190 protein-coding genes and 4 tRNA genes (1 of these 194 running past the window's edge) are annotated in these 230,686 nt (G+C 51.6%); 89 read left to right on the forward strand and 105 right to left on the reverse strand.

The genetic code is table 11. The annotated features are described in order from the left end of the window. Positions 1 to 44: 44 nt before the first annotated feature. Complete coding sequence (locus SE18_RS11680) at positions 45 to 644, reverse strand: GNAT family N-acetyltransferase (RefSeq protein WP_054534640.1); 600 nt, start codon at positions 642 to 644, stop codon at positions 45 to 47. 216 nt (positions 645 to 860) lie between these two features. Between SE18_RS11680 and SE18_RS11685 the strand changes: the two genes are divergently transcribed. The 5 genes from SE18_RS11685 (at position 861) to SE18_RS11705 (ending at position 8,625) form a co-directional block, all read left to right on the forward strand. After that, positions 861 to 1,322, forward strand: coding sequence for a GNAT family N-acetyltransferase (locus tag SE18_RS11685; protein WP_054534641.1), 462 nt, complete (start codon positions 861 to 863; stop codon positions 1,320 to 1,322). A 1,809-nt stretch (positions 1,323 to 3,131) separates the two neighbouring features. Then, on the forward strand, positions 3,132 to 4,436 hold the full coding sequence (locus SE18_RS11690) for a site-2 protease family protein (RefSeq protein WP_152976627.1): 1,305 nt from the start codon (positions 3,132 to 3,134) through the stop codon (positions 4,434 to 4,436). Then, a complete protein-coding gene (locus SE18_RS11695; RefSeq protein WP_054534643.1) occupies positions 4,426 to 6,312 on the forward strand; it encodes a tetratricopeptide repeat protein in 1,887 nt (628 codons plus the stop codon). The genes SE18_RS11690 and SE18_RS11695 overlap by 11 nt, the downstream gene beginning before the upstream one ends. A gap of 81 nt (positions 6,313 to 6,393) precedes the next feature. Continuing rightward, positions 6,394 to 6,945 carry a metal-dependent hydrolase gene (locus SE18_RS11700; RefSeq protein ID WP_054534644.1) on the forward strand — a complete coding sequence of 184 codons (552 nt, stop codon included), beginning with the start codon at positions 6,394 to 6,396 and terminating at the stop codon, positions 6,943 to 6,945. A gap of 36 nt (positions 6,946 to 6,981) precedes the next feature. Beyond that, positions 6,982 to 8,625 carry a phytoene desaturase family protein gene (locus SE18_RS11705; RefSeq protein ID WP_152976628.1) on the forward strand — a complete coding sequence of 548 codons (1,644 nt, stop codon included), beginning with the start codon at positions 6,982 to 6,984 and terminating at the stop codon, positions 8,623 to 8,625. Positions 8,626 to 8,676: 51 nt separating this feature from the next. Here SE18_RS11705 and SE18_RS11710 read toward each other — a convergent pair whose 3' ends face one another. Beyond that, complete coding sequence (locus tag SE18_RS11710) at positions 8,677 to 10,692, reverse strand: hypothetical protein (RefSeq protein WP_054534646.1); 2,016 nt, start codon at positions 10,690 to 10,692, stop codon at positions 8,677 to 8,679. Positions 10,693 to 11,532: 840 nt separating this feature from the next. On the opposite strand from SE18_RS11710, the gene SE18_RS11715 reads away from it, so the two are divergent. Then, positions 11,533 to 13,149: a peptidoglycan DD-metalloendopeptidase family protein gene (locus SE18_RS11715; RefSeq protein WP_054534647.1), complete on the forward strand. Its 1,617-nt coding sequence runs from the start codon at positions 11,533 to 11,535 to the stop codon at positions 13,147 to 13,149. Positions 13,150 to 13,276: 127 nt separating this feature from the next. On the opposite strand, the gene SE18_RS11720 is transcribed toward SE18_RS11715, so the two are convergent. The 13 genes from SE18_RS11720 to SE18_RS11780 all read right to left on the reverse strand — a co-directional run bounded on the left by SE18_RS11720 (position 13,277) and on the right by SE18_RS11780 (position 24,056). Beyond that, positions 13,277 to 14,392, reverse strand: coding sequence for a metal ABC transporter permease (locus SE18_RS11720; protein ID WP_054534648.1), 1,116 nt, complete (start codon positions 14,390 to 14,392; stop codon positions 13,277 to 13,279). A gap of 3 nt (positions 14,393 to 14,395) precedes the next feature. Then, positions 14,396 to 15,316, reverse strand: a complete 921-nt coding sequence (locus tag SE18_RS11725; protein ID WP_054534649.1) for a metal ABC transporter permease — start codon at positions 15,314 to 15,316, stop codon at positions 14,396 to 14,398. Continuing rightward, complete coding sequence (locus tag SE18_RS11730) at positions 15,313 to 16,059, reverse strand: metal ABC transporter ATP-binding protein (protein WP_054534650.1); 747 nt, start codon at positions 16,057 to 16,059, stop codon at positions 15,313 to 15,315. Before SE18_RS11730 ends, SE18_RS11725 begins: the two co-directional genes overlap by 4 nt. A 126-nt stretch (positions 16,060 to 16,185) precedes the next feature. Then, positions 16,186 to 17,103, reverse strand: a complete 918-nt coding sequence (locus tag SE18_RS11735) for a metal ABC transporter solute-binding protein, Zn/Mn family (protein ID WP_054534651.1) — start codon at positions 17,101 to 17,103, stop codon at positions 16,186 to 16,188. A 71-nt stretch (positions 17,104 to 17,174) separates the two neighbouring features. Beyond that, the gene (locus tag SE18_RS11740) at positions 17,175 to 17,846 is read right to left on the reverse strand and encodes a metal-dependent transcriptional regulator (RefSeq protein WP_054534652.1); all 672 of its coding nucleotides are present in this window, start codon (positions 17,844 to 17,846) and stop codon (positions 17,175 to 17,177) included. Positions 17,847 to 18,227: 381 nt separating this feature from the next. Continuing rightward, the gene (locus SE18_RS11745; RefSeq protein ID WP_054534653.1) at positions 18,228 to 18,893 is read right to left on the reverse strand and encodes a hypothetical protein; all 666 of its coding nucleotides are present in this window, start codon (positions 18,891 to 18,893) and stop codon (positions 18,228 to 18,230) included. A gap of 27 nt (positions 18,894 to 18,920) precedes the next feature. After that, positions 18,921 to 19,679, reverse strand: coding sequence for a DUF4013 domain-containing protein (locus SE18_RS11750; protein WP_054534654.1), 759 nt, complete (start codon positions 19,677 to 19,679; stop codon positions 18,921 to 18,923). A 13-nt stretch (positions 19,680 to 19,692) separates the two neighbouring features. Further along, a complete protein-coding gene (locus SE18_RS11755; RefSeq protein ID WP_054534655.1) occupies positions 19,693 to 20,871 on the reverse strand; it encodes a competence/damage-inducible protein A in 1,179 nt (392 codons plus the stop codon). An 11-nt stretch (positions 20,872 to 20,882) separates the two neighbouring features. Further along, positions 20,883 to 21,104 carry a hypothetical protein gene (locus SE18_RS11760; protein WP_054534656.1) on the reverse strand — a complete coding sequence of 74 codons (222 nt, stop codon included), beginning with the start codon at positions 21,102 to 21,104 and terminating at the stop codon, positions 20,883 to 20,885. 95 nt (positions 21,105 to 21,199) lie between these two features. After that, positions 21,200 to 21,275: transfer RNA gene (locus SE18_RS11765), tRNA-Gly, on the reverse strand. A 22-nt stretch (positions 21,276 to 21,297) separates the two neighbouring features. Then, positions 21,298 to 21,381: transfer RNA gene (locus tag SE18_RS11770), tRNA-Leu, on the reverse strand. 242 nt (positions 21,382 to 21,623) lie between these two features. Beyond that, positions 21,624 to 23,600, reverse strand: coding sequence for a glycosyltransferase family 39 protein (locus SE18_RS11775; protein ID WP_054534657.1), 1,977 nt, complete (start codon positions 23,598 to 23,600; stop codon positions 21,624 to 21,626). 114 nt (positions 23,601 to 23,714) lie between these two features. Further along, positions 23,715 to 24,056 (reverse strand): STAS domain-containing protein, encoded by a 342-nt coding sequence (locus tag SE18_RS11780; RefSeq protein ID WP_054534658.1) that lies wholly within the window; start codon positions 24,054 to 24,056, stop codon positions 23,715 to 23,717. 197 nt (positions 24,057 to 24,253) lie between these two features. Between SE18_RS11780 and SE18_RS11785 the strand changes: the two genes are divergently transcribed. Continuing rightward, positions 24,254 to 24,751, forward strand: a complete 498-nt coding sequence (locus tag SE18_RS11785; RefSeq protein ID WP_054534659.1) for a hypothetical protein — start codon at positions 24,254 to 24,256, stop codon at positions 24,749 to 24,751. Between the two features lie 837 nt (positions 24,752 to 25,588). After that, on the forward strand, positions 25,589 to 26,455 hold the full coding sequence (gene rsmA, locus SE18_RS11790) for a 16S rRNA (adenine(1518)-N(6)/adenine(1519)-N(6))-dimethyltransferase RsmA (protein ID WP_054534660.1): 867 nt from the start codon (positions 25,589 to 25,591) through the stop codon (positions 26,453 to 26,455). Here the strand turns inward: rsmA and SE18_RS11795 are convergent. Both SE18_RS11795 and SE18_RS11800 read right to left on the reverse strand, forming a co-directional pair. Then, the gene (locus SE18_RS11795) at positions 26,445 to 27,044 is read right to left on the reverse strand and encodes a helix-turn-helix transcriptional regulator (RefSeq protein ID WP_152976629.1); all 600 of its coding nucleotides are present in this window, start codon (positions 27,042 to 27,044) and stop codon (positions 26,445 to 26,447) included. The two genes, rsmA and SE18_RS11795, sit on opposite strands and share 11 nt — an antisense overlap. A gap of 3 nt (positions 27,045 to 27,047) precedes the next feature. Continuing rightward, positions 27,048 to 27,923, reverse strand: a complete 876-nt coding sequence (locus tag SE18_RS11800; RefSeq protein WP_054534662.1) for a S1C family serine protease — start codon at positions 27,921 to 27,923, stop codon at positions 27,048 to 27,050. Between the two features lie 204 nt (positions 27,924 to 28,127). Here SE18_RS11800 and SE18_RS11805 point away from each other — a divergent pair, with 204 nt between their 5' ends. Next, complete coding sequence (locus SE18_RS11805; protein ID WP_054534663.1) at positions 28,128 to 28,862, forward strand: SIR2 family NAD-dependent protein deacylase; 735 nt, start codon at positions 28,128 to 28,130, stop codon at positions 28,860 to 28,862. Here the strand turns inward: SE18_RS11805 and SE18_RS11810 are convergent. Genes SE18_RS11810 through SE18_RS11820 form a run of 3 tightly spaced genes read right to left on the reverse strand, consistent with a single transcriptional unit; the run spans position 28,848 to position 30,398 of the window. Beyond that, complete coding sequence (locus SE18_RS11810) at positions 28,848 to 29,375, reverse strand: hypothetical protein (RefSeq protein WP_054534664.1); 528 nt, start codon at positions 29,373 to 29,375, stop codon at positions 28,848 to 28,850. The genes SE18_RS11805 and SE18_RS11810 overlap by 15 nt on opposite strands. Then, positions 29,376 to 30,008: a hypothetical protein gene (locus tag SE18_RS11815; RefSeq protein WP_054534665.1), complete on the reverse strand. Its 633-nt coding sequence runs from the start codon at positions 30,006 to 30,008 to the stop codon at positions 29,376 to 29,378. Positions 30,009 to 30,017: 9 nt separating this feature from the next. Then, the gene (locus tag SE18_RS11820) at positions 30,018 to 30,398 is read right to left on the reverse strand and encodes a VOC family protein (protein ID WP_054534666.1); all 381 of its coding nucleotides are present in this window, start codon (positions 30,396 to 30,398) and stop codon (positions 30,018 to 30,020) included. A gap of 369 nt (positions 30,399 to 30,767) precedes the next feature. Here SE18_RS11820 and SE18_RS11825 point away from each other — a divergent pair, with 369 nt between their 5' ends. From SE18_RS11825 to mutS, 8 genes are all read left to right on the forward strand, one after another. Continuing rightward, the gene (locus SE18_RS11825; protein WP_054534667.1) at positions 30,768 to 32,156 is read left to right on the forward strand and encodes a hypothetical protein; all 1,389 of its coding nucleotides are present in this window, start codon (positions 30,768 to 30,770) and stop codon (positions 32,154 to 32,156) included. 132 nt (positions 32,157 to 32,288) lie between these two features. Further along, complete coding sequence (locus SE18_RS11830) at positions 32,289 to 33,488, forward strand: glycosyltransferase family 4 protein (protein ID WP_054534668.1); 1,200 nt, start codon at positions 32,289 to 32,291, stop codon at positions 33,486 to 33,488. A 4-nt stretch (positions 33,489 to 33,492) separates the two neighbouring features. Beyond that, positions 33,493 to 34,953 carry a tetratricopeptide repeat protein gene (locus tag SE18_RS11835; protein ID WP_054534669.1) on the forward strand — a complete coding sequence of 487 codons (1,461 nt, stop codon included), beginning with the start codon at positions 33,493 to 33,495 and terminating at the stop codon, positions 34,951 to 34,953. Positions 34,954 to 34,986: 33 nt separating this feature from the next. Further along, positions 34,987 to 36,057, forward strand: a complete 1,071-nt coding sequence (gene aroC, locus SE18_RS11840) for a chorismate synthase (RefSeq protein WP_054534670.1) — start codon at positions 34,987 to 34,989, stop codon at positions 36,055 to 36,057. Between the two features lie 6 nt (positions 36,058 to 36,063). Beyond that, positions 36,064 to 37,086, forward strand: coding sequence for a hypothetical protein (locus SE18_RS11845; protein ID WP_054534671.1), 1,023 nt, complete (start codon positions 36,064 to 36,066; stop codon positions 37,084 to 37,086). 34 nt (positions 37,087 to 37,120) lie between these two features. Next, on the forward strand, positions 37,121 to 38,113 hold the full coding sequence (locus tag SE18_RS11850; RefSeq protein ID WP_054534672.1) for a prephenate dehydrogenase: 993 nt from the start codon (positions 37,121 to 37,123) through the stop codon (positions 38,111 to 38,113). Positions 38,114 to 38,191: 78 nt separating this feature from the next. Beyond that, a tRNA-Trp gene (locus tag SE18_RS11855) sits at positions 38,192 to 38,266 on the forward strand. Between the two features lie 155 nt (positions 38,267 to 38,421). Continuing rightward, positions 38,422 to 41,196, forward strand: a complete 2,775-nt coding sequence (gene mutS / locus SE18_RS11860; protein ID WP_054534673.1) for a DNA mismatch repair protein MutS — start codon at positions 38,422 to 38,424, stop codon at positions 41,194 to 41,196. A 433-nt stretch (positions 41,197 to 41,629) separates the two neighbouring features. Here the strand turns inward: mutS and gap are convergent, their stop codons facing one another. The 16 genes from gap to SE18_RS11950 form a co-directional block, all read right to left on the reverse strand. Next, positions 41,630 to 42,655 (reverse strand): type I glyceraldehyde-3-phosphate dehydrogenase, encoded by a 1,026-nt coding sequence (gene gap / locus SE18_RS11865; protein WP_054534674.1) that lies wholly within the window; start codon positions 42,653 to 42,655, stop codon positions 41,630 to 41,632. Between the two features lie 465 nt (positions 42,656 to 43,120). Continuing rightward, positions 43,121 to 44,143: an NAD-dependent epimerase/dehydratase family protein gene (locus tag SE18_RS11870; protein ID WP_054534675.1), complete on the reverse strand. Its 1,023-nt coding sequence runs from the start codon at positions 44,141 to 44,143 to the stop codon at positions 43,121 to 43,123. Between the two features lie 29 nt (positions 44,144 to 44,172). Continuing rightward, positions 44,173 to 45,267, reverse strand: coding sequence for an STAS domain-containing protein (locus tag SE18_RS11875; RefSeq protein ID WP_054534676.1), 1,095 nt, complete (start codon positions 45,265 to 45,267; stop codon positions 44,173 to 44,175). A 168-nt stretch (positions 45,268 to 45,435) separates the two neighbouring features. Next, on the reverse strand, positions 45,436 to 46,815 hold the full coding sequence (locus SE18_RS11880; RefSeq protein ID WP_054534677.1) for a glycine--tRNA ligase: 1,380 nt from the start codon (positions 46,813 to 46,815) through the stop codon (positions 45,436 to 45,438). 410 nt (positions 46,816 to 47,225) lie between these two features. Further along, a complete protein-coding gene (gene xerA, locus SE18_RS11885; protein WP_054534678.1) occupies positions 47,226 to 48,146 on the reverse strand; it encodes a site-specific tyrosine recombinase/integron integrase in 921 nt (306 codons plus the stop codon). A gap of 313 nt (positions 48,147 to 48,459) precedes the next feature. Beyond that, complete coding sequence (locus SE18_RS11890) at positions 48,460 to 49,281, reverse strand: DUF899 domain-containing protein (protein ID WP_054534679.1); 822 nt, start codon at positions 49,279 to 49,281, stop codon at positions 48,460 to 48,462. A 243-nt stretch (positions 49,282 to 49,524) separates the two neighbouring features. Beyond that, positions 49,525 to 50,865 carry a phosphomannomutase/phosphoglucomutase gene (locus tag SE18_RS11895; protein WP_054534680.1) on the reverse strand — a complete coding sequence of 447 codons (1,341 nt, stop codon included), beginning with the start codon at positions 50,863 to 50,865 and terminating at the stop codon, positions 49,525 to 49,527. Between the two features lie 733 nt (positions 50,866 to 51,598). Then, positions 51,599 to 53,188 (reverse strand): leucine-rich repeat domain-containing protein, encoded by a 1,590-nt coding sequence (locus SE18_RS11910; RefSeq protein WP_054534683.1) that lies wholly within the window; start codon positions 53,186 to 53,188, stop codon positions 51,599 to 51,601. A gap of 91 nt (positions 53,189 to 53,279) precedes the next feature. Next, the gene (locus SE18_RS11915; protein ID WP_054534684.1) at positions 53,280 to 54,869 is read right to left on the reverse strand and encodes a leucine-rich repeat domain-containing protein; all 1,590 of its coding nucleotides are present in this window, start codon (positions 54,867 to 54,869) and stop codon (positions 53,280 to 53,282) included. A 311-nt stretch (positions 54,870 to 55,180) separates the two neighbouring features. Then, entirely contained in the window at positions 55,181 to 56,263 is a 1,083-nt protein-coding gene (gene ychF / locus SE18_RS11920) for a redox-regulated ATPase YchF (RefSeq protein WP_054534685.1), read from the reverse strand. A 13-nt stretch (positions 56,264 to 56,276) separates the two neighbouring features. Next, complete coding sequence (locus SE18_RS11925) at positions 56,277 to 58,868, reverse strand: hypothetical protein (protein WP_054534686.1); 2,592 nt, start codon at positions 58,866 to 58,868, stop codon at positions 56,277 to 56,279. Continuing rightward, on the reverse strand, positions 58,869 to 59,636 hold the full coding sequence (gene surE / locus SE18_RS11930; RefSeq protein WP_054534687.1) for a 5'/3'-nucleotidase SurE: 768 nt from the start codon (positions 59,634 to 59,636) through the stop codon (positions 58,869 to 58,871). It lies immediately after the preceding gene. A gap of 114 nt (positions 59,637 to 59,750) precedes the next feature. Next, on the reverse strand, positions 59,751 to 62,849 hold the full coding sequence (locus SE18_RS11935) for a transglycosylase domain-containing protein (protein ID WP_083469867.1): 3,099 nt from the start codon (positions 62,847 to 62,849) through the stop codon (positions 59,751 to 59,753). 140 nt (positions 62,850 to 62,989) lie between these two features. Beyond that, positions 62,990 to 63,499 (reverse strand): GNAT family N-acetyltransferase, encoded by a 510-nt coding sequence (locus SE18_RS11940; protein ID WP_054534689.1) that lies wholly within the window; start codon positions 63,497 to 63,499, stop codon positions 62,990 to 62,992. A 21-nt stretch (positions 63,500 to 63,520) separates the two neighbouring features. Beyond that, a complete protein-coding gene (gene fni, locus SE18_RS11945; RefSeq protein WP_054534690.1) occupies positions 63,521 to 64,555 on the reverse strand; it encodes a type 2 isopentenyl-diphosphate Delta-isomerase in 1,035 nt (344 codons plus the stop codon). An 11-nt stretch (positions 64,556 to 64,566) separates the two neighbouring features. Next, complete coding sequence (locus SE18_RS11950) at positions 64,567 to 65,364, reverse strand: NYN domain-containing protein (RefSeq protein ID WP_054534691.1); 798 nt, start codon at positions 65,362 to 65,364, stop codon at positions 64,567 to 64,569. A 228-nt stretch (positions 65,365 to 65,592) separates the two neighbouring features. On the opposite strand from SE18_RS11950, the gene SE18_RS11955 reads away from it, so the two are divergent. The 7 genes from SE18_RS11955 (at position 65,593) to SE18_RS11985 (ending at position 73,082) form a co-directional block, all read left to right on the forward strand. Beyond that, complete coding sequence (locus SE18_RS11955) at positions 65,593 to 66,660, forward strand: deoxyguanosinetriphosphate triphosphohydrolase (RefSeq protein WP_054534692.1); 1,068 nt, start codon at positions 65,593 to 65,595, stop codon at positions 66,658 to 66,660. A 387-nt stretch (positions 66,661 to 67,047) separates the two neighbouring features. After that, positions 67,048 to 67,275 carry a preprotein translocase subunit SecG gene (gene secG / locus SE18_RS11960; RefSeq protein ID WP_054534693.1) on the forward strand — a complete coding sequence of 76 codons (228 nt, stop codon included), beginning with the start codon at positions 67,048 to 67,050 and terminating at the stop codon, positions 67,273 to 67,275. 4 nt (positions 67,276 to 67,279) lie between these two features. Further along, positions 67,280 to 68,974: a peptide ABC transporter substrate-binding protein gene (locus SE18_RS11965; protein WP_054534694.1), complete on the forward strand. Its 1,695-nt coding sequence runs from the start codon at positions 67,280 to 67,282 to the stop codon at positions 68,972 to 68,974. Between the two features lie 54 nt (positions 68,975 to 69,028). Next, the gene (locus SE18_RS11970) at positions 69,029 to 70,852 is read left to right on the forward strand and encodes a M3 family oligoendopeptidase (protein WP_054534695.1); all 1,824 of its coding nucleotides are present in this window, start codon (positions 69,029 to 69,031) and stop codon (positions 70,850 to 70,852) included. Positions 70,853 to 70,889: 37 nt separating this feature from the next. Continuing rightward, a complete protein-coding gene (locus tag SE18_RS11975) occupies positions 70,890 to 71,966 on the forward strand; it encodes a sugar ABC transporter substrate-binding protein (RefSeq protein ID WP_054534696.1) in 1,077 nt (358 codons plus the stop codon). Positions 71,967 to 72,036: 70 nt separating this feature from the next. Further along, positions 72,037 to 72,621 (forward strand): ribonuclease domain-containing protein, encoded by a 585-nt coding sequence (locus SE18_RS11980; RefSeq protein WP_054534697.1) that lies wholly within the window; start codon positions 72,037 to 72,039, stop codon positions 72,619 to 72,621. Beyond that, positions 72,618 to 73,082: a barstar family protein gene (locus tag SE18_RS11985; RefSeq protein ID WP_054534698.1), complete on the forward strand. Its 465-nt coding sequence runs from the start codon at positions 72,618 to 72,620 to the stop codon at positions 73,080 to 73,082. Before SE18_RS11980 ends, SE18_RS11985 begins: the two co-directional genes overlap by 4 nt. 44 nt (positions 73,083 to 73,126) lie before the next feature. Here the strand turns inward: SE18_RS11985 and SE18_RS11990 are convergent, their stop codons facing one another. Both SE18_RS11990 and SE18_RS11995 read right to left on the reverse strand, forming a co-directional pair. Next, positions 73,127 to 74,143: a hypothetical protein gene (locus SE18_RS11990; RefSeq protein ID WP_054534699.1), complete on the reverse strand. Its 1,017-nt coding sequence runs from the start codon at positions 74,141 to 74,143 to the stop codon at positions 73,127 to 73,129. 162 nt (positions 74,144 to 74,305) lie between these two features. Then, positions 74,306 to 75,025: a twin-arginine translocation signal domain-containing protein gene (locus tag SE18_RS11995; protein ID WP_054534700.1), complete on the reverse strand. Its 720-nt coding sequence runs from the start codon at positions 75,023 to 75,025 to the stop codon at positions 74,306 to 74,308. A gap of 191 nt (positions 75,026 to 75,216) precedes the next feature. On the opposite strand from SE18_RS11995, the gene SE18_RS12000 reads away from it, so the two are divergent. After that, positions 75,217 to 76,782, forward strand: coding sequence for a CYTH and CHAD domain-containing protein (locus SE18_RS12000; protein ID WP_054534701.1), 1,566 nt, complete (start codon positions 75,217 to 75,219; stop codon positions 76,780 to 76,782). Between the two features lie 138 nt (positions 76,783 to 76,920). Here the strand turns inward: SE18_RS12000 and SE18_RS12005 are convergent, their stop codons facing one another. The 5 genes from SE18_RS12005 to SE18_RS12030 form a co-directional block, all read right to left on the reverse strand. Beyond that, a complete protein-coding gene (locus tag SE18_RS12005) occupies positions 76,921 to 77,628 on the reverse strand; it encodes a class I SAM-dependent methyltransferase (RefSeq protein WP_054534702.1) in 708 nt (235 codons plus the stop codon). A 462-nt stretch (positions 77,629 to 78,090) separates the two neighbouring features. Then, entirely contained in the window at positions 78,091 to 78,930 is an 840-nt protein-coding gene (locus SE18_RS12015; RefSeq protein ID WP_054534704.1) for an SDR family NAD(P)-dependent oxidoreductase, read from the reverse strand. Further along, entirely contained in the window at positions 78,914 to 79,606 is a 693-nt protein-coding gene (locus tag SE18_RS12020) for an HAD family hydrolase (RefSeq protein WP_054534705.1), read from the reverse strand. The genes SE18_RS12015 and SE18_RS12020 overlap by 17 nt, the downstream gene beginning before the upstream one ends. Next, positions 79,603 to 80,193 (reverse strand): hypothetical protein, encoded by a 591-nt coding sequence (locus tag SE18_RS12025; RefSeq protein ID WP_054534706.1) that lies wholly within the window; start codon positions 80,191 to 80,193, stop codon positions 79,603 to 79,605. Before SE18_RS12025 ends, SE18_RS12020 begins: the two co-directional genes overlap by 4 nt. Positions 80,194 to 80,448: 255 nt before the next feature. After that, positions 80,449 to 80,787, reverse strand: a complete 339-nt coding sequence (locus SE18_RS12030; protein WP_054534707.1) for a hypothetical protein — start codon at positions 80,785 to 80,787, stop codon at positions 80,449 to 80,451. 352 nt (positions 80,788 to 81,139) lie between these two features. On the opposite strand from SE18_RS12030, the gene SE18_RS12035 reads away from it, so the two are divergent. Beyond that, on the forward strand, positions 81,140 to 81,334 hold the full coding sequence (locus tag SE18_RS12035; protein ID WP_054534708.1) for a hypothetical protein: 195 nt from the start codon (positions 81,140 to 81,142) through the stop codon (positions 81,332 to 81,334). A gap of 50 nt (positions 81,335 to 81,384) precedes the next feature. Here the strand turns inward: SE18_RS12035 and SE18_RS12040 are convergent, their stop codons facing one another. Then, positions 81,385 to 83,607, reverse strand: a complete 2,223-nt coding sequence (locus SE18_RS12040; protein ID WP_054534709.1) for a CHRD domain-containing protein — start codon at positions 83,605 to 83,607, stop codon at positions 81,385 to 81,387. Positions 83,608 to 83,753: 146 nt separating this feature from the next. On the opposite strand from SE18_RS12040, the gene ung reads away from it, so the two are divergent. Beyond that, a complete protein-coding gene (gene ung / locus SE18_RS12045; protein ID WP_054534710.1) occupies positions 83,754 to 84,431 on the forward strand; it encodes a uracil-DNA glycosylase in 678 nt (225 codons plus the stop codon). Positions 84,432 to 84,495: 64 nt separating this feature from the next. On the opposite strand, the gene SE18_RS12050 is transcribed toward ung, so the two are convergent. Both SE18_RS12050 and SE18_RS12055 read right to left on the reverse strand, forming a co-directional pair. Then, positions 84,496 to 84,702 carry a hypothetical protein gene (locus tag SE18_RS12050; protein ID WP_054534711.1) on the reverse strand — a complete coding sequence of 69 codons (207 nt, stop codon included), beginning with the start codon at positions 84,700 to 84,702 and terminating at the stop codon, positions 84,496 to 84,498. Positions 84,703 to 84,738: 36 nt separating this feature from the next. Further along, positions 84,739 to 87,624 carry a PAS domain S-box protein gene (locus tag SE18_RS12055; protein WP_054534712.1) on the reverse strand — a complete coding sequence of 962 codons (2,886 nt, stop codon included), beginning with the start codon at positions 87,622 to 87,624 and terminating at the stop codon, positions 84,739 to 84,741. A 147-nt stretch (positions 87,625 to 87,771) separates the two neighbouring features. Between SE18_RS12055 and dprA the strand changes: the two genes are divergently transcribed. The 17 genes from dprA to SE18_RS12140 all read left to right on the forward strand — a co-directional run bounded on the left by dprA (position 87,772) and on the right by SE18_RS12140 (position 109,802). Beyond that, positions 87,772 to 88,881: a DNA-processing protein DprA gene (dprA, locus tag SE18_RS12060; protein WP_054534713.1), complete on the forward strand. Its 1,110-nt coding sequence runs from the start codon at positions 87,772 to 87,774 to the stop codon at positions 88,879 to 88,881. A gap of 20 nt (positions 88,882 to 88,901) precedes the next feature. Next, positions 88,902 to 89,345 carry a Fur family transcriptional regulator gene (locus SE18_RS12065; RefSeq protein WP_054534714.1) on the forward strand — a complete coding sequence of 148 codons (444 nt, stop codon included), beginning with the start codon at positions 88,902 to 88,904 and terminating at the stop codon, positions 89,343 to 89,345. 30 nt (positions 89,346 to 89,375) lie between these two features. Continuing rightward, entirely contained in the window at positions 89,376 to 90,521 is a 1,146-nt protein-coding gene (locus SE18_RS12070) for an AI-2E family transporter (RefSeq protein ID WP_054534715.1), read from the forward strand. Between the two features lie 128 nt (positions 90,522 to 90,649). Further along, positions 90,650 to 91,765, forward strand: a complete 1,116-nt coding sequence (locus SE18_RS12075; protein WP_054534716.1) for a DUF4349 domain-containing protein — start codon at positions 90,650 to 90,652, stop codon at positions 91,763 to 91,765. 76 nt (positions 91,766 to 91,841) lie between these two features. After that, a complete protein-coding gene (locus SE18_RS12080) occupies positions 91,842 to 92,681 on the forward strand; it encodes a PHP domain-containing protein (RefSeq protein ID WP_201783492.1) in 840 nt (279 codons plus the stop codon). After that, positions 92,678 to 93,577: an alkaline phosphatase family protein gene (locus SE18_RS12085; protein WP_054534717.1), complete on the forward strand. Its 900-nt coding sequence runs from the start codon at positions 92,678 to 92,680 to the stop codon at positions 93,575 to 93,577. Before SE18_RS12080 ends, SE18_RS12085 begins: the two co-directional genes overlap by 4 nt. 56 nt (positions 93,578 to 93,633) lie before the next feature. Continuing rightward, positions 93,634 to 94,182: a DUF1349 domain-containing protein gene (locus SE18_RS12090; RefSeq protein ID WP_054534718.1), complete on the forward strand. Its 549-nt coding sequence runs from the start codon at positions 93,634 to 93,636 to the stop codon at positions 94,180 to 94,182. A gap of 54 nt (positions 94,183 to 94,236) precedes the next feature. After that, positions 94,237 to 95,031: a DNA adenine methylase gene (locus tag SE18_RS12095; RefSeq protein WP_054534719.1), complete on the forward strand. Its 795-nt coding sequence runs from the start codon at positions 94,237 to 94,239 to the stop codon at positions 95,029 to 95,031. Positions 95,032 to 95,033: 2 nt separating this feature from the next. After that, positions 95,034 to 95,501, forward strand: coding sequence for a nucleoside 2-deoxyribosyltransferase domain-containing protein (locus tag SE18_RS12100; protein ID WP_054534720.1), 468 nt, complete (start codon positions 95,034 to 95,036; stop codon positions 95,499 to 95,501). A gap of 332 nt (positions 95,502 to 95,833) precedes the next feature. Further along, the gene (locus tag SE18_RS12105; RefSeq protein ID WP_054534721.1) at positions 95,834 to 99,031 is read left to right on the forward strand and encodes a hypothetical protein; all 3,198 of its coding nucleotides are present in this window, start codon (positions 95,834 to 95,836) and stop codon (positions 99,029 to 99,031) included. A gap of 87 nt (positions 99,032 to 99,118) precedes the next feature. Further along, complete coding sequence (locus SE18_RS12110; protein ID WP_054534722.1) at positions 99,119 to 99,910, forward strand: inositol monophosphatase family protein; 792 nt, start codon at positions 99,119 to 99,121, stop codon at positions 99,908 to 99,910. A 64-nt stretch (positions 99,911 to 99,974) separates the two neighbouring features. After that, on the forward strand, positions 99,975 to 101,069 hold the full coding sequence (gene hisC, locus SE18_RS12115) for a histidinol-phosphate transaminase (protein ID WP_152976631.1): 1,095 nt from the start codon (positions 99,975 to 99,977) through the stop codon (positions 101,067 to 101,069). Positions 101,070 to 101,141: 72 nt separating this feature from the next. Continuing rightward, positions 101,142 to 102,026, forward strand: a complete 885-nt coding sequence (locus SE18_RS28145; RefSeq protein ID WP_083469870.1) for a double zinc ribbon domain-containing protein — start codon at positions 101,142 to 101,144, stop codon at positions 102,024 to 102,026. Between the two features lie 30 nt (positions 102,027 to 102,056). Beyond that, a complete protein-coding gene (locus tag SE18_RS12125; RefSeq protein WP_054534724.1) occupies positions 102,057 to 104,174 on the forward strand; it encodes a serine/threonine protein kinase in 2,118 nt (705 codons plus the stop codon). A gap of 108 nt (positions 104,175 to 104,282) precedes the next feature. Further along, positions 104,283 to 105,605 carry a glycosyltransferase family 87 protein gene (locus SE18_RS12130; RefSeq protein WP_054534725.1) on the forward strand — a complete coding sequence of 441 codons (1,323 nt, stop codon included), beginning with the start codon at positions 104,283 to 104,285 and terminating at the stop codon, positions 105,603 to 105,605. Positions 105,606 to 105,723: 118 nt separating this feature from the next. Next, positions 105,724 to 107,649, forward strand: coding sequence for a protein kinase domain-containing protein (locus tag SE18_RS12135; protein ID WP_152976632.1), 1,926 nt, complete (start codon positions 105,724 to 105,726; stop codon positions 107,647 to 107,649). A 212-nt stretch (positions 107,650 to 107,861) separates the two neighbouring features. Next, on the forward strand, positions 107,862 to 109,802 hold the full coding sequence (locus tag SE18_RS12140; protein ID WP_054534727.1) for a protein kinase domain-containing protein: 1,941 nt from the start codon (positions 107,862 to 107,864) through the stop codon (positions 109,800 to 109,802). A gap of 152 nt (positions 109,803 to 109,954) precedes the next feature. Here SE18_RS12140 and SE18_RS12145 read toward each other — a convergent pair whose 3' ends face one another. Beyond that, the gene (locus SE18_RS12145) at positions 109,955 to 111,421 is read right to left on the reverse strand and encodes a HAMP domain-containing sensor histidine kinase (RefSeq protein WP_054534728.1); all 1,467 of its coding nucleotides are present in this window, start codon (positions 111,419 to 111,421) and stop codon (positions 109,955 to 109,957) included. Between the two features lie 170 nt (positions 111,422 to 111,591). Here SE18_RS12145 and SE18_RS12150 point away from each other — a divergent pair, with 170 nt between their 5' ends. The 3 genes from SE18_RS12150 (at position 111,592) to SE18_RS12160 (ending at position 113,548) form a co-directional block, all read left to right on the forward strand. Then, complete coding sequence (locus SE18_RS12150) at positions 111,592 to 112,164, forward strand: hypothetical protein (protein WP_054534729.1); 573 nt, start codon at positions 111,592 to 111,594, stop codon at positions 112,162 to 112,164. Positions 112,165 to 112,178: 14 nt separating this feature from the next. Further along, the gene (locus SE18_RS12155; RefSeq protein ID WP_054534730.1) at positions 112,179 to 112,556 is read left to right on the forward strand and encodes an Asp23/Gls24 family envelope stress response protein; all 378 of its coding nucleotides are present in this window, start codon (positions 112,179 to 112,181) and stop codon (positions 112,554 to 112,556) included. 173 nt (positions 112,557 to 112,729) lie between these two features. After that, a complete protein-coding gene (locus SE18_RS12160) occupies positions 112,730 to 113,548 on the forward strand; it encodes a phosphodiester glycosidase family protein (protein ID WP_083469873.1) in 819 nt (272 codons plus the stop codon). Between the two features lie 252 nt (positions 113,549 to 113,800). Here SE18_RS12160 and meaB read toward each other — a convergent pair whose 3' ends face one another. From meaB to SE18_RS12185, 5 genes are all read right to left on the reverse strand, one after another. Next, entirely contained in the window at positions 113,801 to 114,748 is a 948-nt protein-coding gene (meaB, locus tag SE18_RS12165; RefSeq protein WP_083469874.1) for a methylmalonyl Co-A mutase-associated GTPase MeaB, read from the reverse strand. Positions 114,749 to 114,755: 7 nt separating this feature from the next. After that, positions 114,756 to 115,169: a cobalamin B12-binding domain-containing protein gene (locus SE18_RS12170; protein ID WP_054534733.1), complete on the reverse strand. Its 414-nt coding sequence runs from the start codon at positions 115,167 to 115,169 to the stop codon at positions 114,756 to 114,758. A 92-nt stretch (positions 115,170 to 115,261) separates the two neighbouring features. After that, positions 115,262 to 116,581: an NlpC/P60 family protein gene (locus SE18_RS12175; protein WP_054534734.1), complete on the reverse strand. Its 1,320-nt coding sequence runs from the start codon at positions 116,579 to 116,581 to the stop codon at positions 115,262 to 115,264. Positions 116,582 to 116,770: 189 nt separating this feature from the next. Then, positions 116,771 to 118,225, reverse strand: a complete 1,455-nt coding sequence (gene gatA / locus SE18_RS12180) for an Asp-tRNA(Asn)/Glu-tRNA(Gln) amidotransferase subunit GatA (RefSeq protein ID WP_170206277.1) — start codon at positions 118,223 to 118,225, stop codon at positions 116,771 to 116,773. 163 nt (positions 118,226 to 118,388) lie between these two features. Further along, complete coding sequence (locus SE18_RS12185; RefSeq protein ID WP_054534736.1) at positions 118,389 to 118,919, reverse strand: GNAT family N-acetyltransferase; 531 nt, start codon at positions 118,917 to 118,919, stop codon at positions 118,389 to 118,391. Between the two features lie 349 nt (positions 118,920 to 119,268). Between SE18_RS12185 and SE18_RS12190 the strand changes: the two genes are divergently transcribed. The 3 genes from SE18_RS12190 to SE18_RS27495 are packed head-to-tail and all read left to right on the forward strand — an operon-like array spanning position 119,269 to position 121,595. Then, positions 119,269 to 119,826: a hypothetical protein gene (locus SE18_RS12190; protein WP_054534737.1), complete on the forward strand. Its 558-nt coding sequence runs from the start codon at positions 119,269 to 119,271 to the stop codon at positions 119,824 to 119,826. Positions 119,827 to 119,869: 43 nt separating this feature from the next. Then, entirely contained in the window at positions 119,870 to 121,435 is a 1,566-nt protein-coding gene (locus tag SE18_RS12195) for an acyl-CoA mutase large subunit family protein (protein WP_054534738.1), read from the forward strand. Next, positions 121,422 to 121,595 (forward strand): hypothetical protein, encoded by a 174-nt coding sequence (locus SE18_RS27495; RefSeq protein WP_160319504.1) that lies wholly within the window; start codon positions 121,422 to 121,424, stop codon positions 121,593 to 121,595. The genes SE18_RS12195 and SE18_RS27495 overlap by 14 nt, the downstream gene beginning before the upstream one ends. Here SE18_RS27495 and SE18_RS12200 read toward each other — a convergent pair. The 5 genes from SE18_RS12200 to SE18_RS12220 form a co-directional block, all read right to left on the reverse strand. Then, positions 121,592 to 124,186, reverse strand: a complete 2,595-nt coding sequence (locus SE18_RS12200) for a RecQ family ATP-dependent DNA helicase (protein ID WP_083469875.1) — start codon at positions 124,184 to 124,186, stop codon at positions 121,592 to 121,594. The genes SE18_RS27495 and SE18_RS12200 overlap by 4 nt on opposite strands. Before the next feature lie 187 nt (positions 124,187 to 124,373). Further along, positions 124,374 to 124,880 (reverse strand): hypothetical protein, encoded by a 507-nt coding sequence (locus tag SE18_RS12205; protein ID WP_054534739.1) that lies wholly within the window; start codon positions 124,878 to 124,880, stop codon positions 124,374 to 124,376. Between the two features lie 178 nt (positions 124,881 to 125,058). Then, positions 125,059 to 125,739 carry an MBL fold metallo-hydrolase gene (locus SE18_RS12210; RefSeq protein ID WP_054534740.1) on the reverse strand — a complete coding sequence of 227 codons (681 nt, stop codon included), beginning with the start codon at positions 125,737 to 125,739 and terminating at the stop codon, positions 125,059 to 125,061. Positions 125,740 to 125,909: 170 nt separating this feature from the next. Then, on the reverse strand, positions 125,910 to 127,214 hold the full coding sequence (locus SE18_RS12215) for a pyrimidine-nucleoside phosphorylase (protein ID WP_054534741.1): 1,305 nt from the start codon (positions 127,212 to 127,214) through the stop codon (positions 125,910 to 125,912). Then, positions 127,214 to 128,917 carry an NAD(P)H-hydrate epimerase gene (locus tag SE18_RS12220; protein ID WP_054534742.1) on the reverse strand — a complete coding sequence of 568 codons (1,704 nt, stop codon included), beginning with the start codon at positions 128,915 to 128,917 and terminating at the stop codon, positions 127,214 to 127,216. Before SE18_RS12220 ends, SE18_RS12215 begins: the two co-directional genes overlap by 1 nt. Before the next feature lie 390 nt (positions 128,918 to 129,307). Here SE18_RS12220 and lpdA point away from each other — a divergent pair, with 390 nt between their 5' ends. The 5 genes from lpdA (at position 129,308) to typA (ending at position 135,708) form a co-directional block, all read left to right on the forward strand. After that, entirely contained in the window at positions 129,308 to 130,705 is a 1,398-nt protein-coding gene (gene lpdA, locus SE18_RS12225; RefSeq protein ID WP_152976633.1) for a dihydrolipoyl dehydrogenase, read from the forward strand. A gap of 90 nt (positions 130,706 to 130,795) precedes the next feature. Beyond that, positions 130,796 to 131,899 (forward strand): glycosyltransferase, encoded by a 1,104-nt coding sequence (locus SE18_RS12230; protein WP_054534869.1) that lies wholly within the window; start codon positions 130,796 to 130,798, stop codon positions 131,897 to 131,899. Between the two features lie 271 nt (positions 131,900 to 132,170). Next, positions 132,171 to 132,677, forward strand: coding sequence for a GNAT family N-acetyltransferase (locus tag SE18_RS12235; protein ID WP_054534743.1), 507 nt, complete (start codon positions 132,171 to 132,173; stop codon positions 132,675 to 132,677). Between the two features lie 406 nt (positions 132,678 to 133,083). Continuing rightward, complete coding sequence (locus tag SE18_RS12240; RefSeq protein WP_054534744.1) at positions 133,084 to 133,590, forward strand: restriction endonuclease; 507 nt, start codon at positions 133,084 to 133,086, stop codon at positions 133,588 to 133,590. A gap of 294 nt (positions 133,591 to 133,884) precedes the next feature. After that, positions 133,885 to 135,708 (forward strand): translational GTPase TypA, encoded by a 1,824-nt coding sequence (typA, locus tag SE18_RS12245; RefSeq protein ID WP_083469876.1) that lies wholly within the window; start codon positions 133,885 to 133,887, stop codon positions 135,706 to 135,708. Positions 135,709 to 135,817: 109 nt separating this feature from the next. Here typA and SE18_RS12250 read toward each other — a convergent pair whose 3' ends face one another. The 10 genes from SE18_RS12250 to SE18_RS12290 all read right to left on the reverse strand — a co-directional run bounded on the left by SE18_RS12250 (position 135,818) and on the right by SE18_RS12290 (position 147,415). Beyond that, entirely contained in the window at positions 135,818 to 137,065 is a 1,248-nt protein-coding gene (locus tag SE18_RS12250) for an MFS transporter (RefSeq protein WP_054534746.1), read from the reverse strand. A 151-nt stretch (positions 137,066 to 137,216) separates the two neighbouring features. Further along, positions 137,217 to 138,890 (reverse strand): M14 family metallopeptidase, encoded by a 1,674-nt coding sequence (locus SE18_RS12255; RefSeq protein WP_054534747.1) that lies wholly within the window; start codon positions 138,888 to 138,890, stop codon positions 137,217 to 137,219. Between the two features lie 138 nt (positions 138,891 to 139,028). Then, on the reverse strand, positions 139,029 to 139,709 hold the full coding sequence (locus SE18_RS12260; protein ID WP_054534748.1) for a hypothetical protein: 681 nt from the start codon (positions 139,707 to 139,709) through the stop codon (positions 139,029 to 139,031). Between the two features lie 60 nt (positions 139,710 to 139,769). After that, positions 139,770 to 140,630 carry a cytochrome c gene (locus SE18_RS12265; protein ID WP_054534749.1) on the reverse strand — a complete coding sequence of 287 codons (861 nt, stop codon included), beginning with the start codon at positions 140,628 to 140,630 and terminating at the stop codon, positions 139,770 to 139,772. A 59-nt stretch (positions 140,631 to 140,689) separates the two neighbouring features. Continuing rightward, positions 140,690 to 142,378, reverse strand: coding sequence for a cytochrome b (locus tag SE18_RS12270; protein ID WP_054534750.1), 1,689 nt, complete (start codon positions 142,376 to 142,378; stop codon positions 140,690 to 140,692). A 27-nt stretch (positions 142,379 to 142,405) separates the two neighbouring features. Next, on the reverse strand, positions 142,406 to 143,125 hold the full coding sequence (locus SE18_RS12275) for a ubiquinol-cytochrome c reductase iron-sulfur subunit (protein WP_054534751.1): 720 nt from the start codon (positions 143,123 to 143,125) through the stop codon (positions 142,406 to 142,408). Positions 143,126 to 143,356: 231 nt separating this feature from the next. Next, on the reverse strand, positions 143,357 to 143,806 hold the full coding sequence (locus tag SE18_RS12280) for a hypothetical protein (protein ID WP_054534752.1): 450 nt from the start codon (positions 143,804 to 143,806) through the stop codon (positions 143,357 to 143,359). Between the two features lie 343 nt (positions 143,807 to 144,149). Next, positions 144,150 to 145,835 (reverse strand): M3 family oligoendopeptidase, encoded by a 1,686-nt coding sequence (locus tag SE18_RS26750; protein WP_083469877.1) that lies wholly within the window; start codon positions 145,833 to 145,835, stop codon positions 144,150 to 144,152. Between the two features lie 96 nt (positions 145,836 to 145,931). After that, positions 145,932 to 146,008 (reverse strand) — tRNA-Val (locus SE18_RS12285). Positions 146,009 to 146,035: 27 nt separating this feature from the next. Further along, on the reverse strand, positions 146,036 to 147,415 hold the full coding sequence (locus SE18_RS12290) for a cytochrome P450 (protein ID WP_054534753.1): 1,380 nt from the start codon (positions 147,413 to 147,415) through the stop codon (positions 146,036 to 146,038). A 221-nt stretch (positions 147,416 to 147,636) separates the two neighbouring features. Here SE18_RS12290 and SE18_RS12295 point away from each other — a divergent pair, with 221 nt between their 5' ends. From SE18_RS12295 to SE18_RS12315, 5 genes are all read left to right on the forward strand, one after another. After that, on the forward strand, positions 147,637 to 148,215 hold the full coding sequence (locus SE18_RS12295; RefSeq protein WP_152976635.1) for a hypothetical protein: 579 nt from the start codon (positions 147,637 to 147,639) through the stop codon (positions 148,213 to 148,215). A 290-nt stretch (positions 148,216 to 148,505) separates the two neighbouring features. After that, a complete protein-coding gene (locus SE18_RS12300; RefSeq protein ID WP_152976636.1) occupies positions 148,506 to 151,775 on the forward strand; it encodes a serine/threonine protein kinase in 3,270 nt (1,089 codons plus the stop codon). 80 nt (positions 151,776 to 151,855) lie between these two features. Further along, complete coding sequence (locus SE18_RS12305; protein WP_054534755.1) at positions 151,856 to 152,959, forward strand: DUF444 family protein; 1,104 nt, start codon at positions 151,856 to 151,858, stop codon at positions 152,957 to 152,959. A gap of 201 nt (positions 152,960 to 153,160) precedes the next feature. Further along, positions 153,161 to 153,532: a four helix bundle protein gene (locus tag SE18_RS12310; RefSeq protein ID WP_054534756.1), complete on the forward strand. Its 372-nt coding sequence runs from the start codon at positions 153,161 to 153,163 to the stop codon at positions 153,530 to 153,532. A gap of 79 nt (positions 153,533 to 153,611) precedes the next feature. Beyond that, the gene (locus tag SE18_RS12315) at positions 153,612 to 155,114 is read left to right on the forward strand and encodes a SpoVR family protein (RefSeq protein WP_054534757.1); all 1,503 of its coding nucleotides are present in this window, start codon (positions 153,612 to 153,614) and stop codon (positions 155,112 to 155,114) included. Positions 155,115 to 155,360: 246 nt separating this feature from the next. Here the strand turns inward: SE18_RS12315 and SE18_RS12320 are convergent, their stop codons facing one another. Further along, entirely contained in the window at positions 155,361 to 156,152 is a 792-nt protein-coding gene (locus SE18_RS12320; protein WP_054534758.1) for a GNAT family N-acetyltransferase, read from the reverse strand. A 105-nt stretch (positions 156,153 to 156,257) separates the two neighbouring features. On the opposite strand from SE18_RS12320, the gene SE18_RS27170 reads away from it, so the two are divergent. The 4 genes from SE18_RS27170 (at position 156,258) to SE18_RS12340 (ending at position 158,927) form a co-directional block, all read left to right on the forward strand. After that, positions 156,258 to 157,157: a DMT family transporter gene (locus SE18_RS27170; RefSeq protein ID WP_054534759.1), complete on the forward strand. Its 900-nt coding sequence runs from the start codon at positions 156,258 to 156,260 to the stop codon at positions 157,155 to 157,157. Next, positions 157,144 to 157,794 carry an HAD family hydrolase gene (locus SE18_RS12330; protein WP_054534760.1) on the forward strand — a complete coding sequence of 217 codons (651 nt, stop codon included), beginning with the start codon at positions 157,144 to 157,146 and terminating at the stop codon, positions 157,792 to 157,794. Before SE18_RS27170 ends, SE18_RS12330 begins: the two co-directional genes overlap by 14 nt. A gap of 99 nt (positions 157,795 to 157,893) precedes the next feature. Then, entirely contained in the window at positions 157,894 to 158,229 is a 336-nt protein-coding gene (gene cutA, locus SE18_RS12335; RefSeq protein ID WP_054534761.1) for a divalent-cation tolerance protein CutA, read from the forward strand. Then, on the forward strand, positions 158,229 to 158,927 hold the full coding sequence (locus tag SE18_RS12340) for a response regulator transcription factor (RefSeq protein WP_054534762.1): 699 nt from the start codon (positions 158,229 to 158,231) through the stop codon (positions 158,925 to 158,927). The genes cutA and SE18_RS12340 overlap by 1 nt, the downstream gene beginning before the upstream one ends. A gap of 59 nt (positions 158,928 to 158,986) precedes the next feature. On the opposite strand, the gene argF is transcribed toward SE18_RS12340, so the two are convergent. The 9 genes from argF to SE18_RS12390 all read right to left on the reverse strand — a co-directional run bounded on the left by argF (position 158,987) and on the right by SE18_RS12390 (position 169,153). After that, on the reverse strand, positions 158,987 to 159,955 hold the full coding sequence (gene argF, locus SE18_RS12345) for an ornithine carbamoyltransferase (RefSeq protein WP_054534763.1): 969 nt from the start codon (positions 159,953 to 159,955) through the stop codon (positions 158,987 to 158,989). Positions 159,956 to 160,006: 51 nt separating this feature from the next. After that, positions 160,007 to 161,371, reverse strand: a complete 1,365-nt coding sequence (gene argH, locus SE18_RS12350) for an argininosuccinate lyase (protein ID WP_054534764.1) — start codon at positions 161,369 to 161,371, stop codon at positions 160,007 to 160,009. 183 nt (positions 161,372 to 161,554) lie between these two features. Further along, on the reverse strand, positions 161,555 to 162,742 hold the full coding sequence (gene argJ, locus SE18_RS12355; protein WP_054534765.1) for a bifunctional glutamate N-acetyltransferase/amino-acid acetyltransferase ArgJ: 1,188 nt from the start codon (positions 162,740 to 162,742) through the stop codon (positions 161,555 to 161,557). 2 nt (positions 162,743 to 162,744) lie between these two features. Then, complete coding sequence (locus tag SE18_RS12360) at positions 162,745 to 163,956, reverse strand: argininosuccinate synthase (protein ID WP_054534766.1); 1,212 nt, start codon at positions 163,954 to 163,956, stop codon at positions 162,745 to 162,747. A 128-nt stretch (positions 163,957 to 164,084) separates the two neighbouring features. Continuing rightward, positions 164,085 to 164,588 carry a GNAT family N-acetyltransferase gene (locus SE18_RS12365; protein WP_054534767.1) on the reverse strand — a complete coding sequence of 168 codons (504 nt, stop codon included), beginning with the start codon at positions 164,586 to 164,588 and terminating at the stop codon, positions 164,085 to 164,087. A gap of 696 nt (positions 164,589 to 165,284) precedes the next feature. Then, positions 165,285 to 165,806, reverse strand: coding sequence for an NUDIX domain-containing protein (locus tag SE18_RS12375; RefSeq protein WP_054534769.1), 522 nt, complete (start codon positions 165,804 to 165,806; stop codon positions 165,285 to 165,287). Continuing rightward, positions 165,806 to 166,552: an acetylglutamate kinase gene (gene argB, locus SE18_RS12380; protein WP_054534770.1), complete on the reverse strand. Its 747-nt coding sequence runs from the start codon at positions 166,550 to 166,552 to the stop codon at positions 165,806 to 165,808. Before argB ends, SE18_RS12375 begins: the two co-directional genes overlap by 1 nt. A gap of 9 nt (positions 166,553 to 166,561) precedes the next feature. Continuing rightward, positions 166,562 to 167,572 carry an N-acetyl-gamma-glutamyl-phosphate reductase gene (argC, locus tag SE18_RS12385; protein WP_054534771.1) on the reverse strand — a complete coding sequence of 337 codons (1,011 nt, stop codon included), beginning with the start codon at positions 167,570 to 167,572 and terminating at the stop codon, positions 166,562 to 166,564. Positions 167,573 to 167,965: 393 nt separating this feature from the next. Then, entirely contained in the window at positions 167,966 to 169,153 is a 1,188-nt protein-coding gene (locus SE18_RS12390; RefSeq protein WP_054534772.1) for a citrate synthase family protein, read from the reverse strand. Positions 169,154 to 169,292: 139 nt separating this feature from the next. Between SE18_RS12390 and SE18_RS12395 the strand changes: the two genes are divergently transcribed. Further along, the gene (locus SE18_RS12395) at positions 169,293 to 170,420 is read left to right on the forward strand and encodes a citrate synthase/methylcitrate synthase (protein ID WP_054534773.1); all 1,128 of its coding nucleotides are present in this window, start codon (positions 169,293 to 169,295) and stop codon (positions 170,418 to 170,420) included. Between the two features lie 46 nt (positions 170,421 to 170,466). On the opposite strand, the gene SE18_RS12400 is transcribed toward SE18_RS12395, so the two are convergent. From SE18_RS12400 to SE18_RS12410, 3 genes are all read right to left on the reverse strand, one after another. After that, complete coding sequence (locus SE18_RS12400; RefSeq protein ID WP_160319505.1) at positions 170,467 to 170,727, reverse strand: hypothetical protein; 261 nt, start codon at positions 170,725 to 170,727, stop codon at positions 170,467 to 170,469. Next, a complete protein-coding gene (locus SE18_RS12405; protein ID WP_054534775.1) occupies positions 170,727 to 171,581 on the reverse strand; it encodes a GNAT family N-acetyltransferase in 855 nt (284 codons plus the stop codon). The genes SE18_RS12400 and SE18_RS12405 overlap by 1 nt, the downstream gene beginning before the upstream one ends. 80 nt (positions 171,582 to 171,661) lie before the next feature. Next, positions 171,662 to 172,549 (reverse strand): terpene synthase family protein, encoded by an 888-nt coding sequence (locus SE18_RS12410; RefSeq protein ID WP_054534776.1) that lies wholly within the window; start codon positions 172,547 to 172,549, stop codon positions 171,662 to 171,664. Between the two features lie 422 nt (positions 172,550 to 172,971). Here SE18_RS12410 and SE18_RS12415 point away from each other — a divergent pair, with 422 nt between their 5' ends. From SE18_RS12415 to SE18_RS12440, 6 genes are all read left to right on the forward strand, one after another. After that, positions 172,972 to 173,634, forward strand: a complete 663-nt coding sequence (locus tag SE18_RS12415) for a hypothetical protein (RefSeq protein ID WP_054534777.1) — start codon at positions 172,972 to 172,974, stop codon at positions 173,632 to 173,634. A 115-nt stretch (positions 173,635 to 173,749) separates the two neighbouring features. Beyond that, positions 173,750 to 174,304: a hypothetical protein gene (locus SE18_RS12420; protein ID WP_054534778.1), complete on the forward strand. Its 555-nt coding sequence runs from the start codon at positions 173,750 to 173,752 to the stop codon at positions 174,302 to 174,304. 297 nt (positions 174,305 to 174,601) lie between these two features. Next, on the forward strand, positions 174,602 to 176,011 hold the full coding sequence (locus SE18_RS12425; protein ID WP_054534779.1) for an FtsK/SpoIIIE domain-containing protein: 1,410 nt from the start codon (positions 174,602 to 174,604) through the stop codon (positions 176,009 to 176,011). Between the two features lie 136 nt (positions 176,012 to 176,147). Next, the gene (locus SE18_RS12430) at positions 176,148 to 176,576 is read left to right on the forward strand and encodes a thioredoxin domain-containing protein (RefSeq protein WP_054534780.1); all 429 of its coding nucleotides are present in this window, start codon (positions 176,148 to 176,150) and stop codon (positions 176,574 to 176,576) included. 455 nt (positions 176,577 to 177,031) lie between these two features. Continuing rightward, complete coding sequence (locus SE18_RS12435) at positions 177,032 to 178,147, forward strand: glycosyltransferase family 4 protein (protein WP_054534781.1); 1,116 nt, start codon at positions 177,032 to 177,034, stop codon at positions 178,145 to 178,147. A gap of 21 nt (positions 178,148 to 178,168) precedes the next feature. After that, the gene (locus SE18_RS12440) at positions 178,169 to 180,034 is read left to right on the forward strand and encodes a serine/threonine-protein kinase (protein ID WP_054534782.1); all 1,866 of its coding nucleotides are present in this window, start codon (positions 178,169 to 178,171) and stop codon (positions 180,032 to 180,034) included. A 995-nt stretch (positions 180,035 to 181,029) separates the two neighbouring features. On the opposite strand, the gene SE18_RS12450 is transcribed toward SE18_RS12440, so the two are convergent. The 6 genes from SE18_RS12450 to SE18_RS12475 form a co-directional block, all read right to left on the reverse strand. Beyond that, on the reverse strand, positions 181,030 to 182,862 hold the full coding sequence (locus SE18_RS12450) for an adenylate/guanylate cyclase domain-containing protein (RefSeq protein WP_054534784.1): 1,833 nt from the start codon (positions 182,860 to 182,862) through the stop codon (positions 181,030 to 181,032). A gap of 11 nt (positions 182,863 to 182,873) precedes the next feature. Continuing rightward, the gene (locus tag SE18_RS12455; RefSeq protein WP_054534785.1) at positions 182,874 to 183,560 is read right to left on the reverse strand and encodes a dual OB domain-containing protein; all 687 of its coding nucleotides are present in this window, start codon (positions 183,558 to 183,560) and stop codon (positions 182,874 to 182,876) included. A 111-nt stretch (positions 183,561 to 183,671) separates the two neighbouring features. Next, the gene (locus tag SE18_RS12460) at positions 183,672 to 184,103 is read right to left on the reverse strand and encodes a hypothetical protein (RefSeq protein ID WP_054534786.1); all 432 of its coding nucleotides are present in this window, start codon (positions 184,101 to 184,103) and stop codon (positions 183,672 to 183,674) included. Between the two features lie 87 nt (positions 184,104 to 184,190). After that, the gene (locus SE18_RS12465; RefSeq protein ID WP_054534787.1) at positions 184,191 to 185,624 is read right to left on the reverse strand and encodes a helix-turn-helix domain-containing protein; all 1,434 of its coding nucleotides are present in this window, start codon (positions 185,622 to 185,624) and stop codon (positions 184,191 to 184,193) included. Between the two features lie 222 nt (positions 185,625 to 185,846). Continuing rightward, entirely contained in the window at positions 185,847 to 186,431 is a 585-nt protein-coding gene (locus SE18_RS12470) for a single-stranded DNA-binding protein (RefSeq protein ID WP_054534788.1), read from the reverse strand. 48 nt (positions 186,432 to 186,479) lie between these two features. Next, a complete protein-coding gene (locus tag SE18_RS12475; RefSeq protein ID WP_054534789.1) occupies positions 186,480 to 187,058 on the reverse strand; it encodes a hypothetical protein in 579 nt (192 codons plus the stop codon). A 440-nt stretch (positions 187,059 to 187,498) separates the two neighbouring features. Between SE18_RS12475 and SE18_RS12480 the strand changes: the two genes are divergently transcribed. Next, the gene (locus tag SE18_RS12480) at positions 187,499 to 189,700 is read left to right on the forward strand and encodes an ArnT family glycosyltransferase (protein ID WP_054534790.1); all 2,202 of its coding nucleotides are present in this window, start codon (positions 187,499 to 187,501) and stop codon (positions 189,698 to 189,700) included. A 396-nt stretch (positions 189,701 to 190,096) separates the two neighbouring features. On the opposite strand, the gene ndk is transcribed toward SE18_RS12480, so the two are convergent. The 6 genes from ndk to SE18_RS12510 all read right to left on the reverse strand — a co-directional run bounded on the left by ndk (position 190,097) and on the right by SE18_RS12510 (position 198,629). Next, the gene (ndk, locus tag SE18_RS12485; RefSeq protein ID WP_054534791.1) at positions 190,097 to 190,546 is read right to left on the reverse strand and encodes a nucleoside-diphosphate kinase; all 450 of its coding nucleotides are present in this window, start codon (positions 190,544 to 190,546) and stop codon (positions 190,097 to 190,099) included. 146 nt (positions 190,547 to 190,692) lie between these two features. After that, on the reverse strand, positions 190,693 to 191,040 hold the full coding sequence (locus SE18_RS12490; RefSeq protein ID WP_054534792.1) for a roadblock/LC7 domain-containing protein: 348 nt from the start codon (positions 191,038 to 191,040) through the stop codon (positions 190,693 to 190,695). A 32-nt stretch (positions 191,041 to 191,072) separates the two neighbouring features. Further along, the gene (locus tag SE18_RS12495) at positions 191,073 to 196,370 is read right to left on the reverse strand and encodes a tetratricopeptide repeat protein (protein ID WP_054534793.1); all 5,298 of its coding nucleotides are present in this window, start codon (positions 196,368 to 196,370) and stop codon (positions 191,073 to 191,075) included. A 208-nt stretch (positions 196,371 to 196,578) separates the two neighbouring features. Beyond that, on the reverse strand, positions 196,579 to 196,971 hold the full coding sequence (locus SE18_RS12500) for a response regulator (protein WP_054534794.1): 393 nt from the start codon (positions 196,969 to 196,971) through the stop codon (positions 196,579 to 196,581). A gap of 11 nt (positions 196,972 to 196,982) precedes the next feature. Continuing rightward, positions 196,983 to 197,516: an HNH endonuclease gene (locus tag SE18_RS12505; RefSeq protein WP_054534795.1), complete on the reverse strand. Its 534-nt coding sequence runs from the start codon at positions 197,514 to 197,516 to the stop codon at positions 196,983 to 196,985. Positions 197,517 to 197,651: 135 nt separating this feature from the next. Continuing rightward, the gene (locus SE18_RS12510; RefSeq protein WP_054534796.1) at positions 197,652 to 198,629 is read right to left on the reverse strand and encodes an aldo/keto reductase; all 978 of its coding nucleotides are present in this window, start codon (positions 198,627 to 198,629) and stop codon (positions 197,652 to 197,654) included. A 199-nt stretch (positions 198,630 to 198,828) separates the two neighbouring features. Here SE18_RS12510 and SE18_RS12515 point away from each other — a divergent pair, with 199 nt between their 5' ends. Both SE18_RS12515 and SE18_RS12520 read left to right on the forward strand, forming a co-directional pair. After that, the gene (locus SE18_RS12515) at positions 198,829 to 199,479 is read left to right on the forward strand and encodes a hypothetical protein (protein ID WP_054534797.1); all 651 of its coding nucleotides are present in this window, start codon (positions 198,829 to 198,831) and stop codon (positions 199,477 to 199,479) included. A gap of 140 nt (positions 199,480 to 199,619) precedes the next feature. Beyond that, a complete protein-coding gene (locus tag SE18_RS12520; protein WP_054534798.1) occupies positions 199,620 to 200,264 on the forward strand; it encodes an SH3 domain-containing protein in 645 nt (214 codons plus the stop codon). Between the two features lie 94 nt (positions 200,265 to 200,358). Here SE18_RS12520 and mgtE read toward each other — a convergent pair whose 3' ends face one another. After that, positions 200,359 to 201,717: a magnesium transporter gene (gene mgtE / locus SE18_RS12525; RefSeq protein ID WP_054534799.1), complete on the reverse strand. Its 1,359-nt coding sequence runs from the start codon at positions 201,715 to 201,717 to the stop codon at positions 200,359 to 200,361. Positions 201,718 to 202,232: 515 nt separating this feature from the next. Here mgtE and SE18_RS12530 point away from each other — a divergent pair. The 7 genes from SE18_RS12530 to SE18_RS12560 all read left to right on the forward strand — a co-directional run bounded on the left by SE18_RS12530 (position 202,233) and on the right by SE18_RS12560 (position 211,704). Then, positions 202,233 to 204,386 carry a diguanylate cyclase gene (locus SE18_RS12530; protein ID WP_083469882.1) on the forward strand — a complete coding sequence of 718 codons (2,154 nt, stop codon included), beginning with the start codon at positions 202,233 to 202,235 and terminating at the stop codon, positions 204,384 to 204,386. Positions 204,387 to 204,446: 60 nt separating this feature from the next. After that, positions 204,447 to 205,208 (forward strand): gamma-glutamyl-gamma-aminobutyrate hydrolase family protein, encoded by a 762-nt coding sequence (locus SE18_RS12535; RefSeq protein ID WP_054534801.1) that lies wholly within the window; start codon positions 204,447 to 204,449, stop codon positions 205,206 to 205,208. Further along, on the forward strand, positions 205,205 to 205,969 hold the full coding sequence (murI, locus tag SE18_RS12540) for a glutamate racemase (protein WP_054534802.1): 765 nt from the start codon (positions 205,205 to 205,207) through the stop codon (positions 205,967 to 205,969). The genes SE18_RS12535 and murI overlap by 4 nt, the downstream gene beginning before the upstream one ends. 4 nt (positions 205,970 to 205,973) lie before the next feature. Then, positions 205,974 to 207,341 carry a VWA domain-containing protein gene (locus tag SE18_RS12545; RefSeq protein ID WP_054534803.1) on the forward strand — a complete coding sequence of 456 codons (1,368 nt, stop codon included), beginning with the start codon at positions 205,974 to 205,976 and terminating at the stop codon, positions 207,339 to 207,341. Positions 207,342 to 207,421: 80 nt separating this feature from the next. Then, positions 207,422 to 209,068, forward strand: coding sequence for a protein phosphatase 2C domain-containing protein (locus SE18_RS12550; RefSeq protein WP_054534804.1), 1,647 nt, complete (start codon positions 207,422 to 207,424; stop codon positions 209,066 to 209,068). 15 nt (positions 209,069 to 209,083) lie between these two features. Beyond that, positions 209,084 to 210,331: a vWA domain-containing protein gene (locus tag SE18_RS12555; protein ID WP_054534805.1), complete on the forward strand. Its 1,248-nt coding sequence runs from the start codon at positions 209,084 to 209,086 to the stop codon at positions 210,329 to 210,331. Between the two features lie 107 nt (positions 210,332 to 210,438). Beyond that, entirely contained in the window at positions 210,439 to 211,704 is a 1,266-nt protein-coding gene (locus SE18_RS12560; RefSeq protein ID WP_054534806.1) for a vWA domain-containing protein, read from the forward strand. 80 nt (positions 211,705 to 211,784) lie between these two features. Here SE18_RS12560 and SE18_RS12565 read toward each other — a convergent pair whose 3' ends face one another. Beyond that, positions 211,785 to 212,558 (reverse strand): tryptophan-rich sensory protein, encoded by a 774-nt coding sequence (locus SE18_RS12565; protein WP_054534807.1) that lies wholly within the window; start codon positions 212,556 to 212,558, stop codon positions 211,785 to 211,787. Positions 212,559 to 212,679: 121 nt separating this feature from the next. Here SE18_RS12565 and SE18_RS12570 point away from each other — a divergent pair, with 121 nt between their 5' ends. The 4 genes from SE18_RS12570 to SE18_RS12585 all read left to right on the forward strand — a co-directional run bounded on the left by SE18_RS12570 (position 212,680) and on the right by SE18_RS12585 (position 216,429). Continuing rightward, on the forward strand, positions 212,680 to 212,925 hold the full coding sequence (locus SE18_RS12570; protein ID WP_152976639.1) for a hypothetical protein: 246 nt from the start codon (positions 212,680 to 212,682) through the stop codon (positions 212,923 to 212,925). A 57-nt stretch (positions 212,926 to 212,982) separates the two neighbouring features. Next, positions 212,983 to 214,746, forward strand: coding sequence for an acetyl-CoA carboxylase biotin carboxylase subunit (gene accC / locus SE18_RS12575; protein WP_054534809.1), 1,764 nt, complete (start codon positions 212,983 to 212,985; stop codon positions 214,744 to 214,746). A gap of 237 nt (positions 214,747 to 214,983) precedes the next feature. Next, a complete protein-coding gene (gene mdh / locus SE18_RS12580) occupies positions 214,984 to 215,928 on the forward strand; it encodes a malate dehydrogenase (RefSeq protein WP_054534810.1) in 945 nt (314 codons plus the stop codon). Between the two features lie 54 nt (positions 215,929 to 215,982). Then, positions 215,983 to 216,429 carry a tetratricopeptide repeat protein gene (locus SE18_RS12585; RefSeq protein ID WP_054534811.1) on the forward strand — a complete coding sequence of 149 codons (447 nt, stop codon included), beginning with the start codon at positions 215,983 to 215,985 and terminating at the stop codon, positions 216,427 to 216,429. Between the two features lie 423 nt (positions 216,430 to 216,852). Here SE18_RS12585 and SE18_RS12590 read toward each other — a convergent pair whose 3' ends face one another. Together SE18_RS12590 and SE18_RS12595 are read right to left on the reverse strand one after the other, a co-directional pair. Further along, positions 216,853 to 218,040 (reverse strand): glycosyltransferase family 4 protein, encoded by a 1,188-nt coding sequence (locus tag SE18_RS12590; protein ID WP_160319506.1) that lies wholly within the window; start codon positions 218,038 to 218,040, stop codon positions 216,853 to 216,855. 91 nt (positions 218,041 to 218,131) lie between these two features. After that, complete coding sequence (locus tag SE18_RS12595; RefSeq protein ID WP_054534813.1) at positions 218,132 to 219,151, reverse strand: polyprenyl synthetase family protein; 1,020 nt, start codon at positions 219,149 to 219,151, stop codon at positions 218,132 to 218,134. Positions 219,152 to 219,280: 129 nt separating this feature from the next. Here SE18_RS12595 and SE18_RS12600 point away from each other — a divergent pair, with 129 nt between their 5' ends. Further along, positions 219,281 to 219,703 (forward strand): BlaI/MecI/CopY family transcriptional regulator, encoded by a 423-nt coding sequence (locus SE18_RS12600; protein ID WP_054534814.1) that lies wholly within the window; start codon positions 219,281 to 219,283, stop codon positions 219,701 to 219,703. A gap of 61 nt (positions 219,704 to 219,764) precedes the next feature. Here SE18_RS12600 and rimO read toward each other — a convergent pair whose 3' ends face one another. Further along, positions 219,765 to 221,174 carry a 30S ribosomal protein S12 methylthiotransferase RimO gene (rimO, locus tag SE18_RS12605; RefSeq protein ID WP_054534815.1) on the reverse strand — a complete coding sequence of 470 codons (1,410 nt, stop codon included), beginning with the start codon at positions 221,172 to 221,174 and terminating at the stop codon, positions 219,765 to 219,767. 104 nt (positions 221,175 to 221,278) lie between these two features. Here rimO and SE18_RS12610 point away from each other — a divergent pair, with 104 nt between their 5' ends. After that, positions 221,279 to 221,830, forward strand: coding sequence for a GNAT family N-acetyltransferase (locus tag SE18_RS12610; RefSeq protein WP_054534816.1), 552 nt, complete (start codon positions 221,279 to 221,281; stop codon positions 221,828 to 221,830). Here SE18_RS12610 and SE18_RS12615 read toward each other — a convergent pair. Next, a complete protein-coding gene (locus tag SE18_RS12615) occupies positions 221,825 to 222,451 on the reverse strand; it encodes an MBL fold metallo-hydrolase (RefSeq protein WP_054534817.1) in 627 nt (208 codons plus the stop codon). The genes SE18_RS12610 and SE18_RS12615 overlap by 6 nt on opposite strands. Before the next feature lie 95 nt (positions 222,452 to 222,546). Then, positions 222,547 to 223,131, reverse strand: coding sequence for an MBL fold metallo-hydrolase (locus SE18_RS12620; protein ID WP_054534818.1), 585 nt, complete (start codon positions 223,129 to 223,131; stop codon positions 222,547 to 222,549). A 225-nt stretch (positions 223,132 to 223,356) separates the two neighbouring features. On the opposite strand from SE18_RS12620, the gene SE18_RS12625 reads away from it, so the two are divergent. Continuing rightward, positions 223,357 to 224,448, forward strand: a complete 1,092-nt coding sequence (locus tag SE18_RS12625; RefSeq protein ID WP_054534819.1) for a 6-phosphofructokinase — start codon at positions 223,357 to 223,359, stop codon at positions 224,446 to 224,448. A 47-nt stretch (positions 224,449 to 224,495) separates the two neighbouring features. Here the strand turns inward: SE18_RS12625 and SE18_RS12630 are convergent, their stop codons facing one another. The 4 genes from SE18_RS12630 to SE18_RS12645 all read right to left on the reverse strand — a co-directional run bounded on the left by SE18_RS12630 (position 224,496) and on the right by SE18_RS12645 (position 228,112). Continuing rightward, positions 224,496 to 225,458, reverse strand: a complete 963-nt coding sequence (locus SE18_RS12630; protein ID WP_054534820.1) for a GDP-mannose 4,6-dehydratase — start codon at positions 225,456 to 225,458, stop codon at positions 224,496 to 224,498. Next, on the reverse strand, positions 225,458 to 226,429 hold the full coding sequence (locus SE18_RS12635; protein ID WP_054534821.1) for a type I phosphomannose isomerase catalytic subunit: 972 nt from the start codon (positions 226,427 to 226,429) through the stop codon (positions 225,458 to 225,460). The genes SE18_RS12630 and SE18_RS12635 overlap by 1 nt, the downstream gene beginning before the upstream one ends. Before the next feature lie 76 nt (positions 226,430 to 226,505). Further along, a complete protein-coding gene (locus SE18_RS12640) occupies positions 226,506 to 227,591 on the reverse strand; it encodes a hypothetical protein (RefSeq protein ID WP_054534822.1) in 1,086 nt (361 codons plus the stop codon). Positions 227,592 to 227,608: 17 nt separating this feature from the next. Next, on the reverse strand, positions 227,609 to 228,112 hold the full coding sequence (locus SE18_RS12645; protein ID WP_054534823.1) for a cyclic nucleotide-binding domain-containing protein: 504 nt from the start codon (positions 228,110 to 228,112) through the stop codon (positions 227,609 to 227,611). 276 nt (positions 228,113 to 228,388) lie between these two features. Between SE18_RS12645 and SE18_RS27175 the strand changes: the two genes are divergently transcribed. Then, positions 228,389 to 228,613, forward strand: coding sequence for a hypothetical protein (locus tag SE18_RS27175; protein ID WP_124033429.1), 225 nt, complete (start codon positions 228,389 to 228,391; stop codon positions 228,611 to 228,613). On the opposite strand, the gene SE18_RS12650 is transcribed toward SE18_RS27175, so the two are convergent. Together SE18_RS12650 and SE18_RS12655 are read right to left on the reverse strand one after the other, a co-directional pair. Then, positions 228,588 to 229,628 carry an ABC transporter ATP-binding protein gene (locus tag SE18_RS12650; RefSeq protein ID WP_054534824.1) on the reverse strand — a complete coding sequence of 347 codons (1,041 nt, stop codon included), beginning with the start codon at positions 229,626 to 229,628 and terminating at the stop codon, positions 228,588 to 228,590. The genes SE18_RS27175 and SE18_RS12650 overlap by 26 nt on opposite strands. Positions 229,629 to 229,635: 7 nt before the next feature. Further along, on the reverse strand, positions 229,636 to 230,686 hold the 3' portion of the coding sequence (locus tag SE18_RS12655) for a DUF11 domain-containing protein (RefSeq protein ID WP_054534825.1). 182 nt of this gene lie beyond the right edge of the window; the window shows 1,051 of its 1,233 coding nt (coding positions 183-1,233); its start codon lies off the right edge, out of view — the gene reads right to left on this strand; it ends in the stop codon at positions 229,636 to 229,638.

A 230,686-nucleotide genomic window follows, 5' to 3' on the forward strand; every position in this document is an offset into this window, starting at 1 on the left:
CACTAGCATAGAAGGAGCATCGACCTTTGAGAATCACATGTGATCTAGCGGGATGGTGATACCACCGTGGTACGCGCTGTATCGGCATAAGTTAATTGGGTTAGCACGCCAATCACGAATTCTGGTCGCTCCCGCTGCGACTCAAGCTGAAATCCGAGCTTTTCCATGAGGCGGATCGATGCCGTATTGGCGCGCCGCACGCTATTCATCACACGTGGGAGCGCCAGCGTCTCAAAAATATGTGGCAATAGTGCCTGACATGCCTCAAACGCATATCCATGGCCCCAAAATGCACGACCCAAGGCATATGCGAGTTCGGTCTCCATCCCGACAGGAGCATGCGGCGATCTGTCATCAAGCACAATCCATGGGGCCGGGGCTGGGGCTTCTAACAGCACTTTTCCTAAGACCGTCCCACTGCTACGCTCGGTAACCGTCCAGTGCCCAAAACCACGGTTTGCAGGATCGTCATTAGCAGCCACAGTGGCCTGATGCACCATGGCCACGGCATCCCACGTCTCAAGATTGGTAAAAAACTGGCGCACCATAGGATCGTTATAAATCAAGGCAAACAAGGGATGGATATCCTCGGCGACCATTGGTCTGAGGAGCAGACGGGGGGTTATAAAGCGTGGGAAAGCCATGATCACTCCTTCATCGCATGATATGTTTGGCACGCTGCTGACGATAATGCAGATACGGTCGTGCATGGGCAATCGGACAGCACCGATCGCTGGGTATTCTATCAACCCTGTCAATGAAGGAGTTGCCAGTATCCTAGATCCTGTCAGGCGTATTCCTTTTATGGATCAGTCTAGGCTCGGAGGGTCTTAGCTACGTGTTTTAGATAGGAGCAACCAATGGAATTACACATCCGCCGCTATCAAGCAAGCGATGCAGCGATTGTTTGGGAACTGCACAATCTGGGGTTGCAGTTGATGGGTGCCCATCTTGGCAATGGGCCACGCGATGCAGATGTTTTGGCGGTCGAAGATTATTATCTGACCACAGGTGGCGAATTTTTGGTTGGCGAAGTGGCTGGGCTGGTGGTGGTTATGGGCGGTTTGTTGCCAACTGGCGAGCGCGAGGCCGAAGTCAAACGTATGCGGGTACACCCTGATTTTTGGCGGCGCGGCTTGGGCGAGCAGCTGTTGCTTGCGCTCGAAGTGCGCGCACGCGAATTGGGCCTAACCCGCTTGCATTTGGATACCTCGGTGCAACAAGCACCCGCCCAAAAGCTCTATCTCAAACATGGCTATCGCGAAATTGCTCGTGGCCAGATTGCACAGCTTGAGCTTATCTATTATGAAAAATGGCTATGATTGGCGGTTAATCAGGCATTGATGCGCACATTCGAAGATGTGACATTTGTGAAAAAGGTTATTAATCATTTACTCATCTTATTCGCTAGACAACTATTAATAATTAAAAGTATACTAGCGATTAATTCACCGATTCATTATAAGGAGTACCCATGAAGAAACTGACGATTCGCAAGACCGAAACCCTCAAAACGACCGCTGCGTTCTATGCTGGTGGCTGTGGTGGCCCAATCATCATCGTTCTGCCATAATAAACGTCGGCAAACCCAAAACCTCAACGAAGCAACACCTTTTCTCCTGCCTGCCCTTGCTTCAAAACCCAAACTTAAATGCCCTAAATTAAATACGATCATTTTCATTCCAATGAAGGATTTCCGTGAAAAAGATCACCATTCGTAAAGCTGAAACCTTGAAAACCACTGCGGCATTTTATGCTGGCGGGTGTCATTCAGGCGGTGGTGGAATTATTGTAATTCCCTAAACCTAGCAGCTAGCTACGATTTTGAAGCAACTACTCCCACATCTTGCTCCACTGCTTCAAAATAATTGAGGATGATCGTCGCACATTTAACTATCATCTTACAAGGAGCAACCCCATGAAGAAAATCATCATTCGCAAAGCTGAAACCGTCAAAACAACTGCTGCCTTCTACGCTGGTGGCTGTGGTACATCACCAATTGGCCCAGGCCGAATCCTGATTCCATAAGCACAACTCCACCCTCAAGCTATTTGCCTGCCTCTATCCTGCCTACTGCAAATAGTGCTTCAGATTTTTATTTTGGCTCATTAAACACCCCATCATTGCAATGGGCTTATTAGGAGTGTCACATGAAAAAGATCACGATTCGCAAGGCTGAAACCGTCAAAACAACCGCTGCCTTCTATGCTGGTGGCTGTGGTGGCCCAATTGGTCCAGGCCGCGGTGGCGTGCTAATCCCATAGGTTTTGCTTGTTGCTATTTGCATTTTTCGCTCTTTGCTCCCGCTGCAAATAGTTCCACAGATTCCCACATGAATCGATCTGAGCCTTCCCATTAACGCAATGGGTTTATTAGGAGTGTGTTATGAAAAAGCTTGCAATTCGCAAAGTTGAAACCCTCAAAACCACCGCTGCCTTCTATGCTGGCGGCTGCGGCGGCCCACCACGCCAAATCCCATAGGCTTGGCTGTTTGAATTATTTATTTGGGTTAAGGAGTGTGTTATGAAAAAGCTTGCAATTCGCAAAGTTGAAACCCTCAAAACCACCGCAGCATTCTACGCTGGTGGCTGCGGCGGCCCTCGCCCGCTTCCATAAGCTTCTCGGCTTAATTGATCAGCAACTTTTAGGAGTGTGTCATGAAAAAGATCACCATTCGCAAGACTGAAACCCTAAAAACCACCGCCGCTTTCTATGCTGGCAGCTGTGGCCCAATCTTCGCCCAACCCTAGTTTATTCGCCGAAATCTAGATTATTGCTAAAGGGGGATTTCCAATGAAAAAGATCACGATTCGCAAGGCTGAAACCCTGAAAACGACCGCTGCATTCTATGCTGGCGGCTGTGGTGGCCCAATCATCATCAGCCCATTCCCAGTGCTTGAACCATAGGTTTTTTGGCTCGACGGTGGGTAAGGAGGATCTATGAAAAAGATTAAGATTCGCAAAGTCGAAACCCTTAAAACAACGGCGGCCTTTTACGCAGGCTCCTGCGACCCAATTGGCCCCGGTGATCCCATTCCCATCCTCGTTGGTGCTTAAAACTGCTTGGTGAGTGAGCGAGCAGGAGAAGGTTTTGGTTAATCCCAAACACTAGAAGGGTGGGCCTGGCGCTATGACAAGTATGGTTGCTGCCTCGACGAATCCTTTGTATACAGCATCAGCCTATGTTGATGTGTATCCATTTGTTCGGCAAGAGGAGAGCGAAGAAGAATTATTAATTGGGCGCGTCGATACCAATAACTTCATCATGCTGCCCAAAGAAGCCGTTGAAATCCTCGATGATTTGGCACACGGCAAAACCATTGGCGAGGCACAAGCCCTGTATGCTGAACGCTATGGTGAAATTCCCGATTTGGTCGATCTCCTCGAACAATTAGAATCCGAAGGCTTTGTCCAGCCGCTCCAATCGGATACTGTGCGCTTTGGCCAACAAGCGTCAACCAATGCAGCTCAAGCTGTTGCAACCACCCCCAATCAACCGCGCACTGTGCGCTTTCACTTCACGTTTTTTCCGGTGCGGCTAGCCCAACTCTTGTTCAGCCCAATTGCGTTGGCTTTGTATGCGATTGTGATTGGTGGTGCGGCGGCGATTGTGCTGTCCCAACCATCGATTGTGGCAGGCTGGCGGGCAATGGTCGTCGATGAGCAAATGGCGCTGTTTACCTTAATTATTATGCTTCATGGCTTTGTCATCACCTTTTTTCACGAGCTTGGCCATGCAGTGGCCGCCCGATCGCGCGGCATTGATGTGCGCTTTGGGATTGGGCGACGCTTATGGGTAATTGTGGCCGAAACCGATATGTCGGGAATTTGGTCGATTAAGCGCAATCTGCGCTTTTTGCCAATTCTGGCGGGCATGGTGGTCGATTTGCTCAGCGCCGCGATTATGATTTACTTGGCGTTTATGCACCAGCGCCAAATCATTAATCTTTCGGATTTTGGCTATGTTTTGGTGCGGGCATTTATGTGGAGCTACCTGCTGAATTTGCTGTTTCAGCTGTATTTCTTCGTGCGCACCGATATTTATTATTTCCTCTCAACTTGGTTACGTTGCTCAAACCTCATGGGCGATACCGCTAATTATATGATCAATCAGTTCAATCGTTTAATGGGTCGCCCAGAATCACATAACCAAGCGGCAATTCCCGAACGAGAGCGCACAATTATTAAGCGCTATGCTTTTTTCTGGCTCATCGGGCGGGTGCTTGCTTTCTATTCGTTGTTCTTCTTAACCCTGCCAATTTTATGGAGCTACGCCAGCATTTTGTTTGAACGCATGTTTGGTAGTTCAAGCAACAACCTGCAAGTGCTCGATTCAATTTTGGCAGCCATTTTGATCTTTATCAGCCAAGCCGTTGGAATCTTCCTTTGGCTTTGGAGCTTGATCCGCAGAAAGGTTAGCGTCGATGACATCTAAGAGCAAGCAATTAATCGTCTGGGTGGGCAATACTGGCGCGCAACGAACCGAAGCCGCCCAAGCATGGCTCGCTCAACAATCTGCGGCACGTACCTGGCTGCTGAGCATGAATCGGGCCAATTTGGGCCATTGGGCTGGGCTGAATAGCTTTGTTAGCTCGCTCTTGCCCGAAATTAAAGCCCAAGCGCCTGAACTTTTGGTCAAATATGATTATGAATTGGCCTTAGTGCTGCCCCAATTGCAACGTGAATTGGCCGTGCGCAACCCAAGCCTGACCGATATTAGCAATCCTCAAGAACGCACGCGCAATTATGCAGCCGATCGCGCCTTTCGGATTGTGCAAGGCTTGATCGATATGCTGCATGAGTTTCGCCAACATACGCCCGACCAAGCTTGGGTGATTGTCTGCGATCAGTTTGATCAGGCTGGCTCGTTGGTCACGATGTTTTTCAAAGAATTATTGCGCCGCGCCGACCAACGCTTTGGCTTGACGATTGGCTTTTTGATTGAGCCAAACGCTGAGTTACTCGCCGACTATCAAAGTTGGGCCGAGCATGTCGAGGTTATCAATGGCGCTTGGCAAGCTGATCAGCCAGTTGCTGCATTAGATCCTGCTGAGGCTAAGCAACAGCTTGATGAGCTAGAGCGCGACCACACCTTTGATCCAATTGAAATTGAATTGCACTTGCCGCAATTGATTCAGCTGGCAACCGCTGCCAACGAGCCACGCAAGCGGCTTGGCTTTATGCACGAAGGGCTTTCGATCTGCTCAACGCGCGGCTTGTATGCAGATGCGCTATATTATGGCGAGCCGTTGCAAGTTGAAATGGAGCGCGATTTCCCTAAGAGCGTTGATTTTCGGCTCAGCGCTTATTTGAAGCTCTACAATTGTTATATTGGGCTAAAACAGGCCGAGCCAGCTTTGGCAATTGCCGAAACTGCGGTGAGCATTACCGATAATCCAGCCCGTTTATTTAGCTGGTATTACTTGATTGCGATGATTCATGGGCGCTTTGCAGTGCCCCGCGATTATGATCAGGCAGAGCATTATCTTAATTTGGGCATTGAAGCGATTCAGCAGGCTGATATTCCGGCCCAAGAAAAACTCTTCCAATCATCGTTTAATCGCAATGGCTTGGCATTAATTCGCCACTTCCAAAAACGGCCCTTGGAAGCAATTGAAATTTGCCAAGAATGTTACAAACAGCTAGAAACTGGCTTGGATACTGAGGAACATAAATTACATCGCTCGGTGTTGCTGTATAACATTGCCCAAGTATACGATTCGCTCAAAGATTACCAGAATGCGCTGCACTATTACACCTTGACGATTGAAATGGACCCCAACTACGCCGAATATTATAATGAGCGCGCTAATATTTATCTGCAAATTGGCGATTATGCAGCAGCCGAGCGTGATTATCGTCAATCGATCGAGCTTAGCCCGCCGTATACCGAAGTGTGGACCAACCTTGCTCAATGTTACCAATTGCAAGACGAGTTTGAGCAAGCAGTTGGCGCATTTAGCCGAGCGCTAGATATTGATCCCAAAAATGTGGTGGCGCTCAACCATCGGGCCGAATGCTACGAAGCTTTGGGCCAAACTCAGGCTGCGATCGACGATTATAGCGATAGCCTGAGGCTCAAACCAAGCGACTCAGGCATTGTTGCCAACCGCGCAATTCTCTATTATGAGCTTGGCGATTTGGTTGCCTCGTTGGCCGATTTGAACACCGCGATTGAATTGCAGCCCGATTTGGCTGAGCTGTATGAAAATCGCGCGGTAGCCTTGGAAGCGCTCGAACGCTATCCAGAAGCTGAGCACGATCGCCAACAAGCGATATTGTTGGCCAACGCCCACGAAGTTAATGCCTAAAGCCTGAGTTGTTGGCGAAATCATTGCTATACTGAGCCTCAAGGAACAATCCCTTGAGGCTCATTTGATTGAGGAGCTGCGATGCCAACAATATTTAGTCATGTGGCGCCAGCCTTGGTGCTTGGCTTGGCGCTTGGGCGCGAGCGGATTAGCCGCCCGTTGTTGGTGTGCGCCTTGATTGCAGCAATTAGCCCTGATTTTGATGGGATTAGCTTTTGGCTGGACATGCCACGCGGCACCTTGCTGAGCCATCGCGGCTTTACCCATTCAATTGGCTTTGCTAGCATGATTGCAGGTTTGGGGGCGATTTTCGCGCCGCGCTTGGGCTGCAAACGCTGGGTTGCGGCGCTGGTATTGTTTCTGGCAAGCTTTAGCCATCCACTTTACGATATGCTAACCAATGGCGGCAGTGGCGTGGCGCTGTGGTGGCCGTTCAGTAGCCAGCGAGTTTTTTTTGAGTGGCGGCCAATTGCGGTGGCGCCAATTAGCGCGGCGCGGCTTTTTTCCGAGCGCGGCTGGAATGTGCTGCGCTCAGAATTAGGTTGGATTTGGCTGCCATGGCTGGGCCTTGGCTTGATTGTGGCTTGGCTGCTGCGGCGCTATGATACGTCCAAAGCGCAGATTGTTGCGTAGCATAAGCAATCTCGATAGTGTGGAGCGATGATGAACATGGCCCAATTTGATGCGATTGTTGTTGGCGGTGGGCATAATGGCTTGACCTGTGCCTGTTATTTGCAAAAAGCTGGAATCAAAACCCTTGTGATCGAACGGCGACCAATTGTTGGCGGCGCGGTTTGCACCGAAACCATGTTTGGCGGCTATAAGATGGATGTTGGCTCCTCTGCCCACATTATGATTCATCTCACGCCAGTGGTGCGCGAGCTTGAGCTACACAAATTTGGCTTGGAATATATCGATATGGACCCGTTTGCCTGGTATCCATTGCCCGATGGTTCAGGCGCAATTGAATTTTGGCGCGATTTAGACAAAACCTGTGCTTCGATTGAGAAAATTTCGCCCAAAGATGCCCATGCCTATCGCCAATTTGTGGCGCTGTGGGGGCCGCTCAACGAAGGCGTGTTTGATGTATTTCTCAAATCGCCATCGCCCGCCAACCTTGGCCGCCAGATGCTAACTGGTCAATTCAAAGGCGAAAAAGGCACCCATCCGCTGGATATTCTGCGACGCTTGTTTACCTCGTATGGCCATTTGATCAACGAAACCTTTGAAAGCGAAGCCATGCGCGCTGCAATGGGCTGGTTGGCGGCGCAATCTGGCCCACCGCCGCACGAAATTGGCACAGGCGATTTTGCTGGCTGGCATGCGATGCTGCACGAAAGCGGCGCGAAACATCCGCGCGGTGGCTCTGGGATGCTGACCCAAGCGATGGCTGCACGCTTCAAAAGCGACGGTGGCACGCTGCTCCTCGATGCTCCGGTTGAGCGCATTATTGTGCAGCATGGAGTTGTGCAAGGAGTTGAATTAACCTCGGGCGAAATCTATAGCGCACCAATGGTTATTTCGAATGCTCATGTGCAAACCACCTTGCTCAAGTTGGTTGAGCGTGAGCAATTGCCGAATGGGCTAGCCGAGCGGGTTGGGCGGATTCGGGTTGGCAATGGCTTTGGCATGGCAGTGCGCTGTGCCGCCGATGAATTGCCCGATTATTTAGCCGCGCCTTCTGGTGGCCGCCCGCATCCATCGCATCATGGCTTGCAATTACTTTGCCCATCGATCGACTATCTCAATCGTGCGGTCAGCGATTACGATCGCGGCGTGCCTGCCAACGATCCGGCGGTGATTGCCATGACATTTAGTGCAATCGACCCCGATGTTGCACCCAAGGGCAAGCATACGCTGTTTTTGTGGGGCCAATATCACCCGTATGAATTAAGCAATGGCGAAGATTGGGATAGCATTGCCGATCGCGAGGCCGACAAACTTTTAGAAGTGGTGTATCGCTATGCGCCGAATATGCGTGGCAAAATTAGCAATCGCTATGTGCAAACGCCATTAACCTTGGAGCGAACCTTTGGCATGTTGCGCGGCAACGTGATGCATGTCGAAATGTCGTTTGATCAGATGTTTGCCTTCCGCCCTCTGCCTGAGCTTTCTGAGTATCGCGTGGCTGGGATCAAAGGCTTGTATCTGACTGGGGCAAGCACCCATCCTGGCGGCGGCGTCTTTGCGGCATCGGGTTATAACACTGCCCAAACTGTGCTCAAAGATCGCCAGCCATCACGCCAATGGGTTGGTTGGACGCTTGGCGCAGCAGCAGCCTTGGGTGCAATCGCGTGGGCGAAAAAGAAATAAATTGAGGTGATAGCTGCTCAGTCGAATCAATCGCTGAGCAGCTATTGTTTTTTAAGGCTGAATTGTTGCTTCAAAAACGCTAATTGATAAAGTGCGCGGGTCGGCGCCTGGCTGTTGCAAGCTTGGGTTAATGCCTGCTTCGTGGGGTTTGAAACGCAGCGTATAACTTTTTTGGGCTAAATCGATTGGCAACGTAAAGCTTTCGACCGCTGTGCCAACGTTCAGTGTTGCCAAAACTTGATCATCAAGCAAAATATCGACCGCCTGCGGATGATCGAATGCCACCAATTTCAATTGAAGCTGGGCCTGCATCGGGCGAGTGGGATATAAGCCCAAAGTTGCGCCGGCTCCAGCATCTTTAATCCAGCGATGCAAATCGTTCTCGCTGCCCTCAAGCTCATACCAACCAGTGCCCAATTCCATCAAGCTCGTCAATGGCTCGCTGCTTGGTTGCCAATCCAGCCGATAGGCCACGAGCGTTTCGTCGTTGGCAATTTCGCTGGCCTTGGCTCCGGTGAGCGCTTCCACTTGCTCCAACGTCGGCACTTGCTGATTCGGCATATCCGATTTGCGGTAGTACACGAGGTAGCGCAAATTAAAGTAGCTAGTTGCAGCCAGCGGTTGCTGCACAGGAAAAATATCCTGCGCTGGCAAATTAAGTTCTGGTTCTTCTAAGCCACGAACGAGCCGAATATCAAAAATTGGGATGCGTGGCACAGGCCGCGCCAACACGCCATCAATAATTGGGCGCTGATGGATGGTTTGATAATACATGGCAAACCACGCGCTGTTGGTGCGGCGAATCGGCATATCGAGCACACTGCCAGTGATTGGATCGGCGGCAATTTGCTCATATACGGGGTGATGCCTTGGCTGAAGCAATGGTCGCTGGCTTGGCCAACTATCAACCCCAATTAAGAGTAGCAAAACTGCGCTTGCCAGCACATGCCAACGCGCTTGCCAACGCTTCAGCAGCGCATCCACGCCCATGGCCGCCAGCACCGCACAACTTATTAACGTTAAAACGATAAAGCGATCGGGGTAGCGCCCGAATTGGGCAATTGGCAAGAGATTATAAATTTGATACAAGCCATAGCGTGGGCCGAGCGCCAGCCAAAATGCCCCAAGCCCGAGCACAATCCAGCGCAAGCCTTGTTTTTTGGTCAACACCACGCCAATTACGGCCAACGCCAGCCCAACAATGCCTAAATAGGATAATGTTGAGCGTTGGAGAACTGCCAAGGGTGAGATTGCGCGCTTGCTCACTTCCTCAACGCTGCGAATCAAGACCGAATTTTGCGCGGCCTGGCGCAACATTGGAAGCAACATTAATGGCAGAATCACGACTAAAGTTACGCCGCCAATGATCAGTGGCGCACGTAGGCGTTGCCAAGTATGTTTGAGGCTGCGTGGTTGCTGCGCCAGATCAAACCCAAGCCAGACCAATGTCCAGAGCAGCGCATACATCGCCATATACAAGCTTGAAAACAACACCGCGAGCAAAGCCAGAATTGCCCATGCAATTCGCCCGAATGAAGGTTGTTGGCGCACCCGTTCGTAGGCCACGAAATAGAGCGGCAACCACTGCATATTCCACAATTCAAGGTGATTGAGGGTGAGGTGGCCAACATGAAAGGCAGAAAAACTGTAGATCATGCCAGCCAGAAAGGCGCTGCGCGACGAGCATTGCCATTGGCGACAGAGCAAATAGACTGCATAGCCGCTGAGCACAAACGAGCCAAGCGCCAAAAAATTATAAGCTGGAATCACGCCCCATATGGCGATAATCGGCAGCGCAATAATTGCGTTGGTGATGCTCAAGGGGTGAAAATAGAGCGCAGCGCCATTCGGGGTATACAATTGGTCGGTAAAAAAAGGCGATTTGCCAGCAAGCAGGCTGCGATACACATGATCAAGATTCCAGAGCTTTTCCCATAAATCTTGCGCTGCATCGCCAGATCCTGAAGGCACATGGGTTGCAACATGGCCAATCAGCGGATAGGTAGCGATGATTGCAAGCAGGAGATAGCCCAAAAGCACAAACGTATGAATTAAGCGTTGCGACACACTGAATCCTTTTTAACTAATCAAACAGCGCTAGCATACCATAGGCGAGCGACGAGAGAGACGAAACCACGAAGGACACGAAGAGCACGAAGGGGTAGGATTCAGGGATCAGCGCTCAGGGGTCAGGAAATCACGAATGCTTATTTTAGCCACGAATTGCACGAATGAATCTTTTTACCACAGATTGGCACAGATTTATATATCTTCCGATAGCCATCAGCCCATAGCCATATTTCCTCTGCGCCTCTGCTTTAACCAATCGATCCACGAAGAGCACAAAGAGCACGAAGCTATTAATGTGGGGATGAGGAAGCATCGCAACATTCCAACACATAAATATTAGGGGGTGCTGGGGGATGAAAACCCCCGGCGTTTCCCTCCGGCGGAGGGACGGAAGGGTGGCGAAACGATGCTGAGGAATCAGTGCTCAGGGGTCAGGAAATCACGGATGCTTATTTTAGCCACGAATTGCACGAATTGCACGAAGAAAGGGCATGAAAACAAATCATTGGGGATCAGCAAACATAGCAATATTCCAACACATAAATATTAGGGGGTGCTGGGGGATGAAAATCCCCGGCGTTTCCCTCCGGCGGAGGAACGGAAGGGTGGCGAAAAAAGCCATGCTTGTTAAATACTACAAATGTCGATTAAAGACATAACAAAGGGCTAAAACTAAACTCCGTGGCCAGCAAGCAGCATAAAAATTGACAAAGTATTAAGCTTAGGCTATGCTTGCCATAACTGCGTGGACTTGGCAGCGCACATTCATGTTGTAATGCATGCCGATAGCCGTGATTGCTATCAGCAACCAAGTACCATTCGAGGAGTCTTCTTTCCATGACAGAGAAGCGAACTCCGCGGCGACGTGTTCAACGGGCCCAAACGCAAAACAACGCCGAAGTTATTTTGCTACCAGCTCCTAACCACACCACTACCGCATTTCGCCAAAAATCTGATACAGGCCGGATTGAGTCGCTCAATCAAGGTGGCCGCTCAGCCCAACGACGACGCAAGCAAGAACAACGCGCAGCTTCGATCGCGCGATCTTCGCTAGCTCAAATCGCTGGCACATCAACACGTGCTCCACTAGCAATTTCCGAACCAAAACCAGCACGGCGTTCGCTCAAGCTTGCCGCCCAATCGGTGCGTCAACGCTTACAAATTCAACGTCGTTTAGTCGCCCATAGCGTCATTCTTTTGGCTGCTTGTGTGGTGGCTTGGGGCCGAGGCTTTCCGCTCAATCCGGCTGCCAATTCGACCGATCACGCAATTCCCGAAGTTTTAGCCGCCGCTCAGTTGGTCGATGAAGTTGAAGCAGGTAATTTTCAACGCGTCGTCATCCCCATTTCTGCAACCCAGCCCCAAAGTGTTGGCGGTGGCGAGCATGAAGTGGTGGTCGATGTTGGCCCTGCCTTAATCAAACCAGCGCCAGAGCGTGGCCCTGCCTTTGTGGCAACCCACTTGGTTGCCAACGAAGAAACTATCGCCGATATTGCTAGCAAATATACAATCACCCCCGAATCACTCATTGCGGCCAATAATTTGACTGGCCCAGTTGCGATTGGCGAAACCTTGCGGATTCCGCGAGTTTCGGGAGTACCCCACACCGTCAGCGAAGGCGAAACGATTACCGATATTGCCGAACGCTATAGTGTTGGCGCTGATGTGATTATGACCTTCCCACCCAATGGCTTAGATCAAGGCCAAGCCTTGGTTGCTGGCCGCGAGATTTTCGTGCCAGGCGCATCACTAGCGGGCGTCCAAAATGTCTCAGTCCGCGGCGCAATCGATTCAATCAACCAAAAATCGCAAGCAGCAGCAATCGTGTTAGCCGACCGCACCAACTTGCGCGAAGGCCCAGGCACTGCCTATGAGAAAATCGTCAAGGTCAATGCTGGCGAGCGTTTACAGCTGATCGCTAAGCACGAAGAATGGGTCAAAATTCTGCAAACTGATGGCAATGTGGCTTGGGTTGCCCGCGAAGTCGTGAGCATTCCGGCTGAAGTTTGGTCGGTTTTGGAAGAAACCGATAATTTCCCACCGCCACCACCGCCGCCACCAGTCTGGGTTTGGCCAAGCTATGGCGACCTAACTTCGGGCTTTGGTTATCGCAACTTTAGCGTTGGGCGCTTCCACAACGGCATCGATATTGCCAACCGCAAAGGCACGCCAATTTCGGCTGCTCGCCGTGGTACAGTTATCGAAGCTGGCTGGTGTAGCGGCTATGGCTATTGTGTCAAAATTAGCCACGGCTCAGGGATGGTCACTGAATACGGCCATATGATGTCGAATCCTGTGGTTTCCGAAGGTCAAGAAGTCGAGGCCGGACAGTTGATTGGCTATATGGGCAGCACCTATGATCGGGCTGGCGGCGGCTATTCAACTGGTGTCCACTTGCACTTCACGATCAAAATCGATGGTACGGCAGTCAATCCGCTGAAATATCTGCCATAAACCAACTGTGGTTTGAAGCAGCGCTAGGGCAAATAGCTCTAGCGCTGCTTTTTTTGTCGAAATAAAAGCCTACTCAATGACGAGTAGGCTTTCCTAGGTATGAATCGTGGCTAGCGGAAGGGCAGTGCTAGCCACGACCTAGTTGCAAAACTTGCTGGCTGCGTTCGCGCCCGCTGGTCGTCAACTCAAGTTGTTGGCCTTGGCAACGCACCAAACTCCGCCGCTGTGCCAAATCAAGCACGCGCTGAGCAAACTTATTGTTCCATTGTAATTCGCTTTGCAAATGGCTAATGGTGCTTTCGTTGGCCGCTTCGGGGCTACCTTCGTGCTGCAACAAATGCACCAGCAGCGTATCGGCGGCAAACTGAATCCGTTGGCGGGCCAAACGTTGAGCACGAGCAACCAAGCCTTGTTTGGGGCTGAACAACAAGGCCAAGCCAAATTCTACCCCTGTGATGGTGGCAATTGCGCCTGCAACCGAGCCATTGAGCATAAAGGCCAAGCCAAAACCAAGCACAGCTGCGATTGCTCCAGCCCCAATCGCCAAGCCAATCATCCATGGCAAGCGATCAGTCAACAAATAGGCTGTGGCCGCAGGCACAATCATCAAGGCCACCACCAAAATCGCCCCAACTGCGGTAAACGCGCCAACTGTGGTAATCGAAACCACGGCCATCAAGCCATAGTGAATCAGGATTGGCGAAAAGCCAAGCGTCGCCGCCAAGCCAGCATCAAAGGTCGCCAGCTTCAATTCTTTATAAAACAGTGTGATAAAGATGAAGTTGATCAGACATAAGCCACCCATAATCCACAACGATTGCGGCCCCAAATCGGTCTCGCCAAGATACCAATGATCAAAGCCCACAAATTCGATGTTGCCATACAGCACTGCATCTGCATCAAGGTGCACATCGGCATAATATTTCGAAACAAGGAAGGTTCCCAAGGCAAACATGGCTGGAAACACAATCCCAATTGCCGATTCGCCGCCGACCCGTTGGGTATTTTTGAGCAGCTCAACTAAGCCCACGGTGATCAATCCGGCTAGTGCTGCCCCAAAAAATCCTGCCAATAAGCTTGGCCCTTGGGCGATGAAATAGCCCGCCACCAAGCCTGGCAAAATCGCATGGCTAATTGCATCGGCCAACATTGCCATGCGCCGCAGAATCAGGAAACAGCCAAGCGAGGCACAGGCAGCAGCGACCAAGATGCCGGTCAGAATAATTGCAAACGTGCTACTCATGGCTTATTCTCCTTTGACTGGCTGGGCTTCGCGATTGCGCGGCTCTTGGTCGAGGGCATGGCTTTGACGCAGTTTGGCCCAAACCAAGCCCCGAGCTGGCGCAAACAACAATGAAATTGTCACAATTGTGGTTAAGCTGAGAATGATCATCGGCCCAGTTGGTACGTGCTGTTGCCCAAGGCTTAGCATGGTTCCTGCAATCCCTGCTGCTGCGCCAAATACGCCCGAAAGCAGCAACATCACGCTTAATCGATGAGTCCATTGGCGGGCTGCAACCGCTGGCCCAACCAACATCGCCGCCATTAACACCACGCCGACGGTTTGCAAGCCAATCACAATCGCCACCACAATCAGGCTGGTGAGCAAAATGCCCAACCGATTTGGCGCAAAGCCAAGGCTAGCAGCAAACGCCGGATCAAACGCCAACAACTTAAATTCTTTATACAGCAACACCAAACAGCCTAAGGCTAGGCCACCCAAAATGCTCATCGTTAGCACATCGGTTGCAACCAAGGTTGCCGCTTGGCCAAACAAAAAGCGATCAAGCCCTGCTTGGTTGGCATCGTTGCGCTTGGCAATATAGGTCAGCAGCAAAATCCCTACGCCAAAAAAGACGCTCAGCACAATCCCCAAGGCGCTATCTTCGCTAATTCTGGTGTCGCGCACAATTCGATTGATCGTCAGCGTGCCGACCCAACCAGCAATGCCCGCCCCCAACAAAAGCACAATCGGCGCTTTGGAGCCAGTCAACAAATAAGCGATGGCAATGCCAGGCAGCGCCGCGTGCGAAAGCGCATCGCCCAGCAGGCCTTGGCGCCGTAGCACCGCAAAACAGCCCAAAATGCCGCTGACAATTCCCAGCACCATCGCGCCCAAAGCCACGTTGCGCAAGGTGTAATCGCTGAAGAGATCGAATAAATTCATGCAGCACCTCGAATCAAGTTTTGGGTTCGCCCGCCATAGGTTTGGCTGATATTCTCTGGTGTCCAAGTGGTTTTCATTGGGCCTGCGGCGATCATGCGCACATTCAGCAAGGCCACCCAATCAAAATATTCTGGCGCTGAATCAAGGTCGTGGTGCACACAGATTACGGTTTTGCCATCGGAGCGTAGTTGTTGCAATAGGCTGATGATGGCGCGTTCGGTAACTGCATCAACGCCTACAAATGGCTCATCCATTAGATACAACTGGGCACGTTGGGCCAAAGCCCTTGCCAAAAAGACCCGTTGTTGCTGGCCGCCGCTGAGTTGGCTGATTTGGCGTTGGGCAAAATCCGCCATGGCGACTTGCTCCAAACAATGCAAGGCCCATTCGCGGTCGGCCTTGCTCGGACGCTTGATCCAGCCAAGTTGGCCATAGGTTCCCATCAACACCACATCCAAGGCATTGGTTGGAAAATCCCAATCGACGCTTGAGCGTTGCGGCACATAGCCAACCATTTGGCGGGCTTTGGCATAGGGCTGGCCAAACATCTGGACGGTGCCAGCAGCAATTGGCATCAAGCCAAGCGTCGCTTTAATCAGGGTCGATTTACCAGCACCGTTTGGCCCGACAATCGCCGCCAACACGCCACTTGGCACACTCAAATCAATATCCCACAACACTGGTTTATCTTGATACGCCACAGTCAGGTCGTGAATTGCCAGCGGTTTTGCATCTGTGTTCATATGGTTTGGCTCCTTGAAACACTGGGGATCGGGGTTTGGGGGCTGGGGATTGGTAGATTTTTTGGTATAAACACTATTTTCAGCTATGTTCCCGATCCCCGATCCCCAACAACCGATCCCCAATTATTACTTCAACGCATTAACAATGGTTGTGACGTTATGGCGCACCATGCCAATATAAGTGCCTTCTTTTGTATCAGCATTACCCATGGCATCGGAGAATAATTGACCACCGATTGCCACATTCCAGCCGCGCGATTGCACAGCTTTTTGCACTGCATTAATCGTGGTTTGTGGCACACTGGATTCAACAAAGATGGCTTTGATTTGGCGGGTTTTAATAAATTCGGCTAGCCCTTGAACATCGCCTGCGCCTGCTTCGCTGGCGGTGCTCAAGCCTTGCAAGCCCCGCACTTCAAAGCCATAGGCCGAGCCAAAGTAGCCAAAAGCATCGTGGGCGGTAATCAGCACGCGGCTTGAAGCTGGTACAGTGGCGATCAAATCGCGAATCTCTTGATCAAGCGCGGTTAGTTCTTGGGCATAGGCAGTGGCGTTGCGCTCATAATCAGCGGCATGAGCTGGATCATAGCTTGCCAAAGTTTCAGCAATCACATCAATCGTATCGCGCCACAACAGCACATCAAACCAAATATGCGGATCGTAGGAATCGTTGCCCGTTAAGTGCAAACGACGTGGATCGAGTTTGCTGGTGACAGCGATGGTGGGCTTTTGGCGATTGAGCTTTTCGAGCATATCGGTCATGCGGCCTTCAAGCTCCAAGCCACCATAAAACACCAGCTCTGCATCATCGAGAATCCGTACATCGCCAACGCTTGGCTTGTAGAGATGCGGGTCGACGCCAGGCCCCATCAGGCCCAGAACCTCAATATGTTCGCCGCCAACATGTTTAATCACATCGGCGATCATGCCAACCGTTGCCGCCACTTTGATCGGCGGCTTTGACGTGGTTTGTTGGGCAAAACTGCTCGGGCCGCAACTTACCAGCAACAGAACAAAGAGCACCAAAAGCTGTTTTCGTCGCATACAACTACCTCATTTTAATAAGACAACAAACTATTTAGGCATGCCTAAAAGCTTTGATTAAAAAAAGAGCGCTACATTGAACGCTCTATTTGAACTTGAATTCTGGTTGCTAAGCGCGAGTCGAGCACCTGTTGGGTTTGCTGCTCGCCAACGTTCAAGGTTAAGGGGCCGTCAAACGGGGCGCGAGCAACAATCATCACAATGCTGTTTGGCGTTAAGCCAAGGTCTGCTAGATAGCGCAAGCGCGCTGCATCGCGATCTTCAACTTCGACGATGCGGGCAATTTGGTTAAGCTCCAATAAGGTTAATGAGCAAGAATCGCGCTGCGGAATGCTGCCATCGCGGGCGGGAATTGGCGAACCATGCGGGTCAAATTGGGGATGACCCAAATATTCGGCAATGCGTTCTTCGAGTGCTTCCGAAAGCACATGCTCCAATACCTCAGCCTCATCGTGCACTTCATCCCACGACATCCCAAGCGCTTGGACCAAATAGAGTTCAAGCAAGCGATGATGGCGAATCATCTCAAGCGCAATTTTCTCGCCAATCTCGGTGAGCCGCACGCCAGAGCGCGCTTGATAATCAACCAATTCCAAACTTTCGAGCTTTTTGAGCATCTCAGTGATGGTAGGCGCACTAAAGCCAAAATAACTAGCCAGCCGACCGTTGGAGACAGGCGCTTCCTCTTGTTGAAGGGTATAAATTGCTTTAACATAATCTTGCACGCCTGCCGTAATTCGCATAAATTCACTAATCCTTTCATTTAGGTACTACCTAAGTATAAAGTTGATTGTGGTTAAATGTCAAGCAGGGAAACCGCGAAGAACACGAAGAGCGCGAAGGTTAAGTTTTGAGCCACGAATTGCACGAATAGGTTTTTTAGCCACAGATTTTTAGGCTTTTGGCTTTTGGCTTTTGCATTCATCCCTCATCCCTCATACTTGCGCCCTCTGCGCCGCTGCGTTGAGTTTTCGCCACGAATTGCACGAATAGGTTTTTTAGCCACAGATTCCACAGATTGATTAGATTATGTTTCTCATAGCCCATAGCCTGATCCCCAGCCCCCAACAACCGATCCCCATCTATGTTCTATGTTCTTCATCCTTCATCCCTCATCCTTCTATTTACGGAAACCCACTGCCCATAGTCAGCAAGCTGCCGATTAAAATGAACAGCAAGGCCAGAATATAGCCAAGCAAGGCTAGATTAAAGGCCACGCCACGCCCAACGTGATACCAGTGATGGCATTGCTGGGCCTTGGCTGCGCGTTTTGTCCATTGGCGAATCTCGGGAATTAAGCGCATGGCTTGATCAAAAAGCTGCTTGACGGCCAGCTCTGGAGCAGCCACATCAACCTCAACCAGCGCTAAGCGATGTTCTTCGACATATTCGCCTGGAGCCAACCACTCACCAGTTTTGGCATCGCCAACAAAGCGATTGCGATAGCGCACCGCCTTGCAAACGAGCCGAAACTCCAGCGTAGTGCCATGAATCGTCAGCACAAACGTCCCGATTAATGGTTGTAGCTGAAAAACTTTGCTGGTCAGGTGGTCGCGCACGACGATTGGCACAATCACCGAATAGCGATCGGCCTGAATTTTCGCATGGGGAATTTCAGTGCAATGCTCAAGCTGAGTAGCTCCCAGCGCTTGCATGAATTGGGGTAAATGCAGCTCAATCAGTGGACGCACAAGGCGAGCGGTGGCGCGGCTTTGCAAATCGCTTTCGGTTTGGCGAATCCGTTCGATCTGCTGCTCTAAGCGCCAGCGTAAAATCCGTGCTCGTTCCATAACAACCACCTAGGTGATGGAAGTTTGCTAGCTGATAGCCCGTTTACGTTCAGCTAAACGCTGCTCGATCTCTCGATCTGCCACAATTTGGTCGGCCTCAAAATAGACTTGGGCCACAACCAGCCAGGCCCAAAATAAACAGCTCATCAACAGCCACAAGGCTGCCAACAGCCACCAAACTGCCACTGCCGGAATATGAGTAAGTTGCCAGAACCACCACCCAGCTCCTAGCGCTGGCAGATAAATTGGCAAAGTAACCAATCGGGCTTGGAGGTAAACCCAACGTCCATTATTGCCAAGTGCGCGGCGAAGGCTTGCCCGACCAAGGGCTTTTTCCACTGCGCCGTCGCGGGCAAACAAGAGCTTGCTGACAGGCGAAAAACTGCCTAAGAAGCTTACACCAAACAGCGTGCCAAGAATGATGAAGGTGAGGCTGGTGGCAATCGTATTATTATCGCCAACGATAAATGGCACAATCGCACAAAACAAAAACACGGCAGCAACCAGTTGCGGAAACACGAAATAGACAAAATCCATCACAGTTGCCAACAAACCCATTACCGCTTTATCGCCAAACTGGCGCCACGCAGGCAGCGGCAGCCGATAGCCCCGCGAACTATTATCGAGGTGCTCAATGACCAACCCTTGTGGCCAAATAACCCCAATGATGGTTGAGCCAAACAAACCCCCAAGCGCAACCTTGGGCAACCATAGGCGGTCGCTCCAAACAGTGCGCAGGGCGGTTTGTAAGGCTCGCAAGGGCTGAAATTGTTCTTCGGCTGCCACTGGCCCTCCTTCGCTAGGCTTCCAAGCTACGACGAATCAGATCAAGCGCCGCAGTGGTGATAAAGCCTAAGGCATCATCGCTTTTCAACTCAACCCGTCGGGTAAAGCTGCGTTGCAAATCTTTGCCCACCAACACAATGCACACATCGGTAAAGCCATCGGCTCCAATTTGGGCTGGCACTGCTGCAATGCCATAGCTGGCCTGCCAATTGTTGCGCACGGTGTTGGCCCCAGCAATTGCCAAAGATTCTGCTGCTTCGCGATCAACTGCTTGATCAAGCGGGTGGATGGTTACGCCGCGCAAGGCTTGGGCTAAATCGGGCTTGGCCGAACGCAGCCCATTGTAGATTGGTGCGCCGCGCAAGCCTTCGTAAATTGCCAAAGTAGCTGAATGTTGCTGCAAACGGCGCAATACATGCGCTGCCAAGCCATCGCGATCCATCAAAAAGCGCTCAAGGCGGCGTGAAACTTCGGCAGCGCAGGATTCAATATCGGCCTCAACTTGGGCCGGATCTTCGCCGTGGGCCGAAATGCGCACCTCGTATTGGGCGGCTTTGGCCGAAATGCCAACCGTTGGATAGGCAGCTTGCATCAGATCGGCGATAAGCTCGCCAGCTTCAGCCTCGCTTGTGCCACTCAGCCAGATCGAACGCACCAACAAGATCGATTTTAGGCCACGTTCGTTGCGCAAGAAGGGCAATAATTCAGTTTCAACTAGAAACTTCATCTCGCTGGGTACACCAGGAAAGACCATCAACGCGCGTGCGCCTTCATCGATGATAAATGATGGCGCTGTGCCACGAGCATTGGGCACAGGCCGCGCGCCCATCGGCACAAAGGCTTGTTGGCGATTGCTCTCGCTCATTGTGCGGCCAAACGAACGAAAGCGCGCTTCGATGCCATCAAACAGCTCTTGGTGAAACTCCAAGGGGCGTTTGGTAGCTTGGGCAACGGCCTCACGGGTCAGATCGTCGGCGGTTGGGCCAAGCCCACCAGTGCACAACACCAACGGGCTCCGTTGCCATGCAGCAGCGATAACCTCGGTGATTGCGCCAATATCGTCTGCAACCAAGGTAACGCGTTGGACTTCAACGCCCACCGTGGCGAGCGTTCGCGCCAACCATGCGCTATTGGTATCGACGGTTGTGCCGAGGGTCAATTCGGTGCCAATGGCAATTAATTCAGCTTGCATTGTGCTACTCGCTAGGCAATTGTCGTTTGATCAGGGGCTGGCACACGTTCGTGGAACTCAGTCCACAGCTCTTTTTCCCGTTGAACCACAGCTGCTTTGGCCGAGGCGATGGCACTTTTGACATTAACTTGCAGCGAACCCAACGCGCCTTCTTCTTCATCGCGGTTGGCCAGCACATATGAGGCTGCCAAGCCAGCACCAACGCCGACAATTAGGCCGAAAACGAATTTCATGAGCGGTTTCCTCACACTAGGCAGAGCAAATTCTGGGGTTATTATACGGTGGAATGAGGCTTAAAACAATGCAGCGCCCGAAGGCGCTGACTGTGTGGAGCGGGAAACGAGACTCGAACTCGCGACCTTCTCCTTGGCAAGGAGATGCTCTACCAACTGAGCTATTCCCGCGATTTAGTTGTGAGGATGTGGTTGGTGGGGACGGAGAGACTCGAACTCTCACGTCTAGGACACTTGCTCCTAAGGCAAGCGCGTCTGCCAATTCCGCCACGTCCCCGTAGCGAGGGAGAGTATAGCATAGCTGTTGAGAAATTGCAAATGCGAGGATTTCATGAGCATAAGACTTATTTATTTCGACCATAATCAGCAACTTTCCTGATCACCACCCTTCCGTCCCGCCTCAAGGCGGGAGACGCAGGGAGTTTTCATCCCCCTGCACCCCCTAAAATTTATTTAGCGGATCTCCATTGTGCTTCTGTTTCAAGCAGTAATGATGACCCTAAACCCCTATCAACTAACTTACTCAATCTCAACGGTGCCTAATTCGATGTAATTGGCTCCATGCTGGGCAGTGCTGGCAGTTACGGGCAAGCGCTGAGCATCAATCTCAGTAATCGTCGGATCATACCAGCCAAGCACCACGAGATAGCGGCCTTTGGCGATGGTTTTGGGCAAGGGTACTGCCACTTGATCATGAATTGCTTGGTTGGCCTGCCAGCGACTAGTGGGCAGCCCGCCATTCAAAGGCATGGTATCGACTTGGGCGGCAACGGGTGCGCCTAAGGCTGGGACCAAATGAATGAACAAGCGATAATCGTTGGCTAAAGTGCTGTTGGTACGCCACGCCAATTGCACTGGCAATGTGCCGCCCGCCTGATAGCCAGCAGGCCACGCCTGAAATTGATAGCCTTCGAGTTGCAGGCTGTTATTCCAGGTAGCTGTGGCCGAAGCGGGAATTGGCCAGGTGCCAACTAAGGCCAAATTCTCTACCTGCATTGGGCGAGGAAAGCTTTGACACAAAATCCGTAGCGCATTAAATTCCCAATACGGCAGATCGGTACAGCGCCATTTGTCGTTTAAATCAGCAGTCAGAAAATTAATGCCAACCTTGCCCATATCATCTTGGGGATATTGCGGGTTGGGCGGATCAATCGCTTTGGCATTTTCTGGCGCAATTAGCAGCCAACCACGGCGTTTGCCAGCCAACAGCGCCGCATAATCATTATCAAACTCGCCTTGATCATAGCCAATTGCCCCGATGCGGCCAAAGCCGCGGGCCGCAGGCAAGGCATCGGGCGTGACGCGGCTTGCATAATAATTATACAAGGTGGCAATATACGGCGGCTGCACGATAATCACATCATCAGGGGCAACATGTTCGGCCAAGCTTTGCAGCGCCCCGCGATAATCTTCCTTGACAGCGTTGCCGCTCCAAATGCCATATGGCTGTTGAAACACCAACCATGCGCTTAACCCTGTAATCATCACGATACTGCCCGTACTTAGCCAGCGTTGTTGGGCGATTCCGGCCAAACCAAGCGCTAACGTCAAGCAAAATAACGGCAGGCTAAAACTAAGGTAACGCGGCTCGTAGAGCGGCGAGCCTGCCCCAAGCACTGCCAAAAACAACAGCACTGGCAAGAGCCACAAGCTTAAGATGATGTTTCGCCGTGGATGGCGCCATGTCAGCCATAAGCCGCTGGCGAGTGCCAAGCCCACAGGCAACAAGCGCCAAGCCAAATCGCTGCTTGAGCGATCAAAACTGAGGCGACCTAGCAACAGCCATGCTGCTTGTAGCACGTCAATTGTGCGACCAATCGGCGGTGCGTTTGGGTCTTGGCGCAACCCAAAGCGAATGCCAACCACAAAGCCAAGGCTTAGCAAGCCAAAGCCAAGCCAGAACCACTTTTGCCAAGCGGTTTGCCTGAAATGGAGCGCCAAAACCAAGACCTGACCTAAAACTTGCAATAATGCCAAGCGATGCAAACTGAGGCAAAGCACCACGCTTGCCAACCATAGCCAAACATTCCGCTTATTCAGCTGATCAAGCAGATCGAGCAAACGCAAATTCGACCAAAGCACCGCCGCCATCAACATGCTATAGACTTTGGCATCCTGGCTTTGCCACAAGCCAAAGGGATTAATTGCCAGCAACCCAGCTGCAACCCAAGCCACTGTGGGCGTGATCAAACGGGCAGCAAAGTGATAGAGCAACACGACTGCCAACGCTCCGGCAATGGCCGAAGGCGCACGAAGCGCCAATTCACTATCGCCAAAGATGCTCACCCAAGCCTTGATCAGCAAGTGATAGAGCGGGTAACTCTGGCGAGGGCTTAATAGATCGCCGAATAAGCTGGGCCACGAACGACCGGTAGCTTCGCTCCAAGTACCGCCCTCGTCGAGCCACAAACTTTGGCTGCTTAGGCGGAAGAAGCGTAAGCCAAGGGCAACGATCAAAAGGCCAAAACTGATTAATCGGGCTGATTGCTTATGCATAGCGTGCTCTATAATCTTTAACAAATATGAATGGCAGCAGAGCTTTGGGCTTGAACAGCAAAAAGCACCAAGCCAGCGAGCTTAGTGCTTAATTGATTGCTGCGAAGCACGCGGTTAAGCGCTCAGTTGCTCAATGCCGCTTGCTTCGTCATCAGCGATCGTAAACAACGTATCGAAGCGGGTTTTGCGGAAAACCTCAGCAATTTGGACTTGCAAGCCAAACAGCATCAAATTTTGGCCGCGACTTTGCTGATCTTTCAAATTCATCATGAGCATGCGCAAAGCCAAGCTTGCGGCAAAATCAACTTTGCTCACATCGACCAAGACCGGCCCATTGTGATCGGCAATCGCTTTGGCAAATGGTTCTTCAAGCTCACGGACAGCCGCAGCGTCCATGCGTGCAGGCAAGCGCACAATCAAGACCTGGCCATTGGTTTCTTGGATGAGTTCAGCCATACGAAATCTCCCTATAGTTGTCGTTCAAAAGACAGCAGGAAACAAGCGTCATTATACACTGAAGCTGAGGTCAATCACAGAGGATTCTGAGCAAATTGCGTTTTTGGGCTTGTTAAAGGCACATTGACGCTTTTTTGCGCGGGCTTTATAATGCGTAGCGCTTAATGCAACTTCACTTCTTCGCAGGAGGCTGCTCGGTGTACTTTACACAAAACGATCCCCCGATTCTTTTCCCTTCGTGGGTAGCAGGTTTGTTGGTTGTTTGGATTGCGGTTTTAGTGGGTGCCATTTTCTGGCTACGCTCGCTGCCACCAAAAAACCCGTCGCGTTTGGCGTTTCGCAAGCGCACCAGCAACGGCCTGCTAATCATCGCCGGGATTGGGATCGTGCAGTTTCTGGCGCGTTGGCTGAAGATCGACGTAGTTGAGTGGCGCTTGTGGGGCTATGTTTTATTTGTCGCCTTGATTGGTTTCGGGCTGTATTCTTGGCAGTATGCCCGTTCAACCTTGCCAGCTTTGGTTGCCCAAACCGGCAAAGTTAAATCCAATTATGCTAAGAGCCGCGCTGCTGCTGCCAGTAGCAATGTCAAGGCTGGCGCTGATGGTGTTGCAAGCGAACCCGCTGCACCACGCCTCCCCAAGCCCATTGCAACCACTGGTCGTCGTGACGCACGCCGCTCCAAGAAACGCAAATAATTCGCTCGGTTGGCAACAATTAAACACTGGCTCTGCTTTGCAGGCTGGTGTTTTTGTTTTTTTAGATGGTTCAGAGGTTAGTTGTCAGGTGTCGGGGATTAGGGATAAGACTATGGACTATTGGAACAAAATCCTAAAAATCTGTGGCTAAAAAATCTATTCGTGACGAAAAATAAGCGTTCGTGGTTTCTATCCCCTGATCCCTGACAGTTGCACCCTAGCTCCTCGTTCGCCACCCTTCCGTCCCTCCGCCGGAGGGAAACGCCGGGGGTTTTCATCCCCCAGCACCCCCTAATGTTTATTTCGTGGAATGTTAGTACGTTGCCTGTATGCCAAGGTGTGTGTTTCGTATGCTTTGTGTAAGGCAGAAGAAATATGGCTATGGGCTATCAAACAATCAATCTGAGCTAATCTGTGACAATCTGTGGCCAAAATACTTATTCGTGGAATTCGTGGCTAAAAATACGGTTCTGATCCCCAAGTAATCGTTTCGCCACCCTTCCGTCCCTCCGCCGGAGGGAAACGCCGGGGGTTTTCATCCCCCAGCACCCCCTAATATTTATTTCGTGGAATGTTAGTACGTTGCCTGTATGCCAAGGTGTGTGTGTTTCGTATGCTTTGTGTAAGGCAGAAGAAATATGGCTATGGGCTATCAAACAATCAATCTGAGCTAATCTGTGACAATCTGTGGCTAAAAAACCTTCGCGATCTTCGTGTTCTTCGCGGTTGCTGTTCCCTAGCGCTTGACCCCTGATCCCCGACTCCCAATAACCGATCCCCAAAAAATCGTAGAAACGAAAGAAACAGGTATACTACTACTCTACTTAAGGAGCAACAATGAATCCATATACCGATCCGGCGCGGGTGCGCGGAGCCTTACATAGCATTGGGGTGCGCCCGAGCAAAAGCATGGGCCAGAATTTTTTGGTTGATCCAACGCCGTTGAAGTTGGCCTTGGAGCATGCCGACGTAAACGCTAATGATGTGGTGGTTGAGGTTGGTCCAGGCTTAGGCGTGCTCACATGGGAATTGCTGAATGCCGCTGGCCAGGTTATTAGCGTTGAGCTTGATACGCGCTTGGCCGGACGTTTACGCACCGAGTTTGCCGATCGCCCACTTACAATTGTCGAAAGCGATGTGCTGGAATTGGCTCCCAGTGCGATGTTGGCTGCTGCTGGCTTGCCCGCCGACACGCCCTATAAACTGGTGGCCAATATTCCCTATGCGATTACCTCGCCCTTGTTACGCCATTTTCTCGAAGGCGATAGCCCGCCAAGCTTGATGATGGTGCTGATGCAGTGGGAAGTTGCTGATCGGATTACCGCTAAGCCAGGCGATCTGAGTATTTTGGCGCATAGTGTGCAACTCTACGCAACTGCTGAAATTGTGGCCCGCGTGCCAGCCGCTTCGTTCTTGCCGTCGCCAGCAGTCGATTCGGCGCTGGTGTTGATGCGCCGTCGCTCAACCAACGCTGTACCGACACATCCTAAAGCCTTGTTCAAAGTCATTCGAGCAGGGTTTAGTCAAGCCCGCAAAAAGCTGATCAATTCGTTAGCTGGTGGTTTGGCTGGTCAAGGCTATAACAAAGAGCAAGTGCTGGCGGCAATTAACGCAGCGGGGATTGACCCAAATCTACGGGCCGAGGTGTTGACCTTGGATCAGTGGGCAACATTAACTGATACCTTAGGCATGGCTACCAAATAATTAAGCCACGTTGCGCGCCAACCCGAATTGCTTCGGTGCGCGAAGCTACATCCAATTTGCTGAGCAAAGCTGAAACATGGAATTTGACTGTATGCTCGCTAATCACCAAACGCTGGGCAATTTGGCGGTTGGTCAAGCCCTCAGCCAAGAGTTGCAGCACTTCATGCTCACGCTCGCTGAGCACAGTATCCAAGGGTTCTGGTTGGGGTGGGCTGTGAATTTGGGCCAAAATTGTGGGCGAGAGCACACACAACCCAAGCTGTAAGGCCTGCAAACTAGCCCAAATTTCCTGTGGATAGGCATCAGTTGTTACCACACCCCATGCCCGTTGCTGTGGCGTGGGGCGTGGTAATTCTTGGCTAATCAGCAAGATCGCAGGCTGATCGGTGGTGTGGTGCAAAAGTAAGGGCAAGGCTTGATCATCCAGCAAAATCACCACATCGACGTTTCCCAAATGGTCGAGCAATGATTCGATGTTGGGCGCTGCCGCTACAATTTCCGCCTCGTACTCGGCCAACACGCTGCGCATACCCGCGCGGGTCAGCGTTGTGCCACCAATCAACATGAGTTTTAATGCTGATTCGCTCAATGGCTATTTCGCTCCAATGGTGATGTCGAGGTTTTGCAATTGACCAGCGCGTAGCACATCGAGCGCCACTGTCTTGCCAGCGCGATCGCTTGCCAAGAGCATTTGCAAATCGCGTGGCTCGCCAAGCTCATGGCCATCTAAGCCAACCAAGATATCGCCAACCAACAAGCCTGCTTGATGCGCTGGGCTATCTGCTTCGACGCTGACGACTAACAAGCCAGTGGCTTGGTTGCGGCCTGCGCGTTGGTTTTCGGGCAAATTGACAGTTTGGCTGGCAATCCCGATAAAGCCACGGCGCACGCGGCCATGATTCAGCAAGGTATCAGCCACGCTAGTCAGCACTGCCACGGGAATCGCAATTGGTTCGCCGCCAGCAAAGCCCGAGGTAAACAAGCCAACAATTTCGCCTTGAACATTGACCAAGCCGCCACCAGAGAAGCCTGGATATGGCGTGGCATCGGTGCGCAAATATTGAGCCAAGGTGCCACGGCGGGTTGGAACCGGGCCGCCAATTGCGTTAATAATACCAAAACTAGCTTGAACGCTGCTTGGCCGACCAACTGCCAAGGCCAATTGGCCAACCCGTGGCTCGGTTTTGGCCAACGCTGCGGGAGTGAAATTGGCGTTTGGCACGCGCAACAAGGCCACATCGCTGCTTGGGTCGCGCCCAACTACATGGGCTTGATATTCAGCACCATCTGGCCCAACTATTTTGATGTGTTCATCGCGTTGGATCACATGATCGGCGGTCAGCACCAAATCTGCTTGCCAAACAATGCCGCTGGCACTTTGGCGTCGACGGGCGTAGATCGTCACAATCCCTGCGCCAGCATGTTCAACTGCATCGGCCAGTTCGCTCGAAAATTCCTGTAAACTCATACAGCCTCCTAAAATTGACTAACTGCTAAGCAGTATAGCCATTCACTGCGGCCTTGAGATCAGCCGATTAGCGAGGTTGCGACCTAGCCAAATGACTAGTTGCTTGGGCCAGAACGCGGTACAATAGCTATGCAGCTGTCGTGATGATAGCGAGCATTTCAAGCTGCACCCTGCTGGTGCCAACTTCATTGCGGAAGAAGAATTATGGTGTTATCGCTTGATCTACGACGCTACCGAAATATCGTCGTATTGACGGGGGCGGGAATTTCGGTTGCCTCAGGGGTTCGACCGTTTCGCGGCCCAAATGGGATTTGGAACGAATGGGATATTGAGCGTTGCGCCACGCGCACAGCCTTGGAACAATCTCCCCAGTTGGTTTGGCAAACTTTTGGGCCATTACGCAAACAACTTCAAACCACCCAGCCCAACGCTGCCCATCGGGCATTGGCCCGTTTTGAACAATCGCTGAACAAGCATCAACGCTTTACGCTGATCACCCAAAATATTGATGGCCTGCATCAAATAGCTGGCACGCGCAATTTGGTCGAGTTTCACGGCAGTTTACGCCAAAGCCGTTGCAGCGACGATACTTGTGAGCAGTCAAGCTTTGTCGATCAGCGAGCGCATACCGAAACACTGCCAACCTGCCCAACCTGTGGCAAGCCGTTGCGCCCAGATATTGTGCTGTTTGAGGAATCAATTCCAGCGTGGGCCGAAGCTCACGCCAAACGCAGCCTGCGTGAATGCGATTTCTTTTTAGCGGTTGGCACATCTGGCACGGTGTTTCCCGCAGCAGCCTTTGCGCGCACAGCTCAAATGCTGGGCGCTCGCACAATGTTGGTCAACTTAGAGCCGCATTCCGAAGCCGATTCGGCGTTTGAAGAACAGCAGATTGGCCGCGCTGAGGAGTTACTACCGACCTTGCTAGGAGTTGCCTAGCTGAATCGTGACTGGCAATTGTTCAACCGCCGAGGTGCAGTAACCTTTGCTGCTACAAAGCATAAAACTCAGCAAAATTTGCTGATTAGGCTGTTGAGGATCAAGCTCAACTGGCATGCGCAAGGTTACTGGCCCTGCTGGATAAATTAACAACGGCTTGCTCGTTTGCAAGGTTGGGTCTGGCGCTGCAATCGCATCGGCGATGATTGGGCCAACTGAGCGCAATTGGCCTGCTTGGGTTAGCTCAAGCAAGGTTGGTCGCCCCATGCCATCAACTCCATTGCGCGGCAAATCTTTGGAATACAAGTGTAAATGAGGTTCTTTGGGTTGGTAAGTCGCCGCCAAAATGATTTGGTTGGCACTATCGCGCTCTAAGCGCAATTCAACCTGGGCATGCTGGCTATCGACAGTTTCCAACACCTCGATCACCTGATACGGTGCTTGGGGCGTGGCAATCTCTGGGCCACAACTTGCCAGCAAGAGGATCAACACCAACCAAATCATTTTGCGCATTTAGTTAATCTCCGCTCTGAGCATTTTTATGCCATTCCACACATGCCAAACCACCGTGTGCTCAGGGTATTGGCGGCGATTGGCCGCGCTAATTGGCTGGCCTAAGCGGGTCATTCTGCCTTGGCGATCAACCGGACGGCGGCCAACCACTGGCGCTGCTTCCGAACGCGGTGCAGGAAAATAGCTCTGGCCAATTGGCACTGGCGTATGAAATTGCCAATTGCCCAGCGCCCCATAATCAACGTTCAAGACATACAAACTATAATAATCGTTTTCGAGGCCTTCGCGCTGACATTTGGCGCAACCGCCGGTTGTCTCTGCATATTCTACGGGCGAAAGATTGGCCTTGCGTGCCTGAGCACGGCAATTCTCACACAGCCAAATCCGCGTTTTCGGCGTTGGGCCTTCGAGAATCCCCAAGCTCACCGAGGGCGATTGGCTGAGATATAGCGTTTGAATCGCCCGTTCTTTGAGCAAATAGAGCGATTGCGCCCGATCAAAGGCGCTCAGCTCTTCGCGGCTTGGCGTGCGTTCGGCTTTGGGGTCAGTTTCGTAGAACGTGGCCCATTCATCAAGCAATTTTAACCAACGAGACAAACCGACAATCGGCGGTTCTTCAATGACAGTACTCAACGAGCCTCCTCAATCGAGCGGCGCAAATAAATCAACTAAATTTCCATCGGGATCAAGCACAACTGCATAACGCTGACCCCAAAATGCATCCCATGGCTCTTTGGAGCCAGCATAGCCTGCTGCCAAAATCTTAGCATAGAGTTCGTCAACTGCTGCAGGGCTGGCACATTTGAACGCCATGTTCATGCGATGGCCACGTGGTTCTTCCCAATGCTCGTACAAACTCTTGATCAAGCTTTGGCTATCCCAGGCCAAGCGCATACCGTTGGGCAAGGTTGTTTCGACATGATCTTCGCCGCCAGAATCGCTTGGTAAATCCAAATCGAACAAGCGATAAAAATTCAGAGCCTTGTCCATGTCGGCAACCACAATCCCAATCATATCAAACATTGGCTTCCTCCTGTAAATACAAACACATGTGCTATTATACAACTTAAATAGCTTGGTTTGCCAACCCTTGCCCAGCCTCATCGATTGAGTTTTGCATTAATCAACTCCAAAAAGCATAGTACTTTGGCTGTATTATTCTAGCCTAGTTGGCATTTTAAATTGATGCCAAAACAGCTATAGATTTTTTGAATTAAGCAAAAATAATGCCTAAATTATTGCCAATGGTCATAGCATTATGCTAGTACCACCAGATTAGATATTTGATTGAGAGCATAAAGTACTAGCTAATTAATTGTTTATTGTCTTTAATCAGCGCATAATTACTACCAAGATTTTGCCTCATTCGGTTTCTTGGGAAGGATTATGCTCATGCAGCGGATAAAAATCGTGCCACTCATTATTATTTTTTTGCAATTCTATGCAGTTAATCCTATTGCTGCCAGAAATCGAACTTTATTGCAATTAAATATCGCCAATGAGCAACTTGATAGCGATAGCGATAGCCTAATCAATACTTGGGAAATTCAACATCAACTTAACCCCTACAGCGCCCTTGGCCCCGATGGCGCAGCAGGCGACCCCGATAACGATGGCTTGAGCAATGCAGCTGAGCAGCTTCACACCAGCAATCCGCGTAATCCCGATAGCGATGCTGATGGGATGGGCGATGGCTGGGAAGTTGGCTATGCGCTGAATCCAACCAGCGCTCATGGCGACGATGGCGCGACTGGCGATCCTGACCGCGATAATTTGACCAACCAAGAAGAAGGCTTCAGCACGACAAATCCTCGCAATGCAGATACTGATAGCGATAGCTTGCGCGATGGCTGGGAGGTTGATCATCAATTGTCGCCGATTAATGCGACTGGCTATCACGGCAGCGCTGGCGACCCTGATACCGACCAACTCAGCAATGGGCAAGAGCAAACTGCCGCGACCAACCCGCGCAATCCCGATAGCGATCGCGATGGCTTGCCTGATGGCTTAGAAATCGAGCATGGCACAAATCCCTTGGATTGCGAGCTTGATGCAGATACTGATGGCTTGGAGAATCAGCAGGAATTGGCATTAGCAACCAATCCATTTAGCGCTGACAGCGATGCTGATGGTTTGCCCGATGGCTGGGAAGTGGCGCAGCAACTCAATCCGCTCAGTAGCGCAGGCTTGCATGGCGCAAATGGCGATGGTGATGCTGATGGCTTGCTACAACTTCACGAATATCAACACCAAACCAACCCACATCAGGCCGACAGCGATGGCGATGGTTTGGGCGATGGCTGGGAAGTGCGCTACAACTTGAATCCATTGAGTGCGCTTGCGAATGATGGCGCGCAGGCCGACCCTGATGGCGATTCATTGAACAATGTGGCTGAGCAAGGTTTTGCCACCAACCCGCGTAGCGCCGATAGCGATGGCGACCAATTGCCCGATGCTTGGGAACTGCAACAACAGCTTGATCCATTGCGAGCTAGTGCCGAATTTGGCACAGACGGCGATCCTGATACCGATGGCTTGAACAATCTGGCTGAATATCGCAATAGCACCAATCCATTGCTTGCCGATTGTGATGCTGATGGCATGCCCGATGGTTGGGAAGTGCGCTATCTGCTTGACCCGCTTGATGCATTTGGTTTGAATGGTGCGGCGGGCGATCCTGATGCTGATGGCTTGAGCAACGTGGTTGAATTTCAACGCCAAACCAATCCGTTGCAGGCCAGCTACCTCGTGATGTTGCCACTTGCCCAACATTCGTACTAACCTAGGTGCAGATTTGGCCCAAATAATGGCGCTAGGCCTAGTGAAATTGCTAGGTCTAGCGCTATTTAAACTTGGTATAATGGCCCAACATTGTTGTTTGAAACCTGACTCAATCATAGGAGTAGAGCATCCATGCGCGTCTTGATGTTGGCTTGGGAATATCCACCGCATATTGTTGGCGGTATGGGCAAGCACATTGCCGAATTGGTTCCGGTGCTTGATGCAGCGGGAATCGAAGTGCATGTGTTAACGCCATGGCTGCGCGGCGGCCAACAACACGAGCGTTTTGGCATGCACAGCCATATTTGGCGGGTTCAGCCTCCAGCTATGCCCGATTATGGCTTTGTTTCGTTTACTCAAGAAACCAACCGCTATCTTGAGCGCTTTGCCGCCGATTTGGGCAAAACCCATGGCCCTTTCGATTTGATTCATGGTCACGATTGGCTAACGAGTTATTGTAGCGTGGCCTTGAAATATGCCTGGCATACCCCGTTGATCACCACGATTCACGCGACTGAGCGTGGGCGCGGGCGCGGCTCGCTGGGCGGCGATCATGCCAAAACAATCAATGGCTTGGAATGGTGGTTGGCTCACGAAAGCTGGCGGGTGATTGTCTGTAGCGATTTTATGGCCAACCAACTGAATCAGTTTTTTGGCACGCCCTTCGATAAACTTGATGTGATTGCCAATGGAGTGAATGTGCCAACCATCGAATGGCCGAGCCAAGAACGCCAGCAATTTCGCCAAAAATATGCCGCCGAAAACGAAAAAATTGTGTTTAGTATTGCTCGTATGGTCTACGAAAAAGGCATTCAAGTCTTGGTTGAGGCCATTCCCCATGTTTTGGCGCAACGTCGCGACGTAAAATTCGTAATTGCAGGTATGGGGCCGTTAGCTGAACAATTGCGCAACCGTAGCCATGAACTGGGCATTGATAACCATGTGTATTGGACGGGCTTCGTGACCGATCAAGACCGCAATTATCTCTACAACGTTGCTGATGTCGCGACCTTTCCCAGCATTTATGAACCATTTGGGATTGTGGCTTTGGAAGCGATGGCTGCCCATTGCCCAGTGATTGTTGCGGATACAGGCGGCTTGCACGAAGTTGTGCAAAACCACGAAACTGGCTTGACGATCTATCCCGATAATCCAGAATCGTTGGCTTGGGGCATTTTGCACACCCTTGCCCACCCCGAATGGACGAAGCAGCGGGTTGACCATGCCTTCCAAACTGTTGTCGATATTTATAATTGGCCATTAATTGCCAGCCAAACCCAAGCAGTCTATCAGCGAGTTTGCGACGAGCGTGCAGTTAGTATGTGGGGATGATTCTATGAGTACAGAAGCGTTTCAGGCTGGGGTTGCAGCCCTGAAAAGTGGCAATAAAGCCCTAGCCCGCCAACATTTGATGCAGGTTGTTGAACAAGACGAAAATAATGAACAGGCCTGGCTGTATTTGGCAGGAGCCTTGGACGATCCACAGGAAATGCGGATTAGCTTGGAAAATGCGCTGCACATTAATCCGCAAAGCAGCCGTGCCAAACAAGGCCTTGAATGGCTGCGCAAGCAACATCCAGCTCTATTTGTTGAGCAAACTCCAGCAGTGCCTGAAGCAGCCTCAGCCGCGCCAGCTGCACCAGCTACGCCGCCAGCACCAGCCTACACTGGGGCAACCTTGGCCTTGGCTGATATTCCGCTCGCCGCCAATCCAATTCCTGATCAGCCAAGTGCGTCAGGGCCAGCGCCTGGTATGCAACCGCCAATTGTTGCCCAAGCAAACCCAGTCGCATTCGGCCAAGTTGCCCCGCCAAGTATAGGCGAAGTGCCCGATATTTTGCCCTGCCCACGCTGTGGCGCGCAAACCCGCTATGTTGAGCAGCGCTGCCGTCAATGTGGCATGAACCTAACGATCAAGACAGATCGCCAAACTCAATCCAAAGCACCGCTGATGGTTGCAGGTGTGCTGACGATTCTGCCTGCGATTGGCTGGCTTATTTCGGCCTTAGGGCTGTTTCTGTTGGTATCGATGGCTTGGGGCGAATTAAAAAAAGAAATGGTTGCGGGAATCCCAGAAGATCGCCGGGCTGCCTTTATAGAAGCCAATCAAGAGCAAATTGATATGGTTTTTGATCGATTTGTAATGCCCATATTAAACGTCGGCGCTCTCTGGCTGCTGGTGGGAGTTATCGGGATTGTCGTCTCGATCGCCTTGTTTAAACGAACTAAGTTTGGCTATTTTGGCACGCTGATCTACAACTTATTCTTTTTTGTTGTTTGGGGATTCTTAGCGATCGTTTTTGCACGCCAAAGCAGTGCCATGGAGGCGACTTTTGCTCAGTTTAGTCAATCATCCCAAGGTGCTGGCTCTTCAATGCCTATCAATTTCGATGCACTGATTAGTGCGGCAAAATTAATCATTCAAACCGTTTATTTTACCGCAGCCTATTACTTCGTTACGCTTATCATTTTAATTTTCGCTTGGCGCTCACTCTCGCAGAAGGCTGTGCGTTTTGTGCCCCAATTCGAAGAATTGGCCGACGGCAATGGCCACTTCAATCGCGGAGTTGTCTATCAAAAGCGTGGGATGTGGTATCTTTCTATGCTAGAGTGGGAACGAGCAGTCAAGCTCAACCCACGTGATTCGACCTATCGCCATGCGCTTGGCTTGATTTATGAGCAGATGAAGCGGCCTGCTGATGCCTTACAGCAATTTGAGCAAGCCCTCACCGAAGATCCCAATAATCTCCGGATTAGCCAAGATCGGGATCGCTTGGTGCAAACATTGCGAGCCTAGCGTGATCCATGGCTTGTTATAAGCGAGGCCCGCATGCCCGGAAATAGTTTTGGCCGTTTGTTCCGCATTTCCACCTGGGGTGAATCCCATGGCGTTGGCTTAGGTGTGGTCATCGACGGCTGCCCTGCTGGCCTAGAGCTTGATCTCGCCGCGATTCAGGCCCAATTGGATCGCCGCCGAGTGGGCCAAAGCCGCATGACGTCAGCCCGCCGCGAGCCTGATGAAGTCGAGATTTTATCGGGCATTTTCGAGGGCCGCACCACTGGCACGGCCTTGGCAATGCTGATTCGCAACACCAACGCCCGCTCCAGCGATTACGATGCGATTAAGCATTTGTATCGGCCTGGCCACGCCGACCACAGCTACGATGCCAAATATGGCTTTCGCGATTATCGTGGTGGTGGCCGTTCAAGTGCCCGCGAAACTGCGGCACGGGTTGCTGCTGGCGCAGTGGCGCGCCAAATTTTGGCCACAATGGGCATTAGCTTGGTAGCCTATACCCTTAGTTTAGGCCAGATCAAAGCCCAAATCATCGATGAAAATGAAATTGAAAACAATATTATGCGCTGCCCCGACCCAGATGTTGCCGAGCAAATGATTGCCTATGTCGACCAAGCCCGCCGCGATTTGGATTCGCTGGGCGGCGTGGTTGAAGTCAAGGCGCGCGGCGTTCCCGCTGGGCTGGGCGAGCCAGTCTTCGATAAACTTGATGCGCTGATTGGCCACGCGATGTTTAGCATTCCTGCGGTCAAAGCTGTGGAAATTGGCTCAGGCATCGAGGCTGGCAACGCCCGTGGCTCGCAAAATAATGACCCATTTATCCAGCGCGCCGATGGCAGCATTGGCACCAGCAGCAACCATGCTGGCGGCATTTTGGGTGGCATCAGCAGCAGCGAGGAAATTGTGGTGCGCCTGACGGCCAAGCCACCAGCTTCAATCGCCCAAGCCCAAACCACGGTTGATCAAGCTGGCGAGCCAGCGACGATTGTCGTCAAGGGCCGCCATGATCCAACCGTTTTGCCGCGTTTGGTGCCAGTTGCCGAGGCAATGTTGGCGTTGGTGCTGGTCGATTGTATTTTGCAGCAACGCGCCGCTCGATTGTAGGCCCGAATGACAGATCAGCCGCCAGCATCCAACCACGCCAGCGATCATGAGGCAGCCGAGCCACGCCGGAGCAGCTCGGCGCCGCCTCAATTGCGCTCAGCGATCAGTCGCGCATTATCGCGCCGCAAAGCCGAATTGCAAAGCCAAACCAGCCCTGAACAGATGCCAAGCGATCCTGCTGTGGAGCCAAGCGATGTTGCCGAACCAATAGCGCCAAATCCCATGCGCCAAGAGCGCTATCGGGTGGCTGCCAGCCGCGCCATCAGCCGCCAACGCCCAAGCAGCGAAGCGCAGCAGCCAGCCAATTCGCCAACCAGCCGTGGCCGTGATCGTACTCGCACCCGCTTGCGACCACCAACCTTGCCCAACCAACCGTTGCCAAAGCTGCCTGCCGAGCAACCAGTGCGGCGCGAATTACCGCCAGCAGTCGTTGCAGCCTTGCAACCAGAGAGCCTGCCAGCACCTGAGATACAACGACCACCGTTGTGGGTTGCCTTTGTTGCAGGTTTAGGTTGGACGGCCATGTTGGTCTGGATCTTTTTTGGCGGGCTTTCGCCGCAATCTGGTTTATGGGTTCGCACGTTGTTTGGTATGGCAAGCTTGGGCTTGGGTTTAACCACTTGGTTACCAATCCAATGGGCCTTGCGTTTGCCAGCATTAACCTGGCGGGGCACAGTTGGCTGGGCCATAATTTTCTGGGTGCTGGCCTTTGTGCCCGCGCCAACTACCACGATTGCTGCTGGGTTGCCCGATTTACCAATTTATTTGCTGTTTCTAAGCGGCGTTTTTTTGGCCAGTAATGCCTTGGTTTTGCCGCTGGTCTATGTTTGGGGCATTCGACGCTACCACAATCGGGCGCAGCGTTTCGATGTGCGCCGTTCGCATCGCCAAGCAGCAGAAGCTGGAATTTTTTGCAGTTTGTGTGTGCTTTTAGCTGCAATGAACATTTTCGAGCCAGTCACAGTGTTATTGTTAATCGCCATTTTGGTGCTAAGCGAGATGGTTATTTTATCGTTACAGGCCAAATAGCAGGCTTGATCGCTACAGATGGGGGTTTTGTTCTATGCCACATACCGTTGCAATTCTTGGAACTGGGCTAATTGGCGCGTCGCTGGGTTTGGCGTTGGGCACTGCTGATCCTGAGACCGCTCCACTAGGGCGTTGTCGGGTGATTGGCTATGATGGTAGTAGCCAACAATTGCGAATTGCGCGCGGACGGCTGGCGATCGATGATGAGGCCAAAACTGCTGCCGAAGCAGTCAAAGAAGCCGATATTGTGGTCTTGGCAACCCCAGTCCAAACCTTGCCAGCCTTGATGCGCGAAATTGCCCCACACTTGCGCTATAAGGCCTTGGTAACCGATGTTTGTAGCACCAAAACCAGCGTTTTGCAATGGGCCAAAGAATTTTTGCCCTCCACCGTGAGCTTTGTTGGTGGCCACCCCATGGCTGGCCGCGAGAAGGTTGGCGCCGAGGCTGCTGAATTAGATTTGTTCAAAGGCGCTGTCTATTGCTTGTGCCCACCAGTTAACGCCACGCCCGAAGCTACCAATTTGGCGACCGCCTTTGTTGAAACAATCGGGGCCAAGCCCTACTATATCGATCCCGAAGAGCATGATATTTATGTCGCTGGCATCAGCCATTTGCCGTTTTTGCTGGCCGCAGCCCAAACCGAAGTGGTGACCCGCTCGCCTTCGTGGCGGGAAATGCAGATGATCGCAGCCAGTGGCTTTCGCGATCTGACCCGCTTGGCATCGGGTGATCCAGTGATGCATCGCGATATTTGCAGCACCAATCGCAGCGCAATCAAACATTGGGTCAACGAATCAATTCGGGTCTTGGTCGAGATGCGCACCGCACTCGAAGACGACAAGATGGATGATTTGCAACACATGTTTGAACACGCCAAAACCATGCGCGACCAATGGCTGACATTGCCGCAAAACCAACGTCCAGGCGAAGGCGATCAATTAGCCGATGCCGAAATTGGCACCAGCATCAGCCAACGCTTGTTTGGCAACCCCGCTGCATTGTTGCGCGGCGGCAAGAAAAAATAGGCCCAAACATAAAAAACTTGCTCAATTTACCAAACTATGCTATACTCCGCAACGTCTGATAAAACAGACAACCAGCGAAGGGGTGTAGGCTCAATGGTAAACCGCTGGTCTCCAAAACCGGATTTCAGGGTTCGAATCCCTGCGCCCCTGCCAAACGCTCCATTACGGAGCGTTTTTTGTTGCCAGATAGCTAGCTTCAAATCACCCAAATGGCCTATAGCACAGATGTTCAAATTCTGGTTGACATGCTATAATTTGCTGGTTGAACTGAGTTTTTGCAGCATGCTTGAGGGTCTACCGTGTCAAAAATGACGATGTGGCAGCAATATCTGTCAATTAAACAAAAATACGCCGATGTGATTCTGTTTTTCCGGCTGGGCGATTTTTATGAAACCTTCGGTGATGATGCCAAATTAATTGCCGAAGTGCTTGATATTACCCTAACCGTGCGTGGCTTGAGCAGCGACGAAAATACGCCGATGGCTGGCGTGCCCTATCACGCCGCCGATAATTATATTGAGCAACTCGTCAGTCGCGGCTATCGGGTCGCCATCTGCGAACAAATGGATGAGATGGTGCATAAAACCTTGCAAAAACGCGAGGTCGTGCGCATCGTTACCCCAGGCACGCTGACCGAGCCAACCATGCTCCAAGCTGAACGCAATAGCTACCTCGCTGCAATTTTAGTCGATCGCGGTAGCGTAGGCTTGGCCTATGCCGACCTAACGACTGGCGAGTTTTGCGCCACTGAATTGCGTGGCAACGAGGCCTTGAAACAACTCGAAGGCGAATTGGCCCGTTTAGGTGCTGCCGAATTGTTAGTTTCCGATGCGCCCGAATTACGCCCCGCTGGCTTGGAGATTGCCAAAAAGCAGCTAACCCAAGATCTCGCGCCAATGCGCAAGGCCGAACGCGAGCGCCTGCTGCCCCACGAACGCACCGCCAAAAAAGTCGAAGGCAATAACGAAAGCACTTGGGTTCAAGGCAACGTCACTCAATGGCCAAATTGGCATTGGGAAGCGCGCACTGCGCGTGATGCCTTGCTGAATCAATTTAAAAGCCAATCGCTTGATGGCTTTGGCTTGGGTAATAAAGCGCTAGCAACGCGGGCCGCTGGCGCATTAATTCAATATCTGCATGAAACTCAGCGCGATAGTGTGGCCCAAATCCGCAGCTTGCGGGTGTATGATACGACCCGCTTTATGTTTCTCGACCCTCAAACGCGGCGAAATTTGGAGCTGACCGAAGGCGCTGCTGGGCAGCGCAAAGGCTCGTTGATTGCAGTGCTCGATCAAACCCGCACGCCGATGGGGGCACGCTTGCTGCGCCAATGGATTTCGCAGCCGCTGATCGAACTAGGCCCATTGACCGAGCGCCAACAAGCAGTCAGCTGTTTTGTTGAAGAAACCTTGGTGCGGGCCGAAGTGCGGGCCTTGTTCAAAGGCGTTGGCGATATTGAGCGCACGATCAATCGGGTGGTGCAAGGCATTGCCACGCCTCGTGATTTGGTGCGACTGCGCGAAGCACTGCGCCTTACTCCCGATATTTTGAGCCAAATCGAACGCACTGGCTTGCGCTCAACCAGCCCAACCGAAATTGCCTCCAGCGCTGATGATTTGTTTGATGACGAGCCAGCCAGCAACCAAATTGATGCCTGCGCCGATATTTGCGAATTGCTCGAACAGGCGATTGCGAATGATCCGCCTGCTTTGCTTGGCACATGGGATAACGCCCGCAGCGACGAGAATGTGATTCGCAAAGGCTACGCTGCCGAAATTGATGCAATTGTTGAGGCTACCCGCGATGCAGCCCGCTGGATCAATGAGCTTGAGGCCAAGGAACAACAACGCACGGGGATCAAAACGCTCAAAGTTAGCTATAACAAAGTTTTTGGCTATTACATCGAGGTAACCAAGGCCAGCGGCGAAACTCGGATTCCCGATGATTACATTCGCAAGCAAACCTTGGTTAACGCAGAGCGCTACATCACACCCGAACTCAAAGAATACGAATCGCTGATTCTGAATGCTTCAGAAGCTTTGAACGAAAAAGAGCGCCAAGCCTTCCGCCAAATTTTGCGCCAATTGGCGAACGCAGGCCACCGTTTGCTTGATTTGGCGCGGGCAATTGCCGAGTTTGATGTCTATAGCACCTTGGCTGAGGTTGCGGTGCGCCAGCGCTTTGTACGGCCAACTCTGCGCCTCGATGATGTCTTTGTGATTCAAAATGGCCGCCATCCGGTGGTTGAGCACAATTTGAATGAGCCGTTTACGCCCAACGATGCCCATTTTGATCCTGAGCATCAAATTGTTGTGCTGACTGGCCCTAACATGTCGGGCAAAAGCACCTTCTTGCGTCAAGTTGCCTTGATTGGCTTGATGGCCCAAATTGGCTCGTTTGTACCAGCTGATTACGCTGAGATTGGCCTGCTCGATCGGATTTTCACGCGGATTGGGGCGCAGGACGATATTGCAACTGGTCAATCGACCTTTATGGTCGAGATGATTGAAACTGCCAATATTTTGCACAATGGTTCGCCGCGCTCGCTGATTATTCTCGATGAAATTGGCCGTGGCACCAGCACCTACGATGGGCTTTCGATTGCGCGCGCAGTCGTTGAGTATATTCATAATCAGCCCCGCCTGCGGGCCAAAACCCTGTTTGCAACCCACTATCATGAGCTGACCGAGCTAGCCAACATCTTGCCACGGGTACATAATTGGACACTCGCGGTCGCCGAAGAAGGTGATCATGTGGTCTTTTTGCGCAAAGTGATCGAGGGCGCTGCTGATCGTTCATATGGAATTCATGTGGCACAAATGGCGGGCCTGCCACCAGCGGTGATCAAACGAGCAAGCGAAGTGCTGAGCGAGCTTGAAGGTAAAGGCGAGCGTGAGCAACGGCGCGAAGCGATGCGTCGGGTCAATGCAGCTGATAGTTCGGCTGCACCGCAAATGTCGCTATTTAGCAGCAACGAACCAAATCCTGCGCTGGAGCTGTTGCGCGAGATGGATGTGACCCAACTGACGCCAATCGAAGCGCTGACCAAACTTTACGAACTACAACGCTTGGCCAAAGATTAAGCGATGAGGGATGAGGAGTCAGGGATCAGGGATGTGGATGGTGAAGCATCCCGTCGCTGATTCCTGACCCCTTTTTTAATCCACGAAGGACACGAAGACCACGAAGGGGAATTGGCTACAGGCTATAGGTACAACTTAACTGTGGTATTCCAGAAGCAGCGCAGCGGGGTTTCGCCCTCAAGCCTGATGTCGCGATTGACGTGACAATAGTCCTTGCGTCACAGGCGTTAGCGCAGGTAATGCCGACCATTAGGCTTTTAGGAGTCTCGAGCTACTGAATAGGGGTTAATCTCGTGTCCTATATACAGATAGCCTATGCGTCGTGTTCTTGATGGAGCAAAGATTTCCAGCCCCGATTCTCCACAGCTCAATTAAACAAAAAAACACGCTGGTGGTTTTTCAGCCATCAGCGCGTTTGGTTTGCGAAGAAAACTTAGAGCTTTTCAGCGATGTAGGCGGTGAGGTCGGCGATGCGGGTTGCATAACCCCATTCGTTGTCGTACCAAGCAACAACTTTGACCATCTTTTCGCCAATCGCCATCGTCAAGCTCAAGTCGACGACGCTTGAGTATGAAGTCCCAATAAAGTCTGATGAGACCAATGGCTCGTTGGTTACGCCCAACACACCTTCCATAGCGCCTTGTGAGGCTTCGATAAAGGCATTGTTGATGCTTTCAACGGTTGCGCCTTCGGTCAATTCGACCACAAAGTCAATCATCGAAACAGTTGGGGTTGGGACGCGAACTGAGAAACCATCAAACTTGCCCTTCAGCTCAGGGATAACCAAGGCCACGGCTTTAGCAGCACCAGTGGTCGTTGGAACCATGTTCAAAGCAGCGGCGCGAGCGCGGCGCAAATCTTTGTGGGGGCCGTCTTGCAGGTTTTGGTCCATAGTGTACGAGTGAATCGTGGTCATCAAGCCATGCACAATCCCGAACTTATCGTTCAAGACTTTGGCCACAGGAGCCAAACAGTTGGTGGTACATGATGCATTTGAAACAATCGTATGTTTTTCAGGGTCGTAGTTTTCTTCGTTCACGCCGATACAGACCGTAATGTCTTCGTTTTTGGCGGGAGCGCTGATGATAACTTTCTTGGCGCCTGCGTCTAAGTGCAGTTTGGCTTTGCTAGCATCAGTGAAAATCCCAGTCGATTCAATCACGATATCGACGTTGAGTTCACCCCATGGTAACTTTGACGGATCGCGCTCGGCCAAGGCCTTGATGACCATTGGCTCTTCTTCATCGGCGAAGGTAACGCTGATTGTATCTTCAGTGGCGGTGACATCGCCATCGAATGAACCATAGGTTGAATCGTACTTGAGCAGGTGGGCCAACGTTTGGTTATCGGTCAGGTCGTTGATTGCAACAATTTCCAACTCATCGCGATAGAGATCCAAGATGGTTTTGAAGCTTTGGCGACCGATGCGACCGAAGCCGTTGATTGCTACTCGTGCCACAAGTGACTCCTTAATATTTCGCACCAACATAAGAATGCTTTCACGGCTTTGCGCCGTTCTTCACCACTATAGCACATTCGTAGCTTGCTGTCATTCTGCTTTGGTGAAGGTTTGTAGGCTTGGAATAGAGAACATAGAACATAGATGGGACGAGGGGTCAGGGATCGGTGATTGGGGGCTGGAGATCGGGCAAAGACGGGATTCATGTTAACGTAGAGGCACAGAGCGAATTAAGGATGAAATTAAGAACAGAGAACAGAGAACATAGCAAATGCGAAGAATCGAGAAGGATGTTTTTAGCCACAGATTGACATAGATTAGCTCAGATTGTAAATTCCCCCTAATAGCCAAAAGCCGATAGCCCATAGCCTTCGTGCTCTGCGCCGCTGTATTAAGCAACCGATCCCCAGCCCCCAACGACCGATCCTCAATCCCTATGTTCTCTGTTCTTTTTGACTTTTGATTTCACTTCAGCCCTAAATTAAACTCGCGCTTGGCCCACTCAATCGTGCGTTGGCGGGCCTCGGCAAGCCCGATCAGCGGCTGATAGCCAAAATCTTGGGCAGCTTTGGCGCCGGTAAACCAAAAATCAACGCAGGTTGAGGTAACGGTGTAGCGGGTTAGGCTGGGGCGTTGTTTGCTACGCGTCGTGCGATACCAAGTTTCGCTAGGCCATGCCAACATATTCATCAGGCCAAATGGCACATGGCGCTGGGCCATCCGCAAACCTAAGGCTTCGACAATCGGCTTGAGAAACAGAAAAAAGTTATCAGGATCAGGGTCGACTAAGAAATAGGCTTGGCCGCCCATCACTCCAGCGGCGGTTAAATGTTGGGCTGCGAGAATATGGCCATGGGCAGCATTCTCCACGTAGATATGCGAAAAGCGCGCCGAGCCATCGCCCAAACGCGGAATCGCACTGCGCGTGCCTAAAGCGACCAACGAAGGCAAGCGGTGTGAATCGCCTGGGCCATAGACCCCGCCCAAACGCAACGAACAGGTTGCTAAGCCAGCCTGACCATTGGCCGCCAAGACTACGCGCTCACCAGCGGTTTTGGTCGCGCCATAAATATCCAAATGGCGCTTGGGATAGGGCAAACGTTCATCGCCAGCGCGAATTGGCTTGCCCTCGAACACCACATCAACGCTGCTAGTATAAATCAGTTGGGCAACACCCATGGCTTTGCAGGCAGCAACCACATGTTGCGGCCCGAGTACATTCACATCGTGCAATAATTGGGCATTGCCCCAACCCCAATCAACTGCAGCGGCACACAAAAAGACCGTGCCAACATCGCGGCAAGCAGCTAAAACCTGCTCGGCACGGCGCAAATCGCCAACCACCGATTCGACCTGCTGGTCGGGATAGGGCTGAAGATCAAACACCCGTACAGGTCGTCCGCTGGCCAAAAGTTGCTGCACCAAATGCTTGCCAACAAAGCCACAACCGCCAATTACTAACGCCCGGGTGGATTGCTCAAGCGCCATCGAAAATCTCCCAATTACAACGTTGCAGGCTACGAATTCAAGGCTTGTTCCAAGGTGGCAAACGCTGGCAGTCGACTAACATCAATCCCAGAGCCAACCAAACCTTGGGCAACATCAGGATTGATGCCAACTAAGGCGGTTTCGGCTCCAACCAAGCTGGTAGCGGCAATCACCGCCGCCAATTCGCCAGCCATATACACATCAACTAAGGGCACACCAGTTACATCGAGCAGTACTTGGCGGGCACGTTGCTGCACCACCGCAGTAATCACCCGCTCGCGAATTGTGGCCAAACGATCGCTATCAAGTTGGCCGACCAAGGGCACAACCAAACGTCGCCCGCCAAGCGGAATAATTGGCACGCCCAACTCGCGAATAACTGCCGCCTGTTGCTGGTTGGCTTCCAACAGTTGGGCTTGTTCGGTAGCGCGTTGCTTCAATTCAGCCAAGGTATTTTGCAAGGTTGCAGTGCGCTCGGCAACGGTTTGTTCAAGGCTGGATTGCAGCAACTCTAGCTCGGTTTGGCGGGTGCGGGCACTACTCAGCGCGGTTGATAAGGCGCTGCCATAGCTTGATAACACCATCCCCAGCACCAAAGCGACTGCCATATAGCCACCAATAATCCCCCCATAATTTTTATCCATCGGTTTGGCAAAACCAGTGATCTGGGGCACAAAGGCCTCGGCCAGGGCAGTTGCAATTAAGCCTAAGAGACCAACACCAATCATCACAAAGGTCAATTTGCGGCCACTTAGCAAGCTTGCCAAAGCCATGGGCACAGCCAAGCCAAAAATAATTGCGCCACTATCGGCCAAGCCTGTGCCAAGCAACATAATTAATAAAAAGAACGATAAGCCAAAAACACTGCCAAAAAGCGCCAGCTTAAAATAATTGCGCCGCAGCAGTAACAACGCCCCTAGGAAAATCATAATTGCCGAGCCAATGGCAATCGCGATCCCAATTGATTGAGCGGTGGTGACTGGAGCAAGAAAAGGCACAACTAAAGCCCCAGTGCTGGCCAGAAACGAACCTAAGAGAATACCCTGCATAATTTGGGCTTGTTGCAATTGAATGGGGTCGGAATAGTTAAGCGAATGAAGCCATTGCTGAAAAAAACGTTTCACGGGTGGCTCCTCAGGGTGTGGGATTGTAGGTATGAGTTCTAGCGCTATTGTACCACCTTCGTTTACCCTCTTATTCAACTTTAGGTTACAGCTTGCTACCATTTGCTACTATGAAAAAGCCAAGCCCATGAACTGAGCTTGGCTGAAGAGCGATTTTGAGTTAGCGGTTTAGACTAGGCGTTCGCGAATGTAGACGGCTAGTTCGTTGATTGGAATCCGCACTTGGCTCATGGTGTCGCGGTCGCGCACAGTCACTGTGTCGGTTAGGCTGGGATCATCGCCCCGGCCCAAGGTGTCAAAGTCGACGGTGACGCAGAACGGCGTACCAACTTCGTCGTGACGGCGATAGCCCTTGCCGATGTTGCCAGTATCTTCGTAGAAAATGCGGCCAATGCCGGTTGCCATCAAGAGATTCTTCACAGCTTTGGCTTTTTCGACGATCTCTGGCTTGTTGCGAGCCAATGGCAACACCGCAACCTTGATTGGCGCTAAATGCGGCTTGAGCTTCAAGACAATGCGTTCTGAGCCGTTTTCCAAGCTTTCCTTGGTATAGGCTTCGGTCAAAACCGCCAAAACCCCGCGATCAACCCCTGCCGAAGGCTCGATGACAAATGGCACCAGCGGCTTTTGGGTTTCTGGGTGCGGAATCGTCAGCTTGGCAGTGCTATCTTCGTTGGGATCGACATTTGCCGATAAGCCAAAATCTGCTTGGCTACGGGTATGCGAGCCAAGGTCAAAGTCAGTCCGATTGGCAATCCCCTCTAATTCTTCCAAGCCATGTGGGAATTTATACAGAATATCGACGCAGGCTTTGGCATAGTGAGCCAATTCATCACCAGCTTGATGATAGGCTTGCAGATTTTCGCTGAGCAAGCCTTGATCACGCCACCATTGCAAACGAGCTTCGACCCATTGGCTATGCCATTGATCGTCGGTGCCTGGCTGCACGAAGAATTCAAGCTCCATTTGCTCAAATTCACGCACGCGGAAGATAAAGTTGCGGGGCGTGATTTCGTTGCGAAATGCCTTGCCAATTTGGGCAATCCCAAAAGGCAAACGCCGTGCAGTCGAATCAACCACATTTTTGAAGTTGGTAAAGATGCCTTGGGCAGTTTCAGGCCGCAAATAGGCAAACGAGCCTTCTTCGGCAACTGGCCCGACGGCAGTTTTGAACATCAAATTGAAAGGCCGTGGCTCGGTCAAATCGGTTGAGCCACATTTTTCACATTTGTTATCTTTGAGTTGGTCGGCGCGCCAACGGCTTTTACAATTGCGACAATCGACCATTGGATCGGTAAAGGTTGCTTCGTGGCCAGAGTGGCGCAGCACCAAGCGATGGGTCAAAATCGACGCATCGAGGCCTTCCACATCGTCGCGTTCATAGACCATGGCTCGCCACCACGCGGCTTTGAGGTTATTTTTGAGTTCAACCCCCAACGGGCCGTAATCGTAGGTTCCTTGCAACCCGCCATAAATATCCGAGCCAGGAAAAATAAAGCCCCGCCGCTTGCATAATGAAACCAATTCATCCATCGTTGTTGCTGGCATACAAACCTCCATGAAAAGCAAAAGTCAAAGGGCAAAAATCAAAATGACGATCCAAGTCAAAAGGCAAAACCAATTTTTAGATTACTTTGCCTTTTGACTTCTGATTTCTGCCTTTTAAAACGGTCATCCCCAGGCAACGCTATTGCTAGCACTGCCTGGGGACGAAGAAAAAACGCTTCGCGGTTCCACCCCAGTTCCTTGGTTCTGCACCAAGGCACCTTTGAGATCTATTGTAATTGGCTCCCCGTCGCCATTCTGCTGGTTTAGGCGTGTGGGCTTGCACTATCCCCACATCGCTGCACGCTAAGTTCCAGCCTACTTCTACGGTTCATTGCCAATAGGCATCATGTTGTTGGGGCTAACTCTAGCATAGCTGCCAGAATGTCTATTCAGCCCAACGACTGATTTACTTAGGCGCTAAACTCGACTTCGGCTGCATCAGCGATTTTTGGGCGCTGAGCTGCTTGATCATATTTAACGCTGCGGTCGTTACTTACTTGGGTATAAATTTGCGTTGTTGAAATACTTGCATGGCCAAGTAACTCTTGCACTTCGCGCAAATCCCGGCCCCGATTGAGCATATGGGTTGCGAACGAGTGGCGCAAGGTATGAGGGGTTAAATCGCTCAGGCCTAAGCGTTCGGCGTAGCCCTTCAAGATCAACCAAAAGCCTTGGCGGGTAAGCCGCTTGCCCCGATGATTGAGAAACAAGGCGGGGTCGCCGCCGTTGCGGCTAATCTGGCCACGCGCCATATCAAGATATTCTTCCAAGGCGGTGCTTGGGCTGCCAGCAATCGGCAAACTGCGCTCCTTATTGGCCTTGCCCAAGCAGCGAATCTGATGGCTATTCAGATCAACATCTTGAACATCGAGCGCAACCAACTCGCTGACGCGCATGCCAGTGGCATACAACACTTCGAGCATGGCCTTATCGCGCAGGCCTTCGGGGCCGCTGGTCGTGAGGGGCAATTCAAGCAATTCGTCAACTTGCGCGACCGTAATCGCTTTGGGCAAGAAACGATCAACCTTGGGCGAATCCAAGTTTTCGGTTGGATTCGTGGCAATAATATGTTGGCCTTGCAGGTATTCAAAAAACGATTTAATTGCAGCAGTACGACGTGCGATCGTGGAGGTTGCGTAGCGCTTTTCTTTGAGAAAGAGCAAGAACGCCAACAGGTCATCGCGGGAGACGCTGCTCCAGCTGCCTGCGTTACGTTCGACCATAAAAGTAACAAATTGGTCAAGGTCGGTTCGATAGGCGGCAATGGTGTTACCGGTTAAACCGCGCTCAACCGTTAAATAGGCTAAAAACTGTTCTAGCTGCTGCTGCATGAGCACCCTCCAACGTCGGGATATGCGTTTCCAAAATTCCCCGCAGCGCCTATGGTAGCACCAAGAATTGCTTATGTCAAAGATGATTGTTTAGTAGGGGTCGGGGATTGGGGATCGGGGATCAGGTCATTTATTGCTTGCAAATCAGCACTACTTGAACCATAGGCTGCTGCCGATCCCCAGTCCCCAATGACTGATCCCCATGGCGTTGCTTCTGTCAAAGATGATTGTTTAGTGGGGATCGGGGATCAGGTCATTTATTGCTTACAAATGCGCACTGCTTGAACCATGGGCTGCTGCCGATCCCCAGCCCTCAACTGCCGATCCCCACTCGTTTATCAGCGCCAGCGAGATCATCGGAGCGGCCAGCGGCGATGCGTGACCATTGGGCAATTGGGCGGCCAGCAGGCCGATTGACGGGGTGGCCATGCTCATCGGTGCGCATTTGAGCCGAGCGGGTGTTGAAAAAGGGTTGCGGCCAGCCAGCAGGCGAATCTTCCCAAATTTCTTGGCGACCATAAATTGTCATATCAAGCATTGCATACGAGCTGCCCAGTTGCTCGCAGCCGCGACCAGTTGTCCAATAGGTTTCAAATACTCGACCATTATGTTGCAAATAGCACACCCAAATGCCAAAGTGGCGACCAGCAATCAGCCGATCAAGCGAGGCTTCTGGCACAGAATACCAAGGCATCGGCCAGCCCATAAATTCGCGGTAGCGGTTGCTCTCGGCAAACGGGCCTTGGCAGAACACTGCAAAGGTTACATCGCGCGAGTTCAGGTAGCCAAGCTCAAGCACATGGCCAACGTTCATGCTACAACCTTCGCATTGCTGCGCCGCACTCGCACCGTCGTACCACATCATATAGCCTGCAAACAGTTGACTACGACCCTCGAAAACGTCGATTAATCGAACTGGGCCATTTGGCCCAACGACTGGTGTTGTTGCATCGACTTCGACCATTGGCAGGCGCCGTCGCGCAGCAGCAATTGCATCACCCTCGCGGGTATGGGCTTTCTCGCGAATCCGAAGTGTATCAAGTTGGGCTTGGAATGTAGCGCGATCAACAGGTGTGGGTATATTTGGAGGATTGGCAGCGCTCAGGGGAATTTGGTTTTGCAAACCATCGTTCATTGAATGCTCCTTCATCACTACAATAAACTGCCTTGCTATCATAGCATGAATATAGAACATATGACCTATTCAATGAAGGGGTCAGGGACTAGAGGTCAGGGGTCAGGAGAGCATAGAACAGAGAGCACAGAACATGATAATTAGGTAATCTGTGACAATCTATGGCTAAAAACAAGTTCGTGCTCTTCGTGTTCTTCGCGGTTATAACCTGAACCCTAATCCCTAGCCCCTGACCCCTCGTCTCTACGCTTGAATAATCGCCAACACTTCATCGCGTTTGGCTTCCATCAGCTCTTTGCTGCGGGCTTCAAGGTTGAGCCGCAACAATGGCTCGGTGTTGGAGCCACGCACGTTGAAATGCCAATCAGGATAATTGACCGACAAGCCATCCATGGTGTGTTGCTCAGCATTGCTATATTTTTCGGCCAAGGTTGCCAACACAGCTTTCACATCAGCAACTTTGGTGTTGATTTCGCCTGAAATGAAGTAGGTTGATTCAAGCGGCGCCAACAATTCGCTCAAGCTCTTGCCCTTTTTCGAGAGCATTTCCAAGATAATCAGCGAGGGAATCACGCCAGAATCGGCATAGTTGAAATCGCCAAAATAGTAGTGGCCCGTCACTTCGCCAGCGAAAATCGCGCCTTCGTTGGACATCCGAGCCTTGATGAAGGCATGGCCAACCCGCTCCATCAGTGGCACGCCACCAGCAGCGCCAATCAACTCGGGCACGGCCCACGAAGCCCGCACATCATACAAAATTTTGGCTCCTGGGTGTTTTTCAAGGAAATATTGGCCCATCAAGGCGGTCATAAAATCGCCTGAGATAAATTGGCCGCGATTGTCGATTGCAAAGAAGCGGTCGCCGTCACCATCGAAGGCAAAGCCCACATCGGCGTTTTCGCTAACTACGCGGGCTTCGAGTTCGGCGCGATTTTCTGGCTGCAACGGGTCAAGCCCGTGGTTTGGCAACGTACCATCGGGGTCAAGATACAGGCCTATCAATTCGACTGGCAAGCGTTCGTAAACCCGCTGGAGAATTGGCCCGACCATGCCATTGCCTGTGTCAGCAATTACTTTGAGCGGTTTGAGGCTGGATACGTCGATCAGTTGCAAGACCGATTCGATAAATTCTTCGCTGAGGTCAAGCTCGCTCATGCTGCCTTGGCGAGTTGGCTCGCTAAATGCTTCGCTCTCGACCAATGTGCGCAAATCTTGAATGCCTGCATCGCCTGAGAGCAATTGAGGCATTTTTTTGACCATTTTGAAGCCGTTGTATTGTTTGGGGTTGTGCGAGGCCGTCACCATCATGCCTGGCAAGCCCAATTGGGTACAGGCAAAATAATATTGATCGGTGCTAACCATACCGATGTTGATCACATCAGCGCCTTGGTGCATCAAGCCACGGGTAACTGCATCGAAAATCGCTGGGCCTGAAGTCCGCATATCACGGCCAACAATCACTTTTTCTGCTTGTAAAAACGAAGCGAAGGCGCGTCCAATCAAAAATGCTACATCTTCATTCAGTTCGCTGGGGTAAATCCCGCGAATATCGTAGGCTTTGAAAATCCCTGGATTGACCTGCATGGTTATATCCTTTCTGTGCAGAGCGATCATGGGCTATCATACGCCAAAATTGTTAAATCGCGAAGAGCAGGATTTTTAAATGGCTTATGCTGATCACCACCCCCAAATATGTGGGCTTTGGATTGTTGTGGTTGATTCTATACCCAAAACTTGGCGATCTTCGTGCTCTTCGTGGTTGCGACGCAAGGGATCAGGGGCTGGGGATCGGTATCCCGTGCTGTGCCACCCTCTGTCGCCAACCCCGATGATGTTCCGATAGCCAAGAGCCAATCGCCTTCTCCCCTTCGTGATCTTCGTGCTCTTCGCGGTTCCACTCGTCTCTCATTTCACCACCCTTCCGTCCCGCCTCAAGGCGGGAGACGCAGGGGTTTTCATCCCCTGCACCCCTCATATTTGTTTGCTGGATTGTTACAGTTGATTCTGTGACCCCAATTGCTTCACTTTGTGTCTTTCGTGCCCTTCGTGGTTGCGACGCAAGGGGTCAGGGGCTGGGGATCGGTATCCTGTGCAATGCCAACCACCTGTCGCCAACCCCGATGATGTTCCGATAGCCAAGAGCCAATCGCCTTCTCCCCTTCGTGATCTTCGTGCTCTTCGCGGTTCCACTCATCCCTCGTTTCACCACCCTTCCATCCCGCCTCAAGGCGGGAGACGCAGGGGTTTTCATCCCCTGCACCCCTCATATTTGGGCTGTCGATTGTTGCTGCTGGGTTGATTCACCCAAATATATCATTTAGCCCAGATCAACTTTCACGCCATATTGCGCAAAGCGTTGCAATAATTCGGGATCAAACAATTCTGGTTTGATGTGAATATCGATCTCGCGTAATTTTGGCAGTTCTAGCCAGCCTTCGATCCATGGAATTTGGGCTGGCTCAAGGTTGTAGCCAAGCATAATGCTTTCGAGCTTGGTCAATTGATTCAGCCATTCAGGAATTACATGGTTTGGCCCGATTCTGAGATATAAACTCCGCAGTTGCGACAGCTCGCGAATACTGGCAGGAAATGGCTCATCACTTGATAACCCAAATGATAGATGTTTGAGTTTAGTAAGCGTTGGCAAAATGCGTTCCAAGCTCGCTATGGGAATATCATTACCATGAAGATAAAGTTCCTCAAGCTGCTGGAGCTGGCCCAACCTTGGATCAAGATCGGTCAACGCACAATCATCAATCGAAAGCTCGCGCAGCTGCTGCAATTCATGCAACCATGCTGGTAACTCACCGAGTCGATGATTACTCAGCCTTAATTCTTCCAGTCTATGCAAGCTGCGGATGCCATCTAAGCGATGCTCACGGCTGCAATATAAGGTATTCATATGCAGTTTTCGCAAACTATAGTTAGGCTGGGCTGGCGGCAGAATATGATCAATCCCAGTGCTGACAAGATTCAAGGTGTGCAAGTGGGGCAATTCTAAAACCCAGCCGGGCAACTCGCGAAAGCCTTCGCCAAATAAGTGTAGTTCTTCAAGCTGGTGCAATTGGCGAATTGATTCAGGAACTGTGGATTCAGTGATGACTAGCTCAAGGGTTTTGAGGTTTGGTGGCAACGTTGGCGCATCAACATCACGACATTTGAGTTTTTCAAGCGATTCCCATGTGTGCCAGACTTGGCTTATTTCACGAAAATCGCCGTGACTTTCCAAATACGCCAGTTGTGGTAATTCCATGAGCCACGTTGGTACAGGCATGTTGCTATGAAAGTTCAACCTGCGCAAATCAGCCAACTGCCGGAACCATTCGGGATAAACTATTAATTCATCGTAATTAGTCCATAAATCAAGCGCTTCGAGCGTGGTCAGCGTGCCAATTAAATGCTCATTGGGGATGTTTTGGAGCGCATAGGTTAAGTGTTTAAGCTCGAGGCCCGTAAACCAGGCAGGTATCTCAGTTATAGTTAAACCACTAATATTGAGCACTCGTAATTTTGGCAGGTTGCCTACCCAGCGAGGAATTTCGCTCAGCTCGGTAGAGCTAAGATCAAGCGTGTGTAATTGTTGGAGTAATGCTAACTCTGCTGGGAGTTGGGTTACTGATAATTCACCGATATGCAGTTCTTCGAGATTTGATAACTGTCCAATCCATGGCTCTAATACTTCAATTTCATCGTTATAGCTAAGATCCAATCTGCGTAACTTGGTTAGTTTGGCAAGTTCAGGTGGAAGTTGCTGCAAACGATTCATTGATAGGTCTAAGTGTTCAAGATGGGTTAACTCGCCAATTGTTTCTGGTAGCATGGTAATTTTGAGAGAGGAAAGATCGAGGGTTGGTTCACGGGTTTGGGCATTGTGGGCAATCCGCGCCCGACAAAGTTGCTCGTTCATCTTCTACTCCTTAAACTAATTCTTTCGCATCCCCAACCAAGGTACGAGGGATTATTGCCGCCGACAATATTGGACAACAAGGCAATGCTATTTAGCCTAGATCAACTTTCACGCCGCGTTGCTCAAAACGTTGCAATAATTCGGGATCAATAGGATATGGGTCATTAAGCCTTATTTGTAACTCCTTAAGTTTCGGTAGCTCAAGCCATGCTTCCAAGGGCAATGGATGATCAAGCTCTGGTGCAGAGATCCATAGAATTTCAAGGTGCTTCAATTGATTCAGCCATTCAGGCATTACATGGGTTGCCCAGATTCCAATCTCCAAACTACGTAGTTGATGCAGCTGGCAAATACTACTCGGAAATTGGTCATTACCCGATAAATGGAGTGATAGATGTTTAAGTTGGATTAACTGTGACAATACATAATCTAAACGTGTTATTGGAATATAGTTATCTGAGACATGAAGCGCTTCAAGCTGCTGGAGCTGGCCCAACCTTGGATCAAGATCAGTCAACGCGCAATCATCAATCGAAAGCTCGCGCAGCTGCTGCAATTCGTGCAGCCATGACGGTAGTTGTTCTAAGGTATGCCCACCCAAACTTAATTTTTCTAGCCTATGCAAGCTGCGTATGCCATCTAAGGTATGGTGGTGGCTACAGAATAGACTATGCATCATGAGTTTTCGCAGGCAATGGTTGGGCTGGACTGGCGGCAGAATGTGATCAATCCTCGTACTGACAATATCTAAGGTATGCAAGTTGGGCAATTCTAAAACCCAGCCAGGCAACTCGTGGAACCCTTCGCCAGATAACTGTAGCTCTTCAAGGTGGCGCAATGAGCGAATTGCTTCAGGAAAGGTCTCTTGCTTGATCATTAGCTCTAAGGTTTTGAGATTTGGAGGAAAAGCTGGAGCACTAATATGACCGCACTTGAGCTGCTCAAGCGATTCCCAAGCATGCCAGACTTGGCTAATTTCGCTAAAGTCGCCATAGCTTTCCAAATATGCTAGTCGAGGTAATTCGATTAACCATGTTGGCACAAGCGTTTGACTCTGATAACAGAGCCAGCGTAAATTATGCATCTGCCTAAGCCAGCTTGGAAAAGCCGTAGGTTTACGATGATCATATTGTAGATCAAGCTCTTCGAGCATGGTCATGGAGTCAATCATATGCTCATTGGAGATACCTCTTGGATAATAGACCAAATGTTTAATTGGTAACTCGCTTAACCACGCTGGAAATGTGGTCAATTTTTCTAATCCATCAATATCGAGCATATACAGCGTTGGCAGATCGAGCAATTCGCGTGGCAATGCTTCAAAACCATCAAGATAGAGATTCAATTTTTGCAACCGTGGTAATCGCGTTAGAACAGTGGGAATGCCCGTGGTTGGGGTTGCCCGAATATGCAATTCTTCGAGGCTGGTCAATTGATCAAGCCATTCTGGAATGGTGTCGAGGTTGAAAAAACTCAGATCTAAGCTGCGCAACTTCGTCAGGTTGGCAAATTCAGATGGTAACTGCCGCCAGTAATTATAGCGAACATCTAATACTTCAAGATGGGTTAATTCGCCAATTGTTTCTGGTAGGCTGGTCAGGTCAAGATGGGAAAGATCGAGGCTTGGCTCACGGGTCTGGGCATTGTGGGCAATCCGCGCCCGACATAGTTGCTCGTTCATCTTCTACTCCTTAACCAAAACGCCACTTCTTTACTTCAAGAAGTGGCGTTTTAATTTGATCAATTAACGATTCGTTGTGCTGCCTCACCCCAGTCTTTCGCCTACTTCTAAGGATTGGTTTTCTCTTTGAGCCACAAAGTTTTATGGTTCACCGATCACTGCATTCAAGGCCCTGATTGCCCTTGAGGGGGTGCAGGGAGCTTTAATCCCCCTGCGTCTCCCGCCTTGAGGCGGAACGGAAGGGTGGTGAAAAACCACTAAGTGACTACCAAACCGATCCTAGAAAGTGCTAGATCAAGGGCGAGGGATTGCTACACGTTGAACAAGAAGTGGGCAATATCGCCATCTTTGACAACGTAGGTTTTGCCTTCGAGCCGCACGGTGCCAGCTTTTTTGGCGGTCGCCATATCGCCAGCCTTCATCAAATCGTCGAAGGCCACGATTTCGGCGCGAATAAAGCCGCGTTGCAAATCAGAGTGAATCGTGCCAGCGGCTTCGGCAGCCCCAATGCCTTGGCGAATCGTCCAAGCACGCACTTCGTCGTCGCCTGCGGTCAAGAAGCTAATCAAGCCCATCATCGTATACGAGGCCTTGATCACGCGGTCGCGGGCGGGCTCAGTAATGCCTAAATCGTCCATAAACATTTGGGCATCTTCATCTTCGAGCTGGGCTAATTCGGCCTCAACTTTGCCTGCCAAGGTCACAATCGCAGTTTTTGGCTTGTCGTATTCCAAAACTGGCGGCGTTGCAAGTTGCTTTTCGTCGATATTGACAACGACCAACATTGGCTTGCCACTGAGGAATTGGAAGCCGCGTAGCACTTTGGCTTCTTCTTCGCTCAATTCTTGGGCGCGAATTGGCACATCTTGTTCGAGGCCAGTATACAAGCGCTCAAGTGCACTCAGTTCGACCATCCGCGTTTCGCGATCTTTGCCGACCATTTTGGTCACTTCACCACGCAAGCGGCTCAAACGACGCTCGATAATCGCCATATCCGAGAACATCAATTCCATATCGACCGAGGCTAAGTCGCGGGCAGCATTCACCGTATCTTGGGCATGCGGCACGCCATCATCCTCAAAAGCACGCACCACATGCAACAAAGCATCAACTTGGCTGATGTAGTTGAGAAACTGTGGATTCAAGCCGCCACTTTCGTGGGCGTTGCCACTCATGCCAGCCACGTCGATATATTGGACGTCGGCTGGGGTGAGCTTTTTGGGCTTGTACATTTTGGCCAAGGCATCAAGCCGCTCGTCGGGCACTTTGACCATGGCGATATTTGGCTCGATCTGGCCTGATGAATAGGCGTTCGTTTCAGCGGTATTGCGGGTTAGTGCATTAAATACCGTGGTTTTGCCGCTGTTGGGCAAACCAATAATCCCGATTTTCATGAAACCCCTTTATTTATGGTGTTGGTGTAATTTGAACCGTTGGTGTCGTGGTTGTGCCACCCAAGCTTTCACGTGGTGGCGGTGGCGATGGCAAAACCATCGAATAAATTCGGTTGCTATTGGCAAGATACAGCATTTTGCTGGAGCCGCTGCCAACTACTGCCACGTCGTTGAGCAATTCGAGCTTGATGGTGCTGGTGCTCGGCACTTTCAGCTGTTGAATAATCTCGCCTTGGCGATTGACTTCGATCACTCGTTGATTGACTGCATCGACGATGAAGAAATGGCCTTGGTTGTCGCGGAAGGTTTCGGCGCTAACTTCTTGCTCGACGAACAAGCGCCGCGCCCGCAATGGCGGATCAAGCGCTGGCACGCTCACAGTATCGATCAACGAGCCGCCCTCGAAAATGCCAACCGTGCCATCAGGCTGCAACATATAGATCCGCCCATCAATCGCAATATCGACGACCGCTTTGGTGTTGAAATCGCCAGTTGATTCGGTGATCCAATTTTCGGGCAAGTTGGCAAACTCGCCTGAGCGATAACGCAGAATTTCGCCAGCGGTTGCGCTATCGGTGCGCCCCAAATCGTAGACATACAAACCGCCGCCGTAGGTCTCAATATCAGGGAATGGCTGGCGCGTCCAGAGTTCGCTGCCTTGGATGGTGCGCGAAACCCAGGTTTTGGTGTCGCGCAAATAGAAATAGATGTTTGATTGGGCATTGAGATTGGGCGGTGCGTCGATTGCCGCTAGCTCACCTTCGCGCAACATCACGCTGCGAATTGGCGCTGCAGGCAAGCCTGCAATTTCATCGCCATCTTTGAGCAAGCTGATCGGCTGGCCGCTGCTGCCTTCGGTGTAACTATAAAGCGCGCCGTTTTCAGTGCCAATAAAATACAAGTCGTTTTTGCCAGTGTTTGGCGTGACAATCAGCTTGCCAATCGTATCGCTGGTTGGCATTGTTGTCACCAACTTGAGGTCGGTCAAAAACGATGTGCGATCAATGCTGGCCCGCAGATTATCGGATTTTTTGCGCAACGCCAGATAATCGGCCTTGCGGGTTGGGTTGCTCATATAGCCCTGATCGCTGGCCAAGGTTTCGAGATGCGTGTCTAATTCGCCCAATTCTTCCAAGGCGGAGCGATCATCGGTGGCTTTAACTGCTGTTTCAAACTTGGCATTGGCAACATTCAAGCTATCTTGGTAGGCAGCTTCGGTGTTTTGGGTGCGCCGATCTTGCACATAGAACCAACCACCGCCAACCAACACAATCAGCAAGGCGATTAATGTCCATGGAATGTTGCGTCGCCGCGAACGCCGATAGGATAAATCGCCACCGCGAGCTTGGGCAAAGCGCGGCAATGGCGGCGCCATCGGGCGGCTATTGCGGCCAAAATTGGCAATATAGGTCACAATTGCTGCCAGCAAATAGCGAAATGGCGCAATGAATTTTTGCCAGCCAGTCAATGGCACAACCGGATCGCGCTGGGGCACGGGCACGGCGGCAAAATCGACAGGCAACGGCTCCATGTCGGTCAAATCGATGCTTGGCGCACTGCTAGCGGCCTGAATTGCCGCGACCATGCTGGTTTCGCCCAAATAGGCGCTGGGCAACCATTGCTCAGCATCACGCAAACTGCGCGGGCGATAGCGTGGGCGCTCGTTGAGCCAGCCCATATCGCGCGGGTCAACGTCCTCAAGCTCTGCTGGCATTGGTGGCAGTTCGTCGATGGCCGAGCTAGGATCGCCGGTTTCATCATCTTTTTCGCGGCGCACCATCAAGGCAGCATTGGCCGTAACATCGCTAATCCATTCGCCAACCACGCTGGCAGCGGCCTTGCCTCGTTCAGCCAAGCCCTCAGCAGAGAGCAATTCGCTATTTGGGTCGACAAACGGCAGCATATCGATTAAGGCAACGTGGGCTTCGTTCAAGCTATTGCGCCGCGCAATTGCATACAATTCTTCCAGCGAAGCAGCAGCCTCGGAAAGGCAAAACATGCGCTCTGCATCGGCTCGACCGAGCACCCGCGCCAAGCGACTTGAGCAAAGCACCAACATATCGCCAGCTTCGACCACGTTGCGAAACATCTCTGGCTCGCTGAACAAGCTTGTGCCAAGCGCGTTGGGCGGCATAATCGTTGAACTGCTGACGTTGCCTTGCCACGAAGGATTGGTTGGCAAGGCCCGTAATTGGCCGCGATGGGCAACATAGGCTTGGGTTGGCTGCACTTGGGCAATATATAAATCGTTGTTGCGCAAGACCGCACATGTACAACCAACTGCGGTTTTTTGGTGATGCGCAGCCTTGAAATTAAATTCATACAGGGCTGTATTGGCAGCTTTTAGGGCATTGCGCAAGCCAGAGGTAATACTAAATGAAGTATCTGCATAAAATGTTTTAATTACGGTTTGGGTAACAAGATCGCAAGCTTCTTTACCGCGCGCACCTTCGTTGACTGCATCGGTTAATACAAACAAATGGCCTTTGCGAGCCTCAGGTGCGAACAAATTATTTGGCATCGCACTATTAATGCGATCGCTCACATCTTGGCGCAAACCATTGACAATGCCAAATTGATAGGTTTGTAATTTATAACGTGACATTTAAGCGTTATTCCATATCGCAGTACTTAATCGTTGCACCCAATCAAGGTTGGTCATATCGAAATGCAGCGGCGTAATCGAGACATGGTTGTTGGCCACTGCGCCAAAATCGGTTCCATCGTCGGGCTTGCCTTCAGGCGCGGCCCCACCAACCCAATAATAGGGCCGACCGCGCGGATCAAGCCGTTTGATCAGCTCGTCGCGATAAATTCGATGGCCCAAGCGGGTAACTTTGGCATCGTTCACAATTTCTGCCGAGCCTTGCGGCACATTAACATTCAACAAAATATCGCTGGGCAATTGCAGTTCCATGGCGCTGGCGGCAATCCGGCGTGCCCAAGTGGCAGCTACGCTAAAATCGCTGCCCGGCTTGTAGCCATCAACCAGCGAAATCGCAATTGAACGAATGCCAACTACGAGGCCTTCCATGGCGGCGGCAACTGTGCCGGAGTAGAGCACATCGTGGCCTAAATTTGCGCCAAGGTTGATCCCCGAAACCACCAAATCAGGCTGATGATCGAGCACGCCCAGCAAAGCCAGGCCAACACAATCGGCGGGCGAACCATCGCAAGCGAGCGCTGGGCTGCCATCTGCAAGCTGCACTTCATTGATGCGCAACGGGGCGAACAAGGTGCGACTATGACTACCTGCGCTCCAATTGCGCTCAGGCGCAACAACAGTGACACGGCCAAGCTGCTCAAGTTGGCCTTTCAACGCCAACAAGCCAGGGCTATGCACACCATCATCATTGGAAAGCAAAATGTTCATGATCGCTCCTCAGGCCACCAGAGCCTGCTCATTCGCGGGCATTATAGGGCATTATGCCACGACATGCCAAACGCCGAGCGCTTGTCGTTGCCAACAAGCGCTCGGTTGCTCAATTTAGGGCGTTGTCACAGGAGTTGGTTGTGGTTGTTCAGGTATTGGCGATGGCTCAACGACTGGCGTTGGCTCAATAATAATTGTTGTTGGCACTGGCAGCACTGGCGTTGGCTGCGCTGGTGGCGCCGTTGGTTGCGCAGGCGGTGCGGTTGGTTGGCTGGTATCCGGCGAGCGAATACCCAAAATAATGACCGTATTCAGATCCACCGCCGAGCCAACTCCCGGCAAACTACTGACCACCGCATAGGCTGGATATTGATCAAAGACTGGGCCAAGCCGATCGCGGCCTTGATAATCGACCACAATCTTATCAGGCGCAAAGCCCAAGTTCATCAAGATTTGGCGGGCTTGGTTTTCGCCATAGCCAACCAAATTTGGCATTTGCACTTGGCCCGGCCCCAAAATTGGCGCGGTCGGGGTCAGCGGGTCTGGGGTTGGGGTGCCAGGGGTTGGCGTTGGCGCAACTGCATCACAGCTTGGCAGCTTATCGGGATCAACCGCCACCGGCGAATCTTCGCCATTGTCGTTGCGATCGCTGGTATAGCCCTTCCATTTGCTCAAATCAATCCGTTCGTCGTCGTTGCTTTCTGGCAACTTCCACACATAAATCGATGAGATTGCGCCTTCTGGATACTCAGCGCCAGCAACTGGGCGACAATAGGTCGCTGTTTCTTTGCCTTCAGCATCGGTGGTGGTAAGCCTAACCACCGAGATTTTTTCGTACAGGTCGCAGCGTCCACCAGAGTCTAAGCCATCGATAAATAGCTCGTCGGTGCGTCCGCCGAATGGGCCTGGAATTTCGCAAATTTCCTCGCGATACACGCCAGGATACGATTTTGCAAAGCTTTGGGGCATATTATCGATGCCGCCATAGAAGCCAGCCAAGCGATTCATAATTGCGTCGTTGGCAAAAATTGCTTCCATGGTCCGCGCCCAAATCACGCCCCCACCTTGGGTACTTTCCACTTGGGCAGTTTGTTCGTTATTGTTATTGCCCGTCCAGACGGTGACGGTGACAAATGGCGTAAAGCCCGAAGCCCAGGCATCGCGGAAATCGTTGGTCGTACCGGTTTTGACCGCTGCTGGCAACGAAAGTTTCAAGATGCTGTTAGTGCCGAAAATCGGGCGGCGCGCTTCGTTGTCGCTAATCATGTTGGTGATGATATGGTTCAAGCGCCCATCAACACACTGGGTTCCATTCGGCAAACGCGCACCTAAGCGATAATCTTCGCTATTAGGAATCACACATTTGCTGGTATCGCTGACTGGATCACTCTCTGGATTGGCCAGCGGGGTTGGCTTGAATTCCTCCAAGGTTTTGCCCCGAGAATCGGTAATTTTGAGAATGGGGGTTGGCGCAAAGTAACGGCCACCGCTGGCAACCGTATTATAGGCCGTCGCCAAATCCAACGGCGTTACTTCGCCACCACCAAGGGTTAGCGCCAAACCATAATAGCCAGGATCGTTGGCCAACACGTTAGGCGAAATTCCTAAGCGATGCAACAAATTCAAGGTTTCGGGAATACCTGCGGCCTTGAGACCTTTGACCGCTGGAATGTTCAGCGAGTTGGCAACCGCCGTGCGGGCGCGCAACGGGCCATGGAATTGATTATCAAAGTTTTGCGGCTCGTACTTGACCCCGCGTGGATTGAAGATCGTTGGCACATCCCACAAGACGCTGGCAGGTGTGATGCCACGTTGGCCCTTGGTTGCAACATATTGCTCCATGCCCGAAAGATAGGTAAATGGTTTCAAGGCCGAGCCTGGTTGGCGCAAGGCAGTGGTAACGTTCACCTTGCCATCAAGCACGTTGCCCTCTTCACCTGGCGTTGTCGTCGTCTCGGAAAGATCGTAGCCAATTGAGCCAACCATCGCCAGAATTTGGCCCGTGTTGGGCTGCATCACCACAACTGCCGCATTGTGAATGTTGCGATCAGCAGCATTGAGTTCTTGAATTCGGGTGTAGGCGATGGTTTGGGCCAAATCTTGGGTTTGCAAATCGAGGGTTGTGGTGATGCTCAGACCACCATTCGAAACCACCTCAGCACCATAGCGTTGTTGCAAATAATCCTTGACATAGAACACAAAGTGCGGTGCTAACAAACTGACTTCAGGCTTATCAAACTGTAAATCGGTAGCCACCGCCGCCCGAGCTTCGCGCTCGGTCACATAATTGTTGCGCACCATTTGGCGCAGCACTTCGATCTGACGGCCTTTGGGTGGCACAATCTCACCTTTAACATCATTGGCAAGATCGTACATTGGGTCGAGCCAAACATCCTTGGGCAATTTGAGGCCTTTGAGCACCAATTTATCATCGAGCCAAGGCATTGGATCATAGGTCGTTGGCAACTGGGGAATCCCACCAAGCAACGACGCTTGGGCTATATCGAGATCTTTGGCATCAATCCCAAAATAGTTTTGGGCCGCAGCTTGAACGCCATACGATAAGTTGCCATAGGGAATTTCGTTAAGGTAGAGTTCGAGAATTTCGTTTTTGCTATAAACCGTATTCAGCTCTTGGGCCAAAATAATTTCTTTAACTTTACGGCTATAGACATTGGGATCTTGGCGTTCCTCAGGCGTTAACACAATCAAGCGCACAACCTGTTGGGTAATCGTTGACGCACCACCAGCACCCACGCTTTGTTGGGTAATGTTGGCGAAGGTTGCCCGCGCAATACTGAAATAGTTCACGCCAGAGTTTTCAAAGAACGAAGCATCTTCGGCAGCGACCGTTGCATTAATCAAATGCTTAGAAACTTCATCCAGATTAACCGGAGTTCGCCGACCTTCACCGACAAATTCATACAGCAATGTGCCATTGCGATCATAAATTTTCGAGGCTTGAAAGGCGGTGTAGGTATGAATTTGATCAAGCCGTGGCTTCAAGTTGGCGGCAATTCCATTGTAGGTAACGGCCATTGCCACCCCAGCAACGGCTATAAAGACCAATCCAACTGCCAGCAAGCTGATAAAAGCAATGCCAATGCGGCGGCCCATCGAGCGCTGAGCGCCCTTGTTGCCAAGCCGCGAGGGAATAAACCTAGTTGTTCGGCGTTGTCGCCGTGAGATTACATTGCGAGATGTTTGACGCATAGTAGACACATACCCCTTTGATTCGGTGTGTGGTCGCCGGATATATAACAAGGCGGCTCGCGCCGCCTCGGATATTCTACCACGCTCAAGTTAGGAAGTTGCAAAAATTGAGGTTTTTTCAGCTCTCCATCAGTTGAACATCAGGCAAGCGCAGGCGCTAAACGAGCCATCGTATAGGCATCGACCAGCTTGCCGCCGCGATAGGCATAGTTGCGCAAGGTGCCTTCGACCGCAAAATCAAAGCGCTTGTAGAGCGTAATCGCTGGCGTATTGTCGGTAAAGACCACAATTTCGAGCCGCGTTAAGCCAAGCCAATTTTCGGCTAAATCGATAATTGCTGCCATCAAGGCTGCGCCAATGCCACGACCTTGGTAATCGTCGCGCACCGCTAGCTCCAGATCGCCTGCATGGCGGCGGCGACCCTCGCCAATTTCAAGGCTAATCACGCCCACAACCATGGCATCGATCGTAGCAACCAAGCGTGGCGTTTCGGTATCGGGATTTTCAACCCGCCGCCGCCAAACATCTTGGGCTGGAAATGGCACATGCAATGATCCATCAAGCACGTTTGGCCCGCTAAATATGGTCGCAAGGTCAAGGTAATCATCTGGCTCCAAGGCCCGAATGATAATATCCAAGCTTTTACTCATGAAACTACTTTCTCGAAAAACTCAGCTAACACGATATAAGGGTGTTTGGCGCAACGCGGCCAAATCTGCCGCCCCAGTACAAAACATACTGATGCGCAATTGATCAAGCATTGCCGAGATTGCTGCATGGACTGCATCGCTGCCGCCCTTGTTTTGGGCCAATAAATTTGGCGCAGCTGATGCACCCAAATCGGCACCGAGCGCAATTGCTTTGGCAATATCCAGCCCGCTGCGCACGCCACCAGAGCCAATAATACCAATTGTTGGCAAGGCTGCGCGCACCTGTTTAATCGCCTCGGTGGTCGGAATGCCCCAACCAGCAAACGTGCCAGCAGTAGTTTGGCCAGTTTTGCTTGGCTGGCGAAAGCGTTCAACTTCGCTCCAACTGGTGCCACCAGCGCCAGCAACATCGATCGCCTGCACGCCAGCCTCAACCAAACGCTTGGCCGCTTTGCTGCCAATGCCGTTGCCAACTTCTTTGGCAATCACTGGCACTGGCAAGGCCCGACAAAGCGCCTCGATTTTAGCCAATAAGCCAGCAAAATTGGTATCGCCTTCTGGCTGCACCGCCTCTTGCAAAGCATTAAAATGCAAAATCAGCGCATCAGCCTCAATCATATCCACAGCGCGCTGGCATTGCTCAATGCCATAGCCATAGTTGAGTTGCACCGCACCCAAATTGGCGAATAAGGCAATATCGGGCGCGACCCGCCGCACTTGATACGACGAAGCTAGGTTTGAGTCGAAGATGGCCGCTCGTTGCGAGCCAACGCCCATAGCCACACCCAAGGCTTGGGCAGCTTCGGCCAATTGTAAATTAATTTCCTCGGTTGGCGCAGCGCCGCCAGTCATTGAGCTAATTAGAAATGGCGCATTGAGCTTTTTGCCCAAAAATGTGGTGCGCAAATCAATGCTGTGCATATCCAATTCTGGCAGGGCATCATGCTCAAAATGATAGCTGCCAAAACCAGTTGTAATGCCTTTGGCGTTCACATCTTCATTAATCACAATATTCACATGATCGATTTTGCGGCCTTCGGTTGCAGTTTCTGTCATGTCCAGCCTCGTTATTCCTCATCAGCCCCAAAAAATTCAAGCCATTCGTCGATCTCATCGGGATGCACTGGCGGCGGTGGTTTGTGTAGCCGTTCGCCGGTGCTTGCCTGCGGGTTTTTGCCACCTCGCGAAAGCCGTGGCCGCCCATCAGCATCGCGCGGAATTGGGTCGGGCTGATCTTTGCGGCGCGGCGGCAGTTGCCAACGCTCAGGCGGTTGTGGCACAACAATTGGTTTAGCAGCTTGGGGCGAACGTCGTTTGGCCTGGGTGCCCGTGCGCTGCTGGCTTGGTTGGTTTGGCTTGGGTTTACGCGTCAGGTCAACTTTGCTCTCAGCACTCTCTTTATCAAAGCCAAAAAAATCAAGCCATTCTGGCAATTGATCTTGGCGCACATGGGCATGCATCTCTTGGTGCGTCGGTGCATTGGGATCAGCAGCGCCCATCGATTCGAGCAAAGCGGCAAAATCGCGAGCGTTAATCACCCGAGCGCCAACTGCATCGGCCACCGAGGTAATCGCACGGTCAGACGAAACCAGCACCCACTCGCTAGCACGGGATAAACGCACCAGCTGCGATTTGATCATCTCGTCTGCATCGCTTGGTGAGCGGGCAAAGCGCACAGTTACGCCACCGCCGCCGAGGGTGCGCTGGGTATATTGACCACGGTCAAAAACCACCGAAACGCTTACTTTGCGCGTAATTGCAAAGCGTTGCAGCAATTGCACTAATTTTGCTTCGTCATCAGGATCATTGAGGCGAATCGTCGCCAGTTGGCCGATTAAGTTATGGCCATCAATTAAATAGGGCATATACAGCCTCAGTTTGGTTGTTTGTATGATCCCCGTAGCCTACGGGCGATCAGCGTTTTTAGTTTTCACTGCTGCGCTCGGAGAACGCGGAGAAAGCATTTTCACGCTAGAAACGCCATGTGCCAGCGCTTGTCACAATGCTATAGGATATACATCATAACAAATAATTGGCTTGCTGGGCGGTCTTATTTGGTTGTTTGCGGTTAATTGTACGTCAAGGAGCAGGATATGCAGCATCAATCTGTGCGGCAATTGTTTGAAGCAGCCGAAATTCGAAGTTTATCACCATTGGCAGCCTATAGCGCGAACGCCAAACGCGATCAGCCTGAGCCAGCCTCGCCAGTGCGCACGGAGTTTCAGCGCGACCGCGACCGAATTTTGCATTCCAAGGCGTTTCGGCGGCTGAAACATAAAACCCAAGTTTTTATTGCGCCAATCGGCGACCACTATCGCACGCGTTTAACCCACACACTTGAAGTAACCCAAATTGCGCGCACAATTGGCCGCGCCTTGCTGCTCAACGAAGATTTGATCGAGGCGATTGGCTTGGGCCACGATTTGGGCCACACGCCGTTTGGCCATGCTGGCGAGGCCGCTTTGGCCAAAGCAATTGGCCGCAGATTTCGCCATAACGAGCAAAGTGTGCGCGTGGTTGAGCTGTTGGAGAAACATGGCGAGGGGCTGAATTTAACTCAGCAAGTACGCGAGGGCATTTATTCACACTCCAAATCGCGCAAAGATATTACCACCGCAACCTGGGGCACGGCCTCAACGCTCGAAGGCCAAATTATTAAATTGGCTGATAGCGTGGCCTACATTAACCATGATATTGATGATGCAATGCGCGCTGGCATTTTGCAACTCAATGATTTGCCCAGCGCCTATGTTGCCATGCTTGGCACAACCCACGCCGAGCGGATTAATACCATGGTCTGCGATATGATCGACCATAATTGGTGGGCACGTGGCGAGCAACCAGCGCCCAGCGATTTGGCCATCAGCATGAGCCCGCAAATTTTAGAGGCCACCAACGGCGTGCGTGAATATATGTATGCCAATGTCTACCTGCGTGGCCCTGCCAAAACCGAAGATGGCAAAGTCGATTATGTGATCAACACCCTGTATGAATATTATTGTAAGCATCCAGAATCGCTACCCAGCGATCTGCTGGCAATTGGCCAACAACGCGGCGAGCCAGTCGAACGCGCCGTCATCGATTATATTGCTGGCATGACCGATCGCTATGCCCTGAAAAAATTCAACGATCTGTTTATTCCAAAAACCTGGGATATGTAGAACGAGGGGTCAGGGTTCAGGGGCTAGGGGTCAGAAGTTAGGCTGTTGGCTTTCGGCGATGTGGTAAAAGGTACGATCAACGCAGAGGCGCAGAGAACCAATGCCTATTGGCGATAGAATATGGGCGCGTAGAACATAATCATAAAAATCTGTGGGCATCTGTGGCTAAAAACTTAACCTTCGTGCTCTTCGTGCTCTTCGTGGTTAAACAAAGCAAATATCCATTCTCTGCGTCTCTGCGTTAAAAACTAATGCCCTGCTCTCAATCCCCGCTCACGACCCCATGGCATATGTTCTATGCTGTTTGCTCTATGTTCTATATTCTTGGTTTATAATAGCGATCTATTGATACTTGACTAGACACAGCCAACTGTGGAGGTTTACCAGGTGCAAACGTATTTGTTTTCGGCAGAAGTTGTTTTGGGGATTGCCTTGATTACTTTGGTGCTTTTACAAGCCAAAGGCAATAGCGCCAGTGTGTTGGGTGGCCGCAACACCTCAGCCGCCTATCGTACTCGGCGCGGCGTTGAAAAAACCCTGTTTAGCGTAACGATTGTGATCGCCAGCGTATTGATTCTCTTGGCGCTGTTGCATCCCTTCTTATTAACAGTCTAAGCGTATGGTTCGACGTATTCGCTGGCAAATTGGAGCCACCTTGGTTTGTGCTAGTCTGATTTTGTTGTTGTTGGCGCACTTAGCGCTAGCAACAACAGCAGGCGGCGAGGCAGGCGTTGGCGGGGTCTATCGCGAGGCCTTGGTTGGCGAGGTCAACGATCTCAACCCCTTGCGCGGTAGCGCTCAAACCCGCGCCGAGGCCGACCTCAGTGGCTTGTTGTTCGAGGGCTTGACCCGGGTTGAGGCCACTGGGGTGGTTGTGCCTGATCTTGCAGAAAATTGGCAGGTCAGCAGCAACAACTTGGTCTATACCATGACCTTGCGCAATGATGTTCGTTGGCACGATGCCACGCCTTTCTCGGCCAACGATGTGATCTGGACAATCGACTGGATCAAAAGCCCACAATTCAATGGCGACCCAAGCCTCAAATTGGCCTGGCAAAACATCGCGGTTACGGCGCTCAATCCGCAAACTGTGCGCTTTAATTTGCCCGTAGCCTTTGCTCCATTCCTCAATCAACTCACTGTGCCGATGTTGCCGTCGCATCTGTTGCGCAACGCCACGCCCGAACAATGGCAAGCTTGGAACCAGCAGCCAATTGGCACTGGCAGTTTTCGCTTTGGCCAACGTGATGGCAATTTAATCGAATTGGTGGCAAATGCCGATTATCGGCCCAATATTCCCAATAGTCGCCCCAATTTGGAGCGGCTAGAGTTTCGGCTGTACCCAACCATGGAAGCTGCCCACGAAGCTTTGCGCCGCGATACGGTCGATGCCTTTACCTACGATGTGACAGAGCAAGGTGAATTGCCGCTGCCTGTTGGTTATCGGCGGGTTCGCGCACCATTGGCCGATTATGTCGTGCTGACAATTAATTTGCGTCGTCCGCCGCTTGATGATTTGCGCGTGCGCCAAGCCATCGACTATGCAGTTGACCCAAATAGCTTGATTGCCGACGTGCTGCAAAATCGGGCCTTGCCTTTGACCTCGCCAATTTTGCCCTCGTCGTGGGCTGTGGCCGATGAGCTGACTGGCTATATCGACGATCCAGAGCAAAGTCGCGCCAATGGCTTGCTGGATCAAGCAGGCTGGCAGCGCGATGAGCAAGGCTGGCGCCGCAAAGCAGGCCAATTATTGCGCTTTGAGTTGGTCAGCGCCAATAGCCCAGAACGCAGCGCCATTGCCGAGCGAATTCAGGCCCAATTGGCGACGGTTGGGGTTTCAACCAGCCTGCAATTGGTGCCAAGCAGCAATTTGCAAGATACGCTCAGTCAACATACCTTCGATTTGGCAATTCATGGTTGGTCAAATTTGGGCAGCGATCCCGATGTCTATGAATTATGGCATTCGTCGCAGGTCAACGCCGCCAACTTTGCTGGGCTTGAAGACCCAGCAATTGACGATTTATTGGTGCGAGCACGCCAAACCACCAACCAAGAGACGCGCCGCGAATTGTATGCTGAGTTTCAGGCCAAATGGCTGGCGCTTGCGCCCTCGGTGATGCTCTATCAGCCATTGTTGGAGCAGCAAGTCGCGCCATCAATTGAGGTGCTAGGGCTTGCGCCAATCAATCAGCAGGCCGAAGTGCTCTATCGCTACAGCGACCGCTTCCGGCGGATCGCCAATTGGTATCAAGTAACCACCCGTCAAGTGTTGCCCAACTTCCGCAATGAACCACAAAACGAACGCCCACGCTAAGCAGCTGGGCGTTGCGGCTTTTTTTAGGGTTGTTGATGAGAAAGGATCTATCACATGAGTACCCAAACGTTACCGCATTGGGATCTTTCAGTTGTCTACCCCAGCCTCGAATCACCAGAATTTGCCGAAGGCTTTGAAAAACTCAAGCACCAAGTCGCTGAGCTCAAAAGCTTGTTTGATCAAGCTGCGATTCAACGTAGTGAAAACCAAGTGCTTGATTCAACAACCATCGCAACCTTTGAAACAGTAACCAATGCGCTCAACCAAGCGCATGAGGCGGTAGCAACGACATTTAGCTATATCATGGGCTTTGTCGCCACCGACACCCGCAATACGGTCGCTCAAGCACGGTTCAGCGAAATGCAGCAATTGGGCATGCAGTTGCAACAATTGGGCATTCGTTGGGTAGCTTGGATTGGGGGCTTGGATGTTGAGCAATTAATCGCCCAATCGCCGCTAGCTGCCGACCATGCCTATGCCTTGCAAAAAGCCAAGCAAGAAGCAACCCACTTGATGTCGCCAGCAGAAGAAGTTTTGGCCGCAGAACTCAATTTGAGTGGCGCGAATGCCTGGAGCAAATTGCACACGGTCGTGAGTTCGCAGCTCAATGTGGCAGTCGAACTTGATGGCGAAACCAAGCACATGCCGATGAGCATGGTGCGCAACTTGGCGTTTGATCCCAAGCGCGAAGTGCGCAAAAGCGCCTACGAAGCAGAATTGGCTGGCTGGAAGCAGGTCGAAACGCCGCTGGCCGCCGCAATCAATAGCATCAAAGGCCAAGTCAACACCTTGGCAGGCCATCGTGGTTGGGCCACAGCGTTGGATGAGGCGCTGGCTGATAACAACATTGATCGCCAAACCCTCGATGCGATGCTAACCGCTGCCCGCGAAACCTTTCCAGATTTTCGGCGCTACTTGCAGGCCAAAGCGCGCTTGCTCGGTAGCGGCGAACGCTTGCCCTGGTTTGATCTGTTTGCGCCCATTGGCAGCGATGTAAGCACTTGGGAATATGCCGAATCCGAAGCCTTTATTTTGGAGCATTTCGGCAGCTATTCACAACGCTTGCGCGATTATGCCGCCCGCGCCTTTGATGAAAACTGGATCGATGCTGAGCCACGGGCTGGCAAACGTGACGGGGCTTTTTGTATGCGCTTGGTTGGCGATGAATCACGCATCCTGAGCAACTATAAGCCATCGTTCGCAGGAATGCGAACCCTTGCACATGAGTTGGGTCACGGCTATCATAATCTTAACTTAGCTGAAGCCACGCCATTGCAGCGCCAAATTCCCATGACCTTGGCTGAAACCGCCAGCATTTTTTGCGAAACGATCGTGCGCAACGCAGCCTTGGCCAAAGCCGACCCAGCCACCCAGTTGGCAATCATCGAATCGTCGCTGCAAAATAGCTGCCAGTTGGTCGTCGATATTAGCAGCCGCTTTATCTTTGAGCAAAGCCTGTTCGAAGCCCGCCAAGCCCGCGAGCTAAGCGTGCAAGAAATTAACGATCTGATGCTCAAAGCCCAAGCTGAAACCTATGGCGATGGTCTCGACGAACAGTACTATCATCAGTATATGTGGGCAGTTAAAGGCCATTACTACAGCGCTGAACGCTCGTTTTACAACTATCCCTATATGTTTGGTTTGTTGTTTGGCTTAGGCTTGTACGCCCAATATGTGGCAACGCCCGACGAGTTCCGCGCCAAATACGATGATTTATTGGCTGCTTCGGGCAAGGCCGACGCTGCAAGTTTGGCCGAACGCTTTGGAATTGACATTCGGACACCAGATTTTTGGCGGGCTAGTTTGGCTACGGTCAAGGCCGACATCGACCGCTTCGTTGAGCTAAGCGAGCAATTATTGGATGCTCCCGCCAACTAACGAAGCCACGTCCGCCAATGCACAAGGAGTTTTAGCTATGCGACGCAGGTTTGTGCTATTGGTGCTCATGGTTGTAGTGGTTGGATGTGGTGGGGCGCAAGCACCCAAGGCCAAAATTATTGCGCTGTTGTTGCCGGAGCAAACCACCAAGCGCTACGAAACCGTCGATCGGCCATGGTTCGAGCGTGAGATGAAATTGCTCTGTGATGATTGTCAGGTGTTGTACTACAACGCCCAAAATGATCCAATGCTGCAACAACAGCAAGCAGAACAGGCAATTAAGGCTGGCGCACGGGTTTTGGTGCTCGATCCGGTCGATTCGGTCGATTCACGCACGATTGCCGATCATGCTGCCGATCAATCAATTCCCGTCGTGGCCTATGATCGGCTAATTTTGAATTCGCCTGGCGTGACGGCCTACATTTCGTTTGATAACCAAAAAATCGGCGAATTGCAGGCCGAAAGCTTGGTTGCTGGCTTGACCAGCCGTGGCATTACGAATCCCAAAATTCTGCTGCTGCACGGCGCGCTCAACGATAACAACGCCAGCGAATATAAGCTAGGCGCCAAAAAGGTCTTTGATCCGTTGGTGGCAGCAGGCAAATTGACGATTGTTGGCGAGTTTGATACGCCAGATTGGCAGCCAACCGAAGCGCAGCAATATATCGAACGCATGCTGGCTGCCGGCGATCAGATTGATGGGATTTATGCTGCCAACGATGGTACTGCTGGCGGCGCTTTAGCCGCTGTGCAAGCTGCCAAACTTGAGCCATTGCCCTTGATTACTGGCCAAGATGCAGAATTAACCGCCGTGCAACGCATTATCACTGGCGAACAGCATATGACAATTTATAAGGCACTGCGGCCTCAAGCAGAAACTGCCGCCAAAATTGCCCATGCTTTGCTCGTTGGCCAGCTGATTCCAACCAACTTGGTCAACAATCGCACAGTCGCCAACGGGATTATCGATGTTCCGGCAATTTTGCTTAACCCAGTCGTTGTGACCAAAGCGTCAATCAAGGATACGATTATCAACGACAATTTTTGGTCGCCGCAACAACTGTGCCCAGTCAAATTAGTTCCCGCTTGTGAAGCAGCAGGCATCAAGCCCTAAACAACAATCAACATCACACCACAACACCCGATCTGCCTGTGCGGTCGGGTGTTTTTGCGAGGAAATAGCTATGTCAACCAAGTTACGGCGAGGTTTGGAGTTTGGTCTTGGCCTGATTATCTTAATTGGGTTGATTTGGTTCAATAATCAGCCCAGTTCAAATCAACCAAACACCAGCCCAACCAACGCCCCAACCCTCGAAAGCAGTTCGCGCGGCTTGCCATCGAGCACGCCTCAGCGCCAACAAGCGACCACGCGACCACGCCCAACTGCAACAGCCAAACCAACCACACGACCTCGCCAAACTGCTGTGCCCAGCAAACCCACGCCACGGCCAACCGCCCAAGCAACCCGCATACCCGAGCGCGATTCGGCGGGCTTGCGCTATGTGGCGTTTGGCGATTTGCCAATTCAAGCCCAAGAAACGATTGAATTAATCGAGCAGGATGGGCCGTTTCCCTATAGCAAAGATGGCGCGATTTTCAGTAATCGCGAGCAAATTTTGCCTAGCAAGCCGCGTGGCTACTATCGCGAGTACACAGTCGAAACGCCTGGCTCAGCAGATCGTGGCGCACGTCGCATTGTGACAGGCGATAATGGCGAGTTGTATTACACCGATGATCATTATGCAAGTTTTCGGAGGGTGCGCCGATGAAACTCCTCAATTTAGCCCGCGATCCAGCCCAATCTGGCTTGTATCGGGTGCAAGCATCGCACATCGCCCGCTTATTGATGGGCGTGCAACAGCTGAAGCTTCAGCTTATCGAGCTTGATGGGCGCGAAATTAGCAGCAAGCCCGATTTGCTGTATGCCTGCGCCCAAGCCTTACAATTTCCGGCCTATGTTGGCCACAATTGGGATGCGCTCGAAGAAGCGTTAAATGATTTAAGTTGGTTAGATGCGCAGGGCCTGATTATTATTTTTTATGAGGCCGATCAATTGCGCCGTCATGACCATGGCGCATGGCAAATTTTCTGCGAGATTGCCCAAAGCTGTGTTGAACAATGGCGCAGCCAAGGTCAGGTCTGGAGCATCTGGTTTAGCGGCTTGGAGTATAGCCAGCCTGAGCTGATCGACTTGGCTGGGGTTTTGAATGAGCCAAATCTGAGCGAATAAGCAACGAGCGTTGGGCAAATATCCCAACGCTCGCAACATTCAGCTTACTTAATCACAAAGCTGGTCGTCGCAGTTTGGCCGCTGCTGAAGCTGGCGCGCACATTATTGCGCCGCCCACTCGATTGATTGCCAACCTTGAACTGAATCGTTGCCACGCCCGAGCTATCGGTTAATGCGATCAGCGATTGAGTTCCGCTGGCCAAATCGATTTCGACGGTAGCAGTTGTGCCGCTCTTGGGTTTGCCAGTGATCGTCAAGCGCACGCAGACCGTTTGGGTTGCGTTGCTCTCAATCTCAGGGTAAACCACCCAAGCCTGCGCACCTTCGGCAACCGTTGGCGCGTTCATGGTGCAATTGGCGGTGCTTGGTGGCTGGGTGGTTGGCGGCGCGGTTGGTGGGGCAGTGGCCCGCACTTCTTTGCCCAACAAGCCCAACAACACCTTAAAATTATTCGGATTATTGGGATGCCACTCGAAGCGAGCGCGTTCAAACCATTGGGTTTCAACCAAATCGCCGCTACTATTGCGCTCCATTTTTGGCTCGGTCAGGGGCAAACCAAACAATTGCAACGAACGGGCATAGGCATCAAGGCCATCAATTTTTAAGCCATTGGCTTGCCAATAACTTTTGAAGCCAATCCCATTGCCTTGATCACAGACATTGTGGCCTGTTTCTTTGAACCACAAACAGCCTGTTTTTGGCCCAGCTTCAGCGGGGTCTGGCTGGCGGCCAAGTTGGCTCAAGCGATCTTTGCCCAAGAGGCCAAGCAACACTTCGTAGGGCGTGCCCGTATTTTCTGGATGCAACTCAAAACGATTGCGCTCCATCCATTGAGTACGATAAACCTTGCCAGTCTCGCGGTTTTGTTCGCGGTTGACCGTGGTGATTGGATAGCCAAAGACCGGCAGGCCACCGTTTGCTTCCCAATAATCGCTAAATGGGTCGCTCAGACAATAGGGGCTTTGATCTTCGGGAAAACAGACCTCATGGGCCGCTGTGGCTTTGGGCCAAAGGGTTAACCCCAAAAGCAATGATCCAAGCAGCAACAGACGCTTTGGCATATCAATCACCTTCCTATCGTACAATTATAGGCTTATTACTCGATATGATATAGATTAAGCAGGTTAAGCTGGCCACCGTAACAGCAGCCAGCCAAACTGGAAACCAAACTCACGGCAGATCAAAAAGCACAGAGCTTGTTGACCACGGGCAACTGTTACAGCTTAGAAGACTTGCGTGAATGGAGGAACTTTGAGTGCCATGTCTTTGCCCAATAAGGCGCGAACTGCATCAGCACCGGGGTAATCGACTGGGCCGATAAAGCCTGTGCCGCCTTGCAAGAATGGCCCAAGCACCGGAACCGCGTCGGAGACGTTGTAGAAGATTGGGGCGGGCAGGGTGTTTGGATTTGGCAAATAGCCACCGATTTCACGGGTCAAGGCCAAGTGCTCGGCTTCGGTCGCGGCGTGCTGCGCAGTGGTGGCGGCAATCCGTGGCTCGCCAAGCTCGGCAAAGCGGCGGGTAGCTGCCAAATATGCGCCAGTAAAGGCGGTTTCTGCTGCCATAAAGGTGTTGGTATTGACCCCAAAATCGCTCAAGAACTTAGCTGGAACATAGAACTTGTCGGTAAGCGCCTTACCACCAAAGCTTTCTACTACTTCAAGGTGATGCAATTCTGCGCTCAGTGCATACTTCAGATACAACAATTCTTCGTCGGCCAGCCCAAATGGATTGCCCTTGATCGTGTTGTAATACGAGGTGATTGCCAAGCGCTCGGCGGTAGCAGCCAACGAAACGATTGTGAGTGGGGTATCTTTGGCATCATGGTTTTGAGCGTTGTAATCGGCTGCTGAAACATCATGCAAACCGAACATCGAGGCAAAACTTGCGACCGCAACTCCACCGCCTACACCTTTTAAGAATCCGCGACGTGAGATACTCATAGGTTGCCCTTCCTAACAAAAAATATGCTCAAACACCATTCTGTTGTGTGATGTTCTTGTAGAGATATTCGCCGCTAATCCCATTATGGATGTATTGATTATCTCACCCTTTGGGGGGATATTTTGATCTATGCTCAAGCCAAGCACCATGCTATACTGACCAATGGATGATGTTGTCACGGAGATGATCCATGGAACAAGAAGCCAAATACCGCGCAACGCAGCCGATCCGTCCGAAACAACTTGAGGCTGTTAATATTGCGCCTTTTAGCCTCAGCGAGCGGGTTACCGTCGAAATCCGCGATAGTATTTTAGATACCGCGAGCCGCCAATTAAACCAGCAACGCTATACCTTACGCATTCGCCGCATCGATCAGCAATTGTGGCTAACCCTCAAATTGCCGGGCAAAGTTGAGGGCGCAGTTCATCAGCGCCAAGAATTCGAGCACGAAATTACGCCGAATGTGCGTGATCATCCTGAATTGTGGCCAAGCGAGATTCGCGAACCAGTGCAAGCATTAATTGGCGACGAGCCATTATTGCCAATGCTGACGGTGCGCAATCGGCGGCGGCTCTGGCGAATCGAGCGTGATGGCGAGGAGATTGCCGAATTGGCTCTTGATCGCGGCTCGTTAATCAGCGGCGAGCGCTCGTTGCCGTTCCATGAGATCGAAATTGAACTCAAAGGCGTTGGCACTGCTGCCGATCTGGCGGTGCTGGCCTCGATCTACACCACCGCATTGCCGTTGGAGCCAGAAACCCGCTCCAAGAGCCAGCGCGGCATGTTGTTGCTCAATCATGCCGAAGATCAAGACCAGCTCAAACAAGCAGTTGAGCGCACGCCTATGGAGGCAGGCAACAACTTGGCCGAAGCAGGTCGCGCAATTTTGGCCAAACATGTGTTGAAATTGCATAAAGCTTGGCCGATAGCCGTCATTGGCGATGATTCAGAGGGCGTGCATCAGATGCGGGTAGCAACTCGCCGCTTGCGCACAATTTTGGCAATTTTGGGCGAAACGCTGTATGAGCCAGAAATTGTGGCCAAATTGCGCCGCGGCCTGCGCCAATGGGCCAGTATGTTGGGTGCTGTGCGCGATGCAGATGTCTTTTTGGGCAAGCTTGAGGAGCATCGGGCAACGCTCGAAAAAGCAGAACAAGCAGGCTATGAACCGTTGATCGCAGCGATCAGCCAGCAGCGCGATGCGGCACGAGTTGAATTATTGGGCTTTTTGGAAAGCCGCAAGGCCAGCAAATTTGCCCAGCGTTTGACCGATTTTGTGCTGACCGCGGGCGCTGGCGTGCGCGAAGCCGAAACTGATGAAGGCCGTGTTGAGCGCAGTTTGGTGCGGCATTGGGTTGGCAGCACAGTTTGGAGCCACTACGAGCGCATTCGAGCCTATGATGTGATTTTGAACGATGCGCCAGTTGAGAGCTTGCACCGCTTGCGGATTGAAATTAAGCATTTGCGCTATACGCTGGAGTTATTTAGCGCTGCTTTGGCTGATGAACACGAATCGCTGCTTGAGCAGTTAGTCACCGCCCAAGATTATTTAGGCGATTTGCAAGATGCTGAGGTGGCGTTGGGCTTGGTTAGCGAAGCCTTGGCCGAAAATCCCGATAACAGTGCTTTGTTGGCTTACCAAGCAGCCAAGCAGCACGAGCATGATCAGCTTCAGCTGAATGCGCCAAAAGCGCTACGCCCGTTGTTTGATCTGCCATTCCGCCGCCGCTTAGCCTCGATTCTCTCGAAATTGTAATAACGAGGGATCAGTTGTTGGGGGTCGGGGATCAGCAGAACATAGAACATAGAGCATAGAACATAAAAATAGGCTATAGGCTATTAGACGAATGCTTTCGCAACTGTTCCAATAGCCTATAGCCTATAGCCTTCATTCCTACTTCACGCCACCAAAGGCGGCAAAACAACTATTTTTGTGCAAAATATCGAGCTTTTGAAAGCCGACGCTGCGCAAAACATCAATTTGCCACAGCAATGGGCGCGGCGAATCTTCGATCTCAATATAGTTAAAAACCTCATCGCGATAGGCTTCATTGCGAAAATCGCTGAGATATTGGCCATAGCGCTGCCACATTAATTCATGCACCGCCTCGCTGGAATGCTCAACCAAATCGAAAATCCACAACGAGCCGCCTGGGCGCAAGGCTGCATAACATTGAGCAAATACCGCCTGCCATTCAGCATCGTCGCGCAAGTGGTGAAACACGGCTGCGGCCACGATAATATCAACCTGTTCGTTGCCTAATTCAAGCTGGCGCACATCGCCTTGCACAGCAGTAACCAAGCCAGTCGTCGCAGCGCTGACCCGTTGCTGCGCTCGCTCAAGCATTGGCAAGCTTAAATCGATCAAGGTTACATCGCGATTAGGCAATTCTTGCAGCAAGCGCAAGCTATAGTTGCCAGCACCGCAGCCAATATCCAAAATATGCTGCGCATTGGGCGTGGTGGCGGCGGCGGCTTGGGCGACAAGGGTCAGGCCTAAGGGAGCATCGACGGTTGCCGATTGACCGGTTTCCAAATTCGAGAAGCGCTCAACATCAGCATCGAAGCGAGCGCGAATAGCCTCAACTGTTGATTTGGCCATGGGAAACATCCTCAAAACACAAAGAAGCTTCAATTGAGCTATTCTAGCAGGCTTGAGAAATTATGAAGGATGAAGGATGAGGGATGAAGGGGCGAGGGATCAGGATTCAGGGTTCAGGAGCACACTTCAACGCAGCGGCGCAGAGATATGATGGCTATGGGCTATGGGCTATGGGCTTTCAGAACAACAATCTGAATAATCTGTGCCAATCTGTGGCTAAAAATAATTATCATTCGTGGAATTCGTGCAATTCGTGGCTAAAAACCTAACCTTCGTGCTCTTTGTGTCCTTCGTGGATCATATGTTTAACGTAGCGGCGCAGAGCATGTATGACTATGGGCTGTAGGTGCTGGGTTAGTAGAAAAACAATCAAACAAATCTGTGCCAATCTGTGGCTAAAATACTTTTTCGTGGAATTCGTGGCTAAAAATAGCTCTTCGTGGTTTCGTCGCCCAACCCGACTTACTCGATAGTCGTCAATTTGATTGACAATCCTGGGGCGGGCTTACCACGTAAACGGCGTAAGCCTTCTTTGAGTGCGCCAAGCAGCAAGCGTGGTGGCGACAGCAGATTGATGCTTAGACCATTGCGGCCATCGGTCGCTTTTGATGCTAACCAAACTGCTTTTTGGGCGGGCACGCTGGGCGGGTTGCCCCACATGCGCAGAATCGTGTTGAGGGCTTTGAGTTTGGCCTCGTAGCCAGCCATCACCTCGACATTGGTCAGCATATCGGTGGTCATCAAGCCTGGGTTAAAGCCCAAAATTTCGATGCCTTGCTGCTGATGTTCTTTTGCCAAAGCAAGCGTAAAATTGCGCACCCAGCTTTTGCTCGCACCATAGGCAGTTTGGAAGGGAGCAGGCCCTGTATCGCCACGCCCAAACAAATTGATTAATTTGCCATGGCCTTGGCTTTGAAAATGTTTCAAGGCGCTAATTGAGCCATGATAAGTGCCCAGAATGTTGGTATCGATCACCCGCCGATAATCACGCGGGCGAATTGCCACGGTTGCGCCATAGGGGCCGGAAACTCCAGCATTGTTGACCCAAACATCGAGCTTGCCAAATTGGGCAAGCGCTTGATCGCGCAAGGCTTCGACCGCTGCCAAATCGCCAACATCGCAACTGAGAGCGAAAACGTTGCTGCCATGGCGTTTGAGTTCGGCAAGGGCTTGCTCAAGGCTAGCCTGATCGCGGCCAGCAATCACAACCTTGGCTCCTTGGCGTAGCATTGCCTCGGCCATGGCCAAACCCAGCCCACGGCTGCCACCAGTAATCACAATCACTTTATCGATGAGTTTCATCGCCAACTCCTAAAAATGCCTGCAACTGTGCATGTTCATGCAGATCGTTCAGCAGCAAATCGGGCTGGTGCTCGGCAAGTTGCTCAAGGCTAAATTGACCGCTGGCCACAGCAACTGAGCGTGCTCCGGCAATTTTGGCGCAGCCAATATCAAACGGCGTATCGCCAATCACCACCACATCGGCGAGCGTGCCTTGCCAACCAGCCGCTTGCGCTCGTTGAAAAGCTACGGGTACTAACTCGTTGCGGATGTGATTATCCGAGCCAAACGCGCCCCAATCCCAGCGAAAATAAGTGCAGAGGCCCACCGCATCAAGCTTAATTCTGGCGGTGCGCAGCATATTGCCTGTGAGCAGCGAGTGAATTGTGTGGGCTTGAAGTTGGCTCAACGCAGCCTTCACGCCAGGCAAAATCGTGGTTTCGCGTTGCAGATGCTCAAAGCGAGCGTGTAATTCGCCTTCGTAGACCGCATAAAATTGTTCAAGCCGCTCAAGAATCGCCGCTTCTTCCCACATATGTAGCAACTCGCGGACGATCAAGCCATCGGTTTTGCCTGCGGTCGAGCCAAGCGGCAAATCCAATTCGTAGACACGCTGAAACGCGGCCTTGAAAGCTTCAAGACCGCGTCCATGTCCCCGAATCAGGGTTCCATCAATATCCCAAAGCAAGAGTTTCATTCTTCGGTTGGTTTCCCATTTACAAGGTCGGCCAGCGGCTGCACCAACTCGCCCAAGCTGCGAAATTGTGGCCCTAGCTCAGTTTCGCTCAGCGGAATATTGACTGGCACAGTTAAGCTGACAGGTACTGACGATTCAAGTGGAATTGTCATGCTCAGATAGACAGGCAATTCCAAGCCTTCGGGCAAGTTCAAGGCCACGCTGGCTTTGAGGTAGCCTACGCCGGGCAGCGTAATATCAGCGGGCACTGATAAAGGCACTGCTTGGGTCACGCGCACATTGGTATTTTGGCTAACTGGCACTTGCAAGCTAATTGGCAAGCGCTCATTCAAGGGCACGCTGGCTCTAATCGTGGCATTGTTGAGGCCGTCAATCGTATCGGTCAATTTGGCAATGGTGGGTTTGAGTGGAGCCAAGCCCGTTTTATAGCCAAACAGCGCGACCGCTAAAATGATCAAGCCAATAATGAGCACAATGTTGAGGATAAAGGAGGTCATGATCATAAACTTGTACGAGCGATCAATATCGACTCGTTCGACAACGTTGGTATTGGTCGAATCGGTGGATTTGCGGTTGCGACTGGCCACGTCAACCTCCTTGCAGTGCCTCGAAGGGGAATATTTAGCAGCAGTATACCACAGCCGATCGTTGCTTGTCATAGCTATTCTAGGATTAGATGTTGCTCGCCACCGCTATACCTCAGAATGCACAAGCTTTTCAGCTCTTGCATCCCTTGCTCCCAACACAGCATGTGAGCAGGGGCAGCGTTTTGCTATGAAAAAAAATCGCTGCTCTCGTGGAATTGCCGTGATTACATGCGTTGAACTGGCAAGCGTGCACGCCTAGAATTGCGCTGCTTTGTGTTCATCGTCCGGCGGTGACCATGTGGTGGTGTGCACGAGAAACCTCGTGTCCTTGAGAAGATCACCTTGGTCTCCCTCAAGAGTTAATCTTCCCGTCATACCTCGCTCGAGAATAGGCGCGCTCCGATTATACAGTTCAATCGCGATCACCACGAAAGAGCCATCGTCACCCATGGACGTTTCGTCGGGAAGGCGAATTTCTAGGCGATCCCCAATATAAATATCATTGATTGCTCGTCCAATTACATCCCAATAGTGTAAAAAATGAGGCTCAACGTCTAAGTCAAAACGGTATAAGTCAAAGGCTAACTCGTTCATGGCATCTCCCTAGTCCTTGCTCAACCCATGATCGTAATTGTTCAAGAGTGAGTTGCAGTCGTCCATTGGTATACAGCAGGGATAGATATTACTATAGCATGCAGTATCCAGCTTGCCTATTGAGCGTTACGAGCCATGCTTGCTGTTTGGCAGATTGCCCAATCTTGTATACTTTCCACAATAATTTGGCCGTCAGCTTATGGCAATCTGACCATAGTTCATGGTTTTAAACCAGCCTATAATCAATGGTATAGACCAGAAGTGGTCTGGTGTGTCCGTGACTGGCGTGCGGCGGTGGGAGTCCCGGCCCTCCGCCCAGCCGAAAGCAGACACCACGAGGTAGCCAATTCCTATGCAACAAGCACCAGAACCCGCAAAGCTCTTCGATTTACCGCCTCATGATGTTGGTTGGGAAGGAATTCTCTTTTTCAGTGCAGGCTATATCTTGGCAGCCTTGGTGCTGTTTATGATTTTGGGGGTTACACTAGCAAGCATTCTGCTGGTTGGCTGCCTGTTGGCGTTCTTGGGGATTAATTTCTGGCACTAAGGTTTAACGATTAAGCCGCTGGATCGCAAATGATCCAGCGGCTTTTTGGCTTATTTCGTAACTAATGGCAAATAGACCCGAAAACTTGGGGGAACGGCAGTTACCGTGGTAGTTGCGGTAGCAGTGTTGGTTGGGCTAGTGGTGGCGGTGTTGGTTGGGCTGGTCGTGGCGGTATTAGTCGCAGTAATAGTGATGGTTGGCGTAGGCGTTGCGCACAAGGCTTGGGCACCATCGAGCTGGCCACGAACCTCGCCACCAGGGAAATTTTCAGTGTGGATGTTAATATAGGTTTGACCAGCCAAAATATTGGCTTCTTGATTTTCAGCGTAGTTGATTGTGCCAACTTTGCTTGCCCCAAGCGGCAGATTAAACAACACCCCTGCGTTTGCTCCGCGTGGTGCAAAGCCGTGAATATGGGCCGCAGTTTCAGCGCTGCTCAAATCGTGATAGGTAATATTGTAGCTGAGTGTATTGGCAACGGTATTAATCTCAATCGTGCCCATCGCCATGCCTTTGCTGCCAGTTGGTGGCACTTCTTGCGAGCCATCGGCAATCACCGACATTGTGATACAACTTGGCGGTGGGGTGATAATTGGAGTTAAACTTGGCGTTGCAGTCCCAGTTTCGGTGGCGGTTGGCGTGATGCTGGGAGTGGCGGTTTCGGTTGGGGTGGCGGTTGGCGGCGGGCAAAGCGTAGCGCCATCAAGCTGGCCGCGAATTTCGCCCCCAGGGAAATCGCTAGTATGAATATTGATGTAGGTTTGGCCCGCTAAAATGCCAGCTTCTTGATTTTCGGCGTAGTTGAGTGTGCCAACTTTGGGCGAGCCAGTCGGCAGCGTGAATAATACGCCTGCATTGCTACCACGTGGCGCAAAGCCGTGAATGTGAGCAGCAGCTTCGGCGCTGCTTAAACCTTGGTAGCTAATGTTGTAGCGCAGGGTGTTGTTGACGGTATCAACATCAACCGTACCGCTACCAGTGCCCGTACTAGCAATTGGCGGCACTTCCTGAGCACCATCAATGCTGACGTTAAAGCGCAAACAGCTTGGAATAGGCGTTGCCGATGGGGTGGCGGTTTCGCTTGGCGTTGTCGTATCTGTTGGCGTTTCGCTTGGCGTAGCCGTATCCGTTGGCGTAGCGGTTTCGCTTGGCGTAGCTGTGTTGGTTGGGGTGGCGGTGGCTTGATTCGCCGCCGGAATGACCACAATGCCCCGCAAGGCAGTATTGGTTGCAGCAGTGACAATTGGTTGCAACGCCGCCGCATTAATTGGCTGATTGTAAGCAGCAGTATCGGTTAATTTGCTGATTGTGTTGCCACTACGGGTCAGATATAAATCAACGCCATTTGCGCCATTATCTTGGGCCGTAACATGAAATGCAGTGCTGGGAGTAGCCCAAACGCCTTGTAACACCCAGCTTGTGCCATTAAATGAAAATTTGCGCAGATTAGTCATATCGTCGGCCACATATAGCGTGTCAACGCCAGCCACACTTGGTTCGCGATCCAAAAAGACGAAGCCATAGGCCGAGGTTGAGCTGACAATTTGAGTAATGCTTTGACCGCTAGTGGTTGGCAAGCCTGTGCCAATTTGATAAACGCCTCGCGATGTTGCTGCCGATGATGAAAAATAGAGATTACCACCAAAGGTATGGACAACCCGGGTGTTGGTTGGAGTAATTAACGTCGTGGTCGTGCCAAGACCATTAAGGTAGCGCACGCCAGCAGTGCTACCAGTTCCGCTTGACCAAACGTTGCTCCCAGTGCCAGTCGCCCCGCGAATATTATTGCCACTGTAGGCATCATTTACAGTATTCGATAGGTCAAGAATGCCGCCTAAAGTAACCCGGCCCACCACTCGATTGACGGTTGCACTGGTGGTAGCAGCAACGCTGGCCGTGCCTGCATCGGCATCATAGCCCGCCAAAAGTAATGATTGACCATCGCCAGCAAGGCTGAGCGAGCCTTCCGAAGTTGCCGTACCAGCCATTGTAAGCCGCCGAGTATTGCCATTCAGGCTGCTTGGCAAGCCAATTGATTGAACCAACAAGCCGCTCGGTGTATATTCATCGAGAAAAACCGCTGCCGCAGCACTTGAAAGCGTGCTCGCCCCCGCGCCTACGCGCACGACGACGATATTGCCTGGAGTAAAGCCGCCACCGCCTTGAGTAGTACGTGGCGCAGCTTGGGCTAAATTCAGGCCAACAACCAAGCTAAACAGCGCAAGCAAGGTTATCAACGAGAACCTACGAGGTGTCCGAACATGATTCAGCACACTGAACCTCCTTAATCAAAGGAAACTTCCCATCATTCAGCACTGTGACAACCATTGACACAGCGTTGAGTGATTCTTAAGCTGTATGATATGAGCATGTTATGAAGATGCAATAGCCAACGTTGTGTGAATATGAGGACTAATCAATGTCATTAACGATTCCTGCTTTGTGGCAACCAGTGCTTGCCGAGGAAACAACCAAGCCCTATTGGAGCCAGCTTGAAGCATTTGTTGCTGCCGAACGCGCTGAACATCAGGTTTTTCCACCAGAAGATCAGGTGTTTTCGGCCTTGGAATTAACCTCGCCTGAACAAACCAAGGTTTTGTTATTGGGCCAAGATCCCTATCATGGCCCCGGCCAAGCCCATGGCCTCTGTTTCTCAGTGCTGCCTGGCATCAAAGCACCGCCATCGCTCAAAAATATGTTCAAAGAACTCAAAACCGATGTGGGTTGTGTGGTGCCGAATAACGGCTATTTGCTGCCCTGGGCCAAACAAGGCATGTTGATGATTAACGCCGTAATGACGGTTCGCGCGCACACCGCCAACTCGCATAAAAATCGGGGCTGGGAGAAATTTACCGATGCAGTGATTCGCCAAGTTAATGCCAAAACCGAGCATGTGGTGTTTGTGTTGTGGGGAGCCTATGCCCAAAAGAAGGCCAGCTTAATCGATAGCAATCGGCATACGATCATTCAATCGGCGCATCCTTCGCCGCTCTCCGCTGATAATGGCTTCTTTGGCAGTCGCCCATTCTCAACCATTAATGCAGCACTTGAAGCCCATGGCCAAAGCCCAATCGATTGGCAAATTCCAAATTTATAGCCTAAAACGCAGCAAGGGCTGATCGGCAATAATCCGATCAGCCCTACTGAGCAATGGGTTTGGGCTAACGATTCATGCGGTTGTGTAAAAAGAGCAAAATAATCATAAACAACATCAACCCAGTTAAGCCAGCAAACATGGGAAACGCCAGCGCAAAATTGCCACTATATAAACCGTTGAGCGCTACAGCAAAGAAAATGACCATCACAACGCCAGTGATATACATAAAGCGCCGTGGCCATGGTGATGGTTTTGGAGAACGCCGAGACATACTTTGCCCCTTTCAAAAGTTGCCAACGCGGCATGGCTAGAGCCGTAGTGCCGCGAGCTTATCGCGGATCTCCTCAATCATAAATGGTTTTGCCAGAAATTGGGTTGTACCAGTAGTCCCAAATTGTTGGCTCACATGGTGCTCATTATAGCCGCTCATAATCACCACTCGCACTTCAGGCTGAATTTGCTTGAGCACGGCGAGGGTGCTTTGGCCATCAAGGTCGGGCATGGTCAGGTCGAGAAACACGCCAGCAATATGTTGATAATGCTCACGGAACAAGCTAATGCCCCGATTGCCACCTTCTGCAAGCAAGGTTTCGTAGCCCAAGCGCCGTAAAATGCGATCAATCACCATGCGCACATCTGGCTCATCGTCGATGACCAGAATTTTGCCTGGGGCTGAAACTGCCAGATTTGGCGCTTGGGGAATACCTTCGGTTTGCACATTTGCTGGCATAATTGGCAAATACATGCCGATCGTCGTGCCCTGTTGTGGCCGACTTTTGACCGCAATGCTGCCACGATGGCCACGCACAACACCCAGCGTAACCGCCAAGCCAAGCCCGCGCCCAGTAAACTTGGTGGTAAAAAACGGGTCAAACATACGCGAGATCGTTGCGTGATCCATGCCCAAGCCATGATCGCTAATTTCAATCACGATATAGTTGGCGGGCACAAAGCTTCCGGTCGTGTAGGTATGGCCTTCGGGCGCGCCTTGCAGCTCGCGCACGCTGGTTGTAACCCGAATTGGGCCGCTGCTCGATGCTTCAAGGGCGTTAATTAACACATTGCTGATTGCTTGGCGCAAGTGTTGTTGATCGCCCTCAATTGCTGGAATATCGGGCGCTAGCTCGCTTTGAATTTGGCGTTGCTGGCTCAAGGCCGAGGGCAAGAGCCGAATTGAGGTTTGCACTACTTCGTTGATCAACAAACTACGCCGCACATCAAGGTTTTGGCCAGTATAGGCGACCATCTGCTTGGTAATTTGGGCTGCGCGTTTGGCTGATAGCTCAATTTCGCTCAGTAATTGGCGCACATTAGCTTGCTCGGGCAATTCGAGCAAAGCCAAATGGGTATTGCCAAGAATCGACATAAACACATTGTTGAAGTCATGGGCAATGCCACCTGCAAACACGCCCAAGCTCTCGATTTTTTGAGTTTCTGAGAAGTGCTGTTCAATTTCCAAGCGTTTTTGTTCTGCCTGCTTGCGCTCGCTAATATCGCGAATAATGACTTGGACTGAATTACGATGATCGAACACCATGGCCGAGGTTGAGCATTCGCCATAAATCAGCGTGCCATCGCGGCGCAAAAAGATCGTTTCAATAAAATTGGTGGGTACGCTGCTGGCATGGCGAATCAGCACATTAAAATCAGCAAGATCGTGGGGGCGCAAGCCCTGTTGCACCGATTGGCCTAATAATTCGCTGCTGGTGGTTTGAGTCAGGGCCAAACCAGCCTGATTGGCATAGACGATCCGATCATCCTGCACCACAAAGAGCGGCAAGGGCAACATCTCGACAATATGCCGATATTCTTCCGAAATATCGATCAGCGTGCCGACCATGCGCAAGGGCTGACCACTGGCATCGCGCAGCACATGGCCACGGTCGCGCACAAAACGATATTGCTGATTGTGATCGCGGAAACGATATTCTGCAGAAAAAATATCGCTACTGCCAGCAAAAAGATTGGCAGTCCGTTGCATAAACAACTCACGATCGTCTGGGTGAATATGCTCGTCCCACCACGTTGGGCTGCTGGCCACCTCGGCGCTGGTATAGCCAAACACCGTGGTAAAACTCCGATTCACCAGCGTGGTCTGCTGAATCATATCCCAATCGTAGATGCCGCCGTTGAGCACAGTTTGCGCCAACTCAAAGCGCTCGTTGAGCGAACGCAACTGCTGTTCGACCCGCCGACGTTCGGCCAATTCGGTTTGGGCTGCGGTGTTGAGCATATGCTTCTCCAGTGCAAGCGAGGCAAAGCGGGCAAATTGTTGCACCATTTCAAGCATGGTAATGCTAATCTGAATTTGGCTAGGATCGTAGATAATCACCAATGCGCCAGCGACGGTTTGTTCGCGTAATAATGGTAAGACCAACAAGCCATTACCAAAACCGGCTTGTGGATCGAAAAGGCGCTCTGGCCAAGCAGCATAATCATCGATAATTAATGGCTGGCCAGTTAAGCCAACAGTGCCAACTGCCCCTTGGCCCAATTCGATTCGTGGAATCACATCTATGCCACCGCGCCCAACCACCGATTGCATGGCTTGGCCATCGTCGCTACGAATATAGAGCACGCCATATTCGCTGCCAACCAAATCGCTAGCCTTCCAAACAATAATTTCGAGCAAATCGTTGAGCGCAACTTGTTCGATCAGGGCTAAGGTAACATCGTGGAGCGAGCCAAGGTAGGCATTTTGGCGTTGCATTTGGCGAATCGTTTGCTTGTGGGCGGTTACATCGTGAATTAAACAACACAACACAGGCTGCTGTTGATAGTCGAAGGCAGTGATATAAACTTCCACATCGCAGACCATTCCTGAGCGTAAGCGATGGCGAAAATCGTAGCGATTGCTGCCGCCAAGCTCTGCATTGCGAATTGCCGAGCGTTGTTCTTGGACAGGCTGGGCATTTAAATCGCTCAGCCTAAACGTGCAAAACTCCGCTTGACTATAGCCATAAAAACGGCAAGCGGCTGGATTGGCAGCTAAAATCTGCCATGTATGCGGCTCGATAATTAACTCGATGACTGGAGTTTGATTAAAAAACTCCAGTTTGCGCGTTTCGCTGGCAAGCAAGGCTTGTTGGGCGCTCGCAAGCTCAGCTTCTAAACGGGCGATAGTTTGGCTCATGTGGGTGAGCGTTGGCTGCTCGATGGCTGGTTGCCGGGACGTATTACTAAAACTATTCATAAACTCGGCCAGTGTGGAAAAAAGCCATAATAGGTTCATTATACCGTGAAGCAAGTTGCTTTTGAAAGTGCCCGCAATTCCTATTTGCTTTTGCTACCAATCGGACTGATGTATAATTAAAGCGTTACACATGCGTGGGAGTTTGCAATGGATGAACGTCATGCCTACATTGCCTTTAATCTCACTCCTGGTATAGGACCACAACGGCTTCAAGCGCTGATCAAGCACTGTGGCTCGGCTGCTGCAGCGTGGTCGGCCAGCCTCGACGATTGGCGGGCAGCAGGCTTGGATCGGCGCACAATCCAAGCGTTGCAGCATGCACAGCAGCATCTAGACCTTGAGGCCGAGCTTCGTACCATCGCCGAGCAAGGCATCACGGTCGTGATGCAGAACGATCCTGAATTTCCCACAATGTTGCAAACGATCGATCCGGTGCCACCATTGCTGTATATGCGTGGCTCGTTGATTGAAACTGATCGCTGGGCGGTGGCAATTGTTGGCACCCGCAACCCCACCCCCTATGGGCGTGAGGTCACCTATAAGTTTGCTGGCGAGTTAGCTCGCGCAGGTCTAACGGTGGTTTCAGGCTTGGCCCTCGGCATTGATGCCATGGCACATCGGACAGCCTTGGAGAATAATGGGCGAACGTTGGCAGTGCTTGGCAGCGGCTTGCAACAGATTTACCCAGCCCAACATCGCCAATTGGCCAACGATGTCAGCCAACAGGGAGCCTTGCTTTCGGAATATGCGCCCACGACTGAGCCGCTGAGTGGCAACTTTCCGGCGCGCAATCGCTTAATTAGCGGGCTAAGCTTGGCAACGATTGTGGTCGAGGCTGGCGAACGCAGCGGCGCATTAATTACTGCGCGGTTTGCGCTCGACCAAGGCCGTGATGTGTTTGCGGTGCCTGGCTCGATTTTGAGCCATAGTAGCGATGGCCCGAATCAATTAATTGTCGATGGCGCAACACCCTTGCGCAGCATCAACCAAGTGCTTGAGCAACTCAATCTGCATCAAGCCCAAGCCCAACAAACGGTCAGCAGCATTGTGCCAGAAACACCAGCCGAGGCCTTGCTCTTGCCCTATTTGAGTGGTCAGCCAACCCACATCGACGATTTAGGGCGGGCCTGTGGTTTGGCCGCCCATGATCTTTCGGCGACCTTGGGCCTGATGGAACTCAAAGGTATGGTGCGCCATGTTGGTGGGATGCACTATGTGCTGGCGCGGGAAAAGCCCGCATCCTATGATCTTTCTTAACCTAGCAAGGAATTTAATCTATGGCTTGGGAACATGATGTATTACGCTCGCTGAATGAGCAAGGCTGCCGTATGACTGGCCCACGGCGTTTGATTGTGCGCACGATTGCCAGTCGGCGCGAGCCGTTTACTGCTGAGCAGTTGGTGGCCGAGTTGCCCGATGTTGGGCGGGCCACGATTTATCGCACTTTGGATATGTTGGCGGCCAGCCATTGGTTGGCGCGAATTCACCACGACGAGGGCGACCACGCCTACTTGCCAGCCCATCCACATCAACACCAATTGGTCTGTACTCGCTGTGGCACGGCGGTTGCCTTCAACACCTGCGACCTTGATGGTATTTTGAGCCAACTTGGTAAATCGACAGGCTTTGTAATTCACGGCCATGCGCTTGAAGCATTTGGCTTGTGTGGCCAGTGTCAACATAATCGCCCAGAACTGCGCCTAACGCCACGTTTGGGCTAGCTTCTCGGAGCGCTGGAAGGGTAGCGGCTTATGCCCAAAGAACTAACAGTGCGCGTCAGCGCCCGCACCGTAGGCTGGACATTGCTGATTTTTTCAGGGGTCTGGATCACGATTCTGCTGAATCATGTGTTGGTGCTGTTTTTCGTAGCAATCTTGCTCGCGGTGGCAATTTCTGGCGTCGTGCAACGCTTTGAACAATTGCGAATTGCGCGCCCAATCACGATTTTGGTAATTTACACGATCATTATTGCGATGTTTGTGAGCTTGGGCTTTGTGCTGGTACCGATGGTCAATCAACAGGTGCGGATTCTGGCCCAACAATTCCCCGATTTGGTGCGCCAACCAACTCAACAAGCAAGCGCATGGATTGCCCAGCAGTTTCCGACCTTGCGCGAAAGCTTGCCAACTGGTGATTTGGCAGGCCAAGCTGCCCATTATGCTGGCACGATGGTTGGCGGGTTTAGTGGTGCTGCATTAACCTTTGGCCGCACCTTGATGGGCGTGATCATCAATTTTATTGTGGTGTTGGTGTTGGCGTTTTTCTTGGTTAGCCGCGCCAATGTTGCCAGCAATTTCATCAAATTAATGATTCCTAATCGCTTTCAAGCACGTTTGATTAATGTTACGAATGTGATTGGCCGCCGCTTAGGGCGCTGGGTTTGGGCTCAACTGACGGTCGCAACCTTCTATGCCGTTTGTTTTGGCATGGGCTTGTGGATGTTGGGCGTGCCGTATCCGGTCGCGCTGGGCGTTATCGGCGGTTTGCTAGAGCTGATTCCCTATGTGGGCGGCTTTGTAGCAACTCTAATCACAATGCTCGTCGCCTTTACGGTGCAGCCAATTCTGGCGGTTTGGGTGTTGGTGCTGCACCTGATTGTTGGCAATGTCGAAGTTCATATCATTGCGCCAAAGGTGATGGGTCGGGCGGTCGAAACCCATCCGGTCGTGACGATTTTGGCCTTGTTTAGTGGCATCGAGTTGCTTGGGATCATCGGCGGCGTGATTGCGATTCCGTTGGCGGTGGTTGGTCAAGCCTTAGTCGAAGAATTTTGGATCAAGCGGATTCGCGAAGCTAATACGGTTGAAACCCCGCTGCCCGTGCAATCTGCCCCAGCCATCATCCGGCGTAGCCAGTTGCGTCGCCGCCCACATTTACGCAAGCGCCAAGGAGTCTAAGCATCGACTTTTGGCCAAATCGCTACATAGCTATTGATCAAGGGAACAATTTAAGCATTCGTGGCGTTGATGCTATAGAAATGTCGCGACAAGCCAACATTTAACCCATTTCGAGAAAGGGAATTGCTATGTTAGCTCAAATTCGTTCACGCAAACGGTTATTGGCGATTGGTGCTGCGGTTTTGGTTGTCTTTTTCATCGTTACGCAAGTGTTTAATGGTTCGAGTAATGCTGGGCAAAAATTACAGACTGTTTCGAATGCGTTAGAACCATCTAATCGCGAGGCTATGCCCGAATCGTCGACTGACTTATATCGTCAAGATTCTGCTAATTCAGAGATGTTGTTGTCGCAATCGCCTGAAAGCACTGGTTCGACGGCACTTGGCGGGGCTGCTGCACCAACTGATAGCGAAGGCAAAACCCAGCAACCACAACAGCCGAATGCTGCACCTAGCCAAGCCACCGAGCGCTTGGTGATTAAAAACGCTAATGTTGAAGCGCTGATCGACTACAAGCAAATGCGCTTAGCCAGCACCCAAATTGAAAATATGGTGCTGCGTTTGGGTGGCTTTATCGTTTCGACTGATGATGCGAGCAGCAATGACGAAGCCCAAGCCTATATCTCGCTGGCCTTTCGAGTGCCCGCCGATCAATTTGAAAAAGCCTTGAATGCCTTTGAAGAAAATAAGCTCGAAGTTGTGCGGCGCGAAGTGTCGGGCCAAGATGTTACCGAAGAATTTGTTGATAATCAGTCGCGCTTAGCCAATTTGGAAGCAACCGCCGCGCGAATTCGCGAATTGTTGGCCAAAGCTGAAACTATCGCCGATACGATTACAATCAATGAAACTTTAGCTCAATACGAAAGCCAAATTGAAGTTATCAAGGGCCGCCAGAAATTTTTGAGCGATAGCGCTTCGATGAGCTTGGTTACTTTGATGATTCGGCCAAAAGCCACCGAATATAACATTTTTACCACGCTTGATATTGGCCAAAATGTGCGCAACGCGCTTGCCCGTGCCGAAAAACCAGCCTGGACTCCGCTTGCTGCTGCGAGTGGCGCTTGGGACGATGTTTTGGCAATTGGCAAAGATTTGGCCGAGACCTTGGTTGTTTGGGCCGTCTGGCTGCCAATTTGGTTGCCATTACTGTTGGTTGCTTGGTTTGGCTGGCGCAAATGGCGCAAATATAGCCAAAGCCAAAATACTCCAATCAATAGCCCAAATCCGACCGTCAACCAACCCTAAATTGTGGTACCATTTTGGCAACGCCATCGCAGGGCTAAGAGCTAGTGCTCTTGGCCCTTTGTGTTGGGAGGGTTAAATGTTGCTCGATTTGCATTGTCATACCATTGCTACACCCCATCATTCACATTGGACACCAAACGGATTAATCGCGGCGGCCCAAGCTGCTGGAATTGGCGTGATTGGCATTGCCGACCACAATACGACCAGCCAAGTAGCTGCCTTTGCTGCGGCGGCGCAGGCTGCTGGCCTGCATTTCATCGGCGGTGTTGAATTCGATAGCGCTTTCAATGACAAGCTCTGGCATACTTTGGTCTATGGCGCAAACCCCAACGATGCTGGAATTTTGGGCTTGTGCGAGGCGGTTGTAAGCCGCAATCATGCAGATGCCCAACGCTTGCTGGAGCAAACCCACGCTGCTGGCCACGAGCTGCCAAGCCTTGGCCAAATTGCCGTCGATCGCCCGGCCAATTTGGCCGATGTGGCCCATGCCTTGGTGCGTGATGGAATCTGGCCCGGCCAAACTGGTGTTGATCCCGAATCGGCGGGCATGGCCTATTTGTTGACCAACCAGCCTGAAGCCTACAATCCGTTGAGTGTGGCCGAGATTGTGCAGGTAGCGCACGCTGCTGGTGGGGTGGCAATGTTGGCCCATCCTGGGCGCGAAAAAAGCGTCTACGCCATCCCAGCCACTGCCGAAGATTTGGCGGCGCTGGCGGCGGTTGGGCTTGATGGCATTGAGGTCTATTATCCAATGCATAGCCCTGAGCAAGTGGCCTTTTTTGAGCAGCAAGCGGCCTTGCATAGCTTTTTGATCAGCGCTGGTGGCGATTCGCATGGCCCGCGCGATCCGTTCAGCCCTCAGCCAGCCGAGCGTTGCAGCGCGTTGTTGGCCCGCTTCGGGATTGATGTCCGATGAGCGTAATTGTCTGTTTTATTGATGGTGTTGGCTTGTTGCCAGCCCCAGCGCCACCTTGGACAACTGCCCATTTGCCAACCCTCAGCAGGTTGCTTGGCGCTGTGCCACACAGCAATTTGCTGATCGATCAGCCAAGGCTCTATTTTCGGGCGATTGATGCGACGTTGGGCGTTGAAGGCTTGCCGCAAAGTGGCACCGGCCACACCAGTTTATGGACGGGCGTAAACGCTTCAGCCTTATTGGGTAGGCATTATCCGGCCTATCCTGCACCATCGCAGCGCCCGATGATTGCTGAACAAAGCCTATTTGCCAAAGTGCAACAGCTTGGCCGCACCAGCCTGATTGCCACCGTGCATCGCGATAACTATTGGGAGCTCGTAGCCAAGCGCGAGCAACGGGCAACCGCCGCCGCCTTTGCTGCCCAAGTTGTCGATTTGGCGCTGCCTGCTACGCCAGAGTGGCGCAACGGCCAAGCAGTAACGTGGGATATAACTGGCGCTTATTTGCAACAATGGGGTGCGTTGGCTGGCTTGCCCACAATTACGGCCCACGAAGCGGGCTTGCGGCTTGGCAGAGCGCTACGTTTGGCCGATTTTGTGCATTACGAATGCTATTTGCCCGATTTCGTCGGCCATCGGCGAATTGCTGAAACACCAGAACGCACATTGGAACTAATCGATCACATGCTTGGCTCGTTGCTCAGCCAAATGCAAACCAACGATAGCTTGATTGTGGTCAGTGATCATGGCAACTTAGAGATGATCGAACACACCAGCCATAGCCGCAACCCTGTGCCATTGTTAGTGGTTGGTGCGAACGCTCAACGCGCCGCCAAAGTCGCCGATATTAGCCAGATCACGCCCTTGATTCTCGACCTGCTGAGCATTGAGAGATAGCGCTATAATAGGCCAACATGCTCAGATCGTGCTTAGTTTTCGAAGGAGCAAACGCGATGCAATGGTTAAACGAACCCCAACAATGGTCATCAAACGATAACGTGCTGACCATAACCCCTGAAACCAAAAGCGATTTTTGGCGCACCACCCACTATGGGTTTATTTATGATTCTGGCCATTTTTACTATCAAGTTGCCGAAAATAATTTTAGTTGTAGCGTGCGAGTGCGTGCCAACTACCAAAACCAGTATGATCAAGCTGGCTTGATGGTGCGGCTTGATGAATATAATTGGCTCAAATGTGGCATCGAATATGTCGATGGCGTGTATCATGTGAGCGCTGTTCTGACCCTAGAACACTCAGATTGGTCGGTGGTGAAATTGGCTGAAGCGCCAGAAGAACTATGGCTGACGGTCACGCGCAACGGCGACACGCTGCAAGTGCTGTATGCCACCGAGGCAGCAGCTACGCCAACCATGGTGCGCTTGGGCTATTTTCCGCCCGCCTTGCCTGTGCAAGTTGGCCTCATGGCTGCTGCGCCAATTCAAACTGGCTTTAGCGCCGAATTCCGCGATTTCCAGCTCGAAGCCTTGCCCCAAGAGTAGCATGTTTGTGTCAGTATGGTATAGTTGGGCCGAATATCGACCAACAGGAAGCCTATGCTGAACCAAGCTCTCGCTCAATTAACGCCACCATTGAAATGGGCCGGCGGCAAGCGCTGGCTCATTCCACGCTTAATCGATTATTGGCAAGCGTATCACGATCGGCCCTTGGTGGAGCCATTTGTTGGTGGTTTGGCTGTTGCTTTAGGCTTGCAACCGCAACATGCACTTTTGAATGATATTAATCAGCATGTGATTAATTTTTATCATTGGTTGCAGCAAGGTTTGTTGATTGATTTTGAATTGCGCAATGATCAAGCGCTGTATTATCAATATCGTGATCAATTCAATCACTTAATTCGAGCTGGCGAAACCCAAACCGCCCAGGCCGCTGGTTTATTTTATTATCTCAATCGAACTGGCTATAACGGGTTATGTCGTTTTAATCAGCGTGGTATGTTTAATGTGCCATTTGGGCGCTACAAACGCATTGGCTATTGCTACGATTTTGGCCATTATCGCGAAGTATTAAGCCAATGGCATTTTCAGCAAGGCCATTTTGCAGCGATTCAGCTGCCAGCAAATGCCTTTATTTATGCAGACCCACCCTATGATGTGCCGTTTCGCGCTTATAGTTCACAGGGCTTTAGTTGGTCAGAGCAAGTGCAACTGGCAGAGTGGTTGGCGGCGCATCGCGGGCCAGTCGTTGCATCGAATCAAGCAACTGAACGCATTTTGGATCTCTATCGGCAACTTGGGTTTCAGATTGAAATTTTGTCAGCGCCTCGCCGCATCGCCTGCAATGGCGACCGGCAGCCAGCCCTCGAAATGTTGGCCTTCAAAGGAGCTTAATCATGGCGATTGTGCTTAAGCCGCCAAGTGCCTTGCCCACCAGCAAAACCTTGCCCACAATTTTCTTGGCTGGCTCGATCGAGATGGGCAGCGCGATTGATTGGCAAGCTGAAATCGCACAAGAATTGGCTGCTGATGATGTATTGTTGCTCAATCCGCGCCGCGATGCCTGGGATAGCTCGTGGGCGCAAACGATCGATAATCCACTGTTTCGCGGCCAAGTTGAATGGGAGCTAGATGGCTTGGCATTGGCCGATTTGATCATCATCTACTTTGCGCCGCAAACTCAATCGCCAATTAGCTTGCTCGAATTGGGCTTATTTGCTGGCAGTGGCAAGCTGTTGGTTTGTTGCCCAGCAGGCTTTTGGCGCAAAGGCAATGTTGATATTGTCTGTGCTCGCTACCAGATTCCCCAAGTTGCCAGCCTTGAAGCGCTGATTGCGGCCTGCAAACGTTTAGCCAAAGATTAGCGCAACGGAACCACGAAGAACGCGAAGATCGCGAAGGCTGAGCAACCCTCCAATCGATAGGTTCATCAAGCAACGGCTGCTTACCAGCAATTGTCCTTGAGGGGGTGCAGGGGGATGAAAACACCCTGCGTTTCCTGCCTTGAGGCGGGACGGAAGGGTGGTGATCGACGCTCTATGCCAATAATAAAAGATTTCGTTGCAAAACTCGTTCAGAATGAACTAAAAACTTTCATGATTCATCAGAAATAGACTTTTCGTTAATCGAAGAAGTTGCATAAAATCAGCCTAAATACCCCTCGCTCAATTGGCTAGGATCATGTTAAAATAGAGCTATGAGTATATCGTCTGCCTCAACGCCAATCGGCGACGTCTTGCAGCAAATTGCCCAACGTTTCGCCCAAAGCAGCCGCTCGCCCTTGTTGCGCAGCGGTGAATTAGCCTTGCCCGATGCCAGCACCCAGCCGTTGCCCTTAGCTCCTGAATTGGCGGTGGCATGGCGAGCTTTGTTGGGCGAGACTGGCTGGCCGTGGCAAGCAGAGGCGTTGGCAACTGTGCGGCGTGGTTTGGGCTTGGCCTTGGTTGCACCTGCGCCACTTGGCCCAGCCTGTTTGTTGCTCTTGGCCGCCGAGCATATTAGCGCCAATCAAGGCAGTTTGTTGTTACTCGCACCTGATGCAGCCAGCTTGCACGATTTGGCGCAAACTGCCAATAATATCGATGCTCTGCTGGGCGGCGGTTTTCCGCACCTTGTGGTTGAGCAAACCACCCGCCCACCGCATAGCCCGCCGCGGCTGATTTTAACCACGCCCACAACCTTGCATCAACGCATGTTGCGCACCCATCATCGCGGTTGGTCGAATATGTGGCCGCAGTTGAGTGGCATTGTCCTGCCAGCCTTTGATCAAGCCAATAGCACCAGCTTCGGCCATTGCCGTTGGTTGTTGCGGCGGGTCGAACGCTTGCGCCCGCGTGCCCGACCATTGACGCTCTACGCTAGCTTAGCGCCAGTCGCCGAAATTGATGAATTATTGGCGCGGGTGTTTGATCATCTGCCGCCGCTGGTCTATGCCAATACTGCCCGCATTCCCTTGACGTGGGCATTGTGGAATGGTGGCGCGCAGCCAGTTGATGCAGCGCTGAAATTGGCCCTCGCCTTGCGCCAAGCAGGCTTAAGTGTTCAGCTTGATGCACCCGATAACCTAGAACGGGCAATTTTGGCCCAACGCGGCGCAGCCCAAGGATTAAGTATTGTGCCACGCGCGGCAGCTCCATCCCATGTGTTGGTGATGTTGGGTGGCGTGAATGCAACCAGCCTGCCAAGTTTATTGGCGAGCGGCCATCGGGCAGTGGTGTTGGTCACCGATCAGTCGATTGCGGCCCAAACGGCATTGGCCCAACCTGCCTTGCTCACGCCCAATTTGCCGCCAGCCTTGCCAGTTGCTACCCAAAATAACTATATTAGCAGCGGCCATTTGCGCTGTGCCGCCGAAGAGCGACCGCTCCAGCAGAGCGAAATTAGCGCATGGGAAGTGAGCGATTTAGTCGAGCGCCTGACCCAGCGCAACCAATTGGCGCAACTGCCCGATAGCCCAACCTGGCAACCAGTCGCCAATTTGCAGCAGCGCAGCGATATTTACGCAACGCTGCATCCAACCACGATTAGCGATGTGCCAGTCCAGATCGTCGATCACGAAGGCACATTTTTGGCCGAACTCGATTCGGTGACGGTTGAGCGACGTTTGTTTAGCGGCGCGAGCGTGCTCGGCGGGCGGGTGGTTGGCTGGAACGATGATGGGTCGTTAAGCATACGCTTGCAGGATGCAGCCCCAACCTTGGCCGAGCATCGCTGTAGCGTCTCGGTGCGCGAGCATTTTGGCCAACGCCCGTTGGATGGCGCACGCGCCGAGATCGAACTAACGATTGGCCGCGTCGTAGTAACTGAGGAAATTGTGGCACGGCGCAGCCTTGCAGATGATGGCAGTCTGCGGCGCGTACCGTTCGAGCCACCGATTCAATTGCAGTGGAATGCTCCGGCTTTGTGGCTTGGCGCTCCAGAAGCAGGGGCTGGCTTGGGCGAAATTCTGCTTGGCGTCCTGCCATTGTTGCTGCGTTGCCAACCAGATGCCATGGTCGCTTGCCTGAGCGACCAACAGCTATATTTGGTCGAAGCGCAGCCTGGCGGACGCGGCATTGTCGAGCAGTTGTATAGCCAATTTGAGGCCTGGCTGCATTTGGCTGGCTTGGCGGCGCGAACCATGAGCAACGACCCAATCTATGCCAGTTATGCGCAGGCCGAGTTACGTTGGCTCGAAAAGATTTTGGTGCCGCTGGCAGCGCCGTTGCGGGCTGATATGCCACCAGAACCAGCCCAAATTGCGCCGCCACGCGTCGAACGTGCCAGCCGCCAATCGATGGTGATTAGCACGAACGAGTTGAATGCCCGCCGCCGTGGACGTGGCAATGTTTTTGCCTTGCCCCGTTCGTTGCCCAAACAGGGCGAGGCGGTCAAACGCCCAACGACTCCTTTGCCGAACCAACCAGCCTTGCCAGCCCAGCCGATGCGCTTGGCGGCTCAGCAACCGCCAGCAAGCAAACCAATTACCAACCAACGCCCAGCAGTGCGCAACGAAGCGCCGCCAGCACCGCCAGCGCCCGAAAAGGCCAAGCCAAATGTGACCCGTCCGCCGCGCCGCAAGGCCAGCGTTGGGCGTAATGAAGCGCAGCGTTCGACCCAGCCGTTGGTGCAGCCCAAAGCTGTTGCGCCAAGCAATCAGTTGCCACCAGAACGTGGTTCGGTGGTTGTGCCAGCGCCCAACCAGCCACCAGCTTACGAGCGGCCACCGTTTCAGCAACGCAACGCGCAGGAAAAACCTGCGGCCCAACGCCCAATCTCGCGCCCAGTTCAACGTGAGCAACAGCCGAATCAACGGCCTGCTCCACGCGAAACCCAGCCCAATCAACGGCCAGCCCAGCGTGAGCAACAGCCAGCCCGACCGTATCAGCGCAATGATCAGCCGACCAAGCCGATGCCACGCGAAACGCAGCCTAACCAGCGGCCAGTCCAGCGTGAGCAACAGCCAGCCCGGCCATATCAGCGCAATGAGCAGCCAACCAAGCCCATGCCGCGTGAAGCGCAGCCCAATCAGCGGCCAAATCAGCGTGAGCAACAACCCAATCAGCGCAATGAGCAACCAGCCAAGCCCGTGGAAGCCAACGCCGATCCACAGGCCATGCTCGAAAAAGCCCGCCGTTTGCGCGAACAGCGCGAAGCTGAGGCGCGGGTTGCCCAACTAATTACGCGGCCAAATCCTGCCAATCACAACGCTGAGCCAAGCGAATCACGCTTTAAACAAGGCGATCGGGTGCATTGCGTGCCCTATGGCGAGGGCGTGGTGCAAAAAACGCGCATTCGCGATGGCCGCGAACTATTGCTGGTACAATTTCCAGAGCTTGGTGATCTCCGCGTTGATCCAGCGGTCAATGCTGTGCGCATTGTGCGCCCTGAGATTCAAGCCGAAGACGACGAATAATTCAATCCGTGACGACGAAGCCACTCACCGTGACCAGCATTGTGCTGATCGCGGTAGCTTTGTTGGTCGCGAATAAAGGATACAACAATGCAATCACCCAACGAAGCTCAACTAATGGAAACTTGGGCACGCCAGGCTGGAGCCTATGCCCTCGATATTTTTCAGGATTACAATGCAGCCGCGCCCCGCCGCAAAGCTGATAACTCGTGGGTAACCGAAGTTGATGAAACAATTGAACAGATGCTGCGCGAACAGATTGCCCAAGCCTTTCCCGATGATCTGATTATGGGCGAAGAGGGCGGCGGCCAAGCCAGCAACAGCGGGCGGATTTGGGTGCTTGATCCAATTGATGGCACTGGTTCGTTTGTTAAGCGCTTGCCAGTGTGGTGCGTTTCGATTGGCTTGTTGGTCGATGGCTATCCAGCTGCTGGCTGCGTGTATTTGCCAGTGCTCGACGAATGTTATTTGGCGGGCTTAACTGGGCCAGCAAGCTTAAACGGCCAAGTAATTCAGGCTGAAAATCCCGATTTTCTCGATAGCCAGTCGTGGATGGCAGTGCCATCGAATGCTCATTGGCGCTATAACATTAGCTATCCAGGCAAAACTCGCTCGTTGGGCAGCACCGCCGCTAATGTCTGCTATGTGGCGAGCAGTCGCGCGTGCGCCGCAATTTTAGGCAACGCCAGTTTATGGGATATTGCTGGCGCATGGCCAATTCTGGAGCGGGCTGGCGGCAAATTATCGACCTTTTCTGGCGGGCCGTTCGATTGGCAGCGCTTCTACGAAGGCTCATCGGCCAACGAGCCATTATTTGCCGCCAGCAACGATAATTATGCAACAATGCGCGGCATGATCGACCTTGCCAAGGGCGCAATTTAAGCAGCGTTGATCGGGGCATGGTATCATAGGCCAGATTAAGCCACCTCAGCGAAGGAACCAACTGATGGCTGATGTAACCAAGTTTGTGCGGCCTGATATTGCGGCGCTGGAAGCCTACACGCCGATTCAACCATTCGATGTGCTCAGCGAACAATTGGGCATTCCGATTGAGCAGATTATTAAACTTGATGCCAATGAAAATCCCTATGGGCCAGCGCCCAGCGTTGCCGAAGCGTTGCGCGATTTCCCGTTTTATGCAATTTATCCCGACCCAGATCAGACCCGTTTGCGGCGGGCAATTAGCCCATTTATTGGCCAGCCGCTTGAACGGATTTTGTGTGGCAATGGCTCGGATGAAATTATCGATTTATTGATGCGAGTGCTGGTGCAGCCCAACGATGTGGTGATTGCCTGCCCGCCGACCTTCGGCATGTATAGCTTCAACACTGGCGTTGTTGGCGGGCGTTTTGTGGCCGTGCCACGCGATGCCAACTTCGATGTTGATATTGAAGCAGTTGCCGACGCAGTGTATGAGCATCAAGCCAAAATGGTCTTTTTGCCCTCGCCCAACAACCCGACGGGCAACCTTTTGGCGCGGGAGCACGTCCTACGCCTATTGGAATTACCAACAATGCTCGTGTTGGACGAAGCCTACGCCGAGTTTAGTTCGGGGAGTGTTGCCGATTTAGTCGGTCATTATCCCAATCTGGTAGTTTTACGCACCTTTTCCAAATGGGCTGGTTTAGCTGGTTTGCGCTTGGGCTATGGCCTGATTCCAGAGTGGTTGATTACTCACTTGTGGAAAATCAAGCAACCCTACAATACCAATGTGGCAGCAGAAGTGGCGGTTTTACAATCGTTGGCTGAAACCGAGGCGCTGAATGCCCGCGCCAAGGTAATGGTGGCTGAACGCGAGCGTTTATTCGCTGCGCTGCAAGCAATCGACGGCCTCACGCCGTTTCCATCGCAGGCAAATTTTATCTTGTGCAGGGTTGAGCGTGGCGATGCTGCCCAACTCAAAGCCGACCTTGCCAAGCGGGGAATTTTGCTACGCTACTATCGCAACCCAGAGCTAGCCAATTGTATTCGCGTGAGTATTGGCCTGCCAGAACATCATGATGCCTTGCTTGCAGCGTTAGCCGACTTGGGTTATCGCTAAATTGCATTGACATCAAGGAACGCGGCGTGCTATCGTTGCCACAGAGTTTCATGATTGTGGAGTGATCGTTGTATGATTGCTTGTCCTGTCTGTAATGCGACCAACCAAACAGGGGCCTTATTTTGCGAAATGTGTGGGCATCGTTTGCCAACTGTGGCGGCGGCTGTCACCCCACCCAAAGCCGTTGCTGGCGGCATTCAATGCCCAACCTGTAAACATATTGCGACTGCTGGCGAGGCGTTTTGTGATGAATGTGGTACGCCGCTGAATGTTGGAGTGGCTGCTGCACCCGCTGCCGCGCCAGTTGCGCCAAGCGTGCAGCCAGCGCCCCAGCCAACCTATCCAGCACCGCAGCCAATTGCCAACGCCGCCAGCCCAACCTGTCCAAGCTGTCGGGCAGCGGTTATTCCTGGCGAGGCATTTTGCGATAATTGTGGAGCTTCGTTGTTGGCTGGCGCTGTTGCTGCTCCCGCCGCTCGACCAGTTGCGCCCGCGCCGCAGCCAAGCTATACGCCGCCAGTCCAGGCTGCGCCAGTTGTGCCAGCAGCGCCAGTCTATACGCCGCCACCAGCGCCAGTTACGCCCAAGCCGCCAGTTGCTGCCCCAATTGCTGCCGCGCCAGTTGGCATTCAATCGTTGGCAGGGTTTGTGCTCGTGACAGCGGCTGGCACGCGGATTCATCTTCCAGCCAAAGCTGAGATTGTGGTTGGCCGCGAAGATGCAGTTTCGAATAACTATCCAGATGTTGATTTGAACCCACATAATGGCTTGGCTGATGGTGTTGGCCGTCGCCATGCGCGAATTTTCGTTCGGGCAGGCGTGGTGCAACTTGAAGATTTGGATAGCACCAACGGAACAACCGTCAATAAACAACGCTTACAAGCTCGCCAAATTGTTAACCTCAATGTTGGCGATGAAATTCGTTTTGGCCGATGTGTGTTGCAATGGCAACGCTAGCGTGATGTAGCAGCTATGAGTGGACAGGCCATGTTTCAACAAGGACGCTACCAAGTACGCAACGAGCTGTTTCGCGATGAATGCGGCGTGATGTACTTGGCGGTCGATGGCAAGATGGCAGGGCGCGAAGTTGCCTTACGCCAACTCAATGATGGTGTTTTAGATCCAGCTTCGTTGCAGCGTTTAGCCCAGTTAAACCAAGCTGCCCTGCCTTCGGTCTATGATCTGTTTGAGGAGCATGGCCAGCGCTATTTGGTGCTTGAGTATCCACGGGGCCAAACTTTGGCCGATGTGGCGCTCGGGCCGCGTTTGCGCGAAGGCGTGGTGCTGGCTTGGGCCAAGCAAATTGCCGAAGGCTTGCGCTATTTGCATAGCCAAGGCTTTGTCCATGGCGATATTCAGCCGCAAAATATTGTGCTGCAAGATGGCCGCCGCATCAAATTGCTTGGCGGTTTTCCAGCAGGCTGCCCTAAAAATGCAGGCTCGCGCTATTCAGCCCCCGAAATTTGGAGCGGCGCAGCTGCCACCCCAGCCTCGGATATTTATGCCTTGGGCGCGACGCTGCACCATTTGCTGACCGGAACCGACCCCAACACCCAACCATTGATGGCCTTTGCCCCGCCTGATGTGCGGCGGCCTGATCTTTCGCCAGCGGTTTCGAGCGCGATAGTCAAAGCGCTCAGCCAACAGCCACAACAACGCTTTGCTACTATTGAGCAATTTGTGGTTGCCTTGAGCCAAACGAGCAGCACCCATGAATCAGCTGGCGATTTGCCAGTGATTGGCTTTACGCCCTCGATGTTGCCCAGCACACCTGCCGATGGCCCAACCCAACGCTACGTGCCCTCGGAAAGCTCGCCGATTCCGGTGCCGCCAGGTCGGGGCAATACTGCTCAATACGATCAGGCGATGCTTGAGCAATTGCTCTTGCCCGACCGCGATCTTGGGCCAGCGCCCTCGGCCTTGCCGCAACGCCCAGCCGAAAACAACAACCGCACAGGCTTGATTGTGCTCGGGGTGTTTATTGGCTTAGCCTTATTGGCTGGGGCATGGTTTATTTTCAAGCCCAAGAGCAATGCGTTTGTGAATGCAACCGAAATTGCCAACAATGGTTTGCCAACCGTTACCCGTGATGAAGGGATTTTGCTGAGCGATAGTGCCAAAACTGCTACTGCGTTGGCGGCAATTCCGCCTGCAACCCAAATTCCGACGCTTGATGTGCCGCGAGCTACCGCCGATGCAATTCAGACCTTTACTGCTGCAACCGAAGCTGCCTTTAACGTCGATTTAGAAGCACGCTATCTGCGGGGTACGGCCTACGAAGAAACCGGCCAATATGGCTTGGCCTTGAGCGAATACGACGAAATTTTGCGCCAAGACCCATTTTATAAAGATACCCAATCACGGCGCGACCGAATTAAGATTTTTCTTGATGCAACCGTTACTGCAGATGTGCAACAAACCACGGTTGCGGTGGCAACGGCAACTGCGGTTGCCCAACCAACTGCAACCGCCTTGCCACCAACGCCAACCGCCACGCCAGTTGGCCAGATTGTTGGCGATACCTTCAATGGCAGCACGCTTGACCCACGCTTGTGGGCTGGCGAAAGCCGCGATGGCAGCATTCAGCTGAATAACGGTGAATTGCAACTGGCTGCGACCAATGCTAATTGTTATCCAGTCGTGCGCACGATTACCGATACGCTCTTTCCTGCCAACAACTTTACGCTCAACATTACCTTTCGCTATTCCGATGTGACGGCCTTAGGCACTGGCTTTATGCTGGCCGATGCGATGGCTACGCCGTGTGGCGAAACTGATCGGGCTGGCACAAGTTGGAGCGGCGTTTGGCAGGATGAAAATCAAGGCCTGATTGTCGAATTCCATCGTGACCAAACAGCAGATACTGAGCTGAAAGATATTCGTTTGCCCTATACCAACGGCCAAATTGATACAACCGAACACAACTTGACGATTCAACAGCGTAATGGCGAGCAAACCTTCATTCTCGATGGCAATACGCTATTTACCGAAAAGATTGGAGCGCAGCCGAAAGTGTTGTGGTTTGGCAATCCGAGTCGCACAGCAATCGGCGCACCGTGGACAGTCCTGAATATTCTGAGCGTTGATTTGCGCGAAGAACCATAAGCAATCACGCTTGATTGGCCTCTCGTTGGATAGCGAGAGGCTTTTTTTGTTTAAGCAGTTGCGTGGTACACTCTCTCGCAGTTTGCTTTAATTGCTAGGGAGATTCTGATGGTGCACGGCGTGCGGACAAATTGGCGGCGTTGGTTGGCTCGACCGTATGGAATGTATGCAATGCTGGGATTATTGGGTTTGGCCTTGGCAGTAGTTGGCTTTGTGCGGGTGGTGCCAAGTTTAATCCGCGTGCCTGATCATTATGATTTTGCGGCCTATTATGTGGCGGCTCGGGCCTTGAATCAGCACGAAACGCTCTACGATGGCGCGGCAATGCAACGGGCAGCGACAATTGATGGCCAGCATATGGCCCATCCGTTGTATATTTACCCGCCATTTTTTGCGGCAGTATTGCGGCCATTAGCCAGCTTACCTTTCGCCCAAGCCAAAACGCTCTGGTTTGTGGCCAATATTGGCTTGTTTGTTGCAATGTGGTGGCTGCTTGGCCGTTTGGCGCAGCTTTCGTGGCAACAGCGCTTGCTTGGTTTAGGGCTGTTGATTTTAGCCCCGCCGTTTTACGATACGCTCCTGTTGGGCCAAGTCAATATACTGCTGTTGGCGCTATTAACCTGTGCTTTAGCTCTGTTGTTACGCGCCAAACCAAGCACTAGCAGCGATCTTTTGGCAGGCGCGTTGATTGGCGTTGCAGCGGTGATCAAAGTCTATCCCTTGGCCTTTGGGCTGATTTTCTTGTTGCATCGGCGCTATGTTGCCAGCCTTGGGGTGCTGCTTGGCGTGGCGGGTGCAATGCTCGTCGGTATTTTTGCAGGTGGCGGTTGGGCTACGACGCTGCATTTCTTTACTGATGTGTTGCCAAGTTTACGCGGCCCTGCTAATGCTGCCGACCAATCGATTTGGCCAGTTTTCGAGCGTCTATTTACCGAGCACCAGTATCGCTATGCCTATTTGAGCGCCAATAATTTAGTTGAACTCACGCTTAAACCAGTGATCGAAGCACCATTATTGGGCAAACTTTTGGCTTCTGGCGTGGCGGCAGCAATTGCGCTATTCTCAGGAATTAGTATTTTGCAGCGTTGGCGTAGCGCTTCAACACCAGCCAGTTTGTGGTTTGATTATGGCTTGATCATCATCCTGACCCTCTTGCTATTGCCAGTGGTGCATAGCCATTATTTGGTATTGCTGCTGATTCCAGTGGCATGGCTGCTCCAGCGCTATCAACAACTTACACCAAAGCAAAAACCCTCTGTGATTATTGGTTTGTTGGCGAGCTATGGCTTGATTGTGCTAGAGCGCTATTGGCGCTTTTTGCTCAACCTCGCTGCCACGCCGCTCTTTTTGGGCTTTGGCCTGTGTGGCGCGTTGATTGTGTGGTGGTTGCTGATGCGCTATCAACCAGCCAAGGCTTCAATTCAGGAATAAGTTTTCTCACCCGCCCGCCGAATTTGGGCTGTGCCTCAGCACATAAGCTATATTTTGCCCAGTGAATCGACTATAATAGCAATGTTATGGTTAAGTGCAATGTGGTGAGGCAATTGGCATGTTGAAAAGTGGCACAATTATTCAAGAGCGCTATACGATTGTGCGGCCCTTGGGCAGTGGTGGCTTTGGGGCGGTCTTTTTGGCCACCGATGGTCGCTTGGGGCAGCGCAATGTGGCGATCAAATATTTTGCTACTGCTCATATGCGCCCAGAAGAACGTGATTCGCTGGCTCATTTGTTTCAACAAGAAGCCCATACCTTGGCCAGTTTGAGCCACCCCAATCTCGCGCCAGTGCTCGATTATTTTGCTGTCGACGATGGTTGGATGTTGGTGATGGGCTATGTGCCAGGCGAATCGTTGGCGGCCTTGCAAAAACGGCTCAATGGCCCGTTCGGCGAGCAACAAGTGGTCGATTGGGCGATTGAATTATGTAATGTGCTGGAATATCTGCACAACCAACGTCCGCCGCTGATTTTTCGCGATCTTAAGCCCGCCAACATTATGCGCACGCCAGAAGGCAAAGTTATTTTGATTGATTTTGGGATTGTGCGGCGTTTCAAAGAGGGCCAACATCAAGATACGATTCAAATTGGCACGCCTGGCTATGCTCCGCCTGAGCAATATGGCGGCCAAACCGAGCCACGCTCCGATTTATATAGCCTTGGCTCAACGATGTATGTGCTCTTAACCAACGAACGCGTGACCAGTGGCTTGCGTTTGCCGCCAGTTAGCCAAAGCGTCGATTGGGTTTCGCCTGCGCTCGATGGCTTGATTACCCAATTAACCGCGTTGCACATTGATGAACGGCCTGCTTCGGCGGCGGTTGTGCGCGCCGAACTAGAGCGCATTCGCGATTTGCCAATGGTGCCAATCGCTGATCCATTTGCGATTTTGCCCCAAGCTGCGCCCTATCGCGGCGCTGAAGCACCAACGCAGGTCAATCCACAAGTTCAACAGCAACAAAGTTATGGCCATACCAACGTAACGCCACGGCCAATTCAAGCAACGCCAATTCCAACGCTGCCTGCTGCTCGCAAAGCGCTAGTTTGGCCATGGGTGCTGCTGCTGTTGTTGGTGGTTGGCGGCGGCGCAGGCTGGTGGTATCTGAATCGCTCGAATCAACTGCAAACGCCGCTGGTGCCAACTCAACTCAGTGCCTTGCCCGATAGCGCCGCTGGCGATTTGATAATTTCCTCGCGCGTAGGCAACAGTGGCGCATACAATTTGCTCAGTTTGGATATTCCATCGGGTAATGTAAGCGAAGTTGTACCGCATCACGATGATAATGCGATTGCCTCGCGGCGCCGCAGCGATGGCCGAGTGGCCTATTCGCATGGCGTTGATGGGCTTGAACAGATTTTTACAATTAATGCCAATGGCAGTGATGAGCAACAATTGACCGCTGCTCCAGGCGAAAGTCGTGCTCCTCGTTGGTCGCCTGATGGCAGCAAAATCGCCTTTGAGAGTGACCGCGATCGCAGCAATAACAACAGCTTCGATATTTATATTATGGATGCAGATGGCTCGAATGTGCAGCGCGTGACCGCTGAGGGTGGCTGGCAAGGCGGCCCTGCTTGGTCGCCTGATGGCAGTAAGCTCGCTTTTCATAGCCAAACCAGCGATTTATATGAAATTGTGGTGCTTGATTTGGCCAGCAACAAGCAATATTTGTTGGCGAGCGTCGATGATAGCGCCTTTTGGGCCGATTGGGCGCCCGATGGCCAAACGATTGCCTTTATGACTGGCGATAATGATAGCCGCACCAAAATTTATACTGTGCCAACCAGCGGTGGCGAGCCACGCGAATTGACCACGCTTGGCAATGGCAAAAACCGCTGGCCGCGCTGGTCGCCTGATGGCCGCTATTTGGCTTTTGAGAGCTTTCGCAACGAGCATTGGGGCATCTATCTGCAAAATCTGGCGACTGGCAAGGTCGAAGCGCTCTCCGATGGCACGCGCCACGATCGCTGGCCTTCGTGGTAATACGAGTATAATAGCTTTCAGGGGCAAGGGAAACGAAACCACGAAGAGCACGAAGAGCGCGAAGACAAGGCTATGGATTATTGGCTATTAGAAATTGGTCAATGGGAATTGGGTGGGTGGCTTGTGGCTATTACAGGGCTTGAATCATAACTTGTATGTTCTATGTTCTTTCCTGACCCCCAGCCCCCAAAAACCGACCCCCAACTAAAAATATGCGTGAACGCTATCGCTTTGTAGAACAACTTGGTAAAGGTGGTTTTGCCACTGTCTGGCTCGCCTACGATAAACAAATCGGTGGGCTATGTGCGGTTAAACAAAGTATTGCCGCTGAAGCAGAAGTTACTGAGATGTTGGAAGCAGAGGCCGCGATTTTGGCTGGGCTGGCCCATCCATCGTTGCCACGCATTCGCGATCACTTTGTGCACGAAGGCCATGCCTGTGTCGTGATGGATTATATTGAAGGCGTTGATCTCAATGTTTTGTTGGCAACCGAGCACGATGGCATCGCCCCCAAGCGGGTTGTCGAATGGGCGCAACAACTGTGTACCGCCGTCCAATATATTCACACCCTGCCGCAACCAGTGCTTCACCGCGATATTAAGCCCTCGAACGTTAAGCTCACGCCTGATGGTCGTTTAGTGCTCATTGATTTTGGGATTGCCCGTGATCTCAAGGTTTCGAGCTTGGGCTTGCGGCGCGCGGTAACTGCTGGCTATTCGCCGCCAGAGCAATATCGCGGCCAAACTGATGCGCGCTCGGATATTTATGCGCTAGCGGCAACAATTTATGCCTTGTTGACTGGTCGCGCTCCCTTGGCAGCCCCAGCCCGCTTAATTGGCGAGGCCTTGCCAGCGCCTTCGGCCCTGCGGCCCAGTTTGCCAAGCGTTTTAGATCAGCCGTTATTGCGCGGTTTGGCCTTGGAGCCAGCGGATCGTCAGCAATCTGCTGGCCAATTGGCCTTAGAATTGATGACTGCTTGGCGTTCGATTCAGCCAGCAAGCCCCAAATTGCCGATCATTCGCACCAAGCCCTTGATTCAGCCGCGCACTTGGCGACATTGGCTTGGGCTTGGCTTAGTTGGTAGCCTAAGTTTGGGTGGGTTCAGCGCCACAATTTGGAGCCTCGTGCGGCAGCAAAATGCTGCTGAAGCTTCGCCCAATGCGCAAATCTATTTTCCTGCGTTGTTGCATAATAGTGCCACGTCGGCCCCGTTGCTCACGCCAACGCCAGCCCCAACCAGCACACCTGCCCCAACTAGCACACCTGCCCCAACCTCGACGGTTCAGCCCTTGGTTGCTGGCCTAACTGGCTATTTCTTTGTTGGCATGCGGGCCAAAGATGGCGAATATCAAATCTATCGAATTCCGGCCATGGGTGGCGAGCCGCAGCAATTGACCACGCTTGGCGCAAATTATGGCGGGGTGGTTTCGCCTGATGGCCAACAAATCGCCTTTACCTCCGAGCGCGATGGCCGCGAGCAAGTGTATGTGATGAATGTTGATGGCAGCAATCAACGGCGCATTACCAATGATGTTGGGCGTTGCGAATACCCTAGCTGGTCGCCAGATGGCCAAAGTGTGGTCTATGCCCACCGCCGCTTGGACGATTTGAAGGAAAATAGCTCAACCATCTACATCCAACGGCTTGACCAAGCTGAAGGCCAGCAGGTGAGCAAAATGTGGGGCACAATGCCAACTTGGGGCGAGCAAGGCATCGTATTTACCAGCCGCGATATTGTCGAGAATATCGAACAATTGGGCTTGGCGATTATTCAGCCCGACGGCAGCCAGCTAAAAATTATCAACCCAACCCGCGATCGCGATGAACATTATGCTGAATGGTCGCCTGATGGCAAACAAATCGCCTATGTTGCTGGCGATAGTCAGCGCACAATTACCCGCCAAATTTGGGTGATGAACGCCGATGGCTCAAACCCGCACCCGCTGACCAAGAGCATTGGTGGCGTAACTCAGCCGCGTTGGTCTCCCGATGGCAAATGGATTGTCTTTTTGGCCAAATGGGGCATGCCCGACGATCTACAAAATAATCGCCCACGTTTCAATTTGTGGGTTGTTTCGACAGAGGGCGGGCCTGCTCAGCCGTTTACCATTTCTGATGCGAATAAATTTGGGCTTGGTTGGGGGCCACGCTAAATCCTAAGTCTTGGCAGCTTGTTTCACCAGCCTTCCGTCCCGACGCAGTGGGTTTTCATCCCCCTGCACCCCCTAAATGACATTGAGTAGAATCTAACCATTGAATGATGAACTTGGCATTCCTCAGTTCATAGCGAAGAAATAATCCTACACTATCCGTTCGTCAAGCTGCTGGCGGGATTCTGGGGCAAGGGTTCGCAGACCAAGGCCAGCGGAAAGGCCACATAAAAGGTTGTGCCTGCGTCCTCAATGCTCTCGAAATAAATTGAGCCATGGTTCATTTCGACCAAGGCTTTAGCGATTGATAAGCCTAAGCCTGTGCCGCCTGCTGCCCGCGATAATGGGTTGTCGTTGCGAAAGAAGCGCCCGAAAATTCGCGGTTGCTCACGCAGCGAAATGCCAATTCCTGTATCGCGCACCAACACCAGCACATCATCGATTCGCTGTTGAACTTCGATTTGAATCTGGCCATGCTCAGGGGTGTATTTGATCGCATTGCTAATCAGGTGGTGGCTAATTTGACGCAAATGCAGCGGATCAAGGCTCAATAACGGTAATTGGTTGGGCAATACACACTCTAATTGCAATTTTTTGCGCTCAGCTCGTGGCCGAAATTCATTAAGTACTGCACTCAATACAGTGCGTAGATCAACTGGTTGCGGGGTATGTTCGTTGCGTTGAATTTCCAGCCGCGCCAAATCAACAACTTCGTTCATAAGTTCGGTCAGGCGTTGAATGTTGCGGCCAATGCCCTCGATATAGCTGATTTCTTCGGGGCTAAAATGCTCAGGGTTGCTCCACAACAGCATATCGGCAAAACCGCGAATGCTGGTCAACGGCGAACGCAATTCATGGGCCGCCAAGGCCATAAAATCGCTACGCAGCCGTTCGCTCTCAACCCGCGCACTCATATCTTGCAAAATTGCCACCGCGCCCATGCGCTGATCGTCGACCCAAATCGGGTTGGCGCTCAAGCGATAGGTGCGCCCAGCAAAACAGACCCGTTCGGCGGGCTTGATGTGTGGCCGCCCCAAAGCTTGATCCAAGGCTGGTTGCACGGCCTCGAGTGCTGCATAAAAGCGCACGCTCAAATTCGGCTGTTCGTGGTTGGTTTGCAAGCGCTCTGCTTCGGCCATGGCAATAATGTTGTAGGCGGCAGTGTTGAGCAATACAATCTGACCAAGCTGATCACAGACAATCACACCATCGTCGATTGCGGCCAAAATTGCCCGTTCGCGCTGGGTTTCACGCCGTTGGTTGCTGAGCAAAGTGGTGAAGTGCTCAGCCGCCAGATTGATCGATTGAGCCAATTCGCCCAGCTCGTCAGTGCCCAAATTGGGCGCGCGCACGCTCAAATCGGCAGTTGCCAAGACCTCAACCACGGCAGTTAATTGCTCAATTGCCCGCCGTTTGCGTTGCAATATGACAATCAGGCCAATTTGCAGCAGCAGCCACAAACCACCAAGGCCGATTAACAGCCAATGCCACCAATCGAAGTTTGCCAGCCAAAACCCATAGCCAATCAGGCCAAGCCCGAAGCTGCCAACGACAATCGCCATCAGATACGCCAAGCGAATCAGCTGATTAAGCGCCAAACTACTGTGTGCCTGCAACTGCATAGCCATTCTCGTTACTCAAATTGGCCTATGCTAGCAGCCCAAAGTTAAGCCTTGATTATGGTCATGTTTAAGCTATATTTTACATTTCTGAGCATATTGAGTATTGGCTAGATTCGAGTATTATTAAGCCAAATGCGACCATCTGCGGATGGTATGGAGAGCCACATCAAATGAGCGAACAAACCGATGCCCCGAAACCAATTGTGATTAAACAAAAACGTGGATGTTTGGCCACCCTTGTTGGCTCTGCCTTGACGATTATTGTCAGTGCTGGCTTGGGGGCGGCGTTGGCGCTCTTAGTGATGTGGTATGGGCCACGCAATGTTGGGGTGAGCTTTCCCGATAGCACTGGGCGCATTGGCGCGCTGGAGCAAGCCCAACAAACCGCAATCATCGTCCAGACCGATCAGGCTGCGACCTTACGGGGCTTGACCGATCTGCGTGGCTCGGTCGATGGCTTGCGCGAACGAGTGCAAACGCTTGAGAGCAGCCTCAATACCCGTGAAACCAACCTCGATAGCCTCCAAAAACAAATCGATTCGAATCTCAATTCGTTGTTGAGCATTCAATCGCGGCTTAATGAGCTTGAATCGATTCCCGCCAATGCGGCCTTGACCAACCGCCTTGATAGCGTCGAACAAGATTTAGTCAGCATTGGCAGTACCTTGGAGCGTCTCCGGATCGCTTTAGGGGCAGCTGCACCAACCGCTAGCCCACAACCAACCGCCACGCCCACTCGTTAGCCAAGGAGCGAATTATGCCCCAACAACAATCAATTGTGCGTTCAGTTCGCAGTAATCGCCATACCACCACCATCGATATTGGGGTGATTGGCCAAATCGTGCAGTCGGTTAGCGGCACGATTGAAGGCATTTATGAAACCCAACTCGAAAGCGCTGAATTGCTCGCCGAGGGCCGCGCCGAAAACGATCAAAAAAATGATCAAGAGCCGCAAACCCGCTTTGATGAGCGCGCCAGCGTTGTGCTGCACCTCAAATTAATTCCGTTTATCCACGAGCAATTGCCACCAATCGTCAATGCACTGCGCAAACGGGTGATCGAAAGCATTCAACAATATACTGAATTGAATGTTCACGCCGTGCATATTCATATCGCTGGTTTATGGTATCGCTAGCCAGCAACTACTAGAAACCGAGGGGTTAGAATGCCGCGCTGTTTAAGCTGATCGCTGCCCCCCTCCATACGCTGTAGATACCTGGTATCCCTCATACTGCATCCTTCAACCTATGCCTACCCCTCAGATGCAATGATTATGGTAGGATGAACGCTCTTGTGTGAGGAATTAGTATGCACTTTTTATTCAGATTGAGCCTCATTATGCTCCTTGCTTGGGGTTTAATCAGTTGTTCGCGATCGGATATGCAAGAGGTGCTCAAACCAAGTGGCACCAGCACCCCGATTATTGCGCCCAATAGCGCCGAACCAACCACGGTCGATAATCAATGGCAACGCTTAGAACCAGGCCTTGAGTTTCGCGAAATTGGCTACGATGTGACCAATGTTCAAGTCTTGCGCATCGATCCTGCCTATTTTCGCTTGCGAATTGGCTACGATGTGGCAAGTCCTGGTCGCGTGAGCGAATGGGCTGCGGCGCTCAAGCCAGTTGCGGTTATCAACGGCGGCTATTTCGACCCCCAAGGACGAGCTACGGCGCTGACGATTTTCGATGGCGTGGTTAATGGCACATCCTACGATGGCTTTGGCGGCATGCTGGCAGTTGATAGTGCTGATGCATGGTCGTTACGTTCGTTGCGCGAACAACCCTACGATAGCAGCGAATTGCTGAATCAAGCGCTACAATCTGCACCGATGCTCGTTGTTCATGGCGCAGCAATCGAGCAGCCTAACGACGATGGCGACAAAGCTCGGCGCAGCGTGATTGCGCTCGATCAGGCTGGGCGTTTGTTGATTATTGTCTGTAGCTGGCCAAGCTTTACCCTGACCGAGCTAAGCCAGTGGTTAGTGCAGCAAAATCTTGCAATCGACGCGGCCTTGAATCTTGATGGTGGCTCGTCAACAGGCTTGGTGGTCAGCAGCGAAAGCCGCTCGTTTAAGCTCGATTCGCTGGTGCGCGTGCCCCAAGTGCTCTTGATTGAGCGCAAGTAAGCAGTTCTCGCACTCCAAGCGCTGGCTCGCGTTCAATAGGTCTTAAGGGTAGGGTTTTGTTTCACTGATAAACCATGAAATTCATGGTTTATCAGTGAAACGCCGACTGGTACACAATCCATTTTAGGGGGTGCAGGGGGATTAAAGCCCTCTGCATTTCCCGCCTTGAGGCGGGACGGAAGGGTGGTGATCAGCAATCATGGCAACCAACCGACCCTTGCAACGAGTGGGCTTGGGGTAAAAGAATTGAATCTAGCTCAATTCCAAAACCGTTTCAATCGCCTGCTTGGCAGCAGCATAGGGGTCAAGCTGGCGCTCGGCCATGTGATTGAGTAATTGTTCATACTGCTGTGGCTCAAGCCGTTGCAATAATTGGCGCAAGAGGCTTTCGCGCATAATCATTTTCCACTCGCGCTCAATCCGTTCGCGTTCGCGCAATTCAAGCAAATTATTGTTTTTCAGATGCTCAAAATGGCGTTCAACCGCCGCCGCTGCTTCGGCGATATTCTTGCCAGTATTAGAAACGGTCTGCACAATCGGCGGCTCCCAGCCATCGCGATGCTCGCCGCTGCCAAGATGCAGCATCATCTGCAATTGGCGCACGGTGCGCTCAACGCCCTCGCGATCAGCTTTATTAACCACAAACACATCGGCAATTTCCAAGATGCCTGCTTTGATTGCTTGAATATCATCGCCCATGCCTGGCACTTCGACGACCACTACGCTATGCGCTTCGCGGGCAATCTCGACCTCTGCTTGCCCAGCGCCAACCGTTTCGACAATTACAATATCAAAGCCCGCCGCATCGAGCACTTTCACCGCATCGCCAGTGGCCCGCGACAAACCGCCAAGGCTGCCACGACTAGCCATCGAACGAATATAACAGCCGCTATCGCCGCCCAAGGATTGCATGCGAATTCGGTCGCCGAGGATTGCGCCACCACTAAATGGCGAGGTTGGGTCGACCGCCAGCACAGCGACCGTGCGCCCAAGACTGCGCCAATGCAAGGCCAACTGCGTCACTAAGGTCGATTTGCCAGTGCCTGGCGCGCCAGTTACCCCAACGATATGAGCATGGCCAGTGTAAGGATACAGCGCAGCCAAGGCGGTTTGGGCTTGGGCATCGCCAGCTTCAACCAGGGTTATCAAGCGGGCCAGTGCCCGACGATTGCCAGCACGAGCCTTTGCAACAAGTTCCACGCCCAACCTACCCTTCTACCGAGCTACGCTGAACATGCTCACGAATAAAATCAATAATTGCATGGGTCGATGAGCCAGGCCCGAAGATCCCAGCAATGCCATGCTCGTTGCGCAAAATCGCTGCATCCTCATCGGAGATAATGCCACCAGCAACCACCAAAATATCCGCGCCATCGTTTTCGCGCAACATCGTGGTTATTTTGGGCAGCAAGGTCATGTGCGCCCCAGAGAGAATCGACAAGCCGATGCAATCAACGTCTTCTTGCAACGCGGCTTCGACAATCATTTGCGGGGTTTGTTGCAACCCAGTGTAAATAACTTCCATGCCTGCATCACGCAAGGCCCGCGCGATTACTTTTGCGCCACGGTCGTGGCCATCAAGCCCAGGCTTGGCCACCAACACCCGAATTGGTCGTTCCATGAGGGTCTTTCCTCCACATTGAGAAATGACGATATACCCCATTGTAGCGCAGTTTAGCGCTACTGCGGATCGTCAGCTCAGCTTATCGCAATTTAGATTAACGCTGCAACTTCTTTCAGCCGCACCCGCTTGACCCATTGGTAGCCACGTTTGCCTTGCAAACATTGCTGGCGCGTGGTGGCGATATTGCCCAAGCCCCAGCGCTGGCCATTGGCAAGGTCAAAATTCATGCTGGCCTCAATCACATCAAAATTGGCACTCAAAGCATAATTGGTTCCAGAGCGATCGGTGCCTTGAAACGGGCCAACATATAAGCTAACATGGCCTGCTTGGGCCGCACCATTGTTCCCAAACACCAAAACATCGCCTGGTTGCCAATCGTTAGCATCGCTGATTTCTTGCAACGTAGCTGGGCCTGGCGCATAATATTGGGCCATATGTGGGTTGGCATTGCTTTGCCACTTAATATTAAAGCCTGCTGCTGCAAAACAAATGCTTACCAAATCGGCGCAAACAATATCTTTGTAATATTGATGATTGGGATTGCTGGCGAATTGCGCTCCGTAGCACATTTGCTGCAAATTAGTGGGCAAGGCATCGTAGACGGTTTTTTCATCGCCAAGCATCAACAATGCTTGATCAATAATTGCCCGCACTTTGGGGTGTAAAGCATTATAACTAGGGTGCGCTGAACGCACGCCGCTGCCACCACCCCGCACATTAATTGGCTGATTGATAGTATTATTGACAATCACTGGCACACGCACTGGTGTATAGCCAGCTACATTAACTTCGAGCAAGCCAACCGCCCCAGCGCCAATCTTGTCGAAACGATAATTGCCTTGGGCATCGGTTTTGACTTCGCAGGCAGCACGAGCAACTGGCGAAACTTCGGGAATCAGATAGGTTTTGCTGGTTTGAAACAATCGACTATCAGCAACCAATTGCGGATTATGAATTAATGCATTATCGCGAAACGATTCCCAACTAATTGGCACGCGCTTATCGATATATTGCACCCAGCAATCCCAGCGCGTGCCAGCAAAGCCGCTGATTTTGCGCGTCCAACTGACCTCTTGGGCAGGCGAAACTTCGGGCATCAAATAGGTTTTTTCGCGCTGAAACACCCGCCCATCATCGTTCAAATGCGGGTTGTAGATCAACGCGCCATCGCGAAAATCGCCCCATGCAATCGGCACTTTGCCGTTGATCTGCTGTTCCCAGCATTCCCAGCGCGTGCCACTAAACCCAGTCAACGAGCGCGTCCAATCGACTTGGCCAGCAGGCAAGAGGCTACGATTGGCAATATTGCTCAAATAGCCCGCCTGCGAGATAAAGCGCACGCTCACATTGGCCAGCGGCGCAAGATCAATTGCCCGAATCACCCGCCCAGTGATGCTATAACTGGTCATGGCTTTGGCTCCCTCCTAGATGCTTTCGTAGCTCAATGGTAGCGGCGGCAATGCTAGATTGCAATAGTTGAAGTTGGGGATCGGGGATCAGTTGTTGGGGATTGAGCTTTTTAACCACGAAGGACACGAAGAGCACGAAGGTTCATTACTTAGTGGTCTTCGCGCTCTTCGTGGTTACGAAACGCTTGGTTACAAACTTGGGTGTTGTTTGTACCAGCTGTTATTTTGCTCGTAGGCATGGCCGACGCGCAGCAAAGTTGCTTCATCAAACGGCTTGCCAATTAATTGAAGGCCAGTTGGCAAATTGTCGCTAAAGCCACAGGGCACGACCAAGCCGGGCACGCCTGCCAAGTTAATTGGCAAAGTACAGACATCTGAGAGGTACATTGCTACTGGATCATCGGTTTTTTCGCCAATTTTAAAGGCGACTGTGGGCGAGGTTGGCGCTGCCAGCAGATCGACCTTGCTCCAAACTTCTTGGAAGTCGCGACGAATCAGGGTACGCACTTGTTGGGCGCGGCGATAGTAGGCATCGTAATAGCCCGATGAAAGCGCATAGGTGCCAAGCATAATCCGGCGGCGCACTTCAGCGCCAAATAATTGGCCCCGCGTTGATTCAATTTCATCAAACAGGCCTTTGCCTTCCAAACGCACGCCGTAGCGCACGCCATCGAAGCGGGCCAAGTTGGTGCTACATTCTGCTGGTGCGATAATGTAGTACACGGGCAAGGCATATTTGGTGTGGGGCAATGAAACTTCTACAATCTCAGCGCCCAAATCCTTAATCTGCTCAATCGCCGTGCGTACCGCCTTCTCGACTCCAGGCTCCATCCCTTCGACGAAATATTCGCTGGGCACGCCAACTTTGAGGCCGCGAATATCGCCGGTCAGACTAGCGCGATAATCGGGCACTGGCAAGTTAGCGCTGGTCGAATCTTTGGGATCATGGCCAGCGATCGTTTCGAGCAGCAGCGCCACATCTTCAACCGTGCGTGCAAATGGCCCACATTGATCGAGCGATGAGGCAAACGCCACCAAGCCATAGCGCGAAACCCGCCCGTAGGTCGGCTTCAAGCCAACGATGCCACACAACGCAGCAGGCTGACGAATCGAGCCACCAGTATCGGTGCCGAGCGTGCCGAAGGCTTGGCCAGCAGCAACCGCCGCCGCCGAACCGCCCGACGAGCCACCAGGCACCCGTTCGGTATCCCATGGGTTGCGCGTGCCACCAAAGGCACTATTTTCGTTCGACGAACCCATTGCAAACTCATCCATGTTGAGCTTGCCGAGGGTTACCGTGCCAGCCTCGTTGAGCTTGCTGACAACCGTGGCATCGTAGGGCGGAACCCAGTTTTCCAGCACTTTCGAGCCACAGGTGGTGCGCACATCTTTGGTGACAATCACATCTTTGATGCCTAACGGAATGCCAGTTAGGCTGCTTGCATTGCCAGCTTTGATTCGCTCATCGGCGGCTTGGGCTTGTTGCAACGCAAGTTCGGGCGTTTGCGTTAAATAGGAATGCAGGGTTGGCTCTACCGCGCTGATGCGTTCCAACAGAGCCTCGGTCAGTTGCACCGAGGTAATCTCGCCGCGATCTAATTGAGCGCGGGCCTCGGCAATCGTCAATTCATGGAGGGCCATAATCACATCCTCACGCATGGGCTTGTTTAGTTTACCAACGCGCATTGTAGCATAGCGCATCGCTTCACGATCAAAAGCGTTGCTTTAACCTGCCATAGCGTTTAATTCGACTTGGTTCTTAGCTAACCGGAGCAGCAATCAAGCGTTGATCGAATAGCTGAATTAATTACCAGACCTCGCCCTCACGCCATTCGACGGAGATTGGTGCAGCCAAATCGAGCGGGCCAGTTTTGGGCAGGCGCAAAATCATCACTTCTTCTTCTGGCGTTGGCGCCAAGCCTTGCTCAGTGCGCATCGCCAACGGGCCACGCCACAGTTCCCAGCCAAGCCGCTGATAAAAAGCTGCATCTGAAGGGCTAAGCGCTGCTAGCTCAAAATCATCAATTGCTGTGGCCAAATGGCGCAACACATGGCTGGCATAGCCGCGTTTTTGATAATCGGGATGGGTTGCTACAGCTTCGATATAGGCCGTGCGGCGCGGTGCTTCGTCGCCAATTTGCAACCAGCGCTCCACCCACATCGCATGGCTCACCAATTCTGCATCAAGCCAAGCCAACACATGCACCGGATTGGCATACTTGAGATAGGGCGCAAAATCTTCGTCATAGGCCAAGCTACACATTGCTAAAATGGCTTGGCCAACATCAGGCGTAAGATCGGCACTTTTACAAATTTGCAAGCTCAATTCAGCAGCCATAGCCTAATTCCTTTCAAAACACATGCAACTTAACCTTTAAATGCGTTATCAGCCCAACGATTATTATAGCTGTTTATGCAGTCCACAAAGCTTATTTTAGGCGGTGCAGGGGGATGAAAACCCCTTGCGTTTCCCTCCGGCGGAGGGACGGAAGGGTGGCGAAACCCAAGAACCCACCATTAAACCAAAGAATCCATCCAACTGTGCGAAGTCTAGCATAGGCTGGATGGAGATTCTTGCATCGCAAGCCCGAATTCTGCTGGCGGGCAAGCAGCACCGCCTAAAGCTGAGTTTGTGTAGTATACTAGGCCACAACGCTATTCTATTCTTCTCTAGCTGGTGTGCTGCTATGACCAATGCTGCGTACACACGCCTAAAGCCGCAGATCATCACCGGTCGCCGGATTCTGCTGACGGCTTTTGTCACCCCGAATGATGATTATTTCGAGCCGCCCGATGGCTGGATCGATCCGATCGAAGTTGCGCTTTATGGCAATAGTTTTGGCTGCAATTTGGCAACGCCCAATGGCAACAAACGCTATATCGATTCATACAACCGCGATGAGGTATTGTGGACGACCAATAGCTTAATGCAAAATTGCCAACTGCGGCCAGATTGGGGCTACTCGAATAACTCAACCCTTGATCTGAATCGGCTTTCGCGTTTTGTTAGCCGCTTTACCAAGGCGTGCGTTGCGATTTATCGCCATAACCACCCGCCAGTCACGGTTGGGATGGCAATTATTCCTGCTCAAGGCTTGCAATTGCTCGACCCCCAGACCAATTCGCCATTTGGGCCGTTGGTTACCCAAGCGCGGGTCGTGGCCCAAACAGCGCTTGAGGCAGGAGCCGACGAACGTTTACTGCAAACGATTCGCGATGGTTTATTATCTCTTGCAGGCAGCTAAAATGGTAGCTCAGTTAGCGCTCGCAGACACAATGAGGTGATTGATGGGCAATCAAATTACAACTGATGCTGGCATTCCGGTTGAGCCAATTTACCGTGATACCGACCGCCAGCCGGAGCCTGACGCTGGCCAGTTTCCCTACACCCGAGGCATTTATCCCACCATGTATCGTGGCCGCTTGTGGACGATGCGCCAATATGCTGGCTTTGCTTCGGCCCACGAAACCAACGAACGCTTTCGCTATTTGCTTGGCCAAGGCCAAATGGGGCTTTCGGTCGCTTTTGATCTGCCAACCCAGCTTGGCCTTGATTCCGACGATCCACGAGCTGAGGGCGAGGTTGGCAAGGTCGGCGTAGCCATCGATTCAATCGACGATATGGCAACCTTGTTCGCTGGCATTCCGCTGGATAAGGTCAGCACCTCAATGACGATTAACGCTCCTGCCAGCGTGCTCTTGCTGTTGTATGAGTTGGTTGGGGCGCAACAGGGCGCAGCATCCAAAACGCTCACTGGCACGATTCAAAACGATATTCTCAAGGAATATGCCGCCCGTGGGACTTATATCTTTCCGCCACGGCCTTCGATGCGATTGATTACCGATACCTTTGCCTATTGCGCCGAACGGATTCCGCGCTGGAATACGATTAGCATTAGCGGCTATCATATTCGCGAGGCTGGGGCAACTGCGGTGCAAGAATTGGCCTTTACCTTGGCCAATGGCATTGCCTACGTGCAAGCGGCAATTGATGCAGGCTTGCATGTCGATGAATTTGGCCCACGTCTATCGTTCTTCTTCAATGCCCACAACAATTTCTTTGAAGAGATTGCCAAATTCCGAGCTGCTCGCCGCATGTGGGCCACGATTATGCGCGATCGTTTTGGGGCAAGCGATGAACGCGCCTTGACCTTGCGCTTCCACACCCAAACTGGCGGCTCGACCTTGACCTCACAACAGCCGCTCAATAACGTGGTGCGGGTAACCTTGCAAGCCTTGGCGGCAGTGATGGGCGGTACCCAATCGCTACACACCAATGGCTTTGATGAGGCGCTTTCGTTGCCCACCACCGAAGCAGCAACCCTTGCTTTGCGCACCCAACAAGTCATCGCCTATGAAAGCGGCGTAACCGCCAGCGCCGATCCGTTGGGTGGCTCGTATTTGGTCGAAAGCATGACCGACGAGATTGAGCAACGCGCCTTGGCCTTAATTCGCCATATTGACGATCTGGGCGGTGCAGTGCGTGCTGTCGAGGATGGGTTTATCCAAGCCCAAATTATGGATACTGCCTACGAATATCAAAATCGGGTCGAAAGTGGCGAGCAATTGGTCATCGGGGTCAATAAATTTGTTACCGATGATGCGCCCGTGCCAATCTTCAAGCCCAACGAAGCAGTAGCCGCCGAACAATGCGCCAAATTGGCCAAACTGCGTGCCGAGCGCGATCAAGCGGCGGTTGATGCAGCCTTGGCCGATTTGCAACGCGCCGCCGAAGGCACAGCCAACGTGCTCGAACCAATGCGCGAAGCGCTCAGTCATCGGGCAACCGTTGGCGAAGTATGTGGAGTTTTACGCAAGATTTGGGGAGAATATCGGCCTGATGTCGCGATCTAAGGGTCTTGTTTTAGCTAGCGTCGTGGTGATCGTTCTGATCATCACAGCGCTAGCACCCAATCTATTTGAGCAAATCGATGGCCGCATTGGCAGCTATATTATGGTTGGGGTGGCACTGGCTGCGGTTGCTGCTTGGTGGTGGCGACGCAAACAAGCTTAGTTGTCAGCTTTGCCAGTGGTAATCAAACTCAGCAAATCTGCGCCCCATTGAGCTAATTTTTGGCTGCCAATGCCTTTGATTGTGCTTAATTCGTGGCTGCTGGTTGGCTGATAGGCTGCCAAATCAAACAACACACTATCGGGAATAATCATATAGTGCGGCAGATTGAGCTTGCGGGCTTGCTCGGAGCGCCAGCTTTTGAGCGCCAGCAACAATTCGCCATCGGCCTGCAATTGTTCGGTTTGCGCCGAATCGCGCTTGCCCTGAATATTCAAGGCTGGCAAGCTTTGCGGGTTGTTCAAGGCCTCGCGGCCAGCACTATTCAATGCCAACAACGGATACAAGCCTTGCTGCTGGCGATCCAGCAAATGGGCTTCGACCAAAGCCTCAATCACCGTTTCAATTTGCTCCATCGTTACGTGCGCCAACACCCCATGGTCGGGCGAGCGTTTGGCATCGCTCGCACCTTTGAGCAAACGCGCCAAGCCAGTACGCCCCAAAGGATATGGCAAACGAGTCAGGGTTGCTAGCACTTGCAAGGCAATATCACGCTGTTGATTGCCAGTGCGTTTGGGAGCCGCCGTCACGACCACCAAAGTTGCGCCTTGATAGGCCAAACTGCCTGCATCGACCAATACATCAATTTCAGCCCGAATTGAATCGAATGAGCGCTCGGAAAGTGCGCCAAACAACGGATGCGAACCATAGCCCCGTGAGCCAGCCAAAATATGAGCCAAATCGCGGCTGCTGAGTTGTTGGGGATGTTCGCGCACCGCCTCGACGATAATTCGTTGATGGTCGCTGATTGCGCCGCCATTGCCCCAATTGGCGCTAACCAAGGGCATGGTTTGCGGCTGCAAGCTGCTTGGTGGGCGGCTAATACTGATGCGACCCGATTGGCAAATATCGCAGGCATTGCCACAAGCAGGCAAGCGTTGGCCAAACTGGGCCGCCAAAATTCGATGCCGACAATGGCTTGCTTCAACATATTGGGTCAACGAATCGAGTTGGCGCTCTTGAGTACTGCGCCATTGCTTCAACACCTGATACATCCGTTCGCGGGTATCTTTGGGCGATGGCAGCACTTCGAGCAACACCTCGCGGGCCACACCTTCGTAGCCAAGCAAGCCTTGTTCTTGCCATTCGAGCAGTTTTGGCTCAAGTTCACTAGGGGCGATGCGCAGAGCGGCGGCCAAATCGTGGCTATCAACATCTTGCCACCAGCGGCCTAAGCTAAACCACTCGCAAAGTTGGTTGATTTCGGGCGTTGCAGGTGCTTCGCCACGGCGCAATTTACAAACCCGTGGCAAATCGAAATGGCGGCGCAATAGCCCAACATGCTCCAAAATGCCGAGGCCAACCCGCAAACGGGTTTCATCGAAGCCAGAAAGCTCCATCAAATGGGCCTGATTGATGGTGCCTTGGCCTTTGCCAATTTGGCCCAAAACCGCTTTATAGAGTTCGCGTAATTCTTCAACTCCAAAATGGCTACTTTCGAGCCATTCTTTGAGCTGGCGTTTATCGAAAAAGTTGTAGAGCATAATGCAACGCGAAATTTGGCCATCGCGGCCAGCCCGCCCCGCCTCTTGGGCATAATCTTCGAGCGATTTGGGCAAATTGGCGTGAATCACCGCCCGCACATCGCGCTTATCCACACCCATGCCAAAAGCAATTGTCGCCACAATCACCCGAGTTTCGCCGCGCATAAAGCGATCTTGGATGGCATCGCGGTCGGGGCAGCCAGCATGATAGGCTTCGGCCACAACCCCAGCTTGGCGCAAGCGATCGGCTATTTCTTCGCAGCTATTGCGCGAGCGCGAATAAACGATAATTGCGCCATTAATTTGATGGCATAAGGTCAGGATGGCCGCTTGTTTTTTCTCTTTGTTGGAGGCTTTGAGCAACTCGAAGTGCAAGTTGGGCCGAAACACATTGGTGCGCACCGTTTCTAAATCGCCAAGTTGCTCGCAGATGGCTTTTTCGGTGGCTGGACTGGCGGTTGCCGTCAAACCCAAAACCAGCGGGTTGCCAAGCACCCGCAGCGCTTCGCGAATAAATAAATAATCGGGGCGAAACGAAAAGCCCCACAACGACACACAATGCGCTTCATCGACCACAAATAGCGAGATGCCAACTTGCTGCAAAGCATAGAGAAATTGACGTTGGCGCAAACGCTCGGGCGCAACATAAACCAATTTATAACGCCCTTCGCTCAAACCACGCAAACGGCTGCGCACCTCATCAAACGGAATTGCGCTGTTGATAAAAGTCGCTTGTTCGCGCACCGCCTCGGGCAAGCCATCAAGCTGATCTTTCATCAAGGCAATCAAGGGCGAGATGACGATCGTGGCGTGAGGCAACAACAACGCTGGTAATTGATAGCAGAGCGATTTGCCTGCGCCAGTTGGCATCAAGGCAAGGGTTGATCGGCCTGCCATCACCCGTTCGATGACTTGTTGCTGACCGCTGCGAAAGCCAGGCAAGCCAAAATGCTCGCGGAGGGATTCGGTCAACTCATTGGCTAAGGCCGTAGGCTGGGCTTCAGCTTCATCGAAGGTAAAAAGCGGGGTTTCAGGATCAACCAACGTCATAAGAGCCTCAAAAGTAGCAAATCTGTTTGTAAGCATATCACATGATTGAATCGTGGATGGCAGATAATAACGAGGGATCAGGGATCAGTTTTCAGGGATTAGGGTTGATGAAACCGCGAAGTGCGCAAAGATCGCGAAGCAGATTCAAACATTGATTCCCAAATACCAAAGCAATGCCAACTTTTGCTTAGATATTGAACACTTGCAGATAAATCGTCAGCAGCTGATCGCTCGGCTGTAGTTGCACAACTAAAATTTGATAGCTTTTGCCATTGATAAATTGATAGCCATAGCGATATTGTTCAGGTTGCAGATTTAAGCTATCAAGCTGCCACCATGGCTTTGCCTCTGGATATGGAGCTGGCAAACTAGCAAAAAGATCAGGCGTATGTTGCAGCGCCTCGGTAATCGGCACAGTTGTCAGCCATGCATCCAAGGCCGAAGCGGGCAAATCGAAGCGCGCAATCACCATTGTATCTAAGGCTACTTCGCCTTGGGTGTGGACATTCGTTGCCTCAGCAGGAATCGCAAAGCCCATAAATTGCTCAATCTCCGCGCGACTTAACGGGCTACTGAGATCACGCAAGGCTGCTTCAACCGTGGCATCGTGCGCTGGTTGCGAACGGGCCTGGCAGCCAAGCAAGGCCAAGCTAAGCAGTAAAAGTATAATTAATCGATAGCTTATTGGGAACATAGAAATCTCTCTACTGTCGAAGATTAAAGCATGCGAATATCTCAAGAGCTACTATAGCAAGCGCGCACAAACAATGTCAAGGGTAATTTAATGCTAGGTTAATCTAGTACTTTTATCAATAGAAAAGCCTGCTCCAAAGCTTTAGAGCAGGCTACGATATATATCAAATTCAACGAAATTAGACGGCAACACCAGTTGGGTTGAGAATCACAACTTTGGTTTCTTCGTCTTCGCGGGGCAGGGTTGATGGCGTGAAGGTGACTTTATCAAGGGTTTCGTATTCCTTCAACCCCATCTGATGCACAAACACGCTCAATGGCTCCAAATCGAGCGCTTCGAGGCGTTGTTGTTGGTTGTCGTTGTACAACGGCACAACCACTTTGGGGGCAATTTCGCCAATAATCTCGACCATGCCATCGGGCTTGATCACGTGGTTGCCGTTGCCAACTGGCACGAACAACACATCAACAGCGCCAATTTCATCGAGCTGGCTGGCGGTCAGGCCATGGCCCAAATCGCCCAAATGGCAAAATGCAACATCATCAATATACATCACAAAAATGGTGTTATGGCCATGCTTTTTGCCCTCGCTATCGGTATGCGCCGTGCGAACGCCACGAATCAAAATATCGCTCACTTCGTATTCGCCAGGCCCATCGGCCACAAACAGCGTATCGCGCAAGGGCTTAACGGCCTCGACATTATTGTGATCAGCTTTGTGATGGCTGATCGTCACAATTTGTGCAGTTGGCTTACCAATATCAAAGCCAACCGATTGATCGCAGGGATCAAGCACCACAATGCCTTCACGACCGCGAATCCGCACGCTGGCATGCCCTAAATACAGTATTTCTGCCATGATTTCCTTCCTAGATAGCCCGTTCGTTACTGACGCTTCACAAGTGCCAATTGCGCTGAGCGCTAGCACATATTTTCGTTAATAATTATACCACGCTGCTTGGCGCAGAGCACAAAAATGCGTTGCTAGCGCCTAAAACGCTAACAACGCAGAATCGGCCTACCTTCGATTTAGGCAACGCTTTCAAATACCAACGGCAGGGCTTCTACCGCGGCTGGGCTAATGCTAATCGCCGATTTGAGCGCCGCCAACGCAATTTCAGCGCGCTCATTGTTGGCGGCATGCACCGTCAACAGGGCTTCGCCTGCTTGAACTGGCTCGCCAACTTTGCGCTTCAGCACCAAGCCCACCGCTGGATCGATTGCATCTTCTTTGCGAGCGCGGCCAGCGCCAAGCTCGGTTGCCACAATTCCACAGGTTTCTGCATCGATGCGTTGGACAAAGCCACTGCTCTCGGCCAGCAAATCGATTTGAATTGGGGCAATTGGCAAGCTCTCAGGTTGGTCAACCGCCGCCAGATCGCCGCCTTGCTGGGCCACAAACTCGCGGAATTTAGCCCACGCTTGGCCATTATCGAGGGTTGCTTGCAACTGTTGGCGGGCTGCGTCAAGATTTTGGGCCTTGCCAGCCAAAACCAACAAATGCGAGCCAAGAGTCAAACAAACTTCAATCAAATCGCTTGGGCCGTGGCCTTGCAAGGTTTCGATCGCTTCGCGCACTTCCAGCGCATTGCCAATCGTCAAGCCCAATGGTTGCTCCATCGACGACAGAATCGCAGCGACATTGCGTCCGGACAATTGGCCGATCCGCACCATCGTTTGCGCCAAATCGCGGGCTTGATCGAGGGTTTTCATAAACGCCCCGGCCCCAACCTTCACATCAAGCACGATACTTTTGGCTCCAGCAGCCAATTTTTTGCTCATAATGCTAGCGGCGATCAACGGAATACATTCAACCGTACCCGTTACATCGCGCAAGGCATAAAGCTTTTTATCGGCAGGCGCAAGGTCGGCAGTTTGGCCCATAATCACCATGCCAATGTCACGCATCGCATGGCGAAACTCTGCTTCGCTTAGGTCGATGCGCATGTTGGGAATAGCCTCAAGTTTATCGAGCGTACCGCCCGAAAAGCCCAAGCCACGCCCCGACATTTTGGCAACCTGCAAGCCTACTGCTGCCAACATCGGCCCCAAAACAAGGCTAGTTTTATCGCCAACCCCGCCAGTCGAGTGCTTATCGACCGCAGCGGGCGCAAAATCACTCAAATCAAGCTGATCGCCAGAAGCAGCCATGGCAAGGGTCAAATCGGTGGTTTCGCGATCGTCCATGCCTTTGAGCACAACCGCCATGGCCCAAGCAGCCATCTGATAATCAGGCACGCTGCCATCAGTATAGCCCTTGATCAGCCATTGAATTTCTTCGGTTGAGAGCTGTGCTCCATTGCGTTTTTTAATAATCAGATCAACCGCACGCATTATTGTTTTCCGCCTTCTGTAAGTTTGCGCCATGCCAAGGGCAGGCGATTAAGAATATCGCTTGCAATAGTACCGCGTTCGCCTAATTCTTCGCGAACTAATGCGCCAGCAACGCCATGCACCCCAACTGCAAGTTGCGCGGCTTCAAATGGCGCTAAGCCTTGAGCCAACAACCCTGCGGTGAGTCCTGCAAGAATATCACCAGATCCGGCGGTTGCCAACGCGGGGTTGGCCAAGCCATGCAAGGCTAAGCTGCCATTGGGGCTAGCAATAATCGTGTGTGCCGATTTGAGCACTACGGTCACGCCCCAGCGAGCTGCTGCTTCAAGCGCAATTTGTGGATGATCTTCGCCAAGTTTTTCTTCGCCAAGCAAGCGTGCCATCTCGCCAATATGCGGCGTGAGCACAACCGGCTGATCGCGCAATTTTTCTTGCCAGTTTTCAATCGTGGCCAAAATATTCAAGCCATCTGCATCGATCACCAGTGGCGGCAATAAGACTGGACCTTCCTCTTCGACTTTAGCTTCTTCTTTAGGCCGTGCAGCCAAGCCAAAGCCAACTCCGCCTTTACGTTTGGCCGGAATTTCAAGCTCGCTCGAGCCAAGAAAGCCTACGCCCAAGCGGCGCTTACTTGAAGCCAAGCCAATCAAGGCGCGGAGAAAATCGCCTGTGCCTGTTTCAGTGCCAAGGCCGGGGCCAACCAACAAGGCTTTATATTTGGCTAATTTTTCGTGCACCAGTTTGGCGGCGGCTTCGGTCAATTCGCCTGGCTCAACTTCGGGCAAGGGCAAATAGGTTACTTCGTGCAAATGGGCGGCGGTGCTGCCATAAATTGAGCGTGGGCAGGCCAACGTTACAACGCCAGCGCCCGAGCGCGCAGCGGCAGTTGCCGAAAGCCAGGCTGCGCCAGGATAAAGATACGAGCCAGCCACAACCATCACGCGCCCGAAAGTATCTTTATGGCCATCAACCGGACGGGCCGGCACCAGCGAACGGATTGTCGCAAGATTCAGTTCAGTTGTAGTCATCGGCTCCTCCATAGAATCTGGTAGGGTAAATGCGGCGATTGCGAGCTTGCCAACCTTGGCCGCGCCTGGGTAGAGATGATGGCCGCGTTTGGTCAGGCCCGCCGCCACGGTGTAGGTTGCGTTAATCATTGTGCCCCAGATTTTGCCATTATCAGCATCAAGGCCCGAAGGCAGATCGACCGCCAAAATAGGTAGTTTGCTGGCATTCGCCAAGCGAATAATCTGGGCTACATCAGCAGCCAACGGTCGGCTTAGGCCAATCCCAAACAGGCCATCAATGACAAATGTGCTCGTTTGAAGCAGCTGCTGAAGCTGTTGGTTTTCGGGGTCGTCAGCAGCGAAAAACAGCGGCATTGCTTCGGCTTGGGCGGCGGCGTACGGCCAATCATCGGCTTGCGGTTTGCGCTTGTACAGGTAGCAGCGAACTGGATAACCAGCTTCTTTGATATGCCGCGCAATCACCAAGGCATCGCCGCCATTGTTGCCAGCCCCAACCAGTACCAAAATTGCTGGTTTAGGCTGCTTGGCGATGATTCCTAAGGCCACATCGGCTATGCCACGTGAAGCCTCGGCCATTAAGCCAGCCCACGTCGCACCTTCATCGACCGCACGCTGTTCGATTGCCCGCATTTGGGCAGCGGTTGTAATGTGATACCCAGGCAAAATTTTTGGCATCGTTGCCTCACCACACCTACTTAATGCTATCGAAAATTATACACCACAGCTTTAGCCAATCCATGGGCGATTTTGCAAGGATTAACGAAACACTAGCATAACGAGCGAGTGATCAGTTGTCAGGGGTTAGGGATCAGTTGGAGGCAACCGCGAAGATCGCGAAGAGCACGAAGATAAGGCTATTGGCTATTGCAATCCCACACCATGTTCCGATAGACCAGAGCCTTCAGCCTAGAGCCATTAATTCTCTGCGCCGCTGCGTTAAATCTGCCTCTAGGCTCTCTGTTCTTTTGCCTTCTGACTTTTGACTTTTGATTTCTGCCTAAACGACTGCCTGTGCTATCATAGACAATGGACAAAACGTCTACCATACGGAGGATTGATATTTCAATGGCTCAATATGATGTTGTGATTATTGGTTCAGGGCCAGGCGGCGAAGTTGCTGCCTTGCGTGCTGTCCAATTGGGCTTAAAAGTCGCTGTCGTCGAAAAAGAACAAGTCGGCGGTGTCTGTTTAAATATTGGCTGTATTCCCACCAAATCGCTGTTGCACTGCGCCGACGTGCTGGAAGAAACCAAAGAAGGCAAGAAGTTTGGCGTCATCACTGGCGAAGTTTCGTTCGATCTCAAGGGTGCGATGGGCCACAAAGAAAAAGTGGTCAAAACGATGCGCACTGGCCTCGAAGGCTTGTTCAAAAAGAAGAAAATCGATCTCTTTCGCGGTTTTGGCCGCTTAGCTGGCACCAACAAAGTCGCAGTTAAGGGCGATGACGGCAATGAAACGGTCATCGAAACCAAGAATGTGATTTTGGCGGTTGGCTCAACTCCACGTGCCTTGCCATTTGCCCCATTCGATGAGCAACGGATCGTTTCGAGCACTGGCGCCTTGAGCTTGCCCGAAGTGCCAAAACATTTGGTCGTTATCGGCGGCGGGATCATCGGCTGCGAATTTGCCTCGATGTATCGTACCTTTGGCGCACAAGTTAGCATTATCGAAATGTTGCCCCGGATTGTTGCCACCGAAGATGAAGAAATTTCGGCAGAATTGGCCAAAGCCTTCACCAAACGCGGCATTAAGCTCTACATTGGCTCAAAGACCAAGGCTGTCAATAAGCGCGCCGATGGCGCAAGCGTGGTATTTGAAGGCCCAGACGGCAAAGAACAAACCTTGGAAGCAGATTATGTGCTGATTGGTACTGGTCGCGCTCCTTTGACCAAAAATATTGGCCTCGAAGAAGTCGGCGTAACCACCGACGAACGCGGCTATATTCCGGTCAACGCCACCATGCAAACCAACATTGCCAATATTTATGCAATTGGCGATGTTGTACCAACGCCATGGCTAGCTCACGTTGCCTCAGCAGAAGGCGTGATTGCGGTTGAACATATCGCAGGCCATCATACCAACCCAATCAACTACGATATTATTCCAAGCTGTGTCTACTGTTCGCCAGAAGTTGCCCACGTTGGCTTAACCGAAGCCCAAGCCAAAGAACGTGGTTACAACGTCAAAGTTGGCAAGTTCCCATTTGCTGCGGTTGGTAAAGCAACAGCGATTGGCAATCGTGATGGCTTTGTTAAAATCGTTGCTGATGCAGAGTATGGCGAGATTCTTGGCTTCCACTTGATTGGGCCACGAGTGACCGAATTGGTTGCAGAGGGCGGCTTGGCCTTGAGCCACGAAGCCACCGTTGAATCGTTGTTAGCGACGATTCACGCCCACCCAACCTTGTACGAAGCGATGCACGAAGCTGGCCATGCGCTGCTTGATGGCACACTCCACCTCTAAAATTAAACTTCGCTGAATCAGCGTACGAAGGACACAAAGCACCAATTTTGCTGCTTTGCGTCCTTCGTGATTATTGAAGCCTTGGTTGCCATGAAAATTTTAATTATCTCCAAAGCGCTGACCGCCGCCACCTATCACCGTAAGCTCGAACTGATTGCGGCTGAGCCAGATGTTGAATTAACCGCGATTGTGCCGCCCGTGTGGATCGAGCCGGGAGTTGGCGAATATCCGCTGGAGCTGCAAAAAGCGAGCAATTATCGCATGCACGTCGTGCCGCTTGGTCACAACGGCCATCATCATACCTTTTGGTGGCAGGGCTTGGGCAAATTAATTGCCGCTGAGCAACCAGATATTCTGCATGCTGATGAAGAGGCCTTCAATCTCGCCACCTTCCAAGCATTTTGGCATGCGCGCAAAACCAAGGCCAAGCTCTGTTTTTACAATTGGGCAGATGTGGCGCGGCGTTATCCACCGCCATTTAGTTTCTTCGAGCGCTACAGCTATCGCCATGCAGCCCATGCGATTGCTGGCAATCACTTGGCCAAGCAACTCATTCGCGATCATGGCTACACTGGCCCAATCAGCGTGATTCCGCAATTTGGCGTTGATGAAACGATTTTTACGCCTGCACCAGAGCCATTGCCAAAAGATCCGTTTGTGGTGGGCTTTTTTGGGCGTTTGATGCGCTCCAAAGGCGTGCTCGATTTGCTCGATGCGCTCGAACAGTTGCCCGCCAACATTCATTGTCGCCTAATTGGCAAGGGCGATTTAAGCGCCGAGGTCGAACAGCGCATCAATAAAGCGCCGCTGGCTGGTCGAGTCACGCTTGAGCCATTAATTCCATCGAGCGCCATGCCCGATGCCATGCGCAGCGTCCATGCCTATGTGCTGCCCTCGCGCACAACCCCCAATTGGAAAGAACAATTTGGGCGGGTGTTGATCGAGGCAATGGCCTGTGGTGTGCCAGTGATTGGCTCGAATTCTGGCGAAATTCCGCATGTGATTGATACCGCAGGCATCGTATTTCCCGAAGGTGATGTAGCGGCCTTGGCAGAGGCAATTCACAAAATCTATAGCGATGAAACCTATCGCCAAAGCATCGCCGCTGCTGGCCGCCAACGTGCCTTGAGCCACTATACTCAAGCCAGCATCGCCCAACAACACTTGGCGGTTTATCGCTCGATGCGCTCATAACCACTAAGAAAAGAGTGTGTGCTTCGATAACTACACTTCTCGTCTGCATAGCAACAGAGCTAGACAGCGAACCAAGGAACAACTGATTCATCGCTCAATCAATGCCATTCCATTCAATGCCCTTTAGGGGGTGCAGGGGGATGAAAACCCCCTGCGTTTCCCGCCTTGAGGCGGGACGGAAGGGTGGTGATCACCAAGTAATTCACTCCAAGCAAGCACAATCTGGATTTAGTCTATTAAATCTTACCACCACTCAAAAAGAGAGAGTTTTATGCAAACAATTCGCACAGCTCGTTTAGTCATTCGCCAGTTTACGTTGGCCGATGGCCCATTTGTTATGCAGTTAGTCAATCAACCGTCGTGGCTCCAATGGATTGGCAACCGCAATGTGCACACCTTGAATGATGCAGAAACCTACATCAGCAGCGGCCCTATGACCATGTATCAACGCTATGGAGTTGGCTTGTGTGGCGTGGAATTAGCAGGCACACTGATTGGTATGGCAGGCTTGATCAAACGCACCCCAGAAGCCGAAATTGACCTTGGCTACGCCTTTTTGCCTGAATACTGGGGCCAGGGCTATGCAAGCGAAGTTGCGCAAGCCCTCTTGACGTATGCAATCACAACCCTCAAACTGCCGCGCATTATTGCCACTACTCATCTTGAAAACCAACAATCGATCAAAGTCCTCGAACGAATTGGCATGCAATTCGAGGGGATTATTGGCGAAGGCGAGCAGCAATTACGCTTATTTGGCTACAACCAACCAAGAACATAGAGCATAGAACATAGAACATAGCATTTGGGGATCAGGGTCTAGGGGTCAGGGTTCAGGCACTTGATTATGGGAACAATAATCCAATCAATCTGTGGCATCTGTGGCTACAACACCCGAAGAACATAGAGCATAGACCATACAGTTTGATGATCACAATTGGCAGGCAGCGTTTAACCACAAAAGCCAAGAGAACTGAAAATTATAGGTATCAAGCGAGGATTAAACACAAAAAACAAATGGACGCTTCTTTGTCGATAGGAGGTGACGAAACCAACCTATCAACCAAGAAGCGTCCATCGCCTACTATACCACCGATTGTCACATTGATCAACTAATCAATGCCGCAATCGCCATTTTTGGGTGCAGGGTGGTAAATCACGTATCTTGTTTCAGCCAAGGAGTGAGGATGAATATATTTTCAGAATCATGGAATACGATTGGCCGCTGGCTACTCATTATTTCAGCAGGAATTATTATCCTATCAATGATGGTCAGTGTACTCGAAAAATTTATTCGTCGCAGACGCTTATTACGTTCTGGCATGCTTGATGTTGATCGTATGACTGGGACACAATTTGAACATTTTCTTGGCGTAGTCTTTCGTCAATATGGCTACCAAATTGAGCATACAGGCAAAGCTGGCGATTATGGCGCGGATTTAGTCATCAAAAAAGCCCAAGCTCGCACGATCATCCAAGCTAAACGCTACAGCAAAAATGTTGGTGTTAAGGCGATTCAAGAAGCTGTCGCCGCCAAAAAAATGTACAACTGCCAAGGCGCAATCGTGATAACCAATAGCCACTACACCAAACAAGCCCAGATTTTAGCCAAAGCCAACGAGGTTGTATTGTGGGATCGTGAACGCTTACTGAAGGTTCTGCTCCAAATCAAACAACATACAAATCAGCCTTAGAACTGATAGCAAAGCAAGTGGTTAGCGGTATGCTTATTGCAGAAAAAACAGGTGCTGCCTACTTTGGTGTTGGAGACATGAAGGTAGGTCTGGGCGGTCACGGAGAGCCGCTCGGGCGGCGGGCTGGGTTAGCCCGCCGAGGTGTTTAACCGATTGGCACGGGTTGTGTTGTTGTAATTCCAGTATCACAACCAGACCTTGCGAACGAATTAACGAAACAACGTGTGGTACAATAGCCATGCTGACGTTTGAATGAGCTACCTCGGCCTGTGTGGTCGAGGTTTTTGGTGTGTTATGCAACGAACTGATTTACGCAATATCGCAATTATTGCCCACGTTGACCACGGCAAGACGACCTTGGTTGATGCCATGTTGAAGCAAAGTCGGATTTTCCGTGAAAACCAACAAGTCGCTGAACGAGTGATGGACTCCAACGCCATCGAACGCGAACGTGGGATCACGATTATGGCCAAAAATACCGCTGTTGAATACAATGGCGTGCGGATTAATATCGTCGATACTCCCGGCCACGCCGATTTCGGCGGCGAAGTCGAGCGGGTTTTGAACATGGTCGATGGCGTGTTGCTGTTGGTCGATGCGGTTGAAGGCCCGATGCCCCAAACCAAGTTCGTGCTGCGCAAAGCTCTCGAACAAGGCCATCGCGCAATTGTCGTCGTCAATAAGGTCGATCGCCCAAGCGCTCGCCCAAATTATGCCGTCAATGAAACCTTCGATTTGTTTATCGATTTGGGCGCAACCGAAGAACAAGCCGAATTCCCAATTGTGTATGCAAGCGGGATGGCCGGCACCGCAGGCCACGACCCCCACGCCATGCAAGATTCGTTGATTCCGTTATTTGAAACGATTTTGCAATATGTGCCAGCGCCTGATGTTGATGCCAATGGCCCGCCCCAATTGCTGGTCACTGCAACAATGTACGATGATTACAAAGGCAAAATCATCATTGGCCGCTTGAACAGTGGCACAATTCGCAAAGGCCAAGCGGTTGCCCACATCCCCGCCGGCAAAGACCCCAAGCCAGCCAAAGTGGTCCAAGTTTTCACCCACTATGGCATGGATCGGGTCGAAGTCGAAGAAATCACCGCTGGCGATATTGTCGCCATGACCGGAATTAACGATGCAGGCATTGGCGATACGATTGCCGACAAAGACAATCCAGTCGCTTTGCCACCAATCAAGGTCGAAGAACCAACTGTTCAGATGACCTTCGGCGTGAATACCAGCCCTTTCAGCGGGCGCGAAGGCAAATTGGTCACCTCACGCAAAATTCGCGAACGCTTATATGGCGAAACCGAGCGCGACGTGGCTTTGAAGGTCGAAGATACCGACAACGCCGATACCTTCCGCGTCAGCGGTCGCGGCGAGTTGCACTTGGCAATTTTGATCGAAAATATGCGCCGCGAAGGCTACGAGTTCCAAGTTTCCAAAGCAGAAGTGATTTATAAAGAGATTGATGGCGCACGTCACGAGCCATATGAATTGGTCGAAATCGAAGTTGATTCCGATTATCAAGGCTCGGTGGTCGAATTGATGGGCTTGCGCCGCGGCACCATGCGCGACATGAGTGTTAGCGATTCAGGCTCGGTGCAATTTGTCTATCACGTGCCAACCCGTGGTTTGTTGGGCTTCCGCCAACAATTGCTCACCGCTACCCGTGGTACAGGCATTATGAATAGCTTGTTTGCTGGCTATCAACCCTACGCTGGCGATGTGCAAACCCGCCAATTTGGCTCGTTGATTGCTTGGGAACAAGGCGTGACCAGCAGCTACGGCTTGTCGAGCGCCCAAGAACGCGGCCAGTTGTTCGTTGGCTCAGGGGTGGATGTCTACGAAGGTATGATCATTGGTCAACACATTCGTGACGAAGACCTCGAAGTCAATGCATGCAAGAAAAAGCAACTGACCAATATGCGTTCATCAGGTGCCGACGATGCCTTGCGCCTCGACGTACCACGCAACATGTCGCTCGACGATTGTATTGAATACCTCGCCGACGATGAATTGCTCGAAGTAACTCCGCTGCATTTCCGCCTTCGCAAGCGTATTCTCAACACCGACGAACGCCGCCGCGACCGCAAATGGGCCAAAAACCGCTAACTTAAGCGCAAACTCCCTTGTCCAGGTTGCTGGACAAGGGAGTTTTTGTTTGCTTAGATACATTCCCTCACCTCTATGTTCTCTGTTCTTTTTGACTTCATCGCTCAATTTAGCGATCATACAAGCGCAAACTTGGAATCCGCAAGGCAATAATAATTGCTGCCGTAACACAAATCGCGCCGCCAAATGCAATCGCTGCTGGCGCGCCAAACAGAGTCGCTGCAATTCCAGCCTCAACTTCGCCAAGCAATGGCCCGCCTTGAAAAAATAACATATTGGCCGAAGTTGCCCGCCCGCGCAATTCATCGGGAGTGTTCAATTGGCGAATCGTGCCGCGCAACACAGCGCTGACCGTATCAGCAGCCCCAGTGCCTGCCAAGCCCAAAAGCGCAATCGGTAAACTTGGCGCAAGCCCAAAGACCATAGTTGCCAGCCCATACAACACCACCGAAACCACCACGACCATGCCTTGGCGCCGCGGGTTGCCAAACCACGACATCGCTAGCGCTGCAATTAACGCTCCGGTTGCAGGCGCTGCATACATCAAGCCTAAGGCCTTTTCATCGACCTTCAAGACTTGGTCGGCAAATAGTGGCAAGAGCGTCGTTGCCGCACCACAGAAGGTCGCCACAAAATCAAGCACCATCGTCGACCAAATAATTGGCGTGCGGCTAACAAAGCGTAAACCTTCCCAAAGCGAGCCTTTGACCACAGGCTTAACCTCAGTTGGCGCATAATTGCCGCGCATTTGCCACAAGCCCAAGACCACCGCGCCATAACTGAGCGCATCGAGCAAATAGACCAAGGCAATCGAATGAGTCACAAACCAGCCGCCTAAGGCTGGGCCTGCAATATTGCCAATTTGCCACGCAATCATATTCAAGCTTAATGCTGTTGGCAGCACTTCACGCGGCACCAAACGCGGAATCAGCGCTTGGCGTGCAGGTAAATCAAAGGTTTTGGCGCTGAAAAAGATAATCATAATCCCATACAGCAACCATAAATTAATCAACTCAAACCACGATAAAACCGCCAACACCAACGATAAACCCATCAGAATGCTTTGGGTGACGATCATCAAGCGCCGTCGATCAACTCGATCAGCCAATAAGCCTGCGCGCAAGGCCAGCAAAATCAAGGGAATAAATTGAAAAAAGCCAATTAAGCCCAGAAAAATCGCCGAATTAGCCCCAGGAATTGCTTCGGCCAAACGATAAACCTGAACATGCAAAGCAACGGTGTGCATCTGCGAGCCAGCAATTGAAATTAGCTGGCCGCTCCAGAGCAGCCGATAATCGCGATGACGTAAAGCAACCAACGCCGATGGTTGGCGCGAAGTCGTTGAATCTGAAGCCATGACAAGCCCTTCATTGATGATTAAAGTGAGATATGATTATAAGCTAGTTTATGGCCAATGAATCTCATTGCAGCACTATCTTCGTTCTATTGCTGCGCAATTAAAAAAGCCGCTAACAGCCAATGCTGCTAGCGGCCAAGCAAGCAAAATTTTAGAGTTCGAGCTTGGCGCGGGCAATCCCGCCGCGTCCTCCCTGAACGGTCAATTCAAGCACTCCAGAATTGGGCACATGCACCACCCACTCGACTTTAGCGCGATCAGTGGTTGAGCCATTGCTGAATCCAAAGAATGAAACCCGCCCCGAACGGCCTTCCAAATCGCCAATCGTGGTTTTGGCTTGGCCCAGCTTGAGGCTTGCGCCTTCTGGCAATTTCAGCAGCGCCTCAAGAGGCAAAGTGGCTTTGCGTTCGCGGCCCTTTTGCGAGCCATAGCTTGGCAAATAGCCCTCATTTTGCACCACAGCCTGCAAACGATAGACGTTATCGACCAAGCTTTCAGCCTCGAAGCTGCTAATTGTGGTGAATGGCGCAATCGCGGCATGCTCCAAGGCAAATTGGGTCACTGGGGCAATTGTTTCGAGCAATTTGGCTGGCGGTGGGTTGCGGAAGGCAAACATCGGGTGCCAGCCACCAATTTCAACCGCGCCAAGCTGTGGATGCTCAAATGGAGTCCAATCGTAGAAGCACAAGCCTTCGCCATGCTCATCTACCCATTGCATAATTTTAAGATCGTCTTCTTCTGGGTGTTCCTTGAACCATTCGATGAATTTGCGATCTTTGATGCCCGCCGAACCAACCAAATCCCAAAATTCAACCGTCCAAGCAAACATACCCAAATGATCGTAGACCCAATCATCAAAGACCCCGGTAATCACATCTTTGGGATGATAGCGAAAATCGTGGTAGACCGAAACGCTTGGCCAGCCAGTAATTTCGGTGCCACGCTTGCCCAAAGCCTTGAACACATCAAGATCGTGGATGTTCATCTGATCGTCGGCGCGGTCGCCGTAGGGCCGCAACAGCACCCCAGAATAGGTGTGGTAGGTCAGGCCGCTATGAATTTCTGGGTGATCGACGATAAATTGCACCACCGCGCGAATTTCTGGCTCGGAGGTTGGATACGGCCCAGCGCCATATTGCTCAGCTTCAGGTCGCCAATCGATTGGAAAATTACGATTAATATCCAAGCCTTCGATCGAACGGCTGAGTTTGATATTGACTCCATCGTAATTTTGAATCAAGCCCTCGGGCAAAATTCGATAATAGGTGCCGCCAATTTCATAGGGCTTGCGTTTGACCATCACCCGTGGATCGTGCTCGGAAACTCGCCAATCGCCATTCGGATCGACCAAGCGCATTTGCAGAATAATCCCATCGTTGTTGATGTCCTCTTGATACAGGCCATCGACCCGCTCAGCATAGGGATAAGGCCGCACACTCGAACGCACAACATATGGCGTCGTCAAGGCTCGTTCAGCGCCATCGGGATTAAAGCGGGGCAAAATGTAGAACGTCGTGCGATCCAGCAAGCGCGTGCATTCAGGATCGTTGCCATAGCCCTTGAGCAGGGTATCGATCAAGTGCAGACCAGCCATTGCGCCAGTTACTTCGCTGGCGTGAATATTGGCATCAACCCAAAACGCTGGCTTCTCGCGGGGCGTGCCAGTTGCATCATTCGTGAGTGTCGCTAGCCATAAATCGCGGCCTTCGTAACTTTTACCAATGGATTGCAGGCTAATCAGTTGGGGATATTCGGCAGCGAAAGCTTCTAAGGCAGCCACCAACTCGTCAAAACGATAATAGCGGGTGTAATCGATCTCGGGCATGACTCCTCCATTACGAACTCTATGCAGAATATTGCATATTATGCATTATTCTACGGGCTAGATGCAAGCCCACATTAACCTAAAACCCCCTTGGATGATGAGTCATCCAAGGGGGTTTCTGCCAATAGGCGGATTTATTTAGACGGTTGCGGGTGTTTCAGCGCGTTTGCGCAAGTTCGAGCCAAGCCCACCGCCGAGGAACAAACCCCAGAGCAAACCCAAGCTCATAGCGTGCACAAACACAACCCCGCGCACTTCGTCATCCCAGCGTGGCAAGAATACAATCACCAAGAACTGGATAACTGGAATAACCATCAAGGCTACGCCTAAGCGCACAAAACCTTGCGCAACTGGTTGGCCGCGCAAGTGATTGCTAAAGCCCGTCACAATCCAAGCAATAAAGAAGAAGATTGTGGCGGTGACGACTGGCAACAAGACCAAAATATCACCAATTGCGATGCTCAATACTTTGGTCGAAGCTGGCAGCGTATTCGACAAGGCTTGGGTCCCGAAGGTCAAACCAAAGAAGGCTGCAACCATCACCACCAAGGTAACGACGAACGCAATCAAGCCACCGCGAGCAGCTTTGCCCCACAAAGCGATGGTATTGGCCAATACGGCATAGCCGATTGCACAAGCCCACAGCAAGTAGTACATGATATCTTTTTTCTCTTGCAGCGTCGTAGCAAAATCGCCAGCCATGTATGGGCCACTGCTCGTGGTCCAGATTGCGCCAAAGATGGTGTAAACCAAGGCAAATGGCACAAAAATGACTAGGTCAAGCATGCTCACGCCTATGTTATTCAACCATTTTTTCATTGAATGGCCTCCTTAGAAGGCTTTTAGGCTGGCGACAGCATGCCATCGCCAGCGCGTGCTTTACCGAGTCAAGGTCTTCAAGTAGGCGATAACTTCGAGAATTTTATCTTCGCTAAGGATCTGGCCTTGGGGTGGCATTGCCCCATACGAAGCGCCATCTTGAGGATCTGGGCCAACACCTGGGCCACCACCACCATTCGTAATCCAATCTAAAACATTTTCGTCGTTGACTGGATTGCCGTTAGGCAGGGTGGTGCCAAATGCTTTGGTACCAGTTTCGCCGAACAAGCCTGCCAAGCCAGGGCCTGTGCCGCTTGCATCGGTTTTGCTATGGCAGCTAATACAATAGACATTGAAGGTTTGCTTGCCAGCTTCGGCCACTGCATCATCTAATGGTGGCTCGTTTGGCGTTGGGGTTGGTGGCAAGCCTGCTTCAGTGGTTGCAGCCCACGATTTGGCTGAATCAAGCGCGACTGGCGAGATTGCGCCACCTTGCATCGACATGACATAGGCAGCGATGGCTTTAATTTGGTCATCGCGCATGCCTTGCAATTTCCAGGCAGGCATCGCCGTGCCAGTTTTGCCATAGGCAATAATCCCTTCGACATAGTTGCGCAACGAGCCATATTTTTTCTGAATCCCGTTTTCGCGGGTAAACGCTTCGGTGCCTGGGCCTAAGCGCCCTTGCAAATCGGAAAGCTTAGGAGCACCTTTGTTGCCTGGGCCTTGGCCTTCGCCAGCCAAGCCGTGGCAGGTGGCACAATATTGTTCGTAGTTGCGCTGCCCGAACTCCAATTGCAAAGCATCTTGGCGCAAATTCGTGGCAACCAAACGATCATTCGTTTGGCCAATCCAGATAAAGCCAAGCAAGGCAACTGTTGCGAGGGTAAACAGCAGCGAAACTGCAATGTTTTTCGTCATAGGACGTGTTTCCTTATTCGACACGGCCCACGCAGCAACGTAGGCCGTGGATAAAAAACTTAGTTTCGTGGTTCCGTATCGCCAACGTGAACAACCCCATTCCGGTTGAGGAATTTATATTGGGTATAGCGGCTCTTTTCGGGAGTTTCGACCAAATTACCATCTTTGTCGTAACCCGCCGTCGTCCATTCCATATCCAAGGTTACACGTTTTTGCAGAAGCCCATCAACTGCTGTTGAGAATTCGGCAGCATCGGTTTTTTGTTGATAGAGCCATGGCTCAATCGTCAAGGTAACCGTTGGGCGAACAAACAGCACGTCATATTCGGCCCATTTTTGCACGTCGTGTTTGAGTTCGAGCAGCATTTCTTTGAAGACTGGTGAGAGTGCTTCTGGCGCTGGGCCTTCGGCTACCCCAAATTCGCCTTCAACAAAGGCATCTTTGGTTGCATCGTAATAGACTTTATAAACGAATTTTTCTTGCGGCACTTGGTCGAATGGCACTTCCATCACGCGACCTTCGCCTTCAACTGGCACATATGAAACGGCCAATTCGTTCGAACCGACTTTTTGAATCCCGAAGGCGGGCAAGCCACCATACGAAACAACCACAAAGACGATCAACGAAACGATCCCGCCAGCAACTGCAAATTTGCGATCTTTGAAACGGCGTGAAGGGTTGCGGTCGATGTATGGCAAGAGGAACAATGCGCCGAAGATAATCCCAGCGATGCCCAAGCCCCAAACGATCTTATCGCCGAGCTTCAACATCCCTTGCAACCAGAAGAAGTACCAAGGTGCTTGGGTGTGTTGCGGGGTTTCCAAGGCGTTGGCATGGTTTTCCAGCTTGGCATCCCAGAAGAAGTTGTTGATAAAGATAAAGGTAAAGGTCAAAACCACAATCACTGCCAACTCAAAGAACACTTGGTCGGGCAAGAAAGGAATTTTGCGCTTGGTTGGTTTTTTGTTTTCAAACAATTCGTGAATTGGCGAGATTTCTTGCTTGCGCACTGCATAGTAGTGAATACTGATGAAAATAATCGTCAGCATTGGCAACATAAAGATGTGCAACAAGTAGAAGCGCAAGAGTGCGCCAGCGCCAATTTCTGCGCCCCCACGGAGCAAGCGGCCAATTGCTGGCCCAACCCCAGGTGCTGCGTCAGCCATCGACGAACCAATCGTCACCGCCCAGAACGCCAATTGGTCCCATGGCAAGAGATAGCCAGAGAACGACAACAACAGCGTCATAAAGAGCAGCAGCATGCCCGTAAACCAGATAAACTGGCGCGGAGCTTTATACGAAGCCGTAAAATAGGTTCGCAGCATGTGCAAAATCACCACTGCAACCATAAAGTGCGCGCCCAAGCGGTGAATATTCCGCATCAGGCCACCCAACGGCACGTCGTTCATAATCTTGGTCATGGTTTCGTAGGCTTCGTTGGGCGATGGCGAATAATAGATCATCAAAACGAGACCAGTAATCGCCTCAAGCACAAAGAAGAAAAACGACATCCAGCCAAGCCCCATGGTGTAATACCATGCGGTTGCTTCTTCGGATAACGAACGGGGACGAATGTGATACCAAAAACTATTCGAGTGCACCCGCATCCGTGGGTTTGGACGTGGTGCTGGCCCCCCACGCAGGGTTTCGCGCCACTCACGTGCTCCCATCGAAGGGAAGAACGAGCGGCCTACCTCGGTTAGCCAGCCACCCAAGCCCTTGCGCTTGCTTTCAGGCGATACAGCCATACGGAAACTCCTTCGTGACTGGGTAAACTAGCCGTGAGTTAGACCCGTCTTCTTTTTCCCAGTGTCTACTACCAATGCGCCATCTTCTAAAGTAATCGGAAACTGATCAAGGTTCCGTGGCGCTGGGCCAAGCACGTAATGGCTGTTACGTTCAAACGTCGAGCCATGACATGGGCAGATAAAGCGATTTTGCGAAGCTTGGAACGGAATCAAACAGCCTAGGTGGGTACATACTTGATAGATTGCAATCAAATAGCCGCCATCGCTGGTTTCGGCTCCAACCTCGTTATCGTTGGTTGAGACGATCCCGTTTTCAGCTGCACCTTTGCTTTTATCAACCTTAACAATGTAAAATTTACCAGCAGCATTTAATTCTGGTGCTTCTTCAGCGGTGTAGCTATCGCCAGCGCGGGCAAGGGTAAATTTGCCGCCAAACTGGCCTGCCTTAATCCGTGGGTAGGCAAAACCGCCGGTAACCCAGTCGGCACCACCAGTCAATTCACTGATTAACTCGTCGTCTTTGTTGGGCGCAACAATGCTGCCAAGCCCAAGTGCCGTTAACACAGCCATTGAGCCAGCCGTCGCATACGCCATAAATTCGCGCCGATTGAGTCCTAGCCGCTCGCCAACCGGCTTGCCAACTTTGGTACGCGTAACAGGGCTAACGCCTGCTTTGGCAGCCACCGCCTCTGCTTCGGCCTGCGAGACGATCCGCCGCCCTCCAGATTGTTTCGGGTTTTCAGCCATTATTCGGTTCTCCTAGCCGCCTTGGTTGTCGTTTGGATATCGTGGCAATGTCAAAAAAATACCGCGCACAGACGCTGAGGCGGGGTCACTCGGTATTGTAACACATTGCACAAAGGAGCGTCAAACGCATACCACAGCGATTTTTTGCCTTTATAAAGGCCTATTTCGCAATCCGACCATGGCAGTTTTTAGCTACTTTAGCAGTTTTTTCAGCTACTCGCCCGAGCTGCTTTACTCAACATCTGGGTCTAAATGCCACAACGAAAAGAATTCTTTGTCTTGATCAGCACGATGCACATAGACTTCGCCCAAATAGGAAATTGCGTTTGGCCGCTCACAATCGAGGCAGCGATAAATATCATACTTAAAGCGCGTGCTTACCGGATTCGAGACCGTCGCATTGACTTCATAGGCATCAGTGTTGTGGCTACCACACCAAGCACATTCCACCGGATAAACGATCACCCATAACGAGCGCCGAAAACGCCGCGGCGATTCGCGCACTTTGCGCCGCATAATTCGATCGGGCCAGCGAATATCAACCATCGCCGCCTTGCACTCTGGACAACGCCGTAGCTCATGCTGCAAGGTCACTTGCGGATTGACCACGCTAATAATTTCGCCAGCAACGACTGGCCCGCGATAGTCGCACCATAAACAGCCTTGAGGTTTATTATCCATATATCTTCCTCATTGATTAATTCAGTCTATCAATCAGTAATTATACCCATGATAGGCCGAGTGGCTAGTTATCGAATTATGAATTATGAAGGATGAGGGATGAAGTAAAAGTTAAAAGGCAGAAGACACAAATCGATAGCCAAAAGCCAATAGCCATTCGTGGAATTCGTGCAACTCGGGGCAAAAAAACAATTCTTCGTGTCCTTCGTGTCCTTCGCGGTTTCTATAGCCAATAGCCATTCGTGGAATTCGTGGCAAAAAATGTTCAGTGGCTTTGGCTAATTAAAACAAAAATCCCCTGCGCCAAATTGATTCAGCACAGGGGAATAGGCAACTAATCAAATTAATCGTGGAGGGCAGTGAGATGCTGATCAGTTAAGCGTGCCAATTCACCAACCGTTTCGCGATCGAAGGCAAATGTTGCGCCAGCTGCTGCAAACAATTGGCTCAGTGGCTTGGTGTTGCCCAAGGCCAAGGCTGATCGATATTGCGCGACTGCCTGCGCTTGATCCTGCATTGCATTACGCCAAACTTGTAGCGCGCCCAACTGGGCCAAGCCATATTCAACGTAATACAATGGTGCTTCGAAAATATGCTGTTTGCGATGCCAACCGGTGGTATGCACATCCTCCAAGCCGCTCCAATCAACGCCGCTCATAAAGCGTTCATAGAGATCCTTCCACACAGCGTCAAGCTGCTCGGCGGTCACATCTTCTGGGGCTTCAATATACACCCAGTGTTGGAAGGCATCGACGGTCGCCATATACGGCAAGAATTTGAGGGTGCTCCAAAGGTGCTCAGCGCGAGCGCGCCGAGCATCGGCTTCGCTGTAGAAGCCACCTTTGTCTTTGGCTAAATAGGGCGCTGCCAACAATTCCATCGCCATCGAGGCCACTTCGCAGAACTCGGTTGGCGCATCGTAATTCCAAATGATGTCATTGGTTGCCGATGATTCCATAAAGTGGAAGGCATGGCCACCTTCGTGCAACATCGTTTGCACATCGTCGTGAGTGCCAACCGCATTCATGAAAATGTAGGGCACTTTGGAAACAAACATACCGCCGCAATAGCCACCTGGCGCTTTGCCAGGCCGCGATGCCAAATCGAGCCAGCCATCGCGCATGCGGGTGTACTGCACACCTAGTTCTGGATCAACCTTATCGAAGATGGTTTGGCAGACGCTTTCCAGTTCATCGGCATTTTGGAACGGAGTCAAGGCTGGGCGCGATTGCGAATCGACCACAATATCCCAAGGCCGCAAGCTCTCAACGTCTAATTCTTGCTGGCGCACAGCCAACCATTTTTCAACCAGCGGCACAACTTCATGCTCAATCGCATCGTGGAAAGTGCGGCAATCGGCGGGTGTATAATCGAAGCGGCCATACAAATCCCAGACATAATCCAAATAGCTGGCTTTGTTGGCGTTGGCGGCAATCTGGCGGCGTAGCTTAAGTTGCTTAAGATAAATTTCGTTAAATGCAGCCCGATCTTGCAAGAAGCGGCTGTGATAGGCCCGCCATGCAGCTTCACGAATGCTGCGATCAGGGTCGTTCAACAGCTTAAAGACTGCTTGCATAGTCAAAGTTTCGCCTTGCCATTCAACACTCATTGCGCCCATCAGCTTGCTAAATTCAGCGCTCAAGCGATCGACTTCGGTCAGCAAGGGTACGTTTTCTTCGCGGAATAAATCGGCCTCGGCCCGAAAACGGCGTAGCATTTCTTGCATTTCGGCGGGGAAGATTGCTGCATCAAGCGCCAAAAATTTTTCTTTCAGCACTTGGCCAGCAACCTTGGATTTAGGAGTTAACTCCTCGATGGTGTAGAGATACAGCTCTTCGGCGGCTTTATCTTGGGTATTTTCGGTCATCGCGCGATAGGCACTAAAGCCAAATTCTTGCAGATGGGCCTCCAACTCGCTCCATCGGCGCAACCAAGCAGTTGCATTTTCAGCCGAAAGCTCCTCAGCGGCAAGTGCATCGTAGTAGGGATGAACTGTGGCCCAATCGCGTGGGTCAATTTTCAAACTCATGCCAGAACTCCTTGCTAGATTATTGCTACTCTCAAAGGGCCAAACCACCGCAAAACCATACACAAAAAAATCGCCCTCAACGAGGGCGATTGCGAGTGGTGGGCGGTACTGGACTCGAACCAGTGACCTCCACGATGTCAACGTGGCGCTCTAACCAACTGAGCTAACTGCCCACGCGCCCGCGTATACTACCATAGCTCTCAACTTTTTGCAAATTCAAGGCTTTGCTCTGCTGGTTGACGTTGGGCCAAGCGCACCCGCAGCCCATGCTTCACCCCAAGCGTAATTTGCGGATCATACTCGACGCGCTGGGTTGGATCAAGGGTGAAATCATAATGCTGCATCATTGTTGCCAACAGCAATTGGGCTTCCATCATGGCAAACACGTTGCCGATACACACCCGCGAGCCTGCCCCAAACGGAATATAGGCATATTTATGCCGTGCCCGTTCTTGCTCAGCGCTAAAACGTTCAGGATCGAAGCGCTCTGGTTCAGGCCAATAGCGCGGATTATGATGCATTGCATAGGGCGAAACCATGGCCGCTTGGCGTGGCGTGATCGTTTGCCCAAGCACCGTAATGTTTTCAGTTGGGATGCGCGCACTGAGGGCATAGGCTGGCGGATACATGCGCAAAGTTTCTTTGATCACCATTTCGGTATAGGGTAATTTTTGCAAATCTTGCAGCGTTACGGAGCGACCTTGCAGCACCTCGTCGACCTCTGCTTGCAAGCGTTGACGCACCTCAGGCGCTTGGCTCAGCAAGTAGCTGCACCAAGTTAAGGTATTGGCGGTCGTCTCGTGGCCAGCCAAAAATAGCGTTACCACTTCATCACGCACTTGTTGGTCGGTCATGCCTTGGCCATTGCCATCATCGATCGACAGCAATAACATCGACAATAGATCGCCAGTATCTTCGCCACTTGCGCGGCGTTCGCGAATCACGCGCTGCACCACTTGGTCGATTTGTTTGCTGGCATGCTCCAAGGCCCGATTGGCGCGGGTTGGCACCCAACGCGGCAATGGCACAGCCTGCTCGGAAATAATGGTGAAGTTAACTTGAATATCTTCCAAGGCTTGGCTAACTTGACGCACTTCTTGCTCGCTGATATCGGCATTAAACAAGGTTTTGGTCACAATCGTCAGGGTCAATTCCATCATTGCCTGATCGATATCGAGAATCGCCCCATCGTGCCAGCGTTGGAGCATGGCTTCGGTATGCGCAACCATCGTTTCAGCGTAGGCCTGAATCCGCTTCATATGAAACGCGGGCTGAACCAATTTACGCTGCTTTTGATGATCAGCGCCATCGTTGCTGAGCAAACCATTGCCCAAAAAGCGCGAAAGCAACTCGCGATCGCCAGCATTTTTGCGCACTTTATCGCGATTCGTCACCAGCAGTTCTTGAATGCCATTGGGATCATTCACTAGATAGACCCGAAACGGCCCCATCCGACAGGTTGTAAAATCGCCGTAGCTGGCCAGGTATTTGAAAAAGCCCAACGGGCCGTACTTCTGTAAATCGCGCCGACTGCCCCCAAGTCGAGTTCCTTTGGGGCCTGGCAACATCTTAACCGTCATCGACTACCTCCAACCTTGTTGAGTTATATTGTTGTTAATTTCGATTGCTATGCCGCAAAATGTATTTATGAATTCCGTTCATAAATAATACGCCATCAGCATAGCCAAAAGCAAGCAGCATTGGATGAACAATTGTTAAGAGAAATATGGTGGAGCTGACTGGAACCAAAACAATGGTTGCACGTATTAATAAAGTCGATTTCAACCAAACGGAGAATCCAATGAGTTATCGTGTTCCAACCAACAATCAGCACTTAAAACTCCAGCCCGGCGAAGAAATTCTTTGGCAAGGCCAACCAGTCCAAGGCTTTAAATTTTATCCAATTGATGTAGTCCCCATTATGTTTGGCAGCTTCTGGCTTTATTTCGGCATGACGAAGGTTATCTTTGTTGAGAATGGGGAACCGTTGCCAACGCCGATGCTCTTGATCATACTCAGCTTATTTTTTTCATTTGCAAGTTATATGATGATTGGGAGACTGTTTTTTGGTCGCTATTTGCGGCGCTATACCTTTTATACATTAACCAATCGGCGGGCAATGATTCACATCCGTTGGTTGAAGCGCGATTATCAACATAGCTACGATTTGGCGCAGCTTGATGCACTTAAACTTGATCGTCAGCCCAATGGTCAGCAAAGTATTATCTTCACTAATAAACTAGCCTTACCCCAATATTTATTTTTTGGCGTCAATAGTGGATTTGGCACTTTTTTTGAAGGCATCCCCAACGCCGAAGCGCTCTATCAGCAGATTCTTGCTCTGCAAGCACACTTAAAAAGCAAACAAATTGGCAGCTAAATCACCTCTGCTGATCAACCCAGATGGGACTTTTGCGGCACATTTGTTTCTTGACGCTGAATCTTGCGATTGCTATAATTGAAAAGCCGAAGTTGCAACGGCGCTTCCTCTTTCACCATCCTCTGGCAGCGACCATTCACAAATTTCATCAACCTGCCAGAACAATCGCCGTCCTTTGGTGTTGGCTCATTTTCAGTCGGCTTTGTGCGTTCCTCGGTATCTATCGGCGGACCCCACCCCTCCGTCGTCGCTCTGTTCCCGCCACGTGGCGGTGATGTAGGAGGCCAACTATGACGACTCCCTCCGGCTCGCAACTGATGTCCTTGCTGAGTACCTTACAAGACCAGCAAAACTATCAGAATCTCCATTGGGTTGGCTCTTTTCAGGATTATTTGGATATTGTGACCAGTAATCCAAAAGTCACCCGCAATGCCTTCCAACGAATTTACGACATGATTATGTCGTATGGAATGGAAGAATTTATCGATGCCAAAAAGAAGTTAATTCGTTATAACTTCTTTACCACCAACGAATTCGACGAGCAAGATGCCATCTTTGGCTTGGAAATCCCATTAATGCGCTTGGTTAATTTCTTCAAGGCTGCTGCCCATGGCTATGGCACGGAAAAACGGGTGCTGCTGCTGCATGGCCCGGTCGGTTCAGCCAAATCAACCATCGCTCGCCGCCTAAAACGTGGCCTCGAACGCTATTCGCGCAGTGAGGATGGTGCGCTGTATACCTTCGATTGGTTTTTGGGCGATATTGAAGATCTCGATGCTGGCGAGGTGAAGGATGCTGATTGGGACCCCTGCCCAATGCACGAAGATCCGTTGCACTTGATTCCGCTCGAAATGCGCGAAGCATTTTTAAAGGAATTCAACGCCAATCTCGAACCAGACGAACAGATTACAATTACTGGCGACCTTGACCCTTCGTGCCGCTATAATTTCCGCGATTTGATGCGGCGTTACAATGGCGATTTTGCCAAAGTGCTGCGCCATGTCCGCGTCCGCCGTTTCGTTTTCTCCGAACAAGATCGGGTTGGCATTGGCACATTTCAACCAAAGGATGAAAAGAATCAAGATAGCACTGAATTAACTGGCGATATTAATTATCGTAAGATTGCAATCTATGGTTCTGATAGTGATCCACGCGCTTTCAGCTTCGATGGTGAATTTAATATTGCTAATCGTGGCATTATTGAATTTGTTGAAATGCTTAAGCTCGACACCGCATTTTTATACGATTTACTTGGTGCTTCGCAAGAACATCGGATTAAATCCAAGAAGTTCGCCCAAACACATATCGATGAAGTTATCGTTGGGCACAGCGTTGCAGGTAATACACCAATTCCCTATCGTTACAATGGCGTACCAGGCTGGACAACGCTAGAACAGCTTTGTGCTCGATTTAACGCCGATAGTAGCGGCTTGGAAGTGCTTGCGTTTGATTTCAACCGTGCAGCCACAACTTGGACTCCCGTTAAAACCATTTTCCGCCATCGGTTCAGCGGCAACATGCTAACCACCTCGCAAAAATGGGGAGTTGTCGAAACCACACCGAACCATTCGATCTACTCTCGCTCAGGTCAAACTTTCTTCCCTGAAGAGGGCCTAGAATTGGCGGCAGTCCGTTGGCTTGATGATGTTTGGATTAAACCAGAGGCTCAATGGCAGCCAATCGATGTAATTCAAGATATCGATGGCTTTATTCGCGATGATGTGGTGCGGTTTGCGAATGGTGGCAAGTTAACCAAGCCATGCCAACCAGGCTGGGCACGGCTTAATTTACCGCGTCATGCAACCCAAATTAAAGCAATTTATGACCCACAACACGATCAACAAGCGCTCAAAGACCTGATTACAGTAATGGTTTGGTATGCAACTGAAGGCCATATCAACGGGCGTAATGGTGGAATCGTAATCAGCCAAAACGATCGTGATGAATTAGAGCGCGTGCGCCAAGCCTATGCCAATATCACAACCGCTCATGGCTCAATCGATGCTGGCGCAAAAACCGATAACTGCTGGCGTTTGTATCTCAGCTCGCAAGCAATTGCGGCGTTGGTTAAATATCATTGTGGCGAACATTCCGAATTCAAGCGCTTGCCCGACTTCTTATTCAATTTACCCAAGCTGTATCAACAACATGCCTTTGAAGAATTAATGCGCACCGATGGCTCACGCAAAATAGCCCGCGCTGTTGGTGAAGTATGCAGCGATGAATATCGCGACACCTTTTTTGAATACAAAACCCTTTCGTCGTTGCTAGCAACCCAAGTTGGAACTTTAGCAACCTTGCTTGGCCACGATTACAGCGTTTATCGGCTTGAACGCGAGGATCGCACGCCAGCTTATCGCGTGCGCTTTGTTTCTGGCTCAGGCAAACGTGGTGGCCGTCACAACCGCTTTGAAAACCGCTTAACCACCCGACCAGTTGTCGATGAATGGGTTTATGACATTGAATGCGAAGGGATTCATAACTTCGTCTGCGGTTTAGGCAATGTGGTTTGTCACAATACAAATGAACCAGAATTCCGTAAGCTTGAAAATAATGAGTTTATGGAAGCATTAAAAGACCGTACTGTCCGAATCGATATTCCTTACATTACGCGTTTGCGTGATGAAATTCGAATTTACGAAAAGGATTTCAATTCGGAGAATGTTCGCGTGCATATTGCACCGCATACGATCGAAGTTGCAGCCATGTGGGCAATTTTAACCCGGCTTGAAGAACCAAAACGCGCAAACTTAACCTTATTACAAAAGATGAAGCTTTACAATGGCAAATCGTTGCCAGGCTTCACTGAGGATAATATCAAAGAATTGCGCAAGGAATCACGGCGTGAAGGGATGGAAGGCATCTCACCTCGCTATATCCAAGACAAAATTAGCAATGCCTTGGTTAATTATCAAAGTGATGGTGGAATCAATCCATTTATGGTGATGAATGAGCTAGAAAGTGGCCTCAAAACCCATTCATTAATCACCAATGAAGAAGATCGCAAACGCTATCGCGAACTCTTGGCAATTGTTAAAGAAGAATATGCCGATATTGTCAAAAATGAGGTCCAGCGCGCAATTTCTGCCGATGAGGAGGCAATTAAGCGCTTATGTGCCAACTATATCGACAATATCAAAGCCTACACGCAACGCGAAAAAGTGCGTAATAAATTTACTGGAGCCTATGAAGAGCCAGATGAACGGCTAATGCGCTCGATCGAAGAAAAGATCGATATTCCCGATAATCGTAAGGATGATTTCCGGCGAGAAATTATGAATTACATCGGAGCATTAGCAATCGAAGGCAAGACGTTTGATTATCGCACCAACGAACGACTTCATCGAGCCTTAGAGCTTAAACTCTTTGAGGATCAAAAAGACAGCATCAAACTGACTAGTTTGGTTTCCAGTGTTGTCGATAAAGATACGCAAGAAAAAATCGATGTCGTCAAAACGCGCTTAATTCGCGATTTTGGCTATAACGATCAAAGTGCTACCGATGTGCTGAATTATGTTGCGAGCATTTTTGCTCGTGGCGATGCTACTCAGCGCAAGTAGGCTCGGACAAAGCGAGCGGATTCAATGGTGCATCCGCTCGCTTGCGTGCGTTCCTTCCACTAACAATCAACGGTGAGCCTATGCAACGAGTTGAACGTGATCTTAATCGCTTCCGCCAAATTGTGCGGGGCAAAATTAAAAAAGATCTCCGCAAATATATTTCTCATGGCGAGATGATTGGGCGCCAAGGCAAACGCTTAGTCTCTATCCCAGTGCCATCAATCGATTTACCCCGCTTTCGCTTTGGCAAAAATCAAGGTGGCGTTGGCCAAGGCGAGGGCGAAAACGGCGATCCAATCGGGCGTGGCGATGGCTCGCAGCCAGGCGCAGGTGAGGCAGGCGAAGATTCAGGCCAACATTCGCTTGATGTCGAGATGACCATCGAAGAACTGGCCCAATTGTTGGGCGAAGAACTGCAATTGCCCAATATTCAGCCCAAAGGCAGCAAGAATATTATCTCGCAAAAGGATAAATATTCGGGCATTACCAAAGTTGGGCCAAATTCGCTGCGCCACTTCAAACGCTCCTTCCGCGAAGCCCTCAAACGCCAAGTCGCCTCTGGCCAGTACGATCCCGATGATCCGGTGGTGGTGCCGATCCGCGACGATATGCGCTTTCGAACCTGGAAAACCACCGAAATGCCCGAAAGCAACGCCGTCATTATCTACAGCATGGATGTTTCTGGCTCGATGGGTCAGGAGCAAAAAGAGCTGGTGCGGGTAACTGCATTTTGGATCGAAACCTGGCTGCGTTCCCAATACAAGCATCTTGAAATGCGCTACATCGTGCACGACGCAGCAGCCAAAGAAGTGACCCAAGACGTTTTCTATCGGATTCGCGAAGGCGGTGGAACCAAAATTTCCTCGGCCTATCGCTTGGTCTTGAAACTAATTGAGGAGCACTATTCGCCCGCTGAATGGAATATTTACCCGTTCCATTTTTCCGATGGCGATAACTGGGGCGGCGGCGACACCCGCGAGTGCGTTGAACTATTGCGCAACCAGATTTTGCCCAAAGTTAACCTTTTCTGTTATGGCCAAGTGCGTTCGTTGTATGGATCAGGGCGTTTTGCCCATGATCTGAACGAAAATTTTCGAGCCAACGAAACCATGGTCGTTTCAGAAATTGCCGACCGCGACGATATTTACAATGCAATCAAAGCCTTTTTAGGCAAAGGAAAATAGCAAGTCAAAAGGCAGAAGTCAAAAATCAAAATCCAACTATATATGCTTCAATCAAATATTTAAGCTATATAGTTGGATTATCCAAATCCCAGCAAGCTAGTTAGAGAAGGTAGGATTCAAAAATCAAAATACGAATATGCATAATTGATTAATCTAACTATCTTTGTGCATATTCGTATTTACAATCGAAGAGAGGCAAGCATGGAGCGGCAAGATTTACAAGCACGCACGAAACAGTTTGCTTTGCACATTATTCAATTAGTTAATCTTATTCCCAATTCATTAGCGGGTCGAGTTTTAGCCCAGCAAATTTTGCGTTCAGGAACTTCGGTTGGTGCCAACTATGGCGAGGCTTGTCGTGCTCGCTCCACAGCTGAATTCATTTCAAAGACCAATATCGGCTTACAAGAGCTAGAGGAAACACGTTATTGGCTTGAATTACTCCAAGAATCAGCATTATTGAATCATAATCAATGTAATCATCTGATTGACGAAGTTAATCAACTAATTGCTATTTTTGTTACCGTTATTAAACGAAAAAAACAGCATACAAATCTCAATACTTCTTCATAGATTGATTACTTCGTTTTATGTCTGAATCTTAGCTTCTGACTTTTGATTTTTGCCTTCTGACTTCCAAAGAGAGGTTTTTATGCCACTCAGCAACAACGATTTACCGCTTAATCTCCAAAAAGCGTGGGAGCAAATCGATGGTCATGCCAAGCGTTATGGCCTCGATTATTATCCAATTGTCTACCAAATCCTTGATTATAATACATTGTATGAAGTTGCTGCCATGGGTGGTTTTCCGCGACGCTACCCACATTGGCGCTTTGGAATGGAATATGATCAATTAATCAAGGGCCATGTGTATGGATTAAGCATCATTTATGAAATGGTGATTAATACCAACCCAGTCTATGCCTATTTGCTCGAAGGCAATATGATTGTTGATCAGAAAACGGTTATGGCGCACGTTGCAGGCCATGCCGATTTCTTCAAAAACAACATGTGGTTTGCGCCAACCAATCGTAAAATGCTTGACGTGATGGCAAATCATGCTGGGCGTGTGCAACGCTACATTGATCGCTATGGCTACGAAGCTGTTGAAGCATTTATTGATACTTGTTTATCTATCGAAAATTTGATCGATTATCACTCGCCGTATATTAATCGTCCCGAAGCCCAAACCAGCCAGCCAATCGTCGAAGATGATGATATTGAAGTAGCCGAAGGTTTACCGTTCGAACGTGCGTATATGAAGGATTTTATTAATCCACCGGAGTTTCTGCATCAGCAACGCGAAAAATTAGTAGAAGAACAGCAAAAAATGCGTAAATTCCCCGAGAATCCGCAGAAAGATGTGCTGTTGTTTTTGATGAATTACGCGCCACTTGAGCGTTGGCAGCATAATATTCTGGAAATTGTGCGCGACGAAGCCTATTATTTTGCGCCCCAAGGCATGACCAAAATTATCAACGAAGGTTGGGCGAGCTTTTGGCATAGCCGAATTATGACCACCCATGCCGCCGAAACTTCGGAAATCGTCGATTTTGCCGATCATCATGCGGGGATTGTGGCGGCGCATCCTGGGCGCTTAAATCCCTATCGCTTGGGGTTGTTGCTGCTGCGCGACATCGAAGATCGCTGGAATCGCGGGCGTTTTGGCAAGGATTGGGAGCAATGCGACGATATGCGCGAAAAGCGCGAATGGGATCTGAAGCTTGGCAAGGGCTTGGAAAAAGTCTTTGAGGTACGGCGCTTCCACAACGATATTACCTTTCTCGACGAATTTCTTACGCCCGAGTTTTGCGTTGAAAATAAGTTATTTACCTTCAAACACAACAACGATACAGATTTGTATGAGATTGTTAATCGCGATTTTGGCGCGATCAAATCGCAGTTGCTTAGCGGCTTGACCAACTTTGGCCAGCCCTATATCTACGTTGAGGATGCCAATTACAACAATCGCGGCGAATTGTATCTACGCCATCGCCATGAAGGCAACGATTTGCGCTTGGATTATGCGCGCGACACGCTCAAACATATTCATACAATCTGGACGCGTCCGGTGAATCTTGAAACGGTGCTTGAGGATAAAAAACGCTTGTTGACCTTTGATGGCAAGGAATATAGCGAACGGCGGCTTGAGTAATCAAGCCAAGCTTCAATCTATTAACGTTTCGCCACCCTTCCGTCCCTCCGCCGGAGGGAAACGCAGGGGGTTTTCATCCCCCTGCACCCCCAAATATTTGTCTGCTGGATTGTTGATATGCTTCTCATTTTAAATTGCATAGCACTAGGCTAATTTTGGAGCATTTGAAATACCAAATCATGTTCCGTTAGCCCATAGCCACAGCCAAGAGCCATTATTCCTCTGCATTAAATTAATGGCTTTTGATTAGGCTTTTTGCTCTAACAACACCTCGCTATAATCAGCAACCCAGCGAAAGCCCAAATTTTCGTAGGTTTTGATTGCAGCATGATTCGCGCTATGCACATTCAGGCCAATATGCTTGATCTCGTGGCGCAGGCTTTGGCAAAGCTTGGCGGTTACTTGCTTGGCCAAGCCTTGGCCGCGATAGGCTGGATGGGTCGTGATATTGCCCAACGCTGCCACCCGATAACTCGGCGAATAGACATGAATCCCAGCGATGCTGATTAATTGATCATCCTGCCAAATGCCATAACAACAGCCAGTTTCGAGCATGCGCGGGTCGAAGGCGTTATCGGGATAGGCCGCAGCATATAGCTGATTAATCGCTGGCAAATCGGCGCTGCTCAACTGCACAACCTTGCGCTCAAATCGTAGCTGATCAAACTTGGCAAAATCGCACAAGATCATTTTATGGTGCAGGCCATGATCGTGCAGTTGATAGCGGTCGGCCAAACCTTCAGCAATGCCTGGCGAGAAGTGGCAATAGATTTTTGCTGGTAATAATGGCCGCAGCGCCGCCGCCAATTGAGCAGAATATTGCTGATGCTGATCATCAAACATCAGCCAAATTGGCATACTATGGCCAAGGTAAACCAAACCAATTTGCAAAATCTTGCCAGCTTCCTCAAGCCCATACCAAAGCGTCGAAGGCCAGAAGAACGCATCCAAATCGCCAATTTGATAGATATTGAGATCAGCATTTTGGCTCAGCCATGCTGCAATTTTTTCCCGTTCGTGCAGGGCAATCAAACGCATTGTAGCAACCTCCTAGACAATCAAAAATCCAACCGACCAATTATATGCTCGCCAAATCTCCGTATACTATATGCCTATGGTCTGATTTCTAGAAAGGGTACGGCAATGAAGCGCTGGCAAAGCGATGGGGTCTTGTTGTTGATTGTGATGCTTTGGGGCAGCACATTTTTTGTCGTGCGGGATGCGACCGATCATTGGCCGCCGTTGGCTTTTGTGGCCCTGCGCTTTGGCTTAGCAACGCTGGCGCTCTTACCCTGGGCGCTCAAATCGCTGCGCCAATGGACGCGCACCGATTGGCAGGCAGGCTTGATTACTGGCAGTTTGCTGTGTGTTGGCTACATTACCCAAACGATCGGCATCAGCATGACTACCGCCTCGCGAGCAGGCTTCGTCACTGGCTTAAACGTCATATTTGTGCCGTTGATGGGCGCTGTATTGTGGCGCAGCAAAATTAGCAACAAAGTGTGGGCAGGGGTCATTTTAGCTGTTGCTGGCTTATATGTGCTCTCGATTGCTCCCGCTGCCCAAGCTGGTTCGCAGCCAGTCTCGCTTTGGGGCGATTTCTTGGTGTTTATCTGCGCGGTAACTTTTGCTGGGCATATTTTAGCGATTGGCCACTGGACTAAAAAGGCCTCGCCAATTGCCATGAACTTGATTCAAGTGGCAGTCGTTGGCATAGTTGCCAGCCTTGGTAGCCTGATCTTTGAAAGCGTACCCGCCTTGCCAACAGACGTTTTTTGGGCTGGAGCCTATTTGGGCATCATCTGTACAGCGGTGTTACTGGCAATTCAGATTATCGTGCAGCGCTATGCCTCGCCAACCCGCACCGCCTTGATTTTCGTGCTGGAGCCAGTTTTTGCGGCGCTATTTGCAGCAACCTTTGGCAATGAAAGCATTTCGTCAACCTTCGTTTGGGGTGGCTTATTAATGATGATTGGCATTGTGATTGCCGAATTGCCACCCTTAGCATTGTTCAAGAAGCAGGAACCGAATGAAACAATTTGATGCAATTTTATTTGATTGTGATGGCGTGTTGGTCGATAGCGAGCCGGTAAGCATGCGCGCCTTGGATGTGTTTTTGGCTCGCTATGGCAAGCAAGCTGAACCTGCTTGGGGCCATCGCATGGTTGGTCGTCGCGCCTATGATAATGCCCAAATGATGATCGAAAGCTTCGATTTGCCCTTGAGCATCGAGCAAACGATTGCCGAGCATCGCCAATTAATTTTCGAACTGGTCGAGCGTGAAGCTAAAGCCATGCCTTACGCTGATCAAATTATTCGTTGGCTCAATCAACAACAGATTCCGATTGCGGTTGCTACCTCGTCGCCACGCCCATATTTGACTATGGTGCTGCAAAAATTTGGCTGGCACGATTGTTTTGGCGCAACCGTCACTGGTGAAGAAGTGGCCAATGGCAAGCCCGCCCCCGATATTTTTCTGCGAGCCGCCGAATTGTTGGGCGTAGCTGCCAAAGCCAGTCTTGTGCTCGAAGATGCGCCGCACGGCGTGCAAGCAGGCTTGGCGGCTGAGGCAACGGTTTATGCAGTGCCCAACAGCGTCACCAAATATCTAGAATTTCCGCCAGTGGCCAAATATGCCAGTTTGGCCGAGGTACTAGCCGAGCTGCAAGCCAACAGCTAAACCTGCGCTATTCATAAGTGGTAACAGCCAAACCCCTTGCAGATCGACGGCTTTAAGGTAGAGTAGACACAGCAAGCGGTTAATCGATCTGGAGGCGTTATGTCTGATGCAGCGCAGGTTGTTTTGATTAGCACAAGTAATGCTGATGAGGCTCGCACGCTGGCCCTAGCCTTGGTGACCGAACGGCTGGCGGCCAGTGTCAATATTTTGCCGCAAATGAGCTCGATTTATCATTGGGAAGGCATACTCAAAGAAGAGGCCGAGATTTTGTTGATTGTGCGCACGCGCGCCGACGCGCTGGGCAGCCTGATCGAGCGGGTTGAACAATTGCACTCGTATGCGCTACCCGAAATTATTGCTTTGCCAATTGTCGATGGTTCGCAACGCTTTATCAATTGGATTTTGGGCGAAGTAATGACCAATGAGGATGCCTAATGCAACGTATTTTAATTGTTGACGATGAACCTAGCGTGGTCGATGTGGTGCGTTCGCGCTTCGAGCGCGAGGGCTTTGCGGTTGGCGAAACTGGCTCTGGCGAAGATGCCTTGCTGCGCTTGCGCAACGAAACCTATGATCTGTTGATTTTGGATATTGGCCTGCCCGGGATTGATGGCTTTGGGGTGCTGCGCCAAATGCGGGCCGAGGGCTTCGAGCAACCAGTGATTATGCTCACGGCGCGGGCCGACGAAGTGGATCGGGTGGTTGGCTTAGAGCTTGGCGCTGATGATTATGTGGTCAAGCCATTTTCGCCGCGCGAACTCGTGGCGCGGGTGCGGGCCTTGCTGCGGCGCACCGCCGAAGCCAGCCGTTTGCGCCAACAAATTGGCGATGCAGTGCCAACCTCAAATGGTCTGCAACTGGATAATGCGCGCCGCCGTGCGACCTTCCGCGATGTGCAACTAACCTTGCGGCCCAAAGAATTTGATCTTTTGGCCTATTTGGCTTCGCATCCTGGCCAAGTGTTTACCCGCGAAGTCCTGCTAGGCCAAGTTTGGGGCTACGACGAATATGTCGATGCACGCACGGTTGATGTACATATTCGGCGTTTGCGCTCAAAACTCAGCGAAATCGACCCCGAATCGAATTTGATTCAGACTGAATGGGGCATTGGCTATCGGTTTATCGAAGGCTAAAGGGTGGTTACTCAGCCCCGCAGCATGGGCACGGGGCTGAATTCGAGCCTTAAATAGTTTTAGGCGGCAAGGCGTTTGCTGCGGCGCAAAGCCAAGCCAGCAACGGTGGCAACCAACACAGCTTTGTGGGTATGCAAGCGATTTTCAGCTTGATCAAACACAATCGAACGCTCGCCATCAGCAACATCAGCGCTAATTTCTTCGCCGCGATGCATTGGCAAACAGTGCATTACTTTGGATCCAGCATTGGCTGCGGCCAACAGTTCAGCATTAATTTGAAATGGTTGCAACGCTTCCAAATGACCTTCGGCGACAACTTGGCCCATACTGACCCAAACATCGGTATACAACACATCAGCATTCTTGACGGCTTCCAACGGATCGTTGGTCACGATGATTTTTGTGCCATTGGCGGCGGCTTGCAAGCGCGCTTGAGCCAACAGCTGCTGGTCAACATTCGCCACAAACGGCGTGCCGATCGCAAAATCCATGCCCAAGCGTGGTGCAATTTCCAACAACGAATTGGAAACATTATTCGGATCGCCAAGGTAGACCAATTTTATGCCTTTGCAACTGCCAAAATGCTCGCGAATCGTCAAGGCATCGGCCAAGGCTTGCACCGGATGCAGCCAATCGGAAAGCCCGTTGATCACTGGCACATCGGCGGCTTCGGCCAACTCGACCAAGGTAGCGTGGTCGTTGACCCGCGCCATAATCGCATCGCACATGCGGCTGAGCACGCGCGCGGTATCGCCGATGGTTTCGCCCCGGCCAATTTGGGTATCGCGTGGGCTGAGGTAAATGCCATGACCGCCGAGCTGCACCATCGCCGATTCGAAGCCAACGCGGGTGCGGGTTGAGGGCTTTTCAAAAATCATCGCCAAGGTGCGGTTTGCCAAAAGAGGATGCGCTTTGCGGCGTTGTTGGCGCAATTTGAGTTCGGCGGCAGTTTCCAGTACGTCGAGTAATTCAGTGTCGTTCCAGTCGGCCAAGGCCAGTAAATCGCGACCAAGAAGTGAGTGTGTCATGTGGAAGCCTCCGTTAAGGGTAACGGCAGGGCGAGGGCGCTATTGGCAACCTCAGCCTTCTGCTAAAACGTGTTGAGCAGCAATCAGTTGGTCGCGCACGGCGTTGGGCGCTGTTCCACCAGGTACGTCGCGCATGGCGACAGAACGAGCAAAATCGAATAGACCAGCAACATCGGTCAGACTTGGGTGGGCTGCAACAAAGCTTTCGGCAGGCAATTGGCGCATCCCAACGCCACGTTGTTCTGCTTCGCGCACCAAGCGCCCAGCAATATGATGGGCCTCGCGGAATGGCACTCCCCGGCGTACCAATTCATCGGCCACATCAGTCGCCAACATTGCATCATCAAGCGCTGCTACCATGCGTTCGGTGTTGAAGCGGGCGGTGCGAATTGCCCCAGCCACCACCGGCAAGGTCAGGCTTAATGTATCGATCGCATCGAATAAAGGTGCTTTATCTTCTTGTAAATCTTTGTCGTAGGCCGATGGCAAGCCCTTGAGTAAGGTCAAAACCGTAACCAGGTTGCCGATCAAACGGCCAGATTTGCCGCGGGCCAACTCCAATGAATCGGGGTTTTTCTTTTGGGGCATTAAACTTGAGCCAGTTGAATAGGCATCATCTAGCGCCACAAAACCCCATTCCGCGCTACTCCAGATGATCCAATCTTCTGCAAGCTGGCTGATGTGCACGCCCAATAAGGCCGTTGCTGCCAAAATTTCGACAATATAATCGCGATCGCTGGTGGCATCAAGGCTATTTTGGCTGATGCTAGCAAAGCCCAATTCAGCTGCCAGCGCCGCGCGATCGACGGCAAAGGCCGTGCCAGCGAGCGCGCCAGAGCCAAGCGGCAAAACGCTAACCCGCTTGGTAGCATCGTGCAAACGCTGACGATCACGATCTAAACGCCAAAAATGGGCCAACAGGGCGTGCGATAACAATACTGGTTGCGCCCGTTGCAGGTGGGTATAGCCAGGCAACATTGCATCGCCAACAGATTTAGCTTGCTCAAGCAAGGCCGCTTGCACATCGCGAATCAAATCATCGGCCAATTTGAGGGCGCTCAAAGTCCACAAACGGGTATCGGTTGCCACTTGATCGTTACGCGAGCGGCCAGTATGTAATTTGCCCGCCAAGGCTCCGATGAAATCACCTAAACGGCGTTCGACCGCCGTATGAATATCTTCGTCGCTGGTTAATGGCAAAAACAGGCCTTCTTCAAACTCCTGTGCCACTTGGCGCAAGCCTGCGATCAATGCTTGACACTCGTTGGCTTGCAAAATGCCAGCGCGCTCTAAGCCATTGGCCCAAGCAATCGAGCCGCGAATATCCTCGGCCCATAAGCGCCGATCGATTGGAAACGAATCGTTGAATAAGCGCATATGCTCAGCCAACGAGCCACTAAATCGTCCACCCCACATGGTTTGGTTACCTCACTAGTTGGTTGTTGGGGATCGGGGGTCGGGGATCGGGTTTGGGCTATAAGATTTTAATATTTGATGTTTCAACCAAATTCCGCTAGCCCAGAGCCTACAGCCTTAATTCCTCTGCGCCTCTATGGTAAAAACGCCGATCCCCAACAACCAATCCCCGATCCCCGCTATCTACGTCCGATAATCGGCGTTGATCCGCACATATTCAGCGCTAAAATCGCAGGTCCACGCGTAGCCAGTGGCAGCGCCAGCCCCAAGCTTGAGCCGAATGGCCACATGCTTGCCGCTCATTTGGCTCGCTGCTTCGCGTTCGCTGTAGTCGGTGGGCGTGCCACCAGCAACTAATTGCACCGATCCCAACCAAAGCTCAACTTGGCTAGGATCGAATGGCACGCCAGCTACGCCAGCAGCTGCTAAAATTCGGCCCCAATTGGGATCGCCGCCGTGAATCGCGGTTTTGACCAATGGTGAGCAGGCAATTTTGCGCGCAACGGTACGCGCTGCAGCAACACTCGGCGCATGATCAACCGTGACCGTGACCAATTTGGTTGCGCCTTCGCCATCGGCAGCAATTTGCTTGGCCAAATCGATGCAAACCGCTTCGAGCGCTTGGCGGAAACTAGCAATATTGCTGGCATTGATCGTCACGCCACTTGCGCCCGAGGCCAGCAGCAACAACGTATCGTTGGTACTTGGGTCGCCATCGACCGTCACGCAATTGAACGATGCATCGCTAACTTCGCGCAACAAGCTTTGGGCCAAATCAGCATCGATAGCCACATCGGTGGTGACAATCGACAGCATGGTTGCCATCATCGGATGGATCATGCCTGCGCCTTTGGCAACGCCTGCCACCGTCACCACAACTCCATCGATCACCGCATTGGCGCTGGCGGTTTTGGAACGGGTGTCGGTGGTCATAATTGCTTCGGCAAGCGCTGGAGCATGCTCAACACCCAGTTCTGGGGCGATTGCAGCAACGCCTTTGGCCACTTTTTCAACATTCAGTTGATGGCCAATAACGCCAGTGGAAAGCACTAAAACCTGATGTGGCTCGCAGCCAACCGCTACCGCCGCCAAACGAGCCATCTCGCGGGCAGCGGCAACGCCTTGCGCGCCAGTACAAGCGTTGGCACAACCAGCATTAGCAATCACGGCGCGAATTTCGCTAGCATGCGCGGCCAAAACCGCTTGATCATAGAGCACAGGCGCAGCTTTGACGAGGCTGGTAGTAAAAACCCCAGCCGCCGTACAAACTCCATCAGCAACAAGTAAACTTAAATCAGGATTACCACTGGCCTTCAAGCCACATCGCCCCGCAGAACTGCGGAAACCAGCAGCAAAACGAAAGATACTCATGCTTATTCGGCTCCTGAGGTTAAGGCTTCGACTTTTTGGGGCAAGCCAAAGAGCTTGATAAAGCCTTCAGCATCTGCTTGGTTGTAGACTGCATCTTCGCTGAAGGTTGCCAAATCGGGCACGTACAAGCTGCGTTCGGCCTTGCGTCCAACCAAATGCACGCCACCTTTGAAGACTTTCAAGCGGGTCACGCCAGTGACATTCTTTTGGGTTTCGGTGAAGAACGCCGACAAGGCATAGCGCAACGGCGACCACCATTGGCCGTTGTAAATCAACTCGGAGAAGCGAATTGCCAAGGTATCTTTGTAGTGCAAGGTTTCGCGGTCGAGCGCCAATTCTTCGAGGCCTTGATGAGCGCGATAGAGCAACGTGCCGCCTGGCGTTTCGTACACGCCGTGGCTCTTCATGCCAACCAAGCGATTTTCGACCAAATCGACGCGGCCAACACCATGGCGAGCGCCAATCTCGTTGAGGGCTTGCAGCAAGGCAACGGGGCCAAGTTGCTCGCCATTCACGCTAACGGGAATGCCGCGCTCGAAGCCAATTTCCACATATTCTGCTGCATCAGGCGCTTGTTCTGGGGTGACGGTGCGTTGGAACATATTCAATTCTGGCTCCAGCCATGGATCTTCCAACGAGCCGCCTTCGTGGCTCAAGTGCCAAATATTGCCGTCGCGGCTGTAGATCGAGGCGCGGGTGCTGGTGACTGGCACATTATGTAATGCAGCATAATCCAGCGCATCTTCGCGTGAGCGAATATGCCATTCACGCCATGGGGCGATGATTTTCATGTGTGGAGCCAAGGCCATGTAAGTCAATTCAAAGCGCACTTGATCGTTGCCTTTGCCCGTGCAGCCGTGGGAAAGGGCATCAGCGCCAACTTTCAAAGCAGTTTGCACCTGACCACGCGCGATTAATGGGCGAGCAATGCTGGTACCAAGCAAGTAGGTGCGTTCGTAGGTTGCGCCCGATTGCAACATTGGGAACAAGAAATCGCGCACAAATTCTTCGCGCAAATCTTCGACATAGCAGGCACTTGCGCCTGAAGCAATCGCCTTGGCTTCAACGCCGCTCAAATCATCATCTTGGCCAAGATTGGCGCAATAGCAGACGACTTCACAACCATAATGTTCCTTCAACCATGGCACGATCACGCTGGTATCCAAGCCACCAGAGTAGGCCAGCACCACTTTATTTGCAGTCGCATTCGACATGACCAATGAACTCCTTATTGAAAATCAGAAGGCAAAAATCAGAAGTCAAAATTGAAAACTCATTAGATTATTCCAATGCTTTACGATTTAAAGCATTTTTGATTTTTGCCCTTTGAATTTTGACTTGATTAATGTTCCCAAACGACGGCGGTTTCGTCACAGCAAGTGACGAGTGGACACTTGACACAATCGCGCCAAACCTTTTCGGGGAAACGTTCTTTGTCGGTGATTGTAAAACCCAAGCGGACAAAAAACGAGACAGCGCGGGTCAAGGCAAAAACTGTATGAATTTGGCGCAATTTGGCTTGGGCAACCAGTTCGAGCACAATTTTGGCACCAACGCCAGCAGCGCGATACTCGGTTGCCACGGCTAATGAGCGAACCTCAACCAGATCAGGATTCATCAGCAACAATGAGCCAATGCCAATCACCCGTTGGCCATGGCAGGCAACTACCCAATTTGCTAAAGAAGCATGAATTTCGTCAGCGGAACGGGGTAATAAATGCCCAGCCCGCACATTTTCGGCAACCAACTCAGCCATGCCAGCCACATCGTCTTCATGGGCGGGCCGAACCACAATGTCCGCAGGATCGATTGGAGCCAAAACTGTACTGTGTTGAATGGCAACCATTGATTGGTTACTCCCAAAACGGCTTGCGCCGGATAATGTTAAATGTCGTTATCTATGTTTAGGCCCAGTTTTGGGCTTGATTTCGTTGATCATTGCTTAGCATTTCGCCAGCCTTCGCGTGCTTCGTGGCCTTCGCGGTTCCAGTTGCTGACATCCAGACCCTGACCTCTAGCACCTGATCCCTGAACCCTCGTTCGCCACCCTTCCGTCCCTCCGCCGGAGGGAGACGCAGGGGGTTTTCATCCCCCTGCACCCCCTCATATTCACGTGCTGGATTGTTAGTGTGTTTCTGTTACTCCCGCCTTCGCGTGCTTTGCGCTCTTCGCGGTTTCAACCGTTCCCCAATCCCCAGCAATCTATCCCTGAACCCTCGTTTCGCCACACTTCCGTCCCTCCGCCGGAGGGAGATGCAGGGGGTTTTCATCCCCCTGCACCCCCTCATATTCACGTGCTGGATTGTTGCTGTGTTTCTACAACTCCCGCCTTCGCGTTCTTTGCGGTTCCAGTTGCTAACATCCAGACCCTGACCTCTAGCACCTGATCCCTGAACCCTCGTTCGCCACCCTTCCGTCCCTCCGCCGGAGGGAGACGCAGGGGGTTTTCATCCCCCTGCACCCCCTCATATTTGCGTGCTGGATTGTTGCTGTGTTTCTACAACTCCCGCCTTCGCGTTCTTTGTGGCCTTCGCGGTTCCACTTAGGCCCAATCAATTGCTGGCGGTACAGCCCACCCAGATTCAAAGCTGCTCACAAATGAATGAATTGCGCTTGGACGTTGGCCTTGCGCCAAGAATGTTGCCAACGATTTCAGCTCTTTAGGCCAAAATGGCATGCTGGCAATTTCAGCCAAACTGCGCCATTCGGGCATTGGTTTATCGGCGGCCTCGGCATGCAGTGTAGCCTGCGGATCTAACGGCGTAGCATACAGAAACACCTCTAACCCATAGTTTGGCTCGCGATCCTCAGGGTCGATGATGGCATAGGTTGGAATAACCCACTCGCGCAGAAAGGCAATTTTGCCAACTTGCACGCGAATGCCGCATTCTTCCCAAACTTCGCGGGCAGCACACTCTGCCAACGATTCGCCGCGTTCTATGCCACCACCTGGCAAGCGCCAAACCAATTCTGGCTGATCTTCAGTCGCCAGAATTAAAATTTCCTGCTCACACAGCACAATCACTCGCGTCCGAATATTGTCGTAAACCGAATGACTGGGCATTAGGCGGCCTCGATAATTGTGCCAGCCTCAAGCTGATCGATGTTGGTGATGCGCACAATTTTCACGCCAGCTTGCAAGCCGCTCAAGGCCGATTCGACCTTGGGAATCATGCCGCCGCTGATTGTGCCATTGGCGATTAATGCCTGAATTTCGTTGGTGTTGAGCCGTGGCGCAACCACGCCATCAACCAAAACTCCAGGCACATTCGAGATAAACACGGCTTCGTCGGCTCCAACGGCGGCGGCAATCGCGCCTGCAAATACATCAGCATTCACATTCAACGTGCCGCCAGCGCCATCGGCACAAATTGGGGCCAACACTGGCACAACATCAGCAGCCAAGGCCTCGTACAAAACCGTGGCCCGAATCCGTGCTGGCTTGCCAACTGCACCCAAATCTCCAGCAGCATGCTCCACACGGGTTGCATAGACCAAGTTGCGATCAACGCCCGACAAGCCTAGGGCTTCTACGCCAACTGCATTCAGTGCTGCCACCAAGCGGGTGCTAACACTGCCGCAAAGCACCATCGTGGCTGCTTTGAGTGCGGTTTGGTCGGTTACCCGCAGCCCAGCCACAAATTGCGGCTCGCCCCCAAGCGCCACTTGCAATTGACCAATTTCTTTGCCACCACCATGAACCAAAATTGGCACATCGTGTCCATTAACCATGGTCTGGATGACCGCAACCAAGCGAGCCAACCACGTTGGGTCATCAATTTCGTTGCCGCCAAGCTTCAAGATTCGCATTGCCCACTCCTAACGCAAGCCCGTGGTTTCAGGCAAGCCAAACATAATATTCATATTTTGAATTGCCTGCCCAGAAGCGCCTTTGAGCAAATTATCAATCGCCGAAGTGACGATCAGCATGCCAGGCTGGGCCAGCGTCAGGCCAACTGCACAATCGTTGGTATGCACCACGTGCGCCAAACTGGCCAATTGGCCTTGATCAAGCACGTTGACGAATGGCTCGTTAGCATAGCGCTCGCGATAGAGCGCATGAATCTGGGCCAAATCCAGCTCTGGCTGAATTGGCACATAGATTGTGCTTAAAATACCGCGTTGGGTCGGCAAGAGGTGTGGTGCAAAAATCGTGTTAACTGCTGCGTTTGCCAACTTGTTCAATTCTTGCTCAATTTCGCCAACATGGCGGTGGGTGTGGCCAATGTTGTAGGGGCTATAGTTTTCGTGAGCCTCAACGAAATGCAAATGTTGCTTGGGTGCACGGCCTGCGCCAGAAACGCCTGATGCAGCGTTGATGATGATAGTTTGGCCAGTTTGCCACCAACCTTGCTCCAGCAACGGGGCCAAGCCAAGCAGCACACTGGTGGGGTAACAACCAGGGTTGGCAATCGTTGGCACATCAACCAATGCAGCGCGATTCAGTTCAGGCAAGCCATAGGGTGCGTTCAAGAGTTCGGGGTGGGGGTGCGTGTGGTCGTACCAGCGGGTGTAAGCGGCGGGGCTGTCCAAGCGAAGGTCGGCGGAGAGGTCAATGGCTTTGACACCATTCTGGCGGGCCTCTGCCACCGTTTTGGCAGCGACACCGTGCGGCAACCCCGTGAAAATCACATCAACAGTCTGCCAATCAACCTGATTCGCAGCTAATAAGGTCAGATCAAGTGGGCCTGGCACAACCTCGGCCAAACGCTTGCCCGCCGCCGATTCCGAGACAGCCCAAACTAGGCTGGCCTTTGGGTGACGTTGTAGCCAGCGAGCTAGTTCGTATCCGGCGTAACCCGTTACACCAAAAATCCCAACACGAATCATTGCGAACTCCCTATCTGAAAAGGCAGAAGGCCAAAGTCAAAAATCAAAAGCGTTGCTTAGCTGCGATTTTTTGACTTTTGACTTTTGATATTTGCCTTGGCAAATTTTTGCCTAAAAAAGTTTCCCCCCGAACCATCAACTGAGGTTCGGGGGGAAACGCTTGGGCGTTTATGATCTTGCTCGTTGCCTGTTATCCAGCACAAACGGCGCAAGCCCACCGAACCTCGTTGGTACGGGGACGACGCAGCCGCAATGCTGGCGAAAAAAGGTTGGTGAGCATTTGTTTCTTCATAATGTCGCGAATAATAGAGCGATTTAGATATTTTGTCAAGTAGGGGTTACAACGCGTATTTAGCTGATTCTAATGGGCTAAATAACGCGTTGCAGCACAGGTTAAAGCTTGCTAATAGTTGGCCGTTCGCCAATGTAGCGCGCCCGTGGCCGAATCAAGCGCGCATCGCTATATTGCTCCAACGCATGGCCAATCCAGCCTACACTGCGGCCTAAAGCAAACAGGCTCATCGCACTGCCCAACGGCAAATTCAGTACCCGCCCAACCCACGCCAAGCCAAAATCAATCGTCGGATGATCGCCCAACAATTCATAAACTGCTTGAATAATCCGATCAATATCGCTGCTGAATTGGGGCGCTAATCGACGAATTAAATCGAGCAGCACTTTGCCGCGAGGGTCGCCATTCGGATACATCGGGTGGCCAAAGCCAGGTATCGGCTGGCCTAAGCGCAATTTTTGAGCCAAAACAGCAAGCATATCGGGGCTACGCAACAGCTCATCAAGCAGCAACTCGCTTAATTCACTTTGCTTGCCATGATGCACGCCGCCCAGCGCCGCCAAACCAGCACTCACCACTGCATACAAGGTTGTGCCCGCCGAGGCAACACAGCGCGCAGTAAATGATGAGACGTTTAATTCATGATCAGCACTGACGATTAACGCAGCGTTGAGTAGCGGCTGCAAATGCGCTGGGATCTGCCATGCCTCGGCCAAATGGGCGACGATTGGGCCTTGTAATGGGCGTTTGGCGGCAACACTAAACAGCAATTGGACAACCCGTACTGCCGTGCGTTGCAAGCCTTGCAACCGTTGATCAAAGGCTGCATGATCGTTGCTACCAACCATCGCCAAGGCAATCACACATTGCTCAATCAACGCCAAATCTGGCAATTGTGGGATACTAATTGCAGGTAAATCGGCCCATAATTGGCCGCTCTGTTGGCGCTCACCAGTCCAAATCAAGCTGGCAACGTCTTCGATGCTGGCATTCAAAGCCAAATCACGCACATCAATCCCACGATAATAAACCAATTGATTATCGATCAGCGTGATTGCTGAATCGAGCACTGGCGTGCCCCAATGCAATGCGCCAGCCGCCACACTGGCTGGATTGCGCCGCCCTTCACGGCGCAGTTTCAATTGCTCAACTTCATCGAATAAATAGCGATGAGCATGCGCTCCGGCTGGCTCCGAGTGCAGCAACCCGCGGCTCACATAGGCATACACGGTTGGCACACTGATTCCCAAATGCTCGGCCACTTCGCGAGCACTCAAATAGCGCGTCATTGCGTTGCTCCATTCCAATATTGATTCATCAATCAACATTGACAACATTGATAAATCTATTTATAGTCGATAGCAGCAGGAATTACAAGCGGCAACATTGCCGCTCAAGGCCTAACACGCTGGAAAGGATCGATTGTCAATGGCGACTGAAACCCAAGTTCATGTAGGTTTAGAAGGCATCGTTGCCGCAGCAACACGGCTTAGCAGTGTCGATGGCCAGGCAGGCGAATTAATTATTGCTGGCTTTCCCTTGGAGCGTTTGGCACCCTTTGCAACCTTCGAGGAAACCATTTTTCTGTTGTGGAATGATCATTTACCCAGCCAAAACGAGTTGGCCGAATTGCGCCAAAGCCTTGCCAGCCAACGCCAATTGCCAGCCCTGACCTTAGAAGTCGCCCAACAGCTTGGCCGCGAACAAGCAGACCCAATGGATGCGTTGCGCGCTGCCACCGCCACACTAACCCCATTGGCCGATGAAAAAGCCACCGCCCAGCGGATCGTCGCCGCCTTACCAACCATCGTCGCCGCCTACTGGCGCGCCCGCAACCAAGCTGAATTTATCGAGCCACGCAGCGATTTAAGCCATGCCGCCAATTATTTGTGGATGTTGACTGGCAACGAGCCAAGAGCCGAGCAAGTGCGTGCCCTCGAAACCTATCTCAACACGGTGGTTGACCATGGTCTCAATGCTTCGACCTTCACCACCCGCGTGATCATCTCAACCGAATCGGATTTAGTTTCGGCGGTAACTGGGGCGATTGGGGCACTCAAAGGGCCATTGCATGGCGGCGCACCTGGCCCAGCCTTGGATATGGTGTTTGAAATTGGCACTGCCGATCGCGCTGAGGAAGTGCTACGCGCCAAGTTGGCTCGCGGCGAGCGCTTGATGGGCTTTGGTCATCGCGTCTACAAAGTGCGTGATCCACGGGCAGAGGTTTTGGCTGGCGCTGCCGATCAACTGTTTGCCAACGATGGCAACCGCGAATTATACGAATTGGTGCGCCACGTTGAGCAAACCGCAATTCGCTTGCTCGAAGAACACAAACCAGGCCGCAAATTGCAAACCAACGTCGAGTTTTATACCGCTTTACTGTTGCATGGCATCGATTTTGAAACCGATTTGTTTACGCCAACCTTCACCATCAGCCGCGCCGTTGGCTGGATTGCCCACGCCTTCGAGCAACGCGCTGTTGGCCGAATCATTCGGCCTCAATCGGTCTACACTGGCGAACGCAACCGCACGTGGGTTGATGTTGCTGAGCGCTAAAATCAACAGCCGCCTTGTGATTCTTCACCACAAGGCGGCTATTTTTTTACCCTTGAGCAAAAAACAATACTGCTAAAACTACCAAGGTCAAAATCACCCAAAATCCCATATACAGCACAATAAATTGCTTGACGCTAGCTCCGGTTTTGCCGTTGTATTGCAATTTGCACTGCGGGCATTTGACCAAATTGGTCATTTTTGTCCCAACAACCCCGCCCCACCAACTCATGGTTACTTTGGTGGACATGGTGGAATGGCAACGTGGGCAGGGCACATACGGCGAGCTTGGCGGTACGTGATACATCATCAATCCTCAAAACGATACTGATCAATATCGCATAATGGCCGAAAGCCAACAGCTTGATAGATTTTATTCGAGGTTGGGTTGCTTAAATCAGTAAAGAGCATACAAAAGCGAAATCCTTGATCCAACAGATGCTGGCTTAACGCGGCCACTGCATTACTGGCATAGCCTCGACCGCGAAATTGCGGTGGCGTGGAAACAGCGCCAATGCAAATGCCATTGATGGTTGGGCGGCTTGAAGCAAGTGAAGAAACAGGCTTGCCGTCAACTTCCCAATACCAAGCGCTACCAGTCGCAATTTGGCGCTCGGCTACTGCCCGACTATCCCAGGCAGGCTCGTTGGGTACGGCTTCGGCATGAAACGCGGCCAGCCATTCAGCCAGCCATTCAACATCGGCAATGGTTGCCTGTTTGAGCGAACCAGCAACCGGGGTTGGTGGAATAACTTCGGTCAACGTATAAACGCGTTCATGCATACTCAACAGCGGTCGTCTACCAGTTTTAGCTTGCCAAGCCGCGCAGAAAGCGGTGGTTGTTGCAGTCGCACTAAATACCCCAGATGGTGTAATGTTCTGGCTAACCAAGTAATTAGCTAAGGCCTCAGCCGCTTGGTTGGCTAAACTGGCATCGCGCAAGGACGAAATTGTCAACGCATGGGGAGAGGTCATCACCGCCACGCCAACCGTGCCTTGCTGATCGCGAATCGCCGCAAAAAAAGGCGCATTTGCAGGCATCCAGCCATTCTGAATCCGCATACTCAAGCCAAGTGGTAAATTATTTTCGGCCTCGTGCTGCAACAGAAATTCGCGGTGATCGGTCAAAAACTTGTCAACTGAAGTATATCGTTCGACGCGCATACAACACCCTCACTAAGCTACCTATGCTTAGTGAGCATACTCGAAGCCCCATCAAAAAACTATCGTGCTTAAGCCTCAATTTAGGCGGCCAGCAACACATTTGCTTGCTGACTGACCGGGGTTAAATCAATTCGCAACCAATCAATTGTGCCTTGCATCCAAGCCCGCAGATTTTCGATATAGTCATTAACATTCAATTCAAATTCAGCATAATGTGGGCGTTCAGCCACAATCCGTTCAAAGGTGGCAACCTCTGTATAGCACATCTGCTCAACCCGCTCAATTGCCCGACTCCAGGTGCAATGCTCACGCTCTTTGACTAGCACAGCAATATTTTGTGGCTCCACGGCGGTCAAATCGCGCTCAACCGAGGCAATATCGTGCATCCAACACACCACATTATTGGTAATTTCGCCCAAATGTTGGAAGGTTGCATCGTACTTAACCGAGGGTGGCAAGAGTTCGGCCTGAGCAAAATCGACAAAATCAAGCGTGCTGGTGGCTGCGCCAATTCGTTGATGCAACTCAATCGTGAGTTGCTTGTTGATCGAAGGCTGGTAGGTGATGCAATACACATCATAAACCCAATCGTGCAGATAAGTGCTCAAGGTTTGGCCAAAGCGTTCGCGCCATTGATGCGAGGTTACGCTAGCTATGCGTTGGCTCCAATCAGCAAACATGGCAATTAATGGCTCGTGAGCATAACGCGGCGTTGCGCCATTAAAAATATGCAGTAGATCGTTGCTAAGGCTCGCGACAAATTCCGGCTGACCAGTCAACGAACGAAACCATTGATCTTGCAAAAACAGCCAACTGCCCCAATCGAGAATTAAGCGAAAACGCTCGGCACAGGCATGCGGATAAACCCGCGCCAACAAATGCGGCAAGCGCAGCCGCTGATATAAGCTCGCTTGGCCGTTGAAGCCATGCGCAAATTGGCTCATCCATTGGCTGTGCTCAGCATACACGGCTTCTAGGTGAGGGTTAAGTTTCGATGTAAAAGGAAGTTGGAGATTCACAAACACCACTTCACCTCCGCAGTGATCAAAAAAACATTAAAATTATTATGCTGATCCTAGCCATAATTAACCATAGTGCCTTACTCCTAATCAGACCCCATGACATTCGTCGGTACTAAAGTGTGAGTATTGGGGCAAAGGATGAATTATGAATTATGAGGGATGAAGGCAAAAGTCAGAAATCAAAAATCAGAAATCAAAAATCAATCCCAACAATCTGTGGGAATCTGTGGCTAAAAATAATCATTCGTGCAATTCGGGCAATTCGTGGCTAAATCTTCGCGGTTTCCGTCCTTCGTGCGCTTCGTGTTCTTCGTGGATCAAATGGTACAATCGCCAGCAGCCGATAGCCTTATTTTCTGGAGGATTGCATGCGTTTTTGGCCACTTTGGCTAATGCTTTTAACCCTTAGTTTGAGCAGTTGCGGGGCAAGCGCTCCACCGTTGCCACCAGTTGCGCCCAACCAAGCCAACCAAATTTTGCTGCTCAACGAGCTTGATGGCATTGGAGCCAACAGCACAATTACCATTCTTGCGCCTGCCCTGATCAGCCAATCGAACACGATTTTGGCTGGCTCACTTGAGCTTGGAGCAGAACCAATTGCCTACCAGCCAGTGCTGGCCATCCCAGCGCAAACCTTGGCAATTACCAGCAATGTTACTGTATTACGCATCAATGGTGTGCTCAAAAGCCCAACTGAACTTGAGCCAATCACGGTTAAGCCAATCGAGCCAACCAATATCAGCCTTGGCGAGCTAAACCAGAACCTCGCTGTCTACAATAACCAAGTTTTACGGCTCCACGGCACGCTCCTGCTCAAAGATCAAGCAGCCTTGTTGGTCGAGGAAGTTGGCAGCGGCGGCGTTCCCACCGCTAATGCAGCCCAAATCACCGTCGAGCAAATTCCCAGCCAATCGCCGTTAATTCAACAATTGCCCAATCAGCAAGGCAACATTCGCTATGGTCAACTGAGTTTAGTCGGCATGTTGCGCGGCAAAACCTTGCATGTATTTTGGGTCGAAGCCCAGCCCTGAGCCAGAATGTTGCTCCATTTTAGCCCGTTTGCAGGCCAGCAAAATGGGCTATTTTTTATGCGCCAAATGTGCTACGCTCGAGGTTAAAAACTGTGTTCAGGCTGCGAGGCAAAGCATGAAAGATTCCAAGTCGATGCCATTGATGCCGACTGCAACCACACCCCGATCAACAGCCAATTTCTTACAGGAATTGGTCAATGAGTCTGTGCCAAGCAGCCCAATTGCCAACCTGCCCCGCCGCGCAGCCCCAATGGGCATGTACGAGCGCTGGCTCAACACCTTAGCCTATCTCAGCATTTTTGGCTTGGCAATATTAATTTGGTGGATTGGGGCACAGTTTACCTTGGCATTTTTGGCAGGGCTAGGATTAAATTTAGCTGTTCTTGGCACTGCCCAATGGTTTATTCCAATTATCATAACTGCCATCGAAGTGGCGTGTTGGCCTCGCCGCGCCATCAACTACCATGTGTTGGCGGTGTTTGCCTTGGTTGGTGGCTTAGATCTCATTACGAGTGTGATTGGCTGTGTGCGCTGGCTAAGCAACCAACAATTGTCGCTCTCTAGCGCATGGCTCTGGATTTTTAGTGTCGTGATTGCCGCGCTGTGTGCATTTTGGCCCGAACGCTTGGCCCGCGCCGCAATTGGCGAATTGGGTCGTTTGTGGCGCTAACTAAGGATTTTAGCTAAAGCCTATTGGCGATTAGAAATTTGATCCAATAAATACAGCTGCAATCGCCTAACGTTTAAATATTAAAAACCACACCTACCCATGCTAAAAAGCTATAGGTAGGTGTAGCTTGTTCGAGACCAGACCAAGAAAGCTATCGGAGGCTGCGTTGAGTGTTGGCGTGTCGGGTTCAACAATCAACATCACTATAATAGCACAAAGGTTCTATTTTGACAAGAGTTTTAATCACCAAAATAGCGCCAATTTTTAGAAGCTGAATCTGGATAAAGGTGGTTGGGCTTGGATGCTGAAGCAGTACAAATTGGGGCATTAATGTTGGCAATGGCCTTGGTGGCCTTGATGTTTCGCCAACGCTTTGGCCGCGATTGGCGTGAATTTCGGTTGTGGCAAGCCCAACAACGGGCAATTCAGCCTGAACCAACCAGCATTAGCCACTTTATGCCTTTGGCAACAGCGCTTGATGCTCGCACTTTGCCCAACGCTGGCACGGCCTTGCTCAATCCCCCAGATGATTTGCGGGTGCTGGCCCACGAACTGCGCCAAAGCGAGAAACGTTTTGTGTTGCCTTTGGGCTGGCGCAGCGTTCAGGGCGTAGTTTCGTTAGTCCATGGCTCGCTCATCGACGATTTTACCCATATTCAAGTGAGCGGCGCAACTGGCTGTGGCAAAGATGGCTGGGTGCGCACCGCCTTGCTCTATCTGTGTCTCACCAATCCTGCTGAGCGTTTGCAATTGGCCTTGGTGGATGGCAAGGCTGGCTTGTCGTGGCTCGGCTGGCGCGAAAAAGCCCACGTCGCCTTATTCGCCGAGGCCGAACATGAATTAGCGCCTGCATTAACTTGGCTGACTGAGCAGCGTTTGCAGCGCCAAAAAATCCTCAAAGCCGCCGAATGCGAGCGCTGGGAAGAATATCAGGGCCACGATCTGCCCTTGCTCGTGGTTTTTATTAGCGAATTGACCTTGCTTGAGCAAGCGCTGGGCGCCAAACACTTAGAACAATGGCTCAACAGCGAGTTGACCAGTGGCCGCGCCGCTGGGATTCGCTATATCATCGCGACCCAAACATTTAGCAATTTGAGCACGCGCTTTCGTTCGCAAATTAGCTTGGCGGTGGCAGGGTATCAGCCGCGCGATGATGCAGACGAGCCAAATACGACCCTGCCAACCAAAGCCTTTCCAAGTAGCGCCTTGCCACCATCGCGTTTGCCTAGCCCACCAGCTGGCGCAGGCGTGTTTAGCTGCGTTCAAGGCCGCAATGCCCTGACCGTGCGCACCACCTTTATCGATAAAACCCAACGCCAACAATTGCTTAGCCTGTTGCCAACCCGCCAAACCGAGCTGCCAGCGCTTGAAGGGGCACCAAGCAAAGCCACTAATTTACCAGTCGCCACCGAGCAACCTTTGATTGCGCTGGCCCAAACCCCAAGCCAAAGCTACAATCGTTATGATTTGGCTCAACTTTTGCTGCAATATCTCAATCGCCCCGAGCAATTGCTTGAGCACGAGCTTTTTCGCAGCGCCTGTAGCATCGAACACAAACGCTTGCGCAGCTATGCAGGCGTGGCGCGCCTATTTTGGGGCAAAGATGCAGCACCCAACAAAAGCCGCCTAATCAAGCAAGCCCTTGAGCGCCAAACCAACCCCAACGAACCAGAAATGCTCGCTAATTTGCTTGGTACAGTTGCCTAGACCTCAATTGTGTGCTATAAAGGTTGTTAAATCTTTCACAAAGATGATTAAACCAACACCCAGCACTACGCTCAAACACGGTACACTTTATGCAATGAATTGAGCAGCAAGTCAACGATCAATTGAGGAACGAGCGATGCAAACTCTGCAAGCAGGCACTATCGTACCGAATTTTACGCTTCAAACCGCCATGGGCGAACGCTTCAGCCGTGGCGATCTGCGCGGCAAAGCCGCTTTGGTAATCGTATTTTTGCCCGCCAACGATGGCCTCAACCCCACCTATTTGGCCAATCTTAGCACGGCAGTTCAACGTTGGTCGCACGAACAAAAAGCCTTGGTTATTTCTGCCGAAGCCTTGCCACCAACCGAAGGCTTGATCGTGCTCCACGATCCTGAATCCAAGGTGCTAGCCCAATTTTTGGGCGAGGCCAAAGGCGGCTGGTTCATCACCGATCGCTATGGCGAGCTGTATGCCCAAGGTCAATCGCTCTCAACCGCCGACTTACCAAAACCAATGAGCCTCAGCGAATGGCTCGAATATGTCAATATGCGCTGCGGAGGATGAGATGAAATTATGAAGGATGAAGGATGAGGGATGAGACGAAAGTATGAAGGATGAAGGATGAAGTTAAGAACATAGAGCATAGAACATAATCCTAAAAATCTGTGGCTAAAAACTTAACCTTCGCGCTTTTCGCGTCCTTCGCGGTTTCCAACCTTCGTGCTCTTCGTGTGCTTCGTAGATAAGCTTTAACGCAGAGGCGAAGAGGAAGTATGGCTCTTGGCTGATGGCAAGGGGCTAGTGGAACAAGAATCAAATAAATCTGTGCCAATCTGTGGCGAAAAAAAATTAACTTTCGCGCTTTTCGCGTCCTTCGCGGTTCCGTGATCTTCGTGCTCTTCATGGATCAAGCGATTAACGCTGTACAAGCATTAATCGCTTTTGATCTATTTAACAGAACAGGCCAACATGCGATATGCTACAATGCCTAAGCTAGTTTTGGCGAGAAATAGGGCTGTATGCAGATTGCAATTGATGCTAGTCGTTTGGCGGTTGGGCAGCGCACTGGCACCGAATCATATACCACCGAGGTAGTGCGCGCGTTAGCGCAAATCAACAATCCCAACGATTATTGTTTATATTTCAATCAACTTCCCGCAGCGTTGCCAGCACTGGGCCGCAATTGGCGGATTAAGCCAATTCCCGCGCCACGCTTGTGGACGCACCTGCGGCTTGGCCCAACATGGCAAATCGATCGCCCTGATGTGGCGTTTGTGCCAGCTCATGTGTTGCCAATTTTGCCGCCGCGCCGGAGCGTCGTGACGATTCACGATTTGGGCTACGAACATCATCCAGAATCACACCCAGCCCGCCAACGGCTGTATTTGCGCTACTCAACCTTGTGGAGCGCGCGCATGGCCAGCCAGATTATTGCGATCTCCGAGGCCACCAAACGCGATTTATTGCACTACACCGGGATTCCCGCCGCAAAAATTAGCGTCGTCTACCACGGCGTGCACGAGCGTTTTCATCAGCATCCAACAGCGCAAAGCAAAGCCACAGCCGCCAAATATGGCTTGCATGGCGAGTATCTGTTGTTTATTAGCACAATTCAGCCACGCAAAAATCTGGTGCGCTTGATCGAAGCCTATGCCCAAGCCCGCCAACAATGCCCCGATTTGCCGATTTTGGCGCTCGGCGGCAAGACAGGCTGGCTGACCGAACAAATCACCAAACAAGCTCAAGAGTTAGGAATCAGCGAGCATGTGGCCTTTTTAGGCTATGTGGACGATCACGATTTACCAGCGCTGCTTAGTGGTGCGACAATCTATCTGTTGCCATCGTTATACGAGGGCTTTGGCATGACGGTATTGGAAGCAATGGCCAGCGGCGTGCCCGTTATCACCAGCAAGGTCAGCAGTTTACCCGAAGTTGCTGGCGATGCAGCATTGTTGGTCGAGCCAACCCACACTGAAGCGATTGCGGCAGCAATTGTGAGCCTTTGGCAAAACCCAAGCCAACGCCACGAATTGCGTGAGCGCGGCCTTGCATGGGCCAAACAATGGACATGGCAACGCTGCGCTGAACAAACCTTAGCGGTTCTAACCATGGTTGGCAACAATGGATCAGTCTAAACAGCGGTGGCTGGAGGAAGCATGCGCATCGAAGATTTAATTGGCAAGCAACTTGGGCGCTATAAAATTACGCGCATTCTTGGGCGTGGCGGAATGGCCGCAGTATTTGAGGCCGACGATACGATTTTACGTCGCCCAATTGCGCTTAAAGTGTTGTATGCCCAATATGTTGCCGATGCCGACTTGGTTGAGCGTTTTCGGCGTGAAGCTATTTTGGCTGCGCGCTTGGATCATACCAACATTGTGCCAATTTATGATGTTGGCGAATCAGATGGCGTGGTCTATATTGCCATGAAGTTGCTCAGCGGACGCTCGCTCCAAGATACCTTATTAATCGATAGTGCTATGCCGCCTGAATGGGTGGGCGAAATTGTGCGCCAAGTTGCCAGCGCCTTGGATTATGCCCACGGTCGCGGCGTGATTCACCGTGATATTAAGCCGGGCAATGTGATGCTCGATGACAATAACCACGTTATTTTGACCGACTTTGGGATTGCCAAATCGCTTGATACGCCTGGGCTTACTTCGACTGGCGTGATGATTGGCACGCCCGATTATATGGCTCCAGAGCAGATCGACAGCAAAATTGGCCCAGTTGATGCGCGCGCCGATATTTATTCGCTCGCCGTCATGGCCTATCGCATGCTGACTGGCGTGCGGCCTTTTGATGGCTCGACCACCGATATTTTGCTCGCCCATCTTTCGCAGGCTCCCGAAGCTGCTTCGTTGCGCAACCCGCATGTGCCACCATCGATCGATGCAGTGCTGAGTGCGGCGCTGGCCAAAAATCCTGCCGAGCGCACCAAATCAGCTGGCTTATTTGCCCGCTCCTTGAATGAAGCAATTGGCGCACCAACTGGCGTTGCCACCACGCCACCACCTGGAGCCAAGCAGGCCGTGGTTATTCCAAGCGTTGCAGCCGAGCAAATTGTGGCCAAAGCTCAAGCTACGAGTACCAAACCATCAGCAACAACGCGGCGCAAACGTCCAGCAACATGGCCAATTCTGTTGCTGATTGGCGCGATCATTACTGGCGTGCTGATGTTTGTTACCGATACAGTTTTGGATAATCGCCAAGAAGCGCGCCAAACCCTAGCCACCGAAGCCGCAGAACGGGAGCAATTTCGAACCCAAGTTGCTCAAAATGGAGTAACACAGACAGCCATGGCTGGGCAAATGAATCAAACTGCTACGCCGACGCTGGTTATCAGCAGCACTGCCACCGTTGAGGCCAGCGCACCAAGCCCAACCACAGTCAGCGAAGCGCCAAGCCCAGTTGCCCAAGTCACAAACCGCCCAGTCATAACCCAAGTGCTGCCAGTCGCGCCAACCAGTGCGCCAACCAGTGCACCAACCAATAATCCGCCAACCGCAACGCCTGCGCCAACGTCAATTAGCCTTTGTCTTGGGCCGTTGCAAGGTGGCTTTGGCAGTCTCTGGCGCAATAATCCCAGCGTTGCCGAAGCTTTGGGCTGCCCAACCACTGGCGAAGCAGCCAGCACAGCCTCAATTCAATATTTTGATGGTGGCATGATGTATTGGTTTGGCACGAGCGACCAAATTTACGTCTACTACAGCGCAACCGCCAGCGGCGCGTGGCAAGGCTTTGCCAATCCCAACGATCCTTCCTATGACGAGCCACGCGAAACCGCACCAGCAGGCAAATTGGAGCCAATTCGTGGTTTTGGGACGCTTTGGCATACGCTTGACGGCATTCGCGAGACGCTTGGTTGGGCCAACAGCCCAGAATACCCAATCACTGGCGTGGTGCAATATTTCCCCAATGGACTTATGATCCACTCACCTGCGCTCGAAGGTCGCCCCGCCCGGATTTGGGTCATGACCAATGATGGCACATGGAGCCGTTATACTGACCCGAATAGCTAGAAGAACATAGAACATAAGAGTAGGGGCCGGGGATCGGTTATTGGGGATCGGGCTAGCATTACTACAAAGAACATAGAATACAGAGCATAGAAAATAGGAGATCAGGCTAGCAGTAGCTTGGTCTCCTATTTTAACGCAGAGGCGCAGAGAAGGAAGAGTGATGAATATCAAAACAATGGGGCAGAGGAAAATTTTTCATAAATTAAATAAGAACATCTAGTTAATTGCTCAACTAGATGTTCTTATAGTTTTAACCTTAGTTTTTTGATGAAAACGATCATTAAACTTTAGTCAATACTGTCGTTTCAAACCCCTCAATGCGGGGAATCTATAAATTATAGAGCGTTTTCAAGGAATGTCAACTCTAGTCAAACCATTGTTAGGCAAAAGAATGAAACTATCCTTAAAATATTCTCGTATATTGGATAGCAAAAAGTACAATTTTAAGAATCCTATCATTCCAGATAGCTACTTTTATGCTATAATTCCAATCAGTTGGATGTTACCAACTGTCAATTAAGGAGATCATCATGACCATCATGCATGTTCCAGGCATTTATCGGCCTCCAAAGGGGATAATCAACACTCAAAACGATTAATAAACTTTACTCAATGTTCGTCTTTTCTATACTAAGCCTCAGTATCACCCTCAGTGATTCTCCTTAAGTATAGAAAATCCTTCTTCCTCAAGAATTTAATTTATACTGATCTAAGGAGAACTGTCTCAATGTCAAGTACTCTTGTTTTCAGCATGTCTGCCATCATTGTAATTACCACGGCACTCTTTCTATGTGTTGGATTTCTATTTAAACACGCATCAACTATGTCTTCCTCCCAAAATAAACCCATTACCGAAGGAATCCTTCTTATCGTTATTGGATTAATTCTCAGCAAATACGCTGATTTTTTTAATAAAATCATCGAGTATATCATCAAATTAATTTAAAAAGCTAGGCGGGAGGTATACCTATGCCTCCCGCCTTTCATATATTGTGCTATTGCATAATCTTATTGCTGGGCGTAAGCCGATAGAGCGTAAAAATGTGCGAGATACCTTTGAGATTATGGGTAAATTGCTCGCTCAACACATCGTTTTGGCTGAGCATGGAGCGCACTCCCGATGATTCCATCACATCGGCAGTTAAAATTACATCATCGCCAACGCTTAGACCTTGGGCGCGTGCCGCAGCGTTGACGGTTGTGCCAAAATAATCGAGCACTTCGTTGGCATTAACCGCAATGCAGGTGCCTGTATGCAAGCCAATCTTAATCACAATTGGCGGGCGATCAGGCCGCGCTTGATTGGCCTGTTGCATATTCTGGTGAATCGCCAAGGCTGCGGCAACTCCATCGGCGGGATTCGCAAACACCGCCATTACTGCATCGCCAATCGTTTTGACAATCGAACCATTATGCTGCTCGATTGCCTGAAACAGCACGCTAAAATGGTCGCGCACCATCGCATAGGCCAGCGAATCGCCATGTTCTTCATACATCGGGGTTGAATTTTTAATATCGCTGAATAAAATTGTTAGATTTTTAATTCCCAAGCCCAAGCCAGGAGCCAACACTTCCGACGAAAATAATGAGCGAAATTCTGCCAAAGTCGAAACCAACGAAGCGCTGACCCGCCCAAAACCCCAAGCATCATGCTCGATGATCAGCAATTGCTCGTGTTCAGTTGCGTTATGCAGGCACAAAACAACAGCTTCAGTTGCCAAACGCAGCGTGGTTTGGTCGGGGCCGTTGCTAGTGAGCTTGATTTGGGCACTGGTTGCGCCAGTAGGCTGGGCCTGAATCGTGCAGCGTTGCTCAATCCCCAACATGCGCATACGATAGCCGCCAGCCCCAAGCCGCACCGTGACCTCGCGCTGTTCGTTGGGCTTAAGCCGCGCTTGGGCCACAATATGCTCATTCAAGGCAGGCGAGCCAAGCGCACAGAAGGTTGTGCCGCTGGCGCTGCGCACTTTGGGGCTAACTGAAAAACGCAATTCAACATACTCATCAAAATTCACATCGTAGTTAATATTGCAGACTTCGCAGTGAGCGCTCGCAGTGAGATCGCGTAAGTGCGGCGTGGGTTCGCGGGCTACGCGACAATTGGGGCACAACACATCCCAATTCATATCGAGCAAGCCCGTCCAAGTGGCATATAAAAAGACCCGCAGCACACTCAAGCGTTCAGCGCCCCAAGCATCAGCCAAGACAAATGGCCGCATAGTTGCTACATCTTCATCGCGTTGGGTTTGAATTAATTGAAACAAGCGATCGATTAATTGCTGATCGCAGGGCAAATCGCGCATGCGGTTGCGCAATTCTTGCAAAACCGTGCGATTGACTCGAACTTTACGGGCTGGAGGAAAATAATTGCTGGCATTGGGCTTTTTGGCGACTGAACGAAAAAAAGCTGCTTGGCCAACGATCATCTGGGTGGCAATAAACCAACCGATTGGATAGCCCAATAGATTTTTTGGAAAAACTTGGACAAAGGTTTCGACTTCAGTGCTAATTGAGGTATGTGGCCTGAGAATCGTGCCGCCGATCAAGCGATCGAGGGGTGGGAAACGCTCAAAAACCCGTTCGACCCAAAGCTGCTGTTGATAGACCCATTCAAACGGATACTCGACCCATTGGACTGGCAGGCCATATTGACGGGCATTCCCGACCATCTCGCGCACCCCATCGCTACGGGTGCGTTCGCTATAGGTGATGGGGGGCAAGCCAACAGCGTGATTAATTTGGCTGGTTTGGGCGGCAATTTCCCAAACATCAGCCAATGGTAGCGGCACAATGGTCGATTGATCTAGGCGAAACGGCTTAAGCGCCATCATGCCCTCCCTTAGAGCCGATTTGGGTCGATCCTCGCCGCATACGCTGGCACGGTGTGTACACCACGCACCAATAAGCTATTGCCATGAATCCCAATCACCAAATAAATTGGTCCAAAGCGAGCCTGCAAATCATCGGGATCAAAGGCAAGTTCATCGACATCTTCCGATTGCATCCATTGCTGACCAAAAGCGCGCCACGCCACATCGGTCACTGGCGTTTCATCGACGCTTTCTAAGCCAGCCAAATCAAACAGCATATAGCTTTTGAAGCGTTTTTCTTCGCGCTCAAACATCGCATGCACTTCGTGAGCTTGAATCAAGCACAACGAGCGTTCACGGCGTTCGAACACAGCAGCTGGATCTTGGTCAAGATGATCGGGTAGAAATTTGGCGTAGCGCTCAGGCGTAATATGTCGCAGCAAGCTTTTGCTACTTGCAGCAGTAATCGCCCATTGCTCAACAAACGGCGGTTGTGGATGTGGCTCGAGGCCTTCCCAACGCACCACATCACCAGGCTTAATCAACGAACCATCAGCAAACGTAATATCACTGAGTTGCAGCGGGCCATCAGCACGCACAATATCGAGCCACACCCGACCAGTGATGGGATGGGCTTCGGTGCTCATACCTGCGAGGGCCACGCCTTTTTTCACCCGTGATACTGCCAAAACCAGCAAATCTATTGGTTGCGCCATAACGTTTAAACCATTGTCCAATGAGTGAATCTTGCACCATTATGGTGAAATCTTGAGCCATTGTCAATTTGGCTTGGGCGCAGGCCAGCACTATCAAAAGGCATCAGGCACCTACTTTTCTAACAGTTGGCGAAACTCGCGTGAACGTTCCCAAGCTTGAGGATCACTTTTCGACAAGAGAGTGCAAATAACCCGTTTTTGATCGCGATTGAGTGAATCGGCTCCGGTAGCGACTGCGCGCAACGATAAATCGGCATCAGCGCCCGGCCCGCTTAGATAATCTTCGAGAAACGAGTTTGGTTGTTGGGGCAGGTAGTATTGCAGTTTAAAGGTTTGGAGAGCCTGAAAAATGTCGGTAATCACATGGGTAAATTGAATCGCAAAGACGGCGGCACCACGCGGCGCAGCAATTTCACGATATTTGCCAACCACAAGCGGAGGTGAGGTTTCGCTAAACATAAATTCATCATAGGCTTCAACCATCACACCTGATTCGCTGAATAAGAGCGTTGCCCGTACCACTGTTTTACGCCAGAGCCGCATACAATCCTCCGAACAATCGTGTGTCGAGTACAACAATGTTGGACGCTATCGCCACGATAGCGTCTGCTCCTTCGATTGTCCTCTATTCTACGCCTTTTTTAGATCAGGCTTTTGGCTCTGATAGATCCGATGCAAGGCCAAGCCCAACTGGAGCGCCAGCCGATCTGGGGCGCGGTCGAGATGATGCGATGCAATATTTTCGATGCGACCAAGCCGATAGAGTAGGGTATTGCGGTGAATATGCAAAGCTGCTGCTGCCTGGCTATGGTTGCCAAGATAGGCAAAAAACATTTGCAGGGTATACAGCAAATCGCCATCTTGTTTGGCATCGTGAGCAGCTAGTGGGCCAATCGTCCGATCATAAAACATTCTAGCACGAGCAGAGTCTGCCACGCTCAGTAGTAGCCGATAAACGCCCAATTCGGCGCCACCTGCCAGCACCCCAGCGCCTAAAAGCTCACGACCAAGCCGTAATGCGCCAATTGCTTCGGCCCAAGCCCCCGACCAAGCGCCATTTTCCGAGGCGATGCCAAAGCCGCCATCAAGCACCCAACTTGCTTCGTGCAAAGCAGTATGCACCTCGCGCAAGCGTTGTTCTGGGTTGTCGAGGCTATCGATCGGCATGGCCAACACAATCACGCCATCGTGATCGGCAATAAAGGCTGGGTAGCGCAATCGGTCGCAAGCCCGGCGTACCGCCGCCATAACCCGCTCAATTTGCGCAACATCTTGAGGCCGTAACGCAGCCAAGGCATAGGCCGAATCGAGCAAAATGCCCTGTTCAGCAGCGCGGCGTTGGCCAGGCAGATCCAAAGGAATGCCAGCGAGCAAGGCTTCAAGCACACTGCCGCGCAACCGATCCTCGGTGGCTTCAATGGCCCGTTCTTTATCGAGCAATAATGATAAGGCAGCAGAGCCTTGTTCCAGTGCGCCAGCATCCCAAGGATGGCTGCCAATACTGCCAAGAAAGCCAACCCGATGGCCATCAAGGAGCACTGGCACGGTGGTCGGCATGCCAGCATCTGCAGGAAAAACCACACTATGCCCAGTCCAAAGCTCAAGCATACGCAACAGCGGAGTTCGGCCCTCATTCAGGCCATTCATGGTCAAGGCACTATACAATTGCGCGGCGCGGCGCTCGTATTGGGCTTCGGGGTCGGAGAGCAAGCGTTCACTTTCGCGTTGCACCATGCGCAAATCGGCGTTATGCGGCAATTCAAACAAGGTGATGTTGGCAATCTCCGCTGCTGCCACAGCCCGCTCATCGACCATTCCGGTGAGGCCTACAGCTAAAACTGAAGTCCCATGCAAACGCTCAATCAAGCGGGCTAACGAAAGGCGCAACGAATCTAGGACGGTTGTACTCACCAGCACAACTTCCGAGCCAGCAAGATCAGGCAGTGCAGGCTGGGTTGGGCGGGCCAGCACAACCGCACGGACTGCAAGAGTGTTGGCCTCGCCAGCCCGTAGGCTAGTTGTCGGCGGTAAGGCCAGCCGCCAAATTTCATAGAGGGTTGCCACAGTCGATACCTAAACTTGGCGACGATTCGGTTAAAAATCGTCTCACTAGCAATTTGCACAATCTCATGCTGAATTATGGCATAGTGTGGCAACTCATGCAAGCGCTAGCATAGCTGTCAATTGTTAAATATGTGAATAGCATTGTGCAGATTGTATAGAGCTTAAACAAACACCACCATTCGTTGTGAATGATGGTGTTTGCGGTTATAGCCTACAAGCGATTTAGAATGGCAAATCGTCTTCGTCGGTGACAACTGGCTTGCGTGATGCTGGCCGAGTTTGGGTTGCGGCTGGGGCAGCGCTACGAGCAGGAGCTTTGGCTGGGCTACTCGTGCCATTGCTATTACCACCATTGCCGTTGGTGCGCGCTGGTTGCGCCGGACGGGCTGCTTGGCGCGCAACAGGAGCTGGCTCAGGAGTGCTCGCCCATTCTTCTTCTGGGTCTTCGGCGTTATAAGCAACACCCTCGCGACGGCCATCGAGAATAATCATATCGTTGGCAACGATTTCGGTTTTGTAGCGAGTCTGACCGCTTTGTTCTTCAACCCATGAGCGAGTTTGCGAACGGCCTTCGACATAGACCCGCGTGCCTTTATTCAAATATTGGTTACAGATTTCGGCAAGTTTGTTCCAAGCCACAATTGAAAACCATTCGGTATCTTCGCGTTGTTCGCCCTCGGCGGTTTTCCAAGTGCGGTTTGAGGCAACCCGAAAGGTTGTAACAGCGGTACCTTGGGGGGTAAAACGCATTTCAGGGTCTGCACCCAAGCGTCCGGTCAATTGAACTTTGTTTAAATCCTTGGCCATTGTGGTAGATCCTCCGTTTTAACGTAAAAACTCGTTATATATTGATGCTCAAGCAGCAGTGCTGTGAGCAGGAATATCTTTGCGGCGTTGTTCTTGGCGCTCGCGTTGCAGATTTTTGCGGTAGCTTTCGAGCTGGGCTTGATGCTGCTGCAAAAAATCGCGAATTTCGAGACAGATGCCTAGCCAATCGTCGGCGGGAAAGCGCATTGCCAGTTGGGTTGTTGGCTTTCCATCAGGGGCAATCCCACCAGTGGCGGTTTGTTTGCCAGGCCCGATTGTAATCGATAAGCGTATTGGAAAGCGCGCAAACTTTTGATCGGCCCCAGGATCGCATTCGACTTTGAACAAACGACTTTCGATGCCATCGTCGCGAACTGAGCCACCAAATACCTCAAGCTTCCAACTAGGCTCAAATGCCTTGCCAGTTAAGGTATGGTGCACCAACAATTTGCAACGCAAAATCGGCAAGTAGGCATTCGCCCGATCAAGGTGCACCCGCCGAGTGCGATCGTAGCTCACAACTTCCCATTCAAGCCGTTCGATGCCCATAGCATCGTAGACATTGCAAAAATTTTTGTTGGTGGTGTATTCGACTAAGGCATATTTTAGCTGTTGTCTTGCTTGCATACTCGGTTCCCCATTCGTAAGATATCGTTCATAAACCCTGTAGTACATTTGTTCTAAACAGCATAGCATAGCCTACGCAGATGTCAAGCATTTACCTGGTAAGGTTTGCCGACCCCCAAAAGCACTAGTTCAAGCTATGACAAGCGGTAGAAAAGGATGAAGGATGAAACGAAATAGGCTGAGTGAGAAGCTATTGGCTATCGGAAGATGCTAGCCTCATAATCTTTCAGCCTAATGCCAAAAGCCTATAGCCCTAATCAAAAACTCCTATTTGCATATTTGGCCGATGCCTGAATCACGCCAAGTTGCTATCGAACGAAACAGCTACCCTTTGTGTACTTCGTGCATAAATAATTTGCATATTTTAGCCAACTCGTCTACGCTTGCAGCCTTGAAATGCAATTTAGCCATAGACGATCTTCGATGGTCTATCTCAAACAATGAAACGATATACTCTGCATACGATCATCATTTTGCTGGCAGCCCTTGGTTTACGCCTCGCAAGCTGGTGGCTGCTGCCCTATAAAGATTGGATTAGCGACGAAGGCGAATACTGGGGCGCGGCAATTTGGCTAGCTCAAGGGCGCGAATTTCAGTTTTTCGATGGCTGGATCTGGACGCGACCACCGCTTTATATTAGCTTTTTGGCGGCGCATATTAAACTCTTCGGCAATAGTGCGCTCTGGGCACCACGGCTTAGCCAAGCTTTGTTGAGTGTGCTGAGCGTTTGGCTGACCATGCGCATCGCCAAACTCCTAGCCCCAGCTGAACAGCAAGAACGAGTGAGCCTAATTGCTGGCTGGCTAATGGCGCTCGGCTATTCGTTTGCAGCATTTAGCTATTTTATGCTTTCAGAAACCCTGTTTTTGAGTATCTTTTTGGCTGCTAATCTGTTCCTGTTGCGCTGGGCCAGCACCCGTCATTGGCGCGATTTGCTGTTGGCGGGGGTTGGTTTTGGCTTAGCGGCCCTCACCAGGGCAATTATTTTAACTTGGCTGCCACTGCCAGCACTGTGGATTGCTTGGCAAATGTGGAGCGACCAACGCCCACGTTGGCAAGCCACAATAAAACCTGTGCTTGGCTTTACGCTCAGCGTTTGTCTGATTGTCTTGCCATGGACGGCTTTTGCAACCAGCCGTTGGAGCAACGGCGATGGCTTAATTTTGATCGATACGACTGGGGGCTATAATTTTGCCCTCGGTGCCCAAATTGCCACGCCAGAAGGCCGCAATGGCACGCGCCTCGCCGAAATTTTATGTGGCGGCAATGGTTTAGTTTGCCAAGGCTCGCAGGCCGCCCGCCAAAATCAGGCTTACGCTCAAGGCTTTGAATGGTTGGGCGAATATCCACAACGCTTTATCAGCAAAACGGCGCTCGAATTATTGGATATTTTGCAGGTACGTTTTGATAGCGCCGAACACCTGACCGATGGCTATGTTGATGGCCGCGTGCCAGTGCCACATCTGCTTGGTTTGTTGCTCGACGATACGGTGTATGTTGTGATTGTTGGCTTGGCGGTGCTTGGTTTGTGGCGCAAACAGGCTGGCGCTGGCAAGGGCTTGGTGCTTGGCTGGCTTGGCTATAACATTATTGTTGGCTCGTTAATTTTTGCGATTGCTCGTTTTCGCCAACCACTGCTGCCGTTCATCATGATTTATGCTGCTTGTGGCGTGGTGCAATGGTCGCAGGATTGGGCCAGCATTCGCCAAAAGCGCTATGCGTGGGCCAGTACAGGTTTGATCTGGCTCATCGTATTGCCATCGTATCTCTATTTGCCCGAAGCGGTGGGTGTGCGCAGCGTTTGGCAAGATGTGCGTTTGGGCTTTGCTGGCGTTCAACAAGCCAACCAATGCCAAGAAATTCGCGGTTTATTGCAAGCTGGCGATTTAGCAGCAGCGCGAAGATTGCACGACCAGGTTGATGCAGAAGGGCGCAGCGAAAACACCAGCATCAGCGCCTATACCGGACGACGCTGTTTGGCCTTAATCAATGGTCAATTGCTCGAAGCAGAGGGCAAACCAGCGGCAGCTTTGGCATTCTACCAACAGGCAAATCCCAAAAACAACCCCATTCAATCGGCGCGCATTTTGATGCTTGAAGGCAATTTATTGCAACGTCAAGGCCAAATTGCCCAAGCGCTAGCCCGCTTCAACTTCCGCGATGTCGAAATTATCAACGATTTGGATTGGGCTTGGGACTATTTGACCGTCGTGCCGACCACAACAATCGATCTTGGCAGCGGCTTGGATTATGGCTATGTGCGCGGGTTTTATCAAAGCGAGCACAATCAGCCAGATTTTCGCTGGAGCAGCCAAGCCTCAGCGTTGCGCTTGCCGCAAGCAGCAACTGGCCAAGCCCAAACTTTGCGCCTGCACCTCAATGGCTTCACCAACGATTGGCAGCCAACGCGGATCAGCGTCAGCTTGAATGGCCAGTTGATCGACAACTATCAACTTAGCCCAGCTTGGCAGTGGCTGGAAATTCCGTTGCCAGCCCAGCCCCAAGGCAGCGATTTGCTGCTTGAATTTACCAGCAGCACCTTTGTCAGCGGCCCCGAAGATTTAGCGACGCGGGTTAGTTCACGGGCTTCAGATCCCTTGCGCCTACTTGGCTTTCAGCTTGATCGAGTCGAGATTAAATAGAAGGATGAAGGGCTAGGGTTCAGAGATCAGGCTGTAGATTTGGGGCTAGCACGAGGCGGTTGGCATAGACAAGCCACCCTGACAAACGACCCCTCGCATCGCAACCACGAAGAACGCGAAGAGCGCGAAGATTGCAAAACGCAACAAGTTTGGGGTTACTGAATCAACCATAACAATCCAAAACACAAATATGAGGGGTGCAGGGGATGAAAACCCCTGCGTCTCCCGCCTTGAGGCGGGACGGAAGGGTGGTGAAACGAGGGATAAGGCATAAGGCATGAGGCCTGCTGCTGGCCAATGATTGGTTTAAACCTACCCAAGCACCAAGCGATGCTTGATTAACATAAAAAAACCTTGGGATGCCGAAACATCCCAAGGTCAATCAACCCAATCAGATTACTCGGTAATCCATTGATCGACTGAGCGTTCTGAGCGAATCAATTCTTCGCTGTTGAAGAACAGCGCCACTTCGTTTTCGCCATTTTCAGGTGAATCTGAGGCGTGGATCAAGTTGCGCCCGATGTTTACGCCAAAATCGCCGCGGATGGTGCCAGGAGCAGCCTTAACGGGATTGGTTGCGCCAACGGTTGAGCGCACAATTTCGATCACATCTTTGCCTTCAACAGCCACAATCAGCACTGGGCCTGAGGTAATGTACGAAACCAAGCCAGCGAAGAAAGGCTTGCCTTCATGAACGCCATAGTGCTTGTGAGCCAAATCGCCACTAATTTGCGACAACTTGATGCCGATGAATTTCAAGCCGCGAGCTTCCAAACGGGTTAAAATTGGGCCAATCAAGCCACGTTGAACTGCATCAGGCTTTAAGATGATCAATGACTTTTCCACAGGGAAATGCCTCCATTATGCATTATTAATCAAAAAAATAGGGATCGTTGATCCGATCGTGGGCATTGTAGCATACTTGCAGCGAGGCATAAAAAAGCGAGCCACCAGCTACGGTGACTCGCTGAGCAACAAATAAGCAATTCGGCCTAGATTGGCACAGCCTTGCTAATATTTTTGGCAGCGCGGCGCATTTCAATCTTGACTAAACCAAGGTTGACCATGCGTTGAGTTACAACTGCCAAAATGACATCACGCGCTTCGAGCAACAGAATCGAACCATCTTTTGCATCAATAATTGCATCAACCAGCGTGCCAATGCCAATGCGCTTGGTTGCTTTATCAATTTCGCCAAACACTGCTGCCGACATCGCGCCCAATACTTCAGCATCTTCATCTTCGATCAAGGTGCTGGCGATAACCAAGCCGTCGCGGCCTACCAATAGGCTGCCGATAACCCCTTCAACCCGAATTAAGTCCTCAACGATATGACGCATACGGTCTAGCCTTTCTTCAGTCGCTTGGTGCCTTAACGACGTGGTTTATTTAGCACCCAGCCATACTCATCCATCGCTTCACGCCAGCGTCCTTGCTTAGAATAGGCATCACCTAAGGCACGGTGCAGCCGTTGGAGCAAGCCTGGATCATCGTGCGACTCAATCAGATCTTGCAAATCATCAACTACTTGATCCATCAGTTGATTTTGTTTAATCAGCCGTTTGTATTCGGTCAATGCCTGATCGACCGAGGCGGTTTGGCTGATCATGCGGGCCAAGGCCATTCGCAAGCCATGGTTGCTTGGATCAGCTTCGAGTTGTTGATAGTATTCGCTAAAGTCGGGACCATCGCCACTTGCGCCGCCGCTGGTTACAGCTGGGCTAGCGCTCGGTTGTGATGTTTGGGCAACCACTGGCTGGGCTTCGACCGCTGGCGTTTCCGTCACTGGTTTTGGCTCAGGCCGTGGCGAGACGTTGTATAAGCGATCGCGTGGCCGTTGATCTTCTTCGCGTGGGCGAGGCGAAACCGGATACAACGGTGCGCGTTTGGTCTCTGGTTCTGGCTCAGCCTTTGGTGCAGGCGTTTCAGCAATGATTGGCTGAGTTGGCACGACAACTGGCGCAATTACCACTGGCGCAGCCTCAACGACTGGCTCGACCGGAGCTTCAATCGAAGCAATTTCATCATCGCTCAAGCCAAGATCTTCCCACGAGAATGGGGTCATCTCTGGCTCGGCGGGAGCTTCAGCAACGACTGGCTCTGGTTCTGGCTCGGCGCTTGGCAAAGCAAAATCGATGCCCATCAATTCTTCTTCGCTAAGCTTCAAGCTACGATCATCGTCGCCTTGTTGCAACGAAGCAATTTCTTCTTCATTCAAGCCAAGGTCGGCCAACGAGAATGGCGTTAGATCAGGCTCTAGCTCATTCGTCGTTTCAGGTGCTGGTGCATCAGTACCTTCCAAGGCGGCAATTTCTTCAGCGGTTAGCCCCAATTGGTCGAAGGTAAACGGCGACATATCTGGCTCATCGGCTTCGATTTCAGTTGTAGGCGCGCTCGGAGTGCCTTCCAAGCTTGCGATTTCGTCGTCGCTCAAGCCCAAATCCGTCAACGAGAACGGCGTCATTTCTGGCTCGGCCTCGTTGGTCGTTGTGCTGCTTGGTGCTTCAAACTCAAAGTTATCAAAACCAAAGCGTGATGGTTCTTCGGCAGCTGGTTGGCTGCTTTCATCGTTGAGCATGGCAATTTCTTCGGCGCTCAAGCCCAAATCCGTCAACGAGAACGGCGTCATTTCTGGCTCGGCCTCGTTGGTCGATGGCGTATCAAGCTCGAAATTGTCGAACGAGAATAGCGCTGGCTCGGCGGCTGGCGTTTCTGCCGTGTCGCCGTTCAACATCGCAATTTCTTCGGCGCTCAAGCCCAAATCCGTCAACGAGAACGGCGTCATTTCTGGCTCAGCCTCGTTGGTCGTTGGCGTATCCAGCTCGAAATTGTCGAACGAGAATGGCGCTGGTTCTTCAGCAGCGGTTTCTGCCGTGTCGCCATTCAGTTGGGCAATTTCTTCCGCGCTCAAGCCCAAATCCGTCAACGAGAACGGCGTCATTTCTGGCTCGGCTTCGTTGGTCGTTGGCGTATCCAGCTCGAAATTGTCGAACGAGAATGGCGCTGGTTCTTCAGCGGCGGTTTCGCTGGTTTCGCCATTCAGCATCGCGATTTCTTCCGCGCTCAAGCCCAAATCCGTCAACGAGAACGGCGTCATTTCTGGTTCGGCTTCGTTGGTCGTTGGCGTATCCAGCTCGAAATTATCGAACGAGAATGGCGCTGGCTCGGCGGCTGGTTCTGCCGTGTCGCCGTTCAACATCGCAATTTCTTCGGCGCTCAAGCCCAAATCCGTCAACGAGAACGGCGTCATTTCTGGCTCAGCCTCGTTGGTCGTTGGCGTATCCAGCTCGAAATTATCGAACGAGAATGGCGCTGGTTCTTCAGCAGCGGTTTCTGCCGTGTCGCCATTCAGCATCGCAATTTCGTCGTCGCTCAAGCCCAAATCCGTCAACGAGAACGGCGTCATTTCTGGTTCGGCTTCGTTGGTCGTTGGCGTATCCAGCTCGAAATTATCGAACGAGAATGGCGCTGGCTCGGCGGCTGGTTCTGCCGTGTCGCCATTCAGCATGGCAATTTCTTCGGCGCTCAAGCCCAAATCCGTCAACGAGAACGGCGTCATTTCTGGCTCGGCCTCGTTGGTCGTTGGCGTATCCAGTTCGAAATTATCGAACGAGAATGGCGCTGGTTCTTCAGCGGCGGTTTCGCTGCTTTCGCCATTCAACATCGCGATTTCTTCCGCGCTCAAGCCCAAATCCGTCAACGAGAACGGCGTCATTTCTGGCTCGGCTTCGTTGGTCGTTGGCGTATCCAGCTCGAAATTATCGAACGAGAATGGCGCTGGTTCTTCAGCGGCGGTTTCGCTGCTTTCGCCATTCAGTTGGGCAATTTCTTCGGCGCTCAAGCCCAAATCCGTCAACGAGAATGGAGTCATTTCTGGCTCCAAGTCAATTGATTGTTGGTTGTAGCTCACAGGCTGATCGAAATCGCTAGCAATGAAGTTGGCAAGTGGTTCTTCGGCTTCGTAGGCATCGGCCTCATCACCAGAGAACTCCTCATCCATATTAATAACTTCATCGCCATCGCGAATTTGGATGCCATTATCGTGTAAAGCCAAGGCGATGCGGTCGATTTCCTCGGTTTGCGATTCAGGATCATCAAATTGATTGATGATATCAGTCAAATCGACATAGCCTTGGTGCTGACCAATGCCCAACAGGTTATCAAAAATTGGGTCATCGCTTTGATTTTGGCCAGCTTGCTCGATGGCAGCAATTTCTTCCGCCGACAAGCCAATATCATTCAAGGAGAATGGTTGTGAGCTATCGCTTAGCTCACGGACTGGCTCCTCGTAGGCTTGTGGCTCTTGATCGAAGCCCAAATCGTCGAGTGAGAAAGGCTGCAAACCACCATCGAAATTGAATTCATCATCGGAGGCTGGCGCTTGATTCATGGCTTCGAATTGGGCAATTTCATCAGCATCGAGGCCCAAATCGGTCAAGGAGAAGGGAGTCATATTTGGCTCTTCTTCGACCTTGGGCGCAGGCTCGGCTGCTGGGGTTTGGTTGAACTCGCCTGAGTAAAGCGCTTGCTCATCAGCATCAAGCCCCAAATCGTCGAGCGAGAAGGGAGTGATATTTGGCTCATCGAAGCTAAATGCTTGCTCATCGCTAGCGTCGGGAGCATCGAAGCCAAATTCATTCAACGAGAACGGAGTTAAACCTGATTCATCGTTGGTAGGGTCAGTTGGCAAGGCGCTATCGTCGCTGGCTTGCAATTGGGCAATCTCATCGTCGCTCAGCCCAAGCTCGGCCAACGAGAATGGTTTGATTTCCAATTCTTCATCGGCTTGGGTTTGCGGTTGGTCGAGGTTGCCCATTGCGTTGTAATCGGCAATTTCGGCTGCATCTAAGCCCAAATCAGTTAATGAGAATGGCGTGATTGCTGGCTCAGTATCTGCCGTGTGCAAATCATGCTCATCATAATTGCGCAAATCGACGTTATCATTCGAGAAGAAGTTCATCGCTTCGTCGTCTGAATCGCTTGGATCGTAGACTGGCTCGACCAATGGTGGCAAGGTTTGAGTTTGCTTCTTGATCACCATGCGATTGAAGATTCCAGCATCATCTTCTTCGTCTTGGTTGAACTCTGGTTCAGGTTGGGCGCCGAAGATTGAGCGTGAGCGCGAGCGTGGTTGTTGCCAGCTAAAGCCAGTTGATTCTTCCTCGCTATCAGGATAGCGTGGTAAATCGCGGCTAAATGGCATGCTTGGCTCTGATGGGGTGTCGATTTCGTCGAAGCTCAGTTCATCAAGCGAGAACGGCTTTAAGGTATTCGGCAACACAACGTCATCATCTTGGGCTTTGGTGCTAGTTTCTGGTTGCACATCATCAAAATTTTCCAAGGAGAAGGGCTGCAATTGTTCTGGCAACTTGCCAGTATCCGAGCCAGTGCCTGGAATATCATCGATGTCGCTTTCGTCCCAATCGCCAAAACTGAATGGCGTGAGATCGCTTGGCAACTCAAAATCATCAGGATCAACCGTGTTTGCCACGCCTGGTGCTGGTTCTGGTTGGCTGGGGGCAACCACTGGTTCTGAGGCAGGTGTTGGAGCTTTATTGCTGAAGGGGTCGGTTTCATCGACCTCATCAAGCGAGAAGGGTTGAATATCCAAGCCCAAATCGTCGAGATTGAAATCGACATCGTAGGCTGGTTCGGCGCTGGTGGTTTGGGCGGGCGGGTTCGCAGGCGCGGCCCCAAAATCGCCAAACAACAAACTGCGCAAGAAATCATCATCGCCATGGGCAGCAACCCCAACCGCGACCGGTTCAACTTCGACTTCGGCCAGCCAAGAGGCGGCAGGCGCTTTGCTTGCTTGTTCGGCGGCCAAGCGCTCGCGTTCAGCTTGTTCGACTGCTTCGCGGGCAAGTCGTTCTTTCTCGGCCTTTTTGGCCTTCCAAGCAGCTTCGTCAAAGGCTTCAATTTTGGTATCGGGGGCTTCGACTGGGGGGAGCATTCCATCGAACAAGGCATAGGCCACGCCTTGGCTAGGGTCGAGCTGCTGGGCATGTTGCCACAACTTACGGCCCTTGGGATCACCAGCGGACAACAGGTGATAGCCCAAAATCAGATTGGCCTTGAGCATATCGGGATAGTCGCGCAGAATATCACTGGCGACTTCGGCGGCCTCGGCCTCTTGGCCATTGCGCCAAAGCGCTTCGGCGAGCGCAACTGCAATATCAACCCGTTTGGGATCATCGGCCAGAACATCGTTAAATTCTTGAATCGCCTTATCGAAGCGTCGTCCGCGCACATACATGCGCCCGAGGCCTGCTTTTTTCAGCAGAATGCGAGCGTTTTCACTGCCCCATGCTTCGGTATACAAACGCAAGACTTGCGAACGCAACTCGGGCAAATCGGGCTTAATTTCAAAAGCTTGCTCAAATTCGCGGATAGCCGCTGCGAGATTGCCTTGGCGCTCATAAGTTACCCCCAAGCCAACATGGACAGGGATATTTTCGGGGTCAGAACGTAAGACCCGTTCAAAAGCTTCGACGGCTTTGGCTAAATCTTGGCGGTTGAGATATGATTCGCCGAGGATACGGTACGCTTCAAGATAATAGGGAAACGATTCAAGCAGATGCTCACTCGCACCTATGGCACGCTCCTCCTTCCCTGTTTCGAGAGCAGACCGTGCTTCATCGTAGAGTGCTTGGATCGTGGTGAGAGCCATGCCGCTCCTCCCTGCGCTGTGCATCCAGCGCATCTGATAATCCGTGTCGATCACTGAATGACGATCGTGGATTTGGGCGAATTGCTAAAGAATAATGGCGTAAAATGCGAAAGTATTATAGCGTACCCACCGATGCTATGCAAGCAGAAACAGCATTACAGTGCGCTAATTCGCATTTTTAGGCCAAATTAACTACGGCTTTTTGTCGTTAGACCACCACTTGCCAAAGTGGCGCGACCCGACTCATCGCCTGGCGCAATTCATCAAGCGTAAATGGTTTGGGTAAAATCACAGTTAATGGGTCAGCATTCAGCTGGGCTTCTTGATGCACAATACTATTAATTGCAGCAGTGCAGACGATGACTGGCAAGCTTTTGGTCGTGGGCTGAGCCCGTAACTCCCGCCACACATTCAACCCATCCATCCCCGACATCATTACATCAAGAATCAGGAGTTCTGGCGGATTTTGGATCAACTTTGGCAACGCTTCGACGCTCGAAGCCCAGTGGTGAATTTCGCGAATTCCAATATATTGCAACATCACATCAATTAACTGTTGAAATTCACTCGAATCATCGACCACTGCAATGCGCTGTAACATACCACAACTCCTTATTGATCGTCCTCCACTGTTTGAAAGGACGCAGGCAGAAACTTACGCCATTCTTCAAGACCGAGCCCATGCATTCGGCGTTCGATTAAATAGTATGGGCTTGCAAACGGGCGAAAGGGTGGCCGAATTAAGCGCATTCGTGCCTCCTCAGGAGTACGCCCACCCTTACGATGATTGCACGTGCGGCAGGCGCTTACCAGATTTTCCCAGCTATGTGCGCCACCGCGGTGACGGGGCAACACATGGTCAAGCGTAAGATCAGCACTGATCCGGTTGCAGTATTGGCAGGTGTAGTGATCGCGACGGAAAATTTCACGGCGAGAAAGCTTGACGTTTGGCAAGGGACGACGAATCATATGGCCCAATCGGATGACCGACGGACAGGCAATCGTGTCGTTGGTCGTGTGCAACACGGCGTGGTTGTGTTCCAACACTTCGGCTTTACCACCCAACACAAGCATCAAGGCACGGCGTGCAGAGCAGATATTGAGTGGCTCGTAATTATGGTTGAGGACGAGTACGGGAGAGTTCATCGCGATCAGACTCCTTCGAAATGGAAGATGCGATGTAGTTGCCCGTGGTATTGTATCATTGCCCCTACGCCTTGGCAACGGTTCGCAGCAAAAACCAAGCTTACGATGCAGCCACGTCGGCCATCCGAATGCTACTTAGACGTTCTCCCAAGCACTTAGGTTGTCTAAAGTTGCCCGATCTTCGGCACTGAGTTCAAATTCGGCAGCGCCCAAGGTATCTTGGAGTTGTGCGCTACTGGTTGCCCCAATAATTGCCGAGGTAATCGCTGGGGCACCAGTGACCCAAGCAACCGCCAGTTGGGGAATGGTTTTCTGATGCTTTTCAGCTAACACTTCGAGCTGATCGATCAATTTCCACAGTGGCTCGCCCAAGCGTTTGTCATCACGGCCACGTTCAGCAACGCGCGTGCCCTCAGGAATTGGCTGCCCCCGCCGAAACTTGCCAGTCAACAAGCCGCCAGCCAGCGGGCTATAGACAATCACGCCAACGCCATATTTCAAACACACTGGTTGCAGTTCGCGTTCAAATTCTTCGCGATTGAGCAAATGATAGTGTGGTTGCAACGAATCGTAGCGAGCAAGATTCAGTTTATCGCTGGTCCACAGGGCTTCCATCAATTGCCATGCCCGATAATTCGAGCAGCCAACGTAGCGCACTTTGCCAGCTCGCACCAAATCATCAAGCACGCGCAGGGTTTCTTCGATTGGCACTTCGCCATCGGGAAAATGGGTTTGATAGAGGTCGATGTAATCGGTTTGCAAGCGCCGCAAGCTAGCATCGACCGCCGCAATAATGTGCTTGCGCGAAAGCCCTTGGTCGTTTGGTTGGTCGCCCATTTGGCCACGAACTTTGGTTGCCAACACAACTTTATCACGCCGACTTTGATCTTCGGCCAGCCAACGCCCGATAATTTCCTCGGTTTTGCCTGCATACGAGCGCGGGTCCCAACGCGAATAGACATCGGCAGTATCGAAGAAGTTAATGCCTGCATCAAGTGCTTGGCTCATAATGGCAAACGATTCTGGCTCTTCGACACTCCAGCCAAAAGTCATCGTGCCCAAACACAATTCAGAAACTTTGAGTCCCGTTCGGCCTAGTTTGCGATACCGCATTCTGCTTCCTCCAAACAAACTATTGATCCACGAAGAACACGAAGGACACGAAGCTTGCAACCGCGAAGATCGCAAAGGTTGCTTTCTTAGCCTCGCGCTTTGAGCCTTCATTCTTCGCTATTCAGTGTACTATCATTAAACGAACCATGAATGGTGTATTTTGGCTGGTAATCACTGCTTAATTGATAAGGAGTAGCTGATGAGATGGAAACGCTTGGTTGGTAGCCTTAGTCTCCTAGTTTTTCTTGCGGCCTGTAACACAACGCTGAATCACGACGAGCGCGATGCGATTGCGCCCAGGGTGTTGGATCTAGAGATTAATGATTGTAGTATTTCCCCAAGCCGAGAATATGCGCTGATTGTACAGATGAATCGCCCTGCCGCTGAGCAGTATCAAATATATTCCCTAATCACAAAACAACCAATCGTCCTTCCTGAGGCCGATAAGCATGCCTATGGAGATCCAATGGATTGGATGCTTGGGGCAAGCAATGATGTTTTGATCGTCATGCCGCATTGGCTGATTGATCTATCGACAAAGGTGGTTACTGATACGCGAAAGACTGATCCACATAAGACGAGTCCATGGTGGACAACGGGACTACGGTTTATTGATAACAGTGTCTCACCTAATGGCCTGTATAACATCGGACAAGGAACCGTCTGGTTTGTGCCAACACCAGGCGCATCACCGCTGACTCCAACAATCGTTTCGGTTGAAAATCCTGTTGCTAGATTATGTGGCAATGCATGGGAACCAGATAGCCGTGGGCTGTATTTTTTGGACTATGGTTATCACGCTCGCTCAACATCGCCAGGGCCGCTACGTTTTTTGGAGATCAACCCTTAATCAGTCAGCATGCTGAGCAAATTGAGAGTGCGAATAATTCGGGGCTTGCAGAATTCTTCTTGCCCAAACACCAAACTTCATTGATAATAGGCACTAGAAAAGCGACCTAGAGTAGTTGCAGCGATGAAAGGATGACGGCGATGAGCCAAAACCGCTTTCGTCCCTATGACCGTCAAGATGACGAAACCAGCCCAACCGCCCCTACCCGTCGGATTGACCCAGCCGAGTTGCGCAAAGATGATCAGTCGTGGCAAGGCATGGTTAACAATGATTGGCGCTCAGAGCGCCGCCGCGTCAACACCAGCCGCACCAGCCCAATCGACACATTCAATACCCAAGGTGTCGCCTCGTGGCTTAGCAAAGGTGGCTATCGCTATGTTGTAATCGCCACAGTTGTGGTGATTGTGCTGATTATTTTCATCTTATATTCGAATCGGCCTGGCAAAACTGAAGATCCCAATAACAACCAAGGCTTGAATCTCGCCAACCAACCAACTTCGGGAATTATCGTTGGGCCATCACCAACCCCAGAGGGCTTGATTCCGCCCGATAACGGGACAATTCCCAGCGAAGGCCCAGTTTTTGCGGTCACTGGCACTGGCAGCGATGGCTTGTTCCTTCGCGATCAGCCTGGTGGAAATATTGTCAAAACCATGCCTGAGGGAACTCAATTAACCAAGCTCTCCGAGCAAAATATTGAGGGGACGTTGTGGTTCCAAGTGCGTGAGGTTCAGACACAAGTTGAGGGGTGGTGTTCGGCGCAGTTCTTAGTGCCAACCCAATAAGGCCCTAAAAACACGAACGGCACGAGGCAATTGATCTTGCAACTCGTGCCGTTCTACTGGTCTGGCGGGTCGTTATCGGTAGGCATAGACGCTCCTAGATTAAATAGCGAATTAAGATTGTAGCTAAGCCAAGCAGGCAGCTATAGCCCGTTACATCGGTTACGGTGGTCACTATCACGCCCGAGGCCAAGGCTGGGTCAACCCGAAATAGCTTGAGGGTCAAGGGCACAACCGTGCCAGCAATCGCCGCCGAGACCAAATTCAGCAACATTGCACAGCCTGCAACCACGCCCAACATTGGCTTGCCCTGCCACAACCACCCAAGCAGGCCAATGGCGCTACCAAATGCTACACCATTGATAGCCCCAATGCCAACCTCGCGACCTAAGGCCCGAAATCCTTGGCCAGTTGCCACTTCACCCAACGCAATCGAACGCACAATCAAGGTCAGGGTCTGAATTCCTGCGTTACCGCCCATGCCCGCAATAATTGGCATAAATGGCACCAGCGCCGTTACTTTTTCGACCGTACCATCAAAGTTGCTCACCACCCAAGCCGCCAAAATGGCCGTTGGCAAATTGACAAACAACCAAAATAAGCGCCGTCGCGATGAACGAAACAACGAATCTTCAACATCTTCGTCTTGTGGCAGGTTGGCCAACAAGTACATATCTTCGGTGGCTTCTTCTGCGATCACGTCGATAATATCGTCGGCAGTAACCGCGCCGACAATCCGCCGTTGCGCATCAACCACCGGCAAAGCCAACAAATCGTAACGAGCAAGCAAGCGCGCACATTCTTCTTGGTCGGTTGCAACGCTGGCCGTAATCACGTTGCGATCCATAATGTCGCTGAGCTGGGTTTGGGCTGGCGCCATCACCAACGAGCGCAAACTGACCACCCCAACCAAGGCATCGTTGGCATCGACCACATACAAATAGTAGACCGACTCATCTTCTGGCTGCAAACCGCGCAGCAAATCGATTGCCTGTTGGGTGCTCAAGCGGTCGCGCAAGGTCACAACATGCGAGGTCATCAAACCGCCGGCACTCTCCTCGTCGTGCGCCATCAGTTGACGCACATCGTCGGAATCTTCTGGGTCCATGGCGGCCAAGGTGGCAGCAATGTGGGCTGGCTCTAACTCGACCAAGACATCAGCTGCATCATCTGGCTCCATTTGCTCAAGCAAATCGGAAAGCTGATCACTGGTGAGGGTTTCGGCAAGCTCCACTTGCGAATCGGTATCAAGCTCAATTAAGACATCTGCGCCATGTTCAAGATTAAGCCGGGCAAACACTTCGTACAGCTCGTCGGATTCGAGTTCATCGAGGATGGCTGCTGCATCGGCAGCGTGTAGGTTGGCAACCAGTTGACTTGCTTGGTCGATTGCGCCAGCATCGAGCGCAGCCCGCACGTCTTCTAAGGTTGGCCGAATATCGAGGATTTTGGTCATCGGACACCTCCATGTGGCAAACACACAACGAGCGGGAATTCCCGCTCACTGGTCTAGCCAATCAGAGGTAATTCCGCTTGCTGTGGGTCATCTTCGGTTGTAGAACCATCAGTACTCATACGTCGGGCAGTATACCACGATTTATTTGGCTACTAGAGCGGCCCTCTGTCAGCAAGCAAACTCACCACATGGGTTATGACTTTGGTACTGTCTTAAGCACGCGAATGTACTACGTGACCTAGTGTACAATAGGCCATAGTAATTAAAGGCTTTAACCAATGCTTGGCTAAAAGCTAGGCTAGGCCATTTTTTTGGCCGCAATCAGTGGTATGAAGCCTGCTTTAGTTCAGTAAAGCTGCCAAGCCGAGCAGCTTAGGCGCTTGCATGGTAGGCTACAATACAGCCATGAGAAGAGCTGCGATCGCCGATGGACATTCATAGACAAGCAGAAAATCAAACTGTTATAATAGGCCACAACGGTGTTTACTAATCGCACAAAACGACCTGGACGCGACATGACCAAGCGACGACCCGTGCTACGGCTTTCTTCGCGGCAACGAACTCACTTTCAAGCCAATCCTTTGCGAATTCGACGCATGATTACCGAGTTGCATGCGCTCCACGAGATTCGCCATGCGATTAATCAAGCCTTGGATTTGGATACGGTGCTCGAGGAGATTTATAGTCAAACATCGCGATTAATGGATACCCGCCAGTTTTATTTGGCGTTATACTCGCCTGAGTTGCAATTGATCGAATTTGCCTTGGCGGTCGAAAACGGCCAACGGATGTCGTGGCCCTCACGCCCCTATGCAGATGGCCTCACCGAATGGATTTTGCAGCATCGGCGACCGCTCCGAATTAACGACCATGATCACAATGCAACGGTTGCCCCGATTATTGTTGGCCAGCCAATGCAATCATTTTTAGGGGTTCCAATTGTGCTTGGCGAGCAGGTGCTTGGGGTCATTAGCGTTCAATCGGTCGAACGCGTTGAGGCCTATTCTTCCCACGACGAACAAATTTTGAGCATGATCGCTGATCAAGCAGCAGTGGCAATCGCCCACGCCAAACGCTTTGCAGCGGTTGATCAACAGCTCCAAGCCCGCGTGGCTCAACTCGAAACCCTCGAAGCAACCATCCGCGATTTAAACGAAACCCTCGATGTGGATACGATTCTCAATCGCTTGCTCGCCCGCATTCAGCCAATCATGCACGCTGATGCTGGCATGGTGTGTTTGCTCGATCCTGAGCAGCAGCGCTTGTATATTCGGGCGATTCAGGGCTATCCAGCTGAGGTTCGGCGCTTTCAATTCGAAGGCTGGCCGATTGATCGTGGGATTGCTGGCTTAGTTGCCCGTACTGGACAGCCCGATTGGACTGCTGATATTCGTAATTCTGGCTATTATGTTAATTCACGACCAACCACATTAAGCCAAATGACAGTGCCAATTGTGCATAGTGGCAAGGTTTTAGGCGTGATGATTTTGGAAAGTGATCGAGTTGGTACATTTAATCAGGATACAACCCGTTTTGTTAGCCAAATTGCTGATCATGCGGCGCTTTCGATTCATAATGCGCATATTCATCAACAAGCGGTTGAGCAACAAGCCTTGTTGGCCCAACGATCACAACAACTCAATGAAGTGTTACGGATTAGCCAAGCATTAAGCGCAAATCTCAATTTAAATGATTTGCTGCCAGAAATTGTGCGTGCAATTCAAGCCAGCTTAGGCTTTAATATCGCCTTGCTCAGTTTAGTCGATCAAGAGCGACCAAGTTTTATGCGGCGGCGAGCAGTGGCGGGCGTGCCTGATGAGCGTTGGTTTGAATTACGTGATCAATTAGTGCCAATTGATTGGTATCGCAGCGTGATGCGCGAGGAATTTCGCATTAGTCGCTCATATTATATTCCACACAGCCATACCAGTTATACTGCAATTTGGGGCAACAGCGATGATACCTATCGCGCTGATTTGGGCGAGCGTCGGCCACATGAATGGCATCAAGATGATGCGCTCTTCGTGCCATTGTACGATTCAGATAATAATTTAATTAGTATTCTCTCAGTTGATGATCCGCGCGATCGGCGCAAACCTTCGTTTGAATCAGTGCAAGTGCTCGAAATTTTTGCAACTCAAGCAGCAATTGCAATTGAAAATGCCCATCTATATACGATTACGCAGCAATTGGCCATCACCGATGGCTTGACTGGTTTATTTAATCAACGCCATTTTATCACAATGCTTGATCGTGAAGTTGCCTTAGCCTATCGTTACTCCTATCCATTATCATTATTGGCTTTGGATATTGATTATTTTAAGCAATATAACGATAACTATGGCCATTTGGTTGGAAATGTGCTGTTACGTGATTTTGCGCGCTTGGTTTGTGATAATGTGCGCGATGTTGATATTGTTTCGCGCAATGGCGGCGAAGAATTTACCATCATCCTGCCAAAAACAGACCAAGAAGGCGCGGTGTTATTGGCCGAACGCCTGCGCACCTGCACTGCTGAGCACCTTTTTGGCCAAGGCCATATTACGGTCAGCATCGGCGTGGCCACCCTCAACAACAATTGGGATGCGCATACCCTGCACGACCAAGCCGACCAAGCCTTGTATCGGGCAAAAAACTCCGGACGTAATCTGGTTATCAGCGTCCCATAATCGTCAGCTTTTTTGCGGTCGTGCTAGAATGGCAAGAGCAACACAATCAAGGAGTGTCCTATGCCATCACGCTTGCCGATTATTGGGATACCGTGCGCAACGTATGCCCGTCCGCATCCCTACCCTCTCGCTCATGGCAACAATCAAACCTATATTCGCGCAGTTGAGGCCGCTGGTGGCGTGCCGCTTTTGATTCCGTTGGTGGAGCACGAGGCAGCGTTATTTGCGGCATTTCAGGCTGTCGATGGATTATTATTCGCTGGTGGCGTTGATCTTGATCCTGCCTACTACAGCGAGGAGCCACACCCCGCGCTTGGCACGGTCAACCGCGAGCAAGATCGGGTTGAGATGCAGTTGTTGGCGTGGGCCAAGCACTATCACAAGCCAGTTTTTGCGATTTGTCGCGGTTTTCAGTTGTTGAATGTGGCCTATGGCGGCACGCTCTACCAAGATTTACCCTCGCAATACCAGCCCACGCTCAACCACGACGAGTCATTTGCACGCCAACAACGCGATTTACCAGCCCATGAACTGCGCCTCAGCGACGATTCAAAATTGGCTGAATTGCTTGGCACAACGCCATTTGCGGTCAACACCATGCACCACCAAGGAGTCAAAGATTTAGGCGCTGAGCTTCAAGCAGTTGGTTGGTCGGATGATGGCCTGATTGAAGCGGTCGAAGATCCGCAACGGCCTTGGGTTGTTGGCGTGCAATGCCACCCAGAAGAACTGGTGCTCGGCGAAGATTTACGCTGGCAAGCGATTTTTTCGGCCTTTGTTGAGGCTGCCCGTGCCAACCGCAACGAGGCGATTCAGGCATGAAACAGCGACCAATTGGCATGTTCGATTCAGGGGTTGGCGGCTTATCGACCTTGCGCGATGTGCGCGCGCTCTTGCCAAATGAAGATATTATCTATTACGCTGATACAGGCAATTGCCCGTATGGCGGGCGTTCGCACGCAGAAATTGTGGCCTTGGCCGAGCGCGTTACCCATGTTTTGCTCGAACGCGAGGTTAAAATTATTGTTGTAGCCTGCAACACTGCAACCCTGCATGCCGTTGATTACCTACGCGAACATTTCAGTATTCGCTTTGTTGGCATGGAGCCAGGCATCAAACCAGCAATCGCCCAAACCAAAACAGGCGTAGTTGGCGTGATGGCCACCCAAGCCACCGTCGCAGGTGAACGATTTCAGCGCCTGATTGCCCGTTATGCAGGCGATGTTCAGGTTGTGCCACAAGCATGCCCTGGCTTAGTTGAATTAATCGAGGCTGGCGAATTGCAAAGTGCCACAACTCGCGATGCTGTGGCGCGCTATGTTGAGCCATTGCTCAAGGCAGGCGCTGATACGATTGTCTTGGGCTGCACCCATTATCCATTTTTGCGCCCCTTGATTGCCGAGGTTGCTGGGCCAAACATTGCCTTGCTTGATACTGGCGCAGCCGTGGCGCGCCAAACCCAACGCCTACTTGCCACCGATGAGCTGCTTAATTCCCAAAGCGCAGTAGGCAGCATCGAATGGCTCACCAGTGGCGATCCAGCAGATTTTGCCAAGCTTCGGCAATGTTTAGAAATCGAGTAAGCCTATGACGAGCTTAGATCTCAGGCTCACCCTTTCACGCAGTAGCGTACCTGCCAACACGGGCGAGCAAGTGTTGTATGTGTTGGCCGAAGTGCTTGGCCAAGGCAAGGCCAATCAACGCATTCCGGTGCACTGTGTGTTATTGGTCGATTGTTCGCCTTCGATGCGCGTGCCAATTGCCGATAGCACGCTGTTTCGCGAATTAATGCGCCGTGGAGCCGCCCACGAAGTGATGCTCGATGGCGTGCCAGTTTGGAAAATTCGCGACGATTTGATGGATGAAGTGCGGCGACGAGCACAAAGCCCCAGCCGTTGGCTTGGCCAAGCAGTGCGCGGAGCCGCCGAACGGCTGAATTCCGATGATCAGCTTTCGATCATTGGCTTTGCTGAAAAAGCGCATGCAGTGCTCAAAGCCAAATCGCCAAGCGATGTGGTGCGGCTTGAAGGCGCGGTCGCCATCCTCGAACGTGGCGATCTTGGGCGTAGCACCCGGCTAGCCCCAGGCTTGCGCAACACGATTGAGCTACTCGATAGCATGCCAAGCACGGGCATTTCGCAACGAATTGTGCTGCTTACCGATGGCTTTGTTGAAGATGATGAGCAAGCGTTGGCCTATGCGCGGCATCTGGCAGCCCGTTCAATTCCAGTCTCGACAATTGGCTTGGGAGTCGAGTTTCAAGAGCAATTGCTGATGAGTTTTGCTGATCAGAGCGGTGGTCAGTCGAGCTTTATCACCGACCCCAGCGACTTGCCCAATTTGCTAGACCTCGAATTTGGCCGAGCGCATGCGATTATTGCTCAAAAGGCGCGGCTTGATTTACGTTTGGCCCACGATGTGCAAATCAGACGGATTTTGCGCATTCGGCCAGCCCTGGGCGAAGTGCCAATACCCGAGTTCGAGGCTGGTTCTGGGAGTTTAAGCTTAGGCTCAATCGAACAACGCGCCAAAGCAGCCTGGCTGCTTGAACTACGAATTCCTGACCATGTGCCAAATATTTATCGCTTGTTGCGGCTTTCGTTGCAGGCCGACGATCCGCAAGGCCAAGGCTTGGAGCCAATCAATCGCGATGTGGTGATCGAATATCATCCACGGGCTGACCAAGCGCTCAACCCAGAGATTGTGGCAATTTTGGAGCGGGTGACGGCATGGCGCTTGCAAAACAAAGCCCTTGAGCAAGCAGCCCAAGGCGATCAAGCAGGAGCGACCCGTCAATTACAAGCGGCAGTAACTCGTTTGGTCGATTTGGGCGAGCATGAATTGGCCGAACAAGCCGCCGCCGCCCAGCAAACCCTCCAAGAAACTGGCCAAATTGACCCAGAGCAAACCAAAATCTTGCGCTATGCAACCAGAAGATTGACAGAAGAACGATAATCAGAAACATTCGGATAAGCTTATTCGTCCAAGAACAAGGAATTTTTTGTTGTTCTAGACCTATTCAGAGGAGTTGACCTGTGTCTGAGCCGACTGAACCAATGACTGGTGGAACCCAACCCCTCAATCCTGCCAACCTGTCTGAGGAGAACGAACCCTTTGCAATTGGCACGATTTTGAAGGATGTGTATCGGGTAACCGCCTTGTTGACCGATACGCCAACCCTGCGCGTGTACCGGGTTGCGCTGCTGGAACCATGGGATCATTGCGCTCGCTGTGGGGCGGCCCTGCAAGCGAACGATCAGTTTTGCGAGGAGTGCGGGTCGCAGGTCGAAGAACAAACTGCTCTGTTGCAAGAAACTCCCGCCGCCCAGCCAATAGGCGCAGCCTTGCTCGATGATTTACCAGATGATCCTGCGCGCTCAGTGTTACCAACGGTACGCGAGGTCTTTGTGGGCGAAGATTCACGCTTTGCGGTACTGCCCGATGGCACCAGCCTTGTGCGCTTCGATAGCTTGCTCAGCGAGCCAAATACCTTTGTTGATCAAACCGATGCCATTGAGATTGGAATTCAGGTTTCGCGTGCTTTGGCCTATTTGCACCGCAATGGTTTGGCGCTCGGCCAAGTAACCTTAGCCGATTTGGCCTTGACCAACAAGCGTGAAATTAAGCTCGCTGACGCTGGGGCAATTCGCCGCTCGCAAGGCAAAGAAGATCAGATTGATGATGTTGAGCAATTGGGCTTAGTGCTCGAAAAAATGGCTGGCATTCAGCGCCATACCCGTCGCCTCGACGATGCCAACAATCCTTCGCCGCTCGATAGTGGCTTTGCCACAATTTTGAGCGATCTGCGAGCCAAACGCATCAACGATGCCAGCATTTTGGCCCAAGCTCTCGAAACCTTATTAGCCGAACAAGCCACGCCATTGAGCTTGCGGGTGCGCACTGGCTATGCCACCGATGTTGGCATGATTCGCGACCACAACGAAGATAGCGTGCTGACCTGGGATTTGCGCCTGAACTGGGATGCCAAACCAGTCAATGTTGGCTTGTATGTGGTAGCTGACGGCATGGGAGGCCACGAAGGCGGCGAGGTGGCGAGCGGGCTGGCTATCACGACCACCGCGCAAACGCTTGTCACAACCTTGCTTGACCCGCAATTGCACAATGGCCCAGTTTCAAGCAAACACTTGGCCGATTTGGTCAAACAAGCTGCGTTTCAAGCCAATCAAGCGGTTTATGAAGAAAGTGTGCGCCGCAAAAACGACATGGGCACAACCCTGACGATGGCCGTTGTGGTCGGCGATCGGGCGATTGTGGGCAATGTTGGCGATAGCCGTACCTACCTCTATCGCGATGGCAAATTGCAACGCATCAGCAAAGACCACTCGTTAGTGCAACGCCTGATCGATATTGGCCAGCTTGATCCTGATGATATTTACAATCACCCGCAACGCAACGCAATTCTCAAATCGCTTGGCGATAGCGGCGACCCTGGCACCGACACTTTTGAGGTGCAATTGCAGCCAAACGATGCGCTGTTTCTCTGCTCCGACGGGATGTGGGAGATGGTGCGCGACCCCAAAATGGCCGAGCTATTCGCTGAACACGCCAACCCCGCCGACCTTTGCGATGCCTTGATTGCAGCGGGCAATGCTGGCGGCGGCGAAGATAACATTAGCGTGGTGGTGGTGCGTTTTGATAGCATTCCAAGCGTTGAACACTAAGTTGAGGACCAAATAATGACTGAACCTGTAGCACTTTCAGCAGTTTGGAGCCGCGAACCATTGCCAAGCGGCACAAGCCAAGTTAATTATGTTTTGATTCAGGCCAAGCCCGACCATGTGCCGACTGTACAAGCGGCTCCGCCACTCAATTTCTGTTTGGTGCTCGATCGCTCTGGCTCGATGGCTGGCGATAAAATTCAACATTTGCGCGAAGCTGTGCGCGAAATCGTGGCTAATTTGCGGCCAATCGATGCAGTCAGCATTGTGCTGTTCGATGATACGCTCGAAGTGTTGGTGCCAGCCCGTTTGGCCGACGACGTACCAGCCTTGCAAAACGCCATCGAATCGATTGGCGAGCAAGGCGGCACTGCCATGTCGTTGGGCTTGCAAGCTGGCCTCACCGAGTTGCAAAAATTCCAAGCCGCCGATCGGGTTGGGCGGGTGTTGCTCTTGACCGACGGCCAAACTTGGGGTGATGAAGCTACCTGCCGCGATCTGGCCAAGCAAATTGGCGATCTCGGCGTTTCAATCACGGCGCTCGGCTTAGGCACCGAATGGAACGAAGCTTTGCTCGACGATTTGGCCGCCGCATCCAACGGCGAATCGGATTATATTGCCGACCCCAGCCAAATTAGCAAGTATTTTCAACAAACCTTGCAAAGCGCCCAAACTACCACCGTGGTCAACGCGCGCTTGTTACTGCGCTTGTTGCCCGGGGTCACGCCACGAGCGGTCTATCGCGTCCAGCCAAGCATCGCCAACCTTGGTTATAAGCCAATTGGCGAGCGCGAAGTCACGGTCAGCATCGGCGAAATTGCTGGCGATGGCGCAAGCGTCTTGGTCGATTTGATGCTGCCAGAGCGTGAAGCAGGCACATTTCGCATTGCCCAAGCAGAATTACAATACGATGCGCCAGTGCTGGGCATTAAAGAAGCCAAGCTCAAAATCGATATTCCATTGAGCTTCAGCGTCGATCCCAAGGCCAGCGTGGTTAATCCGCCAATTATGAATACGGTCGAAAAAGTTACCGCCTTCAAATTGCAAACCCGAGCGCTTTCCGAGGCCGAGGCGGGCAATATTGGCAGCGCAACCCAAAAATTGCGGGCTGCAGCAACGCGCTTGCTCGATTTGGGCGAAACTGAATTAGCCCAAACGATGGAGCAAAGCGCCCAGCAGCTTGAGGCTGGTGGTCAAATTGATGCCGCCGATCAAAAAGCCCTGCGCTACGCCACCCGCAAACTAACCCAAAAACTCGAAGATTAACGCAGAACAAAGAGCATAGAGCATAGAACATATTAAACGTAGGATCGCAAACACGCACTATTTATGTTCTATGCTCTTTGTTCTATGTTCTCTATAAGGAGATCACCATGGCTGGTGAAGTTCAATTGACTGGTACGTTGGCTCGTCCGGCGTTGCCAGCCCTCCCAACCCAGCAGGTTGTCTATTTGCTGCTGGATATTACGGCAACGCCAGCGGTTGCCCACGTTCAAATGCCGGTTAATGTGGGCTTCGTGCTCGACCATAGCGGCTCGATGAAGGGCGACAAAATGCGCTGTGTACGCGAAGCTACTCAACGCGCCTTGGGCCTGATGGGGCCACAAGATATTGTCTCGGTCGTGATTTTTGATCATCGCCGCGAAACCATTATCAGTGCCCAGCCAGTGCATAACGTGGCAGCACTGCAAGCAGAAGTTGGCAAAATCAAGGATGCAGGCGGCACGAAAATCGCGCCTGCGCTTGAGGCAGCCTTAAACGAAGTGCGGCGCAGCCAAAATACCAACACAATTAGCCGCATTATTTTGCTAACCGACGGCCAAACCGAGGGCGAACGCGATTGTTTGCGCTTGGCCGAGGAAATTGGCAAGGCCAACGTGCCCCTAACCGCGCTTGGGGTTGGCGACGATTGGAACGAAGATCTGTTGATTGAAATGGCCAATCGTTCGGGCGGGGTCGCCGAGTATTTCAGCAATCCCAACGATATTGCTTCGTTCTTCCAAGGTGCGGTGCAGCAAGCCCAATCGGCAGTGGTGCAAAACGCCGCTTTGACCTTGCGCTTCGTGCAGGGCGTTGAGCCACGGGCGCTGTGGCAAGTAACGCCATTAATCCAACAATTAGCCTATCGCCCAATTAGCGATCGCGCGGTTGGCGTGAGCCTTGGCGACGTTTCCAAAGACGAACATCGCATGGTGCTGATCGAAATGCTGGTTGATCCCAAGCAGGCTGGCCAATATCGGTTGGGCCAAATCGAGGTCAACTACGACATTCCCCAAATGCAAATTGTGGGCGAAAAAGCCCGCTACGATGTGATGTTGAATTTTGTGGCCGACCCAACCCAAGCAACTACCGTTGTACCGCAAGTGATGAACATTGTCGAAAAAGTCAGCGCCCACAAGCTGCAAACCCGCGCCTTAGAAGATTTGGCCGAGGGCAACATTGGCGCAGCGACCCAAAAGTTACAAGGCGCGGTCACTCGCTTGCTCAACCAAGGCGAAACCGACCTCGCCCAAACCATGCAGCAAGAAATCGAAAACTTGCAACAGAATGGTCAAATGACCTCAGCAGGCCAAAAAACAATCAAATTTGGTACCCGCAAAACCGTGCGGCTCAGCGATTTGGATCTCCCAAAAAGCTAGGAACCGCTAAGATCGCGAAGAGCACGAAGGATCTTCATGCAAAGATTTCTTCGTGCTCTTCGTGTTCTTCGTGGTTTCAATTACGCTAACGCTTTACGACCTTGGGTTGGTAATTTACGAATCACAGCCAGCACAATCAACACTGCAATAGCCACAGCCGCGACGATTGCTGCACCCATCACGACCGGAAACGCTGCTTGTTTGACCGCAATCCCGATAAAGGCCCACAACAACACTGCATCATAGGCAACATCGCGTTGGCGCAAGGTGATGAAGGCTGCCAAACAGACCCCAATCACCAACAAAATCACCGTCCAAACTGAATCGCTGAGCGGGCCACCGCGCCAACCAGCATCATAGAGCGCAATTGTGGCGTTGGCGATGGTTGCGACCGTGGCCCAACCCAGATAGATTGAAAACGGCGTGTGAATCAACCAGCGATCAGCGTTGCTGGCATTGGCGCGCAGGCTGCTCAAACGGCGGTAAATCGTAATCAACGACACCAGCAAGCCCACAATCAACACGATCGTGAGGGGGAATTGCAAATAGTGCCAGGCGAAAAGCCAGCTGCAATTAAACGCACACGAAGCCACAAACCACCAGCCAATTTTGGCCACAGCAGGATTATTGGCCTGCTTGGGCAGCGCTTGGTAAATTGCAAACGCACTGAGGCCCAAATAAATCAAGCCCCAAATGCTGAACACATAGCCAGCAGGCACAAACCGCACCGGAAAACCATCGGAGATCGAGCCAGTGTCAAGGCCATTAAACGGCAGGATGTTGGCCAAAGCGTTGACAATGATTGTGGAAATAATCGCCGCAACATTGGCAAAGCGCAAAACTTTGCTGTTCATCAGAGACTCCTTATTTCGTTATTTTCTACTTGCTCTGATTACTTCAACGCAAAGGCTGTGCCATTGGATGTATATTGGCAGCGTCCGCCGAGTGCAGTATAATAGCCCTATGAAGATGATTGTGACAAGCGCAACAATGCCTAGCGATGAAGAACTAGCGGCACTCAGTGTGGCCGTTGTGAGCGTTTTGGCCGCTGCTGAAGCCGAGCCTGCGATTGCAATCGCGGCCAATACGTGGCATGCCTCAGCCAAACTTTCACGCCAAGGCCTACGTCCTGCTCGCACTGGGGTTCAACCACGCTGGGCCACGATCGAACGCCTGCGCCGCCGCGCAGCAGGCGGTTTTTACGGCATTACGGGGCTCTAATTTCGCATACGGCAATGATTAAAGACTTGCCATAGCACAATGGAGTTGCAACGGCATATGAGTTTCGATACAGTGCTGATCGCCAATCGTGGCGAGATTGCCCTGCGCGTGATGCGGGCATGCAAGGAATTAGGTTTACGCACCGTCGCCGTCTATTCAGAAGCGGATCGCGATGCGCTTCACGTTCGCTATGCAGACGATGCGTTTTTGATCGGCCCCCCGCCAGCAGTTCAAAGTTATTTGCAAACTGAAACTATCCTCGATGTGGCGCGACGCAGTGGCGCTGGCGCGATTCACCCTGGCTACGGCTTTCTCTCGGAAAATACCGATTTTGTGCGCACTTGTGATGCGGCGGGCATTGCCTTTATTGGGCCAACCGCTGATGCCATGGATTTGATGGGTGGGAAGATTCACGCTCGTCAAGTGGCTTTGCGCGCTCATGTGCCGCTGGTGCCAGGCACAACCGAAGCCGTCGAAAGTGTCGCTGAAGCCTTGCGCCTTGGCGAAGAATATGGTTATCCGATTGCGATCAAGGCCAGTGCAGGCGGCGGCGGGCGCGGCTTGAAAGTCGCCTACAGCGCCGAAGAAGTTGAATTTGCCTTTGAAAGCGCTCGTCGTGAAGCAGAAGCAGCCTTCAAAAATGGCGAATTATTTGTTGAAAAATATGTGCTTGATCCCCGCCACATTGAAATTCAAGTGCTAGCCGACCAATATGGCAATGTGGTCTATCTTGGCGAGCGCGATTGCTCGGTGCAACGGCGCCACCAAAAATTGATTGAAGAAACGCCCTCGCCAGCGGTTTCGCCCGAATTGCGTAGCGCCATGGGCGAATGTGCCTTGCGTTTGTGCCGCGAAACCAAGTATGTTGGCGCTGGCACATTGGAGTTTTTACTTGCTCCCGATGGTCAATTTTATTTCCTTGAAATGAACACACGGATTCAAGTTGAGCATACTGTGACCGAAATGGTGACGGGCATCGATTTAGTGCAAGCCCAGATTCGCATCGCTCAAGGCGAAAAGCTCTGGTTCAGCCAAGAAGAAATTCAGTTACGCGGCCATTCGATCCAATGTCGAATCAACGCCGAGGATGCGGCTGCTGGCTTTCGGCCTGCGCTGGGCACGATTAGCGCCTACAACGAGCCAAAAGGCTATGGCGTGCGGGTTGATGCTGGGGTTGAGCAAGGCACAGTCATTCCGCCATATTATGATTCGATGCTGGCCAAATTGGTGACGTGGGGTGCAACCCGCAGCGAGGCCTTGCAACGCATGCGTCGTGCGCTCAACGATTACACCATCGAAGGCATTACCACGGTGATTCCGTTTCATAAATTGGCCTTGGCCGAGCCAGCCTTTGAGCATGGCGATGTGACGGTGAGCTTTATTCCGCGCTATTTGGAAGAAAAACTCAAGCAATTGCCAAGCGCAACGCCAAGCGCAACCGAGCCAGCAAGCGAGCAACCAAGCCGCGAACTGACGGTTGAGGTCAACGGACGGCGCTTTACGGTGCGAGTTGCTGGCGAAGGCTTGAATGCGCCTGTTGCCAACACCAAAGCGGCTGCACCAACGCGGCGAAGCGTCAACAAAAAGCGCGAAGTTGCGACAGATCCCAATGCAGTGATTTGCCCAATTCAAGGTACAATTGTGGCGATTAAAACCAGCGTTGGCGCAACCGTCGAGGCTGGCCAAGTGGTGTTTGTCGTCGAAGCAATGAAGATGGAGAACGAAATCGCAACGCCACGGGCTGGGACAATTGCTACACTGAATGGCGAGGTCGGCAAGAGCATCGAAGCAGGCAGCGTTCTCGCAACACTTGAAGCATAAATACCCATAACCGCGAAGAGCGCGAAGAACATGAATCGAGATCAGGGGTCAGGGGTTAAGAATCAGGAGCGATAATCCAAATGGCCAACCTAAAACTCTGTGCCAAATAAACCTTCGTGCTCTTCGTGTCCTTCGTGGTTAAATAAAAAATCGGTTAAGGAGCAAGCGTGAGAGATGGGTCGTCGACGCATCTCCGACACTTGAATCGTAACCACAGCTTTATATTTGGAGGCATGTGTGGCTAATCGTAAGAAAGTAACCATCATCGGCGCTGGGTTCGTTGGCTCAACCTGTGCACACTGGTTGGCAAGCAAGGAACTCGCCGATGTTGTTTTAGTCGATATTGTTGAGGGCATTCCTCAAGGCAAGGGCTTGGATTTACTCCAATCAGGGCCAGTCGAAGGCTTTGATGTTAGCGTAATCGGCACCAACAGCTATGAAGAAACCACCGATTCAGATGTGGTGATTTTGACCTCAGGTGCACCCCGCAAACCTGGCATGACCCGCGAAGATTTGCTCAAAATCAACGCTGAAATTACCAAATCGAATATCGAAAAAGTGGCAAAAACCTCGCCAAACGCTTGCATCATTGTGGTCAACAACCCAATGGACACGATGACCTACCTCGCCCGCGTTGCTTCAGGCTTCCCCAAAGAACGCGTGATGGGTCAAGGCGGCGTGTTGGATGCAGCTCGCTATCGCACCTTCTTGGCCCAAGAATTAAATGTTTCAGTTGAAGACATTCAAGCCATGTTGATGGGCGGTCACGGCGATGAAATGGTTCCATTGCCACGCTACACCACGGTTTCGGGCATTCCAGTAACCGAATTCATCAGCGCCGAACGCTTGAACGAAATTGTCGAACGCACCAAAAAAGGCGGCGGCGAAATCGTTTCTTTGCTCAAAACTGGCTCAGCCTACTATGCTCCAGCAGCTGCAACCGTCCAAATGGTTGAAGCCATCTTGAAGGATAAGAAGCGCGTATTGCCAGCAGCAGCCTACCTCGAAGGCGAATATGGCATCAACGATCTCTACTTCGGCGTGCCTGTTGTCTTGGGTGCTGGTGGCGTAGAAAAGATTCTCGAATTGCCATTGAGCGACGACGAAAAGGCTTTGATGGTCAAATCAGCAGAGTTGGTTCGCAGCTCAGTTGATACCTTGCGCACCTTGATCGAATTCTAATCGGTCGTTTGCTTACAAGCAGCGCTGTGGCTAAAAACCACAGCGCTTTTTTAAATGATGAAGCTCGAAACTGCCCAATCAGCCCGCGTGCGTGGCGATTATGCCAGCGCTATGCGAATTTTGAATCAATTACTCGCTGCCGATCAGGCCGATCTTGCGGTGCTAGTTGAGCGTGGGCGGGTCTATGCAGAATTAAACGATCGCGAACAAGCCCAAGCGCATTTTGAACAAGTATCGTTCGCCGACCCCAATGGCGAGCTTGGTGATGCAGCGCGAACTGAATTATTGCGTTTGCTGGCTCCGCCCAAAGTGCTGTTTGCGCCACGCCGCAGCCAGCCAACAGAAGTCAAAACCCCGCCCAACCCATGGGCCTTGCGCCTTGTGCTCGTTTTAGTCTTGATTAGCATGCTTTGCTCGATTGCAGGCATTGGCCTCACCCGCAAGAATGTGCAACAACGCTTTATTCAACCTACGCCCAGCCAAATGATGATAGATCGATGAATTATGAAGGATGAATTATGAGGGATGAAAGAACAGAGAACATAGGGAAAGGAGATAAGGTGTTGGGGATTGGGGATCGGACTATGGCCTAGCGGAACAATGATTGGCATTTTCAAGCATCATCCGCCAGCCCAAAGCCTACAGTATAGCCCGGATTCCTCTGCGCCTCTGCGTTACATTAATTGATCCACGAAGCGCACGAAGGAAGAAACCGCGAAGCACGCGAAGAGCGCCAAGATTAAGTTTTTTCGCCACAGATTGCCACAGATTGATTTGATTATGCTTCTATATCTAACGCCCATAACCCCCAGCCCTGATTCCTCTGCGTTAATCGTCCTTTCCACCAAATCTCAGCTCGCCAATAGCCTACAAGCCCAACCCCCAACCCCTGCCTCCCAACCCCTAGCCCCTGATCCCCGAACCCTACTCATGGTTGATTGATTGATTCGCAAGCAACTGTTGATAGAGCGTCTGATGCAATTGGGCAATCGTTTCCCAGCGGAATGAGCTAGCGATCCGTTTGCCTGCTTGGCTCAGCTGTTGGCACAATTCAGGGTTGGCGGCAAGTTGCTCAACCGCCAAAGCCAGATTAATCGCATCCTCTGGCTCGACCAAGAGCACATCGCGTTCGTGGCGCAGCGACGGATCGATCGGCACATGCGGCGGCGTGGTAATTGTCGGCACACCATGGGCCAACATCGCCAACAAACTGCCGCGCCGATACGATGCACCATCGCTAAATGGCAATGCTGCGCAATCCAAGGCCTGCAAAGTGCGCGAAACCTCGCCCGCGCTCAAATAGCCCGTCCAATGGATACGTTGCTCTAGTTCGAGACGGCTAATGGTGGCGCGTAATTGCTCGGCGTAGGCTTCATCTTCGGACGAGCCTGTGCCACCGCCGATAATGACCAAGCGGGTTGTGGCTGGCAAATATTGCAAGGATTCAACGATCGTATGCACGCCCTTGGTGCTGTTGAGCAAGCCAAAATAACCTAAAAGCACGGTTTCGGCGGTGGCTCCCAATTGTTGGCGCAGCTGCTCGCGGTCGGCCAAAGGCGCAACTTCAATATTTGCACCAATTGGAATCAAGTGGGCAGGCGGCTCCAATGGCTGGGTCAAGGTATAAATATCGGGATTACTGCTGGGTGCATCGCCAGCGAGGCGTGATTCATCCTCTGCATTGGTAACGACCACTGCATTGGCATTTTCAATCAACAAGCGGGTGACGTAGCGGCGCAATGGGGCAACTTTGGGAGCCAAATAGGGCATACGCAAATCGTGCAAGGTAACCACGGTTGGCTGCGAGAGGGCCGCGGGCAGCAAATTAACCGCTGGTTTCATGGCATAGGCGCCAGTCTGATATTGAATATGCACAATATCAGCCTCGAACTGCTTGGCTGCATTGCGCACATCTTGATGGAGCTTACGACCCCAACCGCGCACCCGCCGCCAAACCAGCCAAGGTTCGGTTTGTTCTGGGCCTTCGCCAGCAGTTAATACGCACACTTGGCAGCCGATTGCAGTCAAGGCTTCGGCCAATTTGGCAGTGTAATCGCCTACGCCCCCAGGTTGGGGCAGATATTCGGCGGTAAGCAACAAAATTCGCATCATAATCATCGGTGGCTATCAGCAAGGCCATAGCCCAACCCTTACTCCTTGGTTAGCAGATTGCTGGGCTAAACCAGCCTTGCCGTTCGCCCAACTATTTCACTCGTCCCAATAATTGCTTGGTCAAGCCATGCAACTCGGCAATTGGCTCGGCCTCACCTTGTAAATCGGCCAAGGCTGCCAAGGCTTGCTCGTGATAGAACTTGGCCACACCAGCAGTATAGCCTTGCGAGCCAGTACGCTCTAAAATCGCCAACACGGTGGGAATATCGCTGGCTTCAAGCTCGCTTTTTTGGTAGATTGCGGCCAGCGTTTTGCCATCATCTGCATCGGCGTGAGCCAAAGCATGGATAATCGGCAAGCTCTTTTTACGGCCCCAAATATCGTGAGCATCGGGCTTGCCAGTAACCGCTTCTGCGCCCCAAATGCCCAGCATATCGTCTTCGATTTGGAAGGCCAAACCAAGTGCTTCGCCCCAATTATACAAGGCCGTAGCTTGTTCGCGGTTGGCATTGCCTAAAATTGCCCCCAAACCAGCAGCAGCAGCAATTAATGCAGCAGTTTTGCGGCTAATCATCGCCAAATAATCGGCTTCGCTAATATCGAGGCGCTGCTCAAACGACATATCGAGATATTGGCCTTCGCACAAACGAATGATCGTTTGATTGAAGCGGCGCGCAATTTCAACCACAACTGAGGCTTCGACCCCAACGTCAGATAAGCGAAAGAGCGAAAGCTGAGCAAGGGTAAACATGCCATCGCCAACGTTAATCGCCTGTGGCACATCCCACAATTTCCAAACCGTTTCGCGGCCACGGCGGGTTGGGCTGTGATCCTCAATATCGTCGTGGATTAACGAAAAATCGTGTAGCAGCTGAATCGCGGCGGCCAATGGCGCTGCTTGCTCTGGGTTGCCACCAACTGCTGCACAGGCCAGCAAACAAAAGCGTGGGCGCAGCAATTTGCCACTATCGGCGTGGGTCGGCGCAAGCTGCGCATCGCGCCAGCCAAGATGATATTCCTGCATCTCATAAAACAGGCTGACCCGAGCATCGGCAGCGGGGAAGGCTTGCTGCATCGCTTGGCGAATCGATTCATCAGAAATTTGTTTCATAGTAACCTCGTACTACGTAATGTCTTTGTAATCTTCAGCTCTAGCACCAATTCTTGCAAGGGCGTACACTCAAAGCAGCTAAGAACAACCAGTTGCATCACATCTCGCTAAAAAATAAGGAGCCTGCTGATGAGTTTGAAAATGCGCTTTCGTTTCAGCCCAACCCAAGATGGCTTGGTTAAGGTGCTTGGCCCGTTGGAAACCGAAATTATGGAATTGTTATGGAAAGAAACTCAAGGCACAGTTAAGCAAATTCATCGTTCGTTGCAACATCGCCGCGATATTGCCTACACCACGGTGATGACCACGATGAGCCGCTTGGCCGAAAAAGGTATTTTGCACCGCACCCGCGATGGCTTGGCCTACGTTTACAGCCCTGAATTGAGCCAAGATGAGTTTGTGCAAATGGTTGTGCAACAAGTGCTCGATGGCTTGCTTGATGATTATCCAGATATGACCCTGAGCTATGTAGTTGACTATTTGGCTCGCAACGACCCAACCCAACTCAAGCAACTCAGCCGCGATGCTCAAAATCGCTATGCACGGGTCTAAAACCCCTCACCCCAACCCCTCTCCCACCTTGGGAGAGGGGCTTTTTATTGTTCTGCTAAAACTAGACGATTTCGCCCCACAGGTCGTAATCGGTGGCCTTGTTGATTGATACATTAGCAAATTGGCCAACTTCGGCAGCGCCGTAGCCAAACACCAAGCCATCAACTTCGGGCGCATCGCGATACGAACGCCCAACCACAATCTCCCGTCCATCATCATCGGTGCCAGTGCCTTCGACCAACACTTTCATAGTTTGGCCAACAAAACGGGCCGTGCGTGCGCGTGAGATCACTTGTTGCACTGCCATGGCTTCGTTCCAGCGCCGCTCTTTGACCCGCTCGGCAACTTGGTCGGGCAATTCGCCTGCAACCGTGCCTGGCTCCAACGAGTAGCGGAACATGCCAACCCGATCGAATTGCATTTCTTCGAGGAATTCGATCAAGGCTTTGAATTCGTCGCGGGTTTCGCCTGGATAGCCCACGATAAACGTGGTGCGCAACGACAAATCGGGCATGGCTTGGCGCAACGAATGCACAATCGCCTTGGTTTTGTCGGTATCAGGTGGGCGGCGCATGCGGCGCAAGGTATCTGGGTGGGCGTGCTGCAACGGCATATCAACGTAGTGGCATAATTGGGGCAGCCGCGCCATGGTTTCAACCAAGTCAGGCGTAACCGATTGCGGATAGGCATACATCAGCCGAATCCAGCGATCGGCGGGCACAACGTTGGCCAATTCTTCGAGCAAAACCCCAAGGCCATTTTGTTTCATGCCCAAATCGCGGCCATAATCGGTCAGGTGTTGAGCAACCAAGATAATTTCTTGGACTCCAGCCTCGACCAACTCGCGGGCTTCGCCTAAAATCGAGCCAACTGCTTTCGAGCGCATATCGCCTTTGAACGAAGGAATGGTACAGAAGGCACAGCGCAAATTACAGCCATCGGAAATTTTGAGATAGGCCGAGGGGCCACGTTTGTTACGTTTGATCGCGGTCGTGCGCCAATCGCCATACGCGCCAAGGCTATCGCCAGTTGATGAAGGCGTGAGGCTCAGATTCAGCCCAGTTGTGGGAATTGCAGTTGGGGCGCCGCCCAGCAAGGGAATGCCAAAGCCAGTGGTTTTGCTTGGTGCAGTGCTACCAGCAACGACCGAGCCAATCCGCATCCATTCTTTGGTGCTGAGGGTGGCATCGAGCATGGGCACGCGCGAACGCAGCACATCGCCATGGCTTTCGGCCATACAGCCAGCAGCAATTAATTTTTGGCCAGGCGCTTTGTTGTTGGCCAACTCTTGCAACACGCCAACGGTTTCTTCGCGGGCGGCGTTGATAAACGAACAGGTATTGACAATCACCACATCAGCACCAGCGCTGCTATCAACGGCGGTGTGGCCTTCGCGCGTTAGAATGCCATGCATGCCTTCGCTATCGACGGTATTTTTCGGACAACCTAAAGTAATGATATGAAACTTCATGTGTTGTATAAACTCGATGAGGCAAGCCTCGTTGATAAATAGTTAAGATCGATGTGTCTATTGTACCAGCAAGTTTCAGTCAAATACGCAGCATCGGAGGCTTTATGCCCGAATTACGCTTGCGGCCACTGAATTGGCCCCACGATCAAGCAGCGATTTGCGCACTCGACACAGGGTTTAGCACCACGACAATCTATCAAGTGCAGCAAACTGAATTAAGCATCGCATTGGTTTTGGGCGAAATAGCCCAGCCATTTGAAAAACACTATGCTTTGAGCGCGGATTGTGAGCGTTTAGCACAACTCACTTGGGTAGTGGTGGCCGAGGATCAAGGCCAGCTGGTGGGTTTGGCGGCATTGGAATATCAGCAATGGAATCGGCGGGCGGTGCTTGAGCATTGTTATGTTGCTCGGGGCTATCGCGGGCAAGGCTTAGGCCGACAATTGCTCACAGCAGCGCTTGAAGCAGCGCGGCAATTATCGGCTCGGTGTGTCTGGCTCGAAACTCAAACGACCAATCCAGCAGCAATTGAGTTTTATCGAACAGTCGGATTCCGTTGGTGTGGCATCGATATGCAATTGTATGATCCTGCAACACTTGATCCGCGTGAGATTGCCTTATTCTTCAGCTACGATCTCACGGAGATTGGGCTATGATGGGTCGTCGGGGCAAAGTTTGACCTGTTGGCTGACGTAAATCAGTGGGCGCATCGGGCCATGGCCTGGGTACATCCATTCAACGCCACGCTCGCGCAAGGCCTGAAAACTACGTTCGACCAAGGCTTGGCTTTCATCGTCGGCGGCGTAGGGTTGCAAATCGCCAGTGAAGGCAATGCCCTGATCAAGCACCAAACTAATGCTATCGGCAGAATGGCCAGGTGTGTGGATAATCTCGCCAGCCAGCGCCAACGAGGCCAACCATTCGCGGCTTTGGGCGGTGGTAATTACGCGGGTGTTATCGGGAGTAATTGGCTGATAGTTGTATTCGGGCTTGATCAAGCTTTTGAGCAAGGGAATCGCTGGTTGCTGTTCTGCGACAACAATCAACTCAATTCCTTTGGCCTTGAGTTCTTGCACCAAGCCCGCGTGATCAGGATGATAGTGGGTGATCAACATCGAATGAATTTGATCCAAATCAATATCATTGCGTTTGAGCACCGCCAGCAATTTGCCCCATGTGCCAGGCCAACCAGCGTCAATCAGCAAAAAGCCAAAGGTCGAGCCAACCAGATAATAATTGGTTGAATCGTAGCCAACATTGAGAATTCCAAACGGCATTGCTTGCCTCCATTCAAATAGTTGGATCTAGATTAACCCAAGAATGAGCTGATTAACTCGGCCCTCGGGCTTATTTGCGCTCGGGCATTTGCTGATTAAAACAACGGACGACAGCCACCATGACCGGGATAGACCAAAGTTACGCCGCGTTTTTGCAATTCCTGCCAGCTTTGTTCAATCAAGGCTGGGTCTTCCGTATAGCTCGCATACGGATGCAAATCGCCGATAAAAGCGATGCCATTATCCAAAATCAAGCTAACGCTATCATCGGAATGGCCAGGCGTGAGGATAATCTCGCCAGCGATGCCAATTGAGGCCAACCATTGACGGGTCGCCTCAACCCGCAGCACGATCGTTTGATCAAAGGTAATTTCTTGGTACTGGTACTGCGGCTTGATATAGGTTTTGAGAATCGGAATTGCCGCACGTTGCTGTTCGATCACCACCAGTTGCACGCCGTGGGCCTTGAGTTCCTGCACTAAGCCAGCGTGATCAGGATGATAATGGGTGACCAGTAAATAGCGAATTGTCGTTAATGCGATAGCTTGGCGTTTGAGTTGGGCAAGTAATTTGGCCAACGTTCCAGGCCAACCAACATCGAGCATTAAAAAACCGTCAGTCGCTCCAATCAGGTAATAATTGGTTTCATCGTAGCCAACATTGATAATCGTGGATGTCATAGTTGAATGTTCCGCTCTAGTAAGGCTACTCACCACACGCACATCACCATAGTAGCGCATCCAAACGCTTATGCAGACAGCCGCAAGATTGATTTAATCGGTAACTAAACCATAACCATGGGTCGTATGAATATTCCTTGCCAGAGCGAACCTGATAGTGCTAGGATAGCCATAATTAATCATGTTTGATCTGAATGTAGATATAGATAGTTAAGGAGTTGAGCCATGGCGATTCGCAAAGTTGCAATTTTGACCAGTGGTGGCGATGCCCCCGGCTTAAACGGGGTTATTCGAGCATTTGTAAAATCGGCAGTTATTGAACATGGCTGGGAAGTAGTTGGCATTGAAGATGGCTTTGAGGGTTTGGTTGGCAAGCCGCGCCTGCGGCCTTTGGGGTTGAAAGAAGTGCGTGGCCTGCTTGGGCGCGGCGGTACCATCTTGGGCAGCACCAACAAAGGCAATTTTGGCTGGCGTAAAAATGCCCAAGGCGAGTTGGAGCGCAACGATGCAGCATATCAAGAGTTTGTGGCCAATGCCAAGGCCGAAGGCATCGATGCAGTCGTCGTGTTAGGTGGCGAAGGCAGTCAATCGATCGCCCACGATTTGGGTAATTTTGGCTTGCCTGTGGTTGGTGTGCCCAAAACCATCGATAACGATTTGGTTGGCACCGACCAAACCTTCGGCTTTGATACCGCCATTGGAGTTGCGACCGATGCCTTAGATCGTTTACACACCACCGCCGAGAGCCACGACCGCGTGATGGTGCTTGAAGTGATGGGGCGCCACGCAGGCTGGATCGCTTTGCACGCTGGCTTGGCAGGCGGCGTTGATGCAATTTTGATTCCTGAAATTCCGTTTGATTTACGCGCCTTGGCCCACAAAATTAACGAACGGGATTCGGTTGGCTCGTCGTTTAGCATCATTATTGTGGCTGAAGGCGCAATGCCAACCGGCGGCGAGGCGATTTACCAACGTGAAGGCTTGCTTGGCGGGATTGGCTATTATGTTGCTAACCAATTAGCTACATTAACCGACAAAGATACGCGGGCAGTGGTGTTGGGGCATATTCAACGTGGCGGATCGCCAACCCCAATCGATCGCATTTTGGCCTCGCGCTATGGAGTTGGCGCGGTTTGGGCCATCTCGCAAGGTCGCTTTGGGCAGTTGGTTGCAATCCAAAACGATCAATTGATTACCGTGCCATTGCTGGAATGTGCCAATAAAATTAAGCCAGTGCCAGTTGATGGTCAAATGGTGCGCACCGCCCGTTCGTTGGGCGTGGTTTTTGGCGATGAAGAACACCGCATCAACCAATAGCTGCATTAAACTCCCCTCGCTCGTAGCATGAGCGAGGGGAGCTTACACTACAAAATCCCGTAGCGAGCGCGCCAAAAATCGAGCACTTCTTGGACGATTTGCTCCATGCCAATGTGTGGCTCCCAGCCAGTCGCATCGCGCAACTTGCGATTATCGCCCTGCAAAATTGGCTCATCGACAGGCCGCAAACGGCTTGGATCGAGCCTGACTTCGATTGGCACGCGGCCAAAACGCCGCACCAACTCAACAATATCGCCAATCCGCGTTGCCACGCCAGAACAAAGATTATAGACCTCGCCAGCTGGGGCTTTTTCGAGCAGCAACCACAAGGCCCGCGCCACATCGCTGAAATGGCTAAAATCGCGCTGCGGCTCCAAATTGCCAACATGCATCACTGGCTCGCTCTGGCCCGCTTCGATTGCCGCCATTTGCTGGCAAAAAGTCTGAATCGAACAGCGATCGCCTTGGCGTGGCCCAACGTGATTGAATGAGCGGGTGACAATCACATGCAAGCCATACGATTGATGATATTGCAAGCCCAACATTTCGGCGGCGGCTTTGCTCACGCCATACGGGCTGCCTGGGCGCAATGGGTGGCTCTCTTTAATTGGCACATCAGCAGGATTAACGATGCCATATTGGGCGCTGGTGCAGGCAATGTGCAAACGAGCTTGGGGTGCGTTGGTGCGCAAGGCCTCTAAAATGTTCAACGTGCCTTCGGTGTTGGCCCGCAAGGTGGTGACTGGCGCATCCCACGAGGCGCTGGGGTAGCTTTGCGCCGCAAGGTGAAACACCCGATCTGGCTGAACGCGGCGGATCAGGGTTGCCATCGAAAAACTATCTTCAATATCACCTTCGTGCAAGGTTACGTTGCCCTGCAAATGCTCAATCGGGCGTGGATCAGAGCGCCAACGCTTGAGCGCATGAATTTCAAGATCGGGCAAGGTTAATAAATAATCTGCCAGAAAACTACCAACTGGCCCAGTAATGCCAGTAATTAAAACACGCATCAGAGTTCCTCAGTAGGTACGTAACAGCGCAGCAAGGTCACTGAGTTGGCAACTTCGTAGGTGTATGCGCCCAAGCTTGCTGGCAAAACCAAGGTTGTGCCCAGCGTTAGCTCCCAAACCCCGTGGAATGAGCGCAAGGTGGCCGAGCCATCGATCACGGTGATAATTTCAAAGCTGGTTGGCAGGGTCGCCGAATCGGCCCGCCCATGCAATTGCCAACGCTCCATGGCAAAGTAGCGACATTTAACCAACAGGGTGCGGCGCGAATCAAGCTGGGTTGGCGGGGTTTCAGCAGGCTCAGCGGCGCGATAATCGAGCACATCAAGCGCCCGTTCGATGTGCATTTCCCGTGGTCGGCCATAATCGTAAATCCGATAGGTCAGATCGGAGGTTTGCTGAATTTCAAACAGCATCACGCCAGCATTAATTGCGTGGATCGTACCAGCAGGCACAAAAATCGTGGTTCCGGCGTGGGCTGGCACCGAGCGCAACAGTTCGGGCAAGCGCTCAGCTTCGATCAATTGGTTGCATTCTTCGCGGCTGGTTGCGCGCTTAAAGCCATGAATCAACTGAGCGTTGACTTCGGTTTGCAGCAAATACCAGGCTTCGGTTTTGCCGTTGAAGCCAGTCGCGGCCTCGACCGTATGGGCATACTCATCGTCGGGATGCACTTGCACCGACAGATGATCGGCGGCATCGATAAATTTGGCTAGCAGTGGAAACTGGCTGCCTGAGCGCTCAAATGAGACGCTACCAAGCAACAATGCGCCGTATTGCTCGGCCACAGCGGCCAAGGTTTGGCCTTGTAGTGGGCCATCAGCGATGCGATTTTCTGCATAGACCAACCAAATTTCGCCGAGTGGGCTTGGGGCAGCGGGCAAATTCAGCCATTGAGCCAAGCGATTGCCGCCCCAAACACGGCTATCGTAGCGGGCTTCAAGTTGGAGAGGTGGTAAAGTTTTGGCTTCCATAATTTAATACTTCTTCGCGATCGCAACGACGCTGAGGATCACCCCAGCGCCGCTCCTGAGATCAATCGTGATAATGCTAGCGATGAATAAAACTTGTCCAAGTGCGATATTCGCGGCCTTCAAACGTCGCAACAACTTCAACCGGAATCGTGCCAATTGGCAGATCGCGCACATGGAACACAAAACTGGCAGTGCCATCAAGCCCGGTTGTATGGCCAGTGCCTGGAATCCGTTCGTTGCCAATATAGCGGTAGATATTGACAAACGCTGGGTGCGCAGCCTCGCCATTGACAATCAGGCGCACACAAACAACTTCATCTTCTGGCGGGCTAACTTCAGGCAAGGTTGCCCAGGCTTGAATGCCTTCAACAGGCGCTGGCACATTGATATGACAAGGCCGATCTGGGAATGGCACATTGATAGGTATTGGCAAGACTGCTGTTGGAATGGCGGTTGGTTGAATTGGCTCTGGCGTCGGTGGGATTGGCACAACTGGCGTCGCGGTTGGCCGTGGTTGTTGCTCGCGATTGCGATATTCGACCCCCACCAAACCCAAAACAATCAAGTTGCTTTGGTGCAATTCCATGCGCCCGCGCTCAAACCATTGAAACGAAATAGGATTACCCGCCGAATCGCGCCCAATCAAAAGCGGACTAATTGGCAAGCCATAAATTTCGAGGCTGGTTGCGCCTGGCGTTGTGCCAACAGTTTCCCATTTGGTGCGAAACGGCTCACACACATTGAAGCCAGTGCGCTCAAAATAGCGGCAACCAGCCCGTGCAGTTTCGCGCTCGTGGCGCACAAGATACAGCTCTGCGCCTAAGCGACCAAGCTCGACTTCAAATTGGCGCGAGTGCTCAGGATGATATTCAAAGCGGGCACGCTCAAAATATTGCGCTGTAAAAATGCCATTACTGGTTGTTTCGCGAATTTCAGCAGTAATTGGATAGCCGAATTGACTTAGACCGCCGTTGGTCTCCCAATAGCGCCGAAATGCCCCATTGATACAAAAGCCTGTTGTCGAAAAACAGAGCGGTTGTTCAACTGCAGGCGGATTATCATCTTCGGGATTTTGGGCGGCAACTGGTTGCCAGCGCCAACTTGCCACACTGATACAGATGATCATCAAGCCTAGCCCAAAGGCGAGCCGCCAACGGTGCATACGTCAATCCCCCTCAACTATGGTTGGCTTGTTTGGACACTTAATGTTGTCAGGCGGGCGCGTAAGGCCAGCATTGCAGCTAAATTGCGCATCAAACGATAGCCAAAAATTGGATCGTGCTCACAATAATTCAGAATCTCAGTCTGTGAGATGCAAATCACCCGCACGCCTGCATCGCCTGCTTGGAGACGGGCCGAACGCACCCCGCCATCGACCAGCGCCAATTCGCCGGCAATTTCATCGGCAAACAAGGTTGCCAATTTGCGCTCTGGCCCTTCCGACCCAATCGTTTTTGGGTCGAGCCAAACTTCCAAATGGCCCCGAATCACCACATACAGATCGTTTTCGCTGGCTTGTTGCGCCGAAAGCACAACCGCAGGGTCGAATTGCTGAATCTGGGCGTGATGAGCCAAAAAATCAAGATCAGCGGGGCGCATTTGTTCAAATAACGGAACATCGGCCAAGCGCTGGGCGATTTCGGCTGGGGTTGGTTGCTCAGCTGAATCTGGGAGAAGTGCCATATGGCCTCCAAACTAGGTTCATGCCTGTATTCTAGCGGTTCTTGCAGCGATCAGCAACATTGCGCCAATTTTGGCGTACAATGCTGATAGACCATTGTTCATCCCCCCATATTGGCACCAAAATATGTTAATATCCCCATACTGCCGATTTTGGTGGGACTCTCGAACTATATCATGCGGCGCGATTATGGCATAGTCTGTGCTTTATAGCTAGCCATACACACAATTGGATTTAAAGAGACACAGTACAAACAACTAAAAATAGGAGGTCACAGGGTGCACTGTCCTCATTGTAACGCACCCTGTCGCTACATAGGTGAGCAACGGGGCGCAGAAAAATATAGTCGTGGCCGGAAGATGTTGTTGTGGACGTGTGTTGCCTGTGGTTCAACATTAAGCCAATTAGTCGATAAAGACACGCCGATTCCGGCGGTTGGCACGCTTTCCTCACAGCAACAAACCAAAACAACCGTCGTTAGTGGTCGCTCTGCACGAGACTAAGTTGCTGGGCATCAAATGTTAGGTCGAGAGTTTGGCCTTGGCTCAATTGATAGCTGCTTGGTACATCAAGCTGGAGCAATCCATGCTGATAGCGCCAATCGATTCGTTGATAACTGCCACGGAAACTCCGCTCAACAACTTGGCCTTGAACACTTGCGCTTGCTGGTGTGGCGATTTGGGCTGCTTCAGGCCGAATCAACAAATAAGCGGCATTGGTTTGCGAGCTTTGAATTTGGAATGGGCCTAAGTTGGTTTCCACCACTTGCAATTCAGGTCCGAGGCTGGTTTGCTGCTCAATTGGCAACAAATTGGTTAGGCTCAGAAAACGAGCAACAAAGGCGGTTTTGGGCTGCTGATAGATCGCTTGGGGTGTAGCAAGTTGGACAATCTGGCCTGCATTCATCACTGCCAAGCGATCAGCAACCACAAAGGCCTCGTTCTGATCATGAGTCACATAGATCGCCGTAACCTCTGCTGCCTTGATAATCTGGCGCAATTCCTCGGTTAAGCGTTCGCGCAAGGTTCGATCCAACGATCCCAATGGTTCATCGAGCATCAATAATTGTGGGCGGGGCGCTAACGATCGGGCCAAGGCTACACGCTGGCGTTCGCCACCAGATAATTCCAACACTGAACGCCGTTGATAACCCACCAAGCCCACTAGTTCCAACATTTCGGCTACCCGTTGTTGACGCTGGGCTTTGGCCATGCCTTCCATGCGCAAGCCAAATTCAATATTCTCGCCAACATTGCGATGTGGAAAGAGCGCCCAATCTTGAAACATGAGGCCAAAATTGCGCCGATGGATTGGAATGGGGTTGAGTGGCTGGCCATGCAACAACAACTGGCCTTGATCAGCAAATTCAAGGCCAGCAATAATCCGTAAGAGGGTTGATTTACCACAACCGCTGGGGCCAAGCAAGGCTAGAATTTCACCCCGATTGAGCGTTAGTTCAACATCACGTAAGACAAGTGTTTGTTCAAATTGCTTACGAATGCCTTGCATATGCAACATAGTTTATTTATCCACGACTGCGTTGAGTAAGGCCAATACCGAGCAGCAGTATAGCAAGAATCGCCGCACCAAGCCACCACGTGTTTTGCGAATTTGGGCCAGTGCTGGTATCTGGCAAGACTGCGGGAATAACCGTTGGCGTGGCGGTACTGCCGTTGCCTTGTTCTGGGGTAAGCGTAGCAATCGCCTCAATCGTAGCAGTGCTGCTAATTACAATCGTGGGAGTCGTAATCACCACTTCGGTAGCACTTACCACGCTAGTCGCAGTTGCTTGATTAATTGCAGTGGCTGCTGGGGTCGGGCGCGGCGTGCGGGTTGGGGTTGCGGTAGCAGGCCCAGCAATAATTCGAATTGGCACATCGTCGGCAGCAGGCGCAAGATTGTTGCCAAAGCTATCGCCAGCACCAACTACCCGCGCGCTGTTGGTGGTTTGTTCAATGCCTTTCAGCGCAGTAAAGACTGTCGTGATTGAGATAAATTCGTTGGGTGGCAGGCGAACTGGGCGCGGCGGTGTCAGCAGATTAGCCCAGGTTAATTTGCCTGGCTCAAGCGTATCGGGCATTGGCTCCGAGGCGATAAATTGCAGCGCAGTTGGATCAAACGTATCTTCCAATGGCAAGCTCACCACATCAACGAGGCCAGCATTTTGCACGCGAATCGTGAAGGTGATGCGTTGGCCAGCTTGCGGCAACACGCCTGCATCGAGGGTTTTTTCGAGCGGTGTTTGGCCGCCAACCGCTTCATTATCGTGCTCGGCCTCGCCATCGCCCACCAAATTGCCTAATGAATCGTAGGCATCGTGGGTTGCAGCGTGGTTAACCACCCGTGGCGAGGGGTGTTCAGCAGTAAAGCGCACCAAAATCACTACTTGCTCACCTGGCGCCAGCGGCCCTGTGGTTGCCAAAATATTATCCCAATTGATCACACCAGTGCTGGGGCTGTGGCTATCTTCTGCTGGCGTAGCGTTGATATAGGCCAAAACCGAGCGATCGTAGGTATCGACGACTGGCAAGGTGATGACAGTAGTATGCCAGTTATTGGTAATGGTGATTGCAAAG

It is taken from the genome of Herpetosiphon geysericola (assembly GCF_001306135.1).
Lineage (GTDB): Bacteria > Chloroflexota > Chloroflexia > Chloroflexales > Herpetosiphonaceae > Herpetosiphon > Herpetosiphon geysericola.

Bases quoted from the DNA above. Each gene is read 5' to 3' on its own strand.
- SE18_RS11910 (WP_054534683.1), bottom strand. From the start codon at position 53,188: ATGAACGAGCAACTTTGTCGGGCGCGGATTGCCCACAATGCCCAAACC.
- SE18_RS12075 (WP_054534716.1), top strand. From the start codon at position 90,650: ATGTTAGCTCAAATTCGTTCACGCAAACGGTTATTGGCGATTGGTGCT.
- rimO (WP_054534815.1), bottom strand. From the start codon at position 221,174: ATGAAGTTTCATATCATTACTTTAGGTTGTCCGAAAAATACCGTCGAT.
- SE18_RS11850 (WP_054534672.1), top strand. From the start codon at position 37,121: ATGCCACATACCGTTGCAATTCTTGGAACTGGGCTAATTGGCGCGTCG.
- mgtE (WP_054534799.1), bottom strand. From the start codon at position 201,717: ATGACCAAAATCCTCGATATTCGGCCAACCTTAGAAGACGTGCGGGCT.
- SE18_RS12500 (WP_054534794.1), bottom strand. From the start codon at position 196,971: ATGTTACAGCGCATTGCAGTGGTCGATGATTCGAGTGAATTTCAACAG.
- SE18_RS12315 (WP_054534757.1), top strand. From the start codon at position 153,612: ATGCCACTCAGCAACAACGATTTACCGCTTAATCTCCAAAAAGCGTGG.
- SE18_RS12160 (WP_083469873.1), top strand. From the start codon at position 112,730: ATGCACTTTTTATTCAGATTGAGCCTCATTATGCTCCTTGCTTGGGGT.
- SE18_RS12560 (WP_054534806.1), top strand. From the start codon at position 210,439: ATGGCTGGTGAAGTTCAATTGACTGGTACGTTGGCTCGTCCGGCGTTG.
- SE18_RS12440 (WP_054534782.1), top strand. From the start codon at position 178,169: ATGCGCATCGAAGATTTAATTGGCAAGCAACTTGGGCGCTATAAAATT.
- SE18_RS11985 (WP_054534698.1), top strand. From the start codon at position 72,618: ATGAAACTCCTCAATTTAGCCCGCGATCCAGCCCAATCTGGCTTGTAT.
- SE18_RS11715 (WP_054534647.1), top strand. From the start codon at position 11,533: ATGACAGAGAAGCGAACTCCGCGGCGACGTGTTCAACGGGCCCAAACG.
- SE18_RS12175 (WP_054534734.1), bottom strand. From the start codon at position 116,581: ATGACCAGTTATAGCATCACTGGGCGGGTGATTCGGGCAATTGATCTT.
- SE18_RS12585 (WP_054534811.1), top strand. From the start codon at position 215,983: ATGATGAAGCTCGAAACTGCCCAATCAGCCCGCGTGCGTGGCGATTAT.
- hisC (WP_152976631.1), top strand. From the start codon at position 99,975: ATGGCTGATGTAACCAAGTTTGTGCGGCCTGATATTGCGGCGCTGGAA.
- SE18_RS11725 (WP_054534649.1), bottom strand. From the start codon at position 15,316: ATGAATTTATTCGATCTCTTCAGCGATTACACCTTGCGCAACGTGGCT.
- surE (WP_054534687.1), bottom strand. From the start codon at position 59,636: ATGAACATTTTGCTTTCCAATGATGATGGTGTGCATAGCCCTGGCTTG.
- SE18_RS11680 (WP_054534640.1), bottom strand. From the start codon at position 644: ATGGCTTTCCCACGCTTTATAACCCCCCGTCTGCTCCTCAGACCAATG.
- SE18_RS11870 (WP_054534675.1), bottom strand. From the start codon at position 44,143: ATGGCGCTTGAGCAATCCACCCGGGCGTTAGTAATTGGCGGTTGTGGC.
- rsmA (WP_054534660.1), top strand. From the start codon at position 25,589: ATGAATCCATATACCGATCCGGCGCGGGTGCGCGGAGCCTTACATAGC.
- SE18_RS11825 (WP_054534667.1), top strand. From the start codon at position 30,768: ATGCAGCGGATAAAAATCGTGCCACTCATTATTATTTTTTTGCAATTC.
- SE18_RS12595 (WP_054534813.1), bottom strand. From the start codon at position 219,151: ATGAAACAAATTTCTGATGAATCGATTCGCCAAGCGATGCAGCAAGCC.
- SE18_RS12100 (WP_054534720.1), top strand. From the start codon at position 95,034: ATGGCGATTGTGCTTAAGCCGCCAAGTGCCTTGCCCACCAGCAAAACC.
- SE18_RS12625 (WP_054534819.1), top strand. From the start codon at position 223,357: ATGGCGATTCGCAAAGTTGCAATTTTGACCAGTGGTGGCGATGCCCCC.
- SE18_RS12240 (WP_054534744.1), top strand. From the start codon at position 133,084: ATGAATATATTTTCAGAATCATGGAATACGATTGGCCGCTGGCTACTC.
- SE18_RS12065 (WP_054534714.1), top strand. From the start codon at position 88,902: ATGGCTTGGGAACATGATGTATTACGCTCGCTGAATGAGCAAGGCTGC.
- SE18_RS12070 (WP_054534715.1), top strand. From the start codon at position 89,376: ATGCCCAAAGAACTAACAGTGCGCGTCAGCGCCCGCACCGTAGGCTGG.
- murI (WP_054534802.1), top strand. From the start codon at position 205,205: ATGAAACAGCGACCAATTGGCATGTTCGATTCAGGGGTTGGCGGCTTA.
- SE18_RS12635 (WP_054534821.1), bottom strand. From the start codon at position 226,429: ATGGAAGCCAAAACTTTACCACCTCTCCAACTTGAAGCCCGCTACGAT.
- SE18_RS11980 (WP_054534697.1), top strand. From the start codon at position 72,037: ATGTCAACCAAGTTACGGCGAGGTTTGGAGTTTGGTCTTGGCCTGATT.
- SE18_RS11700 (WP_054534644.1), top strand. From the start codon at position 6,394: ATGCCAACAATATTTAGTCATGTGGCGCCAGCCTTGGTGCTTGGCTTG.
- aroC (WP_054534670.1), top strand. From the start codon at position 34,987: ATGCCCGGAAATAGTTTTGGCCGTTTGTTCCGCATTTCCACCTGGGGT.
- SE18_RS12640 (WP_054534822.1), bottom strand. From the start codon at position 227,591: ATGCACCGTTGGCGGCTCGCCTTTGGGCTAGGCTTGATGATCATCTGT.
- SE18_RS12030 (WP_054534707.1), bottom strand. From the start codon at position 80,787: ATGAACGAGTTAGCCTTTGACTTATACCGTTTTGACTTAGACGTTGAG.
- SE18_RS12275 (WP_054534751.1), bottom strand. From the start codon at position 143,125: ATGGCTGAAAACCCGAAACAATCTGGAGGGCGGCGGATCGTCTCGCAG.
- SE18_RS12190 (WP_054534737.1), top strand. From the start codon at position 119,269: ATGACCAATGCTGCGTACACACGCCTAAAGCCGCAGATCATCACCGGT.
- mutS (WP_054534673.1), top strand. From the start codon at position 38,422: ATGACGATGTGGCAGCAATATCTGTCAATTAAACAAAAATACGCCGAT.
- SE18_RS12050 (WP_054534711.1), bottom strand. From the start codon at position 84,702: ATGTCTCGGCGTTCTCCAAAACCATCACCATGGCCACGGCGCTTTATG.
- SE18_RS12600 (WP_054534814.1), top strand. From the start codon at position 219,281: ATGAGTTTGAAAATGCGCTTTCGTTTCAGCCCAACCCAAGATGGCTTG.
- typA (WP_083469876.1), top strand. From the start codon at position 133,885: ATGCAACGAACTGATTTACGCAATATCGCAATTATTGCCCACGTTGAC.
- SE18_RS12195 (WP_054534738.1), top strand. From the start codon at position 119,870: ATGGGCAATCAAATTACAACTGATGCTGGCATTCCGGTTGAGCCAATT.
- SE18_RS12110 (WP_054534722.1), top strand. From the start codon at position 99,119: ATGCAATCACCCAACGAAGCTCAACTAATGGAAACTTGGGCACGCCAG.
- SE18_RS12135 (WP_152976632.1), top strand. From the start codon at position 105,724: ATGTTGAAAAGTGGCACAATTATTCAAGAGCGCTATACGATTGTGCGG.
- SE18_RS12220 (WP_054534742.1), bottom strand. From the start codon at position 128,917: ATGCCAAAAATTTTGCCTGGGTATCACATTACAACCGCTGCCCAAATG.
- SE18_RS12055 (WP_054534712.1), bottom strand. From the start codon at position 87,624: ATGAATAGTTTTAGTAATACGTCCCGGCAACCAGCCATCGAGCAGCCA.
- SE18_RS12535 (WP_054534801.1), top strand. From the start codon at position 204,447: ATGCCATCACGCTTGCCGATTATTGGGATACCGTGCGCAACGTATGCC.
- SE18_RS12395 (WP_054534773.1), top strand. From the start codon at position 169,293: ATGGCGACTGAAACCCAAGTTCATGTAGGTTTAGAAGGCATCGTTGCC.
- SE18_RS11760 (WP_054534656.1), bottom strand. From the start codon at position 21,104: ATGAAATTCGTTTTCGGCCTAATTGTCGGCGTTGGTGCTGGCTTGGCA.
- SE18_RS12140 (WP_054534727.1), top strand. From the start codon at position 107,862: ATGCGTGAACGCTATCGCTTTGTAGAACAACTTGGTAAAGGTGGTTTT.
- SE18_RS12455 (WP_054534785.1), bottom strand. From the start codon at position 183,560: ATGGCGCAACCAATAGATTTGCTGGTTTTGGCAGTATCACGGGTGAAA.
- SE18_RS12435 (WP_054534781.1), top strand. From the start codon at position 177,032: ATGCAGATTGCAATTGATGCTAGTCGTTTGGCGGTTGGGCAGCGCACT.
- SE18_RS12020 (WP_054534705.1), bottom strand. From the start codon at position 79,606: ATGAAACTCTTGCTTTGGGATATTGATGGAACCCTGATTCGGGGACAT.
- SE18_RS11820 (WP_054534666.1), bottom strand. From the start codon at position 30,398: ATGTTTGATATGATTGGGATTGTGGTTGCCGACATGGACAAGGCTCTG.
- SE18_RS12300 (WP_152976636.1), top strand. From the start codon at position 148,506: ATGACGACTCCCTCCGGCTCGCAACTGATGTCCTTGCTGAGTACCTTA.
- SE18_RS11685 (WP_054534641.1), top strand. From the start codon at position 861: ATGGAATTACACATCCGCCGCTATCAAGCAAGCGATGCAGCGATTGTT.
- ung (WP_054534710.1), top strand. From the start codon at position 83,754: ATGTCATTAACGATTCCTGCTTTGTGGCAACCAGTGCTTGCCGAGGAA.
- SE18_RS12145 (WP_054534728.1), bottom strand. From the start codon at position 111,421: ATGCAGTTGCAGGCACACAGTAGTTTGGCGCTTAATCAGCTGATTCGC.
- SE18_RS12490 (WP_054534792.1), bottom strand. From the start codon at position 191,040: ATGCGTCATATCGTTGAGGACTTAATTCGGGTTGAAGGGGTTATCGGC.
- SE18_RS12645 (WP_054534823.1), bottom strand. From the start codon at position 228,112: ATGGCACTTCTCCCAGATTCAGCTGAGCAACCAACCCCAGCCGAAATC.
- SE18_RS12280 (WP_054534752.1), bottom strand. From the start codon at position 143,806: ATGGATAATAAACCTCAAGGCTGTTTATGGTGCGACTATCGCGGGCCA.
- SE18_RS12340 (WP_054534762.1), top strand. From the start codon at position 158,229: ATGCAACGTATTTTAATTGTTGACGATGAACCTAGCGTGGTCGATGTG.
- SE18_RS12205 (WP_054534739.1), bottom strand. From the start codon at position 124,880: ATGTTCCCAATAAGCTATCGATTAATTATACTTTTACTGCTTAGCTTG.
- SE18_RS12375 (WP_054534769.1), bottom strand. From the start codon at position 165,806: ATGCCCAGTCATTCGGTTTACGACAATATTCGGACGCGAGTGATTGTG.
- SE18_RS12430 (WP_054534780.1), top strand. From the start codon at position 176,148: ATGCAAACTCTGCAAGCAGGCACTATCGTACCGAATTTTACGCTTCAA.
- argH (WP_054534764.1), bottom strand. From the start codon at position 161,371: ATGTGGGGTGGACGATTTAGTGGCTCGTTGGCTGAGCATATGCGCTTA.
- SE18_RS11925 (WP_054534686.1), bottom strand. From the start codon at position 58,868: ATGTCACGTTATAAATTACAAACCTATCAATTTGGCATTGTCAATGGT.
- SE18_RS11810 (WP_054534664.1), bottom strand. From the start codon at position 29,375: ATGCGCAAAATGATTTGGTTGGTGTTGATCCTCTTGCTGGCAAGTTGT.
- SE18_RS12480 (WP_054534790.1), top strand. From the start codon at position 187,499: ATGAAACGATATACTCTGCATACGATCATCATTTTGCTGGCAGCCCTT.
- SE18_RS12545 (WP_054534803.1), top strand. From the start codon at position 205,974: ATGACGAGCTTAGATCTCAGGCTCACCCTTTCACGCAGTAGCGTACCT.
- SE18_RS11775 (WP_054534657.1), bottom strand. From the start codon at position 23,600: ATGCATAAGCAATCAGCCCGATTAATCAGTTTTGGCCTTTTGATCGTT.
- SE18_RS11880 (WP_054534677.1), bottom strand. From the start codon at position 46,815: ATGCCAGCAACAACGATGGATGAATTGGTTTCATTATGCAAGCGGCGG.
- SE18_RS11735 (WP_054534651.1), bottom strand. From the start codon at position 17,103: ATGCGACGAAAACAGCTTTTGGTGCTCTTTGTTCTGTTGCTGGTAAGT.
- SE18_RS11915 (WP_054534684.1), bottom strand. From the start codon at position 54,869: ATGAACGAGCAACTATGTCGGGCGCGGATTGCCCACAATGCCCAGACC.
- SE18_RS12005 (WP_054534702.1), bottom strand. From the start codon at position 77,628: ATGGCCAAATCAACAGTTGAGGCTATTCGCGCTCGCTTCGATGCTGAT.
- SE18_RS12310 (WP_054534756.1), top strand. From the start codon at position 153,161: ATGGAGCGGCAAGATTTACAAGCACGCACGAAACAGTTTGCTTTGCAC.
- ychF (WP_054534685.1), bottom strand. From the start codon at position 56,263: ATGAAAATCGGGATTATTGGTTTGCCCAACAGCGGCAAAACCACGGTA.
- SE18_RS12200 (WP_083469875.1), bottom strand. From the start codon at position 124,186: ATGACGTTGGTTGATCCTGAAACCCCGCTTTTTACCTTCGATGAAGCT.
- SE18_RS12515 (WP_054534797.1), top strand. From the start codon at position 198,829: ATGAGATGGAAACGCTTGGTTGGTAGCCTTAGTCTCCTAGTTTTTCTT.
- SE18_RS11940 (WP_054534689.1), bottom strand. From the start codon at position 63,499: ATGAGTAAAAGCTTGGATATTATCATTCGGGCCTTGGAGCCAGATGAT.
- SE18_RS11950 (WP_054534691.1), bottom strand. From the start codon at position 65,364: ATGCCCTATTTAATTGATGGCCATAACTTAATCGGCCAACTGGCGACG.
- argF (WP_054534763.1), bottom strand. From the start codon at position 159,955: ATGACACACTCACTTCTTGGTCGCGATTTACTGGCCTTGGCCGACTGG.
- SE18_RS11990 (WP_054534699.1), bottom strand. From the start codon at position 74,143: ATGCCAAAGCGTCTGTTGCTGCTTGGATCATTGCTTTTGGGGTTAACC.
- SE18_RS11780 (WP_054534658.1), bottom strand. From the start codon at position 24,056: ATGGCTGAACTCATCCAAGAAACCAATGGCCAGGTCTTGATTGTGCGC.
- SE18_RS12105 (WP_054534721.1), top strand. From the start codon at position 95,834: ATGAGTATATCGTCTGCCTCAACGCCAATCGGCGACGTCTTGCAGCAA.
- SE18_RS12095 (WP_054534719.1), top strand. From the start codon at position 94,237: ATGCTGAACCAAGCTCTCGCTCAATTAACGCCACCATTGAAATGGGCC.
- SE18_RS12230 (WP_054534869.1), top strand. From the start codon at position 130,796: ATGAAAATTTTAATTATCTCCAAAGCGCTGACCGCCGCCACCTATCAC.
- cutA (WP_054534761.1), top strand. From the start codon at position 157,894: ATGTCTGATGCAGCGCAGGTTGTTTTGATTAGCACAAGTAATGCTGAT.
- SE18_RS12530 (WP_083469882.1), top strand. From the start codon at position 202,233: ATGACCAAGCGACGACCCGTGCTACGGCTTTCTTCGCGGCAACGAACT.
- SE18_RS11845 (WP_054534671.1), top strand. From the start codon at position 36,064: ATGACAGATCAGCCGCCAGCATCCAACCACGCCAGCGATCATGAGGCA.
- SE18_RS26750 (WP_083469877.1), bottom strand. From the start codon at position 145,835: ATGAGTTTGAAAATTGACCCACGCGATTGGGCCACAGTTCATCCCTAC.
- SE18_RS12320 (WP_054534758.1), bottom strand. From the start codon at position 156,152: ATGCGTTTGATTGCCCTGCACGAACGGGAAAAAATTGCAGCATGGCTG.
- SE18_RS11705 (WP_152976628.1), top strand. From the start codon at position 6,982: ATGGCCCAATTTGATGCGATTGTTGTTGGCGGTGGGCATAATGGCTTG.
- SE18_RS12035 (WP_054534708.1), top strand. From the start codon at position 81,140: ATGCAACAAGCACCAGAACCCGCAAAGCTCTTCGATTTACCGCCTCAT.
- SE18_RS11830 (WP_054534668.1), top strand. From the start codon at position 32,289: ATGCGCGTCTTGATGTTGGCTTGGGAATATCCACCGCATATTGTTGGC.
- SE18_RS11690 (WP_152976627.1), top strand. From the start codon at position 3,132: ATGACAAGTATGGTTGCTGCCTCGACGAATCCTTTGTATACAGCATCA.
- SE18_RS11970 (WP_054534695.1), top strand. From the start codon at position 69,029: ATGAGTACCCAAACGTTACCGCATTGGGATCTTTCAGTTGTCTACCCC.
- SE18_RS11805 (WP_054534663.1), top strand. From the start codon at position 28,128: ATGGTGTTATCGCTTGATCTACGACGCTACCGAAATATCGTCGTATTG.
- SE18_RS11935 (WP_083469867.1), bottom strand. From the start codon at position 62,849: ATGCGTCAAACATCTCGCAATGTAATCTCACGGCGACAACGCCGAACA.
- SE18_RS12085 (WP_054534717.1), top strand. From the start codon at position 92,678: ATGAGCGTAATTGTCTGTTTTATTGATGGTGTTGGCTTGTTGCCAGCC.
- SE18_RS12460 (WP_054534786.1), bottom strand. From the start codon at position 184,103: ATGCGGCTCTGGCGTAAAACAGTGGTACGGGCAACGCTCTTATTCAGC.
- SE18_RS12630 (WP_054534820.1), bottom strand. From the start codon at position 225,458: ATGCGTGTTTTAATTACTGGCATTACTGGGCCAGTTGGTAGTTTTCTG.
- SE18_RS12510 (WP_054534796.1), bottom strand. From the start codon at position 198,629: ATGCGGTATCGCAAACTAGGCCGAACGGGACTCAAAGTTTCTGAATTG.
- SE18_RS12295 (WP_152976635.1), top strand. From the start codon at position 147,637: ATGAGTTATCGTGTTCCAACCAACAATCAGCACTTAAAACTCCAGCCC.
- fni (WP_054534690.1), bottom strand. From the start codon at position 64,555: ATGACAGAAACTGCAACCGAAGGCCGCAAAATCGATCATGTGAATATT.
- lpdA (WP_152976633.1), top strand. From the start codon at position 129,308: ATGGCTCAATATGATGTTGTGATTATTGGTTCAGGGCCAGGCGGCGAA.
- SE18_RS12420 (WP_054534778.1), top strand. From the start codon at position 173,750: ATGAAAGATTCCAAGTCGATGCCATTGATGCCGACTGCAACCACACCC.
- SE18_RS11835 (WP_054534669.1), top strand. From the start codon at position 33,493: ATGAGTACAGAAGCGTTTCAGGCTGGGGTTGCAGCCCTGAAAAGTGGC.
- SE18_RS11800 (WP_054534662.1), bottom strand. From the start codon at position 27,923: ATGAGTTTACAGGAATTTTCGAGCGAACTGGCCGATGCAGTTGAACAT.
- SE18_RS12000 (WP_054534701.1), top strand. From the start codon at position 75,217: ATGGAACAAGAAGCCAAATACCGCGCAACGCAGCCGATCCGTCCGAAA.
- SE18_RS12415 (WP_054534777.1), top strand. From the start codon at position 172,972: ATGCGTTTTTGGCCACTTTGGCTAATGCTTTTAACCCTTAGTTTGAGC.
- SE18_RS12015 (WP_054534704.1), bottom strand. From the start codon at position 78,930: ATGAAACTCATCGATAAAGTGATTGTGATTACTGGTGGCAGCCGTGGG.
- xerA (WP_054534678.1), bottom strand. From the start codon at position 48,146: ATGCAGCAGCAGCTAGAACAGTTTTTAGCCTATTTAACGGTTGAGCGC.
- SE18_RS12565 (WP_054534807.1), bottom strand. From the start codon at position 212,558: ATGAACAGCAAAGTTTTGCGCTTTGCCAATGTTGCGGCGATTATTTCC.
- SE18_RS12170 (WP_054534733.1), bottom strand. From the start codon at position 115,169: ATGGAACGACCAATTCGGGTGTTGGTGGCCAAGCCTGGGCTTGATGGC.
- SE18_RS12250 (WP_054534746.1), bottom strand. From the start codon at position 137,065: ATGGCTTCAGATTCAACGACTTCGCGCCAACCATCGGCGTTGGTTGCT.
- SE18_RS12470 (WP_054534788.1), bottom strand. From the start codon at position 186,431: ATGGCCAAGGATTTAAACAAAGTTCAATTGACCGGACGCTTGGGTGCA.
- SE18_RS12520 (WP_054534798.1), top strand. From the start codon at position 199,620: ATGAGCCAAAACCGCTTTCGTCCCTATGACCGTCAAGATGACGAAACC.
- SE18_RS12390 (WP_054534772.1), bottom strand. From the start codon at position 169,153: ATGACGCGCTATTTGAGTGCTCGCGAAGTGGCCGAGCATTTGGGAATC.
- SE18_RS12610 (WP_054534816.1), top strand. From the start codon at position 221,279: ATGCCCGAATTACGCTTGCGGCCACTGAATTGGCCCCACGATCAAGCA.
- SE18_RS12130 (WP_054534725.1), top strand. From the start codon at position 104,283: ATGGTGCACGGCGTGCGGACAAATTGGCGGCGTTGGTTGGCTCGACCG.
- SE18_RS12450 (WP_054534784.1), bottom strand. From the start codon at position 182,862: ATGGCGCTTAAGCCGTTTCGCCTAGATCAATCGACCATTGTGCCGCTA.
- SE18_RS11730 (WP_054534650.1), bottom strand. From the start codon at position 16,059: ATGAACACAGATGCAAAACCGCTGGCAATTCACGACCTGACTGTGGCG.
- SE18_RS28145 (WP_083469870.1), top strand. From the start codon at position 101,142: ATGATTGCTTGTCCTGTCTGTAATGCGACCAACCAAACAGGGGCCTTA.
- SE18_RS27170 (WP_054534759.1), top strand. From the start codon at position 156,258: ATGAAGCGCTGGCAAAGCGATGGGGTCTTGTTGTTGATTGTGATGCTT.
- SE18_RS12400 (WP_160319505.1), bottom strand. From the start codon at position 170,727: ATGATGTATCACGTACCGCCAAGCTCGCCGTATGTGCCCTGCCCACGT.
- SE18_RS12360 (WP_054534766.1), bottom strand. From the start codon at position 163,956: ATGTCGAATGCGACTGCAAATAAAGTGGTGCTGGCCTACTCTGGTGGC.
- SE18_RS12210 (WP_054534740.1), bottom strand. From the start codon at position 125,739: ATGGCAGAAATACTGTATTTAGGGCATGCCAGCGTGCGGATTCGCGGT.
- SE18_RS12260 (WP_054534748.1), bottom strand. From the start codon at position 139,709: ATGAAAAAATGGTTGAATAACATAGGCGTGAGCATGCTTGACCTAGTC.
- SE18_RS12495 (WP_054534793.1), bottom strand. From the start codon at position 196,370: ATGGCTCTCACCACGATCCAAGCACTCTACGATGAAGCACGGTCTGCT.
- SE18_RS11975 (WP_054534696.1), top strand. From the start codon at position 70,890: ATGCGACGCAGGTTTGTGCTATTGGTGCTCATGGTTGTAGTGGTTGGA.
- SE18_RS12235 (WP_054534743.1), top strand. From the start codon at position 132,171: ATGCAAACAATTCGCACAGCTCGTTTAGTCATTCGCCAGTTTACGTTG.
- SE18_RS12150 (WP_054534729.1), top strand. From the start codon at position 111,592: ATGAGCGAACAAACCGATGCCCCGAAACCAATTGTGATTAAACAAAAA.
- SE18_RS11720 (WP_054534648.1), bottom strand. From the start codon at position 14,392: ATGAGTAGCACGTTTGCAATTATTCTGACCGGCATCTTGGTCGCTGCT.
- SE18_RS12650 (WP_054534824.1), bottom strand. From the start codon at position 229,628: ATGTTGCATATGCAAGGCATTCGTAAGCAATTTGAACAAACACTTGTC.
- SE18_RS12475 (WP_054534789.1), bottom strand. From the start codon at position 187,058: ATGCAAGCAAGACAACAGCTAAAATATGCCTTAGTCGAATACACCACC.
- dprA (WP_054534713.1), top strand. From the start codon at position 87,772: ATGGATGAACGTCATGCCTACATTGCCTTTAATCTCACTCCTGGTATA.
- SE18_RS12365 (WP_054534767.1), bottom strand. From the start codon at position 164,588: ATGGTTGCCATTCAACACAGTACAGTTTTGGCTCCAATCGATCCTGCG.
- SE18_RS12305 (WP_054534755.1), top strand. From the start codon at position 151,856: ATGCAACGAGTTGAACGTGATCTTAATCGCTTCCGCCAAATTGTGCGG.
- SE18_RS12125 (WP_054534724.1), top strand. From the start codon at position 102,057: ATGTTTCAACAAGGACGCTACCAAGTACGCAACGAGCTGTTTCGCGAT.
- argJ (WP_054534765.1), bottom strand. From the start codon at position 162,742: ATGAGTATCTTTCGTTTTGCTGCTGGTTTCCGCAGTTCTGCGGGGCGA.
- SE18_RS11755 (WP_054534655.1), bottom strand. From the start codon at position 20,871: ATGCAAGCTGAATTAATTGCCATTGGCACCGAATTGACCCTCGGCACA.
- SE18_RS11740 (WP_054534652.1), bottom strand. From the start codon at position 17,846: ATGCGAATTACGGCAGGCGTGCAAGATTATGTTAAAGCAATTTATACC.
- SE18_RS11695 (WP_054534643.1), top strand. From the start codon at position 4,426: ATGACATCTAAGAGCAAGCAATTAATCGTCTGGGTGGGCAATACTGGC.
- SE18_RS11890 (WP_054534679.1), bottom strand. From the start codon at position 49,281: ATGAACGATGGTTTGCAAAACCAAATTCCCCTGAGCGCTGCCAATCCT.
- SE18_RS12270 (WP_054534750.1), bottom strand. From the start codon at position 142,378: ATGGCTGTATCGCCTGAAAGCAAGCGCAAGGGCTTGGGTGGCTGGCTA.
- SE18_RS12215 (WP_054534741.1), bottom strand. From the start codon at position 127,214: ATGCGTGCGGTTGATCTGATTATTAAAAAACGCAATGGAGCACAGCTC.
- SE18_RS12155 (WP_054534730.1), top strand. From the start codon at position 112,179: ATGCCCCAACAACAATCAATTGTGCGTTCAGTTCGCAGTAATCGCCAT.
- SE18_RS11955 (WP_054534692.1), top strand. From the start codon at position 65,593: ATGCAGCATCAATCTGTGCGGCAATTGTTTGAAGCAGCCGAAATTCGA.
- SE18_RS11995 (WP_054534700.1), bottom strand. From the start codon at position 75,025: ATGAGTATCTCACGTCGCGGATTCTTAAAAGGTGTAGGCGGTGGAGTT.
- SE18_RS12615 (WP_054534817.1), bottom strand. From the start codon at position 222,451: ATGCCGTTTGGAATTCTCAATGTTGGCTACGATTCAACCAATTATTAT.
- SE18_RS11895 (WP_054534680.1), bottom strand. From the start codon at position 50,865: ATGCAGGTCAATCCAGGGATTTTCAAAGCCTACGATATTCGCGGGATT.
- SE18_RS12080 (WP_201783492.1), top strand. From the start codon at position 91,842: ATGTTGCTCGATTTGCATTGTCATACCATTGCTACACCCCATCATTCA.
- SE18_RS12265 (WP_054534749.1), bottom strand. From the start codon at position 140,630: ATGACGAAAAACATTGCAGTTTCGCTGCTGTTTACCCTCGCAACAGTT.
- argB (WP_054534770.1), bottom strand. From the start codon at position 166,552: ATGCGAATCTTGAAGCTTGGCGGCAACGAAATTGATGACCCAACGTGG.
- SE18_RS12555 (WP_054534805.1), top strand. From the start codon at position 209,084: ATGACTGAACCTGTAGCACTTTCAGCAGTTTGGAGCCGCGAACCATTG.
- SE18_RS12185 (WP_054534736.1), bottom strand. From the start codon at position 118,919: ATGGCTGCTGAATTGAGCTTGCAAATTTGTAAAAGTGCCGATCTTACG.
- SE18_RS27495 (WP_160319504.1), top strand. From the start codon at position 121,422: ATGTCGCGATCTAAGGGTCTTGTTTTAGCTAGCGTCGTGGTGATCGTT.
- SE18_RS11745 (WP_054534653.1), bottom strand. From the start codon at position 18,893: ATGGAACGAGCACGGATTTTACGCTGGCGCTTAGAGCAGCAGATCGAA.
- SE18_RS12330 (WP_054534760.1), top strand. From the start codon at position 157,144: ATGAAACAATTTGATGCAATTTTATTTGATTGTGATGGCGTGTTGGTC.
- SE18_RS12290 (WP_054534753.1), bottom strand. From the start codon at position 147,415: ATGACGGTTAAGATGTTGCCAGGCCCCAAAGGAACTCGACTTGGGGGC.
- accC (WP_054534809.1), top strand. From the start codon at position 212,983: ATGAGTTTCGATACAGTGCTGATCGCCAATCGTGGCGAGATTGCCCTG.
- SE18_RS12590 (WP_160319506.1), bottom strand. From the start codon at position 218,040: ATGATGCGAATTTTGTTGCTTACCGCCGAATATCTGCCCCAACCTGGG.
- SE18_RS11965 (WP_054534694.1), top strand. From the start codon at position 67,280: ATGGTTCGACGTATTCGCTGGCAAATTGGAGCCACCTTGGTTTGTGCT.
- SE18_RS12090 (WP_054534718.1), top strand. From the start codon at position 93,634: ATGCAATGGTTAAACGAACCCCAACAATGGTCATCAAACGATAACGTG.
- argC (WP_054534771.1), bottom strand. From the start codon at position 167,572: ATGATTCGTGTTGGGATTTTTGGTGTAACGGGTTACGCCGGATACGAA.
- SE18_RS12620 (WP_054534818.1), bottom strand. From the start codon at position 223,131: ATGACATCCACGATTATCAATGTTGGCTACGATGAAACCAATTATTAC.
- SE18_RS12405 (WP_054534775.1), bottom strand. From the start codon at position 171,581: ATGCGCGTCGAACGATATACTTCAGTTGACAAGTTTTTGACCGATCAC.
- SE18_RS12505 (WP_054534795.1), bottom strand. From the start codon at position 197,516: ATGAACTCTCCCGTACTCGTCCTCAACCATAATTACGAGCCACTCAAT.
- SE18_RS12255 (WP_054534747.1), bottom strand. From the start codon at position 138,890: ATGCCCGAGATCGATTACACCCGCTATTATCGTTTTGACGAGTTGGTG.